Origin of the sequence: Streptomyces hawaiiensis (assembly GCF_004803895.1) — a bacterium.
Classification (GTDB): domain Bacteria; phylum Actinomycetota; class Actinomycetes; order Streptomycetales; family Streptomycetaceae; genus Streptomyces; species Streptomyces hawaiiensis.
Genome location: NZ_CP021978.1, coordinates 8,251,245 through 8,481,071, shown reverse-complemented (window position 1 = coordinate 8,481,071; position 229,827 = coordinate 8,251,245). Strand labels below are relative to the sequence as shown.

The 229,827-nt window shown below is 71.4% G+C and carries 194 protein-coding genes, 12 pseudogenes and 1 riboswitch (2 of these 207 running past the window's edge); of the genes and pseudogenes, 116 read left to right on the top strand and 90 right to left on the bottom strand.

Annotation, left to right across the window (positions count from 1 at the left end):
- From CEB94_RS38460 to CEB94_RS38430, 7 genes are all read right to left on the bottom strand, one after another.
- Positions 1-575, bottom strand: partial view of a hypothetical protein gene (locus tag CEB94_RS38460; protein ID WP_175436547.1) — the 5' portion only. 262 nt of this gene lie to the left of the window's left edge; only the first 575 of its 837 coding nucleotides appear in the window; its start codon is at positions 573-575; its stop codon lies beyond the left edge, outside the window.
- The gene (locus CEB94_RS38455) at positions 572-985 is read right to left on the bottom strand and encodes a hypothetical protein (RefSeq protein WP_175436546.1); all 414 of its coding nucleotides are present in this window, start codon (positions 983-985) and stop codon (positions 572-574) included. Before CEB94_RS38455 ends, CEB94_RS38460 begins: the two co-directional genes overlap by 4 nt.
- A gap of 812 nt (positions 986-1,797) precedes the next feature.
- Entirely contained in the window at positions 1,798-3,228 is a 1,431-nt protein-coding gene (locus CEB94_RS38450; RefSeq protein WP_175436545.1) for a glycoside hydrolase family 43 protein, read from the bottom strand.
- Positions 3,229-3,442: 214 nt separating this feature from the next.
- On the bottom strand, positions 3,443-4,468 hold the full coding sequence (gene yjfF / locus CEB94_RS38445) for a galactofuranose ABC transporter, permease protein YjfF (protein ID WP_175436544.1): 1,026 nt from the start codon (positions 4,466-4,468) through the stop codon (positions 3,443-3,445).
- On the bottom strand, positions 4,465-5,559 hold the full coding sequence (locus tag CEB94_RS38440) for an ABC transporter permease (protein WP_175436543.1): 1,095 nt from the start codon (positions 5,557-5,559) through the stop codon (positions 4,465-4,467). Before CEB94_RS38440 ends, yjfF begins: the two co-directional genes overlap by 4 nt.
- The gene (locus CEB94_RS38435; protein WP_175436542.1) at positions 5,556-7,094 is read right to left on the bottom strand and encodes a sugar ABC transporter ATP-binding protein; all 1,539 of its coding nucleotides are present in this window, start codon (positions 7,092-7,094) and stop codon (positions 5,556-5,558) included. The genes CEB94_RS38440 and CEB94_RS38435 overlap by 4 nt, the downstream gene beginning before the upstream one ends.
- 96 nt (positions 7,095-7,190) lie before the next feature.
- Entirely contained in the window at positions 7,191-8,195 is a 1,005-nt protein-coding gene (locus CEB94_RS38430) for an ABC transporter substrate-binding protein (RefSeq protein WP_175436541.1), read from the bottom strand.
- A gap of 2,058 nt (positions 8,196-10,253) precedes the next feature.
- On the opposite strand from CEB94_RS38430, the pseudogene CEB94_RS38425 reads away from it, so the two are divergent.
- Both CEB94_RS38425 and CEB94_RS38420 read left to right on the top strand, forming a co-directional pair.
- Positions 10,254-12,136, top strand: a pseudogene (locus CEB94_RS38425) (ATP-binding cassette domain-containing protein).
- A gap of 298 nt (positions 12,137-12,434) precedes the next feature.
- Positions 12,435-13,079 (top strand): acetoacetate decarboxylase family protein, encoded by a 645-nt coding sequence (locus CEB94_RS38420; RefSeq protein WP_175436540.1) that lies wholly within the window; start codon positions 12,435-12,437, stop codon positions 13,077-13,079.
- A gap of 105 nt (positions 13,080-13,184) precedes the next feature.
- Here CEB94_RS38420 and CEB94_RS38415 read toward each other — a convergent pair whose 3' ends face one another.
- A complete protein-coding gene (locus CEB94_RS38415; protein WP_175436539.1) occupies positions 13,185-13,373 on the bottom strand; it encodes a CstA-like transporter-associated (seleno)protein in 189 nt (62 codons plus the stop codon).
- Entirely contained in the window at positions 13,370-15,523 is a 2,154-nt protein-coding gene (locus CEB94_RS38410) for a carbon starvation CstA family protein (RefSeq protein ID WP_175436538.1), read from the bottom strand. The genes CEB94_RS38415 and CEB94_RS38410 overlap by 4 nt, the downstream gene beginning before the upstream one ends.
- Before the next feature lie 228 nt (positions 15,524-15,751).
- Here CEB94_RS38410 and CEB94_RS38405 point away from each other — a divergent pair, with 228 nt between their 5' ends.
- Genes CEB94_RS38405 through CEB94_RS38395 form a run of 3 tightly spaced genes read left to right on the top strand, consistent with a single transcriptional unit; the run spans position 15,752 to position 18,125 of the window.
- Positions 15,752-17,293 (top strand): sodium:solute symporter family protein, encoded by a 1,542-nt coding sequence (locus CEB94_RS38405; RefSeq protein ID WP_175436537.1) that lies wholly within the window; start codon positions 15,752-15,754, stop codon positions 17,291-17,293.
- 14 nt (positions 17,294-17,307) lie between these two features.
- Positions 17,308-17,856: a SigE family RNA polymerase sigma factor gene (locus tag CEB94_RS38400; RefSeq protein ID WP_175437347.1), complete on the top strand. Its 549-nt coding sequence runs from the start codon at positions 17,308-17,310 to the stop codon at positions 17,854-17,856.
- Positions 17,853-18,125, top strand: a complete 273-nt coding sequence (locus CEB94_RS38395; RefSeq protein WP_175436536.1) for a hypothetical protein — start codon at positions 17,853-17,855, stop codon at positions 18,123-18,125. The genes CEB94_RS38400 and CEB94_RS38395 overlap by 4 nt, the downstream gene beginning before the upstream one ends.
- On the opposite strand, the gene CEB94_RS38390 is transcribed toward CEB94_RS38395, so the two are convergent.
- Complete coding sequence (locus tag CEB94_RS38390) at positions 18,107-18,727, bottom strand: dihydrofolate reductase family protein (protein ID WP_175436535.1); 621 nt, start codon at positions 18,725-18,727, stop codon at positions 18,107-18,109. The two genes, CEB94_RS38395 and CEB94_RS38390, sit on opposite strands and share 19 nt — an antisense overlap.
- Positions 18,728-18,859: 132 nt before the next feature.
- Between CEB94_RS38390 and CEB94_RS38385 the strand changes: the two genes are divergently transcribed.
- Positions 18,860-19,456 (top strand): maltokinase N-terminal cap-like domain-containing protein, encoded by a 597-nt coding sequence (locus tag CEB94_RS38385; protein WP_175436534.1) that lies wholly within the window; start codon positions 18,860-18,862, stop codon positions 19,454-19,456.
- 12 nt (positions 19,457-19,468) lie between these two features.
- On the opposite strand, the gene CEB94_RS38380 is transcribed toward CEB94_RS38385, so the two are convergent.
- A complete protein-coding gene (locus tag CEB94_RS38380) occupies positions 19,469-20,413 on the bottom strand; it encodes a helix-turn-helix domain-containing protein (RefSeq protein ID WP_175436533.1) in 945 nt (314 codons plus the stop codon).
- Positions 20,414-20,515: 102 nt separating this feature from the next.
- On the opposite strand from CEB94_RS38380, the gene CEB94_RS38375 reads away from it, so the two are divergent.
- Entirely contained in the window at positions 20,516-21,547 is a 1,032-nt protein-coding gene (locus CEB94_RS38375) for a saccharopine dehydrogenase family protein (protein WP_175436532.1), read from the top strand.
- 373 nt (positions 21,548-21,920) lie between these two features.
- Complete coding sequence (locus CEB94_RS41400) at positions 21,921-22,403, top strand: hypothetical protein (protein ID WP_246112047.1); 483 nt, start codon at positions 21,921-21,923, stop codon at positions 22,401-22,403.
- On the opposite strand, the gene CEB94_RS38365 is transcribed toward CEB94_RS41400, so the two are convergent.
- Positions 22,325-23,494 (bottom strand): ROK family transcriptional regulator, encoded by a 1,170-nt coding sequence (locus tag CEB94_RS38365; protein WP_175436531.1) that lies wholly within the window; start codon positions 23,492-23,494, stop codon positions 22,325-22,327. The two genes, CEB94_RS41400 and CEB94_RS38365, sit on opposite strands and share 79 nt — an antisense overlap.
- 702 nt (positions 23,495-24,196) lie before the next feature.
- Here CEB94_RS38365 and CEB94_RS38360 point away from each other — a divergent pair.
- From CEB94_RS38360 to CEB94_RS38300, 13 genes are all read left to right on the top strand, one after another.
- A complete protein-coding gene (locus CEB94_RS38360; RefSeq protein ID WP_175436530.1) occupies positions 24,197-25,474 on the top strand; it encodes an NAD(P)/FAD-dependent oxidoreductase in 1,278 nt (425 codons plus the stop codon).
- 225 nt (positions 25,475-25,699) lie between these two features.
- Positions 25,700-25,885, top strand: coding sequence for a hypothetical protein (locus CEB94_RS38355; RefSeq protein WP_175436529.1), 186 nt, complete (start codon positions 25,700-25,702; stop codon positions 25,883-25,885).
- A 90-nt stretch (positions 25,886-25,975) separates the two neighbouring features.
- Positions 25,976-27,325, top strand: a complete 1,350-nt coding sequence (locus tag CEB94_RS38350; RefSeq protein ID WP_175436528.1) for an aspartate aminotransferase family protein — start codon at positions 25,976-25,978, stop codon at positions 27,323-27,325.
- A gap of 22 nt (positions 27,326-27,347) precedes the next feature.
- A complete protein-coding gene (locus CEB94_RS38345) occupies positions 27,348-28,427 on the top strand; it encodes a phosphotransferase (protein ID WP_246112046.1) in 1,080 nt (359 codons plus the stop codon).
- A gap of 60 nt (positions 28,428-28,487) precedes the next feature.
- Positions 28,488-29,168, top strand: coding sequence for a haloacid dehalogenase type II (locus CEB94_RS38340; RefSeq protein WP_175436527.1), 681 nt, complete (start codon positions 28,488-28,490; stop codon positions 29,166-29,168).
- A gap of 354 nt (positions 29,169-29,522) precedes the next feature.
- Positions 29,523-30,614 (top strand): ABC transporter substrate-binding protein, encoded by a 1,092-nt coding sequence (locus tag CEB94_RS38335; protein ID WP_175436526.1) that lies wholly within the window; start codon positions 29,523-29,525, stop codon positions 30,612-30,614.
- Positions 30,607-31,776: an ABC transporter ATP-binding protein gene (locus CEB94_RS38330; protein ID WP_246112045.1), complete on the top strand. Its 1,170-nt coding sequence runs from the start codon at positions 30,607-30,609 to the stop codon at positions 31,774-31,776. Before CEB94_RS38335 ends, CEB94_RS38330 begins: the two co-directional genes overlap by 8 nt.
- Positions 31,777-31,779: 3 nt before the next feature.
- A complete protein-coding gene (locus CEB94_RS38325) occupies positions 31,780-32,682 on the top strand; it encodes an ABC transporter permease (protein ID WP_175436525.1) in 903 nt (300 codons plus the stop codon).
- Positions 32,679-33,521, top strand: coding sequence for an ABC transporter permease (locus CEB94_RS38320; RefSeq protein ID WP_246112044.1), 843 nt, complete (start codon positions 32,679-32,681; stop codon positions 33,519-33,521). Before CEB94_RS38325 ends, CEB94_RS38320 begins: the two co-directional genes overlap by 4 nt.
- A gap of 185 nt (positions 33,522-33,706) precedes the next feature.
- Positions 33,707-35,164: an NAD-dependent succinate-semialdehyde dehydrogenase gene (locus CEB94_RS38315; RefSeq protein ID WP_175436524.1), complete on the top strand. Its 1,458-nt coding sequence runs from the start codon at positions 33,707-33,709 to the stop codon at positions 35,162-35,164.
- A gap of 1 nt (position 35,165) precedes the next feature.
- The gene (locus tag CEB94_RS38310) at positions 35,166-36,152 is read left to right on the top strand and encodes a D-2-hydroxyacid dehydrogenase (protein ID WP_175436523.1); all 987 of its coding nucleotides are present in this window, start codon (positions 35,166-35,168) and stop codon (positions 36,150-36,152) included.
- A 107-nt stretch (positions 36,153-36,259) separates the two neighbouring features.
- Positions 36,260-37,348 (top strand): ABC transporter substrate-binding protein, encoded by a 1,089-nt coding sequence (locus tag CEB94_RS38305; RefSeq protein WP_175436522.1) that lies wholly within the window; start codon positions 36,260-36,262, stop codon positions 37,346-37,348.
- A 54-nt stretch (positions 37,349-37,402) separates the two neighbouring features.
- The gene (locus CEB94_RS38300; protein ID WP_175436521.1) at positions 37,403-40,240 is read left to right on the top strand and encodes a SpoIIE family protein phosphatase; all 2,838 of its coding nucleotides are present in this window, start codon (positions 37,403-37,405) and stop codon (positions 40,238-40,240) included.
- A 9-nt stretch (positions 40,241-40,249) separates the two neighbouring features.
- Here CEB94_RS38300 and CEB94_RS38295 read toward each other — a convergent pair whose 3' ends face one another.
- A complete protein-coding gene (locus CEB94_RS38295; RefSeq protein ID WP_175436520.1) occupies positions 40,250-40,462 on the bottom strand; it encodes a cupin domain-containing protein in 213 nt (70 codons plus the stop codon).
- A 351-nt stretch (positions 40,463-40,813) separates the two neighbouring features.
- Here CEB94_RS38295 and CEB94_RS38290 point away from each other — a divergent pair, with 351 nt between their 5' ends.
- From CEB94_RS38290 to CEB94_RS38260, 7 genes and pseudogenes are all read left to right on the top strand, one after another.
- Complete coding sequence (locus CEB94_RS38290) at positions 40,814-40,984, top strand: hypothetical protein (protein ID WP_175430203.1); 171 nt, start codon at positions 40,814-40,816, stop codon at positions 40,982-40,984.
- A 55-nt stretch (positions 40,985-41,039) separates the two neighbouring features.
- A pseudogene (gene aspA, locus CEB94_RS38285) lies at positions 41,040-41,296 on the top strand (aspartate ammonia-lyase); the annotation flags it as partial.
- Positions 41,297-41,441: 145 nt separating this feature from the next.
- Positions 41,442-42,812: a four-carbon acid sugar kinase family protein gene (locus CEB94_RS38280; protein WP_246112043.1), complete on the top strand. Its 1,371-nt coding sequence runs from the start codon at positions 41,442-41,444 to the stop codon at positions 42,810-42,812.
- Positions 42,812-43,675: a class II fructose-bisphosphate aldolase gene (locus CEB94_RS38275; RefSeq protein WP_175436519.1), complete on the top strand. Its 864-nt coding sequence runs from the start codon at positions 42,812-42,814 to the stop codon at positions 43,673-43,675. The genes CEB94_RS38280 and CEB94_RS38275 overlap by 1 nt, the downstream gene beginning before the upstream one ends.
- 154 nt (positions 43,676-43,829) lie before the next feature.
- Entirely contained in the window at positions 43,830-44,546 is a 717-nt protein-coding gene (locus tag CEB94_RS38270) for an aspartate/glutamate racemase family protein (protein WP_175436518.1), read from the top strand.
- Between the two features lie 180 nt (positions 44,547-44,726).
- On the top strand, positions 44,727-45,539 hold the full coding sequence (gene otnI, locus CEB94_RS38265) for a 2-oxo-tetronate isomerase (RefSeq protein ID WP_175436517.1): 813 nt from the start codon (positions 44,727-44,729) through the stop codon (positions 45,537-45,539).
- A gap of 767 nt (positions 45,540-46,306) precedes the next feature.
- Positions 46,307-46,660, top strand: a complete 354-nt coding sequence (locus CEB94_RS38260) for a cupin domain-containing protein (RefSeq protein ID WP_175436516.1) — start codon at positions 46,307-46,309, stop codon at positions 46,658-46,660.
- A 388-nt stretch (positions 46,661-47,048) separates the two neighbouring features.
- Here the strand turns inward: CEB94_RS38260 and CEB94_RS38255 are convergent, their stop codons facing one another.
- The 8 genes and pseudogenes from CEB94_RS38255 to CEB94_RS38220 form a co-directional block, all read right to left on the bottom strand.
- The gene (locus tag CEB94_RS38255; RefSeq protein WP_175436515.1) at positions 47,049-47,729 is read right to left on the bottom strand and encodes a haloacid dehalogenase type II; all 681 of its coding nucleotides are present in this window, start codon (positions 47,727-47,729) and stop codon (positions 47,049-47,051) included.
- A gap of 116 nt (positions 47,730-47,845) precedes the next feature.
- Positions 47,846-48,997 carry an N-methyl-L-tryptophan oxidase gene (gene solA, locus CEB94_RS38250; protein WP_175436514.1) on the bottom strand — a complete coding sequence of 384 codons (1,152 nt, stop codon included), beginning with the start codon at positions 48,995-48,997 and terminating at the stop codon, positions 47,846-47,848.
- A 171-nt stretch (positions 48,998-49,168) separates the two neighbouring features.
- Complete coding sequence (locus tag CEB94_RS38245; protein ID WP_175436513.1) at positions 49,169-50,227, bottom strand: tartrate dehydrogenase; 1,059 nt, start codon at positions 50,225-50,227, stop codon at positions 49,169-49,171.
- Positions 50,228-50,300: 73 nt separating this feature from the next.
- On the bottom strand, positions 50,301-51,185 hold the full coding sequence (locus CEB94_RS38240) for a LysR family transcriptional regulator (protein ID WP_175436512.1): 885 nt from the start codon (positions 51,183-51,185) through the stop codon (positions 50,301-50,303).
- A gap of 703 nt (positions 51,186-51,888) precedes the next feature.
- Positions 51,889-52,596: pseudogene (locus tag CEB94_RS38235) on the bottom strand (GNAT family N-acetyltransferase).
- A 111-nt stretch (positions 52,597-52,707) separates the two neighbouring features.
- Entirely contained in the window at positions 52,708-53,574 is an 867-nt protein-coding gene (locus tag CEB94_RS38230; protein WP_175436511.1) for a GDSL-type esterase/lipase family protein, read from the bottom strand.
- Positions 53,575-53,611: 37 nt separating this feature from the next.
- A complete protein-coding gene (locus CEB94_RS38225; RefSeq protein ID WP_175436510.1) occupies positions 53,612-54,688 on the bottom strand; it encodes a rhamnogalacturonan acetylesterase in 1,077 nt (358 codons plus the stop codon).
- 67 nt (positions 54,689-54,755) lie between these two features.
- Positions 54,756-55,811 (bottom strand): glycosyl hydrolase 53 family protein, encoded by a 1,056-nt coding sequence (locus CEB94_RS38220; protein ID WP_175436509.1) that lies wholly within the window; start codon positions 55,809-55,811, stop codon positions 54,756-54,758.
- A gap of 442 nt (positions 55,812-56,253) precedes the next feature.
- Here CEB94_RS38220 and CEB94_RS38215 point away from each other — a divergent pair, with 442 nt between their 5' ends.
- Complete coding sequence (locus CEB94_RS38215; protein WP_425472522.1) at positions 56,254-58,155, top strand: rhamnogalacturonan lyase; 1,902 nt, start codon at positions 56,254-56,256, stop codon at positions 58,153-58,155.
- A gap of 190 nt (positions 58,156-58,345) precedes the next feature.
- Here the strand turns inward: CEB94_RS38215 and CEB94_RS38210 are convergent, their stop codons facing one another.
- On the bottom strand, positions 58,346-58,828 hold the full coding sequence (locus CEB94_RS38210; protein ID WP_175436508.1) for a MarR family winged helix-turn-helix transcriptional regulator: 483 nt from the start codon (positions 58,826-58,828) through the stop codon (positions 58,346-58,348).
- 131 nt (positions 58,829-58,959) lie between these two features.
- Here CEB94_RS38210 and CEB94_RS38205 point away from each other — a divergent pair, with 131 nt between their 5' ends.
- Positions 58,960-60,321 carry a pyridoxal phosphate-dependent decarboxylase family protein gene (locus tag CEB94_RS38205; RefSeq protein WP_175436507.1) on the top strand — a complete coding sequence of 454 codons (1,362 nt, stop codon included), beginning with the start codon at positions 58,960-58,962 and terminating at the stop codon, positions 60,319-60,321.
- A 63-nt stretch (positions 60,322-60,384) separates the two neighbouring features.
- Here the strand turns inward: CEB94_RS38205 and folE are convergent, their stop codons facing one another.
- A complete protein-coding gene (gene folE, locus CEB94_RS38200) occupies positions 60,385-61,047 on the bottom strand; it encodes a GTP cyclohydrolase I (RefSeq protein ID WP_175436506.1) in 663 nt (220 codons plus the stop codon).
- A 252-nt stretch (positions 61,048-61,299) separates the two neighbouring features.
- On the opposite strand from folE, the gene CEB94_RS38195 reads away from it, so the two are divergent.
- The 4 genes from CEB94_RS38195 to CEB94_RS38180 all read left to right on the top strand — a co-directional run bounded on the left by CEB94_RS38195 (position 61,300) and on the right by CEB94_RS38180 (position 65,415).
- A complete protein-coding gene (locus CEB94_RS38195; RefSeq protein WP_175436505.1) occupies positions 61,300-62,244 on the top strand; it encodes an MIP/aquaporin family protein in 945 nt (314 codons plus the stop codon).
- Positions 62,245-62,376: 132 nt separating this feature from the next.
- The gene (locus tag CEB94_RS38190; protein WP_175436504.1) at positions 62,377-62,775 is read left to right on the top strand and encodes a cupin domain-containing protein; all 399 of its coding nucleotides are present in this window, start codon (positions 62,377-62,379) and stop codon (positions 62,773-62,775) included.
- A gap of 375 nt (positions 62,776-63,150) precedes the next feature.
- Positions 63,151-64,527: a glycoside hydrolase family 43 protein gene (locus tag CEB94_RS38185; protein WP_175436503.1), complete on the top strand. Its 1,377-nt coding sequence runs from the start codon at positions 63,151-63,153 to the stop codon at positions 64,525-64,527.
- Positions 64,528-64,674: 147 nt separating this feature from the next.
- On the top strand, positions 64,675-65,415 hold the full coding sequence (locus tag CEB94_RS38180) for an SDR family NAD(P)-dependent oxidoreductase (protein ID WP_175436502.1): 741 nt from the start codon (positions 64,675-64,677) through the stop codon (positions 65,413-65,415).
- Positions 65,416-65,448: 33 nt separating this feature from the next.
- Here CEB94_RS38180 and CEB94_RS38175 read toward each other — a convergent pair whose 3' ends face one another.
- Complete coding sequence (locus CEB94_RS38175; RefSeq protein WP_175436501.1) at positions 65,449-66,966, bottom strand: glycoside hydrolase family 43 protein; 1,518 nt, start codon at positions 66,964-66,966, stop codon at positions 65,449-65,451.
- Between the two features lie 414 nt (positions 66,967-67,380).
- Here CEB94_RS38175 and ppk2 point away from each other — a divergent pair, with 414 nt between their 5' ends.
- Positions 67,381-68,337 (top strand): polyphosphate kinase 2, encoded by a 957-nt coding sequence (gene ppk2, locus CEB94_RS38170; protein ID WP_175436500.1) that lies wholly within the window; start codon positions 67,381-67,383, stop codon positions 68,335-68,337.
- Between the two features lie 44 nt (positions 68,338-68,381).
- On the opposite strand, the gene CEB94_RS38165 is transcribed toward ppk2, so the two are convergent.
- Positions 68,382-68,747 (bottom strand): hypothetical protein, encoded by a 366-nt coding sequence (locus CEB94_RS38165; RefSeq protein ID WP_175436499.1) that lies wholly within the window; start codon positions 68,745-68,747, stop codon positions 68,382-68,384.
- 46 nt (positions 68,748-68,793) lie between these two features.
- Positions 68,794-69,258, bottom strand: a complete 465-nt coding sequence (locus tag CEB94_RS38160; protein ID WP_175436498.1) for an ATP-binding protein — start codon at positions 69,256-69,258, stop codon at positions 68,794-68,796.
- A gap of 190 nt (positions 69,259-69,448) precedes the next feature.
- Between CEB94_RS38160 and CEB94_RS38155 the strand changes: the two genes are divergently transcribed.
- Complete coding sequence (locus tag CEB94_RS38155) at positions 69,449-69,940, top strand: tautomerase enzyme (RefSeq protein WP_175436497.1); 492 nt, start codon at positions 69,449-69,451, stop codon at positions 69,938-69,940.
- A 78-nt stretch (positions 69,941-70,018) separates the two neighbouring features.
- Here the strand turns inward: CEB94_RS38155 and CEB94_RS42365 are convergent, their stop codons facing one another.
- On the bottom strand, positions 70,019-70,135 hold the full coding sequence (locus CEB94_RS42365; RefSeq protein ID WP_425472564.1) for a hypothetical protein: 117 nt from the start codon (positions 70,133-70,135) through the stop codon (positions 70,019-70,021).
- Between CEB94_RS42365 and CEB94_RS38150 the strand changes: the two genes are divergently transcribed.
- From CEB94_RS38150 to CEB94_RS38130, 5 genes are all read left to right on the top strand, one after another.
- Entirely contained in the window at positions 70,092-70,394 is a 303-nt protein-coding gene (locus CEB94_RS38150) for an MmyB family transcriptional regulator (RefSeq protein WP_246112042.1), read from the top strand. The two genes, CEB94_RS42365 and CEB94_RS38150, sit on opposite strands and share 44 nt — an antisense overlap.
- Positions 70,395-70,820: 426 nt before the next feature.
- Entirely contained in the window at positions 70,821-71,969 is a 1,149-nt protein-coding gene (locus CEB94_RS38145; RefSeq protein ID WP_175436496.1) for a hypothetical protein, read from the top strand.
- 95 nt (positions 71,970-72,064) lie between these two features.
- Positions 72,065-72,595, top strand: coding sequence for a (2Fe-2S)-binding protein (locus tag CEB94_RS38140; RefSeq protein ID WP_175436495.1), 531 nt, complete (start codon positions 72,065-72,067; stop codon positions 72,593-72,595).
- On the top strand, positions 72,592-73,596 hold the full coding sequence (locus tag CEB94_RS38135; protein WP_175436494.1) for an FAD binding domain-containing protein: 1,005 nt from the start codon (positions 72,592-72,594) through the stop codon (positions 73,594-73,596). Before CEB94_RS38140 ends, CEB94_RS38135 begins: the two co-directional genes overlap by 4 nt.
- Positions 73,593-75,692, top strand: a complete 2,100-nt coding sequence (locus CEB94_RS38130; protein ID WP_175436493.1) for a xanthine dehydrogenase family protein molybdopterin-binding subunit — start codon at positions 73,593-73,595, stop codon at positions 75,690-75,692. The genes CEB94_RS38135 and CEB94_RS38130 overlap by 4 nt, the downstream gene beginning before the upstream one ends.
- 81 nt (positions 75,693-75,773) lie before the next feature.
- Here the strand turns inward: CEB94_RS38130 and CEB94_RS38125 are convergent, their stop codons facing one another.
- Positions 75,774-77,519 carry a hypothetical protein gene (locus tag CEB94_RS38125; protein WP_175436492.1) on the bottom strand — a complete coding sequence of 582 codons (1,746 nt, stop codon included), beginning with the start codon at positions 77,517-77,519 and terminating at the stop codon, positions 75,774-75,776.
- 246 nt (positions 77,520-77,765) lie between these two features.
- Between CEB94_RS38125 and CEB94_RS38120 the strand changes: the two genes are divergently transcribed.
- From CEB94_RS38120 to tgmB, 3 genes are all read left to right on the top strand, one after another.
- Positions 77,766-78,089 (top strand): YkvA family protein, encoded by a 324-nt coding sequence (locus tag CEB94_RS38120; RefSeq protein ID WP_175436491.1) that lies wholly within the window; start codon positions 77,766-77,768, stop codon positions 78,087-78,089.
- Between the two features lie 119 nt (positions 78,090-78,208).
- Positions 78,209-78,400, top strand: coding sequence for a putative ATP-grasp-modified RiPP (gene tgmA / locus CEB94_RS38115; protein WP_030847392.1), 192 nt, complete (start codon positions 78,209-78,211; stop codon positions 78,398-78,400).
- Positions 78,401-78,416: 16 nt separating this feature from the next.
- Complete coding sequence (tgmB, locus tag CEB94_RS38110; RefSeq protein WP_175436490.1) at positions 78,417-79,400, top strand: ATP-grasp ribosomal peptide maturase; 984 nt, start codon at positions 78,417-78,419, stop codon at positions 79,398-79,400.
- Between the two features lie 43 nt (positions 79,401-79,443).
- Here tgmB and CEB94_RS38105 read toward each other — a convergent pair whose 3' ends face one another.
- Both CEB94_RS38105 and CEB94_RS38100 read right to left on the bottom strand, forming a co-directional pair.
- The gene (locus CEB94_RS38105) at positions 79,444-79,647 is read right to left on the bottom strand and encodes a hypothetical protein (RefSeq protein ID WP_031111422.1); all 204 of its coding nucleotides are present in this window, start codon (positions 79,645-79,647) and stop codon (positions 79,444-79,446) included.
- A 142-nt stretch (positions 79,648-79,789) separates the two neighbouring features.
- On the bottom strand, positions 79,790-80,239 hold the full coding sequence (locus tag CEB94_RS38100; protein WP_175436489.1) for a hypothetical protein: 450 nt from the start codon (positions 80,237-80,239) through the stop codon (positions 79,790-79,792).
- Between the two features lie 113 nt (positions 80,240-80,352).
- Here CEB94_RS38100 and CEB94_RS38095 point away from each other — a divergent pair, with 113 nt between their 5' ends.
- On the top strand, positions 80,353-81,324 hold the full coding sequence (locus CEB94_RS38095) for a GlxA family transcriptional regulator (RefSeq protein ID WP_175436488.1): 972 nt from the start codon (positions 80,353-80,355) through the stop codon (positions 81,322-81,324).
- Between the two features lie 48 nt (positions 81,325-81,372).
- Here CEB94_RS38095 and CEB94_RS38090 read toward each other — a convergent pair whose 3' ends face one another.
- The 3 genes and pseudogenes from CEB94_RS38090 to CEB94_RS38080 form a co-directional block, all read right to left on the bottom strand.
- A complete protein-coding gene (locus CEB94_RS38090) occupies positions 81,373-81,624 on the bottom strand; it encodes a DUF5133 domain-containing protein (RefSeq protein WP_102913448.1) in 252 nt (83 codons plus the stop codon).
- A gap of 110 nt (positions 81,625-81,734) precedes the next feature.
- Positions 81,735-82,193: pseudogene (locus CEB94_RS38085) on the bottom strand (ATP-binding cassette domain-containing protein); the annotation flags it as partial.
- A 16-nt stretch (positions 82,194-82,209) separates the two neighbouring features.
- Positions 82,210-83,067: an aldo/keto reductase gene (locus CEB94_RS38080; RefSeq protein WP_175436487.1), complete on the bottom strand. Its 858-nt coding sequence runs from the start codon at positions 83,065-83,067 to the stop codon at positions 82,210-82,212.
- 267 nt (positions 83,068-83,334) lie between these two features.
- Here CEB94_RS38080 and CEB94_RS38075 point away from each other — a divergent pair, with 267 nt between their 5' ends.
- The 7 genes and pseudogenes from CEB94_RS38075 to CEB94_RS38050 all read left to right on the top strand — a co-directional run bounded on the left by CEB94_RS38075 (position 83,335) and on the right by CEB94_RS38050 (position 93,790).
- On the top strand, positions 83,335-84,897 hold the full coding sequence (locus CEB94_RS38075) for an acyl-CoA carboxylase subunit beta (RefSeq protein ID WP_175436486.1): 1,563 nt from the start codon (positions 83,335-83,337) through the stop codon (positions 84,895-84,897).
- A gap of 61 nt (positions 84,898-84,958) precedes the next feature.
- On the top strand, positions 84,959-86,716 hold the full coding sequence (locus tag CEB94_RS38070) for a fatty acyl-AMP ligase (protein ID WP_175436485.1): 1,758 nt from the start codon (positions 84,959-84,961) through the stop codon (positions 86,714-86,716).
- Positions 86,713-87,683 (top strand): annotated as a pseudogene (locus tag CEB94_RS42360) (type I polyketide synthase); the annotation flags it as partial. The gene CEB94_RS38070 and the pseudogene CEB94_RS42360, both read left to right, overlap by 4 nt.
- A 135-nt stretch (positions 87,684-87,818) precedes the next feature.
- Positions 87,819-90,680 (top strand): acyltransferase domain-containing protein, encoded by a 2,862-nt coding sequence (locus tag CEB94_RS38065; protein WP_425472563.1) that lies wholly within the window; start codon positions 87,819-87,821, stop codon positions 90,678-90,680.
- Positions 90,681-90,701: 21 nt separating this feature from the next.
- Positions 90,702-91,655, top strand: coding sequence for an alpha/beta hydrolase (locus CEB94_RS38060; RefSeq protein WP_175436484.1), 954 nt, complete (start codon positions 90,702-90,704; stop codon positions 91,653-91,655).
- Between the two features lie 122 nt (positions 91,656-91,777).
- Positions 91,778-92,998 carry a PucR family transcriptional regulator gene (locus tag CEB94_RS38055; RefSeq protein ID WP_175436483.1) on the top strand — a complete coding sequence of 407 codons (1,221 nt, stop codon included), beginning with the start codon at positions 91,778-91,780 and terminating at the stop codon, positions 92,996-92,998.
- A 150-nt stretch (positions 92,999-93,148) separates the two neighbouring features.
- Positions 93,149-93,790 carry a cutinase family protein gene (locus CEB94_RS38050; RefSeq protein WP_175436482.1) on the top strand — a complete coding sequence of 214 codons (642 nt, stop codon included), beginning with the start codon at positions 93,149-93,151 and terminating at the stop codon, positions 93,788-93,790.
- Between the two features lie 69 nt (positions 93,791-93,859).
- Here the strand turns inward: CEB94_RS38050 and CEB94_RS38045 are convergent, their stop codons facing one another.
- Entirely contained in the window at positions 93,860-95,581 is a 1,722-nt protein-coding gene (locus tag CEB94_RS38045; protein WP_175436481.1) for a hypothetical protein, read from the bottom strand.
- 181 nt (positions 95,582-95,762) lie between these two features.
- Here CEB94_RS38045 and CEB94_RS38040 point away from each other — a divergent pair, with 181 nt between their 5' ends.
- Positions 95,763-95,993, top strand: a complete 231-nt coding sequence (locus CEB94_RS38040; RefSeq protein WP_175436480.1) for a hypothetical protein — start codon at positions 95,763-95,765, stop codon at positions 95,991-95,993.
- A 187-nt stretch (positions 95,994-96,180) separates the two neighbouring features.
- Here CEB94_RS38040 and CEB94_RS38035 read toward each other — a convergent pair whose 3' ends face one another.
- On the bottom strand, positions 96,181-97,032 hold the full coding sequence (locus CEB94_RS38035; RefSeq protein ID WP_175436479.1) for an aldo/keto reductase: 852 nt from the start codon (positions 97,030-97,032) through the stop codon (positions 96,181-96,183).
- Positions 97,033-97,206: 174 nt separating this feature from the next.
- Between CEB94_RS38035 and CEB94_RS38030 the strand changes: the two genes are divergently transcribed.
- Both CEB94_RS38030 and CEB94_RS38025 read left to right on the top strand, forming a co-directional pair.
- Entirely contained in the window at positions 97,207-97,617 is a 411-nt protein-coding gene (locus CEB94_RS38030; RefSeq protein WP_175436478.1) for a VOC family protein, read from the top strand.
- 308 nt (positions 97,618-97,925) lie between these two features.
- Positions 97,926-98,929, top strand: a pseudogene (locus CEB94_RS38025) (sugar ABC transporter substrate-binding protein).
- A gap of 27 nt (positions 98,930-98,956) precedes the next feature.
- Here the strand turns inward: CEB94_RS38025 and CEB94_RS38020 are convergent.
- Positions 98,957-99,964 carry a LacI family DNA-binding transcriptional regulator gene (locus tag CEB94_RS38020; RefSeq protein ID WP_175436477.1) on the bottom strand — a complete coding sequence of 336 codons (1,008 nt, stop codon included), beginning with the start codon at positions 99,962-99,964 and terminating at the stop codon, positions 98,957-98,959.
- 213 nt (positions 99,965-100,177) lie between these two features.
- Between CEB94_RS38020 and CEB94_RS38015 the strand changes: the two are divergent.
- The 4 genes and pseudogenes from CEB94_RS38015 (at position 100,178) to CEB94_RS38000 (ending at position 104,118) form a co-directional block, all read left to right on the top strand.
- Positions 100,178-100,771 (top strand): annotated as a pseudogene (locus tag CEB94_RS38015) (TIM barrel protein).
- A 9-nt stretch (positions 100,772-100,780) separates the two neighbouring features.
- On the top strand, positions 100,781-102,214 hold the full coding sequence (locus CEB94_RS38010) for a sugar porter family MFS transporter (RefSeq protein ID WP_175436476.1): 1,434 nt from the start codon (positions 100,781-100,783) through the stop codon (positions 102,212-102,214).
- A gap of 22 nt (positions 102,215-102,236) precedes the next feature.
- Positions 102,237-103,255, top strand: a pseudogene (locus CEB94_RS38005) (Gfo/Idh/MocA family protein).
- Positions 103,252-104,118, top strand: a complete 867-nt coding sequence (locus CEB94_RS38000) for a sugar phosphate isomerase/epimerase family protein (RefSeq protein ID WP_175436475.1) — start codon at positions 103,252-103,254, stop codon at positions 104,116-104,118. Before CEB94_RS38005 ends, CEB94_RS38000 begins: the two are co-directional and overlap by 4 nt.
- A 27-nt stretch (positions 104,119-104,145) precedes the next feature.
- Here the strand turns inward: CEB94_RS38000 and helR are convergent, their stop codons facing one another.
- Positions 104,146-106,305: an RNA polymerase recycling motor ATPase HelR gene (helR, locus tag CEB94_RS37995; protein WP_175436474.1), complete on the bottom strand. Its 2,160-nt coding sequence runs from the start codon at positions 106,303-106,305 to the stop codon at positions 104,146-104,148.
- A 191-nt stretch (positions 106,306-106,496) separates the two neighbouring features.
- On the opposite strand from helR, the gene CEB94_RS37990 reads away from it, so the two are divergent.
- Complete coding sequence (locus CEB94_RS37990) at positions 106,497-107,378, top strand: Gfo/Idh/MocA family protein (RefSeq protein ID WP_175436473.1); 882 nt, start codon at positions 106,497-106,499, stop codon at positions 107,376-107,378.
- Here the strand turns inward: CEB94_RS37990 and CEB94_RS41385 are convergent.
- Positions 107,341-107,689 (bottom strand): annotated as a pseudogene (locus CEB94_RS41385) (hypothetical protein). The gene CEB94_RS37990 and the pseudogene CEB94_RS41385 sit on opposite strands and share 38 nt — an antisense overlap.
- A gap of 96 nt (positions 107,690-107,785) precedes the next feature.
- A complete protein-coding gene (locus CEB94_RS37985) occupies positions 107,786-108,673 on the bottom strand; it encodes a GNAT family N-acetyltransferase (protein WP_175436472.1) in 888 nt (295 codons plus the stop codon).
- A 356-nt stretch (positions 108,674-109,029) separates the two neighbouring features.
- On the opposite strand from CEB94_RS37985, the gene CEB94_RS37980 reads away from it, so the two are divergent.
- Positions 109,030-110,139: a PP2C family protein-serine/threonine phosphatase gene (locus CEB94_RS37980; RefSeq protein WP_246112040.1), complete on the top strand. Its 1,110-nt coding sequence runs from the start codon at positions 109,030-109,032 to the stop codon at positions 110,137-110,139.
- Here CEB94_RS37980 and CEB94_RS37975 read toward each other — a convergent pair.
- Positions 110,096-110,413 carry a chaplin gene (locus tag CEB94_RS37975; RefSeq protein ID WP_175436471.1) on the bottom strand — a complete coding sequence of 106 codons (318 nt, stop codon included), beginning with the start codon at positions 110,411-110,413 and terminating at the stop codon, positions 110,096-110,098. The two genes, CEB94_RS37980 and CEB94_RS37975, sit on opposite strands and share 44 nt — an antisense overlap.
- Positions 110,414-110,557: 144 nt before the next feature.
- Here CEB94_RS37975 and CEB94_RS37970 point away from each other — a divergent pair, with 144 nt between their 5' ends.
- On the top strand, positions 110,558-110,764 hold the full coding sequence (locus CEB94_RS37970) for a hypothetical protein (protein WP_175436470.1): 207 nt from the start codon (positions 110,558-110,560) through the stop codon (positions 110,762-110,764).
- 92 nt (positions 110,765-110,856) lie between these two features.
- On the opposite strand, the gene CEB94_RS37965 is transcribed toward CEB94_RS37970, so the two are convergent.
- Positions 110,857-111,348, bottom strand: coding sequence for a DUF5709 domain-containing protein (locus CEB94_RS37965; RefSeq protein WP_175437339.1), 492 nt, complete (start codon positions 111,346-111,348; stop codon positions 110,857-110,859).
- 407 nt (positions 111,349-111,755) lie between these two features.
- Between CEB94_RS37965 and CEB94_RS37960 the strand changes: the two genes are divergently transcribed.
- On the top strand, positions 111,756-113,225 hold the full coding sequence (locus CEB94_RS37960; protein ID WP_175436469.1) for an APC family permease: 1,470 nt from the start codon (positions 111,756-111,758) through the stop codon (positions 113,223-113,225).
- A 10-nt stretch (positions 113,226-113,235) separates the two neighbouring features.
- Complete coding sequence (locus CEB94_RS37955; RefSeq protein WP_175436468.1) at positions 113,236-114,207, top strand: hypothetical protein; 972 nt, start codon at positions 113,236-113,238, stop codon at positions 114,205-114,207.
- Positions 114,208-114,214: 7 nt separating this feature from the next.
- Here the strand turns inward: CEB94_RS37955 and nicT are convergent, their stop codons facing one another.
- The 5 genes from nicT to CEB94_RS37930 all read right to left on the bottom strand — a co-directional run bounded on the left by nicT (position 114,215) and on the right by CEB94_RS37930 (position 121,114).
- Positions 114,215-115,366: a Nickel transporter NicT gene (gene nicT / locus CEB94_RS37950; RefSeq protein WP_175436467.1), complete on the bottom strand. Its 1,152-nt coding sequence runs from the start codon at positions 115,364-115,366 to the stop codon at positions 114,215-114,217.
- 152 nt (positions 115,367-115,518) lie between these two features.
- Positions 115,519-116,367: a proteasome subunit beta gene (gene prcB, locus CEB94_RS37945; RefSeq protein WP_175436466.1), complete on the bottom strand. Its 849-nt coding sequence runs from the start codon at positions 116,365-116,367 to the stop codon at positions 115,519-115,521.
- 75 nt (positions 116,368-116,442) lie between these two features.
- Entirely contained in the window at positions 116,443-117,921 is a 1,479-nt protein-coding gene (locus tag CEB94_RS37940; protein ID WP_175436465.1) for a hypothetical protein, read from the bottom strand.
- A 104-nt stretch (positions 117,922-118,025) separates the two neighbouring features.
- Positions 118,026-120,380, bottom strand: a complete 2,355-nt coding sequence (locus tag CEB94_RS37935) for a glycoside hydrolase family 65 protein (protein ID WP_175436464.1) — start codon at positions 120,378-120,380, stop codon at positions 118,026-118,028.
- A complete protein-coding gene (locus CEB94_RS37930; RefSeq protein ID WP_175436463.1) occupies positions 120,377-121,114 on the bottom strand; it encodes a beta-phosphoglucomutase family hydrolase in 738 nt (245 codons plus the stop codon). The genes CEB94_RS37935 and CEB94_RS37930 overlap by 4 nt, the downstream gene beginning before the upstream one ends.
- Before the next feature lie 123 nt (positions 121,115-121,237).
- Between CEB94_RS37930 and CEB94_RS37925 the strand changes: the two genes are divergently transcribed.
- Positions 121,238-121,891, top strand: coding sequence for a nucleoside/nucleotide kinase family protein (locus tag CEB94_RS37925; protein WP_175436462.1), 654 nt, complete (start codon positions 121,238-121,240; stop codon positions 121,889-121,891).
- A 44-nt stretch (positions 121,892-121,935) separates the two neighbouring features.
- Positions 121,936-122,538, top strand: coding sequence for a hypothetical protein (locus tag CEB94_RS37920; protein ID WP_175436461.1), 603 nt, complete (start codon positions 121,936-121,938; stop codon positions 122,536-122,538).
- 167 nt (positions 122,539-122,705) lie between these two features.
- On the opposite strand, the gene CEB94_RS37915 is transcribed toward CEB94_RS37920, so the two are convergent.
- The 5 genes from CEB94_RS37915 to CEB94_RS37895 form a co-directional block, all read right to left on the bottom strand.
- The gene (locus tag CEB94_RS37915; protein WP_175436460.1) at positions 122,706-124,538 is read right to left on the bottom strand and encodes a hypothetical protein; all 1,833 of its coding nucleotides are present in this window, start codon (positions 124,536-124,538) and stop codon (positions 122,706-122,708) included.
- A gap of 57 nt (positions 124,539-124,595) precedes the next feature.
- On the bottom strand, positions 124,596-125,498 hold the full coding sequence (locus tag CEB94_RS37910) for a carbohydrate ABC transporter permease (protein WP_175436459.1): 903 nt from the start codon (positions 125,496-125,498) through the stop codon (positions 124,596-124,598).
- Positions 125,495-126,406: a carbohydrate ABC transporter permease gene (locus tag CEB94_RS37905; protein ID WP_175436458.1), complete on the bottom strand. Its 912-nt coding sequence runs from the start codon at positions 126,404-126,406 to the stop codon at positions 125,495-125,497. Before CEB94_RS37905 ends, CEB94_RS37910 begins: the two co-directional genes overlap by 4 nt.
- A gap of 124 nt (positions 126,407-126,530) precedes the next feature.
- The gene (locus tag CEB94_RS37900) at positions 126,531-127,853 is read right to left on the bottom strand and encodes an ABC transporter substrate-binding protein (protein WP_175436457.1); all 1,323 of its coding nucleotides are present in this window, start codon (positions 127,851-127,853) and stop codon (positions 126,531-126,533) included.
- 275 nt (positions 127,854-128,128) lie between these two features.
- A complete protein-coding gene (locus tag CEB94_RS37895; protein WP_175436456.1) occupies positions 128,129-129,250 on the bottom strand; it encodes an ROK family protein in 1,122 nt (373 codons plus the stop codon).
- A gap of 241 nt (positions 129,251-129,491) precedes the next feature.
- On the opposite strand from CEB94_RS37895, the gene CEB94_RS37890 reads away from it, so the two are divergent.
- From CEB94_RS37890 to CEB94_RS37880, 3 genes are all read left to right on the top strand, one after another.
- Complete coding sequence (locus tag CEB94_RS37890; RefSeq protein WP_175436455.1) at positions 129,492-130,391, top strand: N-acetylglucosamine kinase; 900 nt, start codon at positions 129,492-129,494, stop codon at positions 130,389-130,391.
- A gap of 209 nt (positions 130,392-130,600) precedes the next feature.
- Complete coding sequence (locus CEB94_RS37885) at positions 130,601-132,517, top strand: phosphatase PAP2 family protein (protein ID WP_175436454.1); 1,917 nt, start codon at positions 130,601-130,603, stop codon at positions 132,515-132,517.
- Positions 132,518-132,553: 36 nt separating this feature from the next.
- Positions 132,554-134,218 (top strand): ArnT family glycosyltransferase, encoded by a 1,665-nt coding sequence (locus CEB94_RS37880; RefSeq protein WP_425472521.1) that lies wholly within the window; start codon positions 132,554-132,556, stop codon positions 134,216-134,218.
- A gap of 20 nt (positions 134,219-134,238) precedes the next feature.
- Here the strand turns inward: CEB94_RS37880 and CEB94_RS37875 are convergent, their stop codons facing one another.
- On the bottom strand, positions 134,239-134,640 hold the full coding sequence (locus CEB94_RS37875; protein WP_175436452.1) for a DUF3662 domain-containing protein: 402 nt from the start codon (positions 134,638-134,640) through the stop codon (positions 134,239-134,241).
- A gap of 56 nt (positions 134,641-134,696) precedes the next feature.
- A complete protein-coding gene (locus CEB94_RS37870; protein WP_175436451.1) occupies positions 134,697-134,858 on the bottom strand; it encodes a hypothetical protein in 162 nt (53 codons plus the stop codon).
- Between the two features lie 153 nt (positions 134,859-135,011).
- Here CEB94_RS37870 and CEB94_RS37865 point away from each other — a divergent pair, with 153 nt between their 5' ends.
- The 4 genes from CEB94_RS37865 to CEB94_RS37850 all read left to right on the top strand — a co-directional run bounded on the left by CEB94_RS37865 (position 135,012) and on the right by CEB94_RS37850 (position 139,708).
- Positions 135,012-135,929 carry a MurR/RpiR family transcriptional regulator gene (locus CEB94_RS37865; protein ID WP_175436450.1) on the top strand — a complete coding sequence of 306 codons (918 nt, stop codon included), beginning with the start codon at positions 135,012-135,014 and terminating at the stop codon, positions 135,927-135,929.
- Positions 135,930-136,212: 283 nt separating this feature from the next.
- The gene (locus CEB94_RS37860; protein WP_031133768.1) at positions 136,213-136,593 is read left to right on the top strand and encodes a hypothetical protein; all 381 of its coding nucleotides are present in this window, start codon (positions 136,213-136,215) and stop codon (positions 136,591-136,593) included.
- Between the two features lie 43 nt (positions 136,594-136,636).
- Positions 136,637-137,203 carry an antibiotic biosynthesis monooxygenase gene (locus tag CEB94_RS37855; protein WP_175436449.1) on the top strand — a complete coding sequence of 189 codons (567 nt, stop codon included), beginning with the start codon at positions 136,637-136,639 and terminating at the stop codon, positions 137,201-137,203.
- A gap of 108 nt (positions 137,204-137,311) precedes the next feature.
- Entirely contained in the window at positions 137,312-139,708 is a 2,397-nt protein-coding gene (locus tag CEB94_RS37850; RefSeq protein WP_175436448.1) for a SpoIIE family protein phosphatase, read from the top strand.
- 244 nt (positions 139,709-139,952) lie between these two features.
- On the opposite strand, the gene CEB94_RS37845 is transcribed toward CEB94_RS37850, so the two are convergent.
- Both CEB94_RS37845 and CEB94_RS37840 read right to left on the bottom strand, forming a co-directional pair.
- Positions 139,953-140,441: a flavin reductase family protein gene (locus tag CEB94_RS37845; RefSeq protein WP_175436447.1), complete on the bottom strand. Its 489-nt coding sequence runs from the start codon at positions 140,439-140,441 to the stop codon at positions 139,953-139,955.
- Between the two features lie 9 nt (positions 140,442-140,450).
- Entirely contained in the window at positions 140,451-141,131 is a 681-nt protein-coding gene (locus CEB94_RS37840; RefSeq protein ID WP_175436446.1) for a peptidoglycan-binding domain-containing protein, read from the bottom strand.
- Positions 141,132-141,352: 221 nt separating this feature from the next.
- Here CEB94_RS37840 and CEB94_RS37835 point away from each other — a divergent pair, with 221 nt between their 5' ends.
- The gene (locus CEB94_RS37835) at positions 141,353-142,021 is read left to right on the top strand and encodes a TetR family transcriptional regulator (RefSeq protein ID WP_175437338.1); all 669 of its coding nucleotides are present in this window, start codon (positions 141,353-141,355) and stop codon (positions 142,019-142,021) included.
- Between the two features lie 151 nt (positions 142,022-142,172).
- A complete protein-coding gene (locus tag CEB94_RS37830; RefSeq protein WP_175436445.1) occupies positions 142,173-142,583 on the top strand; it encodes a Zn-ribbon domain-containing OB-fold protein in 411 nt (136 codons plus the stop codon).
- 7 nt (positions 142,584-142,590) lie between these two features.
- Here CEB94_RS37830 and CEB94_RS37825 read toward each other — a convergent pair whose 3' ends face one another.
- The 3 genes from CEB94_RS37825 to CEB94_RS37815 all read right to left on the bottom strand — a co-directional run bounded on the left by CEB94_RS37825 (position 142,591) and on the right by CEB94_RS37815 (position 145,581).
- Positions 142,591-143,928, bottom strand: a complete 1,338-nt coding sequence (locus CEB94_RS37825) for a Gfo/Idh/MocA family protein (protein WP_175436444.1) — start codon at positions 143,926-143,928, stop codon at positions 142,591-142,593.
- A gap of 63 nt (positions 143,929-143,991) precedes the next feature.
- Positions 143,992-144,372 (bottom strand): PPOX class F420-dependent oxidoreductase, encoded by a 381-nt coding sequence (locus CEB94_RS37820; RefSeq protein WP_175436443.1) that lies wholly within the window; start codon positions 144,370-144,372, stop codon positions 143,992-143,994.
- Positions 144,373-144,402: 30 nt separating this feature from the next.
- On the bottom strand, positions 144,403-145,581 hold the full coding sequence (locus tag CEB94_RS37815; protein ID WP_175436442.1) for a MalY/PatB family protein: 1,179 nt from the start codon (positions 145,579-145,581) through the stop codon (positions 144,403-144,405).
- A gap of 24 nt (positions 145,582-145,605) precedes the next feature.
- On the opposite strand from CEB94_RS37815, the gene CEB94_RS37810 reads away from it, so the two are divergent.
- Positions 145,606-146,595 carry a hypothetical protein gene (locus CEB94_RS37810; protein WP_175436441.1) on the top strand — a complete coding sequence of 330 codons (990 nt, stop codon included), beginning with the start codon at positions 145,606-145,608 and terminating at the stop codon, positions 146,593-146,595.
- Positions 146,596-146,715: 120 nt separating this feature from the next.
- Positions 146,716-148,062 (top strand): S1 family peptidase, encoded by a 1,347-nt coding sequence (locus CEB94_RS37805; RefSeq protein ID WP_175436440.1) that lies wholly within the window; start codon positions 146,716-146,718, stop codon positions 148,060-148,062.
- Positions 148,063-148,097: 35 nt separating this feature from the next.
- On the opposite strand, the gene CEB94_RS37800 is transcribed toward CEB94_RS37805, so the two are convergent.
- The 3 genes from CEB94_RS37800 to CEB94_RS37790 form a co-directional block, all read right to left on the bottom strand.
- A complete protein-coding gene (locus CEB94_RS37800; protein WP_175436439.1) occupies positions 148,098-148,922 on the bottom strand; it encodes an EamA family transporter in 825 nt (274 codons plus the stop codon).
- Positions 148,923-148,978: 56 nt separating this feature from the next.
- Positions 148,979-149,164, bottom strand: coding sequence for a hypothetical protein (locus CEB94_RS37795; protein WP_175436438.1), 186 nt, complete (start codon positions 149,162-149,164; stop codon positions 148,979-148,981).
- A gap of 100 nt (positions 149,165-149,264) precedes the next feature.
- Complete coding sequence (locus tag CEB94_RS37790) at positions 149,265-150,425, bottom strand: ROK family transcriptional regulator (RefSeq protein ID WP_175436437.1); 1,161 nt, start codon at positions 150,423-150,425, stop codon at positions 149,265-149,267.
- 171 nt (positions 150,426-150,596) lie between these two features.
- On the opposite strand from CEB94_RS37790, the gene CEB94_RS37785 reads away from it, so the two are divergent.
- The 4 genes from CEB94_RS37785 to CEB94_RS37770 are packed head-to-tail and all read left to right on the top strand — an operon-like array spanning position 150,597 to position 155,072.
- Positions 150,597-151,562, top strand: coding sequence for a carbohydrate ABC transporter permease (locus CEB94_RS37785; RefSeq protein ID WP_175436436.1), 966 nt, complete (start codon positions 150,597-150,599; stop codon positions 151,560-151,562).
- An 18-nt stretch (positions 151,563-151,580) separates the two neighbouring features.
- Positions 151,581-152,498, top strand: coding sequence for a carbohydrate ABC transporter permease (locus tag CEB94_RS37780; protein ID WP_175436435.1), 918 nt, complete (start codon positions 151,581-151,583; stop codon positions 152,496-152,498).
- A gap of 10 nt (positions 152,499-152,508) precedes the next feature.
- Positions 152,509-153,858, top strand: coding sequence for an ABC transporter substrate-binding protein (locus CEB94_RS37775; RefSeq protein WP_175436434.1), 1,350 nt, complete (start codon positions 152,509-152,511; stop codon positions 153,856-153,858).
- A 14-nt stretch (positions 153,859-153,872) separates the two neighbouring features.
- The gene (locus CEB94_RS37770) at positions 153,873-155,072 is read left to right on the top strand and encodes a Gfo/Idh/MocA family protein (RefSeq protein WP_175437337.1); all 1,200 of its coding nucleotides are present in this window, start codon (positions 153,873-153,875) and stop codon (positions 155,070-155,072) included.
- 27 nt (positions 155,073-155,099) lie between these two features.
- Here the strand turns inward: CEB94_RS37770 and CEB94_RS37765 are convergent, their stop codons facing one another.
- The 4 genes from CEB94_RS37765 to CEB94_RS37750 form a co-directional block, all read right to left on the bottom strand.
- The gene (locus CEB94_RS37765; RefSeq protein ID WP_175436433.1) at positions 155,100-155,795 is read right to left on the bottom strand and encodes a L,D-transpeptidase family protein; all 696 of its coding nucleotides are present in this window, start codon (positions 155,793-155,795) and stop codon (positions 155,100-155,102) included.
- 181 nt (positions 155,796-155,976) lie between these two features.
- Entirely contained in the window at positions 155,977-156,891 is a 915-nt protein-coding gene (locus tag CEB94_RS37760) for an SDR family oxidoreductase (RefSeq protein ID WP_175436432.1), read from the bottom strand.
- 90 nt (positions 156,892-156,981) lie between these two features.
- Complete coding sequence (locus CEB94_RS37755) at positions 156,982-157,611, bottom strand: MBL fold metallo-hydrolase (RefSeq protein ID WP_175436431.1); 630 nt, start codon at positions 157,609-157,611, stop codon at positions 156,982-156,984.
- Positions 157,611-158,699, bottom strand: a complete 1,089-nt coding sequence (locus CEB94_RS37750) for an S-(hydroxymethyl)mycothiol dehydrogenase (RefSeq protein ID WP_175436430.1) — start codon at positions 158,697-158,699, stop codon at positions 157,611-157,613. The genes CEB94_RS37755 and CEB94_RS37750 overlap by 1 nt, the downstream gene beginning before the upstream one ends.
- Before the next feature lie 162 nt (positions 158,700-158,861).
- Between CEB94_RS37750 and CEB94_RS37745 the strand changes: the two genes are divergently transcribed.
- Positions 158,862-160,616 carry an ABC transporter ATP-binding protein gene (locus CEB94_RS37745; protein ID WP_175436429.1) on the top strand — a complete coding sequence of 585 codons (1,755 nt, stop codon included), beginning with the start codon at positions 158,862-158,864 and terminating at the stop codon, positions 160,614-160,616.
- Between the two features lie 56 nt (positions 160,617-160,672).
- Here CEB94_RS37745 and CEB94_RS37740 read toward each other — a convergent pair whose 3' ends face one another.
- Positions 160,673-160,960, bottom strand: coding sequence for a hypothetical protein (locus CEB94_RS37740; RefSeq protein WP_175436428.1), 288 nt, complete (start codon positions 160,958-160,960; stop codon positions 160,673-160,675).
- Positions 160,961-161,134: 174 nt separating this feature from the next.
- Between CEB94_RS37740 and CEB94_RS37735 the strand changes: the two genes are divergently transcribed.
- Positions 161,135-161,500, top strand: coding sequence for a nuclear transport factor 2 family protein (locus CEB94_RS37735; protein ID WP_175436427.1), 366 nt, complete (start codon positions 161,135-161,137; stop codon positions 161,498-161,500).
- Between the two features lie 93 nt (positions 161,501-161,593).
- A riboswitch (ZMP/ZTP riboswitch) is annotated at positions 161,594-161,678 on the top strand.
- A gap of 6 nt (positions 161,679-161,684) precedes the next feature.
- Positions 161,685-161,981: pseudogene (locus CEB94_RS37730) on the top strand (bifunctional 5,10-methylene-tetrahydrofolate dehydrogenase/5,10-methylene-tetrahydrofolate cyclohydrolase); the annotation flags it as partial.
- Here the strand turns inward: CEB94_RS37730 and CEB94_RS37725 are convergent.
- Both CEB94_RS37725 and CEB94_RS37720 read right to left on the bottom strand, forming a co-directional pair.
- Positions 161,982-163,187 (bottom strand): CU044_5270 family protein, encoded by a 1,206-nt coding sequence (locus tag CEB94_RS37725; RefSeq protein ID WP_246112039.1) that lies wholly within the window; start codon positions 163,185-163,187, stop codon positions 161,982-161,984.
- Positions 163,180-163,746: an RNA polymerase sigma factor gene (locus tag CEB94_RS37720; protein WP_175436426.1), complete on the bottom strand. Its 567-nt coding sequence runs from the start codon at positions 163,744-163,746 to the stop codon at positions 163,180-163,182. Before CEB94_RS37720 ends, CEB94_RS37725 begins: the two co-directional genes overlap by 8 nt.
- Positions 163,747-163,851: 105 nt before the next feature.
- Between CEB94_RS37720 and ctaD the strand changes: the two genes are divergently transcribed.
- The gene (ctaD, locus tag CEB94_RS37715) at positions 163,852-165,459 is read left to right on the top strand and encodes an aa3-type cytochrome oxidase subunit I (RefSeq protein WP_175436425.1); all 1,608 of its coding nucleotides are present in this window, start codon (positions 163,852-163,854) and stop codon (positions 165,457-165,459) included.
- On the top strand, positions 165,456-165,806 hold the full coding sequence (locus CEB94_RS37710) for a hypothetical protein (protein ID WP_175436424.1): 351 nt from the start codon (positions 165,456-165,458) through the stop codon (positions 165,804-165,806). Before ctaD ends, CEB94_RS37710 begins: the two co-directional genes overlap by 4 nt.
- A 150-nt stretch (positions 165,807-165,956) precedes the next feature.
- Here CEB94_RS37710 and CEB94_RS37705 read toward each other — a convergent pair whose 3' ends face one another.
- The gene (locus tag CEB94_RS37705) at positions 165,957-166,616 is read right to left on the bottom strand and encodes a TetR/AcrR family transcriptional regulator (RefSeq protein WP_175436423.1); all 660 of its coding nucleotides are present in this window, start codon (positions 166,614-166,616) and stop codon (positions 165,957-165,959) included.
- A 147-nt stretch (positions 166,617-166,763) separates the two neighbouring features.
- Between CEB94_RS37705 and CEB94_RS37700 the strand changes: the two genes are divergently transcribed.
- The gene (locus tag CEB94_RS37700; RefSeq protein ID WP_175436422.1) at positions 166,764-168,017 is read left to right on the top strand and encodes a YncE family protein; all 1,254 of its coding nucleotides are present in this window, start codon (positions 166,764-166,766) and stop codon (positions 168,015-168,017) included.
- Here CEB94_RS37700 and CEB94_RS37695 read toward each other — a convergent pair.
- Entirely contained in the window at positions 168,010-169,869 is a 1,860-nt protein-coding gene (locus CEB94_RS37695) for a cellulase family glycosylhydrolase (protein WP_175436421.1), read from the bottom strand. The two genes, CEB94_RS37700 and CEB94_RS37695, sit on opposite strands and share 8 nt — an antisense overlap.
- 82 nt (positions 169,870-169,951) lie before the next feature.
- The gene (locus tag CEB94_RS37690; protein ID WP_175436420.1) at positions 169,952-171,925 is read right to left on the bottom strand and encodes an elongation factor G; all 1,974 of its coding nucleotides are present in this window, start codon (positions 171,923-171,925) and stop codon (positions 169,952-169,954) included.
- 191 nt (positions 171,926-172,116) lie between these two features.
- Here CEB94_RS37690 and CEB94_RS37685 point away from each other — a divergent pair, with 191 nt between their 5' ends.
- The 5 genes from CEB94_RS37685 (at position 172,117) to CEB94_RS37665 (ending at position 176,539) form a co-directional block, all read left to right on the top strand.
- Positions 172,117-173,223, top strand: a complete 1,107-nt coding sequence (locus CEB94_RS37685; RefSeq protein ID WP_175436419.1) for an XdhC family protein — start codon at positions 172,117-172,119, stop codon at positions 173,221-173,223.
- A gap of 84 nt (positions 173,224-173,307) precedes the next feature.
- Entirely contained in the window at positions 173,308-173,640 is a 333-nt protein-coding gene (locus CEB94_RS37680) for a putative quinol monooxygenase (RefSeq protein WP_175436418.1), read from the top strand.
- Positions 173,641-173,772: 132 nt separating this feature from the next.
- The gene (locus CEB94_RS37675) at positions 173,773-174,780 is read left to right on the top strand and encodes an NADP-dependent oxidoreductase (RefSeq protein ID WP_175436417.1); all 1,008 of its coding nucleotides are present in this window, start codon (positions 173,773-173,775) and stop codon (positions 174,778-174,780) included.
- Positions 174,781-174,806: 26 nt separating this feature from the next.
- Positions 174,807-175,859: an alcohol dehydrogenase catalytic domain-containing protein gene (locus CEB94_RS37670; protein ID WP_175436416.1), complete on the top strand. Its 1,053-nt coding sequence runs from the start codon at positions 174,807-174,809 to the stop codon at positions 175,857-175,859.
- 74 nt (positions 175,860-175,933) lie between these two features.
- The gene (locus tag CEB94_RS37665) at positions 175,934-176,539 is read left to right on the top strand and encodes a carboxymuconolactone decarboxylase family protein (RefSeq protein ID WP_175436415.1); all 606 of its coding nucleotides are present in this window, start codon (positions 175,934-175,936) and stop codon (positions 176,537-176,539) included.
- Positions 176,540-176,666: 127 nt separating this feature from the next.
- On the opposite strand, the gene CEB94_RS37655 is transcribed toward CEB94_RS37665, so the two are convergent.
- Both CEB94_RS37655 and CEB94_RS37650 read right to left on the bottom strand, forming a co-directional pair.
- Complete coding sequence (locus tag CEB94_RS37655; RefSeq protein WP_175436414.1) at positions 176,667-177,506, bottom strand: class I SAM-dependent methyltransferase; 840 nt, start codon at positions 177,504-177,506, stop codon at positions 176,667-176,669.
- A 34-nt stretch (positions 177,507-177,540) separates the two neighbouring features.
- Positions 177,541-178,050: a metallophosphoesterase family protein gene (locus tag CEB94_RS37650; RefSeq protein WP_175436413.1), complete on the bottom strand. Its 510-nt coding sequence runs from the start codon at positions 178,048-178,050 to the stop codon at positions 177,541-177,543.
- A 29-nt stretch (positions 178,051-178,079) separates the two neighbouring features.
- On the opposite strand from CEB94_RS37650, the pseudogene CEB94_RS41375 reads away from it, so the two are divergent.
- The 3 genes and pseudogenes from CEB94_RS41375 to rfbC form a co-directional block, all read left to right on the top strand.
- A pseudogene (locus tag CEB94_RS41375) lies at positions 178,080-178,295 on the top strand (TerD family protein); the annotation flags it as partial.
- A gap of 173 nt (positions 178,296-178,468) precedes the next feature.
- Positions 178,469-180,412, top strand: a complete 1,944-nt coding sequence (locus tag CEB94_RS37645) for a glycosyltransferase family 2 protein (RefSeq protein ID WP_175436412.1) — start codon at positions 178,469-178,471, stop codon at positions 180,410-180,412.
- Positions 180,413-180,416: 4 nt separating this feature from the next.
- Positions 180,417-181,025 (top strand): dTDP-4-dehydrorhamnose 3,5-epimerase, encoded by a 609-nt coding sequence (gene rfbC, locus CEB94_RS37640; protein ID WP_175436411.1) that lies wholly within the window; start codon positions 180,417-180,419, stop codon positions 181,023-181,025.
- 374 nt (positions 181,026-181,399) lie between these two features.
- Here rfbC and CEB94_RS37635 read toward each other — a convergent pair whose 3' ends face one another.
- From CEB94_RS37635 to CEB94_RS37605, 7 genes are all read right to left on the bottom strand, one after another.
- Positions 181,400-182,203 carry a class I SAM-dependent methyltransferase gene (locus CEB94_RS37635; protein ID WP_175436410.1) on the bottom strand — a complete coding sequence of 268 codons (804 nt, stop codon included), beginning with the start codon at positions 182,201-182,203 and terminating at the stop codon, positions 181,400-181,402.
- The gene (gene rfbD / locus CEB94_RS37630) at positions 182,190-183,077 is read right to left on the bottom strand and encodes a dTDP-4-dehydrorhamnose reductase (RefSeq protein ID WP_175436409.1); all 888 of its coding nucleotides are present in this window, start codon (positions 183,075-183,077) and stop codon (positions 182,190-182,192) included. Before rfbD ends, CEB94_RS37635 begins: the two co-directional genes overlap by 14 nt.
- Positions 183,074-184,054 carry a dTDP-glucose 4,6-dehydratase gene (gene rfbB, locus CEB94_RS37625; protein ID WP_175436408.1) on the bottom strand — a complete coding sequence of 327 codons (981 nt, stop codon included), beginning with the start codon at positions 184,052-184,054 and terminating at the stop codon, positions 183,074-183,076. Before rfbB ends, rfbD begins: the two co-directional genes overlap by 4 nt.
- Complete coding sequence (locus tag CEB94_RS37620; RefSeq protein ID WP_175436407.1) at positions 184,051-185,118, bottom strand: glucose-1-phosphate thymidylyltransferase; 1,068 nt, start codon at positions 185,116-185,118, stop codon at positions 184,051-184,053. Before CEB94_RS37620 ends, rfbB begins: the two co-directional genes overlap by 4 nt.
- A 103-nt stretch (positions 185,119-185,221) precedes the next feature.
- The gene (locus CEB94_RS37615; RefSeq protein ID WP_175436406.1) at positions 185,222-185,395 is read right to left on the bottom strand and encodes a hypothetical protein; all 174 of its coding nucleotides are present in this window, start codon (positions 185,393-185,395) and stop codon (positions 185,222-185,224) included.
- A gap of 204 nt (positions 185,396-185,599) precedes the next feature.
- Positions 185,600-186,019 carry a CBS domain-containing protein gene (locus CEB94_RS37610; RefSeq protein WP_175436405.1) on the bottom strand — a complete coding sequence of 140 codons (420 nt, stop codon included), beginning with the start codon at positions 186,017-186,019 and terminating at the stop codon, positions 185,600-185,602.
- A 74-nt stretch (positions 186,020-186,093) separates the two neighbouring features.
- The gene (locus CEB94_RS37605) at positions 186,094-187,029 is read right to left on the bottom strand and encodes a LysR family transcriptional regulator (protein ID WP_175436404.1); all 936 of its coding nucleotides are present in this window, start codon (positions 187,027-187,029) and stop codon (positions 186,094-186,096) included.
- Positions 187,030-187,184: 155 nt separating this feature from the next.
- Between CEB94_RS37605 and CEB94_RS37600 the strand changes: the two genes are divergently transcribed.
- Complete coding sequence (locus CEB94_RS37600) at positions 187,185-187,880, top strand: type 1 glutamine amidotransferase domain-containing protein (RefSeq protein ID WP_175436403.1); 696 nt, start codon at positions 187,185-187,187, stop codon at positions 187,878-187,880.
- Positions 187,881-187,916: 36 nt separating this feature from the next.
- On the opposite strand, the gene CEB94_RS37595 is transcribed toward CEB94_RS37600, so the two are convergent.
- Positions 187,917-190,364, bottom strand: coding sequence for a SpoIIE family protein phosphatase (locus CEB94_RS37595; RefSeq protein ID WP_175436402.1), 2,448 nt, complete (start codon positions 190,362-190,364; stop codon positions 187,917-187,919).
- 187 nt (positions 190,365-190,551) lie between these two features.
- Here CEB94_RS37595 and lanKC point away from each other — a divergent pair, with 187 nt between their 5' ends.
- The 4 genes and pseudogenes from lanKC to CEB94_RS37575 form a co-directional block, all read left to right on the top strand.
- Positions 190,552-193,200 carry a class III lanthionine synthetase LanKC gene (gene lanKC, locus CEB94_RS37590; protein ID WP_175436401.1) on the top strand — a complete coding sequence of 883 codons (2,649 nt, stop codon included), beginning with the start codon at positions 190,552-190,554 and terminating at the stop codon, positions 193,198-193,200.
- A gap of 32 nt (positions 193,201-193,232) precedes the next feature.
- A complete protein-coding gene (locus tag CEB94_RS37585) occupies positions 193,233-193,349 on the top strand; it encodes a SapB/AmfS family lanthipeptide (protein WP_175436400.1) in 117 nt (38 codons plus the stop codon).
- Between the two features lie 82 nt (positions 193,350-193,431).
- On the top strand, positions 193,432-195,273 hold the full coding sequence (locus CEB94_RS37580; RefSeq protein WP_175436399.1) for an ABC transporter ATP-binding protein: 1,842 nt from the start codon (positions 193,432-193,434) through the stop codon (positions 195,271-195,273).
- Positions 195,270-197,039: pseudogene (locus CEB94_RS37575) on the top strand (ATP-binding cassette domain-containing protein); the annotation flags it as partial. The gene CEB94_RS37580 and the pseudogene CEB94_RS37575, both read left to right, overlap by 4 nt.
- Positions 197,040-197,282: 243 nt before the next feature.
- Here CEB94_RS37575 and CEB94_RS37570 read toward each other — a convergent pair.
- Positions 197,283-197,891 (bottom strand): response regulator transcription factor, encoded by a 609-nt coding sequence (locus tag CEB94_RS37570; protein WP_175436398.1) that lies wholly within the window; start codon positions 197,889-197,891, stop codon positions 197,283-197,285.
- 316 nt (positions 197,892-198,207) lie between these two features.
- On the opposite strand from CEB94_RS37570, the gene CEB94_RS37565 reads away from it, so the two are divergent.
- Positions 198,208-200,364: a PP2C family protein-serine/threonine phosphatase gene (locus CEB94_RS37565; protein WP_175437335.1), complete on the top strand. Its 2,157-nt coding sequence runs from the start codon at positions 198,208-198,210 to the stop codon at positions 200,362-200,364.
- A gap of 226 nt (positions 200,365-200,590) precedes the next feature.
- Here the strand turns inward: CEB94_RS37565 and CEB94_RS37560 are convergent, their stop codons facing one another.
- On the bottom strand, positions 200,591-202,006 hold the full coding sequence (locus CEB94_RS37560) for a S1 family peptidase (protein ID WP_175436397.1): 1,416 nt from the start codon (positions 202,004-202,006) through the stop codon (positions 200,591-200,593).
- Between the two features lie 744 nt (positions 202,007-202,750).
- Here CEB94_RS37560 and CEB94_RS37555 point away from each other — a divergent pair.
- The 9 genes from CEB94_RS37555 to CEB94_RS37515 all read left to right on the top strand — a co-directional run bounded on the left by CEB94_RS37555 (position 202,751) and on the right by CEB94_RS37515 (position 212,873).
- Positions 202,751-202,966: a hypothetical protein gene (locus CEB94_RS37555; RefSeq protein ID WP_003994898.1), complete on the top strand. Its 216-nt coding sequence runs from the start codon at positions 202,751-202,753 to the stop codon at positions 202,964-202,966.
- A gap of 137 nt (positions 202,967-203,103) precedes the next feature.
- Positions 203,104-203,910 (top strand): biotin/lipoyl-containing protein, encoded by an 807-nt coding sequence (locus CEB94_RS37550; protein WP_175436396.1) that lies wholly within the window; start codon positions 203,104-203,106, stop codon positions 203,908-203,910.
- Complete coding sequence (locus tag CEB94_RS37545) at positions 203,907-206,132, top strand: NHLP family bacteriocin export ABC transporter peptidase/permease/ATPase subunit (RefSeq protein WP_175436395.1); 2,226 nt, start codon at positions 203,907-203,909, stop codon at positions 206,130-206,132. Before CEB94_RS37550 ends, CEB94_RS37545 begins: the two co-directional genes overlap by 4 nt.
- Before the next feature lies 1 nt (position 206,133).
- On the top strand, positions 206,134-208,956 hold the full coding sequence (locus tag CEB94_RS37540; protein ID WP_175436394.1) for an NHLP bacteriocin export ABC transporter permease/ATPase subunit: 2,823 nt from the start codon (positions 206,134-206,136) through the stop codon (positions 208,954-208,956).
- Positions 208,957-209,091: 135 nt separating this feature from the next.
- Positions 209,092-210,099 (top strand): Ppx/GppA family phosphatase, encoded by a 1,008-nt coding sequence (locus CEB94_RS37535; RefSeq protein ID WP_175436393.1) that lies wholly within the window; start codon positions 209,092-209,094, stop codon positions 210,097-210,099.
- Positions 210,100-210,148: 49 nt separating this feature from the next.
- Entirely contained in the window at positions 210,149-210,349 is a 201-nt protein-coding gene (locus CEB94_RS37530; RefSeq protein ID WP_175436392.1) for a hypothetical protein, read from the top strand.
- Between the two features lie 651 nt (positions 210,350-211,000).
- Positions 211,001-212,008 carry an iron-containing redox enzyme family protein gene (locus CEB94_RS37525; protein WP_175436391.1) on the top strand — a complete coding sequence of 336 codons (1,008 nt, stop codon included), beginning with the start codon at positions 211,001-211,003 and terminating at the stop codon, positions 212,006-212,008.
- Positions 212,009-212,029: 21 nt separating this feature from the next.
- On the top strand, positions 212,030-212,686 hold the full coding sequence (locus CEB94_RS37520) for a HemK2/MTQ2 family protein methyltransferase (protein WP_246112038.1): 657 nt from the start codon (positions 212,030-212,032) through the stop codon (positions 212,684-212,686).
- On the top strand, positions 212,667-212,873 hold the full coding sequence (locus tag CEB94_RS37515) for a CDGSH iron-sulfur domain-containing protein (RefSeq protein WP_175436390.1): 207 nt from the start codon (positions 212,667-212,669) through the stop codon (positions 212,871-212,873). The genes CEB94_RS37520 and CEB94_RS37515 overlap by 20 nt, the downstream gene beginning before the upstream one ends.
- Positions 212,874-213,036: 163 nt before the next feature.
- Here CEB94_RS37515 and CEB94_RS37510 read toward each other — a convergent pair whose 3' ends face one another.
- Complete coding sequence (locus tag CEB94_RS37510) at positions 213,037-213,471, bottom strand: protease inhibitor (RefSeq protein WP_175436389.1); 435 nt, start codon at positions 213,469-213,471, stop codon at positions 213,037-213,039.
- Between the two features lie 326 nt (positions 213,472-213,797).
- Here CEB94_RS37510 and CEB94_RS37505 point away from each other — a divergent pair, with 326 nt between their 5' ends.
- The 3 genes from CEB94_RS37505 (at position 213,798) to CEB94_RS37495 (ending at position 216,339) form a co-directional block, all read left to right on the top strand.
- Complete coding sequence (locus tag CEB94_RS37505) at positions 213,798-214,355, top strand: hypothetical protein (protein ID WP_175436388.1); 558 nt, start codon at positions 213,798-213,800, stop codon at positions 214,353-214,355.
- 33 nt (positions 214,356-214,388) lie between these two features.
- Positions 214,389-215,087: an alpha/beta fold hydrolase gene (locus tag CEB94_RS37500; protein WP_175436387.1), complete on the top strand. Its 699-nt coding sequence runs from the start codon at positions 214,389-214,391 to the stop codon at positions 215,085-215,087.
- 82 nt (positions 215,088-215,169) lie between these two features.
- The gene (locus CEB94_RS37495) at positions 215,170-216,339 is read left to right on the top strand and encodes a lactate 2-monooxygenase (RefSeq protein ID WP_175436386.1); all 1,170 of its coding nucleotides are present in this window, start codon (positions 215,170-215,172) and stop codon (positions 216,337-216,339) included.
- A 58-nt stretch (positions 216,340-216,397) separates the two neighbouring features.
- On the opposite strand, the gene CEB94_RS37490 is transcribed toward CEB94_RS37495, so the two are convergent.
- The 3 genes from CEB94_RS37490 to CEB94_RS37480 form a co-directional block, all read right to left on the bottom strand.
- Entirely contained in the window at positions 216,398-218,026 is a 1,629-nt protein-coding gene (locus CEB94_RS37490) for an RICIN domain-containing protein (RefSeq protein ID WP_175436385.1), read from the bottom strand.
- Positions 218,027-218,353: 327 nt separating this feature from the next.
- Positions 218,354-218,731, bottom strand: a complete 378-nt coding sequence (locus tag CEB94_RS37485) for a toxin Doc (RefSeq protein ID WP_175436384.1) — start codon at positions 218,729-218,731, stop codon at positions 218,354-218,356.
- 3 nt (positions 218,732-218,734) lie between these two features.
- The gene (locus tag CEB94_RS37480) at positions 218,735-218,980 is read right to left on the bottom strand and encodes a hypothetical protein (RefSeq protein ID WP_062930854.1); all 246 of its coding nucleotides are present in this window, start codon (positions 218,978-218,980) and stop codon (positions 218,735-218,737) included.
- A gap of 176 nt (positions 218,981-219,156) precedes the next feature.
- Here CEB94_RS37480 and CEB94_RS37475 point away from each other — a divergent pair, with 176 nt between their 5' ends.
- Together CEB94_RS37475 and qcrB are read left to right on the top strand one after the other, a co-directional pair.
- Entirely contained in the window at positions 219,157-220,086 is a 930-nt protein-coding gene (locus CEB94_RS37475) for a sigma-70 family RNA polymerase sigma factor (protein ID WP_175436383.1), read from the top strand.
- The gene (gene qcrB, locus CEB94_RS37470; protein ID WP_175436382.1) at positions 220,083-221,597 is read left to right on the top strand and encodes a cytochrome bc1 complex cytochrome b subunit; all 1,515 of its coding nucleotides are present in this window, start codon (positions 220,083-220,085) and stop codon (positions 221,595-221,597) included. The genes CEB94_RS37475 and qcrB overlap by 4 nt, the downstream gene beginning before the upstream one ends.
- On the opposite strand, the gene CEB94_RS37465 is transcribed toward qcrB, so the two are convergent.
- The 3 genes from CEB94_RS37465 to CEB94_RS37455 all read right to left on the bottom strand — a co-directional run bounded on the left by CEB94_RS37465 (position 221,557) and on the right by CEB94_RS37455 (position 227,917).
- A complete protein-coding gene (locus CEB94_RS37465; RefSeq protein WP_175436381.1) occupies positions 221,557-222,348 on the bottom strand; it encodes an alpha/beta fold hydrolase in 792 nt (263 codons plus the stop codon). The genes qcrB and CEB94_RS37465 overlap by 41 nt on opposite strands.
- 76 nt (positions 222,349-222,424) lie before the next feature.
- Positions 222,425-224,668 carry a glycoside hydrolase family 9 protein gene (locus CEB94_RS37460; RefSeq protein ID WP_175436380.1) on the bottom strand — a complete coding sequence of 748 codons (2,244 nt, stop codon included), beginning with the start codon at positions 224,666-224,668 and terminating at the stop codon, positions 222,425-222,427.
- A 153-nt stretch (positions 224,669-224,821) separates the two neighbouring features.
- A complete protein-coding gene (locus CEB94_RS37455; protein ID WP_175436379.1) occupies positions 224,822-227,917 on the bottom strand; it encodes a glycoside hydrolase family 2 TIM barrel-domain containing protein in 3,096 nt (1,031 codons plus the stop codon).
- Positions 227,918-228,173: 256 nt separating this feature from the next.
- On the opposite strand from CEB94_RS37455, the gene CEB94_RS37450 reads away from it, so the two are divergent.
- A protein-coding gene (locus tag CEB94_RS37450) for a SpoIIE family protein phosphatase (protein WP_175436378.1) crosses the window boundary here: on the top strand, positions 228,174-229,827 show its 5' portion. The gene runs 734 nt beyond the window's last position; the window shows 1,654 of its 2,388 coding nt (coding positions 1-1,654); it begins with the start codon at positions 228,174-228,176; its stop codon lies beyond the right edge, outside the window.

The window sequence follows — 229,827 nt, the reverse complement described above, 5'->3', positions numbered from 1 at the left end:
ACACCGTCGACCTGGTCGAGGGTCCGGACGCGGCGGGCCGGCAGGTCGGCGGCGTCCGGCCCGGGCACCCGGGCGAGAGGCACACGGTCCACGTCGGGCTCGGGCCATATGCGGTGCAGCAGTTCACGGCGGCGTCTGGACTCGCGCAGGACGGTGTCCACCGGTACGGAACGGACCGCGCCGAGCCAGTGCGCGGCTCCTGGTCGGAACCGCAGCGCCGGTCCGTCGTGGGCGAGGACGAAGTACGCCGCGTCGAAGAGGGCGCCCAGATGGCACAGTTCCAGCGCGCCGGCGGCGAGGTGGCCGCTGTCCACCAGCTGCCGTCCGACACGGCAGCGGCGGCCGGCCCGGTCGATCGCCTCCCACCAGCCGTCCGGGGCGAGCGCACCACTGTGGGTGAGCAGGTCACCGAGGTCGGGCGTGACGGCGGATTCGACGTGGACGACGTGTCCCGCCGCGAGGTAGACGATCCCCGACTCGGTGGACAGGGCTCCGGTGGCGCCCTGCGCGGCGAGGGTGCCGAGCAGGGCCGAGGCCGGTTCGCCCGAGCGCAGTGTCTTGGCCGGGGCGGTCATCCGAGCACCAGCCCGTCCGCCATCTCGGCCAGCCTGATGCGGGCCAGGGCCAGGTTCCCTTCGCGGCGGTCGAGCCACAAGTGCACGAAGACCGTGCTGTCGAAGGTCGTGGTGACGAACCTGAGCAGGTGGTACGAGTCGGCGTTCGTGATGATCAGGTCCTGTACGGGGGGTTCCTTGCCGGACTCCTCGCCGGGGCTGCCGGGGCCGCCGCCGGTGAGGGCGAGGGCGCCGCTCTCGGTGGCGAGACGGGCGAGTTCGGCGGTTTCCGCAGCCGTCGCCTCCACATCCCCACCGGGTGCGTCACCTACCGCGCCCAAAGCAAGACCACTGATCCAGTCGACCACCGACGCCCCTCGAGCACCTGGCAGCCGCATGGCCTCCAGCAGACTCTCGTCGATTCCGGGCACGCCGAATCCCCTCCCCCTGCACGGCCGTTCCCGCGAACGTGAGCACGAGACTACGCACAGTGCTCGGCACAGGTGAACGCTTTGGCATTTTCCAATGGAATGTGCAGCGGAGCGGGCATGGGTGCGAAAGGATCGATCCGAAGTGAGCAGGACCTGTCCCGCCAAGCTGCGGGACTCACGACTAGCGTCCTGACCAGCGCCTTAGGAATCGCCGCGTAGGCAACCGGCTGCCCTGACTCGCGGACTCAGACCCACCCCTGACCGCAGCGTCGACTCCTTCGACTTGGGCGATGGCTGCGGCAAGGGACTGGGCGTGGGCGAACGGAACGGCGCCATCTTGATCTCCATGTTCCACGTGGAGAGGGGTGCGGCCACCGTTGATCATCGTGAGTTGTGTGGACAAACGACGAGACGGTGGCCGCGGGCCAGAGCATGGATCCAGCCCGGTGGCGGGGGGCGTTCGAGGTCCTGATGGGCCGGATAGCCGGGCGGTTCGCCCGGGTCGAACCCCCGCGGATGTGCGAGGGGCGTAGCGTCCGCCGCTCCTCGCATCACGACGCGTTCTTCCCCACTCAGTGAGGGGATTGCGACGAGCTCGACTTCGAAAGCGTCGTCGTTGTCCAGGTAGGCGGCGTAGTGCTGTCCACGACATGTCTGAGGAAGGGGACGTGACGCCTCGGCCGAGGTGCCGCGTCCCGCCCCGAACGACGCCCGGTGTCGCATTGCGCTTGCGGGAGGGGTGTCGGCGCCTGCCTCGCTTGAGGGCGGCGGCAGGTGGGGCGTCGCCCGAGGGCGCCGGCATCCCTGACAGGTCAGCTCGTCAGACGGAAAGTGGCGTCGCTGCGTCCCGTCGCGGTGGTGATCGTTTCGAGCTTCAGCTGGAACGCGTAGTGGCGGATGTAGCGGTCGGGGTGGTTGTACGACTGGAACGAGGACCAGGACGAGTCGGCGAGTCCGGCGACCTGGCGGAAGGTGGCGTCCGCGGCGAACTGGGTGGTGCCGTCGTTGTGGACGAGCTGGAAGTCGGCTCCATCGTGCCGCAGGTAGTGGCCGGGGAAGTTGACCGACTCGAAGGAGACGGTGCCGGAGCCGGCCAGGCCGGGGCGCGGCCGGAACTGGGCGTCCGCGTTGGTGACGTTCTGGTCGATGCGCACATCGAAGTTGGCGTGCCGCACGTAGCGGTCCTGGAAGTTGAAGGACTGCAGCCGCTTGGCCGGGGTGTTGGCCCAGCGCGCCTGTATCCGGGCGTCCTCGGCGGCCGTCAGGTTCAGAATCGAGCCGTGGCGTTTCTTGGTGCCGCCCAGAGAGTAGGTTCCCGACGTCGGGAGCTTGTAGGTGCCGGAGGCGGACGGGTTGGTCGTCGTGACCGGCATGTATCCCTTTCCGGCCGCGTACTGGTCGAGGTAGAGGGTCCACTCGTTGCGGTCCCGGAACTTCATCCACATCGGGCCCTCGACCTGGGAGCCGGTCAGGCCGATGCCGGAGAGGTTGCCGAGGTTGGTCCAGGTCCCGAGGATCGAGTTGCTGCCCTCGATCGTGATCTGGCCGTCGCCGGAAGCCCGTACGTAGCGGTAGTTGCCGACGCCGGAGGGGACCTCGACGATCTGGGTGTCGATGATCTCCTGGGTGCCGGGGCGCTCGATGTAGACCTGAGGGGTGGTGATCGTGCGGAAATTCGTGGTGTGGGCGTAGTGGATGCGGTGCTTCGTCACGCCGTTGAGGGGCGTGTTCGTCGCCCAGTACAGGACGTAGTCGTTGCTGGCCGGATCCCAGATCGCTTCCGGCGCCCAGGCATTGCGTCCGTCAGGGATCGCGCCGGCGACGTTGAGCAGCCACGGCGCCGACCAGGTGACCAGGTCACTCGACTCCCACACCACAAGACTGCGGCTGCCGTTGTTGATGGACTGACTCCACGTCTGCCCGCAGTCGATGCACAGGTCGGTCGCGATGATCCAGTACTTGCTGCCGTCGGGTGAGCGCACCAGCGCGGGGTCGCGCACTCCGCGCGTGCCCACCGTGGAACGCAGAGTCATCCCGCCGCCGTTGAGATCGGTCCAGTTCAGACCGTCCGCGCTGTACGAGAAGTACATCTGCTGACCGGTCGACCCCTCCCCGATGAAGTGCGTCATCAGGTAGCCCGGGTCGGCGGCGGCGGCCCGCTGAGGCGTGGTCAGGGCTTGGGCTGTGAACAGCAGACAGGCAGTGACCAGTATCGCCACCAGCCGGGAGAGGAGTGCGCGCATGGGCATGTCCTGTCTTTCTCTGATCTCGGTACGGCTTTCAGTACGGCTGCCGGTACGGCTTCCAGTGCGGCATTTGGGGCGGCCTCCCCTACGTGACCGCTGGAAGCCCACGGCCGTTTCGCGGGTTTTCTGTCCAAGCAGGGCGATGTCCGTGACGAGGCGCCGACTACGTTGCCGCACGTGGAAAGGGGGAGGGTGACGGCACCTCTGCCGGTCAGGTCTTCCGGCGTGCCGTCATGGTCCGCTGGATCAGGATGAAGGCGCACAGCAGCACACCTGTCGCGATCTTCGTCCACCAGGAGCTGAGCGTGCCCTCGAACGTGATGACGCTCTTGATCAGGCCGAGCACCAGCACCCCGAAGAGCGTGCCCAGCACATAACCGGAACCGCCGGTCAGCAGCGTGCCGCCGATGACCACGGCGGCGATGGCGTCGAGTTCCATGCCGACGGCGTGCAGCGGGTCCCCCGACTGGATGTACAGCATGAACAGCAGACCCGCCAGGGCCGAGCAGAAGCCGCTCACCGTGTACACGGCGATCTTCGTGCCGCCCAGCGGAAGGCCCATGAGCAGAGCCGACTGCTCGTTGCCGCCAATGGCGTACACACGGCGTCCGAAGCGGGTGTAGTGGAGCACGTAGCAGGCGATACCGAGGACGACCAACGCCACCAGGGCGCCGATCGACAGCTCCCCCACGCCGAGCGACACCCGCGTCTGGGCCAGGGCGCCCACCGAGGCGTCGCCGATGGAGATCGACTCCTTGCTGATGACCAGACACAGTCCGCGGAAGAGGAAGAGCCCGGCGAGGGTGACGATGAACGGTTGGATCTCGAAGTTGTGGATCACATAGCCCATCAGGAAGCCGCCGAAGGCGCCGACGGCCAGTGCGAGGGGGACGACCAGGAGCAGCGGCAGTCCCTGACGTTCCACCAGCCACGCCGTGAACATGGTGGTGAAGCCGATCATCGAGCCCACGGACAGGTCGATGCCGCCCGACATGATGACGAAGGTGGCACCGATGGCGGCGACCAGCAGATAGCCATTGTCGATGAACAGGTTGAGGAACACCTGGGGTTCGCCGAACCCGTAGTTCTGGTACCGGCTGAGGCCACCGACGTACATGGCGATGAACAGGGCGGCCGTGACCAGGACGGGCAGACGCCGGTCGCCGAGCAGGCGCGTGGCACGGGAGGCGGTACTGCCGCTCGGAGCCGCCTTGGGGGTCTGGGCGGTCGCGGTCATCGCGACACCTCCATCTTCGGGGCGGCGTCGGCCGCCGGGGCGGGCTCCGCCGGGGCGACGTCCTGGCGCGGGCCCTTGGGGCCCTTCGCGCCGAAGACCTTGGCCCGGAACTTCGGGGACTGCAGCAGGCAGACGACGATGACGACAGCGGCCTTGAAGACCAGGTTGGTCTGGGTGGGCACGCCGATGGTGTAGATCGTGGTGGTCAGGGTCTGGATGACGAGGGCGCCGACCACCGTGCCGCCGATGGAGAACCGGCCGCCGAGCAGCGAAGTGCCACCGATCACCACGGCGAGGATCGCGTCGAGTTCGATCCACAGGCCGGCGTTGTTGCCGTCCGCGGCCGAGGTGTTGGAGCTGATCATCAGGCCCGCGATGCCGGCGCACAGCGCGCAGAACATGTAGACCATGATCTTGATGCGGGTGGACCTGATGCCGACCAGGCGGCTGGCCTCGGCGTTGCCGCCGACCGATTCGACCAGCAGGCCGAGCGCCGTGCGGCGGGTCAGCGCCACGGTGATGGCCACCACGGCGGCCACGACGAAGACGGAGAAGGGCAGGGTCAGCCAGTAGCCGCCGCCGATCAGCTTGTACGGCTCGCTGTTGATGGTGATGATCTGGCCGTCGGTGATCAGCTGGGCGACGCCTCGGCCCGCGACCATGATGATGAGGGTCGCGATGATCGGCTGGATTCCCATCCTGGCCACCAGGAAGCCGTTCCACAGACCGCAGACCACCGCGGCCACCAACCCGATGCCCATCGCCAGGAACACCGCGGACAGGGTGTTCTGGTCGGCCTGGTCGCTGATGTACGAACAGGTCAGGGCGCCGGTGATGGCGACCACGGCACCGACGGAGAGATCGATGCCGCCGGTGGCGATGACCAGGGTCATGCCGACCGCCACCAGGATCAGCGGTGAGCCGAACAGCACGATGGAGACGAGGCTGCCGTAGAGGTGGCCGTCCGTCATCCTGATCGAGAAGAAATCGGGTGTGAAGGGGACGTTGACGAGCAGCAGGGCGATCAGGACCGCGACCGGCCAGAACAGGTGGTGATGCGTCAGTGCTCGCCAGCGGGAAGTGGTGGTCACTGGTGTTCTCCGCTCGCGATGGTCTCGAGGATCTTGCTGGTGGTGATCTCCGGCCCGTTGGTCAGTCGCGCCACCAGCCGGCGGTCGCGCAGCACTCCGATGCTGTGGCTGAGCCGGAGCACCTCCTCCAGTTCGGCCGCGATGTACAGCACCGACATGCCGTCCTCGGAGAGGGACACCACCAGTTTCTGGATCTCCGCCTTGGCGCCGACGTCGATGCCGCGCGTCGGCTCGTCCAGGATCAGGAGCTTCGGCTGGGTGATCAGCCAGCGGGCGAGCAGTACCTTCTGCTGGTTGCCGCCGCTGAGCTGCCCCACGCGCGCCTCCGGGTTGGCGGGGCGGATGTCGAGCGCCTTGATGTACTTGGCGACGAGTTCGTCGCGCTGGGCGGCCGGGATGGGCCGGACCCAGCCGCGGGCCGCCTGGAGGGCGAGGATGATGTTCTCGCGCACCGTCAAATCGGGGATCAGGCCCTCGGTCTTGCGGTTCTCCGAGCAGAAGGCCACGCCGGCCCCGATGGCGTCGTTCGGGGCGCTCATCGAGACCTGCTTGCCGTCGATGGTCACCTTGCCGCTGTCGGGCTGGTCGGCGCCGAACAGCAGCCGGGCGAGTTCGGTGCGGCCTGATCCCAGCAGGCCGGCGAGCCCGAGCACCTCGCCCTTGTTGATCTCCAGGTCGAAGGGGGCGATCCCGCCGGTGCGGCCGAGCCCCTCGGCCTTGACCAGCGTCTCGCCGACGTCGGAGTGCATCTGGTGCTCGTGCAGTTCCTCGAGCTGGTCCAGGGCCTTGCCGATCATCAGCTCGATCAGCCCGACCTGGTCGAGATCGCGGACCATGTGCTCGCCGACCAGGGTGCCGTTGCGCAGGATGGTCATCCGGTCGCAGACCTCGTAGATCTGGTCGAGGAAGTGCGACACGAACAGGATCGCGACACCCTCGTCCCTCAACTGCCGCATCAGACGGAACAGTTCGAGAACCTCGTCGCGGTCGAGGCTGGAGGTCGGCTCGTCGAGGACCAGTACCTTGGTGCCGAGTCCCGCGCCGCCCCGGTCCCCGGTGCCCACCGACCGTACGATCGCGACCAGTTGCTGCACGGCCAGCGGGTACGAGGACAGCGGCGCGGCGACGTCGATGTCGAGCCCGAGCCGGTCGACCAGCTCCGCCGCCTCCTTGCGCATCCGTTTCCACTGGATGCGGCCGGCGCGGGTGGGTTCGCGTCCGATGAAGATGTTCTCCGCCACCGACAGGTTGGGGCAGAGGTTGACCTCCTGGTAGACCGTGCTGATGCCGGCCTGCTGCGCCTGCAGCGGGCCGCCGAACCGCACGGACTCGCCGTCGAGGCTGATCGTGCCGCCGTCCAGGGAGTAGACGCCCGTCAGCACCTTGATGAGGGTGGATTTTCCGGCGCCGTTCTCGCCCATCAGGGCGTGGATCTCACCCGGGAAGAGCCGGAAGTCGACGCCCGACAGAGCCCTGACCCCCGGAAATTCCTTGACTATGCCCGTCATCTCCAGGACGGGCCGCGGCTCTGCCATGGCAGCGCTCCTCATGAATGGGTCCAGGTCCGCGGGGAGCCTCCCGGCCGGTGGATGCCGGCCGGCCGGAGGCTCCCCGCCGGTGGGGACGGTCGGTCAGTACTTGCGGGTGGGGAGCGCGTCCTTGGCCTGGTCCTGCATGAAGTCGCTCTCCTTGGTCTTGATCCAGCGCTCGACCGTCTCGCCGTCCTTGACCTTCTTCACGACCTCCATCAGCTGGGGGCCGAGCAGCGGGTTGCACTCGACAATGGCGTTGATCTTGCCCTCGGACATGGCGACGAAGCCGTCCTTCACGCCGTCGACCGTGACGATCAGGATGTCCTTGCCGGGCTTCTTGCCGGCCGCCTCGATGGCCTGGATGGCACCGATGCCCATGTCGTCGTTGTGCGCGAAGAGCACGTCGATGTCCGGGTTGGACTGCAGGAAGGCCGCCATGACCTGCTTGCCGCCGGCGCGGGTGAAGTCACCGGTCTGGCTGACGACGATCTTCCAGTCGTCCGCGTGGTCCGCGTCCATGACCTCCTTGAAGCCCTTGGCACGCTCGATCGCGGGGGCGGCACCGGTGGTGCCCTCCAGCTGTGCGATCTTCACGGGGCCCTTGTGGCCGGCCTTCTCCAGGACCTTCTCCAGGATCTTGGCGGCGCGGCGGCCCTCGTCGGTGAAGTCGGAGCCCACCAGGGTCACGTACAGGGAGTCGTCGGAGGTCTCGACGGAGCGGTCGGTGAGGACCACCGGGATCTTCGCGGCCTTGGCCTCCTTGAGCACAGCGTCCCAGCCGGTGACGACCACCGGCGAGAAGGCGATGACGTCGACCTTCTGCGCGATGTAGTTGCGGATCGCGGAGATCTGGTTCTCCTGCTTCTGCTGGGCGTCGGAGAACTTGAGGGTGTAACCCGCCTCCTTGGCGGCCGACTTCACAGAGTCGCTGTTGGCGGAGCGCCAGCCGCTCTCCGAACCGACCTGGGAGAAGCCGAGGGTGATCGCCTTGCTGCCGCCACCGGAGGAGCCGGACGAGCCGCCGTCCTCCTTGGCGCAGGCCGCGAGTCCCGTCGCAGCCGCCACACCGACCGCTGCGGTGAGGAAGTTCCTTCTGTTGAGCATGCTTGATCTCCTTCGTTGAGCCGGTCCGGGGAATGGGACTCGGGGGCCTGCGGCTTGTGACATTCCGTCGAGAACCGTCGAGGTAATGCCGTTCTGAGTACCGGTCAACGTTCGAAATATTGAACATGAGCGGGTTGTCAGAGAGTAGTCGGGTCGGGCTGAGGGGTGGCCGGACGCGGCGGTGGGGAGGCGGCGCTGTACGCGGCGCCGGTGGGCCGGATCGGCAGGCGGGGCGGGATTAGGGACGGGCTGGCGGAGTGGGCGTGGCGCCGGCGTCGCCCCGGCTGACGCGGGCGATGCATGCGGGCTCGAAGACGACCGGAGGTGTCCCGGTCGGGTCACGGCCCGTGGCATCCGCTCTTTTTCGGTGGCTCAAGAGCAGGGCGGGGCTCCGTTCAGCCACCGCGGAGGGGTCCTGGCGGGCCGTGCTCGGCGGAGGCTCGGAGAACTCCGACTCCGGAACGGAGGAGATCCCGAACTCCTGGGCGTCACAAGGAGCACGACCGGACGGTGGCCCGGCAGCATGCTCCAGCCCTCCTCGCCGGCGGAGGCGTTTCGACCCCCGCCCTGTCCGGAGTGGCCCGCCAGGGCCGGCTCAGTCTGCCGACTCCCCGGCCCAGCGGAACCTTCCGGCCATGCTCGACAGCGCAGCCGACGTGCACGACCAGGATGCTCCGGGCCCCCCGCCAGGGAGGTACCGCTGTGCGCCGGGTGAGTCACGGCCGTCCCCCCATGAAGTGGTCAGTGATGCGGAGGTCATAGTGAGCGCCTACCGTTCCCCCTGGTCAAGAGGTTGCACGAGAAGCAGGCCATTACGTTTGGGTAACGCGGGCGGCGAGCATGCCGGACGGCTCGCCGGTTGCCGGCACAGAAGCACCTTTTTTTCGGAGGAGATATTGACGCTCGGCTGGCATGGCCATACTTTCGGTCACTGAACAGAGCATCGAACTCTGTACGACATCTCGGACGATCGGTCCGGCAACGGCCCTTCTCGCCAGCTGGTCCGGGTCGGGAGCCGCGAAATGAGGGCACCGTCATGACGGCGACAGATCCGGCAGCACCACGGTCCGTACGGCCCTGCCTCTTGCTGCTACCGCCCACGAAACGGGATCGCTAACGGCGGGGCCCTGCGCAGACCGAGGCTGGCCATCCTCGCCGACGCCCCGCAGAGTCGTCCGCCACCACTGCGCCAGCACTTCAGGACGGCATAACGGTGGCCGCCCACGACGGGCTCGACGCGAGTGCCCGTCGCGGCGGTTGCCCGTGAGGCCGCTATGCGAGCCAGAGCGAGCCGCGCCGATGGCGTGCCGGCGGTATGTCCACCGTGTCCGCCGCATCGAGTGCGAGTTCGCCGGCGGCGGTGTTCACCAGCCTCAGGAGAGTCCCCACCTGGGTTCGTAGCCGCTGACGCGCCCGGCGTTCCTCCACTGCGGACCACTGGGCGACGGAGCGGTCCCGCTGGTGTCGAGGGAATGAGTAGACGTCCACCGTGCGGCGGACCAGGCGAGGTCGAGGCCTACTGGACTCCCGTGATCCATCGGTGAAGCTGCGTGCGCTGTACCTGAGGTCGTGGAGAACCACGCAACGCCAGGGCTTTCCTGACGAGCAGTCGCGTGTACTCCGGCTGCGTGAAGAGCGAAGGTGGTGGGCGGTGCGTGTCACGGGGCTCCGTTCGCGGCAACCGCCAGGCATCTCCTGGCGGGCTACCTGAAGCCCGTCGGCCCAGTCGAACGTGCGTTTTCCATGCACGTGACCTTATCTCCCACTCGCGTCGTCACGCCGATCCTGGATCGGAGTGACGAGGGACATCGCGAACAGCGAACTCCGAGGGCGCCGAAACCCCATGCACCACAGGCGTTTCGAGCATCCGCGATTCGGCCAGGTCCGGGTTCCCGGGATGCGGCCTCAGCAGTGAGCCGCCCCGGTCGATGCCTTGTGCGGCAAGGGTCCCAGCACGTCCGGAATCGAGCGCGTTCGATTCGGGCGGCTCGTCGTTAGGCCGTGCACCGCCGCGCCGTCCAGGCGCGGCACGGACCTCCAGGAGGAATCCAGGTGACGGTGACCGACGCCTCGACCACTGACGAGAACACTCCGCCCCCTCCCCCACCCGCGACCCTCACGTTCGGCGGGAAGTACGGCAAGAACCCGCTGGCGGACGCCAGTTTCGCCGCGATGTGCCGCCGCCTGCCGACGGTCCTCGGGCACACCGCGCGGATGGCGTGGGGCGTCGACAGGGCCGGCGTCGTACTGCTCCTCGCCTGCCAGCTCCTCACCGGCATCGCGGCGGCCGTCGTCCTCGCGTTCACCGCGCAGGCCATGACCCACATCCTCGGCAGCGGCACGGTGTCCGAACGCCTGCACCATGCGCTGCCCGCCCTGATCGCGGTGACGGCAGCGGCGGCCGTCGGCCGGATCAGCAGCGCTCTGTCCTCCTACGCCGACGGCCGGATCACTCCGCTGCTGACGACCGAGGCCGACATCGCCCTGGTCGCCGCCGTATGCCGGGTGGAGACCTCCGCCTACGGCGAGGACGGCTTCGCCGACCGGCAGGAAGCCGCCGAAGTCGGTGTCACCCGCACCCGGATGATGGTCCAGGACGCCCAGCGGTTCATGTCCGCCCTCATCCGCATGACCGCCGCGAGCGGAGTCATCACGGCACTGCACCCGCTGATGCTGCCCCTGCTGCTCCTGGCCGTCCTCCCGGCCGGCGCCGGTGCCGTCCTGTCCGCCCGCGTCGACTACGAGACCCACTACCTCAACGTCGGCGACCGCAATGTGCGCTCCATGATGCGCTGGTGGGCCACCTACTCCCGGTTCGGCGACGAGGTCCGCGCCAACGGCATGACCGGCTATCTCATCTACTGGTACCGGGCCCTGTCCGACCGCATCGACCAGCGCACCCTCACCGCCGCCCCGCGCCTGTTGCGCATCGCACTGATCACCAGTGCCCTGGGCGGGGTCTTCCTGCTGAGCACCTGGGCCACCCTCGCCTGGCTGGCCGCCGGCGGCCGGATCGCCCTGCCCGTCGCCGCCACCGCCGTCGTCGCCGTGCAGACCACCCTCGCGGCGCTCAGCCAGTTCGTCATCCACGGCGCCGCGATGTTCCACACGTCGCTCTACCTGGCCGACATGCGGTCCTTCCTCGACATGGCCGCCGAACGCGCCCCGCGTCGCGGTGAGCTGACCATCCCCGAACGCGTCGACGAGATCCGCCTCGAGGAGGTCGAGTACCAGTACCCGGGCAAGGACGAACCGGCCGTCGCGGGCGTGTCGCTCACGCTCCGCCGCGGCGAGATCCTGGCGGTCGTCGGCGAGAACGGCTCGGGCAAGTCCACCCTGGCCAAGCTCATCACCGGCATCCTGCTCGCCGACAAGGGCCGCGTGCTGTGGGACGGCACGGACCTCGCTCGCACCGACCCCGACGCCGTGTGGAAGCGGACCGCGCTCGTACCGCAGAACTTCGCGTGCTGGCCCCTGCGCGCCCGCGAGAACATCACCCTCGGGCAGCCGAAGACCTTCGACGACGGTCCCGTGTGGGACGTGGTCGACGCCGTCGGAATGCGCGAGGCCATCGAGAAGCTGCCCCGTCAACTGGACACGCTGCTCGCCAAGGAGTTGTGGGGCGGCGCCGAACTCTCCGGCGGGCAGTGGCAGCGCCTGGTGTGCGGACGCGCCCTGTACCGCCGGACGCCGCTGCTGATCCTGGACGAGCCGACGTCCCAGATGGACGCCCGCGGCGAGCACGCCGTCTTCCTCGAGATCAAGAGGATCGCCGTCGAACGCATGACGATCGTCGTCACCCACCAACTGGAGAACACCCGCCTCGCCGACCGCGTCCTCGTCATGGACAAGGGCCGGGTCGTCGAACAGGGACGTACGAGGACCTCGTCAACGCCGGCGGCCTGTTCGCCGAACTCGTCGCACTCGCCAACGACCGCTGAGCCGGACCGGGCCGGGTGTAGGGTCCGCGACGGCGTTGGCGATGAAGGCATTTCGTTAGCAGTGGATTAGCAAATCCGCGTCTCTTCCCGGCTCCCCCACCTGCGCTGCCGTTCACCCGCGCCGGCGCTGCCGTGGTCGGCGTGGTCACGTTGTCCTGGCAGGAGGAGCCCACGGCGCAAGATGGGTGAGGGGTTACCTACACCGGGTCCGTGGCTGCGTGCCGCGGGCCCGCCCGGGCCGTCGCGAGTGGGACCATCGGCCGTACCCGTCCGAGCCGAGGAAGTCGGTCAGCGCACCGTGGAACGACCAGCCGTCCCCTTCCCTCCTTCACCGTGGCGCCTCACCGGCGACATGGTCGTCTCGCTGTGGCGCGTCCCCGTGCACGAACTGCCGTCCTGGCCGCTGCCGTCCGGGGTCCGCCCCTGGGTCGTGCGGCGCCGCGCCACCCTGATCACCTTCTGGGTCGACTACCGGCCCGGCGGCGTCCTCGCCTACCGCGAATGCCTCATCGCCCTGGCCGTACGCCACGGACACCGCCTCGCCGGCAGCGCCGTGGCCGCCTGGGTCGACAACGAACAGTCCCTGGCCGGGGGGCGCGCCCTGTGGGGCATCCCGAAAGAGCTGGGCACGATCACGCTCCGCGCGGACAGCCGCAGCACCCGGGGCGAGCTGACCACGGCCGGCACTCCGCCGGTCCGCGTCGCGTACCGCGACGTACTGCGGCTGCCCTTCCGGCTGCCCGCCCGCGCCCACCTGGTCCAGCGGCTGTCCGACGGTACGGGGTGCCGCGTCCCCATGCGGATCACCGGGCGACCGGCCCTGGGCCGCAGCCGCGTGACGACGGAGCCTGATGCTCCGTTGTCCTTCCTCGCCCGGCATCAACCACTGCTGTCCCTCGCCCTGCGCGACTTCCGCGGCATCGTGGGCAGCTCAGCCGTTTAGATCACCGGCGCTCCACCTTTGCGTGGCGTTGCCGAGGGGCGTCCGGAGCCGCACCTTCGATCCGTTGGCAGTCGCCCGTAAGAGGGGCGGCATCGCGGGAGTCGCTCAGCAGCAGCGGCTGTGGGTGCGGGCCTCCTGGTGCCGGGTGCGCAGCACCTGGTATTCGCGGCGGGTCGGCACCGGGGCCAGCGGGTGGTGGCGCCGGTGCCGCTCGCAGTGGCGGTCGTACTCGGCCTCTCCGGTCAGCTCGCGCAGATACCAGCGCACGGCCCGCACCCAGCGCCGGATCCTCACGAGCGGGCTCCGGTCAGTGGCTCGGCGCTCTGGCCGGGTGCGTCGATGCGGGACTCGACGTACGGGGTCTCGGTGGTCGGCAGCGGCGTCGCGGACCGTATCGCGCGCACGCAGACCACCGCCGCGTTGCCGATCACCACGGCGACCAGGAGCAGGAAGAGGGCGATGAGGACGCCGTCGACGGTGGAGTTGGTGACCACCGTGTGCATGTCGGCGGTCGTCTTGGCGGGGGCGAGGATCTGACCGGCGTCCAGGGCGTCGGCGTAGTGGGCCCGTTGGGCGAAGAAGCCGATCTTCGGGTCGGCGGAGAAGATCTTCTGCCAGCCGGCGGTGAAGGTGATCGCGGTGACCCAGGCCAGGGGGAGGCCGGTGACCCAGGCCCAGCGCAGCCGCCCGGACTTGACGAGGACGGTGGTGCAGACGGCGAGGGCGATGGCGGCGAGCAGCTGGTTGGCGATGCCGAAGAGCGGGAAGAGCTGGTTGATTCCGCCGAGGGGGTCGGTGGCGCCGGTGTGGAGGAAGTAGCCCCAGGCGGCGACGACCAGGCCGCTGCACAGCCAGATGCCGGGCTTCCAGTTGACCCGGCCGAGCGGCTTGAAGACGTTGCCGAGCATGTCCTGGAGCATGAAGCGGCCGACGCGCGTGCCGGCGTCCACCGTGGTCAGGATGAACAGCGCCTCGAACATGATCGCGAAGTGGTACCAGAAGGCCTTCATGGCCGACCCGCCGAAGACTACGGAGAAGATCTCCGACATGCCGACGGCCAGGGTCGGGGCGCCGCCGGTGCGGGCGATCAGGGTGTGCTCCTCGACCGCCTTCGCGGCCTGGGTGAGCTGGTCGGGGGTGATGGTGAAGCCGAGGCCCGCCACCGCGTGGGAGGCGGATTCGGCCGTCGGGCCGAGCAGACCCGCCGGGGCGTTCATCGCGTAGTACAGGCCCGGCTCCAGGGTCGCCGCGGCGATCAGCGCCATGATCGCGACGAACGACTCCATCAGCATGGCGCCGTAGCCGATCAGCCGGACCTGGGACTCCTTCTGGATCAGCTTCGGGGTCGTTCCGGAGGAGACCAGGGCGTGGAAGCCGGACAGGGCGCCGCAGGCGATCGTGATGAAGAGGAAGGGGAACAACGACCCCGCGAAGACCGGGCCCGCTCCCGACGTCGCGAAGTCGCTCACCGCGTCCGCCCTGAGTACGGGCGCGGCCACGATCACGCCGACCGCGAGCAGGGTGATCGTGCCGATCTTCATGAAGGTGGAGAGGTAGTCGCGCGGGGCAAGCAGCAGCCACACCGGCAGGACGGAGGCGACGAAGCCGTAGCCGATCAGGCAGAAGACGAGGGTGGTGGGGCTGAGGGTGAACGTGCCGGCCAGGGAGGAGTTCTGCACCCAGCCGCCGCCGACGATCGCCAGGAGCAGCAGCGCCACGCCGATCAGACTGGTCTCGACGACCCTGCCGGGACGGATGCGGTGCATCCAGAAGCCCATGAAGAGGGCGATGGGGACGGTCATCGCGACGGAGAAGGTGCCCCACGGGGAGTGGGCCAGAGCGTTCACGACCACCAGGGCGAGCACACCCAGCAGGATGATCATGATGGCGAACACCGCGACCAGGGCGGCCACCCCGCCCGCCCGGCCGATCTCCTCGCGGGCCATCTGCCCCAGCGACTTGCCGTCCCGGCGCATCGACAGGAACAGCACCACCATGTCCTGCACCGCCCCGGCGAAGATCACCCCGGCCACGATCCACAGCGTGCCCGGCAGATATCCCATCTGCGCGGCGAGCACCGGCCCCACCAGCGGCCCGGCGCCGGCGATCGCGGCGAAGTGGTGGCCGAGCAGCACCCGGCGGTCGGTCGGCTGAAAGTCGACGCCGTCCTCCAGGCGTTCGGCGGGCGTGGCCCGGCGGTCGTCCGGCTGGAGCACCCGACGGGCGACGAACCGGGCATAGAAGCGGTAGGCGATGGCGTACGACCCGAGCGCCGCGATCACCAGCCAGACCGCGGAGATCCGCTCACCCCGGGCCAGCGCGAGGACGCCCCAGGCGACGGCGCCGAGCAGGGCGACGGCGGTCCACAGCAGGGCGGACCGACGTGATTTACGCGACTTTTCGGGCGCTGGCAGTCCGGTTTCGGGCAGGGCGGACGTAGGCATTGCGGCTCCTCACCAGAGCGGTGCGGGACACCCCGTGACACGAGGTGCCTGGGAATCAGCGAAACGAACGGCTCTCCCGCTCGCTGTCGGTCTGTGCAAGAGTTGCCCACTCCCCGGAACCGGTTGACAGCGAATGTCCAGAAGATTTCCCGCCGGTTCCGTGTCCTCCGATCGGGGCCGCCGCGCAACTCCCCCGTGAGGGATCAGGCACACCAAGGACGGTGACCCATGGCCGACGGCACCATGACCGCGACGTTCCTCGCCGTGATCGGCGGCGCGTCGCTGCTCGCCGTCACCGCGCGGCGCCTGCGGCCCAGTGACCGGCTGCCGTCCCTGGAGGGCTGGGCACTGGCCGACCGCAGCCTGGGCCCGGTGTGGACCTGGTTCCTGCTGGGCGGCACGATCTACACCGCGTACACCTTCACCGCCGTTCCTGGTCTGGCGTACGGCAACGGCGCCGCCGCCTTCTTCGCCGTGCCGTACACGGTGATCGTCTGCCCCCTCGCCTTCGTGCTGCTCGGCCGCCTGTGGACCGTGGCCCGCGCGCACGGCTACATCACCGCCGCCGACTTCATCCGCGGCCGGTACGGCTCGCCGCCACTCGCCCTGGTCGTCGCGCTGACCGGGATCCTCGCGACCATGCCCTACCTGGCGCTCCAACTGCTCGGCATACGGGCCGTGCTGACGGCCGGCGGGGTGTATCCGCGCGGTGCGGCCGGGGACCTGGTGATGGTGGCGCTGTTCGCGGGGCTCGCCGTGGCCACGTACCGGCACGGGCTGCGGGCCCCCACCGTCATCTCGGCGCTGAAGGCGGTGGCCGTCTTCGTGTCGCTCACCGCGGTCACCTGGCTGGTCCTGGAGCGGCTCGGGGGGCCGGGCCCCGTCTTCGACGGAGCGGCCCGGCGGCTCGGCGGCTCCGCGCTGCTGCTGACCCCGGCCCAGCAGCCCGCCTACGCCACCCTCGCGCTCGGCTCCGCGCTCGCCCTGCTGATGTACCCGCACGTGCTGACGGCGGGGTTCGCCGCCGACGGACCGCGCACCCTGCGCAAGGTGTCGGTGGCGCTGCCCGCCTGGACTGGACTGCTCGCGCTCTTCGGCGTCCTCGGCTTCGCGGCGCTCGCCGCCGGGGTGCGGGCGCCCGAGGGCGGGGCCGAGGCCGCCGTGCCGATGCTGGTCGACCGGCTGATGCCGGGCCCGCTGGCCGGGCTGGTGTTCGGCGCGATCACCGTCGGGGCGCTGGTCCCGGCGGCGGTGATGTCGATCGCGGCCGCCACCAGCTTCGTCCGCAACGTGTACGTCGAGTACGTGCATCCGACGGCCACGCCCAAGCGGCAGGTCCGCATCGCCAAGGCCGTCTCGCTCATCGCGAAGGCGGGGGCGGTCGCGTTCGTCTTCGGGCTGCGCGACCAGGACGCGATCAACCTCCAGCTGCTCGGCGGGGTCTGGATCCTGCAGATCTTCCCGGCCGTCGCCGTCGGTCTGTTCACCGGGCGGCTGCATCCGCGGGCGCTGCTCGCCGGGTGGGGCGCGGGCATGGCGGCCGGGACGTACCTGGTCGTCCGCGGAGGGTTCTCGTCCATCGTGGGCCTCGGTTCCGGGCCGCTGGAGATCTACGCCGGTCTCGCCGCTCTGCTGCTCAACCTGATCGTCGCGGTGGCCGGCACCGCCGTACTCGAACGTCTCGGTGTCCCGCGCGGCGCCGACCTGACCGACCTGCCGTCCCGCCTGACCGTCAGGCGGCGTCCGGAGACGGGAGCGAACCAGCAGTGAGACACAGACACCCCATACCGGTGCCGGAGCCCGGCGTCGAGGCGCTGACGCCCGCGCCGGCCGACCCGGCGGAGCTGGAGCGCGAGGCCGGACTGGCGGGGCTCTTCGAGCTGCACTACGCGTCGATGCTGCGCCTGGCCGTGCTGCTGGGCGCGGACGACCCGGAGAACGTGGTGGCCGAGGCGTACTACCAGATCTACCGGAAGTGGCGGCGTCTGAGGGACACCGAGGCGGCGGAGGCGTATCTGCGCTCCACGGTGTGCAATCTGACCCGAATGCGGATCCGGCACCTCCAGGTCGCCCGCAAGCACGTGGAGAACCCGCCCGAGGAGACCGTCGTCTCCGCGGAGAGCGCGGCGCTGCTCCGTGACGACCAGCGCGTTTTGATCGACGCGCTGCAGCAACTGCCGGCCCGGCAGCGCGAGGCGCTCGTGCTGCGGCACTGGCTCGGACTGAAGGAGGGCGAGATCGCGGCCGCGATGGGCATCTCCTCCGGTTCGGTGAAGACGCACACCGCACGCGGTCTCGCCGCGCTGACCCAGGTGATGGAGGCCCGGCGATGAACCACACCGACCCGGACCGCACGGAGCGGGAGCTGACCGAGGCCCTGGCCGCCCTGGCCGGCGGGGTGCGGGCCGCGCCGGACGCCTATCGCACGGCACGCGGCGAGTGGCTGCGCCGCGAACGCCGTCGCCGGCTTGTCCTCGCGGTGCTCATCACCGTCGTGTTCACGCTGGCCACGCTGATCGGTCTGTGGGTGCTGAACGAGGCGCCGTCACATCCGGGAGTGATCTTCTCGGGCCTGTCGAGCCCTCAGGGCAGCACGTGGTAGGTGACGTGCGTGACCCGGCTCGCCGGCCGCGACGTCACCTGCTCCAGTTTCAGCGGCGGGACGCCCTCGAACAGCCGCGTGCCGGCGCCGAGCGTGAGCGGCACGATGTGCAGCCGCAGCTCGTCGATCAGGCCGGCGGCGAGGTACTGGTTGATGGTGGTCGCGCCGCCGAGGACGGTGACATCGCCGTCGCCGGCCGCCGCGCACGCCTGTGCCAGGGCCGACGTGATGCCGTCGGTGACGAAGTGGTACGTGGTGCCGCCGTCCATCGACTGCGGCTCACGGGGGTGGTGGGTGAGCACGAACACCGGCGCGTGGAACGGCGGATCGCCGCCCCACCAGCCGTTCCACCGCCGATCCCACTCGCCCCGCACGGGGCCGAACATGTTGCGCCCCATGATGAACGCACCGGCCGTGTTCAGCCGGTCGATCTCGGCCCGGTTCTCGTCGGGTGTGTCGAACATCCAGGCGTGCAGCAGGCCGCCCGATCCGTCGCCGCCGTCGTCTCCGAACGGGCGTTCCTCGGTCTGGTTCAGTCCGGCCGCGTACCCGTCGGCCGAGATCGTGATGTCGCAGATCACTCTGCCCGCCGGTGTGGTCATCGCCCTCTCCTCCTCGTGGCGTTCGGTATCCGAAACTACGCGCACGACCCCCTGCCCCGAGAGCTCCGCCGACCACGCGCGGATGCGAAAGGGTGATCGCCCGCGCGGACGCAACGGAAGGGAATCTTCAGCATGGCCGTCATCCACGACACCACCCTGGAGCCGAGCAAGCTGGAACTGCTCGCGTCCTGGCTGCCCTCCCGGCCGTGGTACCGCGGTGGCGCGGCCGGGCCGGAGCCGGCGAAGGCCGGCGGCTTCCGGCTCGACGATCCGCGAGGCGAGGTGGGGATCGAGTTCATCGTGGTCACCGACGCCTCCGGCCCTCAGCCAACCACGTACCTGGTGCCTCTCACCTATCGCGGTGCCCCGCTCGAAGGGGCGGAGCACGCCCTCGTCGGCACGATGGAGCACGGTGTGCTGGGGCGGCGCTGGGCCTATGACGGCTGCCATGACGCCGTGCTGGTCGACCAGTTGGTGGCCCTGATCGAAGGGCGGGCGCAGGCCCAGGACCAGAACATCAGCGATGCCCCCGCTCGCGAGGTCATCGCCTCCTGCACCGGTGCGGGCGCCCTCTCCACGGACTTCACCGTCACCGACGACCAGGACGGCACCGCACTGACCACGCCGCAGGGCACGACCCTCCGCCTGCACCGGGCCCTGCGGCCCGCCCCGGACGGTGCCCGGGGAGCGTTCGCCGTTGTGCACAGCGGCAGCGACAGTCGGGCGTAGCTTCCCGCGGGATCAGCGCGTCCGCGAGCGGAACGTCCTGCGGTAAGCGTCCGGGGGCACGCCGACCGTGCGGTTGAAGTGGCGGCGCAGCGTCGTGGCGGTCCCCATGCCGGTGGCCGTCGCGATGGTGTCGACACTGTCGTCGGTCTTCTCCAGCAGTTCCTGGGCGTGCCGGATCCGCTGGGTCAGCAGCCACTGCAGAGGAGTCGTACCGGTCACCGCTCTGAAGGTTCGGCCCAGGTGCCGGGAGCTCATCCCCGCCCGGCGGGCCAGGTCCTCCACGGTCAGCGGCCGGTCGAGCCGTTCGATGATCCAGGGGAACAGGGCGGCGAGCGAGTGATCGTCCTGGTCGGGCACCGGAGCGGTGACGAACTGGGCCTGTCCGCCCGCCCGGTGCGGTGGTACGACCAGGCGGCGGGCGACGGCGTTGGCGACCGACGAGCCCCGGTCGAGGCGGACGAGGTGCAGGCACAGGTCCAGCGCGGCGGCCTTGCCGGCGGAGGTGAGCACGCTGCCGTTGTCCACGTAGAGCACGTCCGGATCGACCTCCACGCGGGGATGACGGGCGGCCAGAGCCTCGGTGTGCGCCCAGTGCGTGGTGGCGCGCCGTCCGTCGAGAAGCCCTGCCGCGGCCAGGACGAACGCGCCCGTGCACAGGGAGACCACGCGAGCGCCGGCCTCGTGGGCCTCGCGCACGGCGTCGACCAGGCCGGCGGGCGGGTCCTCGTCGATGTCGGCCCAGCCGGGGACGATCACCGTGCCGGCCTGCCGGAGCCGGTCGAGCCCGGCGTCGGGCTCCAGCCGGAACCGGCCGATGTGCACGGCGGCCGGTCCGCAGACGGTGAGGTCGTACCAGGGGCCTGTCACCCCGGCCGGGGCGGCGGCGAACACCTCGTGCGCCAGGGACAGTTCGAAGTGCAGCATCCCGTCGGTGGCGGCCAGCGCGACAGTATTCATGTCCGTAATTGTATGGGGCGTGTCGTTCCGGACACTCACGATCAGGTGCCAACCGCCGTCAGGATGGGCTCAGTTGGATCATTCGAGCACAGGGGAGAGCTCATGGGACCGGGTCAGACGGTGACGGTGTTCGGCGCGTACGGGCACACCGGCCGGTTCGTGGTGGCGGAGCTGCGGGGTCGGGGGTTCGTCCCGGTTCTCTCCGGCCGTGACGAGGTCAAGCTGAAGGCGCTGGCGGCGTCGTACCCCGGGCTTGAGGTCCGGCCGGCCTCGGTCGACGATGCGAACTCGCTCGACCGCGCGCTGGACGGGGCGGCGGCGGTGGTCAACTGTGCCGGGCCGTTCGCGACGACGGCCGCTCCCGTGATCGAGGCGGCCCTGCGCACCGGCATCCCGTACGTCGATGTGGCAGCCGAGATCGAGGCGAACGCCGACACGTTCGCGCACTTCGCGGACCGCGCCCGCACCACGGGAGCGGTCATCGTCCCGGCGATGGCCTTTTTCGGCGGACTCGGTGATCTGTTGGCCACCGCAGCGATGGGCGACTGGACCACGGCCGACGAGGCGCACGTCGCGTACGCGCTGAACGGTTGGCAGCCCACGGAAGGGACACGGGCGGCGGGCGCCGTCTCCCGGCAGCGGCGGGGCGGCGCGCGCGTCGTGTTCCGCAACGGTCGGCTGGACTACCGCCACGACGACGCGACGACCCTCCAGTGGCCCTTCCCCGAGCCGTTGGGCCCCCGGGCGGTCATCGGGGAGTTCACAATGGCGGACGTCGTCACCATCCCCAGCCACCTGTCCGTTCCCGACGTGCGCACCTACATGACAGCCGAGGCGGCCCGGGACGTGTCGGCCCCCGGCACACCGGCGCCGGCCGCGGTCGACGACCAGGGACGGTCCGCCCAGACCTTCCTCGTCGACGTGGTCGTGCGCTGCGGCGGCACCGAGCGGCGCGCCGCGGCGAGGGGGCAGGACATCTACGCCGTCACGGCGCCCCTCGCGGTGGAGGCAGTGCACCGCATCGTCACCGGGCGGACACGGACGGTCGGCGTCGCCTCCGCCGGCGAGATCTTCGACGCGGCCGACTTCCTCCGCGCGCTGTCCTCGCACCTCTCCGTGGAGCTGCTTCGGTAGGGCCGGCGACTGGCGGACGCCTGCTCCACCTCGTTGAGGGAGATCGCTCCGTGGCGGCTGAGGCATGAGAATGGCCGATCGGCTGAGGCCGGCCGGCCCGCCCGCCCGCCCGCCCGCCCGCCCGTGGGACCGGAACCGTGGCCTTTCGGCCGAGGTGACGCGGGGCCGCCTGCCGCGAGAGTCGGGAGCGGCGGCCGGGCTTCCCGTGAGGCGGTCGTCGTGCATCACTCGCACGGCCGGCTGCCCGGCCTCAGCCCCCGGAGCGCGATCAGCACCGAACTGCGTCAGGCCCGACCACTCCTGGATCCCGCCCTCCCCGCCCCTGCGGCCCCGATCCGAACCACTCCTCAAGGCTGTCGTGGAGGTCGTGCCCATGCTGGTGACTGTGGCCCTCGGGCGGCGGGGGGTCCGTCGCCAGGGCAGCATGCGGGGCGACGAGGCGGTGACGTACCAGGTGGCGCACCGCAGCCAACTCGTCGGCCTCGCGGCCATGGCAGTGGTGGGCGTGTGGTGCGCCCGGGGCCCACTGCCCGCCCGGGGGCCGATCCGGTTGCCCGCTCCGGCACTGCCGCTCCTGATCCTCCCGGCTGCGCTCCTCCTGCTGCTCGCCCTCGTCAAGCCCCTCTTCGTCGACCGGTACGTCCTCTACAGCACGATCGGGTTCGCGCTGCTGCTGGGCGCCTGGCTCGATGGATCGGCGCCCGTGTCACGGTCTACGCGCGGGACGGCGTCCCGTGCACCCCCCGATGACGAGGTGACGGCCGGCCGCCCACCGCATCAGAAGGCCGGCGCGGACTGCTCGGCGGGCTGGTTCTGGCGCCGTGCCCCGAGTACGGCGTCCCGCAGCCGCTCCTGAGCGATCGTCAGGCAGGCGTACACCGCCCCCTGTGCCGTGGACAGACCGATCAGGTGCTGCACCGGTCTGATCTCGGGGACGGCCGGCAGGCTCCGGTCGAGCCGGACGCGCACCTCCGGGAGCACCTCGTCGACGAGCGGACGCAGGCGGCCCACGAAGTAGACCGACTCGGGGTCCAGCGTCACTGCGACGACGCTGACAGCGGTCACGATCGCCGTGGTGAACGCCTCGAGCACCTCGGCACGCGGAGCCTCGGGGTGCGACTCCAGCCAGAGGTCCTCGACGCGCTCGAGCTCGAGCCCCCGCTTGCGCGCGAACCGGAAGAGGCCCCTGGTGCTCAGCAGCTCGTCGAGGATCTCGTTCTCGGCCCCGGAGGACAGCACACCGATGTCGCCGAAAGCGGGCGTGTTCCCACGGGCGAGCTCGTGCTCCGTGCAACTGGCGAAGTTGAGTATGGTGCTGACGCTGAACAGCGCGGCATTGGAGATGGTGGCGTCGTTCGTGAGGATCCCGAGCAGGGCCGCGTTGGCATCGCTGTCGAGAACCACGGGGGCGTCGACCAGGTCCTCGATGGCCCGATGGAGGCCGGAGCCCTCGAAAATCTTCATCGACTCCGCGGGGCCGAAGATCTCCGTGCCGCCCCGGACCCGGCCGGGAACCGCGGCGACGATCTGACGCAGCGGGCCCTGCGCGGATTCGGCGGCCTGGGCGATCAGGTCGACCAGCCATCGTGCGGCGTCCTCGACCTCCTGGTGGTCGGCGGTGGGAACAGCCAGGTGGTGCACCTCGCGGCCCCTGAGGTCGGTCACCAGCACACCGGTGGTCTGCGCTCCGAAGCTGATGCCGGCGACATGCCCGGTCGTGCCCGGCAAATCCAGATAGGTGGACCGGCGGCCGCGGCCGGTGACCTCGTCCATTCCGCCGTCGACGACGAAGCCGTCGGCTCGGAGCTCCTCCACCGCTCTGGACACCGTGGCCTTGCTCAGGCCCGTCAGCTCGATCAGCTGGTTCCGGGTCAGGGGCGCGTGGGAGAGGAGCACGTCGAGGACCGACGCCTTGTTGTAGTCGCGGGGAGTGGGGTTAGAGGTCACGTGATGACCATAGCGAGCCCGGTACGCCGGTCCTGTCGGGACCGGCCTGGGTGTGATGATCGCGGGCTTCGGCGGAGTGACGCAAGGCCGGCCGCGCCCGCCTGCCGTCGCCTGGGTGCGCTGGGGGATGCCCTCAGGGCCCTCTGTCTCGTCTTCTGCTGCGCCGGACGGTTCTCGGCTCATCTGTCATGCACTCCGAAGGGTCCCCGAAGCGCTTCCGGCGAAATCGCCGCATCGCGGCGCAGGCCAGGAGGCTGGGGGGTCGATGACCAACTGACTGTCGGCAGCGAGCATCGATCAGACGGTGGACCCCTGTGCGGTCAGCCGCCGCGGCGCAGTGACGTCGCCGGGCTGATCACCCCGTGATGCAGGGCGACTTGACCGCATGCCGCCGACCTTACCACTCGCGATCAACACCTTCCGGCCCGCGTGCGACGTCGCCCAGCGGCATATCCCCTGCGCAAGACGCTGGTCGCCCGCCCGCTCGACGTCTGGATTGAGCCGCTGTACATGGATCCGCAGCTTCCGGATCGTCCCGGAATCGCGACGTCCACAGCACCCCTGCCCACACCGATCACCGGACCGCACCTTCAAAAGCATCTTGTTTCAGGCTGGAACTGGAACTGGTATGGTCTGGGCGCAGCAGCGAGCAGCTTCCGACACCCCGAGCGGCTGACGGCACTGGCAGGAGAGAGCAGCGACATGAAGTTCACCCCCTACTGGCTCGACACCGCCCCCCAGGGACCGGACCGGTCCAGGACAGACATCGGCGGGCGCGTCGACGTGGCGATCATCGGCGCCGGCCTGACCGGCCTGTCGGCGGCACTGCACCTGGCCCGGAAGGGTGCGAGCGTGCACGTCTTCGAGAAGGACACGGTCGGCTTCGGGGCATCGGGCCGCAACGGCGGCATGGCCACCACAGGAATGTCGATCGGCTTCCGGTCCGCGATCTCCCGCTACGGCTTCGACACCGCCAAGGCCTATCTGATGGCCTACCACGACGCGGTCGACACTCTCGAAACCCTCGTCACGGACGAGAGCATCGACTGCGACTTCGCCCGCACGGGCAAGCTGAACCTGGCGTCCAAGCCGGCCCACTTCGACGGTCTGCGCAAGACCCACGAGATCATGTCCGGCCGTCTCGGGCTCGAGACCCGCCTGATTGCGCAGAGCGAACTCCACACCGAGGTCGGCTCCGACCGCTACCACGGCGCCATGGTCGAGTCCAGGAGCGCGGGGCTGCACGTCGGCAAGTTCACCAAGGGCCTCGCCGAGGCCGCCGCGCGGCTCAGCGTCACCATCCACGAGCAGGCACCGGTCGAGAAGATCGACAGGCTGGGCGGCACGAAGCACCGGCTGGTCACCCCGCGCGGCACCGTCGAGGCCGACCAGGTGCTCGTGGCGACCAGCGGCTACACGAGCAGGCCGTTCCGCTGGCACCAGGTCAGGATCGCGCCCGTCGGCAGTTTCATCATCGTGACCGAACCGCTGGGCGAGGACGTCTGCGACATGCTCCTGCCGAACCGGCGGATGGCATCGACGTCCCTGAACCTGCTCAACTACTTCCGGATCACTCCGGACCACCGACTGCTGTTCGGCGGCCGCGCCCGGTTCGCCGGGTCCGACCAGCAGTCGGACGCGAAGAGCGGACGCATCCTGCACAAGGCGATGACCGAGGTCTTCCCGCAGCTCTCGAAGACGCGCGTCGACTACTGCTGGGGCGGGCTGGTCGACATGAGCATGGACCGGATGGTGCACGCCGGCGAACAGGACGGACTGTTCTACTCGCTCGGCTACTCCGGCCACGGCGTCCAGATGGCGACCCACATGGGCAAGCAGATGGCCGAGTACATGAACGGGACACCGACCGCCAACCTCTGGCGCGACCTGCCCTTCAAGCGGATCCCCGGCCACTTCGGCCCGCCCTGGTTCCTGCCCTTCGCCGGCGGGTTCTACAAGTTCATGGACGTCATCAAGTAAGCGTCGGAAAGACGCTGAGAGCATGGGCGGTGGACCTATGAGCGTTTTCCTCACATCCCTGGTCGTACGTCTCGCCGAGACGGCGCCCGGTCTGCGGGTGGAGACCGGCCCGGGGGCAACCAGGCGGACCGCCGCAGCGGTGACGACCGCACAGGAGCCTTCGGTGCCCACCAGAGCACGGGCCAGATCGAAGCCGTTCTCCGGCAGCAGGTGGTGTAGCGGTGGATGCCTGTGCGGTCGCTCCTGGGCACGCAGGCCGCCCAGCGCGTCGCCGACCGCGTCCGCACCTTCAGCGGCGCCCTGACCGACCTGGCAGACCAGGGCTGGACCCCGCCGCCCCTGGCCGAGACCGTCGTGCTCCAGACGCACTGCCGTGAACTGCCATGCAGATCCAGCCAAAAACCTTTCTAGTTTCAGGTTGGAACTGGAACAAAGAATGGTATGGTCTCAGCCACAGCAGCGAGCAACCTCGACGAAAACAGACTGAAGGTGTGCCTGCAGATGACTTCGACACTCAGTCGGGCGATCGCCCACTACCCCAACCGGTTCGATCCGGGCGCAGTCAGCGAACTCCCCGAACACATCCAAGAGACCATCCACCGCCGCGAGCGGGTGCTGGGCCCCGGCTACACGCTCATCTACAAGGAGCCGGTCGAGTTCGTGTCCGGTCACGGCGCCCACCTGATCGACCGTGACGGCAACGACTATCTCGACGCCTACAACAACGTCCCGTGCGTCGGACACGCCCACCCCCACGTGGCCAAGGCCGTCGCCCGGCAGATGACCGCCGTCAACACCAACACGCGCTACGTCCAGGAAGCACTGGTCGACTACGCGGAGCGGCTTCTGGCGACCTTTCCCGAGGAGCTGTCGAAGCTGAGCATCGCGTGCAGCGGCTCGGAGGCGAACGACCTGGCCATGCGCGTGGCGAGGTTCCACACGGGCGGCGAGGGCATCATCGTCACCCGCTGGGCCTACCACGGCATCACCCGGGAGGTGGCGAGCTTCTCGCCCACCCTGGGCGCAGGCTCGCCACTGGGCCCGAACGTCCGGCTCATCGACGCTCCCGACCCGCGCCTCGTAGCCCCCGGTTCCACTCTCGACGAGCACATGCGGCAGCAGGTGCGCGGCGCGATCGACGACCTCGAGCGCCACGGCTACCAGCTCGCTGCACTGATCACCGACTGCGCCTACAGCAGCGACGGCATCTTCACCGACCCCCCCGGCTACATGCAGGCCGTGGTGGAGGAGGTGCACGCGGCCGGCGGTGTCTACATCGCGGACGAGGTCCAGTCGGGATTCGCCCGGCTGGGGGACTCGATGTGGGGCTTCAGCCGCCACGGCGTGCTGCCGGACATCGTCACCATGGGCAAGCCGATGGGCAACGGCCTGCCGATCTCGGGTGTGGTCTTCCGCCCCGAGGTCTGCGAGGAGTTCGGACGCAACGTGCGCTACTTCAACACCTTCGGCGGTAGCTCCATCCCCGTGGCCGCCGGCGCCGCGGTGCTGGACGTCATCGAGAAGGAGAACGTGCAGCAGCGCGTCCTGGAGAGCGGCAACGCTCTGCGCGCGGGGCTGCGGGAGATCACCAAGGACTCCCCCTACATCGCCGAAGTCCGCGGCGCCGGCCTCTTCGTCGGCGTGGAGATCGTCAAGGACCGGGGGACACTCGAGCCCGACCGCGCACTTGCCGAAGACGTCATCAACGACATGCGCGACCGCCGCATCCTGATCAACGGCACGGGCACGTCGGCGAACACACTGAAGATCCGTCCTCCGCTGGCCTTCGACTCCGCCGATGTGACCCGCTTCCTTGAGACCTTCGCCGAGGTCGCGAAAAACCGTCTGTAGCAGGCCGCTAAGGGGACTGATCGTGAACACCTCACCAGCACCGACCTACGCCGAACGGCTCCTCTCGGAGAGCGGCCTGACGTCGTCCCATCAGCCCATCGACGTGATGCTGGTGAGCATCTTCCTTGAGAAGCACTACCGCCTCAGCGGGCGCTTCGAACGGCTGGCGACCGAGAAGGACGACACATTCAGGCTCAGCACCGAATCGAGCACCTACCTCGTGAAGGTCTCACCCCCTGAAGAGGCCGAGGCGGTCGTCGCCCTCCAGACCGCCGCGATGCGCTACCTCGAAAGCACCGCTCCGCACTTGCCCGTCCAGCGGGTGAGGCTGACTGCCGGCGGAGACGACCATGTGAACATCAGGCTGAACGACGGCAGGACTCGGGTCCTGCGGGTGTTCGACTTCGTAGAAGGCCAGGTCCTTGCCGATGCGAACCCGGACGCGGAGCGGCTCGCCAGAGCGGGCGAGATGCTCGGGCTGATCGACGTGGCGCTCAGAGAGTTCTCCCACCCGGCGGACCGACGAGGTCTGGCATGGGACATCCGGCACTTCCACCAGCTGGCCGAACTGGTCGAGCACACGCCCAAACCCGAGCACCGCCGGTCGGCCCGATCGGTCTTCCGGCTCTTCGGCGAAAACGTCGTCCCGAGGCTGAGTGATCTCGAGACGCAAGTGATCCACGGTGACTTCAGCCCCTACAACATCGTGGTGGATCCGAAGAATGATCACTACGTCACCGGGGTCATCGACTTCGGCGACACCGTGCGCAGTGCGGTGATCTTCGACCCCGCCGTTCCCATGGCGAACCTGCTCGGCAGGCCGCCGGATGACCCCTGGCGGGACGCCTGCGCCTTCGGCGCCGGCTACCAACGGGAGCGGCCGATCCGGGCCTCCGAGCTCCCACTGCTCCCGGTTGCCGCATTGGCACGACTCACGCTGCGTGCGCTGATCACGAACTGGCGCGCGGAGCGCGCACCCGAACGGCGCGAGTACCTCCTGGAGCACGCCAAGGACGACTGGATCAATGTCGAGCGTTCCTTGTCCGTGAGCCTCGACGACGTCGTCGCGCACCTACGGGAAGCCCGTCACGGGCATTCCTAAGAATCCGGTCCCGAATGTGTGTGGTTCCCCCAGAGAAAGAAAGAGAGCAGGAGCATTCTCATGGCAATTCCCTCGTTGCAGTTCCGCCCTAAGTACGTCTCGTTCGACTGCTACGGCACGCTGATCGAATACCCGATCACCCCCATCACGTACGAGCTCGTCGGCGACCAGATCCCCGCCGAGCAGTGGGACCAGTTCGTCCGGGAGTTCCGCGGCTACCGCTACGACCAGGTCCGCGGCGAGTACTACCCCTACGAGCAGGTGCTGCAGGACTCCTTCGAGCGGGTCTGCCGCAAGTGGGGTGTCAAGGCGGCGCCGGACGCCGGCAAGCGGTTCGCCGACGGTGTCCGCAGCTGGGGGCCTCACCCGGATGTGGTGGCGCCGCTGAAGAAGATGGCCGAGCACTACAAGCTGGTGATCCTCTCCAACGCCGACAACTCCTTCCTCGCGGAGAGCGTGCCCAAGCTCGGCGCGGACTTCCACGCCGTCCTCACCGCTGAGCAGGCCGGCTACTACAAGCCCCGGTACGCCGCGTTCGAGTACATGCTCGAGAAGCTCGACGCGTCCCCCGAGGATTTCGTGCACGTCGCCTCGCACACCCGTTACGACCACCAGTCGATGCACGACATGGGCTTCCGCAACCTGGTTCTGCTGGACCGCGGCTACGACCCGGTGACCCACGGCTACGACTATGTGACGGTGAAGTCCCTGGACGACCTCAACACCATGCTCGGCATCTGATCCGACGCATCGCCGGTTCCGCACGGCACACACCCGTGCTCTTCTGACGGCTTGTGCTGCCGTGCGGGACGAGAATCCAGTGCCTCCCGCATCCATTCCACGGATGCACTGCGGACCCGACGGTAATCAAAACGATAGAAAAGACACCGTCGTGATATTGCCGCTCTTGTCGACAGCGTGCCGCACCACCGCGCGTTTCGTTTCCTTACTCCTTCCCCCCGGTCTCGCTCGGCGGCCTGAGCCCCGCGTGTTTCCGTCCGTCGTTACGGCGTTCCAGCCCCCCTCCGCCGGGACCAGTACGTCCCCGCATCACAGATTCCCCCGTAGATCCAGCGATTTCCAGGAGGCCCTGCCATGGAAGGCAACCTGATAGGACGCAGAAGCGTACTTCGCACCGCAGGCGCGCTGGCCGCTGCCACCGCAGTGACCGGCTGCGGCACCCTCACGGGCAGCGGCGAGAGCCGCACATCGTCGGGCGGTAAGAAGCGGCTCGTCGTCAGCAACAGCGGTGGCGCCTACAACGACGCGCTGACCAAGGCGCTCTACGAGCCGTTCACCAAGGAGACCGGCATCACGGTCACGACGGTCAACTACCAGTCGGCGCAGGTCATCGCGCAGGTCAGGCAGGGCCGCCCGCAGGTCGACCTGATGGACAACTCGCTGCTGATCTTCCAGAAGATGACGCGCCTGGACTGTCTGGAGCCGGTGGACTACGACCGGCTGAAGAACGTCAAGGGTGCCGGTATCGCCGAGGTTCAGCTGCCGGAGCACGCGGTCGGCAAGAACGTGTGGGCCAGCGTGATGGCCTACCGCACGGACAGCCTCAAGCGCGCCCCGAAGAACTGGGCCGACTTCTGGAACACGCACTCCTTCAGCGGCCCGCGCTCCCTGCAGAGCGTGGAGGTCGACCTTCCCGAGCTGGAGTTCGCGCTGCTCGCCGACGGAGTGCCGCTGGACAAGCTGTACCCGCTTGATGTGGACCGGGCCTTCGCGGCGATGTCGCGGATCCGCAAGGACGTGAAGAAGTTCTGGAACACCGGCGCCCTGCCGGCCGTGCTGCTGGGCCGCAAGGAAGTCGTCGCCACCAGCCTGTGGGGCGGTCGTGCGGATGAGCTGATCAAGCAGGGCATGCCGGTCGCCTACCAGTGGAACGGCGCCCGCAGGATGACCAACGGCTGGGGCATCCCCAAGGGCGCGGACAACACCGACGCCGCCTACAAGCTGATCGACTTCTCGCTGCGCCCGGAGGTGCAGGCGGCGTTCTCCAAGCTGTACTCGGGCAGTCCGGTCGTCCCCGGCGCCATCAAGCTGCTCTCGGAGGACGATCTGGTCAACCAGCCGACCTCGCCGAAGAACCTGAAGACCGGGTTCGACGCGGATGTGGCCTGGTGGGACAAGAACCGTGACGCCGTCACCAAGCGCTGGCAGGAGTGGGCCGATGCCTGAGCGGCCCCAGAGTCTGACCACCACCGGGAAGCTGTCAGCCGACGATCTCGCCGCTGTCCTGGCACCACAATCCTCCTCCCTGACGGGGAAGTCGTTGTCGGTGACCGGGCTGCGGAAGTCCTACAGCGGGACGACGGTGGTCGACGGTGTGGACATGGAGATCGCGGCGGGTGAGTTCGTCACCTTCCTCGGCGCGTCCGGCTCCGGCAAGACGACGACGCTGATGATGCTGGCCGGGTTCACCGAGCCCGACTCCGGCACCATCGCCGTGGACGGCCGGGACATCACCAAGCTCAACCCCGGCAAGCGGGACTTCGGTTTCGTCTTCCAGCAGTACCTGCTCTTCCCCCACATGACCGTCGCCGAGAACGTCGCCTTCCCGCTCACCCTGCGCGGTGTGGCCAAGGAGGAGATCCGCCGCCGCGTGGGCGAGACCCTGGAGGCGGCGGGCCTGTCGAAGTTCGCCGGCCGCAAGCCGCGTGAGCTGTCCGGTGGCCAGCAGCAGCGTGTGGCGCTGTGCCGGGTGCTGGTCTACCGTCCGCCGATCGTGCTGATGGACGAACCGCTGGGCGCGCTGGACAAGAAGCTGCGCGACCAGATGCAGACCGAGATCAAGTCCATCCAGCGCGAACTCGGCCTGACCGTCATCTACGTGACGCACGATCAGGAGGAGGCCCTGGTCCTGTCGGACCGGATCGCCATCATGAAGGACGGCCGCATCGAGCAGTTCGACACCCCCCGCGGCCTGTTCGAACGCCCCCGCACCCCCTTCGTCGCCGACTTCCTCGGCGCCGCCAACTTCCTCCCGGGCAAGGTCGAGGAATCCACCGCGGATGGCTGCACCCCGGTCCGTCTGGACACCGGCGGTCTGCTCAAGGCGCGTGCGCATGCCTGTGCGCCGGGCCAGCGGGTGCGTGCCGCAGTCAGGCCGGGCAAGCTGCGCCTGGTCAGCGCCGAGGAGAGCTGCTGTACCGGCACGGTCGAGACGGCCGTCTACGTGGGTTCGCTGACGCGGATCACGGTGCGTCTGGATGGTGCGGCTCCGGGTACGCCACTGCTGCGGATCGAGACGGCCGCGAGCCCGCCCCGTCCCGGTGAGCGGGTCTGTGTCACCGCTGACCGCGAGGACGTCAGCGTCTTCGACGAGTCGGACGGGGGGTGAAGGATGGCCGGCACCGCTCTCGCACCCGGCAAGGTGCGTGTCAAGACGTCCGAGAAGCGCGGACACCGCTCCCGCATCGCCCTGGTCAACGCCGTGCCCGTCACGGTGTTCCTGCTGGTGTTGTTCGTCTACCCGATCATCGGGGTGCTCTCCCTCAGCCTGGAGGGCGACAGTGGCGGCTTCACCCTGCACTGGTACGCCGACGCCCTCAGCGGTGTGAACCTGTCGGTGCTGATGTCCACCCTGCGGATCTCCGCCGAGACGGCGGTGCTGAGTCTGCTGGTGGGTTTCGTCCTGGCGCACGCCATCGCCCGGATGCGGCCGGTGTTCGCGGCGCTGGCGATGCTGATCGTGGTCGTGCCGCACTTCATCAGCGCCCTGGTGCGCACCTACGGGTGGATCATCATGCTCGGTGAGCACGGGCTCATCAACACCCTGCTGACCTCCGTGCACGCTCCCGGGGCCCCGTATTCGCTGCTGTACAACGAGACCGGTGTGGTCATCGGCACCACCTCCGTCATGCTCCCCTACACCGTCCTGGTCCTCCAGGGCGTGATGCGCGGGGTCGACGGCCGGCTCCTGGCCGCGGCGGCAGGCTTCGGCGCCTCCCGCCTGACGATCTTCACCAGGATCTATCTGCCGCTGGTCGCGCCCGGCATCGGCACCGCGGGCCTGCTCAGCTTCATCCTGTGCCTGGGCTACTACATCACCCCCGCCCTGATGGGCGGCGACAAGCAGACCGTCGTCGCCGCGCTGATCGACCAACAGGTGATGAAGCAGGACCAGTGGAACTCCGCCGCCGCCTTCGGCGTCATCCTGCTCCTGCTCACCTTCGCCGGCCTGGGCGTGCTCGGCCTGGCCAAGCTCCGCCGCAAGAAGACGGCCGCACGAAGGAGCAGCTCATGATGGAACTGCCCCCCACCCGGGCCGGACACATCGGCCGCGGCCTGAGCGCCACCGCGATCCTGCTGTTCCTGGCCATGCCCATCGTGATCATCCTGGTCACCTCCTTCGGCGCGGACGGCATCGGAACCTTCCCGCCGCAGGAGTACAGCACCCGCTGGTACGAGCAGATGGCCGCACCCGGCGGCAACTGGGCCACCTCCATCGCCCTGTCCAGCCTCATCGCCTCGCTGACGACGGTGTTCTCCCTGATCCTGGGCGTCACCGCCGCCATGGCCCTGGCCCGTGGCCGGCTGCCCCTGCACGCCGCGGTCTACGGGCTGGTCCTGGCTCCGATGCTCATCCCGCAGGTGGTCATCGCGCTCGGCCTGTTCCTGTTCTTCGAACCCGCCGGCATGCTCGGCAGCCCCCTGGCCATCGCCCTCGGCCACACCGTGCTCGCCGCACCCATCGCCGTCCTCATCATGATCTCCACCCTGAAGGGCATCGACGAACGACTCGAAGACGCCGCGGCCAGCATGGGCGCCAGCCGGATGACCATCGCCCGGCGCATCACCTTCCCGCTGGCCACCCCCGGCCTGATCGCGGCAGCGGTGTTTTCGTTCATCACCAGCTTCGACGAGTTCTTCATCGCCCAGTTCCTGTCCACCCCCGACACCCGAACCCTGCCCGTGCTCGTCTTCAACGCGCTGCAGTTCGACGTCGACCCGACCGTCACCGCGGTCAGCGCCGTCCTCATCGCCCTGGCCATCCTCGCCCTCGCCCTGGTCGCCCTCGTCCGCAAACTCGGCGGACACCGCAACCAGCAAGGCGGCTTCCTCCCGACGGAACCCCTCGCCTGATTCGGGAGTCCTTCCTTCTCATCGAGAAGAGCGAGCTGTTCGGGTTCATGGGCTTCTGAACCAGCGGGCCGGGCGTCTCTCCCCCGGTGCCCGGCCCCGCTCCCCCTCGGCCTGCTTCAGCGTCACGACGGCGGCCGTCGATCCGCACCACCACCCGCATCAAGACCTCAAGGAGAAGACCAGCCATGACCACGCCCGTCGTCCGTGATGTTCCCAAGCAGCTTTTCATCGGCGGCGGTTGGCAGGACGCGGAGTCCGGCCGGACGCTGTCCGTCGACAACCCGGCCACCGGCGAGGAGCTGTGCCGGGTCGCCGACGCCTCTCCCGCCGACGGGCAGCGTGCCGTCGAGGCGGCGGTCGCGGCGCAAGCCGGCTGGGCCGCGACCCCGCCCCGGGTGCGCAGTGAGATCCTGCGCCGCGCCTACGACATCATCATCGCGCGCACCGAGGACCTCGCGCTGCTGATGACGCTGGAGATGGGCAAGCCCCTGGCCGAGGCGCGGGCCGAAGTCGCCTACGGCGCCGAGTTCTTCCGCTGGTTCTCCGAGGAAGCCGTGCGTATCGACGGCGGCATGATGACCGCCCCCGACGGCCGCAACCGCCTCCTGGTCACCCGTCAGCCGGTCGGCCCCTGCCTGCTCATCACCCCCTGGAACTTCCCCCTGGCGATGGGCACCCGCAAGATCGGCCCGGCTATCGCCGCGGGCTGCACCATCGTCCTCAAACCCGCCCCCCAGACCCCCCTGACCAGCCTCGCCCTCGCCGCGATCCTGAAGGAAGCAGGCCTGCCCGACGGCGTGCTGAACATCATCGTCACCACCGACGCCGCCGGCGTCGTCGAGCCCCTGCTGCGCGGCGGGCAGATCCGCAAACTCTCCTTCACCGGCTCCACCGGCGTCGGCCGGATCCTGCTGGCCCAGTGCGCCGACACCGTCATCCGCACCAGCATGGAACTGGGCGGCAACGCCCCCCTCATCGTCTTCGACGACGCCGACCTCGACACCGCCGTCGAAGGCACCATGGTCGCCAAGATGCGCAACATGGGCGAATCCTGCTGCGCCGCCAACCGCATCTACGTCCACACCACCGTCGCCGAGGAGTTCGCCACCCGCCTGGCCACCCGCATGGCCGCGCTGAAGGTCGGCGACGGCACCCAACCCGGCACCGACGTCGGCCCCCTCATCGACACGGCCGGCCGCAGCAAGGCCCACGACCTCGTGCGCGACGCCGTCAAGCGCGGCGCCACCGTCCTCACCGGCGGCGAACTCCCCGAAGGCCCGGGCTCCTTCTACCCACCCACCGTCCTCACCGGCATCACCCCCGACGCCGCCATCAACGACACCGAGATCTTCGGCCCCGTCGCCGCGATCCGTACCTTCGACACCGAGGACGAGGCCGTCACCGCCGCCAACGACACCGAATTCGGCCTCGCCTCCTACCTGTTCACCCAAAACCTCGACCGCGCCCTGCGCGTCGCCGAACGCCTCGAAAGCGGCATGATCGGCCTCAACACCGGACTCGTCTCCAACCCCGCCGCCCCCTTCGGCGGCGTCAAACAGTCCGGCCTCGGCCGCGAAGGGGGCCGCGTCGGCATCGGCGAGTTCCTCGAGTACAAGTACATCGCCATCCCCACCGGAGCCTGACATGCCCGACCGCCTCGTCGTCCTGTACCGGGGCAACCGGCCACCCGCCACCGGGCTCATCGAACGCCTCGCGGACACCGTCTACGCCACCGAAGAGGAACTGCCCTACCTCCTCCCCGGCGCCGACGCCCTCCTGGCCTGGGTGACCATCACCCCCGCCATCCGCGAAGCCTGGCCCGACAACCCGGAGAAGGCACCCCGCTGGGTCCACGCGGCCTCCGCGGGCGTGGACTCCTTCCTGTTCCCCGCCCTGGTGGAGGATCCCGGTGTCACGCTCACCAACTCGAGCGGTGTGTACAACGAGCCGATCGCCGAGTACGTCCTCGGCCTGATCCTCGCCCTCGCCAAGGACTTCCCCGGCACCTGGGAGCACCAGCAGCACCGCGAATGGCGTCCTCACCAGAGCGAGACGATCAGTGGCCGCACCGCGCTGGTCTGGGGCACGGGACCCATCGGCAGAGCCATCGCCCGACTGCTGCGCGCCGCCGGCATGCAGGTCTGCGGCGCCGGCCGCAAGGCCCGCACGGACCACCCCGACTTCGGCACGGTCCACGACTCCGCCACCCTGCACTCCGCCTTGGCGGAGGCAGACTACGTCGTCCTGGCCGCACCCCTCACCCCGGACACCCGGGGCATGGTCGACGCCCCCGTGCTCGCCGCCATGAAGCCGGGGGCGCGTCTGATCAACGTGGCCCGGGGCGGGCTCGTCGACGAGGAGGCGCTGGTCGGCCACCTCGCCGCCGGACGCCTCGCCGGCGCCGCCCTGGACGTGTTCGCCCAGGAACCGCTGCCCGCCGAATCGCCGCTGTGGGACATGCCGGGTGTCATCGTCTCGCCGCACATGGCGGGCGAGACCATGAGTGAGAGGGAAGGACTCATCGAGCTGTTCCTGGACAACCTCCGTCGCCGCGCCGAGGGCCTACCGCTGCGCAACGTCGTCGACAAACGTCGCGGATACGTGGTGGACTCCAACCCACCACCTCTGTGAAGGCAGTACTTTTCCTGGTAAACACTGACTAAAGCCGCACGAGGCAAAGGCCGGCCGGGATTCACCCTCCGTCACGGATCGTCCAGAAGGCACTGTGGAGGCAGCCGGTGGGAGACATCGCATTCGACCGCAGAGCCTTCCTGACCGGTGCCGGAGGGATCGCCGTCGGCGCAGCTACCACATCGCTCACGGCCTGTGAGACGCGCACCGGGCGGAATGTCGCCGAGAGCAGCAAAATGCTCATCGTCCGGAACTTCGGCGGCTCCTACGACGAGGCGAACCGGAGGGCCGTCTACGACCCGTTCACCAGAGAGACCGGCATCCGGATCAAGGTGGTGAACTTCGGGCACGAGCAGATGCTCGCCCAGGTCAAGGAGGGCCGTCCGCGGTTCGACGTCATGGACATCGACATGTCCAATCTGGTGCTCTTCGAACACGAGGGCGCCTCCGAGCCACTGGACTACGGCCGGTTGAAGAACACCAGAAACGCCGGCATCGCCCAGTCACTGCTCACCCCCAACGGTGTGGGCAAGAGCTACTGGGCCAGTGTTCTCGCCTACCGCACCGACGCCTTCGGCCGGCGGAAGCCCGAGTCGTGGGCGGACTTCTGGAGTCTCGGACGCTTCCCGGGCCGCCGCGCGCTCCAGGGGGAGGTGGACTGGCCGGAACTGGAGTTCGCGCTGCTCGCGGACGGTGTGCCGCTCGAGCGGCTCTACCCCCTCGATGTAGACCGCGCCTTCAAGGTCATGGACGAGATCAGAAGCTCCGTGCGGATGTTCTGGGAGTACGGCGCGGAGCCGGGTGAGCTGCTGACCCGCGGCACTGTCACGGCCTCCAGCACCTGGGCCGGCCGGCTCCAGAACCTGCTCGGACGCGGGACTCCCCTCGCCTACGAGTGGAACGGCGCCCGCAGGCAGAGCAACGGCTACGGAATCCCCAAGGGCGCCGCGAACCCGGATGCCGCCTACCGGCTCATCGATTTCGCGCTGCGGCCCGAGGTACAGGCCCACATGGCCCGGCTCTACCCCGACGGCCCCGTGGTGCCCGCCGCCTACGGGTACCTCACCGAGTCCACCGCCGCGCATCTGCCGAGTACTCCTGGCCACTTGCTGTCGGGCTTCGACCTGGACATCGAGTGGTGGCTCGAGAACCGTGACCCCGTGACCAGACGCTGGCAGAGGTGGGCTCGCACCTGACCGACTGAATGCAGCCATATGGCTGAATATGAACGTGCATGGTAAAGAGTCGGTATGGCCCGGCACCCCGGTCGATTCTCGGCCTTCCGCTCCTCCCCGCGCAGCGGCGGGCGTACCCACTCGGCCTCACGACGGCGAGGGCGCCAGGACGCGCAGCAGGAGCCCGGCGTCCGGCCCACGGGAGCACGATGGCGGGCCCTGCCGAGAGTACGCAGTGTCGCCGGCCAGGTGTTCCTGCTGCAGTTGGTGATCATGGTGCTGTTCGCCGCCGTCGCGGGAGGAGCACTCGTCGTGCAGGCGCGGGAGTCGAGCACACAGGAGGCGCGTCAGCTCTCGAAGGGCGTCGCCCAGTCCTTCGCGCGGGCCCCGGGGACGCTGGACGCCATGAAGTCCGGCGACCCCACCGAACTGCTCCAGCCGCGGGCGGAGGACACCCGGAAGAACACCGGCGTCGACTACGTGGTGACCTTCGATCCCCAGGGCTTCCGCTGGACCCACCCCGACCCGAAGCTGATCGGCAAGCACATCTACGCCGTGCGCGAGGGCGGCGCCGCCGACCGGCCGTTCACCAAGACGTTCGAAGGCAGTCTGGGCCTTGCCGTGGACACGACCGTCCCGGTCTACGACACCAACGGACTCACGGTCGTCGGTTTCGTGTCGGTCGGGGTCACCGTGGCCAGTGTGGACGACGTGGTGCAGGATCAACTGCCGCAGCTGCTGGGGTTCGCCGGAGGCGCGCTCGCGGTCGCAGCGGGTGGCACCGCACTGGTCTCGTGGCGGTTGCGGCGGCAGACCCGCGGCCTGGATCCGTCCGAGATGACGCGGATGTACGAGCATCACGACGCGGTGCTGCACGCGGTGCGGGAGGGCGTGCTGATCATCGGGAGCGACGGCCGGCTGCTGCTCGCGAACGACGAGGCGCGGCGGCTGCTGGGCCTGCCCGCGGATGCCGAGGAGCGCCGGGTCACGGATCTCGGTCTCGAGGCGGGCACCGCCGAGCTGCTGGGCTCGGGCCGGCCGGTCACCGACGTGGTGCACCTTGCGGGCGACCGGCTGCTGGCCGTCAACGTACGGCCGGTCGACCCCGACGACCGTGCCTCGGGCAGCGTGGCCACACTGCGCGACACGACGGAGCTGCGGGCCCTGGCGGGCCGGGCGGAGGTGGCCCGGGAGCGGCTGGGGCTGCTGTACGAGGCGGGGGTACGGATCGGAACCACGCTGGACGTGGTGCGTACCGCGCAGGAGCTGGCCGAGGTGGCGGTCCCCCGGTTCGCCGACACCGCCACGGTCGACCTGCTGGATCCGATCCTGCGCGGTGCGGTGTCGGCCGGGCCCGGTCGCGAGATGCGCCGGGTGGCGGTGCACGGCGTCGGCGGTGCCCGGTCCCTCTATCCGGTGGGTGAGCTGCTCCGCTTCGTCCCCACGTCGCCGGCGGCCGTCGGTGCCGAGCGCGGCCGTGCGGTCCTGGACGTCGACCTGACCGCTTCGGGCGGCTGGATGAGCGCCCAGGACCCCGATCGGGCGAGGCGCGTGCTGGACCTCGGTTTCCACTCCCTGATCACGGTGCCGCTCCAGGCCCGCGGTGTGGTGCTGGGCATGGCGAGCTTCTGGCGCTCCGACGGCGCCCCCTTCGGCAGGGAGGATCTGGCCTTCGCCGAGGAACTGGCCGCGCGGGCCGCGGTCGCCGTCGACAACGCCCGCCGCTACACCCGCGAGCACACGCTGGCCGAGTCGCTGCAGCGCAGCCTGCTGCCGAGCTCCCTGCCCGACCACTCGGCCGTCGAGGTCGCCCACCGCTACCTGCCCGCTTTGGAGGGCGTGGGCGGCGACTGGTTCGACGTGATCCCGTTGCCCGGTGCCCGGGTTGCCCTGGTGGTCGGCGACGTGGTGGGCCACGGCCTGCACGCCGCGGCCACGATGGGCCGGCTGCGTACCGCAGTGCACAACTTCTCCGCCCTCGACCTGCCCCCGGACGAGCTCCTCGGGCACCTGGACGAACTGGTCGCACGGATCGACAGCGACGAGAACGGGGAGCGGGACGCCGAGAGCGTCGTGGGCGCCACCTGCCTCTACGCCATCTACGATCCGGCCTCCGGAATCTGCTGCCTGTCCCGGTCCGGGCATCCGGAACCGGCCCTGGTGCACCCCGACGGCACCGTGGAGTACCTGCGGGTGCCCGGTTCACCGCCGCTCGGTCTGGGTGGCGCCGAGCCCTTCGAGACCGCCGAGGTCACCCTCCCCGAGGGTTCGCGGCTGGTCTTCTACACGGACGGTCTGGTCGAGGACCGGGAGCGGGGCATCGACACCGGTCTGGAGGCGTTGCGGCACGCTCTGGCCGGCACTCGCCGCACTCCGGAGGAGACCTGCCAGGACGTCCTCGACGCGTTGCTTCCCGCCCGGTCGAGCGACGACATCGCCCTGCTCGTCGCCCGCACCCGGCTGCTGGACCCCTCCCAGGTGGCCGAGTGGGACGTGCCCGGCGATCCGGCCGTCGTCGCGGGCGTCAGGGCGGACGTCACCGGGCGGCTCAGGACCTGGGGACTGGAGGAGATGGCCTTCACGACCGAGTTGATCGTGAGCGAGCTGGTCACCAACGCCATCCGCTACGGCATCGAACCGATCCGGCTGCGGGTGCTGCGCGACGACGACAGCCTGATCTGCGAAGTCGCAGACGGCAGCAGCACCTCACCCCACCTGCGCAGGGCCGCGATCACCGACGAGGGCGGGCGGGGACTGTTCCTCGTCGCCCGGTTCGCCCAGCGGTGGGGCACGCGGTACATGGCACGCGGCAAGGTGATCTGGACCGAACAGTCCACGCGGAGCCCGGCCGCCGAACCCGAGGAGGTGTCGGCCGACGCCCTGCTGGACCAATGGGAGGACGCGGCCTGGTGAGGCAGCTCGTCACCTGCCGATGCCGTACACCTTGCGGATCGTCTCTTCGACGTCCCAGCGGCCGGACCATCCCTTGGGCTGGACGATGACATCACTTGCGGAGATCTCGAAGGTCCCTCCCTTGGCGGCGTCGGTGACGAGCGCGCGGCCGCTCAGGATGTAACAGGTCTCGGTGTCCTCGCGCTCCTCGGCGGGCCACCGCGGGCTGGGATGCCCAGACACCGCCGTTCCCTCCGGGCAGAACGGTGGCTCGCGACGTGCCGACCGGACCCCGGCTGATCATTGTGCAGCAGGGCACGGCCGAACGGGCCTGTGCGGACGACCTGCGCGAGGACGGTGTCGATTCGCCCGTCGCGGCCGAGACGGAACATCGGGCGTCGGTGCTGCCGATGGCGCCGGAGGGGGTGGGGCCGGCGGTAGTGACCGACCCTGGCGGCGGACGGCGGGCGCCCTGGTGCTCGATCCGGAACCGAACGCCAATCTGCGAAATGGCCGCCATATAGGACCACCTTATAAGGCACATCGGGATTGTGTCTTGGACGCGCTGCCCGGCCCGCTGCTGCAATCGGCCGTATGACGAACCAGAACCACCGCATCGCCCTCATCCCCGGTGAAGGAATCGGGACCGAGGTGCTGCCGCCCGCCCGGCGATTCCCGAAGGTGCCGGCCCCCTTCTGCAATGGCACAGCCTGGTTCCTGCCGCTCGGCGGCGCTTACCACAAGGCGATGGACAAGTCGTTCTGAGCCGAGACCGCCGGCGGTGACGCTGCGCAGCATTTCCGCGACGCGGTCGTGGGAACTGGCCGAGCGGTGCGTCGCGGGGATCACGGCCGACACCGAGACGCTGCGGGCGGCGGTGGTGAACCAATCGGCCTGGTCACCGCCCTCAACCCGTCCATCGGCTACGAGGCGGCCACGACCATCGCCAAGGAGGCCCTCGCCACCGGACCCGCAGTCGCCGAACTCGTCCTGGACAAGGACCTCCTGCCCGCCGGCACCCTCGGCGAGCTGCTCCGTCCCGAGGTCGTCGCGGGGCCCGGTCAAGCCCTGGCGTGACGTGATCAAGCGCGGCCTCGACTGACGTTCCCCCACTCGACTACGCGTAACAGGTCAGGAATTCGCCATGTCTCTACCCCTCCATGCCCAAACGCGGCCCGTCCCCGAGGCAGGGGTGCTGGAAGGGCTGCCTCCAGTCCACGAGGTGAGCGCCGCGGAAGTGGCCGCCCGCGTAACCGGCGGCCCCCGTCTCGTCGTCCTCGACGACGATCCGACCGGCACCCAGACGGTCGCCGACGTGCCCGTCCTGACCTCCTGGACGGTGGACGACCTGTGCTGGGCGCTGCGCCAGGACAGCGCCGTCTTCTTCGTCCTCACCAACACCCGCAGCCTGTCCCCCGAGGACGCCGCCGCCCGTAACCGCGAGGTGGTCCGCGCCCTGCACGCGGCGTCGGCGGCCGAGGACACCGGTTACGTCCTGGCCAGCCGTGGGGACTCGACGCTGCGCGGCCACTTCCCGCTGGAGACCGACGTCCTCGCCGAAGAGCTGACCGAGCTGGACGGCAAAGCTCCGGACGGAGTGGTACTGGTCCCCGCCTACATCGAGGCGGGCCGGCTGACCGTCGGCTCCAACCACTGGATGCGGACGGCCGACGGGCTGCTCCCGGTCGGCGAGAGCGAGTTCGCCCGCGACGCCACCTTCGGCTACCGCAGCTCGTCGCTGCCCGAGTGGGTCGAGGAGAAGACGGGCGGACGCACACCCGCGGACGAGGTCCTGCGCGTCACCCTCGACGACCTGCGAGGTGGGGGCCCGGCGCACACGGCGCGGCTGCTGTCGTCGCTGCGCGGCGGACGCACGGCCGTGGTCGACGCGGTGTGCGACGACGACCTGCGGGTGCTCGCCCTGGCCCTCGCGGAGGCGGAGGAGAACGGCACGCGGCTGCTGTACCGGGTCGGGCCGTCCTTCGTCAGGGCCCGCGCCGGACAGGCGGCGCGGGCACCGCTCACCCCGGCCGAACTGCGCCCGCTGCGCGGGGACGCACCGCACGGTCTCATCGTCGTGGGGTCTCATGTTGCCCTGACGACACGGCAGTTGGACCGGCTGCGGGAGCGAGGCGGGATCGCCGAGTACGAGCTGGACGTGGCCCTGCTGCTCGACGAGGAGCGGCGTGACGCCCACGTCGCCGAGGTCGCGGCCGCGGCCGCCGGGGCCCTGGACGCGGCGGACGCCGTTATCCGCACCTCTCGCGTGCTGGTGACGGGTGCCGACGCGGACGACAGCCTGGCGATCTCCCGCAGGGTCTCCGCCGCGCTGGTGGAGGCCGTGCGTCAGGTCAACGCCGCCCGGCGGCCCGCTTTCGTCGTCGCCAAGGGCGGTATCACCTCCAGTGACACCGCCACCCATGGACTGGAGATCCGCCGTGCCTGGGCCCGGGGCACGCTGCTGCCCGGCATCGTCTCGCTCTGGGAGCCCGTGGACGGCCCCGCCGCCGGCATCCCCTACATCGTCTTCGCCGGGAACGTCGGGGGCACCGACGCCCTCGCCGACGCTCTTGACCTGCTGAGGAGTGCCTGATGCTGCTGCACGGAACCGATGCCCTGAAGGAGGCCGCGGCCGCCGGTCACGCACTGCCCGGGTTCGTCGCCTACAACCTGGAGACGGTCCAGGGCATCACGGCCGCCGCCGAGGCAACCGGACGGCCGGTCGTCATCCAGGCGGGCTCCAGCCCTTTCAAGCACGCTGGGCGCGACGCCCTGATGCGGCTGGCGCTGGACGCGGCCGGACGCTCCGCCGCCCGCCTCGGGGTGCACCTCGATCACAGCCGGGACCTGGACGAGATCACCGCCTGTCTGGAGGCCGGCTACACCTCCGTCATGGTCGATGGCTCCCATCTGCCGTTCTCCGAGAACATCGCGTTGACGAAGGAAGCGGTCCGGCGGGCTCGTGACCACGGTGCCTGGGTGGAGGCCGAGCTCGGTGCCCTGCCGGGCGACGAGGACGTCTCCACCGACGCCGTCGCGCAGGCCGCGGCGATGACCGATCCGCAGCAAGCGGCCCGTTTCGTGGCCGCGACGGGCGTGGACGCACTCGCCGTCGCCGTCGGCAACGTCCACGGCTTCACCAGGCACCCGGTCCGCCTGGACCTGGAGCGGCTGGCCGCGATCCACGAGTCCGTACCGGTCCCGCTCGTCCTGCACGGCGCCAGTGGTCTGCCCGTCGAGGAGTTGCACGGCGCCCTCGCCCGAGGCGTCGCCAAGGTCAACGTCAACGCCGAACTGCGCCGCGCCTGTCTGGAGGCCGTCCGCGTGACCCTCCCGTCCGCGCTGCCCGGCTCCGACGTCGTCTCGCTGTGGGCGGCGGGCCGCGACGCGGTCCGGGACGCCGCCCTGGAGGTCATCGGCCGCCTGAGCCCCCGCGCCGAGGGGGGAAACGCGTGACGTGAACTCAGCCCCGCTGCCCTCGCCGCAACCCACACAAGACCGTCATACGCCCTTCCGGCCGTGCGCGTTGCGCCCGGTTCGCACCGCTCTGTCTCGCGCTCCCGTGCCCTCCTCGGCACGCGGGCCGATACCGCACCCTGTTGGAGCCACCATGTCCACCACTCCCTCGATCGCCGTGCTGCACACCAGCCTGCTGTTCATCAACCCCGATTCGCTCATCAACGAGTACCTCGCGGAACTCGCGCCGGACACCAAGGTTCTGCACTTCGTCGACAGCGACGTGCTCGCAGCCGTGGTGCGCGACGGTGAGGTCTCACCTGCCAGCACGCAGCGCATGCTGCACCTGGCCCAGGCCGCGGAGTCCGCGGGGGCCGACGTCATCTTCTCCGCCTGCTCCTCGGTCGGTCCGGCCATCGACGTGGCCCGACGCCTGGTCTCCGTCCCGATCGTCAAGATCGACGACGCGATGACCGCGTCGGCGGTCAAGAGCGCGGACGCCGTCGGCGTCCTGGCGACGGTCCCCACGACGCTGCCGCCGACCCGTGCCCTCGTCGAGGAGAAGGCACGGGCGGCCGGTCGTGACATCAGCGTCCAGGAGCGGCTCTGCGAGGGCGCCTTCTCGGTGCTGATGTCCGGTGACCGCGACAACCACGACGCGATGGTGCTGGAGGGGGCACGGGCGCTGGCCACGGAGGTCGACGCGATCGTGCTGGCCCAGGCGTCCATGGCACGGCTGGCTCCCGCGATCGCCGAAGCCGTCGGCAAGCCCGTGCTCTCCAGCCCGCGCAGCGGAGCGGAGGACGCGGTGCGTGTACTGCACGAGCGGGCGGCTGCACTTGTCCATGCCACAGAGATGCGGTCTTCGTGAGGCGTGGCGTCGTGACCGGCCGATGACCGGCGCGCTCAAGGACGCCACCGGCACCGCGGTGATCCCGATGCACGTCTCGGGAATCGCCCTTGTCGTCGCAGCCGCAGCGCTGCTCACCACCGAGAAGCACGTCGTCAACCACCGCCTCTGGCCGTCCCCGGCCGGACCACAGGAGCCAGCATGCCGAGGTTCGCAGCGAACCTGACCATGATGTACAAGGAGCACGATTTCCTCGACCGCTTCGCCGCGGCCTCGGCCGACGGCTTCCAGGCCGTCGAGTACCTCTTCCCCTATGCGTACGAGGCCGCCGAGCTGCGCCGCCGACTCGACGACCACGGCCTCGAGCAGGTGCTCTTCAACGCACCTGCCGGAGCGTGGGAGGCCGGGGAGCGCGGCGTGGCGGCACTGCCCGGACGCGAGGCGGAGGTGCGTTCCGGGGTCGACCGGGCGCTGGAGTACGCTGCGGCGCTGGGCTGCCCGCGGGTGCACCTGATGGCCGGGCTGGTCCGACCGGACGCGACACCGGCCGAGCGGGCCAAACACCGCGACACCTACCTGACCCACTTGCACTGGGCCGCGGAACGGGCCGCCGCGGCGGGCGCCGACATCCTCATCGAGCCGATCAACGGCCGCGACATGCCCGGCTACTTCCTGAGCACCCAGGCCGAGGCCCACGCCGTCGTGCAGGAGGTGGGAGCCTCGAATCTCAAGGTGCAACTCGACCTCTACCACTGCCAGATCGTCGAAGGCGACCTCACCGCGACCCTGCGCCGCGACCTGCCGACCGGCCGGGTCGGTCATCTGCAGATCGCGGGCGTCCCCGACCGAGGCGAGCCCGACCGGGGCGAGCTCGACGTCCACCACCTGTTCGACGTCGTCGACGAGCTGGGCTTCGACGGGTGGACCGGCTGCGAGTACCACCCTCGCGCCGGCACGAGCGAAGGTCTCCGCTGGCTCAGCGACTACCGGAGCCACCGAGGGGGAGGCGCATGAGGTTCGTCATCACGGGTGGCTTCGGCTTGCTGGGACGACAAGTCGCCGCCGCACCGCGCTCGTGGATGTCGTGCGGGGCGACCTGATCGGCCACCTCGACGAGGTGTTCGGTGAGCCGGTGGACGCAGGGTGTTCGGTGAGCCGGTGGACGCAGGGATCCACCTCGTCTCCGCTTTCCCGGCCGGATGCGAGGCCGATATCGACCTCTGCATGAGCGCCGACGTGGACACGGTCCGCGCGCCGCCGCTTGACACAATGTCCGAATATCGTGCCCGCAACCGACAGATCACCCGTCGGCTCCGTGCGGGACTGCGGAGATACTCAGTGGACCGCAACAGTCGCACCATCCACGCCGCCGGGGTGCAGGCCCGTTCGAGCATCATGCCCGGGCGCGGTCGATCCGGTGCTTGCCGAGGTCGCCCATCAGGTCGCCTTCGGTGATCGGCACGCCCCTGGAAGGCGCTGGGTCGGGTGTCGCGAGCTTTACCGGCCCCGTGACCGCCCGACCCGGACACATCGGGTCCGCTGAGGCCGTCGACATCGCCATGGAAGCCCTCGCCACCAGCCGATGCGTGGCCTGACTCCTTCAGGACGATGGCCTGCTGCCCGCCGAGACGCTCGCCGATCTGCTGCGCGCCGACACCGTGGCCGGCAGCCGTCAGGGCTTGGTCCGAGATGCGCGATGAGCCTGGTCGAACTCGGCCCGGTGACGCTTGGTATGTCCGATCCCTGTGTGCGCGATTACCAGAACCAGTAGAGGAAAAAGCATGTCGCTTCTGAAGACCCTCGATACCGACCCCTCCTTTGCCCCCCTCGAGTCCGGCCCGCTGCCGGAGCGCCTGATCTCCGGCAACCCGGCTTACAAGACCTGGGCCCAGGACGCCGCCCGCGGGGAAACGATCAAAACGGGCGTCTGGGAAGCCACGCCCGGCGAGACGCACTCGATCAAGGGCGAGACCTTCGAGTTCTGCCACATCCTCTCCGGCGTCATCGAACTCACGCCGGAAGGCGGCGAGCCGGTGGTCTACAAGGCAGGCGACAGCTTTGTCATGAAGCCGGGCTACGTCGGTGTCTGGAAGACCATCGAAACCGTGCGCAAGATCTACCTGATCGTGTCGTAACGCCGATGCCGCAGGGCACGATCGTCGTCGAGTCCTCTCGCGAGGGCAGCCTGTCCAGAAGGCGCTTGCTCTCGATGCCCTGATGACCACGCAGTGGCAGAAATCCGGCTCAGCGATGGACTGTGCGGCGATGGGACCGGGCGGCTACCGCCCGGTCCCATCCGTATTGCTCGGCGTCGCCGCGCAGGCAGCAGGCGCCCTCCAGCGCCTCGCGCAAGCGGCAAAGGCGAGTAGCACGCGCCCCGGCCGGTAGGAGCTACCGGCCGGGGCGCGTGCTACTCGCCTTCAGGCGGGGTGCGTCTCGTCGACCACGTGCCCCCGCCGCTTGTCCACCACGTACGCAACGGCCGGCCCTCGATGTGCCGGGTGAGGGGGCGTGCGTCGCGCGTCAGATGCCGAGCATGGTGTTGAGCTCGTCCAGGGACTTCACCGTCACGTAGTCGTAGCCGTGGGTGACCGGGTCGCAGCCGCGGTCCAGGAGGACCAGGTTGCGGAAGCCCATGTCGTGCATCGGCATCAGGTCGTAGCGGGTGTGCGAGGAGACGTGCACGAAGTCCTCGGGAGACGCGTCGAGCTGGTCGAGCATGTACTCGAAAGCGGCGTAACGGGGCTTGTAGTAGCCGGCCTGTTCCGCCGTGTAGACCGCGTGGAAGTCCGCCCCGAGCCGGGGCACGCTCTCCTCGAGGAAGGAGTCATCGGCGTTGGAGAGGATGACCAGCTTGTAGTTCTCGCCCATCTTCTTGAGCGGCTCGGGAATGTCGGCGTGCGGGCCCCAGCTGCGCACGCCGTCGGCGAGCCGCTTGCCCGCGTCCGGGCCCGCCTTCACACCCCACTTGCGGCAGACCCGCTCGAAGGAGTCCTGCAGCACCTGCTCGTAGGCGTAGTACTCGCCGCGGACCTGGTCGTAGCGGTAGCCCCGGAACTCCTTGACGAACTGGTTCCACTGCTCGGCCGGGATCTGGTCGCCGACGAGTTCATGGGTGATGGGGGTCATCGGCCACTCGATCAACGTGCCGTAGCAGTCGAACGAGACGTACTTCGGGCGGAACTGGAACGAGGGAATGGGCATGGAAGTGCTCCGCTTTCTTGTTTGGGGGAACTGGTTACCGCCGGCCTGGCCCTTTTCGGACATGCTCTGACAGAGATGTGCAGGTGGAGGGTGATGCCGTCGACAATCGCCGGGGGTCAGGCGGCGCCGACTCCTGCCGGAGCGAGGAAGTCGATGGGGTGCGTCGTGGTGCCGTCGAGTGCCAGGTCGGCGCCGATCTCGCCCATCGCGGGCGAGAACTTGAAGCCGCTGCCGGAGAATCCGGCCATGACGATGATGTCGTCCTCGCCGGGGAGATGGCCTACGAGCGGGTACCCGGACGGCGAACCAGGCGGATTCGTGTAGCCCTCCATGTAGGCCGACGTCCTGATGGGGTCGGGGTTCAGGTCGGGCATGAGTTCACTGATGAGCTCGTGGAAGACGTTGAGTTCTTCGGGGCGGACCGTACGGTCGAGCCGTTCGGGCTCGGGCACCGACGCGTGGTACCTGAAGGACAGACCGAGCTTGACGGAGATGCCGTCGGGCGACGGGATGCCGAAGCAGTCGTGGGGTGTGCCGCGCAAGAAGGCGGGAGCGCCGCCCGCGAACCAGTCGTGGCGGGTGGGCAGGTGCCAGGAGCAGATCACCCGGCGGACCTCGACGGTCCGTGGGAGGTCCGGGAGCAGGGTGTTGATCCAGGGGCCCACGGTCACCACGGCGGCGTCCACGTGGTCCGTGCCGTGGTCGGTGACGATCTGCACGCCGCCTCCAGCCGCGGGGACGATCTCCCGCACCGGGGTGTGGCGGTGCAGCCGGGCGCCCAGCTGCTCGGCACGCCCCGCGGCGGCCTGGATCGACGCCTCCGGCCTGATGATGGAGCCCTGCCGGTCGAGGATGGCGGTGTGCCCGGCCGCGAGACGATGCTGCGGGTAGCGACGGGCGAGGGCGTCGTGGTCCAGTACCTCGTGATCCAGACCATGGGCGGCGCTGGCGGAGAGGAGTAGTTGCATGTCCCGTGAGGCGGTCTCTCCCATCACGAGGCAGCCGCTGCGGCGTCGCAGCGACCGGCTCGTCTCCGCCTGGAGCTGTTCCCACAGCCCGTCCGCGAGCTTCAGCAGCGGAGTGTATCTGGCGTCGCCGAGGTGGACGGCTCGGAACATGCGGCTCTCGCCCCCGGCCGCTCCACGGTCGTGCCCCGGGGCGTACCGGTCGTAGCCGATGACCTCGGCCCCGCGGGCGGCCAGACGCCACATGGTCTGGCTGCCCATACTGCCGGCACCGATGACGGCGACACGCTTCTGGATGCGCATGAGGTCGCTCCTTTCGATGGTGTGGTCTGGGTGGTAGTCGGGCGCCGGCACCGTGCGGACACTGTGGGGCACTTTCCGGTTCGGGCCCCGCTGGGGATGGAGTTCACTTTCCGCCCGGGAAACCTGCACGTCAAACCATGCTTTGTTGCCCGTTGAGGCAGGGGAGACGGCTCAGAGGAGCTCGATCAGCTTGTCGGTGAACTCGGCGGTGGTCGCGGTTCCGCCCAAGTCACGGGTGCGGGCGTCGGTCTTGGCCAGGACCGACGTGATCGCGTCCGTGATGTCCTTGGCCGCGGCGGGATGGCCGAGGTGGTCGAGCATCATGGCCGCGGACCAGATCGCGCCCAGCGGGTTGGCGATGCCCTGGCCCGCGATGTCGGGCGCGGAGCCGTGCACCGGCTCGAACATCGAGGGGAAGTCCCGCTCGGGGTTGAGGTTGGCCGCCGGGGCGACGCCGATGGATCCGGCGACCGCGGCCGCGAGGTCGCTGAGGATGTCGCCAAACAGGTTGGAGGCGACGACGACGTCGAAGCGGGCCGGCTCGAGGACGAACTTGGCCGCGAGCGCGTCGATGTGCTCCTGGTCCCAGGCGACCTGCGGGAACGAGGCGGCCCGCTCGGCGACGAGCTGGTCCCAGAACGGCATGGTGTGCACGATGCCGTTCGACTTGGTCGCGGAGGTCAGGCGGCCGCCACGCCGGGAGGCGAGCGTGAAGGCGTAGTCCAGCACGCGAGTGACGCCGGCCCGGGTGAACACGGCCTCCTGTACGGCGATCTCGTCCGGGAAGCCGCTGTTGAGCCGGCCGCCGACCTCGCTGTACTCGCCTTCCATGTTCTCGCGCACGACAACGAAGTCGACCTCGCCCGGCCGGGCACCGCGCACCGGGCTTTCGATGCCTTCGAAGACACGGATGGGCCGGAGATTGACGTACTGGCGGAAGCTGCGCCGGATGGGGATCAGCAGCCCCCACAGCGAGACATGGTCGGGCACCCCCGGGTATCCCACCGCGCCCAGCAGGATCGCGTCCTTGTCGCGCAGCTGGTCGATCCCGTCGGCGGGCATCATGGCGCCCTCCCGAAGGTACCGCTCGCACGACCAGTCGTACGAGGTGTAGGACAGGCTGAAGCCGTGGCGGCGGCCGAGAACATCGAGCACCAGCTGCGCCGGGGGCAGTACCTCGGCGCCGATGCCGTCGCCGGGGATCAGGGCAATGCGGTGGTTCGTCGTCATGCCGTTGATTGCAACAAGGCGGTCCGTGAGGCGTCCAAGACGCAAAGCGGATCTCCCTTATAAGCGGTGCCTATCAGCTATGGCCTGCCGAGGTCGCGGCCGTGACGAACGCGGCGGCCGCGGGCGACAGGCTGCCGCGGCGGCTGACGAGGGCGATGTCCAAGGTGGTCTCCGGCTCGATGTCCAGGACGCGGGCGCCCAGTCGCCGGGCGAGGTCCCGCCAGGCATCCGTGACCACCGCGAGCCCGACCCCGGCCAGTACCAGGGGCATGAGCGACACCCGGTGCTCGGTCTCCGCGGCGACCGTGAACTCGATGCCCTGCTCCCGCAGCGCGTCGACGTAGGCGCGCATCCCGGTGCCCGACTGCCCGACGATCAGTCGCTGTCCCGCGAGCTCCCGGCACTCCACCGCCGTCCGACCGGAGAACGGGCCGTCGGCCGGCACCACCAGCACAAAACGCTGCCGCCCCAGCGCATGTGAGACGACCTCCTTGTCGGAGACCGGACCCGCGGACGCCAGGAGCCCCAACTCCACGGCCCCGGTGCGCACCATGTCGATCACATCACGCGATGTGAACACCGCATGGATGGCCACAGAGACGCCGGGATACCGGTGACTGAAGGCACTCACCAAGGTCGTCAGCGGCTCCACCGCCTGCGACGGCATCGACGCCATGTCCAGGCGCCCCTCACGCAGCTCATGCACCGCCGCGACACTCGCCCGCGCCGTCTCCAGACTCCGCACGGCCTCCCGGGCAGGCTCGATCAGGGCCCTTCCGGCCTCCGTCAGCACTGCTCTGCGCCCAATGCGATGGAAGAGCTCGGAGCCGAGATCACGCTCCAGTGCCCGCACGGCCTGCGACAGCGACGGCTGCGACACGTACAGAGCCGAGGCCGCACGGTTGAACCCCCCACGATCGACAATCGCAAGGAAGTACTCCAGCTGCCGAATGTCCATACGCGCCTCTGCCCCTCAAGAGATCAACCGACGACTCACATGGTCCCGACCATGGTTGCGTGAAGGATCGCCTCGACGAAGTACGGACCGCCGACGCACCGGCCGCAATCGTCACGGATGCGCGCTCACAGCTCACCGAAGCACTCAATGAAATGGCTGCGGCGCTCAGTCGCAGCCGTCCCAGGCCCAAGGTTCGAAAACAGGCACGACTCCGTTCCCGTGCCGCCCGGCGGGACGTAGGGGCACTTGGTCTTCGAGCGGGAGATCTGGCTGCGGTCCGCGATCGAAGGGCGCGAGCGGAAGGGCCGCCTTGAGCGAAGGCCGCCGTACGGCCGCGCTGATGGCGCCAGTGCGGGCGGGTGACGCCCAGCGGACCGAAGATACGGCGCTCGGCGCGGTCCTGGAGGTCCTGGTCCAGCGCACGAGCGGCCGGCAACTCGCCGAGGGCGGCTCCGAGTTCCAGCCGGCCGTCCCTGACCGCACACCCGACGAGCGAGGACAGCACGCTTTTGGTGACGGAGAAGACGCACCAGGCCTCGTCGACCGCTCGCCGGCCGTACGCGTACGCGGCGGCTGTGCGGCTGCGTGCTCCACGACGAGGTGCTCGGTGTGCGCCGCTATGTTTCCCGCCGGATCCGTGCTTCCGCCACGGCGACGGCGTCGTCCACGGTCAATGGTCCACCGGGCGGGCGGACCCGACGTCTCACGGGGTGCGGAACCCGCGGAACGTCACGTGCTTGCGGGTCTCGAAGCCGAGCCGCTCGTAGAGCGCGAGCGCGCCGCTGTTCGCCTCGGCCACGTGCAGGAAGGGGCGTTCGCCGCGCGCCACGATGCGTGCGGCCAGCGCGCGCAGCAGGCGGACCGCATGGCCCTGTCCGCGTGCCTCGGGGGCGGTGCAGACTGCGCTGATCTCGGTCCATCCGGGAGGCCTCAGCCGCTCTCCCGCCATCGCCACCAGCCTGCCGCCGTCGCGGATGCCGAGGTAGGTGCCGAGCTCGTGTGTGCGGGGCTAGAAGGGCCCCGGCCGGGTCCGCTCGACGAGGTCGAGCATCTCGGGCACGCTCTCCACGCCGAGTTCGACCACGCCGGAGTCGAACTCGGCACGAGAGGGATCCGGGCCGCTGTCGCCGGCCCAGATCATCTGGCGGCCCTCGAGGACGAAGACCGGTTCCCAGTGCGACGGCGGCATCACCGGGCAGCTGAACATGTCGGCGAACTCGCCCGGCCCCAGCAGCTTGGCCAGGTCGGCCCATGCCTCCGGGCCCGGCTCGTCGGATACCGCGGAGAAGGTCGCGACTCCGGGTATGTAGGTGACAGCGCCGCCGAGCCGGCGGGCGAGGTGTGCGTGGTGCCCGCGGAGCGACTCGCCCACCGGGTCGTCGAGTGCGACGGCGTCGCGGAGCCCCGTCATCGTGTTGCGCCCTTCCTGCCCTCTGCCGGTGCCGACCGGCCAGGAGGCCGACGCGGCGTCTTCGGATGCCGGCAGCCATGCTAGTCAGCCCCTCGTGACCGGATCCCGGCGCTACCTGAGATAGGCGGCGAGCGCGAGGTTCTGCCTGCGCACGTCCCCGGCGACGAGTGAGGCGATGCGCTGCGCACCGTAGGTCTCGAAGTGGGTGCGGTCGTTGCAGAAGAACGCGCCGACGGGGCCCGATCCGAAGTCGCCGTTGTGCGGGCAGAAGCGCAGGCTGTTGTAGAGCGAGACGCTCAGCGACTGCAGGTCGACGACCGGCGCCCTGGTGGCGGATCCGACGGCGAAGGTCTCGTTCACGAAGCCGCGGTTCTTCGTCGCCGTGCTTCCGGAACAGGTGATCGCGGCCACCGGGGTGAGCAGCACCGGGTGCGCTCCCCGGGCCAGGGCGGCCTGCACCATCGTGGTCATCAACTGCCGGTAGCGGGCGGGGCCGACGTGCCGGGGGCAGGTCGAGGAGGAGTCGTTGATGCCGAACTGGATGAACAGGTAGTCGCCGGCCTTCATCCCGGTGCTCGCGTTCAGCATCGCCTGCCAGCGTGAGGAGTACGAGTTCGAGGTGAGGCGGCACTCGCCGTCCGAGCCCTTGGTGCCGCTGACGTTCCCCTCGTACAGCCATGTCTGGATACTGCGGCCTCCCACGGCCTGGTTCCTGACGGTGACGTCGGCGTTGAACAGGGCGTCGAACTGGCTGCCCCAGCCGACCGGGCAGCGGGCGGAGCCCGGGTTGGCCATGGTCGAGTCGCCGGCCAGCCACACGGTGACCGGCTGGGCGGCCGCTCGGGGCGCCGGTGCCGCGGCGCCCGCGGTGCCGGCGCAGCGCGTCGCGGTGCTGTCGGCCGCGGAGGCGGCACTGAGTCCGAGGCTCGACAGGGCGATCACCAGCGCGGTGGTGATGACGGTCCGTAGGTTCTTCATCTGTTCCCTCCCAGGGGCGGGCTCCGTCGTACGTCGGTCAGCGCAGGTGGGCGGCGAGGGGCAGGTTCTGCTCCCGGATGCTCCGGAGCAGCAGGGCGCCCATCTGGGTCGCGCCGTACTGCGAGAAGTGGGTGTTGTCCGTGACGCCGTCGACGGAGGAGCGCAGAAAGAGCTGTGCGGAGGCGGACGGTCCGAGGGATTCGACCAGCGCCTTGCTCCGGGCGGTCAGGTCGACCACCGGAACCCGCTGGGCCGTGCCGACCGCGCGCATCTCGGCGGGCAGGTTCACGTTGACGCCGTTGACGTGCAGTGCCGTGGGCGTGAGCCGGTTGCCGTCGAACAGTCTGCGGACCGGTGGCGTCACCAGGACCGGAACACCGCCCTTGGCGCGGACCCGCGAGATCATGGTGGTGAGGTTGTTCCGGTAGGCGGACGCGCTGGTCTGCTTGTCGTTGTGGCCGAACTGGATGAAGACCGGATCGTTCACCTTGACCTTGGCCAGCAGTGCGGGCAAGAGCGCCGAGTTGCTGAGGAAGCTGCCCGAACTCTCCCCCGAGTCGCCGTAGTTGGCGATGACCGCGCCGGGACGTAGCGAGGGCGTGATCATCTGCCCCCAGCCGGTGTACGGAGCCACCGGCTGGTCGCACACGGTCGAGTCGCCGGCCAGGTAGGCGACCAGTGGCTGCGAGGCCGGTTTCACCGAGACGGCCGAGACCTGCGGGCCTGAACCCGTGAACCGGAGGTCCAGACCGGGGTTCCCGGTGCCGCCCTGGCCGGTGGGCTGCCCCTCCGGCTGGCGCACGTTGACGGTGAACGAGTAGGTGGCGACGGCTCCGGCCGCCGTTCTCGTCGCCGGGAGCATCAGACGCCGGGCCTCGGCCCACATCTCGGTCTGCCCGGCGGAGGCGCCGCCGATGGAGACCGTCACGTCGTAGTTGCCCGGCGCGACAGCGTAACGACAGGTGATGGAGGAGGTGCCGGAGCAGCCGGCCGGCAGAGCCTGCGGTGCGGCGGCGGCACTGTGGGCCGCGCCCGTGCCGGCGAGAGTCGCGAGGGTCAGCAGGCCCGCCGCTCCCAGCTGGGCGCCGCGTCCACCACGGCGCCTCGATGCCATGCTCATTACAATCATGGGTCCGTCCTTCGCCACAAGGTTGTACGGGTGGGGGCGTACGGCTCGCCGCTCAGGCCTGAGTGAAGCCGTCCATGATGACGGTGGGGCGCTTGCTGGACGAGTCCCAGGCGCCCATGTCGTAGCCGGTGAACGGGGACATGCACTCCGGCTCCCAGTAGAAGATGCCCTGTCCGCCGTTGGCCTTCAGCGCCCTGGTGTAGGCGACCAGTGCGGCCCGGGTGGAGGCAGCCCGGTCCACCCGACCGCCGAACTCGCTCTGCAGGAACAGTTTTCCGTAGGCGTCGGAGATCCTCTTCATGTTCGCCACGATCCCGGGGGCGACGTCGGCGCTGCCGTAGGAGGAGAACACCGACATGTCCCACTTGCCGCCGTTCGCCGCGTAGCGGCTGAAGAACGTCGTCATCACGTCGTACTTCTGCGGCTGGGCCACGTGGATGCACACCGTCGAGTTCGGCGAGACCGCCTTGACCTGGGCGTAGGCAGCGTTGAGCAGGCCGGTCAGCTGCGCCGGGTTGGAGACGCTGCCGACGGGGCGGCAGATCCCGCTGTTGATCTCGTTGCCGATCTGCACCCAGGTGGGGAGCACGTCGTTGTTCTTCATGACGGTCATCGTCTGGTTCACGTAGCCGCTCATCGCGGTGAGCATCTGGCTGTAGCCCATGTTCCGCCAGGCGGCGGGCGGGTTCTGCACCCCGACGGAGTTCCAGGTGTCGCCGAACATGTAGTCCAGCATGATCGACATGCCGGCGGCCTTGACCCGCTTGGCGAAGGCGGCGACCTCGCCGATGGCGCAGTGCCCGTTGGCCGGGTCGCCGGAGGGGTTGACGAACGTACGGAGCCGGACCGCCGTGATGCCGTACCCCTTCAGAAGGGGCAGCAGGTCCTGCGTCTGCCCGCTCGCGTTCCTCCAGGAGTAGCCGCGCGCCTCCATCTGCGGCACCCAGCTGATGTCGACGCCCTTGACGAACCCGGCGGCAGCGTGGGCCGGCGTCTCGAGTTCGGCGAGCGCGGCGGCTCCGGCGATCGCACCGGCGGTCGCGGTGGTGGCTTTGAGCAGCGTCCGGCGGGTGATCCGAGCGGGAATGGGAGCGGGGATCGGGGACATGGTCACTCCTCCCTGTCCGCCGGCCGCGCGTGAGATGCCGCGGCCGGCGGGCAGCGGGTTGTGGGGGGTGGAGTTTCCGGGACTGGGGCGATCCGCCTGCACACGCTGGGAGCGTTCACAACCTGTTTAAGCGGGCACCAGAGGCTCCATCCTCGAAAGGGAAGGTTGCAGGTGCGGGGATCCACTGACTGCCGTGCACAACACATGAGTTCACTGGCCGGACGAACCAGTTCGACTGCCTTCGACCACAGTTGACCGTGAGACGCATCCCGCAGTGTTCAAGGCCCGCCGCCCGACTGTCAATCCATCGGTACGGAGAAACTCACGGATCCGAACAGGGCCGAACAGTGGACTGGACAGAATCCTTGACGAGGCATCAGCTCCTTCTTACGCTCCCTCACCATGGGAGCGTTCCCATACCCCCCACGCCCCGGAGGCCACTGTGACCGGCTCGCACCGGCGTCCCCCCACCGCGCCACGACCGTGGCGATCGCCCCACCGGCCAGGCGGCCGGTTCATCGGCTGCGTCGGCGCTGCCGCACTGGCCGTCTCCGCGCTCGTCGCACTGCCGCAGAGCGCGCACGCCGCGACCGCACGGCAGGTCGAGAAGCTCGACCGCGGACTGACCAGCGTGCACACCGACAGCGGAAACCTGGTGTCATGGCGATGGCTGGCGACCGACCCGAACGACGTGTCGTTCAACGTCTACCGTGGCGGTACCAGACTCAACTCCTCGCCCGTCACCGCCTCGACGAACTACTTCGACGCGGGCGGCGCGGCCTCGGCCGACTACACGGTGCGCGCCGTGGTCAACGGCAGCGAGCAGGCCGCGTCCGCGTCCGCGGTCCAGTTCCGCACGGGCTACAAGGACGTGCCGATCTCCCCGCCCGCGGGCGGTACCGCTCCGGGGAACTCGGCCTACACCTACGAGGCCAACGACGCCTCCGTCGGCGACCTCGACGGCGACGGCGCCCTGGACCTCGTCCTGAAGTGGCAGCCCACCAACGCCAAGGACAACTCCCAGTCCGGCTACACCGGCAACACCGTCGTCGACGGCATCAAGCTCGACGGCACCCGGCTGTGGCGTATCGACCTGGGCCGCAACATCCGCTCCGGCGCCCACTACACGCAGTTCCAGGTCTACGACTACGACGGTGACGGCAAGGCCGAAGTCGCCATGAAGACCGCCGAGGGCACCCGGGACGGCACCGGCGCGGTCATCGGCAGCTCCTCCGCCGACCACCGCAACTCCAGCGGATACGTCCTGTCCGGGCCCGAGTACCTGACGATGTTCAACGGCCGGACGGGCAAGGCGATGCAGAGCGTCGACTACGTCCCGGGCCGCGGCAACGTCTCCTCCTGGGGCGACAACTACGGCAACCGCGTCGACCGCTTCCTCGCCGGCACCGCCTACCTCGACGGCGCCCGCCCCTCCCTGATCATGGCGCGCGGCTACTACACCCGCACGGTGATAGCGGCCTGGGACTGGCGGAACGGGGCCTTCACCCGCCGCTGGACCTTCGACACCACCTCCTCCACCAACAGCGGCAAGGGCTACGACGGCCAGGGCAACCACAGCCTGTCCGTCGCCGACGTCGACGCCGACGGCAAGGACGAGATCGTCTACGGCGCGATGACGGTGGACGACAACGGCAGCGGCCTGTGGACCACCAGGCTCGGCCACGGCGACGCCGGCCATGTCGGCGACCTCAACCCGTCCCGCCCGGGCCTGGAGTACTTCAAGGTCTCGGAGGACTCCAGCAAGCCCGGCTCCTGGATGGCCGACGCCCGCACGGGTGCGAGGCTGTGGCAGACGGCGTCGGGCTCCGACAACGGCCGTGGCGTCGCCGCCGACATCTACGCCGGCAGCGCGGGCGCCGAGGCCTGGTCCGCCTCCGACACGACCCTGCGCTCCGCCACCGGTGCCTCCCTGGGCCGGGAGCCCTCCAGCGTCAACTTCCTGTCCTGGTGGGACGGCGACCCCGTCCGCGAGCTCCTCGACGGCACCCGCATCGACAAGTACGGCACGTCCGGAGACACCCGTCTGCTGACCGGCTCCGGCGTCGCCTCCACCAACGGCACCAAGTCCACCCCGGCCCTGTCCGGCGACATCCTCGGCGACTGGCGCGAAGAGGTCGTCTGGCGCACGAGCGACAACAGGGCGCTGCGCATCTACTCCACCCCGAACCAGACCAGCACGAAGATCACGACCCTGCTCCACGACACCCAGTACCGCACGGCGCTGGCCTGGCAGAACACCGCCTACAACCAGCCCCCGCACCCGAGCTTCTTCATTGGCAACGCCATGCCGACGGCTCCGCGCCCCACCGTCTACACACCCTGACGCGAGGGCCGTGGACGCAAGGCTCGTACCCTCCTGGGCACCGGGGGGGTACGAGCCGTTCTTCGCGAAACCACCGGCACCGCGGTCACGCTCGGGACATGACGGCCGCTGCGACGAGGGTGACCGTGATCTCGCCGAGGGGGTGCTGGATCCGGCCAGGGCCGTACCGACGTCGTTTGCCGAGGACGCCTCAGGTGTCGCGCAGCGCCTTCTCGATCTCGCCCAGCGCGTGGGTCAGCCGTCCGTAGTCGGCGTGGGCCACCGGTGCCACGAAGTAGCGCTCCACGACCTCCGCGTGGACGCCGGCAGCCCGAAGGAAGACCGCACGGCCGTGATCGGTCGCCTCGACCAGGACGCTCCTGCGGTCCCCGGGAGCCGGTACGCGCCGCACCAGGCCGGCTCCCTCCATCCGGTCGATCAGGCGGGTGATGCCGCTGCTGGTGAGTGTGAGGTCGTCGGCGAGCCGACGCTGTGAGATCTCCTCGTCCGGGTGCCGGCACAGCCGGATGAGGACCTCGAACATCGTGTGGCTGACCTCGCACTCCCTGCGCAGGGCCGTGTCGATCCGCTGTTCCAGGCGGGTGGCGGCCTTGATCAGCAGTCCGAAGTCGTGCACGAGCCCGCTGTCGGCGGCGCGGGCGGCTTCGTCGTTCTCTCGGTTCGCGGGGTTCACCCGGCCGACTTTACTGCTTCCTCATCTACTGCCATCTCAATTACTGAGCAATCAATTGCTGAGCAATCAATTGCTGAGCAGTCAACTATTCTCTATGGTGAACGCCACCAAGTCGGAAGAGAGGGAGATCAGTGGACCTGCAGCACTGGCTCGGCCGGGCCAACGACGCGATACAGCAGTGGGCCGACACCTTCGGCCCCTACGAGCAGCACCCGTCCCTCCTCGTCGACGACGACCGCTTCGCCGCCGCCTTCGATGAGCTCACCGGGAGGCTGAAGGAGAACTACCCCTTCTTCCACCCGCGCTACGCGGGGCAGATGCTCAAGCCCCCGCACCCGGCGGCCATCGTCGGCCACCTCACCACCATGCTGATCAACCCCAACAACCACGCCCTGGACGGCGGCCCGGCCACCGCCCGCATGGAACGCGAGGCCGTCGCGCAACTGGCCGCGATGTTCGGCTACGACACCCACCTCGGCCACCTCACCACCAGCGGCACGATCGCCAACCTCGAAGCCCTCTTCGTCGCCCGCGAGCTCCACCCCGGCCGCGGCATCGCCTACAGCGCCGACGCCCACTACACCCACGGCCGCATGTGCCACGTCCTAGGCATGAAGGGGTACCCGATCCCGACCGACGACCGCGGCCGGATCAGCCTCGACGCGCTCGAGGACATCCTGCGGACGGGAGAAGTCGGCACGGTCGTTCTCACCGCCGGCACCACCGGCCTCGGAGCCGTCGACCCGATCCACACCGCCCTCGCCCTCCGGGACCGCTACGGCGTCCGGCTCCATGTCGACGCGGCCTACGGCGGCTTCTTCACCCTGCTCGCCGGCGCCGACGGTCCGGAAGGACTACCACCGCGGCCCTGGCGGGCGATCGCCCAGTGCGACTCGATCGTGGTGGATCCGCACAAGCACGGCCTTCAGCCCTACGGCTGCGGCGCCGTCCTCTTCCGCGACCCCGAGGTGGGCCGCTTCTACCTCCACGACTCGCCCTACACCTACTTCACCTCCAGCGAGCTCCACCTCGGCGAGATCAGCCTGGAATGCTCCCGCGCCGGCGCCTCGGCCGCCGCCCTGTGGCTCACCTTCCAGGTCCTCCCGCCCACCCCCGACGGACTCGGCCTCGTCCTCGGCGCCGGCCGCCGGGCCGCCCTGCGCTGGGCCGACCTGATCACCGCCTCGGACGCCCTGGAGCTGTACCAGCAGCCCGAGTTGGACATCGTCAGCTACTTCCCCGCGGTGGAGCCCGCCTCACTCAGCACTGTCGACGCGGCATCGGCACGCGTCCTGGCCGACGGCATGACGGGACCCGATCCCGTGTTCCTGAGCACCCTCAAGGCCGACCGCGACGCCTTCACCGCGCGCCACCCGAAGGTCACCGCCGACGCCGACGGCGCCCGCGTCCTGCGCAGCGTCCTGATGAAGCCGGAGTCCGAGGACCACATACAGCGCCTCCACGACCAGGTCACGCGTCTCGCCCGGCCATGACCTCTGCCCGGCACCCATGAGATCCAGGTCCCGTAGCAGCGCGTCTTGCCCGGCGACCTCGTTCTACGGACGGCTGGCCACGCCCGTCAGGGCGAGGAATTCGCCCCGGGAGCGGGCGTCGGAGCGCAGGAGGCCGAGCAGGGTGGAGGTCAGGGTGTCGGAGCCGGTGGCCTGCACGCCGCGCAGCGTCATGCAGGAGTGCTCGGCCTCGATGACGACGCCGACGCCCTTGGGCTCCAGATGGGCCTGCAACCAGTCGGCGACCTGCTTGGTCAGGCGTTCCTGGACCTGGGGCCGGCACGCGAAGTGCTCGACCACCCGCGCCAGCTTGGACAGGCCCAGGATGCGGGCGCCGGGCAGGTAGCCGACGTGCGCGGTGCCGACCACCGGCAGCAGATGGTGCTCGCAGACGGTCCGGACGGGGATGCGCCGGGCGAGGACGAGTTCGTCGTAGCCCTCGTCGTTGGGGAACGTGGTCAGGTCGAAGGGGCGCGGGCTGAAGAGTTCGGCGTACGCGCGGGCCATCCGGCCGGGTGTGCCGCGCAGGCTCTCCGAGGCCGTGGAGATGCCGAGGGCGTCGAGGAACCGGCCTGCCGCGATTTCCGCGGCGGCCAGGTCGATCCCGTCGGACTCGTGGACCACCCGCAGGGCGGGCCGTGCGGGTGCCGCTGCTTCTCCGTCGTACGGGTCCGTCCGGACGGAGGTCTGCGCCGGGTGTTCGGTCATGTCAGCTGCCTCCGATGGCCGGAACCGGTTTTCACCAATCCGGAACCGGTTTTCACCAATAAGGAGCCGGCGGACGAGACGCCCCGGGATCACTGAGGACCGTCGGCCACCTGCACCGGTACCGGCTCGTCCTGGCAGGCATGGTGAGCGAGCGGTCAGAGGGGCCTTTGCGGTTGCCGCGACGCATGCGCCGGGTTACGACGGGACTACCGCGCGTCAGACGGGACCGCAGCGAACCCTGGGAGAAATCACATGGCAGTGGAGATCAGGCCTCTGGTGAAACCCTCACGGCTCAGACGTCGCGCAGGTCTGGCGGGCGAGTGCCTGGCGGAGTTCCTGGGGACGTTCGTCCTCATCGCCTTCGGATGCGGCGTGGTGGCGATGACGGTGGCGGCGCTGCCCGGCTCGGGGCGTACCGAGGGGCCCACCGTCTTCTTCCTCGGTGCCGGTGACTGGCTGCTGATCACCTGGGGCTGGGCCATGGCCGTGATCCTCGGCATCTATGTGGCCGGCGGGGTCAGCGGAGCCCACATCAACCCAGCGGTCACCCTGGCCTTCGCCGTCCGCCGCAAGTTCCCCTGGGTCAAGGTCGTGCCCTACTGGGCGTCCCAGGTGCTCGGCGCCCTGGCCGGGGCGGCACTGGTCTACGCCGTGTACCACGACGCCATCAACGCCTTCGACGACGCCATGACGGGGCCCAAGACGAACGGGCACACCCTCGCCTCGTTCTCGATCTTCGCCACGTTCCCGGCGCCGTACTTCAACGGCGGCGTCTGGGGTCCGCTGGTCGACCAGATCGTCGGTACCGCCTTCCTGGTCATGCTGGTGGTGGCGATCATCGACCTGCGCAACACGGCCGTGAAGGCGAACCTCGGCCCGCTCGTGATCGGCTTCGTCGTGGCGGCCATCGGCATGTCCTTCGGGGCGAACGCGGGATACGCCATCAACCCGGCCCGCGACTTCGGCCCGCGCCTGTTCACCTGGATGGCGGGATGGGAGGATCTCGCGTTTCCGGGCAGCCTGGCCGGGGCGTTCAGCGACTACTGGTGGATTCCGATCGTCGGGCCGCTCGTCGGCGGTGTGATCGGCGTGCTGGTGTACGACCTGTTCATCGGGGACGTGCTCCACGCCCGCGCGCAGGAGGGTGAGGCACCGGAGCCCGGGCGGACACGCCCCACCACGTCCGAGGAGGAGTGACCGGGCATCGGCCGCGGCGCGGACGACGGCCGGTGCTAGATTTTTCTGGGCATCCGCCATGAGCACTGCGGATCGCCTGCCGAACAGGTGAACCGGCCCGGGGCGGGGCCGTATCGGATGGTGGCACGATCCATGACTGACCCGGAGGAGCTCCCCGGCACGGCCGACACTCCCGTTGCGCGGATCCTGGGCGACGCCGGCTCGCTCGCCGCGACCGACCCGGCGTCGACCGGCGCCCTGTGGCGACTGGCCGAGCCCGGCCGGCAACTGGACGCCAACCTCATCCGCATCCCGCCCCAGGGGTCCATCGACGCCCACGCCGAACCCGACCTCGACGTCCTGCTGCTCGTCGTCGCCGGCGACGGCACGCTCGGTTCCGCGGACGGGCCGCACCCGGTGGAGTCCGGCAGCCTCGTCTGGCTGCCGCACGGCAGCGTCCGCAGTGTGACCGCGGGCGAGAACGGCCTGTCGTACGTGACGGTTCACCGCCGCCGCCCCGGCATGCAGATCAAGGGCCGCCCCGGCGTGTGACGGCCCGGTCGGGCACGAAGAGAACCAGCCGCGCAGAGAGCCGTCGAGTCCGGAGCACAGCGATCTGGGACTCCGACTCGCATCTGTTACCCCGGCGGACGCGGTGGTGCGAGCACGGGTATTGACGGTGGTACTGCGCGGCCCCTACGTTCCCATCCGACACCACGAACGTCGTTCGATATATCGATCGACGGGGTGAAGGACAGCTTCCCTCCGAAGCTGAAAGGACGAGCCGCCCATGCCTTTCCGCGTTGACCCTCCGGGACGCCGACGACGTGCGCGGCTACCTCAGCGACCGGTCGACGACCGTATCCGCACCGCTCGCGATACACCGGCAGTTCGGCCCTCCCCTCGCACGCCCCCTTGGAGAAGCAGATGAGCCCGAACCCCCACCTCTCCCGCCGAGGACTCCTCGGCATGACCGCCGCCGTGCCGCTCGCCCTGACCCTCGGCACCGGCACCGCGCACGCCGCCGACTCGGCGTACGCGATGGTCTACTTCACCGAGTCGACCAAACTCGGCGACGGCACCGACTACGGCCTGCACCTCGCCGTCAGCCCCGACGGGCTCAACTGGACACCGCTCAACCAGAACAACCCCCTGGTCACCCCCACCGCCGGTGCGCTCGGGCTGCGCGATCCGTTCCTGATGCGCAAACAAGACGGCACGTTCGTCGTGCTCGCCACCGACCTCAAGGGCACCGACTGGAACTACAACAGCCAGTACATCCACGTCTGGGACTCGGCCGACCTGCGCACCTTCACCGGCTACCGGCGGCTGAAACTGCACGACATGGCCACCCACAGCTGGGCGCCCGAGGCGTTCTGGGACGCGGGCCGACGGCAGTACGCGGTGATCTACTCCGCGGTCAACTCCAGCGGCCACAACGTGATCATGGTCAACTACACGACCGACTTCGTGACCGCCTCGGCCCCGCAGGTCTTCTTCGACCCCGGCTACGACGTCATCGACGGCGACATGGCCCTCGGCGTGAACGGCTACAACTACCTCTACTTCAAGAAGAACCAGACGCTGGTGGCCGCCAGATCCACCACCCTGAACCCGGGCAGCTTCACCGAGTTCAGCACCGGTGTGGCGCACGGCGGCACCGAGGCGCCGACCGTGGTCAAGTCACTGACGTCCGGCACCTGGTGGCTGTGGGGCGACACCTACACGCCCAACGGTGTCTTCTACGCCTGGCAGTCCACCAACCTCGCCTCCGGCACCTGGACGGCCCTCGACCAGAAGACCTACACCCAGCCGGTCAACTCCAAGCACTGCGGCATCGCGACGATCACCACGGCCGAGTACGACAACCTGCTCACGAAGTGGGGCGCGCCGGCCTGGAACCGGCTGAAGTCGTACAACCACCCCTCCCGCTACGTCCGTCACGCCAACTACCTGGGCCGGATCGACGAGTACCCCATCGAGCCGTACAAGGACTCCCTGTGGACCCTGGTCCCGGGGCTCGCCGACAGCTCCGGGGTCTCCTTCCGGTCCGTCAACTACCCGACCCGCTACCTGCGGCACTACAACTACGAGCTCCGCCTCGACGCCAACGACAACACGTCGACGTTCGCCGCGGACGCCACCTTCCACCGCACGGCGGGCCTGGCGGACGCGACCTGGTCCTCGTTCCGCTCGCACAACAACCCGACCCGCTACATACGCCACGCCGACTACGCCCTGCGCATCGACCCGGTCTCCACGACGACCGACCGGCAGGACGCGACCTTCCGCGTCGGCCACTGAGCACGGGGGCACCAGGACGTCAGCGCCCTGGAGGAGAGGGTCCGGAAGACGCCGTGCCAGGATCGGCGGAGCACCCGGGCTGAACGGCCGTGTGATCCGGCACGTGTCTTCGCGCGGGACGCGAATCCCGCAGAAGGAGGCAGTCTCATGCGAGAAGCACGCAGCCGGATCCTGGTGACCGGGTCCGCGGACGGACTGGGGCGGGCCGCGGCGGAGGCGTTGCTCGCCGCCGGGCACGACGTGGTGGTACACGCCCGGAATCAGGAGCGGGCGGCGGTACTGGGCGAGTTGACCGACCGCGGGGCACACGTCGTGGTGGGCGACTTCGCCGAGCGTGCCGACGTGCGGCGGGTCGCCGACGAGCTCAACGCGTCCCAGCCGCTCGACGCCGTCATCCACAATGCCGGGGTGTGGAGCGGACCCGCGGTCATGCCGGTCAACATCGTGGCTCCGTATCTGCTGACCGCTCTGCTGCGCGGGCCACGCCGACTGGTGTACCTGAGCAGCAACTCGCATCTCGGCGGGCGCCCGGCGTCGCTCGACGGGGTCGACTGGCGGGGCGGGAGCGCGGGGTCGTACGCCGACAGCAAGCTCTTCGTGACGACGCTGGCGGCCGTGGTGGCCCGGCTGCGCCCCGGAGTGCTGAGCAACGCCGTGGACCCCGGCTGGGTGCCGACGAGGATGGGCGGGCCCGGCGCGCCGGACGACCTCGAACTCGGCCACCAGACTCAGGAGTGGCTGGCGTCGAGCGACGCACCGGAGGCCCTGACCGCCGGCGGGTACTGGTACCACGGCCGGCGGTTGCAGCCGCATCGCGCCGTCCACGACGAGGCGTTCCAGGACCGTCTCGTGCGGGCCCTGGCCGAGGAGACGGGCGCCGCGCTGTGAGCGGCCGGCCACCTCTCAACCCGGGGAGTTCGTTCAGCCCGGCCCACCGGGGCCGGACGGCTCATAGTCGAACCAGTCGAAGTGAACGGTGCCCGCCGCGGCGTACATACCGATGACGCGGCCGGTGAAGCCGCCGGCGACCTCGGTGGACAGGTACCGGCCGTCGAGCGCGGCGAGTTCGGTGAAGGCGCCCCGCGCGTCCTCCACGCCGAGGGAGACGGTGTCCGGGCCCTGACGTGCGTCGCTGACCGTCCCGGTGACGGCCGTCTCGATCCTCAGCGTCACCGGGCCGTCCGCCGCTGTCGGGTGGGACGCCACCTCCGAGCGGAACGGGCCGACGCGGGTGAGGACCCGCACTTCGCCCGGCGTCGCCTCGATCTCGTAGTGGTGCTGTTCGTCGAGGCGGACGGCCAGACCTCCGCGTCCTTGCGCCGGGTCGACCAGCACCCGCGTGCGGCACGACACATGCTGCTGGCGGCGGCCTACGAAGGTGACGTCGGGGTCGTCGAGCGACGCGCCCGCAGCGCGCAGGCTGAGCCAGCCGGCTCGTTCCTTCGTGGTGCAGTTCTCCTCGGGCCGGGAGCGGAGCGAGATCCAGCCGGGGGCGAGCTCACCGAGGTCGAAGTCGTCCCGCACCGGCGGGGCCGAGGGCTCCTGCAGCGGCCACGGGGGCCGGGCCAGGACGGGTGAGAGCTCGCCGACGACCGGCCAGCCGTCGGACCAGGTCACCGGCACCAGGAAGGTCTCGCGGCCGAGGACGTGCCAGCCGGGCGTGCCGCCGTGCGGCCGGACGCCGAGCAGGACCATCCACCACGAGCCGTCGGGTCCCTGCACCAGGTCGGCGTGACCGGTGTTCTGGATGGGGTGGTCGGTGCCCCGGTGGGTCAGGACGGGGTTGGCCGGGCAGGGCTCGAAGGGGCCCTGCGGTGTGCGGCCGCGGGCGATCGAGACGCCGTGGCACCGCTCGGTGCCGCCCTCGGCGATGAGCAGGTACCAGTAGTCCCCGATGTGGTACAGGTGCGGTGCTTCCGGGGCCTTGGCGCCGGGGGCGCCGGACCACAGGCTCCGCCGTTCACCGAACGTCTCCCCCGTGTGGGGATCGATGCGGATCTGTCCGACGCCGGCCGTGGTGCACCAGCAGGTGCCGTCGTCGTCCCAGGCGAGGTCGGGGTCGATGCCGTGCACGCCGGGCAGCCGGATCGGGTCGGACCAGGGGCCGGCCGGGTCGGTGGACGTGAACAGCAGGTTCCCGTCGCCGCTCACGTTCGTGACGATCAGCCAGAAGCGGCCGTCGTGGTGGCGCAGGGTCGGGGCGTAGACGCCGCCGGAGGAGCGCGAGTCGGGCGGCAGGCGCAGCTGGCCCGGCCGGTCGAGCGCGTTGCCGATCTGGGTCCAGTGCACCAGGTCCCGGCTGTGGAATATCGGTACGCCGGGAAAGTACTCGAAGCTGGAGCACGCGAGGTAGTAGTCCTCGCCGGCCCGGCAGATGCTCGGATCCGGATGGAAGCCGGGGATCACGGGGTTGGTGACGGGGGGATTCGTCCCGGGCATGCTCGACACCCTCATCGATTCCTTTCGCTGAGAACTGGTCTTCCGCAACGGGGTACGCGTCAGCGCGGCCGGCTCATCAGGCGGTACGGGCCGGACGGCAGCCGGTAGGAGGCTACGCCGTCCACGTGTCCGGTGCAGCCGACTCCGGCCACCCGGGCCGGCGGCGTCCGGCCCTCGCGGGCGGAGTCCGCGCAGACGGCCCGCAGGCGCAGAGTGCTCGCTGTTCGGGGGCACGATCCCCCTCACATGGGAGGGGCCGGGCGGGGCACCCGGGTGTCCGTCCAGCAGCCCAGGGAGGCGCTCACGCGGTCGCCGCCGTCATCACCGCGGTGAGCCGCAGCGGCGCGCGGGCCGCCGCTCCCGGGGCCGCATGACCTTCCGACCGACCGTACGAGCCGAGCGGGGAGCCTCGTGATGAACGCCGAAGACGCCGACAAGCTGCTGGACGGGCTGACCGTGGACGACAGCCGGCGAGAGCAGCCGATCGTGCTCGACGGGGACGGACGCCCCATCCGGACCTGGCAGGAGAACCATCCCTACGATCGCAAGGTGGGCCGCAAGGAGTACGAGCGGGCCAAGCGCATCCTGCAGATAGAGCTGCTGAAGCTCCAGCGGTGGGTCAAGGACACCGGCGCACGCGTTGTCGTCGTGTGCGAGGGGCGTGACGCGGCGGGCAAGGGCGGCACGATCCAGCGGCTCATCGAGCGGCTCAACCCGCGCGGCGCACGTGTGGTCGCCCTGGACAGGCCCACCGAGCGCGAGGTGGGCCAGTGGTACTTCCAGCGGTACATCGCGCATCTGCCGACGGCCGGGGAGATCGTCTTCTTCGACCGCTCCTGGTACAACCGGGCCGGCGTGGAACGCGTGATGGGCTACTGCTCCAAGGACGAGTACGAGCTGTTCCTCGACCAGTGCCCGGCCTTCGAGCGGATGCTGGTGGACGACGGCATCCTGCTGATGAAGTTCTGGTTCTCGGTGTCCCGCTCCGAGCAGCGCACGCGCTTCGCGATCCGGCAGGTCGACCCGGTGCGCCAGTGGAAGCTCTCCCCCACCGACCTGGCCTCGCTGGACCTCTGGGACGACTACACCGAGGCGAAGGTGGACATGTTCCGCGCCACCGACACCGCCCACGCCCCCTGGACCGTCGTCAAGAGCAACGACAAACGGCGCGCCCGGCTGGAGACCATGCGCAGTCTGCTGTCGCGCGTGGATTACGCGAGCAAGGACCGCCAGGCGGTCGGCACACCCGATCCCCTCATCGTCGGCGCCGCCGACACCCTTCTGGAGCCGGGCGAGGAGGACACCACGCTCTCCCCCACTCCGTTGTCCCCCGGCGCCGACGGGCCCGGCAAGCACCCCGAGAGCGACTGACGCCCCGGGCCCCCTCCCACCGGTGCGAGGGGCCCGGGCCCGCGTCATCGCCGGGCGGGCGCGCGCGTTTGCGTGCGGTGGTCGTAGTACGCCCAGACGGTCACCGCCACCACGACGGTGAGCCCGACCGTCAGGACCCGCACGGCGCCACTGGTCAGGTAGGCGACGAAACCGGTGAGCCCCGCTCCGCACAGCATGATCACGCGGCTGACGAGGCGGTTCTCGGGCGGCTGGGGATCCTCGCGGTCCTTCAGGTCGTGCAGGGCGTCATGTGCCGGATGTGCGGAACCGCGCCGGGCGCGGGCGCGGTAGGCCAGGCCGTAGCTGATCAGTGCGTACAGCGCGACAGCGCCCAGGACCCAGAGCCAGACGTACGGGTCGTCGTCACTCGATCCTCGTGCCAGGTACACGACACTTCTCCTTCAGACAGAAGCGGGCCTCACCGGTGACCAGGCCTCAACTGCTGCTGCCGCCCTGCCGGTCGATGCCGCCCTCGGCATCGACATCGGCACCGGGGTCGGGATCCGGATCGGCGGGACGGAAGCATGCCGTCACCGTCTTGCCGTGCCGCTGGCACCTCATCCCCCACTCATCGGCGAGCTTGCGCACGATCGCCACTCCGCGGCCGGAGACCTCGCCCGGCTCCGGTTCGCGCTGGCGCGGCAGCGTCGGGTCCTCGTCGTGGACGCTGACATGAAGGCAGTCACCGTCCCATGTGAGGACCAGATGCGCGTCACTGTGCGCGTGGATGTGCGCATTGGTGATCAGCTCGGACACCGCCAGCACGATGGTGTCCACCGTGTCCGGCTCGGCAGCGGCCCAGGGCAGGGAGTCAAGACGCCTGCGCGTCCACTCCCGCCCTGCGCGCACTCCTTCGGACATACGGAACGAGTGCGCCCAGCCCATCGCCTTTACCACCACTGCCCCCGGTCCCCTCTCCTCCGCCCACACACGAGCACGTGCACGGACGTGTACCCGGCCCCCGCCCCGACAGGCATGGGGGCGTCCTGGGGCGAGCCGGCAGGGCGCGTCGAGATCCCCCGAGCACCCTATGACCCTCGTTTTAGAGGCAGTGCAGGCTCGGCTTATAACAGTCGTCATAGGGAGAGTCATGACCGTCACCACCGTGACCGGCCCGAAGGGCCGCCTGAGCCCGGAGCGGCGCCGCAAGCTGGCCGAAACGCTGACGGACGCCGCACTCGTGCCCGAGGTCGGTCAGTTCGCCCCGGCCGCCCGGGTCGGGTTCCAGGTCCACTTCACCGAGCGTGAAGCCGACATGATGGCCATCAGCGGCCGGTTGCTGGCGGACGCGGGACCGGAGGCCGACGCGATGGTGATCGACGTGACGGTCATGGACGTGACGGTCATGGACGGCGACTGGAGCCAGGAAGTCCGCACCGAGGTCATCCAGCGCGCCCTGGTCGCGATGCCCGACGCCTGCGGCCTTGCGGAGCCGTCGCCGGCCTGGTGGGTGACCTTCCGCGTGATCGACGAGGGCAGCTGGGGCTCACGCGGCACCGTCCTGTCCGTCCTCTCCCTCCTCGACAGCGGTGTGTTCACCGCGGAGAAGGCCGAGGCCGTCCGCACCGCGCTCGGCGCGTGAGAAGCGCGGACCAGGAGTCCCCCGCCCGCCGCGTGGAGTGTCGGTCGCGTCGCGTTGATCGCGGCCGGCACCCCCCGGTCAGTCTTTGATCGTGGCGGCGATGAGAGCCTGGAGTCGCGCTGCCGTGCGGTCCAGAGGTTCGGTGCTGCGCTTGGCACGGCAGAGGGCCACGGTGCCCTCGACCGCCGCGACGATGAGCCTGGCGACCTGCGCCGCCTCTTCGGCGTCTGCGCCGTGGCACGGCGGGGTCAAGCGCCTGCACCATCCCCAGGCGGGCTTCCTGGAACTGACCTACCAGCCCCTGGACCTGCCCGTGTCCGCTCACGAGGCGCACTCCCTGACCATCTACACGGCCGAGCCCGGCACCGCGTACGAGGACCGGCTGCAGCTCCTCGCCAGCTGGGCGGCGACCGGGCTGGAGGCGGCGGACCCCGCCGGCGGCGGGGATCGCTGAACGGCGCTCCTCGCCGCACGAAGCGAGCAGCACGCGGCCCGGCGTCTCGCGGAGCGGGCAGGACCCGCCCCGATGCGGATGGTGGGCGGGCCCTGCTCGTGCGCACCATTGTCGGGACCGGGCGGCGCGCGGGCCACGCGTGAGATCTCCCGGTCTGCGCGCGGCGCGCACACCCCGCGCGCATGGCGCACATCCCGCGCGCCCGGCGCCACCTCAAGGCGCTGCCGGTTGCCGGAGCACGCTGCCCGGCGCCGCATCGCGCCGCCCCCTCGCCACATGCCGCAGCCCTTGCGTCACATGGCACGGCCCGGCGCGGGTAGGCGGTGCGCATGACCGTCGGCGAGACTGGTGCGACCCCGGGTAGCACCCGTCGGCCTGCGGCGACGATACTGACAGGCGCACGTACCCCCGCTCACAGATGGACCCATGCAGACCTCCCTCACCGCCCGCCTCATGACTCCCGACACGGTGTGGCTGGCGCGCGGCCGCCACGCCCCGGGCTCCACGGAAGACGTTCTCCGGCGCTCGCTGCAGCAGCGCAAGGACAGTCAGGCCATCGACGATTTCCTGGAGTTGCCCGAAGACGAAACCGGGCCGGCGGAGCGGGTCTTCGAGGCCCGCTGGCGGGCCGGCGGCGACGTGACCGTGCGCGCCCGGCTGAGCCTGAAGCCCGGCGCGGGCGACGGGGACGGGCAGCAGGAGTGGATGCTGGTCGCCGAGGCCGAGCAGCCGTGGAACCACGCGTGGCCCTCCCCCGCCGGCCTGTTCTGGCCTCAGGAGCCGGACACCGCCTGGGACCAGGATGCCGCCACGCGCCTGCTCCTGGGGAAGATCAACCCGCTGCCCCAGGACGACAAGGAGACCCGCCGTCTGCTGAGAAACACCGTGCGCGGCGGTTGGCACATCCACGTGGTCGTCCACGAGGCGATGACCACCGACGACCGGGGACGTACGCCGGTGGCACGCTGGCTGCCGCCGGGCCTGCGCCACCGTGTGGTGGAGCATCACGCCGCCCCGCAGCAGCTGCGCGGCCTGAACTGGGCCCTGCGGGGCTCCGGCGTCCAGGTGCCGCGCGGCGGAGCGGTGGTACTGCCGGGCCTCCCGGCGCCGGACGGCTACGACGCCCAGGACTTCTCGGTCCGCGCGGTCTTCCTCGACGGTTCGGAGCCGGCCGACCTCGTCGACGCGGTGACGCGCTTCGCCGTGCTCCCAAGGCCCCTGCCCGACGGCGCCGAGGACGACCTCACCGCGCTGCGGGAGAACTGGCACCTGCTGACGCTCCAGGAGGAGCTGGAGCGCCAGCGCGGCCTGGTGGCCATGTACGCCGAGGCGCTGGAGGCCATGACGAAGTCCCGTGACCTGTACCGGGAGGCGGCCGAGAGCGCCCACGAGGCACTGGCCGCCTACCAGGAGGCCGCCGAGGCCGCTCCCGCCGGGCCACAGCCCTCCGGCCCGCCCGCCCCGTCCCCGCTCCAGCAGCTCACACGGACGTTCGAACGCTTCAAGGTCAAGCGTCCCGCGACCGCGGCCGGCGACGAGGAAACCGCCGGCCGGCACGTGACGTCGGAGCAGTAGGAGCACCCTCCTCGTGAGACGCACGTGTCAGCCGTGCCCTCCTGGATACGCGGTCCGTACGGCATCACGGCCCGCCCGGGAAGGTCCACCACGACATGGGCAACCACCAGCACCACGCGCAGACCACGCTGCGCGTCAATGGCAAACCGCACACACTCACCGTCGACCACCGCCGGGTCCTGTTGGACCTCCTGCGGGAGGATCTCGGCCTCACGGGCGCCAAGAAGGGCTGTGACCACGGCCAGTGCGGCGCCTGCACGGTCCTGGTGGACGGGCGGCGCGTCAACAGCTGTCTGCTGTTCGCGGTCACCCTCGACGGCTGCGAGGTCACCACCGTCGAGGGTCTCTCCGACGACGGGGAGGAGCCGCATCCCCTGCAACGGGCCTTCCTGGAACGCGACGCCTTCCAGTGCGGGTACTGCACCCCGGGCCAGATCTGCTCCGCGGCCGGCGTGCTCACCGAGGCGGCGGCCGGCCACCCGTCGCACGTCACCGACCCGGCGGCGCCCTCGGGTGAGCCGGTGCCGCTGGACCGCGAGGAGATCCGGGAACGGCTGAGCGGCAACCTGTGCCGGTGCGGTGCGTATCCGCGGATCGTCGAGGCCGTGGAGGACGTGATCCCGTGAAGGAGTTCGCCTACGTCCGCGCCGGCAGCGTCGAAGAGGCGACCTCCGCGTACGCCTCCCACACTGGAGCGCGGTACCTCGGTGGCGGCACGAACCTCGTCGACCTGATGAAGCTCGGCGTCGAGACCCCCGCCGCCCTCATCGACGTCACCCGGCTGCCCCTCGACACGGTCGAGGAACTGCCCGACGGTGCGCTGCGCGTCGGGGCGACGGTCCGCAACAGCGACCTCGCCGCCCACCCCCTCGTCCGCGACCGGTACCCGGCGCTGTCGCAGGCGGTGCTCGCCGGCGCCTCCGGGCAGTTGCGCAACGCGGCGACGACCGGCGGGAACCTGCTCCAGCGCACCCGGTGCCCGTACTTCCAGGACCTGTCGAAGCCGTGCAACAAACGCGAGCCGGGCAGCGGCTGCGGCGCGCGGGACGGCGTCCACCGTGATCACGCCGTGCTCGGGCACTCCGCGCAGTGCATCGCCACCCATCCCTCGGACATGGCCGTGGCGCTCTGCGCTCTCGACGGGCGTGTCGAGCTGGACGGGCCCGAGGGAGCCCGGAGTGTCGCGGCGGCGGACTTCCACCGGCTGCCCGGGGACCGCCCCGAGCAGGACACCGAGATCCGCCCCGGCGAACTGGTCACCGGCGTGGTGCTGCCGGCCGCCACGGCCGGACTGCCGTCGGCGTACCGCAAGGCCCGCGACCGGGCCTCGTACGCCTTCGCCCTCGCCTCCGTCGCGGTCGTGCTGCGCCTGGAGGACGGTGTGATCGGCCACGCGGGGCTCGCCTTCGGGGCGCTGGCGCACCGGCCGTGGCGGGCCCGGCGGGCGGAGGAGGCGCTGCTGGGCGCGGCTCCGACCCTCGCCGCGTTCGAGCACGCCGTGGATCTCGAACTGTCGGCCGCCCGGCCGCTGCGGGACAACGCCTACAAGGTGCCGCTCGCCCGCAATCTCGCCGTGGACGTGCTGTCCCGGCTCACGGACACCGCACTCACCGGGAGGGCCGCATGACCGGCAGTGCGGGCGCCCCCGCCGAGCGTCTGGAGGGACGCGAGAAGGTCAGCGGCACCGCACGCTACGCCGCCGAGTTCCACTCCCCCGGCCGGGCCCAGGCCTGGCCCGTGCCGGCGAGTGTGGCCCGGGGCCGGGTGACCGGCGTCGACACGGCGGCCGCCCTGGCCGTGCCCGGTGTCCTCGCCGTCCTCACCCACGAGAACGCGCCGCGTCTCGCGGAACCGGACGATCCCACACTCGCGGTGCTGCAGAATCCGCGGGTTCCGCACCGCGGCTGGTTCGTGGCCCTGGTGGTGGCCGAGACCCTGGAGGCGGCCCGCGCCGGTGCCGCCGCCGTCCGCGTCACCTACGAGGCCGAAGAGCACGACGTGACCCTCACCGCCTCCCACCCGGGCGTGTACGTGCCCGAGGAGGCCAACGGCGGTCATCCGGCCGTCCGCGAACAGGGCGACCCCGACGGGGCGTTCGGTTCCTCGGCCGTCCGGGTCGACGTCGCCTACCGGGTGCCGCCGCTGCACAACCACCCCATGGAGCCGCACACCAGCACCGCCCGGTGGGAGGACGGCCGGCTCACCGTGCACACCTCCAGCCAGGGCGCCGGTGCCGTACGGGCCGTGCTCGCCGGGCTGTTCGGCCTGCCAGAGGAGCGGATCGTCGTCACCGCCGAGCACGTGGGCGGCGGCTTCGGGTCCAAGGGCTCGCCACGGCCGGACGTGGTGCTCGCCTCCATGGCGGCACGCCACACCGAGCGGCCGGTGACGGTGGCGCTGCCGCGCCGCTACCTGCCCGCCGTCGTCGGGCACCGCGCTCCGACCCTGCACCGGCTGCGGCTCGGGGCCGAGGCGGACGGCCGTCTCGCGTCGCTCGTGCACGAGGTCACCACGCACACCTCCCGCATCAAGGAGTTCGTGGAGCAGGCGGCGGTGCCCGCACGGGTGATGTACGCCGCGCCGCACAGTCGTACGGTGCACCGGGTCGCGGCGCTGGACGTGCCTTCCCCGTCCTGGATGCGGGCGCCGGGCGAGGCTCCCGGCATGTACGCGCTGGAATCCGCCATGGATGAGCTCGCCACCGAACTCGGCCTGGACCCGGTCGAGCTGCGCGTCCGCAACGAGCCCGACGTCGAGCCGGACACCGGCAAGCCGTTCAGCAGCAGGCACCTGGTGGAGTGCCTGCGCGAGGGCGCCCGGCGCTTCGGCTGGGCCGGGCGCGATCCCCGGCCGGGCTCCCGCCGGGTCGGTCCGCTGCTGCTGGGGACGGGCGTGGCGGCGGCGACGTATCCCGTCATGGTGGGGCCCTCCACGGCGGTGGCTCGCGCACTGACCGACGGTTCGTTCCTGGTGCGGATCAACGCCACCGACATCGGGACGGGTGCCCGGACGGTGCTGGCGCAGGTCGGCGCCGACGCCCTCGGGGTGCCGCTGGAGCGGGTGCGGATCGAGGTCGGCAGCACGCAGCTCCCCTCGGCGCCGCTGGCCGGCGGCTCGTCCGGCACCGCCTCCTGGGGCTGGGCGGTGCACGACGCCTGTGCCGGACTGGCCCGGCGGCTGGCCGGGCACGTGGGGCCGCTGCCCGCGCAGGGTCTCGACGTCCGCGCCGACACGAAGGGCGCGGCGGACGCCGAGAGCGGCTTCGCGCGGCACGCCTTCGGGGCGCACTTCGCCGAGGTCGCCGTGGACACGGTCACCGGCGAGGTCCGGGTCGGCCGGCTCCTCGGGGTGTACGCGGCGGGCCGCATCCTCAACGCCCGTACGGCACGCTCCCAGTTCGTCGGCGGCATGACGATGGGCCTGGGCATGGCGCTGACCGAGGGCAGCACCGTGGACGCCGCGTTCGGCGACTTCACCGAGTCGGATCTGGCGTCGTACCACGTGCCCGTGCACGCCGACGTCGCCGAGATCGAGGCGCACTGGCTGGACGAGGACGATTCCCGTCTCAACCCGATGGGCAGCAAGGGGATCGGGGAGATCGGCATCGTCGGGACGGCCGCGGCGATCGGCAACGCGGTGCACCACGCCACGGGCGTTCGCCTCCGCGAACTCCCACTCACACCGGACCGGGTGCTGGCCGGGCTGCTCGATCGCCGGATCTGAGGAAGGCCGCCGACGGGAGCCCGGCCCTTGTGCGGGCGACCGCGGCTCGATTCGGTCCGACCGATGGGATCACCTCGGGTCTCACTCCGCCGCGCCGCGTGCCTCGGGCGCCGGCGCGGCCGTCCACTGTCTGGCGGCGATGGGCGCCAGCACCCGGAAGACCATCGCGACGAGGGCCAGCAGTGCCGCGCACCCGGCGACTCCGGCGGCCAGCCACGGCGGGGCGAGCGCCAGGTCGACGGCCCGGGGCAGGGACGCCGACGGGAAGGAACTCCCGTACGCCTGGGCCCCGGCCAGGACCGTGGGCACCAGCACCGCCCCGGCCAGCACCAGCGCGACGGGGCGCAGCGCCAGCAGCAGCGCCAGCACCGTGCACAGCACCGACAGGCCGAGGGCGAACGCGTGCAGACGCAGGGACGCGTCGCCGCGCTGCAGCGGGAAGTGGACCACCGCGCACACGGCGAGGGCCAGGGCTGCGAACCAGCCCGACCAGGACACGGACCGGGCGAACCGGTCGGTCGCACGCTCGTGGTCCGGCGGTGAGTCGTCGAGGGTGCGGTGGGTCTCGCGGGCCGGGCCCGGGCGGGCCGCGCGGCGTTTGCCCTGGCGGCCGGGCGTGCCAGGGTCGCCGGTCTCGCCCTCGGGGCGGGACGTCCCGTTCGGGCGACGGCCGTTGCGGTCCAGGCGTTCCAGGCCGAGGCGGTCGATCAGCTCGACCAGCTCCCCGACGGACCGGCCGGTGGCGGCCGCGCGAAGTGCCTCCTCGCGGACGTGGGGCACCTGCGGTTCCTTGTGCAGCAGGGTCACCAGCCGTGTCACTTCCTCCACCGGCCGGTGGGCGGCCGCGGCCCGGATCGCCTCGTCCGCGCACTCGGCCTCGCGCGGGGGCTTCGTCAGCAGGGCGATCAGCCGGGACACGTCCTCCACGGACCGGCTCACCCCGGCGGTGCGGAGCGCGTCGACCCTCGCCTGCGTGTGGTCGGGCGACTCCTCCAGCGACACGATGAGGTCGACGACCTCCTCCAGCGGCCGGTCGGCCACGGCCGCGTGCACCAGGTCGCTGACGGCGTCGCCGTACGGTGCGCCGGAGGCCGGACCGGTGCCGGGCCGGAGCTCCACCGGGTTGTCGTCGAGCGACCGGATGACGAACGGCCGCGCACCCGGCTGGTCGGCGTCGCCCGCGCCGGGCCCGGCGGACGAATGGGCCTGGTCCCGGCCGCGCGCGGCGGGGTCCGTGCCCTCGCCCGGGCCGACGGTGTCCAAGTGGGCCGGCCGGGCGGGCTCCTCCGCGGGGTCCGTCCGGTCCAGGACCGGAGCAACAGGCCGCGCCTCGGCGGGATCCAGCCAGTCCTCGACGGGCGGAGCGGGCGGCGCGGCGGACGGCTCCGGGGCGTGGGCGGCGGAGGGGTACGCCTCGTCCGTCCCGGGGGCGGCGGGCCGCGCGGGCGCCTGGCCCGAGCCGGCGTCCATGGACCGGGCGGCGGACGTGACCGCCTCGTCCGGGCCGGGAGCGACGGGCCAGGCAGCGGTCCGGTCCGACCGGTCCGGGTCGAGGGCCGGCGACCGCGTTCCCGCCCCGGCCGCCGGGTGGGAGCCGAGGGCGGCGGGCTCGGCGGCCGCCCGGTCGGCCGGGTGGGAACCGGTGCCGGGCTCGGAGTGCCCCGTCGGGTGCGTCTCGTACGGGCCGGCGGCGGGCTGCGCGCTCGTCTGCTCCACCTGGTGCGTGCCGGTGGCGACGGTGGTCTCGGCGGACGGCTGGGCGGACCCGTTCGGCTCGTTGGGTATGGCAGGTTCGTTCGGCCGGGGTGATGAAGAGCAGGTGGTCATACTCGCCTCCATGGGAAGAGTGCGGCCGCTCCTGCGCCCCCCGTCGTGTGACGAGCGACGTTACGCTGACCATTACTAGGCGCCCCCGTCACCCCGTGCCACCCGGGTGAGCCACCAGGATGACCACCCGCACGGAAAATCCGCCGACTCGCCGACATGTCGGGCCCGGGCCGCAATACAGCCGCCGGAAAGGGGAATCCAGGTAAGGACACCCCGTGTCGCGGCATGCCAGGAGGAGGGCAACCCGTGGATACGACCACAAAGGTGATCATCCTGGCCGCGGTTCTCGCGGCCGTCGTCCTCGTCTTCGCCGTCGTCGTCCTCGTACGGCTGGTCCGGACCCGGCGCGAACTGCGGCGCGCGGGACTGCCCACGGGCCCCCGCTGGGTCTTCTGGGGCGCGGTGCTCTATCTCGTGCTGCCCACCGACCTGCTGCCCGACCCGGTGTACCTGGACGACATCGGCGTCCTGCTGCTCGCTCTGCGCACTGCCCGCGGCTCCCTCGGCGAACGGGAGCGCAGTACGGCACACCGGCCGGACCAGCAACTGGCCGATGACTACGGAAAGTAAGGAAACCAACCACCCGTTCGATTCGTATAAGTCTCTGGAAGCCGAAACAGGTCGGCGGACCGGACGGCCGCGCCCCCGGATCACCGCCTGATCGGCGCAGTACCGACGAGGGAGAGACGATGCAACCGTTCGCGCTCAACTACGCGCGCCCGGCAGTGGAGTTGGAAGCTGCCATTCCGTACGTGTACGACGCCGGACAGCAGTTGAACGTGCTCCGCGACGGCCGGGTCGCGGCCTGTGACTTCGCCCTGTTGAGAGAGTTCGGCACCACGACGTCCACGGCCGGCTCCAAGACGCATTTCGACGACTGACCGCGGGCCGCCGAAGATGACCGTATTGATCCTCACCTGCGAGGAGGACGTGACCGCCGACATGGTGGTTGTGCACCTGAACGCGACGGGGGTTCCTGTGGTCCGGGTCGATCCCGCGGATCTGACCGGTGGTGTCGCGCTGTCGGGGGAGTACGTGCACGGCCGGTTCCGCGGCCATCTGTCCGCCGGGGGGCGGCTGGTGAGCATCGGGGGGCTCCGATCCGTGTGGGTGCGCCGGCCCGGCATCCCGGCCGCGCGGGCGGCCCAGCCGTCCGCGTGGCTGACCGAGGAGGCCGCCCAGGCGCTCTACGGCATGCTGCGGGGCTCGGACGCGCGCTGGATGAACCACCCGGACGCGGCGCGCCGGGCCCGGCACAAGCCGTGGCAGCTGCGCCTGGCCCAGAGATGCGGCCTGCCCGTACCCGCGACGCTGATCACCACGTTCCCGCGCGCCGCCCGCGAGTTCGCGGAGCGCTACCCGGAGCTGGTGGTCAAGCCGGTGTCGGGCGCGCATCCGCAGGACCCGCCCCGGGCCGTGCCGACGAGCCGGGTCGCGCCGGACACGGACTTCTCCGCCGTCGCGTTCGGGCCGACGCTGTTGCAGCGGCGGATCACCAAGCGGGCCGACATCCGGCTCACCGTCGTGGGCGAGCGCATGCTGGCGGCCCGGAAGGCGACCGCCGAGGACGCGGACCCGGGCGAGGTCGACGTGCGGTTCGCCGCGCCCGGCTCGCCGTGGCGTCCCGTCGATGTGCCGTCCTGCATCGCGCCGGGTGTCCTGTCCTATCTGCGCGAGGCCGAACTCGCCTACGGGGCTTTCGACTTCGTGGAGGACTCCGACGGGACCTGGTGGTTCCTGGAGTGCAACCAGTCGGGCCAGTTCGGGTTCGTCGAGGTGGAGACGGCTCAGCCGATCGCCCGGACCATCGCGGAGTGGCTGGCCCGGCCCGTTCCGGTCCAGCCGTCACATGCCAACGGCTCGAACACGACGGTCCGTTGAGCACCGGGCCCGGCACAGGCCGGGCCCGGGCCCGCCGCCTGGTTCACTGCGGTCGCGGGCCCGGGAGCATGCCCGCGCGCTGCCAGCCCGCTCCCGGGGAGTGCGGACGGTCGTAGCCGAGGGACTGTGAGGGCCGCATGACCAGCTCCAGTTCCCTGCTCACACGTTCGGCCTCGCGGCGCACCTGTGCGGGTACATCACCGCGCTCCGCGATGAGTCGGTCGTAGATGGGGGAATCCTGGAACACCCGTCAACGTGCCTTTCTGCTCGTCGGCCCCGTGCGGGGGCGAGACTGCGAGTGTAGGCGGCACGGTGTCCCGGAGTGTGAATTCCTTGGGATGACTTGACGCAGACCGGACATCCGTGACAGGCGAACGCCGGGCTTCCTCTCAGGCTCCCGTGGTGGAACCCGGCCGGACGATCATCAGGACCGTGACGGTGGCCCACAACAGGTTGAAGATGCCGGTGAACATGGCCAGTCGGGCGGCGCTGCGCCGGTCGACGCCCTGCTCGCCCTTCAGTTGGCCGAGGAGCTCCTCCTGGCGGGGCAGGACGAAGGCGATCAGGATGCCGGCGGCCGCGGCGGTCAGGGCGATGGAGGTGACGAGCCATCCGCTGCCGAGGACGCCCATCGCGGCGGCGGTGGCGAACCCGAGGAGAGGGACGGTCAGTCCGACACCGGCGTAGACGCGGCAGATGCGGTGCAGGAGCGCCACCGTGCCGACGCCCGTGGGAGCCGCGCGGCGTGCTGCGGGCGGGAACATGCTGGCCGCGACGGTCACGGGACCGATGGCGATGATGGCGGCCAGGACATGGAGGGACAGCAGGATCTTGGTCACCGGGACTCTTTCCAGGATGTGATCAACGGCGCCCACGCTAGGACGCCCCGGTTGATCGCCCCAGAGGCTGAAACGACACTCTCCAACGGGTTCTCGCCACTAGGGTGGCGGCCATGCACTCCGTGGCGATCCTGGTTCTCGATCACGTGGTGCCGTTCGACATGGCGGCGCCCCAGCAGACGTTCGCCTGGACCCACATGCCGGACGGGCGGCCCGCCTACCGGGTCCGGTTGTGTGCCGAGACGCCCGAGGTGCGCGCGGACGGCGGCTTCACGCTGCGCATCGAGCGGGGGCTGGAGGCACTGGCCGAGGCGGACACCATCATCGTGCCGGGCTGCTCCCCCGACGCCGCGCCGCCGTCCGCCCGGGTGCTGGCGGCCCTGCGGGAGGCGGCCGAGGCCGGGACCCGGATCGCGTCGGTGTGTGTCGGCGCCTTCGTGCTGGCGGAAGCCGGGCTGCTGGACGGGCTGCGCGCCACCACGCACTGGGTGGCCGCCGGCGAACTGGCCCGGCGCTTCCCCCGGGTGGAGGTGGAGCCGGACGTGCTGTACGTCGACAACGGGCAGATCCTCACCTCGGCCGGGGCGGCCGCAGCGCTGGATCTGTGCCTGCACATGATCCGTCGGGACCTGGGGTCGACCGTCGCCGCGAACATCGCCCGGATGTCGGTCATGCCACTGGAACGGGAGGGCGGGCAGGCCCAGTTCATCGTGCACGAGCATCCGCCCGTGCCCCGGGGCTCCGCGCTCGAACCGGTGCTGGAGTGGATCGAGGACAACCTCGCGCACGAGGTGACGCTGGGCACGCTGGCGGCGCGGGCGGGGATGAGCGAGCGGACTTTCAGCCGCCGCTTCCGCGAGCAGACGGGCACCACACCGCTGCAGTGGCTGCTGCGGGCGCGGGTGCGGCGCGCCCAGTACCTGCTGGAGAACTCCGACCACTCCGTCGAACGGATCGCGCGCCAGGCGGGGTTCGGCTCGCCGACCGCGTTCCGCGAGCGGTTCCGCAAGGTGGCGGGCACCACGCCGTACGCCTACCGCACGGCGTTCCACGGGCGGCCGGACGCCTCGGCGGCCCCTTCCTAGGAGCCGCCGAGGCGCGATGCCCGGTCCCAGCCGGGCCGTGCAGACCTGTCAGCCGACCAGCGTCAGGCCGTTCTCCCCGTCCGCGTCGGCGGCGTCGGGCCGCCCCTCGGTGAGCAGCAGGACGTCCGCCTTGGCGATGGCGTCACTGATATCGGACGTCCCCATCATCACGCACAGCGTGTAGCTGACGTCTTCCAGTTCGCGTGCCGCCGTCGGCACGTGCCTCTCCGACTGAGCGATCCTCAGCGACGCGTACCGCGTCAGCAGCTCCCTGACGATCTTCCGGTCCGGTACAAGCACGTAGCGCCCCTCTCTCTGTTTCGCTGCGTATGCCCGAACCACGCGGAAACATTCACACGATTTTCTCACCTGGGGTGGATTTGACGAGAACTGATCGGATGCGACCGGTATTAGGCGACCTGGCCGCTGTGCAGGGCCGTGCAGGCCCCGCCCCGGCGCAGGAGTTCCTCGTGTGTGCCGATCTCCTCGATGCGGCCGTCGCCCCTCACCACGATCCGGTCGGCGCCCTGGACGGTGGACAGGCGGTGCGCGACGACGAAGGTGGTGCGCCCGTGCGGCAGCCGGGCCAGCGCCTGCTGGACGAGGGCCTCCGAGCGGGTGTCGAGCGCCGAGGTCGCCTCGTCCGGGACCAGCACCCTGGGGTCGCGGATCAGGGCCCGGGCGATGGCCGGGCACTGCCGCTGCCCGCCGGACAGCCGGGCGCCGCGCTCGCCGACCAGCGTGTCGAGGCCCCTGGGGAGCCGGTCGACGAACTCCAGCGCGTTGGCGTCGCGCAGGGCCGCCCGTACCGTCTCCTCGTCGGCCTCGTCCATGCCGTAGGCGACGTTCTCGCGGATCGTGCCGTCGAGGGGTCTCATGGTCTGCTCAGGCGGCGTCCAGCTCCGCCAGCTCCTCGGCGCTCAGGACCAGGTCGGTGGCGGCGAGCGAGTCGCGGATGGTCTCGGGCCGGCTCGCGCCCGGGATCGGGACGACCACGGGCGACGTGGCGAGCATCCAAGCCAGACATACCCGCTGCGGGCTCACCCCGTGCGCCTCGGCGATGCGGGCGAAGGGGGCATGGCCCGAGCCCAGTTCGCCGGCCTTGGAGATCCCGCCAAGGGGGCTCCAGGGCAGGAACGCGATGCCGAGTTCGTCGCACAGGCGCAGTTCCGGCTCGCTGGAGCGGAAGGCCGGGGAGAACTGGTTCTGCACGGAGACCAGGCGCCCGCCGAGGATCTCGTGGGCCTGGCGGATCTGCTCGGGGTCGGCGTTGGAGATGCCCGCCATGCGGATCTTGCCCTCGTCCAGCAGGTCCCGGATCGCGCCGACGGACTCGGCGTACGGGACGTGCGGGTCGGGGCGGTGGAACTGGTAGAGGCCGATGGCCTCGACGCCGAGCCGGCGCAGGGACTCCTCGCAGGCCTTCTTGAGGTGGCCGGGGCTGCCGTCCAGCGTCCAGCTGCCGTCGCCGGGGCGGAGGTGGCCGCCCTTGGTGGCGACCAGGACGTCGCCGCCGCGGCCGTGGGAGGCCAGGGCCTTGGCGATCAGGGTCTCGTTGTGACCGACCTCGTCGGCGTCGCGGTGGTAGGCGTCCGCGGTGTCGATCAGGGTCACACCGGAGTCGAGGGCGGCGTGGATGGTCGCGAGGGAGCGTTCCTCGTCCGGTCGTCCCTCGATCGACATGGGCATCGCGCCCAGGCCGATCGCACTGACCTCGACGTCACCTATGCGGCGGCTGTGCATGGGTTCGTGACCTCTTCCGGCTGTCGGGCGATGGTGCACTCCAGCCTGGACGCCGCGCGGCCAGGGGTCCAATAGAAGAAGGAGAACGCATTCAGCACTCGGGCGACTGAATCGCGCCGGGCCCCGGGAAGCCGCCCCTTGTCACAGGGGGATGAAACCCCGCGCCGGACGACTCAACTCCCCCACACAGAACGGCGATCCGCACGGCGCTCCCCCGCCTCGCTGCCATATTCGAGAACCACTTCGGAGGTGGTTGTGAGCACAGAGGTGACAACATCCGGTCCGGGGGAGACGGCGACGCACACGCCCGGAGGCACCGCCGAGCGCGTCGCCGGCCTGGAGCACCGCCGGGAGCGGGCGGTGGCCCCGGGCGGGCCGCGCAGACGCGGGGAGTTCTCGGCCCGGGAGCGGATCGAACGGCTCGTGGACAAGGACTCCTTCACCGAGACCGGCCTGTTCGTCCGGGCCCGGCCCGCCGGGCACGACGCCCGCCGCCCCTACGGCGACGGGGTGGTCACCGGGTACGGCACGGTCGACGGCCGCCCGGTGTGCGTCTTCGCCCAGGACTCCACGGTCTTCGGCGGCAGCATGGGCGAGGCCTTCGGCGAGAAGACCGTCGCCCTGATGGAACTGGCCCTGAAGACCGGCTGCCCGGTGATCGGCCTGAACGACTCCGGCGGCGCCCGCATCCAGGAGGGCGTCGCCTCGCTGGCCCTCTACGCCGAGCTGGTCCGGCGCAACGTCAAGGCGTCCGGGGTGATCCCGCAGATCTCGGTCGTCCTGGGGCCCTGTGCGGGCGGTGCCGCCTACTCGCCGGCGATCACCGACTTCACGGTGATGGTGGACGGCGCCTCGCACATGTTCGTCACCGGCCCCGACGTCATCGAGACGGTCACGGGCGAACGCACCACCGCCGAGGAGCTGGGCGGCGCCCGCACCAGCAACACCGTCAACGGCAACGCCCACTTCCTGGCCGCCGACGAGGGGGACGCCCTCGACACCGTGCGCGACCTGTTGTCGTACCTGCCGGCCAACAACCTGGAACGGCCCCCGGAGTACGCCCCCGGGCACGCTCCGCCCGGAGCCGGGCTCGACGAGGTCGTCCCGGACCGGCTCGGCGAGGCCTACGACATGCGAGACATCCTGCACGCGGTCGTCGACGACGGTGAACTGCTGTCGGTGCAGGAACTGTTCGCGCCGAACATCATCTGCGCCCTGGCCCGCGTCGAGGGCCGCTCGGTGGGCGTCGTCGCCAACCAGCCGCTGCACGCCGCCGGGGTCCTCGACATCGACGCGTCCGAGAAGGCCGCCCGGTTCGTGCGGTTCTGCGACGCGTTCGGCATCCCGCTGCTGACCTTCGCCGACGTCCCCGGATACCTGTCCGGGGTGCGGCAGGAGCAGGCCGGCATCATCCGGCGCGGCGCGAAACTGCTGTACGCCTACGCCGAGGCCACCGTCCCCAAGGTCACGGTCGTGGTGCGCAAGGCGTACGGCGGCGGCTACGCGGTGATGGGCTCCAAGCACCTGGGCGCCGACGTCAATCTCGCCTGGCCCACCGCCCGGATCGCCGTCATGGGCGCCGAGGGGGCCGTGGGTGTCCTGCACCGGCGCGAACTCGCCGCGTCCGACGACCCGGAGGCACTGCGCGCCCGCCTCCTCGCCGCCTACGAAGGCACCCACGGCACCCCCTACCTCGCCGCCGAGCGCGGCTATGTCGACGCCGTCATCGCGCCGCGCGAGACCCGGGAGCAGGTCTGCCGTGCCCTGCGCGCGCTGCGCGGCAAACGCGCCCCGATGCCGGAACGCCGGCACGGCAACATCCCCCTCTAGCCGTCCCCCTCTCCCCTTTTGCGACCCCTAGGCCGATCCGCGCCGTGAGGAGCCCCGCCTGATGGACAGCCGCCGCCCCCCGCTCGCGCCCGAGTGCCCGACACTGCCGGAGTACGTACGGCACTGGGCCGAGACCACCCCCGACCGCCGGGCGTTCACCTTCGTCGAGCATCCGGCACGGCACTCGCGCGGCGTCCACCGCACGCTGACCTGGCGCCGCCTGGACGTGCGGGTACGGGCGCTCGCCGCACGCCTCGCGGACGAGACGGACCCCGGAGACCGGGTCGCGCTGCTGTGCCCGCAGGGGACCGAGTACGTGACCGCCTTCCTCGCGGCCCTGTCCGCCGGGCTGGTCGCCGTCCCGCTGTACACGCCGGGGCTGCCCGGGCACGCCGACCGGCTCGCGGGCGTCCTGGCCGACGCGCGCCCCTCGGTGGTGGTGACCACGAGCCGGGCCCGGGACGAGGTGCGGGACTTCCTCGGGCCCGGCGGGCCGCGGATCGTCGTCGCGGACGAGGTGTCCGACGACCGGGGCCGGGCCTGGCAACCGGTCGCCCCGGACGCCGGGGCGACCGCCTACCTCCAGTACACCTCCGGTTCGACCCGTGCCCCGGCCGGCGTGGAGATCAGCCACGGCAACGTCGTCGCCAACGCCCGCCAGGCGCTGGCCGCCTACGGCCTCGACACCCGCCCCATGACCTGCGTGGGCTGGCTGCCGCTCTACCACGACATGGGGCTGGTCCTCAGCGTCGCGGCCCCGGTGGCGCGCGGGGCGCTGTCGGTGCTGATGGACCCGGCGGCGTTCCTGCACGAGCCGGTGCGCTGGCTGCGGCTGCTCGCCGCGCATCCGAACGCCGTGAGCGCCGCGCCCAACTTCGCCTACGACTACTGCGTCGCGACCGTCACCGCCGACCAGAAGGAGGGTCTGCGGCTGGACAAGGTGACCGCGCTGATCAACGGCAGTGAGCCGGTCCGCCCGGGCACGGCCGACCGTTTCCACGCGGCGTTCGCGGGCCAGGGCCTGGCGCCCGGGACGCACTGCCCGTCGTACGGGCTGGCCGAGGCCACGGTGTTCGTCTGCGCGGCCCGGCCGGGTGAGCCGCTCAGCCGGTTCGCGCTCGACCGCGACGCCCTGGCGGCCGGTAAGGCCCTGCCCGCCCGGCCCGACGATCCCCGGGCGGTGCTGCTGGCGGGGTGCGGCACCCCGGCGGGCCAGCGCGTCCGGGTCGCCGACCCGGTGTCACGGGCCCTGCTGTCGGAGGGCGAGGTCGGGGAGATCTGGGTGCAGGGGCCGAACGTGGGCCGCGGCTACTGGAACCGGGACGCGGAGGAGGTCTTCGGCGCGGAGTTCGCGGACGCCGCGGCCGGTCCGGGCCGCTGGCTGCGCACGGGGGATCTGGGGACGGTGCTGGAGGGGCAGCTGGTCGTCACGGGACGGCTGAAGGACCTGATCATCGTCGACGGGCGCAATCACTACCCGCAGGACGTCGAGGCGACGGCCCAGGAGGCGCACGAGGCGGTGCGCCGGGACCGGCTCGCCGCCTTCGCCGTGCCGGGAGGCGCCGGTGGCGAGCGTGCGGTCGTGGTGACGGAACACGCACGGACCGTGCGGCTCGCCGAGCTGGACGTGGCGGCCCTGGTGCGTGCCGTGCGCGGTGCCGTCTCCGCCCGGCACGGGCTGCGGCTGGTCGATGTCGTCCTGGTGCCGCCGGGCACGGTGCCACGGACCTCCAGCGGCAAGGTGTCGCGGGCGCTGACCCGCGCCCGGTATCTGGAGGGCGCCTACGGCGGGCAGGGCCGGGCGGGTGGCGTGGGATGAGGCCTGTCGACGAGGCGGCGCTGCGCCGGCTGATCGCCGAGCGGGTGGCCGCCTGGAACGGCACGTCCCCGCGGGACGTCCCGATGGACCGGCCGCTCGCGGACCTCGGCATGGCTTCGCGGGATGCCGTCGCGCTGGCCGGTGAGCTGTCCCGCGCCACGGGCCGGGAGCTGCCGACGACGCTGCTGTGGGAGACGCCCACCGGGGAGGCCCTGGTGGCGCGGCTGTGCGACACGGGTGCCCCGGGAGCCGGGGTGGCGCCGGTGCCGCGTCCCCCGGGGCCGGGCGCGGCGGCCGAGCCGGTCGCGGTCGTCGGGGTGGGCTGCCGCCTGCCCGGCGGGGTGCACGGCCCGGACGGCTACTGGCGGCTGCTCAGCGAGGGTGTGGACGCGATCCGGCGCGTCCCGGAGGACCGCTGGCGCGACTTCACCGCGTTCCCGCCCGCCGACGCGCATCCGTACGGCGGCTATCTCGACGACATCGCCGGGTTCGACGCGGACTTCTTCCGCATCACCCCGCGCGAGGCCGCGGTGATGGACCCCAGCAGCGGATCCTGCTGGAGGTCGTCCACGAGGCGCTCGACCACGCCGCCGTGCCGGCCGGATTCCTGGCGGGCACCGCCACCGGCGTGTTCGTGGGCATCTCGGCGCCGGAGTACGGGCAGCTCACGGGCGCCGACCCGGCCGCCGTCGATCCCTGGGCGCCGGCCGGGGGTGCCCTCAGCGTCGCCGCCGGACGGCTCTCCTACGTCCTGGACACCCGGGGGCCGAGCCTGGCCGTCGACACGGCCTGTTCCTCCTCACTGGTCGCCGTGCACCACGCCTGCGTGAGCCTGCGCACGGGCGAGAGCGACACGGCGATCGCGGCCGGGGTCAACCTGCTGCTGTCGCCGGCCGTCACGGTCGCCTTCCGCCGGGTGGGAGCCCTCGCGCCGGACGGGCGCTGCAAGCCGTTCTCGGCGGCGGCCGACGGCATCGGGCGTGGTGAGGGCTGCGCGGCCGTGATCCTGAAGCGGCTGTCCGACGCCGAGCGGGACGGCGACCGTGTGCTGGCCGTCATCCGCGCCACGGTCGTCAACTCCGACGGCCGCTCGAACGGCCTCATGGCGCCCAACCCGGCCGCCCAGCAGGCGTTGCTGGAGAAGGCGTACGCGCAGGCCGGCCTCGCCGCGGAGCACGTCGACTACGTGGAGGCGCACGGCACCGGCACCCCGCTGGGCGACCCGATCGAGGCGGGCGCGCTCGGCGCGGTGCTCGGCGCGGGACGGGACCCCGACCAGCCGCTGCTGCTGGGGTCCGCCAAGGGCAACCTCGGTCATCTGGAGTCCGCGGCGGGCATCGCCGGCCTGGTGAAGACCGTGCTGGCCCTGCATCACGACACCATCCCGCCGTCCCTGCACTGCGAGCGGGGCAGTTCGCTCACCGATGCGCGGCTGCGGGTGGTGACCGAGCCGGAGCCCTGGCCCCGCTACGGCGGCACGGCCGTCGCGGGCGTCTCCGGGTTCGGCTTCGGCGGCACCAACGCGCATGTGGTGCTGGAGGAAGGGCCGCCCGGCCTGGTCCCGGTGCGACCGGCCGAGGAGCCGGCCGCCCGTCTGCACCTGCTCTCCGACGTCGACACCGAGCGCCTCCGCGACACGGCGGGCAGGCTCGCCGGCCGGCTGCGTGACAGTGCCGCGCACCCCGCCGACGTGGCGCGGACCCTGGCCGGGCGGACGGGCCGGGGCCCCGTGCGCGCCGCTGTGGTCGCCCGCGACCGGACCGAACTGGCCGATGCCCTGGATGAGTTGGCAGCCGGGCGCCCGGACGCACGGGTGACGACCGGCGACCACGACCGGGTGGGGCGGGGCCCGGTGTGGGTCTTCTCCGGCTACGGCAGCCAGTGGCCCGGCATGGGGCGCCGGCTGCTGGACGAGGAACCCGCGTTCGCCGCCGCCGTCGAGAAGCTCGACCCGCAGCTCGCCCCGGAGTGCGGCCTGTCCCTGTACGACCATCTGTCCTCCGGTGCCGGTCTCGACCGTCTGGAGGTCGCCCAACCTGTGTTGTTCGGCCTGCAGTTGGCGCTCGCCGAGCTGTGGCGTTCCCACGGTGTCGAGCCCGCCGCCGTGATCGGCCACTCCATGGGCGAGGTGGCGGCGGCCGTGTGCGCGGGCGCGCTGGACGTGGCGGACGGGGCGCGTGTCATCGCCGTACGGGCCCGGCTGCTGAGCGGGCTGCGGGGCGGCGCGATGGCCGTGGTGGACCTGGACGACGCCGAACTGGACTCGCTGTCGCGGGACTTCCCGCAGGTGCATGTCGCCGTGCACTCCTCTCCCCGGCAGAAGGTCGTCACGGGTGAGGAGGCGGCGGTGGCCGGGCTCGTGCGCCGGCTGGAGGGCCAGGGCCGGGCGGCGAGGGCCATGCGGGTCGTCGGCGCCGGGCACTCCCCGCAGGTGGACGGGCTGTTGCCGGAGCTGGTGGACGCGCTGTCGGGCATCCGGGGACGGCAGCCGCGTGTCCCGGTCCACTCCACGGTCCTCGACGACCCTCGCGGAGACTGCCTCTTCGACGCCGCGCACTGGGCGGCCAACCTGCGCAGGCCCGTGCGGCTGGACCGGGCCCTCGCGTCCGCCGCGGCCGAGGGCCACACAACCTTCGTGGAGATCTCCCCCCATCCGGTGCTGACCGGGGCCGTCGCCGACACCGTGCCCGGCGCCCTCGCCCTGGCCACGCTGCGCCGGGACGCCGACGGGGCGGAGGCGTTCGCCGGGCAGTTGGGCGCCCTGTACGCGGCGGGACAGCGGCTGCCGATGCCGCCGGGGCGGGTCGTCGACCTGCCGCTGCCCCGGTGGCGGCACGTACGGCACTGGTGGACGGACGGCCGGGCGGCGCGCACCGAGCCGCTGCCGGAGGAACCTCCTGCCGCACTGTCGGAGCCCTCCTCGGTCCTGGCCCGCCTGACCCACCACATAGCGTCCGTCACCGGCCACTCCCCCGCCCGTATCGCCCCGGGCACCGCGTGGGCCGACCTCGGGCTGGACTCGCTGATGGCCGTCCGCGTCCGCACGGCGGTGGAGCGTGAGTTCGGCATGGAACTGCCCCTGCGCGATCTGTTCGCCGCCGTCACCGTCGAGGACGCCGCCACCCGCATCGAACGTGCCCTCCCCCGCGCCGGCACCCCGGTGCGCGCCCTGCGTGCCACCGGCTCGCGGCCCCCGCTGTTCCTCGTCCACGCCGCCGGCGGCACGGTCGGCGTCTACCGGACGCTCACCGAACGCCTCGGCGACGAACAGCCGGTGTTCGGACTGGAGCGGATCGAGGAGGCCCGGACCGTGCCCGAGAAGGCGCGGCGCTACGCCGAGGCGATCGACGCCACCCTCCCCGACGGTCCCTGCCTGCTGGGCGGTTGGTCCTTCGGCGGTTTCGTCGCCCAGGAGACCGCGCGGCACCTGACCGCCGCCGGGCGGGAGGTGCGGCTGGTCGTGCTCATCGACTCCGTCCGGCCCCTCCCCCGCCCGGGACTGACACGGGCCGACCGGATCCGGGCGCACTTCGAGGGCTTCGCCCGCCACGTCGCCGACGCCTACGGCGTGCGGCTGGAGCTGCCGTACGACGAGCTCGTCGCCACGGACGACGACGCGGCCCGGATCGACACCGTGCTGCGGGCCCTGCGCGAGGCCGCCGACGTGCCGCCCGCGGCCCTGGAGCACCAGCGCGCCTCCTACCTGGACATGGGCGTCGGCGAGTCGCACCGGCCCGGCGACTACGCCGGGCCGGTGGTCCTGTACCGGGCCACCGAACCCGCGCCGCACACCGTGCGCGACCCGGCGTACGAGCGGGACGACCCGGCGCTGGGCTGGGACGAGGTGTGCCCGCGCCTGGAGGTGGTGCCGGTGCCCGGCCACCATCTGTCGCTGCTCGATCCGCCGCACGTCGACGAGATCGCCACCCACCTGAGCCGGATGCTCGCCGAGCCGGCCCCCTGACACGCAACCCGAGGAGCCGTCATGCCCGACCTGCCGCAGAAGCCCGTTGCCGGAGTGTCCCGGCGCACCGTCGCCAGAGCGACGGCCGCCGCCGGTCTCGCCGCCCTGTTGGGGGCCGCGGCCGGTACGGCCCCGGCCCGGGCGGCCACCCGGCTCGGACCCCGCACACGGGACGTGTCCGTGCCTTCCGCCGCGCTCGGCCGCAGCGCGCCGGTCCGGCTGATCCTGCCGTCCGACTTCGGTACGCGCCCGGAGAAGAAGTACCCCGTGCTGTACCTGCTGCACGGCGCCCACGACGACTACACCTCCTGGACCCGCGAGACCGACATCGAGGCCTTCACCGAGGGCCGCGACCTGATCGTGGCGATGCCGGACGCGGGCCCCACCGGCATTCCGAGCGTCTGGCGCGGCGGCCCCGACTACGAGACGTTCCAGGTGAAGGAGGTGCCCGCGCTGCTCGCCCGGGAGTACCGGGCCTCCGGCGTACGGGCGGTCGCCGGCGTCTCCACCGGTGGCTACGGGGCGATGGCGCACGCGGCCCGCCACCCCGGGGCGTTCGCCGCGGCGGCCTCCTACAGCGGCATCCTCGACACCACGGCCCCCGGTGTTCCCGCCATCATGGACGCGATCGTGGCCCGCGAGAACCTGCCGGCCGCGTCCCTGTGGGGCAATCCGCTGCTGAACGTCCTGACCTGGCGTGACTTCAACCCGCGGGCCCGTGCCACCGGGCTGCGCGGCACAGCGCTGTACGTGTCGCAGGGCAGCGGAGTGGGCGGTGGCGGCGATCCGCTGCCCGGGATACTGGAGAGCGCCCTGTGGCCCTCGGCCCAGGGCTTCGCCCGCACGCTGGCCCTCACGGGGATCCGGGCCACCACGCACTTCTACGGGGGCGGCGGACACGACTGGGCGCACTGGAAGCCGGAGTTCGCAGCGTCGTGGCCTGTCCTCGCCCGTGCGCTGGGCGTGCCCGAGTGACGGGGGTGCCGTCGGGGCACGGAACGGAGCGGAGGGGTCGTCCGTCCAACACAGGACTTCCCACTCGTCCCACAGGCATCAGCCCGCGGGTGAGCCGCTTCCGGTCGAAAGGAGGGTCCGTGATGGCTGTGCCCACTCCGCACGGCGTGCCGGACCGCCCCGCCGTGCCCCTGGTCCCGCCCGAGCTGGCGGAGCTGCTGCGCTCCCAACTGGCCGCCGTCGCCGACGAGGTGGAGGAGGAGGTCCGCCGTCAGGTCCCCGAGTACGCGCGGCCCGCCGACGGGGCCTACCGCCAGAACCTGCGGTCCGGGGTGGTGCAGGCGCTGACCTTGTTCGTCGACCACATCGCCGACCCGCGCGACGACGGGGGCGCGATCGCGGCCACGTACTACGAACTCGGCCGGGGCGAGGCCCTGGAGGGCCGCAGCCTGGACGCTCTGCAGTCCGCGCTCCGGGTCGGCGGCATGCGCGCCTGGCGGCTGATGGGCCGTACGGCGGAGGAACTCGGGCTGGACTCCACGGTCGTGACCGCGCTGGGGGAGCTGGCGTTCCGGACCGTGCACGAGGTCGCCCAGGCGGCCGCGTCCGGGTATGCGGAGGCTCAACTGCGCAGCTCGGACGAGCTGGAGCGGCGCCGCAAGCGCCTGCTCGACCTGCTCCTGGAGGACGGGCCGGTGGCGCTGGAGGCCGTGCAGGACCTGGCGCACAGCGCGCGCTGGCCGGTGCCGCGGACGGTCGCCGTCGTGGCGCTCGCGGCGGCACCGGACCGGCGGGAGGAGGACCGGCCGCTGGCGGCGGCGGGTGCGCTGGTGGACATGGGGTCCCGCCCGCCGCGCATGCTGGTGCCCGACCCGGACGGCCCGGGCGGCATCGGTGGCCGGGCGTTCACGCTCGCGCTGCGCGGCCGGCCCGCGGCGATCGGCCCGACGGCCCCGGTCACCGAGGCCGCCCAGTCGCTGCGCCTGGCCACCCGGGCGCTCGGACTGATGGGCCGCGGGGTGCTTTCCCGGCAGGGCGTGGTGCGCTGCTCCGAGCATCTGTCGACGCTACTGCTGCACGGCGACGAGCCGCTGCTGGAGCGCCTGCGGGCGCGGGTCCTCGCGCCCCTCGACACGGTCTCGGCGGGGCAGCGCGACCGGCTCGCCGAGACACTGCTGGCCTGGCTGCTGAGCGGCAGCAACGTGCCGGACGTCGCCGCACGGCTGCACATCCACCCGCAGACGGTCCGCTACCGCCTGCGCCAGCTGGAGAAGCTCTTCGGCGACGCCCTGCACGACCCGGAGACCCGCCTCGACCTCATTCTCGCGTTGCGCGCGGAATCGCTGCACACGAAGCAGAACTGACCTCAGCTTTCGGGTGGCTTACTCAATCGGCGACAAAAATCTGCGGGGTTTCCATAATCCCGTCCATAACAGCAGAAGCGAGAAAGCCAATACGTTCGGGGCGTTCTTTTTCGCAGGCGCTCCACGCGCCTCCCACGCGGAGGATCCCCCATGCGTATCCGTATGTGTCTCGCGGCGCTCTCACTGGCCGGCGGGGCCGGACTTGCCACCCTCTCGGCTCCCCCGGCCATGGCCGCGGCCTGCTCGGACGTCGAGGTCGTCGCCGCCCGCGGCACCTTCGAGCCGGGCACGCTCGGCTTCATCGTCGGCGACCCGGTGTATTCCGCCCTGCAGAAGAAAGCGGTGGGCAAAAACCTGTCCAGCTACAAGGTGAACTACCCCGCCGACCTCTCCCCCACATCCGCGGCACAGGGCAATCTGGACCTGGTGAACCATGTGAAGAGCCAGGCCGCCGCCTGCCCGGGTCAGAAGTTCGTTCTCGTCGGCTATTCGCAGGGCGCGAACGTCGTCGACAACTCGATCGGCATCAGCAGCGCGGGCGCGGTGGTCGGCAGCCCCATCGTGGCGACGCTGCCCGCGGCACTCGAGCCGAAGGTCGCCGCGGTGCTGCTGTTCGGCAACCCGATCCGCGCGCTCGGCAAGAGCGTCACCGGCACCTACCAGAGCCGCACGCTCGACCTCTGCGCCCAGGGCGACCCCGTCTGCGAGAACGGCGGGGGTGACGTCGGGGCGCACCTGAGCTACCGGGACGACGCCGAGGAGGCGGCCACGTTCGCCGCGGGCAGGCTCTGAGCCCCACCCGTACACGAAGGGGCCCGGGAGGAGATCCTCCCGGGCCCCGGGCGTGTGTACGGGCAAGGGCTAACGCGGTGCCCGCGCGAAGCCGGCGAGGCTGGTGGAGACTGGCTCCGGCCGGCCGTTGTTCTGCACGGACGCCGCGGTCAGGACGTCGAGGTGCTGGTAGCCGTCGGCGACCACCGGATGCAGCTCGGCCGGGACCCGCCCGGCCAGCAGCCCCTCACCGGCGAGCACGGTGAGCACCGGATTGGCCTTGAGCCCCTCGGGATGGACGACGAGCTTCTTCACCTGCGGCGAGGTGGACAGCTGGATGTCCGTGACCAGCTTGGTCGGGAAGTACTGCTCGGTGAAGTCCAGCGGCTGCTCGGCCAGGCTGCGGGCCAGTTGCCGCACGTCGGTGACCTCCTCGCCGGCGTCGGTGAACGGGGTGCCGTCGGCCGACCGGTAGCCGGGGTCGTCCGCGTCGCCGACGCGGTCGTAGTTGCGCCAGGTGTAGAGCGGGCCCTGCGGCCGGTCCGGGATGGCCTTGTACGCGGTGCCGTACGGCCCGGCTTGCCGGTCACCGCCGTTGGCGACGGGGAAGCTCTTGTCGGCGATCGGTCCGCCGTCGAAGAAGCCCACGCTGGTCTGCAGGAACGCCAGCGGCACGGAGTTGTCGTCCAGCAGCGCCCCGAGTACGGCCCCGTTGGTGAGCCGGAAGTCCTTCACCGCGGGCTTGCCGCTGAGGAAGGCGGCGGTGTCCTTGGCGAACAGGAAGCGGTGGGTGGCCTCGATGTTGAGGTTGGAGGGCAGGTAGCCGGGCAGGTCGGCCTCGCCGTCCAGGTCGTTGAGGGCGCCGAGACCGGCGATGCCGAGCAGGGTCATGGTCTCGGGGTTGAGCAGCACCGGCGCGGTCAGCGTGCGTGGCAGCACCCCGCTGTCCAGTCCGGCCTGCACGACGCCGTATCCCAGGCCGATGTCGGGCAGGTTGGTGTCGTCCGGGATGCTGCCGCTGAGGTCGGCCAGTGAGGTGGAGACGGTCGTGTCGAGAGCGAAGTAGCCGGCGCACTGGTTGTACCCGGCGTCCGCCGTGGTAACGCGATTGCCGTCGAAGTCGGCGGCGGCGAAGTACCCGGTGATCACACCGCCCAGCGAGTGCCCGCCGCACAGTACCTTCCGCTTGCGCTGCGCCTGGGACGGCAACTCGGCGGTGAGCAGGTCGTACTGGTCGCGTACGGTCTGCTCGATCCCGAGCTTCGCCATCCAGCCCAGCTGTGCGTTGCCGGCGAAGCCGGCGAAGGTCCGGCCGCCGACCTGCTTGCCGCGGTAGTAGTAGTCGACTGCGGTGTGCTGGTCGCCGGAGGCGATGCCGGTGCGGTCCTCCAGGCAGTTGGAGCGCCGGTCCAGCGCCCAGAACTCGATGTGCGCCCCCTGCTCGGCGGCCCGCGCGACGGTGTTGCGTGCGACGCTGTCGAAGGCTCCGGCCCCTTCCAGGATGCCGGGCTGGGCGACGAGGATCCGGTCGGCGTCGGCCGACGCGGCGGGCCCGCGGGCGGAACGGTAGCGCAGGTACGACAGCCAGTCGCACGCCGCCGGGCGCGGTCCGGCCGATTCCGGCAGTGGCACCTTCACCCGCACCACCGACTCCGTCACTCCGGTCACCGGCGATGTCGACTTCGCCGGGGTCTCGGTGCGCGCCCCGTCGGCGCGGGCGCCCGGGGCGGCGGCCGTGAGTGTTCCGGCGGTCAGCAGCACCGCCAGCACGGCACCGCGCCACTTCCCTCTGCTTGTGCGGTTCATGTCCATGCCACGGACGCTAGGGCGGTGATGCCGACGCTCTCAGGGAGTGCTGATGAGAACTCAGCTTCCGGATCGCGCCTTGTCACCGGCGCACAGCGCGCCCCCACTACGGAAGGGGAAAGGGGTTCGTACCGCTTCTGGACGCCACCGAGCTGCGAACCGGCCGTTTCGGGAGCATGGTGGGGCTATGGACGGTCAACCCCCTGTGGTCGTGCAGCCGCCCGCGACGGACGGCGGACGGCTGGTGACCATCCGTGGCGAGCGCATGGGCGTCGCCTACAGCCTCTTCGACGTACTGGACCTGCTGCACCGCGAGGGCCTGCCCACCGCGGACACGGCCGTCGACGACACCGAGCTGATCGAATGGCGGGGCGGCGGCCCGTACGACTGGAACAACGGGTCGTCGGACGAGGCGTAAGCCTTCGCACTCCGGCCAGGGCGTGGCGGCGGGCACGGTGAGTCCGCACTGAGCGGCGCCGTCCGGCCCATGCCCGGCTCGTCGTCCCCGTCACCGGGCATGGGCCGGTCGCTGCTCGCCCTGACCGTCGAGCGGCTGCCCGTGGCGTGGACGAGGGGGACACGGATATGGCCCGGACCCCAACCCCTCAGCCCGGTGCGCCCTGCGCCCCCTCGGCAAGCCGGTCGAGGCGGTCGCGCTGGGCGGGTGTCAGCCGCAGACCCGCCGCGGCGACGTTCTCCTCCAGATGCCCGGTCCGGGCCGTGCCAGGGATCGGCAGGACGACCGGCGCGCGGTCCAGGAGCCAGGCGAGCGCGACCTGCGTGGGCGTGGCCCCGAGCTCGGCCGCGACGGCGGCGATCTCGCCCTCGGCCCCCGTCTTCCCCCAGGCCACGGGCCGCCACGGCAGGAAGGCGATACCGGCCGCCGCACAGGCGTCGAGCACCGGCTCGTGCTCCCGGTCGAGCAGGTTGTAGCGGTTCTGCACGCTCACGATGTCGACGAGCGCCCGGGCCCGCTCCAGCTCGTCGACGGTGACCTCCGACAGCCCGATCCGGCCGACCAGGCCTTCCGTCTGGAGCTCCCGCAGGGCGCCGAGCTGGTCGGCGAGCGGCGTGTCGGGGTCGATGCGGTGCAGCTGAAGCAGTTCGATCCGCTCGGTCCGCAGCCGGCGCAGGGCCTGCTGGACCTGGTCACGCAGGATCTCCGGCCGTCCGTCGAGCTTCCACTCGCCGCCGGGGCCGGTGCGCACGACACCGACCTTGGTGGTGATCAGCAGGCCCTCCGGGTAGGGGTGCAGAGCCTCGGCGAGGAGCTCCTCGTTGGCTCCGCCGCCGTACAGGTGCGCCGTGTCGATCAGCGTGACGCCCAGCTCCACGGCCCGGCGGGCGACCGCGAGGGCGTTCTCCCGGCCGGAACCGGGCTCGGTGGGCAGACGCATGGCTCCGAAACCGAGCCGGCGTACGTCCAGATCCCCGCCGATGCGGAACGTCGATGGCATGAGTCGCCGCCTCCCCCTCTGCTCAAGAGGCAACGTTAACAGTGCGGTTGGCGATGGCACCGGCGGCGGAGACACCTCGTTTCGCCCGGGGTGCGGGCCGCTCGACGAGCCGTTGCCGGTGCCTGGCGATACGCTGCGCGAAAATGACCCTTTGCCCCCTTCTGGGAGGTTCTCATGGCCTCGCGCCTCAACCCGTACCTCAGCTTCAACGGCGACGCCCGGCAGGCGATGGAGTTCTACAAGGAGGTCTTCGGCGGCACCCTCGACCTCAACAGCTACGGCGAGTTCGGACAGGCGGACGCCCCGAACGCCGACAAGATCATGCACGGCATGCTGGAAACCACCGGCGGCTTCACCCTGATGGGCGCGGACAACCCGCCCGGCATGGAGTCCGAGCAGGGCAGGTCCTACTCCGTGAGCCTGAGCGGCGACGACGACGCCGAGCTGCGCGGCTACTGGGAGAAGCTGTCCGAGGGCGGTTCAGTGTCGGTGCCGCTGGAGAAGCAGATGTGGGGCGACGTGTTCGGCATGTGCACGGACCGCTTCGGCGTCCCCTGGATGGTCAACATCAGCACGGAGAACTGAGCCCGGGCAGGACGGTCCGGGACCGTCCCGCCCGAGGCCGCCCGTACCCACGGTTCAGCGCCGGTGCGTACGGGCGGCCCTCTTTTGTTGGTACGTCCTGACAAAGCCGTTGACATCCCCCCGGGGCGCCCGCATAGTACCTGCCACTAGAGCGCGCTAGTGGCGCGCTCCAGTCACCGAGTAGGCAGGGGTCCGCACCCAGGACCGCCGCACCACCCATGACCGCCGCCGCCCCGGGCGCCCACCCACCGCCCGCTTCCCGGACCGGGCGCGGCACCCTCGTCCCAGCACAGTGAGGTGCATCCGACATGCGCAGACACCACAGAGCCGCCGCCCTGACCACCGCCGCCGTCGTCGGCGCCCTGCTCGCCGCGGGCTGCTCCAGCGGCTCCGGCGGGAAGAGGTCCGAGGCCGGCGGCACCGAGGCCGCCGCAGGCAAGGCCACCACCCCGCGGATGACCGTCGCCCTGGTCACCCACGCGGCGCCGGGTGACACGTTCTGGGACCTGATCCGCAAGGGCGCCCAGGCCGCCGCCGCGAAGGACAACATCAAGCTCGTCTACTCCAGCGACCCGTCGCCGGGAATCAGGCCAACCTCGTGCAGAACGCCATCGACCAGAAGGTCGACGGCATCGCCCTCACCGCCGCCAAACCCGACGCGATGAAGGGAGTGGTCGCGAAGGCCAAGGCGGCCGGCATCCCCGTCGTCGGCTTCAACTCCGGCCTGGACGACTGGAAGGAGCTCGGCATGCTCGAGTACTTCGGCCAGGACGAGAACATCGCGGGGCAGGCGTTCGGCGAGCGCCTCAATCAACAGGGCGTCAAGCACGCCGTCTGCGTCATGCAGGAGCAGGGCCAGGTCGCCCTGGAGGCCCGCTGCGCCGGACTGAAGAAGGGCTTCGAGGGCACGACGGAGAACCTGTACGTCAACGGCACCGACATGCCTTCGGTGAAGTCGACGCTGACCGCCAAGCTCCAGAAGGACTCCTCCATCGACCGGGTGGTCACGCTCGGCGCCCCGATCGCCCTGACCGCCGTGCAGTCGGTGAAGGACGCGGGCAGCAAGGCGAAGGTCGCCACGTTCGACCTCAACAAGGACCTCGTCAAAGCCATCCAGGGCGGCAGCATCGAGTTCGCCGTCGACCAGCAGCCCTTCCTCCAGGGCTACCTGGCCGTGGACGCGCTGTGGCTGTACAAGACCAACGGCAACGTCAGCGGTGGCGGCACCGCTCCCGTGCTCACCGGACCGGCCTTCGTCACGAGGGACAACGTCGACAGCGTCGCGAAGTTCGCCGGGAAGGGCACGCGCTAGCGGAACCGGGCGACGGGGTCTGCCGTGTCAGGCCGGCCCCGGGCCCTTCGGGACCGGCCCGCTCGTCCCCCGCACCACCAGCTTGGGGTCCAGCACCGCCTCCCGCGGCTCCAACTCCCGCTCCTCCAGCCGCTCGACGGCGAAACGGACGGCGTGCTCGGCCATCAGGAGGGCGTCCTGGCGGACGGTGGTCAGACCGATCGGCATCAGGTGGGAGAGGTGGCTGTCGTCGTAGCCGACCACGGACAGATCGCGCGGGACTTCCACGCCCGCCCGGGTCAGCGCCATCAGCAGACCCATCGCGCAGCGGTCGTTGCCGGCGAGGACGGCCGTCGGCAGCGGCTGCCCGCCGTCCCGCTCGGCCAGGAGCCTGCGGCCGGTCTCGATACCGGACTCCTCGGTGTGGTGACCGGGAATCACCCGTGCCCCGGCCTCCAGCCCGTGGCGGCGCATCGCGGCCCGGTAGGCACGCCGGCGCTCCGCCGAGCCGGGGCCGCGTCCGCCGTCGATGTGCACGATCCGGCGGTGCCCCAGCTCCACCAGGTGGTCCATGGCCTGCCGGACACCCTTGCCCTCGGCCGAGTGCACGAAGTCGACCCGGGCCCGGGGCACGCGACGGCTGACCGAGACGGCGACCGTGCGCTGCCCGAGTTCGTCCAGGTAGGCGGACTCGGCGTCCGGGCCGAGCAGGATCACCGCCTCGCAGCGGTGACTGAGCAGTGCCTCGACCGCCTTGGCCTCGCTGCGGCCGTGCGTCGCCCCGGAGAGCAGCACGTCGTAACCGAGCCGTTCGGCTTCGGGATAGATGCCCGTGATGAGGTCCGTGTGGAAGGTCTGCTGCACGGTGAACATGACGCCGAGCGTGCGGCTGCGGCCACGGGCCAGCAGCCGGGCCGCGCTGTCCGGCCGGTAACCGATCTCGTCGGCCACACGCAGGACCCGTTCCCGGGTCTCCTGGCCGGCTCCGGGCTGGTTGCGGAAGATGATCGAGACGAGTGCGCGGGAGACGCCCGCCTTCTCGGCGACGTCCGCCATCGTGGGCCGCTGCCTGCCCGATGCATCCACCTGTGAACCCACCCCTCCGACGTCGCACACCTTACGGGGCCCGTGCGGAACCTCGTACGCGATCCTGCGATCTCCCGGCGACCAGCTATTGACATGACATTTGGACAGGGGTCATCGTACTCGAACTAGAGCGCGCTAGTAGCGCGCGACAGCAAGCGGAAACGCAGCGTGAAGGACACCACCATGGCAACGGCGCCTCCCCCTCTCCGTACCACCGTCGGCAACCTGTGCCTCGCGGGTCCGCCCCCGGCTCCTGGGGCGTCTGGTTCCCCGAGGACGAGCAGCAGGTGCCGTACACCCGCTTCCTCGACGAGCTGGTCCAGGCCGGCTACGAGTGGCCGGAGCTCGACGCAACCGGAGATCGAGCGGCTGCTGAACGAGTCGGACAGCCGCTACACCAACCTGTGCCTGGACACCGGGCATGTGGCGTACGGCGGCGGGGACAGCCTTGACCTGATCCGCCGGTTCGGCGAGCGGGTCGGTTACGTCCACATCAAGCAGATGGACCCGGAGATTCTCGCCCAGGTGGCCGCCGAGGACCTGTCGTTCGGTGAGGCCGTGCGGCGCGGGGTGTGCGTGTCGCCGCCCGCCGGAGTGCCCGAGCCGGCCGGCGTGGTCTCCGAACTCGCCCGGCTGGACGCCGAGTTGTTCGTGATCGTCGAGCAGGACCTGTACCCGTGCGCTCCCGAGGTGCCGCTGCCCATCGCGGTCAGCACCCGGCGGCACCTGGCCGGCTGCGGCCTGTCGGGTACCCGGCGCCCGAACTACGACAGGTAAGGAGCGGCCATGGACGTCAGGGACGACGCGACTCCGGCACCCACCCCGGCCACCGTTGTGGCGGACGACGCCCCTGCGGCGGTCTCCCGGCGGCTGCGGGTCATCACCATCATCGCCACGTTCGGTGGTCTCCTCTTCGGCTACGACACCGGCGTCATCAACGGCGCCCTGCCCTACATGACCGAGGACCTCGGCCTGACCCCGGTCACCGAGGGCATGGTCACCAGCTCGCTGCTGCTGGGTGCCGCGCTGGGCGCGGTGACCGGCGGCCGGTTGTCGGACGCGCGAGGCAGGCGGCGCGCCATCCTGCTGCTGGCCGTGCTGTTCTTCATCGGCGCTCTGGGCTGCACGCTCGCCCCGACGACCGCCGTGATGATCGTGGCGCGGTTCGTACTCGGTCTCGCGGTCGGCGGCGCCTCGGTGACCGTGCCGGTGTATCTCGCGGAGGTGTCGCCCGCCGAGCGGCGTGGCGCCCTCGTCACCCGCAACGAGCTGATGATCGTCAGCGGTCAGCTGCTGGCCTTCACGTCCAACGCGATCATCGCGCAGGTCGGCGGCGAGTCGGGCGGTGTGTGGCGCTGGATGCTGGTCATCGCCACACTGCCGGCCGTGGTGCTGTGGTTCGGCATGCTGGTGATGCCGGAGAGCCCGCGCTGGCTGGCCTCCAGGAGCCGCTTCGGCGAGGCCCTCGACGTCCTGAAGCAGGTGCGCTCGCAGGCCCGGGCCGAGGCCGAGCTGAAGGAGGTCACCGCGCTCGCCGTCAGGGACGAGCGGGAGAAGCTCGGCGGCTGGCAGGACATCAAGAACACGCCCTGGCTGCGCAAGCTGATGGGCGTCGGGTTCGGCATCGCGATCGTGCAGCAGATCACCGGCGTGAACACGATCATGTACTACGGCACGCAGATCCTGACCGACGCCGGTTTCGCCGCCGACAGCGCGCTGACGGCGAACATCGCCAACGGTGTGATCTCGGTGCTGGCCACCTTCGTCGGCATCTGGCTGCTGGGCCGGGTCCCGCGCCGCCCGATGCTGATGACCGGTCAGGTGGGGACGACCGCCGCCCTGCTGCTGATCGGTGTCCTCTCGCTGGTGCTGCCCTCCGGGGACCCGCGGGCGTTCGCGGTGCTCGCCATGACGGTCACGTTCCTCGCCTTCCAGCAGGGCGCGATCTCGCCGGTGACCTGGCTGATGCTGTCGGAGATCTTCCCGATGCGGATGCGCGGCTTCGGCATGGGGGTGGCGGCCGTGGTGCTGTGGCTGACCAACTTCGCGATCGGGCTGGTCTTCCCGTCCCTGGTCTCCGGGATCGGGATCTCCAACACCTTCTTCCTGTTCGTGGTGGCGGGCTTGCTGTCCCTCACCTTCGTGAAGCTGTACGTCCCCGAGACCAAGGGCCGCACGCTCGAGACCCTCGAGGCCGAGCTCCGGACGCGTTTCTCCTGACCACCTTCCGAGGAGTTTCACCATGACCGTACGTGTAGGCGTCATCGGCGCCGGAATGATCGGCCAGGACCACATCCGGCGGCTCACCGAGGTCGTCACCGGCGCCGCTGTCACGGCCGTGGCCGACGTGGACGCCGAGCGCGCCGCCGAGGTGGCCGCCAGGGTCGGTGCCACCGCGCTGCCCACCGGCGCGGACCTGGTCGCCTCCGGTGACGTGGACGCCGTCCTCGTCACCTCCTGGGGGCCCACCACGCCGAGCACGTCCTGAACGCTATCGCCGCCGGCAAGCCGGTGTTCTGCGAGAAGCCGCTGGCCACGACCGCCGAGGACTGTCTGCGGATCGTCGAGGCCGAGCGGGCGCACGGCCGCCGTCTGGTGCAGGTCGGTTTCATGCGCCGCTTCGACGCCGGCTACCGCCAGATGAAGGAGGTCCTGGCGACCGGTTCGCTCGGGGCTCCGCTGCTCGTGCACTGCGCACACCGCAACCCGGCCGTGCCGGAGTCGTACCACTCCGCCATGGCCGCCCAGGACACGGCCGTGCACGAGATCGACGTGCTGCGCTGGCTGCTGGACGACGAGATCGTCTCCGCCCAGGTGGTCACCCCGCGCGCCACGAGCAAGCGCTTCGCGCACCTGAGGGACCCCCAGATCATGATCTTCGAGACGGCCTCGGGTGTCCGGATCGACCTGGAGGTCTTCGTCAACTGCCAGTACGGCTACGACATCCAGTGCGAGGTCGTCGGCGAGGACGGGCTGGTCCGGCTGCCCGACCCGGCGGCCGTCGGGATCCGCACCGCCGCCCGGCACGGCACGGGCGTGCCGCAGGACTGGAAGGACCGGTTCGCGGAGGCTTTCGACACCGAGTTCCGCGAGTGGGTCGCCTCCGTGGCGGCCGGCACCGAGCCCACCGGCCCGTCCTCCTGGGACGGTTACGCCGCCACCGTCATCACCGACGCCGCCGTTCGGTCCCTGGAGGCCGGCGGCGAGACCGTGACCACCGACATGAAGCCCCGGCCCGCGTTCTACGGAGGCACCGCGTGAAGATCGCCCTCGACCCGTACATGTTCCGCGCCCTGCCGCTCGACGAGATGGTTCGCACGGTCGCCGAACTCGGCTACGAGTACATCGAGTTGTCGCCGCGCGAGGACTTCATGCCGTTCTTCCTGCACCCGCGTGCGGACGACGCGCGGGTGGCTGAGCTGAAGAGCGCGCTGCGCACGCACGGTGTCCAGCTGTCCTCGGTGCTGCCGCTGTACAAGTGGTCCGCGCCGGACGAGACCGAGCGGCAGGCGGCCGTCCGCTACTGGAAGCGGATGATCGAGATCACCGCCGACCTCGAATGCCCGCTGATGAACTCGGAGTTCAACGGCCGCCCCGAGCACGCCGCCGAGAGCGAGGCCGCCTTCTGGCGCTCGCTGGAGGAGCTGGCGCCGGTCTTCGAGCGGGAGGGCATCGCCCTCAACCTGGAGGCCCACCCGGACGACTTCTGCGAGGAGAACACCCCGGCCGTCGATCTCGTCCGCGCGATCAACAAGCCGTGGGTGAACTACCTCTACTGCGCGCCGCACACCTTCCACCTCTCGGGCGCCGACCCGACGGCGGACATCGCGGCGATGATGCGCTACGCCGGTGACAAGCTCCAGCACGTGCACATCGCGGACTCCTTCAACCACAAGGGCTCCAGCGGCCTGCGCTACATCCTCAACCCGCCGGGCACCCCGGCCCGGATCCACCAGCACCTCGACATCGGCCAGGGCGAGGTCGACTGGGACGCCTTCTTCGGCACCCTGCGCGAGCTGGGCTTCGACGGGGTCGCCACGGCCTGTGTCTTCGCCTGGGAGGAGCGGGCCCGTCAGTCGTCGGCGTTCATGCTGGACCGCATCCGCAAGGAGCTGGCCGCCTAGGGCTGCTGCCCGGGCCCGGGCGGGGCGTCAGGAGCTCGTGAGGATCACGAGCTCCCGCGTGGCCCGGGTCATCGCCACATAGTGGTCGACGGCGCCCTCGACGCCGTCGCCGAAGTCCTCCGGGTCGACGAGGACGACCAGGTCGAACTCCAGCCCCTTCGACAGCTCCGGGGTGAGCGACCGGACGCGGGGCGAGGCGGGCCGGAACCCGGGATCGCCGATCACACAGGCGATCCCGTCGGCGTGTCCGGCCAGCCAGGTGTCGAGGATCGACGTCAGCTCCGCGGCGGACCCGTGGCGGACGGGGACGCCACCGCTGCGGATCGACGTCGGCACGTTGGCGTCCGGCAATGCGGCCCGGATGACCGGCTCGGCCTGCGCCATGATCTCCTCGGGGGTCCGGTAGTTGATGCTCAGGGAGGCCATGTCGATCCGGTCCAGCCCGATCCGCTCCAGCCGTTCCCGCCACGACTCCGTGAACCCGTGCCGGGCCTGGGCGCGGTCCCCGACGATGGTGAAGCTGCGCGACGGGCAGCGCACCAGCAGCATCTGCCATTCCGCGTCGGTCAGTTCCTGCGCCTCGTCCACGACGATGTGCACGAACGGCCCGGCGAGCCGGTCCGGGTCGGCGGTGGGCAGGGCACTGACGTCGACCAGCGAGTTGCGCATGTCCTGCCCGTGCAGCATGACCAGCACGCCTTCGCCGTCGTCGTAGCTGTGGGCCTGAAGCAGGTTGTCGATGACGTCGGCCATGCCCGCCTGCTGGGCGGCGACGGCGGCCTCCTGCCGGCGCTTGCGCCGTGAGGCCTCCGGGTCGCCGAGCCGCTGGCGTGCCGCGTCCAGCAGCGGCAGGTCGGACACCGTCCAGGCCTGGGGTTCCTCGCGTTGCAGCGTGCGCACCTCGTCGCGGCTGAGCCAGGGCGCGCACATCCGCAGGTAGGCGGGCACGGACCAGAGGTCCCCTACGAGGTCGGTCGCTTCGAGCAGCGGCCAGGCGCGGTGGAAGGCCGTGAGCAGCTCCCGGTCCCGCGACAGCGCCTTGCGGAGCAGGTCGTCCGGGGCGTCGCCCTCGTGCTTGTCCACGAGGATCGTCAGCAGCTCCTCCCAGACCTGGTCACGTGCCTCGTTGTGGGGCGTGCCGGGTTCCGCCGCCTCGAACGCCACGGCCCAGTCCCCGGCGCTCAGGCGGATGTCGGACCAGTGGGTCGTGACCGTCATCGGCTCGGTGGGCGGCTCCTCGTAGAACCGGACGGCTTTCTCGATCGCCCGCACCATGTCCGCGGACGACTTCAGGCGGGCCGCCTCCGGGTCGGTTTCGGCCCCCGCGGTGGCGCCTTCGTCGACGAGGTCGCGCAGGATGCAGGTCTGCACGCCCTCCTCGCCGAGGCCGGGCAGGACGTCGGAGACGTAGGACAGGTAGGGCCGGTGCGGGCCGACGAAGAGCACGCCGCCCCGGCGGTGCTGCCCGAGGCGGGGGTCGGAGTAGAGGAGGTAGGCGGAGCGGTGCAGGGCGACGACGGTCTTGCCGGTGCCCGGGCCGCCGTCGACGACGAGGGCACCGCGGGAACCGGCGCGGACGATGGCGTCCTGGTCGGCCTGGATGGTGCCGAGCACGTCCCGCATGCGGGGCGAGCGGTTGGTGCCGAGGCTGGCGATGAAGGCGGACTGGTCGTCGAGCGCGGCGTGCCCGTCGAACCCGTCCGCGGTGAACACCTCGTCCCAGTAGTCGCCGACCCGGCCGCCGGTCCAGCGGTACCTGCGGCGGCTCGCCAGGCCCATCGGGTTGCCGTGGGTGGCGCCGAAGAACGGCTCGGCGGCCGGGGAACGCCAGTCGACCAGCAGCCGACGCCCCTCGCTGTCCGTCAGGCCGAGCCGTCCCACGTACACGGGCTCGGAGTCGTCCGCGCCGACCATGTGCCCGAGGCACAGGTCGAGTCCGAAGCGGCGCAGGGCGCGCAGGCGCGCGGTCAGCCGGTAGATCTCGGCATCCCGGTCCATGGCCTGCCTGCCCTTGCCGCCGGGTGCCCTGCGCGCGGTCTCCAGACGGTCGGACAGTTCGGTGATGGACTGCTCCAGGCAGTCGGCGATGGCGGCGAAGTGCTGCTCGTCCCCGGCGATCAGCGCCGGGGCGGCCTTGTGCGCGAGGCGGTCGGGAAGATCGAACGCGCTCGTGGTCGCAGGGGTCACGTCATGCTCCCGTTTCCGCAGGTCCTGGGCCTAGGCCGGACAGTCTGCGGCAGATGGGGGGCCTTGCCGCAAGGCCCCCCGTGGGCTATAACTTGAGACAGGCAAGGAGAGCGCTCCTTGCCTTTCTTGTTGTCCGCCGGCTGTTTCCGTGTGGCACGCTCTTCGTCCTGGCAGCGTGGAGAGGCGGCGGCATGCGCATAGGACTGCTCGGCACCGGACCCTGGGCACAGATGGCCCACGCACCCGCGTTGAGCGGGCACGAGGAGCTGGACTTCGCGGGTGTGTGGGGCCGTCGCCCCGAAGCCGCGAAGGAACTGGCGGAGCGGCACGCTGTCCGCGCCTACGACGACGCCGACGAGCTGTTCGCCGACGTGGACGCGGTCGCCGTGGCGCTGCCGCCCGAGGTGCAGGCCTCACTGGCCGCCCGGGCGGCGCGGGCCGGGTGTCATCTGCTGCTCGACAAGCCGCTCGCGCCGACGGTGGAGCAGGGGCGGGCCGTGGTCGAGGCCGCCGAGGAGGCCGGTGTCGCCTCGGTCGTGTTCTTCACGACCCGCTTCCAGCCCGTGCCGGCGGCATGGATCGCCGAGCAGGCGGCGGTGCCGGGCTGGTTCACGGGGCGCGCCGAGTGGCTCGGGGCGGTGTTCACCGGCGAGAGCCCCTTCGCGACGCCGTGGCGGCGGGAGAAGGGCGCCCTGTGGGACGTCGGCCCGCACGCCCTGTCCGTGCTGCTGCCGGTCCTAGGCGACGTGCGGCGCGTGACGGCGGCGGCCTACGGCCCCGGGGACACGGCGCATGTCGTCCTCGACCACACCGGTGGCGCGTCGAGCACCCTCACTCTGAGCCTGACGGCACCGCCCGCCGCGGCCGGTGCCGCTGTGGAGCTGCGTGGGGAGTCCGGGGTCGCGGCGCTGCCGGACAGCGCCGACGGGGCGGTGCCCGCGCTGAAGCGGGCTGCGGACGCGCTGCTCGACGCCGCCCGGACCGGCCGCCCGCACGCCTGCGACGCGGCGTTCGGCCTCCGGGTGACGGAGATCCTCACGGCGGCCGAGGACCTGCTGAACAACGGGTCCTAGACACCCCCTGGTCCTCGTCGAAGGGCTCGTCGCTCCAGCGGAACCAGGCCCTCTCGCCGTCGATGTGCAGGAGGAACTCGGGGACGGGGCCGTCCGGGGAGGAGAGGGAGACATGGCGTCTGATGTCGGCGTACGCAGCCTCCCACTCCTCCCGGTGGGCCCTCGTCGTCCCGTTCGGTCAGGGCGAGTTCGCGGGCGAACAGGTCCCGGACGGCGGCGAACCCGGGGCCCGGGGTGAAGCGGCCCGAGAGCCACGGGAAGTCGGCGTCGTCGATCCGGATCTCCCCGACCGGTTCCCCGGCCCCGTGCACCTGTCAGACGTCGCCCTCGAACCCCACGGCCCCTCCGTCTCCCGCCCGCGGTCACTGCCCCGGACAGCCTGCCACCCGGGCGGGGACGGCCCGCTCCTACACCGGTTCGAAGTTGAGCCGCTCCTTCACCACCGGGAAGCCGGCCTTCGCGAAGTTCGCCGCCATCGGGAAGTTGCCCTGATCCGTCGCCGCGGCGACGAACTCCGCCCCCTGCTCGACGAGGAAGTGGGCGCACTCGGCCAGGAGGTCGTAGGCGTAGCCGTGTCCGCGGTGTTCCGGCAGGACGCCGATGAAAGCGATGCAGGGACCCGTCGGATTGTGGGCCGGGATGTGGATGCCGGCCATGTCGCCCTGCGCTGTGTACGCGACCTGCCACCACTCGCGCGGCGACGGGCACCAGTGGAAGAAGTCGAGTTCCTCGCGGGCCGCCCGGTCGAGTCCGCCCTGCTCGATGGCTTTGAGCGCGTGGGCGTCCAGGGTGACGGAGTGGATACGGCGCAGCGCGTCGAAGAACACGGCGTCGTCCGGTTCGGCACGGAACTCCAGGCGTCCCGGCCGCTCGGGCAGGCCGCGGCCGGGAGTCCAGCGGTACACGAGGCGTTCGACCAGGAGGTCGTAGCCGGCCTTCCGGGCGGCGGTGAAACGGGTTTCGGCGGCGGCGCGCAGGGCCGGTTCGTCGCGCCAGCCGGCGGGCAGGTTCAGCTCCAGTTCGACCTGCCAGGGGGCGGAGCGCAGGAGGGCGGCACCCGCTTCCTCCTCGCCTTCGGCCACGTCGAACCAGTTGAGGCTGACGGGCTCGGGGTCGTCGGGGCCGCCCCACCAGGCGCCGCGGGCGACGACACGGCCGTCGCGCAGGGCCACCCGCTTCCAGTCGGGGCGGTGCCGGGTCAGCCGGTGGCCCTCACGGGCGCCCAGCGGGTCGGGCAGTGTGTCGAAGAGATCGGCGTCGCTCGTGTCGAGCACGCGGATGACCACATCGGTCATGGGATGTCCTCCGGGACGGATGCTGCTCAGAGCGCTCCCGGTCGGTCAGTCGAGGCACGCCGGCACAACGGGGAGGGAGCGCGGAAATGGTGAGAACTGCACGGCTCTGCCCTCCTTCCGCTGGTATCGGGGCGTGGTGCGGCACACGCTACGGGACCCGCCGGCTGGCCGTCCACCGGTTTTCCGGCGCGGCTCAGAGGGCCGGCTGGACGGCCCGCGACTCGTCGACGGGCCCTTTGAGGGGGGCCCGCTCGGGCATCCGGCCGGCGCTGACGCCCTTCTCGCCGGGCCCACGGCCGCCCGTGGCGGTGCGGGCCCGGCGTGCGGCGGCCGGTCGGGCGTAGCAGCGTGGTGGTGTGAGCAGTGTGCGCGGCCGGCTGGCGCGCCGGGACCCGGACCGGCGGGGCTGGCTGCGCGGCGCACCGCCGCCCGGCTGGGCCCGGGTGCTGCCGTCGGCCCTGCTGGCGGGGGTGTGCGCGGCGGAGCTGATCAGCCCGGAGCCGCTCGACATCGGCTTCCTGCTGGGCGCCATCCCGCCGCTGGCCGTGCTGGCGCACGGCCCGGTGGCGACGGCGGTGCTCGGAACGCTGGCGGTGCTCGTGCTGACCGTCCCGGTCTTCAACCTGAACGATCCCGGCAGTACCGATGTCCTGACCGTGTGCTTCGTCTCGGTGCTGAGCGTGCTGCTGTCGTACGTCCGCAGCAGTCGGGACGCCCAGCTGGTCACCGAGCGGGCCGTCGCCGAGGCCGCGCAGCGGGCCGTGGTGCCGCCGCTGCCGGAGCGGGTCGGGCCGGTGCGGTGTGCGGGCCTGTACCGGGCCGCGCAAAGCGGGACGCTGGTGGGCGGTGACTTCTTCGACGTACGGGCGGGCCCCTACGGCGTACGGGCCGTCATGGGCGATGTGCAGGGGCACGGGCTGTCGGCCGTGGCCACCGTCGCGTCGTTGCTGGGGGCGTTCCGGGAGGCGGCGCTGGACCAGCCGGACCCGGAGGCGGTGGCGGCCCGGCTCGACCGGAGGCTGGCGGTGGACTCGGCGGGCGAGCCGCACGCCGAGCTGTTCGCGACGGCGGTGCTGCTCGACTTCTCCGCCGACGCCCGGGCCGTGCGGATCGTGGCGTGCGGGCAGGCCGGGCCGATGCTGCTGCGTGACGGCCGGGCCGTCGAGCTGGACGTCGAACCGTGCACGCCGCTCGGTCTGGGCCTCGCCGAGGCCACCCCTCCCCGGGTCGTCTCGGTGCCGCTGAGGGCCGGAGACCGGCTCTTCCTCGCCTCCGACGGCGTGACCGAGGCCAGGGACGCCGCCGGGGCCTTCTACCCCTTGGCCGAACGGCTGCCGGGCCTCGCCGCCGAGGACCCGGTCACGCTGGCCGAGCGGGTCTGGACCGACCTCGTCCGGCACTGCCCGGACGTACAGGACGACGTCACGATGCTGGTGCTCGCGCCGCGTCCGGGGGACGGGCCGTGACACAAGCGGCCGGCGGCGGGGCCGTGCGACCGGTACGTCGGTCCTTGATCTCGCACTCGTTGCCGAACGCGGGGTTGAGCAGACCGATCACGTTGATCGAGTTGCCGCAGACGTTGGCGTTGATGTCGACCGGGATCTGGATGACGTTGCCGGAGAGGAAGCCGGGGCCGTCGGTGGCGATACCGACGGGGCCGTCGTTCGCGCTCGCCGTACCGGCGAAGGGCGGCAGGGCGGCACAGGCCAGGCCGACCGCGGCAGTCACACGTGTGCGCATGGGCAAAGCTCTCGTCGGTCGCCGGGACATGGCCGGGTCCGCGCGCTCCGGATGCACGCCGCGCTCGCGCGGGGAATGGTGATATCGGACCCGTTTTTCAGCACCGGGGCCGCACCAGCGATCCGGACCCTAGGAGCAGAGAACATGTCGACGTCAGAGCCCACCGCATCCCGGCCGCCCGAGGACCGGGCCACCCCGGACCGCCTGCTCCACGCCCGTACCGGCACCGACGTGTCGCCGGAGGACCTCGTCCTCGCCTCGGGCAAGGACCTCACCCCGCACAACCTCGAGTGGGCCAAGCGCAAGCTGGCGGCGGAGGGACCCGCCGCCCTGGAGAAGCTGCTGCCTTAGCCGAACCCGCCGAACCCCCTCGGCGTACCGGGGCCACCGGCCCGGCGCGGATGCGTCCGGGTCCGGTGGCCTCCGGTAGGTCAGCCCGTGGGTCACACCCTGCCGTCGTCCTCGGGCAGGGCGTTGTCGTCCTCCACCACGTGTACGGCGGCCTCCTCCGCGCCGGCCGCTCCGCCGTCGATGCCGACGTCGGTCGCGACGGTCTCCTTCGTCGTGTCGGCGTGGGCGCCCTCGTCCGGGGCGACCAGGCGGCCGGCGCGAGCGGTGCCCGCCTCGGGGTCCACCGGTTCGCCGTCGCTGTCGGGGGTGTCGCCCACCCCGTCACCGGCGGGCTCGGCGGACACGTCGGGGACCTCCTGGGCCAGCCGTTCGTCGAGGGTCTCGCCCTCGTGCTGCTCGGCCGCGGTGGTGCCGCGCTTGGTGACGCCGAGGGGCTTCTCCGGCGGGGAGTAGCCCTCGTCGAGGGTGTCGTCGTAGGTCCGTTCGTCGACGGCGTCCTGCAGGTCCAGCGGCGCGGCGTCCTCCTGCTCCTCGTTGGTCCCGGTGGGCTGGTACACGTCGTCCGCCATCGGTTCGGGGCGCATCGGTTCCGTGCCCATCACTCCTGCCTCCTTGTCGCGCTGCGTCGACTGGTTGGTCTCTGCTGTCCGTTCCGCGTTTCCCGTTACGCGGGCTCTAACCTCGGCGGATGCCCCCGGCCGGGAGGCCGCCCGAACGTCCTGCGGACCAACAGGAGTTAAAACCCAGGGCGGCCCCGGACATTACTCACCGGTCAAGCTTGAAAGCTCAACGAGTGGGGCTATCATCACTCGCACACACGGTGTGACCGGCTGCCGACGCGGCGGCAGCACGGGTATCCGCCACCCCTTTTCTCATCGCCCCCGGGCCCGAGGCCACCCTCCTCCGTCCGGCGGCGAGCTCCACCCCCCACCCCCCGACGCCGGGACGGCCTGCCCGCCTCCGGTCGTGCACAAGTGAAAGCAGCGCATCCATGAGCTACAGCAGGGGCAGAGGGCTGCAGGCCAATGTCCTCAGCACGTTCGACACCGTGGTGATGGCGGTCGCCGGCAGCGCACCGGCGTATTCGCTGGCCGCGACCACCGCCGTCCTGGTCGGCACGGTGGGGCTGGCCAGCCCGGCCGCCCTGCTGTACTGCGCGATACCCATGCTGGGCATCGCGCTGGCGTTCAGCTACCTCGGCCGGATCGACGTCAACGCGGGTGCCAGCTACTCGTGGGTGGGGCGCACGCTCCACCCCTTCCTGGGCTTCATCAGCGGCTGGGCGCTGGTGATCTCGGCGACCATCTTCATGGTGGCCGGTTCGCTGCCCGCCGGATCGATGACGCTGGCGCTCTTCGACGACGGACTCGCGGACAACACCGCGCTGTCCACCGTGGTCGGCGCGGCCTGGTTCCTCATCATGCTGTGCGTGGTGCTCGGCGGCGCCCGGCTCACGGTCCGGGCCCAGCTGATCATGTCCGGCGTCGAGCTGGCCATCCTGGCCCTGTTCGCGGTGCTCGCCTTCTTCCACACGGGCAACGCCCGCGCCTTCGACTGGTCCTGGCTGGGCTTCTCCCACTTCGACGGCATGGCCGGTTTCGCGTCGGGCGCGCTCATCGCCGCGTTCTACTACTGGGGCTGGGACGTCACCAGCAATCTCAGCGAGGAGACCCGCAACAGCCGCCGCACGACGGGCCTCGCGGGCCTGATCGGGGTGGGCATCGTCTTCCTGCTGTTCATGGTCTTCACGATCGCGGTGAACGTGATCCTGTCCGCGAAGCAGATCGAGGAGAACGACGCGAACGTGCTGGCGGTGCTCGGCGAGGAGATCTGGCCGGGCTGGGGCGGCAAGCTGTTGATCGTGGCCGTGATGCTGTCGACGATCGCCACGCTGGAGACGACGCTGATCCAGGTCACGCGCTCGCTGTTCGCGATGGGCCGGGACCGTACGATGCCGTCGGCGCTGGGCCGGGTGCACCGCCGGTGGAACACGCCCTGGGTGGCGATCGTGGTGGTGGGGGCGGTGGCGCTGGTGATGTTCATCGCCTCCAACGCCCTGGGCTCGGTGGGCGAGATCCTCTCCGACGCCATCTCGGCGATCGGGCTGCAGATCGCGGTCTACTACGGTCTGGCGGGGCTCGCGGTGGTCGTCGCGTACCGGAAGATGCTGCTGAAGTCCCCGTCCAACTTCCTCTTCGGCGGCCTGTGGCCGTTGTGCGGCGCCCTGTTCATGTTCTGGGTGTTCGTGGAGTCGCTGGGCGAGCTGAGCAGCGCCGCGATCACGATCGGCATCGGCGGTCTCGCGATCGGACTGGTCCCGATGCTCTGGTACTGGAGGCAGGGCAGCGACTACTACCGGCCCGCGAAGCTGGACGCCTCGCGCGCGGTCGAGACGGACTACGTCCCCGACGAACAGGACGCGCACGCCCGCGTCCACGAGGGTCTCTCCACCGACTTCTGAGGAGAACCCGATGGCGCGAGGCAGTCTCAGACGTGGTTTCACTCCCGACTTCGACCCCGACTGCGGGGACAGCGACCTCACCTCCGCCCGCCAGGACGTCGTGATCGGCCGCTGGCAGGGGCTGCGGGACCTGCTGGGCGCCACCGGCCGCGACTGGGCGGCCCGAGGGCACCGGATCCGGCAGCTCGCGCAGGTGTGCGCGGGCAGTTCGACGGTGGAGACCTGGCTCTCCGCGGACGCCCACAGCGCCGACGCGCTGGTGCTGCGGGCGGCGACGGAGACGGCCCGCACCTTCAACGTGGCCATAGCGGCGGGGCGGGGCGTGCCGATCGACCAGCACCGCGTGGACGCCGCGGTGCTGGCCTGCCTGACGGCGGCGGAGGCGTATCCGGAGGATCCGACGCCGTGGGTGTCGCTGATCTCGGTGGCGCGCCTGTACCCGTCGGGGGTGCGCCGGCAGGAACTGGGGCGCTGGTGGGACGAGTTGCACGGGCGCGACCCGTACAGCGTCGAGGGGCACCTGCAGGTCCTGCACTACTACTCGGCGCGCTGGCACGGCACGCACGGCCTGATGTACGACTTCGCCCGGGACGCGGCCGGGGTGGCACCGCCCGGCTGTCCGCTGCCGGTGCTGGTGCAGTACGCCCGGGTCGAGGAGTACCGCTTCGCCCTGGACGCGGCCCGGGGCAGGCACTCCGCCGTGGGGCTCTCGCAGCACTGGAACCACGACGGCGCGGCGAGCGACCTGCGGCGGACCTGGCAGCGCTGGGTCATGAGCCGGACGGAGAGCACGATCGCGCCCGCCGAACTCCGCGACTTCAACTACCTGGCCCACGCGGCCTGCTCCGCCGGCGCCACGGACATCGCGGGCGTTCTGCTGGGCATGCTGGGCCCCCGCGCGACCCAGACCCCGTGGTCGTACACGGGCGATGCGGAGAGGCAGATCGTCAAGTGGCGCAAGGAGCTGCGGCCGGGGACGTGAGCGCCCGCTAGGAGCTGCGCGGCCCGGCCAGGTCCCCCGACCACTTCTCCTCGATGCGACCGACCCTCCACACCACCAGCGCCACCACCCAGGTGGCGAAGAACAGGGCGACGACCACGTAGCCGAGGATGTTGAGGTCGAGGCCGGAGATCCAGTCCCAGAAGGGGCCGTGCAGGTCCAGCTGCTCGGCGAGAAGGCCGAGGAGTTCGACGGTGCCGATGAGGAGGGCCACGGCGACGGACAGGCCGGTGATGGTGAGGTTGTAGTAGACCTTGCGGACGGGCTTGGAGAAGGCCCAGCCGTACGCGAAGTTCATGAACGAGCCGTCGATGGTGTCCAGGAGGCACATCCCCGCGGCGAACAGGACGGGCAGGCACAGGATCGCGTACCAGGGCAGTCCGGAGGCGGCGCCGGAACCCGCCAGGACGAGCAGGGCGATCTCGGTGGCGGTGTCGAAGCCGAGGCCGAACAGCAGGCCCAGCGGGTACATGTGCCAGGGCTTGGACACCGACTTCATGACACGGCCCAGCAGGCGGTTCATGAAGCCGCGGTTGTTCAGCTGTTCCTCCAGGGCGGCCTCGTCGTAGCGGCCCGCGCGCATGGCGCGGAACACCTTCCAGATGCCGGCCAGGATGACGAGGTTGAGGCCCGCGATGAGATAGAGGAACGCCCCGGAGACGGTCGTGCCGATCAGGCCGGTGACGTCGTGCAGCGCGGAGCCGTCGTCGCGGACCGGCCCGGCCAGGGTCTTCACGCCGAGAGTGAGCAGGAAGGCCAGGACGAAGACGACGCTGGAGTGGCCGAGGGAGAACCAGAAGCCGACCGACAGCGGCCGCTGTCCCTCCCCCATGAGCTTGCGGGTGGTGTTGTCGATGGCGGCGATGTGGTCGGCGTCGAAGGCGTGCCGCATGCCCAGCGTGTACGCGGTGACCCCGATGCCGACGCCGAAGGTCTGCGCGCCGATGGCGTGGTGCTCGGGGGCGACGATCGCGACGAGGGTGAACCAGCCGATCACGTGCAGGGCCAGGATGAAGGCCGCCATCCCCCCGACCCTGGTCCACTCCCGCCGCGTCATGGAGGTACGGACGCGGTGCCAGGCCGTGCGCTGGGCCCGGGCCGGGGCGGGGAGGGGCGGAGTGGACTCAGGGGCGGCCGTCATCGGGGGGCAGGTCTTTCTGTCGGACGGACGGCTGCGATGAACAGCCTCGTGCCATCCTGCGGTACCTGCAAGTCATGTGCAGTAAAGCCCGTGACAGGTCTTGTCCATGGAACCGAAAACTCCGCCGGGCCGACGGTCCTTCCGGCCGGGTGTCACACCTCGGCGTTCGGTCCGTCCGGCCGGGTGTGCCGCTGCTCGACCGTCTCGCGACTGAGCTCCTCCGTCTCCCCCTCCGCCAGCCGCTCGAAGCCGTCCTCGGTGATGACCGAGACGATCGGGTAGATGCGGCGGGTGAGGTCGGGTCCGCCGGTCGCGGAGTCGTCGTCCGCCGCGTCGTACAGCGCCTGCAGGGCGGTCAGGGCCGCCTCGCGGCGGGACATGCCCGGGCGGTACAGCTTCTTCAGCGCGCCCCGGGCGTAGGGCGATCCGGAGCCCTCGGCGTGGAAGCCGGACTTCTCGTAGCGGCCGCCGACGACGTCGAAGGAGAAGATCCGGCCCCGTGCGCCCTCGGGGGCCGCGGGGTCGTAGCCCGCGAGCAGCGGGACGACCGCCAGGCCCTGCATGGCCTGGCCCAGGTTGTTCCGGATCATGGTGGCCAGCCGGGTCGCCTTGGCGGCGAGGGTCATGGGGATGCCCTCGATCTTCTCGAAGTGCGCCAGCTCGACCTGATACAGCTTCACCATGTCCACCGCGAGCCCGACCGTGCCCGCGAAGGCGACCGCGCAGTGGTCGTCGGCGGGGTGCACCTTCTCCAGGTCGCGCTGGGCGATCAGGTTGCCCATCGTCGCCCGCCGGTCGCCCGCGATCAGCACGCCGTCCCGGTAGGTGAGGGCCAGCACGGTCGTGCCGTGCGGGGCGCCCTCCGCGCGGACACCGTCCGCAAGGACGCGCCGGGTGCTCAGCAGCTCCGGGCGGTGGGCTTCCAGGAACTCCGTGAAGGACGAGGAGCCAGGAGTGAAGAACTCCTCCCCCAGCCTGCCCCCGTGGTCGCTCGCCGTCATCCGGTTCCCCCCTCGATCGTGACCGTCAACCGACTCCTACCTGAGCTGGGCGGGCGGGAAACGCGATCTGAGGCGTCAGGAGCCCGGTGCGACGCGGACGTCCAGGTCCGAGATCCGGTGGACGGGCCAGGAGCGGGCGTAGCGGGGCGGGATGGCGCCGGCCGGTGCGAGGTGGGCGACCGGGAGACGGTCCGCGGTGCGCAGGATGCCGGCCACGGTGATGTTCTCGTTGTTTCCGGACGTCGCCCCCGAGGAGCAACCGGTGTAGTAGCCGATGGGGATGGCCTCGTGACCGGTGAGCAGGCAGGGCGGGCGGACGCCGAGCCGGTGCAGGGCGTCGGCGGTGCGGCCCCAGTCGCGGCGGCTCTCGGTGTTGCGGGACACGGCGCCGTGCAGAACGGCGAGCTGCGCCGCGAGATGCCCGGCCAGGCAGAGCGCGACGAGTGTGGCGGCCATCGGGCGCCAGGCTCCGCCCGGCCTTCTGACCAGGTGCCACAGGGCGTCGGCGACCGGGATCGCGAGCAGCGCGTAGGCCGGCTGGAGGAAGCGCGGGGCCGCGTAGCCGATCATGAAGAGGTACGGCAGCGCGGCCGTGGCGGCGCAGGCCAGCGGGACCAGGGTCCGTCCCAGGCGCCCGGCCCGGGTCGCGACGACCAGCCCGAGACCGGCCAGGGCGGGGAGGGCGAACCACCAGAGAGTGACCAGCGGGTGGGGCATCGGCCCGGTGCACGGCCGGCACAGGGCCCGTCCGCCCAGGCTGCGCAGCTGGTCGTCGACGGCGATCTGCCAGCCCAGTCCACCCTGGATCCGGGAGGCCTCCGCCAGCCGCTCCCCCAGACCGCCGTGGCCGGCGTACGCCTCGATCACCCAGGGCACGGCGCCCGCCGCGAGTCCCGCCGCGAGCACGAGGAGGATGCGCCAGTGGCGGCGCACCAGGGCCAGGACGAGCAGCGGCACGGCCACGTAGACCGCGTCGGTGGGACGCATCCACGCCATGAGAGCGGCACCGGCCGCGATGCCCCACAGGACCGCCCGGGCAGAACGTTCCGCCCGGGCCCGCAGGAAGCAGCCGACGCTGATCAGGGCGCCGATCGCGACCCAGTAGTTGGGCATGGCCTGCGGACCGTAGAAGAGGGTCAGCCACAGGGACGCGAAGAGGGCCCCGCCGACGACCAGGACGCGGGTCGGGAACAGGCCGCGCCAGGAGCGCAGGGCCAGATAGAGGGCGAGGCCGGACAGCAGGGCGAGGTAGACGCGCAGCAGCGGGACGGACGACGACCAGGACGCGACGGGCGCGGCCAGCAGCGAGACACCGCGGGAGCGGGGAGCGCTGAAGAAGGCCGCGGGGTGGTGGGAGGTGACCTGGCTGACGTAGACGATCTCGTCCCAGCCGAGGCCGAGCACGGGCCGGACGAGGACGAGCTGCGCGAGGGTGAAGACGGCGGCCAGCACGGCGAGCGGCCGGCTGCCGCGCCCCGCGATGCCGGCGCGCGGCCCGGCCGCCTCTTCGCGTCTTCGCCTTCGGACGAGGATGGCGTTCGCGCCATCAGGCATGTTCCGCCCCTTACCCCGATGATCGGAAAACACGATCAAGCTAACCCGCGGGGCGGGGGTATGCAGGGCGGAACTCGGCCAAGTGCATGACCCGGGGGCGTGGGTCAGCGGGCGTTCGGGGCCCGGTGCGGGGGCTGGCTCGGGGCCGGACGGTGGGTCAGCTCCGGAACGGGCCGGGAGACGGGGGCGTCCTCGCTCACCGTCAGCTCACTCCCGTGGTGACGGATACTCAGGGGCTGACCGGAGTTCAGGGTGTACGTGGCCTGGTCGGCGGTCAGTTCCACGCGCAGGCACCGGCCGAGGAAGCCCACCGTGAAGGCGAGCCGGCTGTACCGCTCGGGCAGCCGGGGCGCGAACCGCAGCGTGCCGTCGGTGCACCGCATGCCGCCGAACCCGGCGACCAGCGCCATCCAGGTACCGGCCAGCGAGGCGATGTGCAGTCCGTCGCGGGTGTTGTGCTCCAGGTCTCCGAGGTCCATCAGCGCGGCCTCGGCCGTGTAGTCGCCGGCCAGGTCGAGATGGCCGGCCCGGGCGGCCATGACGGCCTGGACGCAGGCGGACAGGGAGGAGTCGCGGACGGTCAGCGGCTCGTAGTAGGCGAAGTTTCGGGCGATCTGCTCCTCGTCGAAGTACTCCTCGAAGAAGCTGCCGCAGGTGTACATCGCCAGCACCAGGTCCGCCTGCTTGATGACCTGCTTGCGGTACAGGTCGAAGTAGGGGAAGTGGAGCATCAGGGGGTACTGGTCCGGGCGGGTGCGGTCGAAGTCCCAGCGCTGGTAGCGGGTGAAACCGGCGTGCTGCTCGTGCACGCCGAGTTCCTCGTTGAAGGGGACGTTCATGGCCTCGGCGGCGTCCCGCCAGGCGGCGCGCTCCTCCTCGTCGGCGCCGAGCCGCGCGGCCTCGTCGGGGTGGCGTTTGCAGGCGTCGGCGGCGGCCAGCAGGTTCGCCCGGGCCATGAGGTTGGTGTAGGTGTTGTCGTCGGCGATGGCGCTGTACTCGTCCGGTCCGGTGACGCCGTCGATGTGGAAGGTGCCCCGGTCGTCGTGGTGGCCGAGGGAGCGCCACAGGCGGGCCGTCTCCACCAGCAGCTCCACGCCGACCTCGCGTTCGAAGGTCTCGTCGCCGGTGACGGCCACGTACCGCACGACGGCGTCGGCGATGTCGGCGCCCACGTGGAAGGCGGCCGTGCCGGCCGGCCAGTAGGCGGAGCCCTCCGAGCCCTCGATGGTGCGCCAGGGGAACGCGGCGCCGCGCAGGCCGAGCTGGGCGGCGCGTTCCCGGGCGGCGGGCAGGGTGTCCAGGCGCCAGCGCAGGGCCTCGGCGGCGGACTTCGGCGCGGTGTAGGTCAGCAGCGGCAGCACGAACGCCTCGGTGTCCCAGAAGGCGTGGCCGTCGTAGCCGGAGCCGGTGAGTCCCTTGGCGGGGATGGCGCGCTGTTCGGCGCGGGCGCCGGCCTGGAGGACGTGGAAGAGGGCGAAGCGGACGGCCTGCTGGATCTCCTCGTCGCCGTCGATCTCGACGTCGGCGCGCGCCCAGAAGTCGTCGAGGTAGTCCCGCTGATCCTCCAGGAGTCCCTGCCAGCCGCTGTGCCCGGCCGCCGCGAGGGCCGCCTCGACCTGGTCGCTCATGGCGGGCCGGGAGCGGACGCCGGACCAGCCGTGCGCGACCAGCTTCTCCACGCGCAGCCGCTCGCCCGGCTCCAGGACGGAGGTGATGGTCAGCCGGGCCACGTCCACGTTGGACTCGCTGCTGGTGGTGGTCCGTTCGGGGCCGTTGACGGTGTGGTCGGCGGCCACGGCGACCCTGAGGCCGCTGCGGCGGGTGCGGTGGACCAGGCGCAGCCGGCTGCCCTTGGCGAGGTCCTCCTCGGGTTCCAGCGGCGACTTCAGCGCCTTGGCGGCGCGCGGGTCGCCGTCCGGCTCGGGCAGGCTCTCGTTGGTGACGAGTTCCGACTGGACGACCACGCGGGTGCGGCTGTCGACGGGCTCCACCTCGTACGCGACGGCGGCTATCGCGCGCTGGGTGAGGGACACCAGGCGTGTGGAGCGCACCCGGACGGTGGAGCCGGCCGGGGAGGTCCATTCACAGACCCGCTCCAGGACGCCCCGCCGCAGGTCGAGGGTCCGCTCGTGGGTGACGAGCCGCCCGTAGCGCAGGTCGAACGGTTCGTCGTCGACGAGGAGGCGCAGCACCTTGCCGTTGGTGACGTTGATCGAGGTCTGGCCGGACTCCGGGTAGCCGTAGCCGGCCTCGGCGTACGGCAGCGGGTGCAGTTCGTGGACGCCGTTGAGGTAGGAGCCGGGCAGGCCGTGCGGTTCGCCCTCGTCGAGGTTGCCGCGCCAGCCGATGTGGCCGTTGGACAGGGCGAAGACGGACTCGCTCTGCGCCAGGACGTCGAGGTTGAGTGCCGTCTCGCGTACGGCCCAGGGCTCGACGCTGTACGCCCGCTGTGTGATCACTGCGTGTCCCCCAGTTCGGCGAGGTCCCGCACCACGATGTCGGCGCCGTGCCGGTACAGCGCGTCGGTCTGTCCGACCCGGTCGACTCCGACGACGTACCCGAAGCGGCCCGCGCGGCCCGCGTCCATGCCGGCCAGGGCGTCCTCGAAGACGGCCGCTTCGGACGGCTCGACACCGAGGTCCTCGGCGGCGGCGAGGAACGTGTCGGGCTGCGGCTTGCCGGGCAGCTTGCGCTCGGCGGCGACGACGCCGTCGATGCGTACGTCGAAGAAGTGCTCGGCGCCGATCGAGCGGAGCACGTCACGGCAGTTGGCGCTGGAGGAGACGATCGCGGTGCTCAGTCCGTGCGCGCGGACCGCCTCCAGATAGCGCAGGGTGCCGTCGTAGGCCTCGACGCCGTCGGTGCGGATCTTCTCCAGGACCAGCTCGTTCTTGCGGCTGCCCAGTCCGTGCACCGTCTCGGCCCCCGGTGGGTCGTCCGGAGCGCCGTCGGGCAGGTCGATGCCGCGGGACGCGAGGAAGGTGCGCACCCCGTCGGCGCGTGGACGACCGTCGACGTACTCGTCGTAGTCCGCGTCGGTGAACGGCCGGAAGTCCGCGCCGTCGCGCTCGCGCAGGAAGGCGTCGAACATCTCCTTCCAGGCGGCCGCGTGCACGACGGCCGTCTTGGTGACGACACCGTCGAGGTCGAAGAGACAGGCGTGGATGTCTGCGGGAAGACCGAGCTGCGTCATACAGGACCGGTTCCCACCCGGCGATGTTCCAGTGAGTGGCGCACGCCACATGTCAGGGAGCGCGAGGGGGTGCGGGGGGGGCGCACGGCGCTCCAGTCCTGACCCGGGTGGCAGACTCTCCTTGTGCCGCCCACCTTCGACGACCTCGTCCACCGCGCCCGGGCCCTCCCCCAGGGCGGCGGGCGCGCGATCCTCGGCATCACGGGCAGCCCCGGCGCGGGCAAATCGACGCTCGCCGAGCACCTGGTGCGGGAGTTGAACGGCACCGGTGAACCCTGGGTCGCGCACGTCCCCATGGACGGCTTCCACCTCGCCGACGCCGAACTGGAGCGCCTCGGCCGCCGGGACCGCAAGGGCGCACCCGACACGTTCGACGCGGCCGGGTACGCGGCCCTGCTGCGGCGGCTGCGCGACGAACCCGGTGACGTCGTCTACGCCCCCGGCTTCGAACGTGTCCTGGAGCAGCCCATCGCGGGCGCGATCGGGGTGCCTCCGACGGCCCGTCTGGTCATCACCGAGGGCAACTACCTGCTCCTGACCACCGGCGCCTGGCACCGCGTCCGTCCCCTTCTCGACGAAGTGTGGTTCTGCGAGCTGCCCGAGAGCGAACGCGTCCGCCGACTCGTCGCCCGCCACGAGCGGTTCGGCAAGGCACACGAAGAAGCGGTGGCATGGGTGTCCCGCTCGGACGAGCGCAACGCCGAACTGGTCGCGAGGACCCGGGGGCGGGCGGACCTGGTGGTGCCGGAGTCCGGGCTGCCGCACGGCACCGCGTGAACAAGGCGCACGGCCTGGCGTGGCCGCGCCCCTAAGGTGCCTGCATGGGCTTGGACATCACGGTGCTGGCGGTCGACTGGGAGCAGCTCGAAAGGACGCCGTTCGAGCAGAGGTACGCGCTGCTGGAGGACGCCGCGCTCCCTGAGGACGAGCTCGACCCGGACGCGGAGCCGCAGGAGGGCTGGGTGTGGCCGACCGCGCCGCTCCCATGGTGCGGCAGGTACGAGTTCCGCAGCACCAGCGGCTCCTACAAGCCGCACTTCTGGGCAGGGCAGGCCTGGGAGGACGTACGGGGGCACGCCGGCCAGGAGACGCGTGAGCACCTGGACGCGTTCCTGCGGGAACTGATCTGGGACGACGGCACCGAGGACGGTACGGTCCCCGGCCTGTTCGCCGGGGACCCCGATCCCCGGCGCCCCCGACTGCTGCTCGCCTGCCCGCCGCCGACCGTCTCGGCCCTGGCCGGCCACTGGGCACGGGTGGAGCCTTCGCTGGAGAGCCTGCGCAAGCCCTTCGCCGCGCATCCCACACGTCCCGGGCGGTGGATCGAGAACTTCGACGAGTTCTCGGCGCTGCTGCGGGAGTGGGGCGCGGTGGTGACCGGGACGGATCGGCGAGGGTGGGGGCTGGTCGGCCTGCCGTTGTGAGGCCCGGGAACGCCGTGCCTGCCGGCCGCGGGCGCGCGGCTCGGGGTACGGCAAGGCCCTCCTCGCGACCCTCGCCGCGACCTGCCGGCGAAGCGGCGAGTCCCTTGCGGAACTCGCCACTCGGGCACCGGAGGTCGTGGACCCGGCCTGCGGCGGGTGAGCCGCTGTCAGGGGGACAGCGTCAGTTCCGGTTCGCCGTTCGCGTCGCCCGCTGCCTCGCCGATCAGCGCCGTGAACGCCTCGGTGCGGACCCTGAGGGCCGTCCCCACCCGCTCGAACACGGGCGCGAACGTGTCCGCGCCCGGGCCGTAGCGGACCGCGAAGACATGCAGGTCCTCGGGGGCGCCGGGGGCCGGTTCCGCCTCCAGGGCCGTGGAGGCGACCAGGTGGCGCCAGCCCTCGTCGGGGTTGCCGTAGCCGCGTGGGTCGGCGGCCAGGGTGAAGGCGGCCTGCTCCTGGGTGACGGGTGAGCGGGCGTCGAAGTGGTGCGGGTCGTCCGGGGCCGGGTGGGTCAGGCGCAGGTCACCGGCCGATGTCATCCGGGGTGCGGCGGTCCTGCGGACCCGGTCGCCGTCGTCGGCGGCGTACGGCAGGCCGGCGAGCAGGTACGGCGTGCCCGGGAGGCGTTCGACCGCGACCGTCGTCCACAGGGTCGTGCCGTCGGTGACGTACAGGGACTGGACGTGGCGCAGGACGTGGTCGCGGCCCACCACCGGCGTGGTGACCAGCTTCGCCCTCAGGCCTTCCGTCACCACGTCCCGTACGCGGATCTCGCCCATCGGGCGGCACAGCAGAAAGCCGTCCGTGACGGGGCCGAAGCCGTGCTGGCGGTTGACGGCGGCCGGCAGGTAGTACGTGCCCGCCGCCTCGACCAGGGACGGGGTCATGCGGGTGTCGAAGGCCACCGACACCGATCCCGCGCGGAGCTGGTGGCGGGCCGGTGCCGTCGAGGGGTCGCGGTGCCAGCGCGTGGTGTCCTGGATCTGCCAGACCAGCATCCACGCGAAGTGGCCGTCGACCCCGCCGTCGGCTTTGCGCGCATAGCGCTCCCAGCGGCTGTCGCCCCGGTAGCGGCCCAGGTCGGAGCCGATGCGGGCGCCGAAGTAGCGCAGGCCCAGCACCGACTCGAAGGCGGAGTGCTGCTCGCTGTAGCGGGGGCCGCCGTTGTCGAAGCCGCCGCCCGTGAGGCGGGCGTCGAGGTAGCGGGCGAGCGCGTCGCCGTCCTCGGCGAAGATCTCCGCACCGCTGACGCGGTGGGCCTGGGCGAGGAAGGACAGGGAGATCGGGCCGTAGTTGTTGTCGTAGGCGCCGCCGTGCTCGGGGGGCAGGAGAGCGCCGCGGTCGGCGACCCGGTGGGCGCGGATCTCGTCCTCGTAGAGCCGCAGGGCCTCCCGCCGCACCGGGTCGCCCTCGGCGGGCGGGAGGTGCCGGGCCAGCATCAGGCCGCCGACGACACAGCCGATCGCCTGGTTGCCGGCCTCCTGCGGGTTGAAGAACGTCACCTCCGTCAGCCAGCGCCAGTAGCCGTGCGCCACCTCGACGAGCCGGGTGCGCTGCGCGTCGTCGACGAGGCCGTCGGCCGCGTCCAGGACGTTGACCGCCTGGAGCAGGGCCCACACCGTGCTCGGCCAGTCGCCGATGGGGTGCGCGCCGGCCGCCAGGGTGTAACGGGCGTACGGCAGGCCGGAGTCGCGCACCCGCAGGTTGGGGTAGCCGGGGTTGTCCTCGGTGTACACCCGCTGGGCCAGGTGGAAGGCGAGGCTGCGGCGCACCGCGTCGGGCAGCCGCGGGTCCTTGCCCCGCTGCCAGGCGAGGGCCAGCAGCGAGGTGATGCCGAGGGACGTGTCGCCGATGTCGTCGACACAGTCGGGGTGCTCGAGACTGCCCTCCGGCGTCATGCGGGCCAGGGCCTGCTCGGTGACGTCGGCGAGGACGGCGTCGTACGCCTCCGGGGTGTCCGGGAGGTCGTGCAACGGGCCTCGCTGGTGGGGGAGGTGCACGGGTGGATCAGCCCTTCATGCCTGAGGTGGCCATGCCGTGGGTGGGGGCGGGCACGGTCAGTCCTTCAGTCCGGCGTTGATGTCGGCGTTCATGACGTAACGCTGGAACACCAGGAAGATGACGATCAGAGGGATCATGGAGATGACCGATCCGCCGAGCACCAGCGACCAGTTGATGTTCTGCGCCCCGACGAGGCTCTGGATGCCGATCTGCACGGTGAACTTGTCGGGGTCGTTGAGCATCAGCAGCGGCCAGATGTAGTCGTTCCACCGCCACTGGAACGACAGGATGGCGAGCGTCAGCATGATGGGCCGGGAGATCGGCACCATGATCCGCAGGAAGATCGACAGTTCGCGGGCGCCGTCGATGCGGGCGGCCTCGATGAGCTCGTCGGGGACCGTCAGGAAGAACTGGCGGAACATGAAGCACCCGGTCGCGGTGAGCACGGCCGGGATGATGATGCCGGCGAGCGAGTTGTACAGGCCCAGGTCGCGGACGACCAGGAACTGCGGGGCGAGCATGACCTCGGAGGGCAGCATCGTGGTGGCCAGAATGCCCACGAAGAAGACCTTGAGCCACTTGTTGTCGTACTTGGCCAGCGCGTACCCGGTGCAGCAGCTGACTCCCACCGTGAGGATCGTCGCGATCACACACACGATGGTCGTGTTGATGAAGTACTCGGAGAAGTTGGCGCTGTCCCACGCCGCCTTGTAACCCGACACGGTGGGGTCGTGCGGAAGCAGCGTCAGCGGAAGGGAGAACAGGTCTCCCGCCGGCTTGAAGGAGCTGAGTACGAACCACAGCACCGGCATCCCGTAGAGGGCCGCCAGGACCCACAGCAGTGTCGTCGCGGGCACCGCCCGCCGAAGCCCACCACTGGCCGAGCTGCTGGGCCGCTTCTTGCGGACAGCCCGTCCGCGCCCGGCGTCGACCTTGCGTGGCATGTCTGTGGTTGTCATCGGTTCTCCACCCGCCGGTTGACGACCAGCTGGATGATCGCGACGGCCATCAGGATGAGCATGAGCACGAACGACGCGGCGCTCGCGTAGCCGATCTGGCCCGATTTGAAGCCGGTCTGGTAGATGTACTGGACAAGCAGGTTGTTCGACGTTCCGGGTCCGCCGCTGTTGAGGGAGGCGAACAGCGGGTATTCCTTCATCGCGTGGATCGTGTTGAGCAGGATGACGATGAAGGAAGTGGGCGCGATGCTCGGCAGTGTGATGCTGACGAACTGGCGCCACGGGCCGGCGCCGTCGAGCGATGCCGCCTCGTAGTACGACACCGGTACGTTCTTGATCGCCGCGATGAACAGCAGCATGGAGAAGCCCGTCCAGGCCCACGATGCCGCCACCACCACCACGAGCAACGACAGGTCCGCGTTCGACTGCCACGGAACGGCACTTCCGCCGAGCTTCTCGATGACGTAGTTGACCAGTCCGAAGTTCTCACCGAACAGCCACCGCCACAGGACACCCACGACGATGGGCGACAGCAGCCAGGGAATGAAGAAGAAGACGCGGGCGACCGACACGCCCTTGGCGTGCTTGCTCACCAGCACGTTGGCGATGAGCAGCGAGAACACGAAGTTCAGCGGAACGAAGAGCACGGTGTACAGCAGCGTCCGGGTCAGCGCGTCGAAGAACGTGGAGTCCCCGAACAGGTGCTGGTAGTTGTCCAGTCCGACGAACTGGAACGCCCCTACGCCCGTGTAGTTCGTGAAGGAGTAGACGAGCCCGATCACCGCCGGCCAGACGAAGAACAGCGCGAAAAGCACGACGTTGGCCGCGATGAGGACGAGCGGCGCAAGGGTGTACTTACTGCGTCTCCTGGGCGGGCTCGCGGACACGTCCGGGGCGCGTTTGGTCATCTTCCTGACTCCGTGCTGGTGGAATGGGTTCCGGTGGGCTCAGGCAATGAGCCCGGCATCGCGTGGGGGCCCGAGACCGGGCGGCGGTGTCTCGACCCCGCCGCCCGGGCCTGTCGGCCTGCGCTCAGCCGCCGACCTGCTGGTTGTAGCCGGCCACGATGTTGTCCAACGCCTTGTCGACCGACTGCTGGCCGTTGATCGCCTTGCCGAGCTCCGTCTTGGTCGGGTCCTCGGTGAGGCTCTTGCCCTTCAGCACCCAGTTCGTCTGCGCGGTGTTGAAGTAGCCGGAGATCGGGGCGTACAGCGGGATCGACTCGTTGTACAGCTTGAACGCCGCCTGCGCCGCCTCGGACTTGAAGGGGTACTTCGGGTTCAGGCCGGTTTCGACGGGCAGGAACCCGGACGCCTCGCACAGCGCCTGGTAGTGGGCCGGCTCGTACAGCCAGGACAGGAACTTCGTCGCGGCGGCGGCCGCGTCGCCGTTGTTGTTGAAGCCCACCGTCATGCCGCCGCTGTTGACGTCGCTGGCCTGCACCGGCTCGGCGGGAGTCGGGACGCTCGCCCAGTCGAACTTCTTGATGCTCTCCGCGAAGGCGGGAACCTGCCACACGCCGGACCAGTAGGCGACCACGTCACCGCTCTGGAACATGGCCGACGGGTCGGCGCCGCTGGTCCACACCGACTTCGGCATGGTCTTGTCGTCGTTCATCTCGACGAAGCGCTTCACGGCCTTCTTGCTCGCGGCGTCCACCGAGAACTTGCCGGAGGAGTCCGCGTGGACGTACTTCCCTCCGAGCTCGTACACCATGGCGCGGAGCCGGGAGGGCGACTGGTCGAACGTGAGGGAGTACTTGGCGCCGGTCTTCTCCCGGACCTTGTCCGCCGCCTTGATGAATTCGGTCCAGGTCCAGGTCTTCTGGGGCGAGGCCGGGAAGGAGACGCCGGCCTTCTCGAACAGCGACTTGTTGATGAACATGCCGGACGCGGTGACGTCCGAGGGGATGGACAGCACCTTCCCCGACGAGTCCTTGGCGACGAAGTTGCCGTTGATCTTGTTGCTCTTCTTGTTGGCGATGGAGCTGAGGTCGATCAGCTTGTTCGCCCAGATCGGGTCCAGCTTCGGCACCGCCGCCACGTCGGGCAGGGAGTTCGCCTGCGCGGCGTTGCGCAGCTTCGCGTCGTAGCCGTCGTAGGGGATGTTGACGAGCTTGACCTTGACGCCGGTTTCCTTCTTGTACTGCGCCACCATCTTCTTCCAGCCCGCGTCCTGCCCCGGAACCGTGGAGATCCAGAACGTCAGCGACTTGGCGGTCCCGCCCGAGTCGGAGCCCGACCCGCAGGCGGAGAGCAGAAGGGCACCTGCCGTGGCCACGGCAGCGAGGGGAACAACGCGGCGTATGCCACCGCGGCCGAGTCGGCGGGAGCGCCGCACACCCACACTGGTCATCTTCAATCCCTTTTCGTCGTAGCGGAAGAAGCACGGCGCCAGCCGAGGCGGCACGGGTGCATTTTGCAGGAGATTTCGCTTTCCGGGGGTACGGCCTCGCCCGGCCGCGTCACCTTGACGGGTGGGGTCCCCGGCCATGACCGGCCGACGTCGCACAAGCACGCCCTCGTGCGGCTGCCGTACTTCGCGTACGGGCGGGAGGCTCACCCGGAGTCGGCGTCCCGGCCGACTCAGAAAGCGCTTGTCCGGACATTGGCAGACCGATGCAGCAGCCGTCAATGCTTCGCCCGTACAGCTCCGGTCACGGTTTGAATTCCATGGGCGACCGCGAGCCTGCTGGCGCCCGCCACCGTGCCGGTGTCGCCCACCACGCTGCTGACCACCTCGGTGGGCCAGCTCAGCCGGGCCAGCTCGGCCCGCACACCGGGCAGGAGCTGCGGATCCGCGCCGGTACCGCCGCCCAGCACGATCAGCCCGGGATCCAGTACGGCGGCCACGGCGGCGGCGAGCCGGCCCACATCGGCGGCGTGCGCGTCGATCACGGCCCGGGCCGTGGCATGCCCCTGACCCGAGAGGGCGAGGAGCCGCTCCGCGGTACGCGGGCAGGGGCCGTCGCCGTCCTGCCACGTCTCCGCCGCCCGGCGCAGCAGGGTGCGCGAGCCCATGCGCTGCTCCAGGCCCTCCAGGCGCGGGGCGCGGCTCTCGTCCCAGGGGTAGGGAATCCGGGCCACCTCACCGGCGGCGCCGTTCGCGCCGCGCAGGACACGGCCGCCGATGACGACGGCGAGACCGATGCCGACGCCGATGCGCAGGTAGCCGAAGGTGTCGCGGCCGGTGGCGGCGCCCTCGTGCAGTTCGGCGAGGGCGGCGCAGTTGACGTTGTTCTCCAGGTGGACGGGCACGCCCTCGGGCAGCGCGACGGCCATGGCGTCGAAGACGGGTCCGGCCTTGGCGGTCGCGGGGCGTTCCCGGGCGCCCTCCCCGTCCCGGGTGGTGACATCGCCGACGGCGACGACGACGGCCCGCAGCGGGGCCCCGGCGGGCAGCGCGTCGAGGACCTTGCGGACGGTGTCGGCCGCCTCCTGCCGTGAGCCGGTTCCCTCGGCGAGCAGGGTGCCGTCCAGGGCGCAGCCGCGCACCCGGGTCTTGGCGGGTCCCAGATCGACGGCGAGCACGGCACCGGCGGCCGGGCCGAGCCGGTAGACGGCGGCGCTGCGCCCGGTGCCGCCGGAGGCCCGCCCGGAGTGGGCGGCGAGCTCGACGGCCTCGAGTTCGGCCACGGCGGTGGAGACGGTCGGCTTGGAAAGGCCCGCACCGGCCGCCAGCTGGGGGCGGGTGGCCGTTCCCGTTCCGGCCAGTACGTCGAACACCACACGGGCACTCTCACTCAGGTGCATGGTCTCCCCAGGTCGTGCTGCGGCCGGGCGGGGCGGGCCGCAAGGGTCGCGCGGCATCGGGAATTCCGTGCCTCTTGACGCACCCTACTTCGTTAGTTAACTTCCTAACGAACTTCACGGTACTCGCCTGCCGTGTTCGACAGAAGCCCGTCCCGGGGCTTCCCTACCTCTTCAACTGCCGTGGTCCGACGGGCGGTTCGCCTGCCGTTCGCCGTGTCCGCGCAACGACGAAAGAGGAGCCGTGCAGGACTCCACGCCTTACGCGGTCGGTATCGACGTGGGCGGCACCAAGACGCATCTGCGCGCCTTCGCGGACGGCGAGGACATCGTCGACCGTGTCCGCAGCAGTACCGGATGGCGGCCGCACGACCCCGGGGCCGCCGCCGACTGGCTGGCCGCTCTGGTCGCCGACGCCCTGCCCTCCGGCGTACGACCGTCCGCGTTCGCCGTGGGCGGTCACGCCTGTGAGACGCCACGCCAGTGCGCGGGCATCCGGGACGCGCTTGAGGAACGGCTCGGGGTGCCCGCGCTCGTCGTGGGCGACGCCGAGCTCCTCGTTCCCGCCGCGGGGCTGGACAAGGGCGTCGGACTGGTCGCCGGTACCGGTTCGGTCGCGGTGGGGCGGCTGCCCGACGGCGCCGCGGTCCAGGTCGGCGGCTGGGGCGCGGTACTCGGCGACGAGGGCGGCGCGGCCGGCCTCGTCCGTGAGGCCGCGCGGGCCGTCTGGGCCGCACACGACCGCGGTGAGGAACCCGACGCGCTGGCGACGGGCCTGGTCACCGCGTTCGGGGTGGCCGAGGTGCCCGCGCTCGGCGCCGCCCTGGAGGCCGTCACCGACGTCTCCGCCGAGTGGGGCCGTCGCTCCCCCGCCGTGTTCGCCGCCGCCGAGGCGGGCTCGCCGCTCGCCCGGGCCGTGATCGCCGACGGCGGCCGGGCACTCGCCGGTCTCGTCGGACGGCTCGCCGCCCGCGGTGTCCCCGTGGACGACGTGGTGGTGGCGGGCGGCACGGTCCTCGCCCAGCCCGCGCTGTACGAGGCGTTCGCCTCAGCGCTCGCCGAGTCCCTGCCCGGGGCCCGGCCGCAGCCGCTGCGGGTGCCGCCCGTCGAGGGTGCGCTGACCCTGGCCCGTTCCCTGCTATAAGCCGGGCGGCCGCCGTTCACCTTCCGGACACGGGCCGGTGGCCGGGCCCTCTCCGGAGGGTCACCACACGGCCGTAGATCTTCGCTCGTACGTACCAGGTGCCAAAGAAGCAGCCAAGGGCACCGAAAGTCGCACGTCGCATCACCTCCCGGCCGCACGGCCGAAGCTCGCCGCAGGACTCCTGCGCAGAACTCCAGAGAGGCGCACCCATGCCGTCATCAGCCGGGCACCGCACCGCCGCAACCGTCAACAGGCGGGGCTTCCTCAAGACGTCCCTCGGTGCCTCGGCGAGCCTGCTCGCCGCACCGACCTTCGTCTCGTGGCTGGGAGCCGCGGACGCCAAGGCCGCCACGGGCTTCGCCGCGTTCGTCGACGACTACAAGTCCAACGTCGTCACGAACCAGACCCCCGAGACCAACGCCGTCGTCCGGATCCTGGGCGGCATGGCGAAGGTGTGGAAGACCGGCGACGCCTGGAACACCGGCCAGGTCCTGGACCGCGAGGTGCTGCGCGCCAACATGCGCTATTGCGCCCGTATCACGCAGGCCCGCACCGAGGCGCAGGCGAAGGAGGCCTTCCTCTACGACCGCCGGCACCAGAGCTACGCCATGATCGCCGGTCTCGGTCCGCTCGCCGGGCTCTACACGTCCGGCGCCAAGGCGGTCACGTCGATCACCAGCGCCCCGGACGGCACGCCCCCCGGGAAGATCAACGACACCCTGCCCGCCGATGCCCCGGCCGGATCCGCGCTCGGAGCGGGCTCGTACGACTCGGACCTCGGCCAGGTCGCCAAGCTGGTCGACACCGTGCGCGGGCCCTTCGCCTCGGGCAACCCCGGCAAGTTCGCCTTCCAGTACCCGCGCCCGTGGCGGATGAACGAGGACAGCGAGGTCGTCGACACCGGTGAGAAGGACGCGCTCGGCTACCCGGTGTACGACTCGGACGTCGTCGTCGCCCCGCAGCTGCTGCGTCAGCGCTCCGAGAACGCGCAAGAGGACGGCGGCTTCCCCAGCGGCCACACCAACGCCTTCCACCTGGCCGGTCTGGCCTTCGCGTACGCGGTGCCCGAGCGGTTCCAGGAGCTGGTGACCCGGGCCTTCGAGCTCAGCCACACCCGGATCATGTCGGGCATGCACTCCACCGTCGACGTCATCGGCGGCCGGATCATGGCCACCGCCCTGACGGCCGCGGCCCTGGCCGACCCGGCGAACGCGGAGCTCAAGGCCGCGGCCCGCGCTCAGGCCCTCGCCTACTTCACGCAGCGGACCGGCACGACGGCGGACACCCTGTACGACTACGCCCACCCGGGCACCGGGGACGCCTACGCCGACCGCGAGGCCAACGCCCGCGCGGTCGGGCCCCGGCTGACGTACGTCCTGCCGCGCCGCGGCCGCAAGGACCCGCTCACCGTGCCGAAGGGCGCGGAGGTGCTGCTGGAGACGCGGCTGCCGTACCTGACCGCGGCCCAGCGGCGCGAGGTGCTGCGGACGACCGCACTGCCCTCCGGGTACGTCCTGCTGGACGGCTTCGAGCAGTGGGGCCGGCTGAACCTGTTCGCCGCGGCGGACGGTTACGGCGCCTTCGACCGGGACGTCACCGTGACGCTGGACGCGGCGGCCGGAGGCTTCCACGCGGCCGACAGCTGGCGCAACGACATCGAGGGCGACGGCGGCCTGACCAAGCGCGGCTCGGGCACGCTCACCCTGACGGGCCACAACCGCTACCACGGCGGCACCGTCCTCGAGGCCGGCACGCTGGTCGCCGCCGCGCCGGGCGCCCTGGGTGGGGGCGACGTCCGGGTCACGGGCGGCACGCTCCGCGCGGACGAGGTGCTGCGCGTGCGCGGCTCCTACGTCCAGGAGGGCGAGTCGACGTTGGAGCTGCCGCTGCGCAGGCACCACGGCCCGGCCCTCACGGTGAACCGGCGGGTTCTGCTGGGCCGGGGCAGCGTGCTGTCGCTGCGGCTCGACGCCGAGCGGCCGCCGGTCGCGGGAACGACCGTTCCCGTCCTGTCCGCCGGGCAGCTGCGTGGCCGGTTCGACCGTGTCGAGCTGGACTCGACGACGCTGCGGGCCGTGCCCGTCCACACGGCTGACGGTCTGTCGGTGCGACTCGTGAGGCGGTAGCGCCTTCTACGGCGGGGGCTGATGCAGAGTGGGTCCATGAGGGACCTCTGGATCGCTCCCGCCGTTCCCCGGCCGGTGTCGATCTCGCCCCCGGTGCCGGCGGACGACGCACGCCGGTCCGGCAGGCGGTGGCCGGTGCCGCTCCTGGTGGCCGTGCTGCTCGCCCAGATGGCCTTCGCGATGGTCACGACCGCCGTGCGGCAGACACCGACGATCGACGAACCGGTGTACGTGGGCGCGGCGGCGGAGTACGTGCACGAGCACCGGCTGCGGCACAACCCCGAGCATCCGCCGCTCGGCAAGCTGCTCATCGGTGCGGGGGTGGCCCTCGCGGATCCGCAGATCGACCCGGCCTTTGCCGGGGACCAGGGGCAGTTGGGCCGGCACCTGCTGTACGAGTCGGGGAACGATCCGTGGCGGCTGATGCTCTGGGCCCGCCTTCCGGTGATCGCGCTGACGCTGTCGTTCGGGCTGGTGGTGTTCGCCTTCGCCCGTGAACTGGCCGGGCACGTCGCGGGGTTGGCCGCCCTCGCGCTGTACTGCTTCTCCCCCGACGTCATCGCCCACGGTTCGCTCGCCACACTCGATGTGCCGGCCGCCGGGTTCGCCCTGACGTCGGCGTGGCTGCTGTGGCGGGCGCGCCGGAGACCGCGGCTGTACGTGCCGCTCGCAGGGGCGGCGCTGGGCGCCGCGCTGGCCACGAAGATGAGTACGCTGCCCGCTGTGCCCGTGCTGATGGCGCTGGCCGCGGTGTCCGTGTGGCAGGCGTCCGGAGACAGCCGGCGCCGGGCCGTGGCTGCGGCGGGCGGTGTGGCCTTGGCCGCGGTCGCCGTCGTGTGGGTCACGTATCTGATGGTCGATCCCCGGCTGCGCTGGACTCCGGAACAGCATGTGCCCGTGGTGCGCGGGCTGCGGGGGCTGCTGGTCGGGATGATGCCGTTCCCGGAGGCCTACCGGGACGGGATGCGCGTGCAGTTCGGGCTGGAGAACCGGCCGTGGCAGGGGTTTCTGTTCGGGCGGCTCTACGACGGCTCGCTCTGGTACTACCTGCCGGCCGCGCTGCTGGTGAAGACGCCGCTGGGGATGCTCGCGCTGTGGGCCGGGGGTGCCCCGGCCATGGTCGCGGTCCGGCGGCTGCGGCCCGCCGCGCCCTATGTGCTGGCCGCTCCGCTGGTGCTGCTGGCGGCGGCCATGCAGTTGGCCCGGGACTTCGGGACCCGGTACGCGGTGTTCCTGCCGCTGTTCCTCGCGGTGGCGGCGGGGTGCTTGCTCCTGGTGCGGCGGCGGTGGGCGTCCGTGGCGGTGGGCGTGCTGGTGGCGTTCGCCGCCGTCAGTTCGGCGCGGGCCTGTCCCTGGTATCTGCCGTACTCCAACGAGGCGTTCGGGGGGCCGGGCAGGACCCGGGAGTGGTTGCACGACTCGAACGTGGACTGGGGGCAGGATCTCGGGCGGCTCGCGGACCGGCTGCGCGAGCGCTATCCGGGCGAGCGGGTGTGGCTCGTGTACAAGGGCAGTGGTGTCCCGTCCTTCTACGGCATCGAGGCCTCGGATCCCCGGCGGGTGCCGGTCCGTGAGGTGCGGGGACTGCTGGCCGTGTCGGACTCGGCGGCCGCGAAAGCCACGGGGCGGCTGGCCGCTTTGCTCGGCAGCAGCCGCCCCGTGGACGACGTCGGGCACTCGATCACGTTGTATCGCCGTTGAGTGCTGCGGCGCGGCGTGCGTCAGTGGGTCGCGTAGAAGAACCCGTCCGCGCTCACGTGGGCCATGACCCGGCCGGCCACCCGGTAGCGGCCGTTGGGTACGTCGGGGCACCTCGCCACGTGGACCGCCAGCGGGCCGGCGAATTCGTAGCCGCGGCGTTCCGCGTGGCGGCAGAGGCTGTCGGTGAGGGCCTGGCCCACATCGGTGCCGGTGCGGGTCAGATGGTCGTGTACGTCGTCGGGCAGTTCCACGTCGTAGGCGTTGGGGACCATGACGCGGCCCTCACGGCACACGACGGCGTTGTCGTCGCATTCGCGTCGCAGGGCGTCGAGGACCTCGACCGGTTCCTTGTCGAGGAGCCGCGCCCACAGCGCGTCCCAACGGTTCTCCAGGGTCTGTTCCAGCGCACTCAGCGCGCCCATGCCGTCTCACCTGCCGGAAGCGTCGTCGATTCGATTGCGGTGGCCGGGGCGATGCCCTACCGGTCGTCGTAGTCGCCGGGGCGCACCGCGGCCTCCTCCAGGGCCTCGCGCATCGTGCGGCCGGTCCCGCCCGGCGGCCGGGAGCGGTTCTCGTCCTGCTGTTCCAGCAGCTCGTCGGTGGCCTGCGTCTTGGGCCGGTTCTCCTCGGGGACGGTCATGCCGGTGGCTCCTCTCAAGGTCGTGTGCGACGGCGGGTTCCCACCCGGCGTACGGGTATCCCCGCGGCGGGCCGCTCATGCTGTCCGAAGAAGCCCTGGTCACCACGGTGTGAGCTATGTTGAACGTCCGTGGGAGACGAAGGAGGCGCACCGGTGCCATCGCCGCAGCAGGCACGCGCACAGGCATCCGCGATCACCTCGGGGAAGACCGCCCCCGAAGCGGAGGTCTCCCCGTCCGCCCAGCTCAGGGCACTTTTCGACCGGCCCAGGCTGTCCCCGGGGCAGCGGCGCATCGCGCAGTACCTGATCGAGCACATCACCGAGGCGGCGTTCCTGTCGATCACGGATCTCGCGGACCGGGTCGGCGTCAGCCAGCCCTCGGTGACGCGGTTCGCCGCGGCGGTCGGCTTCAGCGGTTACCCGGCGCTGCGGGAGAAGCTCCAGTCGATCGCGCTGGGCACCCTCGCCGGCGGCCCGGCCGAGGAGACGCACGGCAACGAACTGCAGGCGGCGGTCGACGCCGAGATCGAGAACCTGGAGAACCTGCGCCGGGACCTGGCCGATCCGAACGTGGTCATCGACGTCGGCCGCAAGCTCTCGTCGTCCACCCCGCTGACGGTCCTCGGGCTGCGCATCTCCGTCTCTCTCGCCGAGTACTTCGCCTACGCCGCCCGCCGGATCCATCCGGACGTACGGCTCGTGACGCGGGGCGGGAGCGTCGCCTACGACGCGCTGCTGCAGTCGCGTGAGGCGGGTGGTACATGGGTGCTGGCGTTCTCCATGCCCCGGCACGCACAGGAGACCCTGACGGCCGTGCGGGTCGCGCGGGGCGCCGGGCTCAAGGTCGCCCTGATCACCGACCTGGCGCTCGGGCCGCTCGCGGACGAGGCCGACGTCGTCTTCGCCATCGGGACCGGATCGCGACTGGTCTTCGACTCCTACGCGGCCCCGGGCGTGATGTGCTCGGCTCTGCTGCAGGCCATGACGGACGCGGATCCGGAGCGGACGCAGGCGCGGCTGGAGGGGTACGAGCAGGTCGCCGACCAGCACCAGTTCTTTCTCAGGGACTGAGCGGCTTCCTTTCTCAGGGACTGAGCGGCGCGCGGTGCACGACACATGGGGACCATCCACAACAAAGCACGCATGAATGTTTTCATGCTCCTTGCAAACCGGTTGGCATATATAAATACTGCTCACGGATCGCGACCCGGCAGTTCCGGATCCGTTCCGCACCCGTGGAGCCGGGTCCTACCCACTCCGGCGTCCCGGGTGTTCGTGGCGGCCCCGGCCATCCCCTAGGCCGGGGCCGCCCCGACTCGTCGTCCACCCTCACGACGCCGCACACCCGAGAGCGATGATCATGCCCCTGACGACCACGCGCATCAGCCCGGACTGGCCCTGCCAGGTCAAGACCCCCGGGAGCTACGACTGGGAGCGCTCGGCGGCCAAGTGGCTGCGCGAGCTGGTGCCCACGCGCTACGCCGGATATCCCGTGTTCATCCGGCACCCCGTCCTCCTCGCGCGGCATGCCCAGATCCAGGTCCAGAACGAGATCCGGGTCGCCCGCACCGCCCTGCAGACCGCCCGCGCCGACCTGCCCGGGCTCGGCCTGCACGAGGGGGTCATCGAGCACACGATCAAGCTGTACGCGGCCGAGGTCATGCAGCTCCAGCACATCGCACGCAGCGTCCGGGCGGTGACCCAGGCCCTGGTGGAGGCGAACCGCCAGCCGTGAACCGCCGGGCATGACCGGCGCCGCGCGTGGCACCCGTGGGGGAATGAGCACCACCACAGCCCGGCGCGGCGCGCCGGTGACCACCGTCCTGACCTGGCAGGTGCGCCCCGGCCGGGAGCAGCGGTTCGAGGAGTGGACGCACGGCATCACCCGCTGCGCCAGACAGTTCCCGGGCAACGAGGGTGTCTCCTGGCTCACGCCCGAGGACGGCCACCGCTACCACGCGGTGCTGCGCTGGTCCGATCAGCACCGGCTCGCCGCCTGGCTGGAATCCGAGGAGCGCGCGCACTGGCACCGGCGGATCGAGGACATCGCCACCGAGGTCAGCAGCGAGCGCCAGTCGACCACCGGGATGGAGTCCTGGTTCAGCCTCCCGGGCACCGCCGTGCAGGCCCCGCCCCGATGGAAGATGGTCCTCACGACCTTCCTCGGCGCCTACCCCTTCACCCTGCTCATCCAGTGGCTGGTGACTCCTCACACCACAGGCTGGCCGCTGCCCCTGCGGGCCGCCGTCTTCCCGCTGGTGCTGCTGCCGCTGCTGACGTATCTGGTGATGCCGCGGCTCAGCCGGCTGCTGCGGCTGTGGCTGTATCCGCACGACGGTGACTGAAACAGTCACCCGCGAGGCTGGTGTGACCGGCGGGTTTCCTGGGACCGATGGGAAGTCCGTGCGCACAAGGCGGTCTTCGAATCGGGCCAGGTGTGCAATGCTCAACGCGTGACGAGCGAGCCCGTGACGCCGGCGCAGCCCGGTGCCGCACCGGACCTGGTCGAACTGGCCAAGATCGTCGCCCGGCAGCGTGCCGAACTGGACCGGCTGCGCGACCAGGCGGCCACGTCGGCTGTCGTGGAACGGGCCAAGGGCGCGGTGATGGCGCTGAGCGGGTGTTCCGTCGACGCGGCGGGCGAGCAGCTGCTCCAGCGGGCCAAGGCCGCCCGCCGCTCCCTGCTGGAGGAGTGCTGGATCACCCTGGGCGCTCTCGCGCCCACACCGTCCGGCCCCGGCGGGGCGAGCGAACCCCCCGGCGTCGAGGCTTACGACTCCGGGGCGGCGGCCCTGGAGCGGTCAGCCGCGCCGGACGACGTCACCGCTGCCCTGGCCCGCCTCGGCCAGGCCCTCGTTCGGGTGATGACACCGGACGACCTCGCCCGGTGCCTGCTGGAGCATCTCGGCCCCGACATGTCGGCGGACGCGATCCTGATCTACGCACGCAGGCCCGACGGCGGCCTCGAGATGGCCGGGCACGCGGGCATCGACGACACACTGGCCGCCCAGTGGTTCCAGGTGCCGCCGGTGAGCGCGATGGCGGAGCTGGACGCGCTGCGATCGGGCGAGCCACGCTGGCTGGAGGACTTCGCCTCGGACGTGCGGCGGTACGTGCTCATCGGCGACCCTCCCGACCGGTGGCGCTCGCGTGCCTGGCTGCCCGTGCTCGCCGCGGGCTCGGCCGAGGTCTGCATCGGCGTACTGCGCGGCCGGGCCGGGGTGTTCACCCCGCGCGACCGCGCCCATCTGAGGGGCGTCATCGCGCTGTGCGCCGGCCGGCTGCGCGCCTTCGATGCCGCGCCCGAGCGCGAGGCCGACGCCGCCACGGACGCGGTGCAGGCGCTGTTCGAGGCGCTGCCGGTCGCGGCGATGCTGCTCACGCCGCTGAGGGCCGCGACGGGCGAGACCGAGGACTTCCGGGTGGAGGCCGCGACCGCCCAGGTGGGGGACCTGCTGGACCGCACCGGTGAGGAGCCGGCCGGGCGGCGGCTGCTGGAGCTGCGGCCGGCCCTGGCGGCGGAGCCGCTGTGGCAGGGCTGCCTGCGGGTGCTGGCCACCGGGGAGGCGTACGAGGGTGAGCCGTTCGCGCACGAGGAGGTCGTGGCGGGGGACGCCCAGCTGTCCGTGTACAAGGCACGGGTGGCGCCCCTGGGCGACGCCCTCGTCGTCTCGTGGATCCGGCACGGCTCCTCCGACCGGCAGGAGCAGCGGCTGGCGGACCTGCAGCGGCTGGGCAATCTCGGCTGGGCGAACTGGAACCTGACGACGCGGGAGGCCTCTTGGTCGACCCAGGTGTTCTCCCTGGTCGGCCGGGACCCGGCGCACGGCCCGGTGCCCCTGCCCGAGGTGCCGGAGCTCGCGCTGCCCGAGGACACACCCGCGCTGACGCGCGCCGTCACTGAACTCCTCCACGACGGGCGGGCGTTCGACGTCCCGTTCCGGATCCGGACGAGCGGCGGCATCCGGCATCTGCGGCTGGCGGCCGAGGCGGTGGCCGACCGGCACGGAACGCCCGTCGAGGTGCACGGCTTCGTGCAGGACATGACCGCCCGGCGGCGGGCGGAGCTGGCCCTGGTCGCGAGCGAGCGGGCGATCCTGACGCAGCACGACGTGCTCCAGGCCGAGCGGACCCTGGCCTCCCGGCTCCAGCACGCGCTGCTGCCGATGGCCAACCGGCCCGTGCACCTGGCCGGCCTGCGGGTCGAGGTGGCCTATCTCCCGGCCCAGTCGGGTGTGCACGTCGGCGGTGACTGGTTCAGCGCCATCGAACTGCCCGACGGGGACGCGCTGCTGGTGGTCGGTGATGTCGCCGGGCACGGCGTCGACGCCGTGGCCACGATGGCCCAGCTCCGGTTCACCGCGAAGGGCATGGTCATCACGGGCTCGTCGCTGACCGGCGCGCTCGCCCGGCTGAACACGCTGCTGCTGCACTCACGCGACTCCCACGCGAGCGCCACGATGGTGCTCGCCCGCTACGACCCCCGCCGTCGGCGCCTGGTCTGGGCCCAGGCGGGGCACCCCCCGCCGCTGCTGCTGCGTGACGGCGAGGCGCGGTATCTGGGCCGTCCCAGCGGCATGCTGCTCGGGGCGACCGCCACACCGGTCTACCAGGAGGCGGAGTGCCGTCTCGACCCGGGCGACCGGCTCATCCTGTACACCGACGGCCTGGTCGAGCATCCGCCCGACAGCATCGACCGGGGTCTGGAGCAGCTCGCCGAGGCGGTGGCGGCTCCGCACGGCGACGGGCCCGGGTCGCTGGGGCCGCTGCTCGCGCGGATGCTGCCCGACGAGCGGCGGGACGACGTGTGCGTGGTGGACGTCCGGGTTCCCGGGGTTCAGGACCGGTAGGGGTCGCACCCGCTCACGAGTCCCCGCGGTGGCGCCAGTACCACCACAGGCCCACGAGCAGGGCCAGCAGGAACAGGGTGGGCAGCACCAGGCCCGGGATGCGGGAGCCGTTCATGGGCGTGGCCTTCGGTTCGCGGCGGTTCGGGCGCCTCGTGCGTCGCCCCGGCCCAGGGTGACGCCGGGTGGTCCCGCCGTTCCGCCGCTTTCCCCAGCCCTTGCCCGGCGTTCGACATAGGGAGCGACGTCAGTCGACCGGGTGACCCGGGTCGATGGTGACGGCGTCGGAAAGGCGCAGCAACGGCCCGTCGTACTCGTCGTGTCCGCCCCACTCGACCGGGTCGAGTACGAAGCCGATGTGGTCGCCGCCGCCCGCGCGGGTGACGATCCGGCCGACGAACCAGGCCGGCACGTCCTCAAGGACCAGGGCACCGCCGTACGCCTCGCGCAGAGAAACGTCCTGGAACTTGTCGGTCCGGTCGCCGGTGTGCCCGCCGAACAGCTCGGCGAGGGCGTACTGTTCGCGGCCGAGCAGGTGCACCGCGAGGACTTCGGCGTTCCGGGCCACCCGGAAGGTGTGGTTGAGCTCGGACAGCCACACCACGAACCGCACGGGCCGCAGCGAGCACTGCGAGGCGAACCCGACCAGGCAGCCCGCCCGTTCACCACCCGCGGCGGCCGTGACCACGTACATCTCGGGGTTCAGCCGGTCGATGAACTCGTCCATGCCGGCCATGGTCACACATCAGCTCGTCCCCGCCGGGGTGCGGGACTCCAGTGCGGCCCGGGTGTCGTTGCCGTACACGCCGCTCTCGTCGCCGCGGATGCCGTACCAGAGCTGGAAGCGGGCGACCGCCGCGGTGAGAGTGGGGTCGTAGCGGCCGCTGGCGGAGCCGTCCCGATAGACGTCCGGGATGCGCAGGAGGCGTTGCTGGAGTTCGGTCACCTCGGGGCCGGTGGCTCCTTCGCGCAGCGTGCCGGCGCCGTCGGGGTCCACGGGTGCGGTGGCGGGCGGGCTTGGCGTGGGGTCGGGGGCGGGGGCGGCGGACCGGGGCGGCGCGGGCGTCGCGGTGGCGTCCGGCTGTTCGCTGCGGAGCAGGAGCGCACCGCCGAAGCCGATCACCGCCGCCGCGAGGACGGCCACCGCGACGGCGGCACGGCGCAGCCCGGCTCCCGGGGGTACGGCGCCCGGGTGCCGGCGGCTCCGGCGGGCGACGGGCGGGAGTTCCTGTGTCAGGGCCTCGGAGCCGGCCGGCGGCTTCCCCGGCAGCACGACGGGCTCGTAACCGTCCGGCTCCTGGCCGGTGTCCTGCCGGAACTCCCGCATCAGTTCCGCGAGGGCGTCGGTGCGGCGGGGCCGCAGGACGCGGATGGGTTCGAGGGCCTGGCCGTCGTGCGGCGACCGGGGCTCGGACGGTGTCGACACGCTGCTCTCCTTCGTCCGCGCCCGGGGCGCCCGTCTTCGAGGATCGTCCTGTCGATGGATACGCGGCTGCCGCGCCCGGGGTTCAGAGACCGCTCAGGCCCGCCCGGCAGAGCACTCAGTACCTCCCGAAGTGTGCACTGAGTGCCATGAGTGGCCTTCCGGGTGCTACGTTCCCGCTCATGAGCTCCGAGAAAGCCGAGGCCGGCACCGGGAAGCCGCCGATGCGGGACGCCCTGGTGGCGGCGGCCTTCCAGCTGTTCCTGGAGCGGGGGTACGAGCAGACCACCGTCGACGACATCGTGGCGCTCGCCGGGGTCGGACGGCGCTCGTTCTTCCGCTACTTCCCCTCCAAGGAGGACGTGGTCTTCCCGGACCACGAGCGGTGCCTGGCCGACATGACGGCCTTCCTGGCGGACGGCTCCGACGACGACGAACCCGTGGGGCGGGTCTGCGACGCCGCCCGGCTCGTGCTGCGCATGTACGCCGAGAACCCGACGTTCTCCGTGCAGCGCTACCGCCTCACCAAGCAGGTGCCCGGGCTGCGCGCCTACGAGCTGTCGGTCGTGTGGCGCTACGAGCGGGCCCTCGCCGAGTACCTGCGCCGGCGTTTCACCGTCCGCCGGGACGGCACCCTGCAGGCGGACGTGATCGCGGCGGCGGTGGTCGCGGCGCACAACAACGCGCTGCGCTCCTGGCTGCGTTCGGACGGCCAGGGCGAGGCGAGCACGGCGGTCGACCACGCGCTGGCCTACGTCCGGTCGGCGTTCGGCGGTGTACCGGTGCCGCCGGCGGTGGAGCAGCCGGAGGACGTGGTGGTCGTCGTGTCGCGGCGCGGGGCCCCGTTGTGGCGGATCGTGCAGGAGATCGAGACGACGCTGGGACGGGACTGAGACCCCTCACATTGAGGGTACGGAGTGCCTTTACGAGTGGCACTGAGTGCCATACTCTGTGCTGCGTGCACGGTGGCACGGCGAACCGCGCACACGTGTGCGCGGGTGATCGCGTGCGCGGATTCCGGCCGAGTGCAGGGAGTTGACCAGCGTGTACCACTCAGGAAGCGTCGCTCAGCAGGCAGCCGGCTCCGCGACGGGTCTGCTCGACCCGAGGGGCCACGACGCGGAGGCCATCCTCTTCCAGCGCTGCACCTGGTGCGGCACCGCCATGTACCACCGGCTGCTGTGTCCGGTCTGCCGGGGCAGTGAGCTGCGCACGGAGCGCGCGCAGGGCACGGGCATCGTCCGCCACTCCACGGTGGTGCACCGCAACACCCCCGCGGCGCGCAACGTGTCGCAGATAGAGATGTCCGAGGGGTTCGTCGTGCGCGGGCGGGTGATGGGCCCGCCGATCGGCATCCACAGCGGGGACCGGGTGCGGCTGTCCACGGCCAAGGACCCGGTACGGGGCGAGCCGGTCTTCCAGCTGCTGGACGAGCCGTACCGGGCCTGGAGCTGACGCCGCCTCAGCCGGTGATCAGCTCGTCGGTGCGCACCGGCCGCCCCGTCTCGAAGCTCCGGTTGGCCGCCAGCCCGACCGCCAGGGCCAGCGCGCCGTCGCGTTCGGTGGCCGTCGGGTGGTCCACGGCGGCGGTGTCCTCAGAGCGCGTGGGGCCGACAGGGCCGAACAGCGCGTCGAGCATGCGCGGATCACCACCGCCGTGGGCCGCGTGGGTGACCGCGAGCGGCACGTCCACCGGAGGCCGCCACAGCGGGCGCAGCGTGAGGCGGACGCCGCCCGCGTGCTCGGCCGCCCTGTTCCCGTGCACCGTGCCGGCCGCCGGGGTGAGCCGGGTCGGCGGCGGCTGCCAGCGGCTCTCCTCCACCTCCAGCTCCAGCCGGCCCGCGCTGCCGTTGAACATCACCCGGTAGCCCTCCCACGGGGAGTAGGCGGTCAGGTGGTAAGTCATGGTCGCGCCGCGCGCGTAGCGCACGAGGAGGGACATGTCGTCCTCGATGGTGACCGGCCCGTCGAAGACATTGCGGTCGCGCAGGTAGCCGTCGTCGCGTTCGGCGTCGAGGTAGAGGGCGCGCAGGGTGTCGTCGGCGGCGAGGTCCAGGGCGAAGGGGTCGTCGGCGGCCCGGTCGGCGCCGTGGGCGCGGTCGTAGTCCCGGCGCAGTCCGTGCCGTTCCCCCGCTTCGCGGCCGTAGAAGCCGAGCCGCCCGTAGCCGAAGGCCTCCCGGGGCTCGTCGGCGAGCCACCAGTTCACCAGGTCGAAGTGGTGCGAGGACTTGTGCACCAGCAGGCCGCCGCTGCGGCGCTTCTCGCGGTGCCAGCGGCGGAAGTAGTCGGCGCCGTGCCGTACGTCGAGCAGCCACTCGAAGTGGACCGACAGCACCTCGCCGACCGCGCCGTCGGCGAGCAGGGCGTGCACCTTCTCGTGCACGGGGTTGAAGCGGTAGTTGAAGGCGACGGTCAGGGAGTTGCCGGTCTCGCGGACGGTGCCGAGGATGCGGGCGCAGCGCCCGGCGTCGACGGTCATCGGCTTCTCGGTGACGACGCGGCAGCCCGCCTTCAGGGCCGGGACGATGTAGCGGTCGTGCTCGGCGTCGACGGTGGTGACGACGACCTCGTCGATGCCCTCCTCGGCGAGCAGGTCCGTGAAGCGGTCGGGCTCCCACGTGGTGGCGGCCGGTGCGCCGGTCTCGGCCAGCAGCCGGTTGTGGAAGGCCATCCGGGTCGGGCTGGGGTCGCACAGCGCGGCCACGACATGGCCGGGGCGTTCGGCGAGGCCGCGGGTGAACAACTGGGCCCGGTGGCCGGTGCCGACGACGGCTGCGCGCAGGACGGGAGTTCGGCTCATGGCAGGTGCCCTTTCCCGTGAACGGGACCTCCACTCCCCCGCGCCGAAAGCCCTTGCTGGACGTCAGAGGGTGATGCGGATGCCCACGGTGCCGTCCACGCCGCGGCGCAGCCGGCTGCCGAACAGGGTCAGCCGCCCCGTCAGGCCGTACTTGCGGGCGATCAGCCGCCGGTAGCGGGCGGTGGTGGCCGGGTCGCAGATCACCGCCGTCGCGGGCACCTGGTCGCCGGTGGGGTTGCCGCGCGCGTCGCAGGGGCCGACCAGGACGTCGGCCCGGTTGCGGATCCGCTTCACCTTCCAGGAGCCGGCGGGCGTCCAGACGCCGAGCGCGTCCCCGTCGCGTACCACCCAGACCGGGGTGGCGACCGGCGTACCGTTCCCGCGGTAGCTGGTGAGCAGCAGGTACTTGCCCGCGCCCGGTTCAGTCGGCGTCCTGTCGTCCATGGCGGGCAGTCTACGAGCGCGTCCCCGGCTTCACCGCAGCGCCGCCGCCATCCTCCGCACGGCCTCCGTGAGCACCTCGTTCGAGGTCGCCAGGTTGAGGCGGACATGGCCGGTGCCGCCGGTGCCGAAGTCGAGGCCGGAGCTGAGGGCGACGCGGCCGCGGCGCAGGAAGACGTCGGCCGGGTCGTCGCCGAGCCCGAGGGCGCGGCAGTCGAGCCAGGCCAGGTAGGTGGCGTCGCCCGGCCGGTAGCGGATCGCGGGCAGGTGCTCGGCCAGCAGGTCCGCGAGCAGCCGCCGGTTGCCGTCGAGGCCGGCCAGCAGGGCGTCCAGCCAGGTGACACCGTCGCGCAGGGCGGCGGTGTGGGCGATGACGGCGACGTGGCTCGGGCCGTGCCCCACCTCCTCGGGCATCCGGTCCAGGTCGGCGGCGGCCCCGGGCCCGGCGACCGCGAGGGCGGCCTTGAGCCCGGGCAGGTTCCAGCCCTTCGAGGCCGACATCAGCGACAGGCCGCGCTCGGCGCCCGGCACGCTCAGATACGGCACGAAACCGGCGCCGCCGACCACGAGCGGGGCATGGATCTCGTCGGCGACGACGCGCACGCCATACCGCTCGGCGAGCCCGGCGACGGCGGACAGCTCCTCGGCCGTGTGCACCGTGCCGGTCGGGTTGTGGGGGCTGCACAGCAGGTGGGCGGCCCGCCGCCCGTCCGCCACGGCCTGCCGGAAGGTCTCCTCCAGGACATCGAGGTCGAGGCGCCCGTCCGCCCCGAGCGGGGCCTCGGCCACCCGTCGGTCCATGTGCTCCACGAACATGTAGAACGGCGGGTAGACGGGCGGGTTCACGACCACCGTGTCGCCGGGGCCGGTGACCAGTTTGAGCATCTCGACGACGCCCAGCATGACGTCGGGCACGATCGCGGTGCGCTCCACGGCGAGCCCGTCCCAGCCCCACCGCTTCCCGGCGAAGGCGGCCAGTGCCTCCGCGTAGGCGGTGCCGGCCGGGTAGCCGGTGTCACCGAGGTGGAGCGCGTCGGTGACGGCGCGCACGACGGGCTCGGCGAGCGGTACGTCCATCTCGGCCACCCACAGCGGCAGCACGTCCTCGGGGTAGGTGCGCCACTTCATGCTGGTGCGCTGCCGGAGGCGGTCGAGCGTGAGGGCGTGCAGGGGATTCGGTTCACCGGACGTCTCGTGCGGGATCCTGGTCATGGGCACACGATAGGGGGCTGTGCGGTGAGCGGGAATCTTGCGGACGGGGAGCGGGGCGGGGCGGCGGGCGCGTTCCTGGAGATCGCCTGTGACGAGTCGGGGTCGGACGGTGAGAATCTCACCGGCGGGAACACGGACGTGTTCGCGCACGCCGGCGTCTCGCTGTCCACGGCGTCGGCCGCGGCGGCGGTACGGGAGATCCGGGACCGGATCCGGTCACCGGCCGAGGAGTACAAGGCGAACCACCTGTTGCGGGAGAAGCACCGCGCGGTGCTGGAGTGGCTGCTCGCGCCGGAGGGACCGATCCACGGTCAGGCGCGGGTGCACCTCATGGAGAAGACGTTCTTCGTGGTGGACCGGACCGTCGGCCTGCTGCTCGACGACCCGGCCGAGGCGGCCGTCCTGTTCCGCGCGGGGCGCCCTGCCTTCGGGGAGGACGGCTGGCGGGCGTTCCTGGAGGCGGCCAACCGACTGCTGCGGGTGCGCCACGACGGGGACCCGGTGGAGGCCTTCTACGGCACGGTCGACGCCCTGCGCCGGGCGCGTCCGAGGACCGACGCGGCGGGGATCCTGGAGCGGCTGGCCGCGACCCGGGCCCGCGCGGTGTCCTACCGCCACGGGTTCCTGGCCGGGCCGCCCCTGATCCCCCTGCTCAACCCGCTGCTCCCGGCGATCGTGCGGACGGCGGCGCTCTGGAACGGGGACGGACGGCCGGTCCACCTCGTGCACGACCGGCAGAACATGCTGACGCCGGACCGCATCGCGTGGATCGAGGGGACGGCCCGGCGGGCCGGGATCGGCCTGGCCGGGCTGCGGCTCGTCGTCGCGCGTGACGACGAGCGGGTGCAGGTGGCGGACTTCCTCGCCGGGATCGCCCGCAGAATCGCCTCCGACGAGCTGAACGGCCGCGGGGACCCGGCGCTCACCGCCCTGCTGCGGCCCTACGTCGATCCGGACTCGGTGTGGGGCGACGCGCGCAGCGGGGCCCTGCTCTCGGCCCTGGTCGCCGGGTGACGCGCAAGAGATCACCGGTGCGCTGAACGCGGCACGGCTGCGTCCCGTATGGATGAAGGGCACTCAACTCAAGGAGGGCCCCGCGGTGTTCACCGTGATGTTCGGGTTCGGGAGCCATGCATGAGGCACGCACGACGACGGGTCGTCCGGCGAGTGACACGGCTGGCGGCCGTCGGCGGACTCCTCCTCGGAGGAACGATGGTCACCAACGCCGTGGCGAGCGAGCCTGCTGCTCCGTCCATCGGCGTGCCGTTCACCGCGCCGCCGGCGACCGGTGAGGGCACCGACCTCGTGTCCCGGCTCGGGAACTCCCGCACGGCGGGCAGTTGGGTCGACCCGGCCGGGCGGCCGGTTGTCGCGGTCACCGACGAGAAGGCGGCCGCCGAGGTGAAGCGCGCCGGCGCGCGGGCCAAGATGGTCAGCCACAGCATGAGCGACCTCAAGTCCGCTGCGGCGACGTTGCGTTCGGCACCCCGGGTCTCCGGAACCTCGTGGGCCCTGGACTACAAGAGCAACCGGGTGGTGGTACGGGGTGACAGCACCGTCTCCGCCTCCGACTGGTCCCGGATGACCGAGGTCGCCCAGGGCATCGGCTCCTTCGTGCGCATGGAGCGCACCGAGGGCACCTTCACGACACGGGTCAACGGCGCGCAGCCCATCCTGTCGACCGCCGGGCGCTGTTCGGCGGGGTTCAACGTGACCGACGGGAAGAGCGACTTCATCCTCACGGCCGGGCACTGCGGGCCGGACGGTTCCGTCTGGTTCACCGACGACCGGGGCCGGGAGCAGGTCGGCACCTCGCTCAGGGGCAGCTTTCCCGGCGACGACTACTCCCTGGTGAAGTACGACGGCGGCCGTGCGGGCAAGGGCGCGGACGTCGTGGCGGTCGGTGACGGCAAGGGCGTGCGGATCACGGGCGTCGCCGATGCGGAGGTCGGGCAGAAGATCTTCCGCAGCGGCAGCACCAGCGGTCTGCGCGAGGGAGAGGTGACCGCGCTCAACGCGACGGTCAACTACCCCGAGGGCACGGTCAGCGGCCTCATCGAGACGAACGTGTGCGCCGAACCGGGCGACAGCGGGGGCCCGATGTTCGCCGACGGTGTCGCGCTCGGCCTGACGTCGGGCGGCAGCGGGGACTGCAAGGCGGGTGGCACGACGTTCTTCCAGCCGGTGACGAAGGCGCTGACCGAGCTGGGGGTCAAGCTGATCGTGGCCAAGTCGGCCGGGGGCACGGGCGCCGCACCCGCGCCGTCGGCCTCGCAGGACCCCGCCTCGCCGGGCTCGTCGGCGCCGATCACGGGCACGGACGTGTCGACGCTGCTGAGCCGCCTCACCGACCCGCGCAATGTCGGCCCCGGCATGCTCGTCATCGCGGGCAGCCTCGTCGCCCTGGTCGCGACCCGGTGGATCCGCGCGGAGCAGGACCGCAAGGCGTATCGGCAGTACTACTCGGCCACTTGGAGCTGACGCTGTTCGGCGGCCGGCCGTCCCGGGTGTTCCCGTCAGCCCAGGGTGAGCAGCACGGTCGCGATCCCGGCCCCCAGCAGCCCCAGCGCCTGACGGCGGCTGATCCGCTCGTGCAGCAGGACGAGGCCCAGCACCACGGGGAGGGCCGGATAGAGGGAGGCCAGGACCACGGCCACGGCCAGCAACTGCCGCTGGGCGGCGAGCAGATACAGCACGAGGCCGAGGGCCGCGCCTGCCCCTATGAGCACGGCCTGGGCGCAGCGCACCGGCGGCAGCCTCAGCCGGCGGGCGTGACGTGCGGCGTCCGGCAGGAGGACGAGGACCGCGGCGACCCGGCCCGCGGCGACGGGCCACAGCCCGCTCCCGGGCCCGGCCTGGCCGAGGGCGAGGTACTGCACGGCGACGCCCAGGCTGGCGATCAGTCCGTCCGCCGTTCCCTTCCCGGCACCGCCCCTGCCCCCGGCGACGAACCACAGGGCGGGGACCGTGACGGCGATGCCCAGCCAGGCGACGGCGCCCGGACGGTCGCCGAGGACGAGGACCCCGCACAGCACCGACAGCGCGACACCGGTGACGGCGCTCACCGGCACCACGACACTCATGTCCCCTCTGCTCAGCCCGCGGTTGAGGAACCACATGGCCGTGCCGCTGCCGACGCCGGACAGCGCGCCCCAGAGCAGGTCGGCGCGATGGACGGCGTCGGCGGGCAGGAGGAGGGCTGCGGCGCAGGCGAGCAGCAGCCCGCCGAGCTGGCCGAGGAAGGTGACAGCGGTGTGATGCGCGCGCCGGGACAGCAGACCGCCGGCGAAGTCGACGATGCCGTAGACGACGGCCGAGGAAAGTGCGAGAAGGGCACCCATTGGATCAGGGGTGCCCCTCGACGAGGGTCCGATGCGTCAGCGGGCCGGGACGAAGGTCAGGCCGCGGGCTCCGGCTGCGGGGCCGCGGCGGCCCACTCCAGGACGAGCCGCTGGTACTCCTCGCGCTGCTCGACGCTCAGTGTCCCGCCCGACCGGCGCCACAGCGCGCGGATCTCCTCGTTGACCTCGTCAGCCGATCGCTCGGATGAGGTTTCAACAGTGGTGGACATGCTGTGAAGCATACGGCGCTGTAGGTGAAGGCGATGTGAGTAATCACGAGCTAAAGGGGCATTCCGGACAGTGTTGCTGATCACGTCCATCTCCCGGTAAACGTGAGGCTGTTCACACTTCGGCCGATCCCAGGACCAGCACCTTGATGGCCAACACGGCCGCGCCGCGTGCCCAGTCGTGAAAATCGGACACCTTCGTCTCCAGGCCGACCGGGGCGGCCAGGGGATGCCGGTGCTCGCGGACGGTCTCCTCCACCGTCTCGCCGGCCACGTCCATCAGTCCGACCCCCTCCCCGGCGAGCAGGATCTTCTGGGGCATCACGAAGTTGGAGATCTGGGCGAGGAGCGTGCCGAGCGCGCGTGCCGCCTCGTCGACGACCCGGGCCGCCATGGGGTCCCCGGCGGCGGCACGCGCGAGGATCTCCTCGTACGTGCGGTCGCGGCCGGTGGCGGCCCGGATCTGGTAGCGGATGCTGGGGATGGTCAGCAGCGAGACGGCGCTGCCACGCCTGCCGTCCGGGGTGAGCGGCCCGTTGGTATCGACGATCCAGTGCCTTCCGAAGCCGCGGTCCTCCTCAGCGAAAGGCACCCGCTTGCCCCCCAGGACGAGCCCGTAGCCGAGGCCGGCGCCGATGGTGAGGACGACGAAGCGGTCCAGGCCGCGTCCGGCGCCGAACCAGGTCTCGGCCTCGACCAGGGCGGCGACATCGTTCTCGACGACCACCGGCAGCCCGGTGCGCTCCTCGACCAGGTCGGCCAGGGGGACGCCCCGCCACAGCAGGAAGGGTGACTCGCCGACCACCGCACGGTCCTGGACGAAGCCGCCGACCCCGATGCCGATCCCGGTGAGCCGGGGGTGGCCGCCTGCCAGTTCGGCGGTCATCCCGGCCAGCACGTCGGCGACTTCGGCAGGGTCATGGGTGGTGAGCGGGCGGTCGTGGCGGGCGACGATGTGGCTGCGCAGGGTGGTGACGACGCCGTAGACCGCGTCCTCGGTGATCTTGAAGCCGAGGAAGAACCCCGAGTCGGCGACCACGTCCAGCGGCTGGGAGGGGCGGCCCTGGCGCGTCTCCGCGGGCGCGCCCGCCTCGGGCACCTCGACCAGCAGGCCCGACTCGATCAGCGGCTTGGTCAGCCGGGTGAGGCTGCCGGCCGACAGACCCAGCCTGCGGGCGAGTTCCGTGCGCGACAGCGGGCCGTGGACGAGGACTTCGATCGCCACGGACCGCTCCCCCGGGCTCAGCGGCAGCCAGCCGGCGGTGCCTTCGGTCATGAAGATGCGACTCCCCTCACCCATTTTTTTCACACTGAAATCAACATGACCACTCTAGGTCGATGTCGGTTCCTGCGAAAAGATGTTTGCAGGCCTCTTGACGCAGCAATTGTTTCGCGCCAAAAGTAAGTCCCGCCAGAGGACGAGCCGCCGCAGCGAGGGAGTCTCCCGATGACCATCGCCTCCAGCAGTCCTCCCTCACGTCTGCCCACGGGCGGCGCGGCGGAGGCCCGCAGCAGGACCGGGACGCGACAAGGGGTGTCCGGCGAGGACCGGGGGGACGGTCGGCTGGCCGCGCTCTTCATCGCGCCGGCACTGCTCGGTTTCCTGGTCTTCCTGCTCTGGCCGACCCTGCGGGGCATCTATCTGAGCTTCACCCGCTTCAACCTGCTGACGCCGGCGGAGTGGGTGGGCCTGGACAACTACGTCCGCATGGTCAACGACCCCATCTTCTGGGACTCCCTGTGGGTCACCGTCGAGTACGTCGTCATCAACATCGGCGTCCAGACGGTCGCGGCGCTCGCCATCGCCGTCATGCTCCAGCGGCTGACCCAGTCGGCGATGCTGCGCGGGATCGTGCTGACACCGTATTTGATGTCGAACGTCGTGGCCGGTCTCGTCTGGCTCTGGATCCTCGACACCCAGCTCGGCATCGGCAACGAGATCATCAGCGGCCTCGGCGTGGACCGCATCCCGTTCCTCGCCGACGAGACCTGGGCGATCCCGACGATCGCACTCATCAACGTGTGGCGGCATGTGGGCTACACCGCCCTGCTCCTGTTCGCCGGTCTGCAGGCCATCCCCAACGACATGTACGAGGCGGCCCGGGTGGACGGCGCGAGCGAGTGGCGGATGTTCTGGCGGATCACCATGCCGCTGCTGCGTCCGGTGCTCGCGGTCGTGCTGATCATGACCGTGATCGGGTCGTTCCAGGTGTTCGACACCGTGGCCGTGACCACCGCGGGCGGTCCGGCCAACGCGACCAACGTCCTGCAGTACTACATCTACGGCTCGGCCTTCGGCCGCTTCCAGTTCGGCTACGCCTCGGCCATGTCCGTCGCCCTCCTGGTCGTGCTGAGCGCGATCACCATCCTCCAGTACCGGCTCACCCGGGCCGGCCGGACCGACCTCGGCTGACGGAAGGGAGACACCGCCATGGCTGCCGTGACGACCACCACGACCCTACGACCGGTGCGGCGCAGGTTCCCCTTCGGGCGGGCCGCCGCCTGGACCGTGATGGGACTGATCCTCCTCATCACCCTGCTGCCGTTCTACTGGATCCTGCGCACCGCGCTCTCCACCAACGCGGGCCTGAGCGCCGACCCCACCAACCCCCTGCCGGTGGACCTCACCACCAGCGGCTTCGAACGAGCTCTGGGCCTTCAGTCGTCCGAGGAGGCGATCGCGCAGGGCGGCGCGGGCGGCGGGCTGGACTTCTGGCGTTATCTGCTCAACTCGTTGCTCGTCTCGACCCTGATCACCGGCTGTCAGATCTTCTTCTCCGCGATGGCCGCGTACGCCTTCTCCCGGCTGCGCTGGCGGGGCCGGGACAAGGTGTTCGGGCTGTTCCTGGCCGGGATGATGGTGCCGACCATCTTCACGCTGCTGCCGAACTTCGTGCTCATCAAGCAGCTGCACCTGGTGGACACCCTCCTCGGCATCGCGCTGCCCAGCCTGTTCATGACCCCGTTCGCGGTGTTCTTCCTGCGGCAGTTCTTCATGAACATCCCCAAGGAGGTCGAGGAGGCCGCGCTGCTCGACGGCGCCGGGAAGATCAAGATCTTCTTCCGGGTGGTCCTGCCGATGGCGTCCACGCCGATCATCACGCTGGCCGTGCTGACGTACATCACCTCCTGGAACGACTACTTCTGGCCGCTGATGGTCTCCTACAGCGACAGCTCACGCGTGCTGACCGTGGCGCTGGCGGTCTTCCGGGCGCAGACCCCGGCGACCGGCGTCGACTGGTCCGGGCTCATGGCAGCGACGCTGATCGCCGCGCTGCCGATGCTGGTGCTGTTCGCCTGCTTCGCCCGCCGCATCGTCAGCTCCATCGGCTTCACCGGGATCAAGTAAGGGGACTGTGATGCGAATTCGATTTCGTCCGCTCGTCGCGGCGACCGGAGCGCTGGCGCTGTCCCTGGTCAGCGGATGCGCCTCAGGAGGCGCCGCCGGTTCCTCCGCGAACACCGTCACGTACTGGCTGTGGGACGCCAACCAGCTCCCCGCCTACCAGGCCTGCGCGAAAGGGTTCGAGAAGGAGAACCCCGGACTGAAGGTGAAGATCACGCAGCTGGGCTGGTCCGACTACTGGACCAAGCTCACCGCGGGGTTCATCGCGGGCACCCAGCCGGACGTGTTCACCGACCACATCCAGAACTTCGGCCAGTTCGCCGACCTCAAGGTCCTCGAACCGCTCGACGACCTCGGCATCGAGAACTCCGACTACCAGCCGGGCCTCGCTGCCAACTGGATCGGAAAGGACGGCCACCGCTACGGCGCTCCGAAGGACTGGGACACGGTCGCGCTGTTCTACAACTCGAAGATGACGGAGGACGCCGGCCTCACCGCCGAGCAGCTGAACGGCCTCTCCTGGAACCCGGAGGACGGCGGCACCTTCGAGAAGACCATCGCCCACCTTACGATCGACAGGAACGGCAAGCGGGGCGACGAACCGGGCTTCGACAAGAACAACGTCAAGGTCTACGGGATGGCCAGCAACGGCGGCGGCTTCGGCGACGGCCAGACCCAGTGGAGCAACTTCGCCGCCTCCGCCGGCTGGAGCTACCTCGACAAGCCGCGCTGGGGCACGAAGTACCAGTACGACAGCAAGACCTTCCAGTCGGTCATCCAGTGGTACTTCGGCCTGGCGAAGAAGGGCTACATGCCGCCGCTGTCCGACTACAACGTCCAGTCCAACCAAGCGAACACCCAGGTCGCGGCGGGCAAGGCGGCCACCGCGTTCGACGGGGCCTGGATGATCTCCACGTACGCCGGTTTCAAGGGCAAGGACATCAAGACCGCCCTGACGCCGGCCGGCCCGACCGGCAAGCGCGCCACGATGATGAACGGTCTCGCCGACTCCATCACCAAGGCCGCCAAGAACAAGGCGGGCGCCCGCAAGTGGGTGGCCTACCTGGCCTCGGACCGGTGCCAGACCGTCGTCGGCAGGTCCGGGGTGGTCTTCCCCGCCACTCCGGCCGGGACCGAGGCGGCCGTCGCCGCCTACCGGAAGAAGGGCATCGACGTCTCGGCGTTCACCGAACCCCTGGCCGACAAGAAGCGCTTCCGGACCTTCTCCTATCCGATCGCCAGCTACTCGGCGGACATGACGGCCCTCATGTCCCCTGCCATGGAGGACATCTACGGCAACGGAAAGCCCGTGAGCAGCCTCGATCAGACCAACGACCAGATCAACCTCATCCTCTCCCAGTGAAGGGCACGCGCTCCATGACCTTCTCCATCGGCATCGTCGGCGCCGGACAGTTCTCGGGCCAGTTCGCCACCCTGTTCCAGGCCCATCCCGGCGTCAGCGACGTCTACGTCACCGACCTGCTCCCCGAGCGGGCCGGCCAACTCGCCTCCGCCCAGGGGCTGGCGGGCACCTTCCCGTCCTACCAGGCCATGCTGGAGTCGGAGGACGTCGACGCGGTCGCGATCTTCACCCAGCGCTGGACGCACGGGCCGCTGGTCCTCCAGGGTCTCAACGCCGGCAAGCACGTGTACTCCGCCGTCCCCATGGCCATCAGCACGGACGAGATCGCGGCGATCATCGACGCGGTCAAGGCCACCGGACTGACGTACATGATGGGCGAGACCAGCGAGTACAACCCGGCCACGGTCCACGCCCGCAACCAGATCGCCGAGGGCGCCTTCGGGCGGCTCTTCTACGCCGAGGGCGACTACGTCCACGACATGGACCTGGGGTTCTACGACGCCTATCAGTACAGCGGCGGCGAGAACTGGAAAGCGACCGCCAGCTATCCCCCGCTGCTGTACCCGACGCACGCGGTCGGCGGGGTGCTCGGCGCCTGGAAGACACACGCGGTGAGCGTGTCGGCGATCGGTGTCGTCGACGACCGGGGCGACGGCGTCTTCGACAAGGACGTCAGCCAGTTCGACAACGACGTCTCCAACGCCACCGCCCTGTTCGAGGTGGCGGGCGGCGGGTCGTTCCGTACGAACGAGTTCCGGCGGGTCGGCTACCCCTCTCACATACGGGAGTCGCGCTTCCGCTTCTTCGGCACCGAGGCCAGCATGGAGCAGCTCGCCACGGTCGCCCTGTGGCAGGACAAGCAGGGGGTGCAGGACATCAGCGAACTGCTGGAGCCCAAGCCCACCATGTCCCCTGACGATCCGTCACTCCAGCACATCGCGCCGGAGCTGCGGGCCGCCTTCACCTCCGGGTCGGCGCCCGTGCACGACCGTGCGCGGCTGCCGAGGGAGTTCGACCATCTGCACAACGGCCACGAGGGCAGCCACCACTTCCTGGTGGACGACTTCGTGACCGCCGTCAACAACCGCACGCTGCCGTCGGTGAACGCGTGGGTGGCCGCCCGCTACACCCTGCCGGGGATCATCGCGCACGAGTCCGCGCGGCAGGGCGGGGCCAGGCTGGAGATCCCGGACTTCGGGGACGCGCCCCAGTAGGGGCTGTGCGCGAGCCGGGTTCCTGGATCAGGTGCCCGGCTTGCGGCCGTACACGAAGACGTCGTCGTTCTTCTTCAGCAGCGACCAGTACTTCTTGGCGTCGGTCTTGGTCATGTTGACGCAGCCGCGCGAGCCCGGCGGGTTCCACATGCTGACGCCGGCCGAGTGGAACGCCTGGCCGCCGTCGAAGAACTGGGCGTAGGGCATCGGCACGTCGTAGATGGACGAGACGTGGTCGATGTTGCGCCAGTAGATCTTCTTCAGACCGGTGCGGGTCTCGTCCCCGTTGCGGCCGGTGCGGACCGGGACCGGGCCGTAGACGAGCTTCTTGCCGTCCTGGATCCAGCTCAGCTGGAGGGTCAGGTTCACGCAGGCGATCCGGCCCTTGTTCACCGGGCACTTGCCGTCCTTGTTGGGGTTCTTCCCGACGGCCTTCTGCTTCTGCATCAGGTCCATCACCCCCCAGGTGACGGAACCGGCGTAGCCGATGTTCGGGGAGATGCCGTGCTTGGTCTGGAAGGCGCGGATGGCCTTGCAGTCGGCGGCGGACTGCTTGCCGTCGACCGGACGGCCGAGGAACTTCTCGACCTTCTTCTGGTACGGGCCGGCCTGCGTGGTGCAGCTCGCGGCCTGGGCCGGTGCGGCCCCGAGTGCGAGCGTGAGCGGTGCCACCAGGCCGGTGATCCCCAATACGACGGCACTCCGTCTGCGTACGTCCCCCATGGCTGGTCAGCCCTTTCGCGGAAGTGGGTCTGTGATGTCTGCCAGCTAGACGGACGGAGGCCGGTTCCGGTTGTGCGGTCGGCCGCGCTGCGACGGAACAGTGACATACCCCACCGACACGGGGTGCGCATTTCGGTGCATAGCGGTTGATTGCAGAGATCAGGCTTCCGGGCCGCCAGGGTCAGCGGTAGCCGGTCGTGTCCGCCGGCTTGCCCATGTCCTGAACCTCCACGAGGTAGCGCCAGGCGTCCGGGCGGCTGCCGTCGACGTCGGTGAAGCCGTACTCCTGGGCGAGGCCGCCGCTGGAGAGGGACCGGCCGTTCCAGCGCGCCACGTCCGTGTCGGCGGCGAGTGCGGCCACCGCCCGGCCCACGTAGTGCGGGGTCTCCGAGATGGCGAAGTGGGGGACGCTTTCCAGGGCGTCGCGCCAGTTCTCCTCCCGTACCCCGTAGCCGTCCAGCATCAGCTCCGACCGCAGCCAGCCGGGAGTGAGGGCGACGGCGGTGGCGCCGCGCGGGCCGAGTTCGTGGCCGAGGGCGAAGGCCATGCGCAGCACGGAGGTCTTGGCGAGGTCGTAGAAGAAGTTCACGCGGTAGTTGTCGGCGTTGTAGTCGGCGGTGCCGTCGGTGACCTCGACGACCAGGCCGCCGGGGTTGCGCAGCAGCAGGGGCAGGGCGTGGTGGCTGGTGACGGCGTGCGTCTCGACGGCGAGCCTGAGCAGGCGCAGGCCCTTGTCGAGGTCGTGCTCCCACAGCGGGGTGTCCCACTCGAAGAGTTTCTCGCCGCCCCAGATGTCGTTGACCAGGACGTCGAGGCGGCCCTGCTCGTCCGCGATCCGGTCCACCAGAGCGCGGACCTGCGCCGGGTCGAGGTGGTCGGTGGGGACGGCGACGCCCCGGCCGCCGGCCGCGGTGACCAAATCGGCGGTGTCCTCGATGGTCTCCGGCCGGTCGTACTCCGAGCGGCGGGCGCGGGTGCTGCGGCCGGTGACGTAGACCGTGGCGCCGGCCGCGCCGAGTTCCACGGCGATTCCCCGTCCGGCGCCCCGGGTCGCACCGGCGACCAGTGCGACCTTGTCCTGCAACGGAGCTGACATGTCCGACCTCCCGTGACCGTGGCTGCTTGTCGCCTTCACTGTGACGGGTAAGCCGGACATCTTCTGTCGCCTTTTACAGGCGACACGCGGTCAGTGGCCCCGGGCGATCCATTCCTCCAGCCGCGGGGCCTCCGCGCCGATGGTGGTGGAGTCGCCGTGGCCGGTGCGGACCGTCGTATCGGGCGGCAGGGTGAGCAGCCGGTCGCGGATCGAGTCGATGATCGTCGGGAAGTGCGAGAAGGAGCGGCCGGTGGCGCCGGGCCCGCCCTGGAAGAGGGTGTCGCCGGTGAAGACGGTGCCCAGCCCGGGGTCGTAGAGGCAGACCGCGCCGGGCGCGTGCCCTGGGGTGTGCAGCACGCGCAGGTCGGCGCCGCCTGCCTCCAGGACCTGCCCGTCGACCAGCCAGGCGTCGGGCTCGCGGTCCGGGTGGGTCTGCTTCCACAGCGGCAGGTCGTCGTGGTGCAGCCAGATGGTGGCGCCGGTGCGCTCGGCGAGGGCGGGGGCGGCGTCGATGTGGTCGTTGTGGGCGTGCGTGCACACGATCGCCGTGAGCCGGCGGTTCCCGACGGCCTCGGCGATGGCGTCGGCGTCGTGGGCGGCGTCGATGACGATCGCCTCGTGGTCGTCGCCGACGATCCACACGTTGTTGTCGACGTCCCAGGTGCCGCCGTCGAGGCTGAACTGCCCGGAGGTGACAAGGTGTTCGATGCGGGTCGTCATCACAGCACCACCACCGAGCGCAGCACGTCGCCCTGGTGCATCCGCTCGAACGCCTTCTCCACCTCGTCGAGCCGGATCGTCTCGGTCACGAACGCGCCGAGGTCCAGACGCCCCTGCAGATGCAGGTCGATCAGCATGGGGAAGTCGCGGGAGGGCAGGCAGTCGCCGTACCAGCTGGACTTCAGGGCTCCGCCGCGGCCGAAGACGTCGAGCAGCGGCAGTTCGAGCTTCATCTCGGGCGTGGGGACGCCGACCAGGACGACCGTGCCGGCGAGGTCACGGGCGTAGAAAGCCTGCTTGTACGTCTCCGGGCGGCCGACGGCCTCGATGACGACGTCCGCGCCGAAGCCGCCGGTGAGCTCGCGGATCGCCTCGACCGGGTCGTTCTCGCGCGAGTTGACGGTGTGGGTGGCGCCCATGGAGCGGGCGGTCTCCAGCTTGCGGTCGTCGATGTCGACGGCGATGATCGTCGCCGCCCCGGCCAGCTGCGAACCGGCGATGGCCGCGTCGCCGACACCGCCGCAGCCGATGACGGCGACCGAGTCGCCCCGGCCGACGTTCCCGGTGTTGATCGCGGCGCCGATGCCGGCCATCACACCGCAGCCCAGCAGCCCGGCCACCTGCGGGGCGACGCCGGGGTCGACCTTGGTGCACTGCCCGGCCGCGACCAGCGTCTTCTCCGCGAAAGCCCCGATACCGAGAGCCGGCGACAGCTCCTGGCCGGTCGAGGCGAGGGTCATCTTCTGCCGGGCATTGTGGGTGTCGAAGCAGTACCAGGGCCGCCCGCGCAGACAGGCCCGGCACTTCCCGCACACCGCACGCCAGTTGAGGATGACGAAGTCACCCGGCTCGACGTCGGTGACGCCGGCGCCGACGGCCTCGACCACACCCGCGGCCTCGTGGCCCAGCAGGAACGGGAACTCGTCGTTGATGCCGCCCTGCTTGTAGTGCAGGTCGGTGTGGCAGACCCCGCAGGCCTGCACCCGCACCACGGCCTCGCCCGGGCCGGGGTCGGGCACCACGACCGTTTCGATCCGCACCGGCTCGTCCTTGCCTGGGGCGATCACGCCGCGTACTTCCTGGGCCATGGTGCTGACTCCTTCGTCGGCCGGGGTCCGTTCCTTCCCGACCCTACGCGCGACTGATCGGTAAGGGGTGCGGATCGGCCACCCTCCGCTGTGCGGAAAGGGCAGGCCGCGCGGTTCGGCGGCGACATAGCCTGAACGCTCCGCCGACGCCGAGGGAGCGCCGTGAGCATCGCAGAGACCGAGACCGCCACACCCGCGTGGCGGCAGCTCCTCGGATACGTACGGCCGCACCGCTGGTCCCTGTTCGCCGGCGCGCTGCTCTCGCTGGTCACCGGGGCGACCGGGCTGCTGCTGCCGCTGGTCGCGCGGGGCCTGATCGACGACCTGTCGCACGACCGGGCCATCACCGGCGCCCTGCTCGCCATGTCGGCCCTGGTCGTGGCCAACGCGGCGCTGGGCGCGCTGGGTTCGTACGTGCTGACCCGCACCGCCGAGTCGGTGGTGCTCGGCGCGCGGCGCGCCCTGTCGTCGTATCTGCTGCGGCTGCGCATACCGGCCGTGGACCGCAGCGAACCCGGGGACCTGATGGCCCGCATCACCTCCGACACGACCCTGCTGCGCGCGGTCACCACCGACTCGCTGGTCGGCCTGGGCACGGGCGGGCTCACCCTCGTCGCCACGGTGGTGATGATGGGTTTCGTGGACGCCGTGCTGCTCGGCGTCACCCTCGCCGTGATCCTGGGCGCGGGCGTGGTCCTCGGGGTGATCGTGCCGCGCATCAACCAGGCGAGCCGGCAGGCGCAGAGCGCGGTGGGCGTCATGGGTGCCTCGCTGGAGCGGATCCTCGGCGCCCTGCGCACCGTGAAGGCGTCCGGTGCGGAGCACCGCGAGGAGCGGACGCTGCACGAGGCGGCCGAGGAGTCGTGGCGGCAGAGCGTGCGGGCCGCCAAGTGGTCGGCGGCCGCGGGCAACACGGCGGGGCTGGCCATGCAGATCGCCTTCATCACGGTGCTCGCCGTGGGCGGCGCGCGGGTCGCGACCGGCGCGGTCGACGTGGGCACCCTGGTGGCGTTCCTGCTGTACGTCTTCTACCTGATGTCACCGATACAGCAGGTCGTCGGCGCCATCACGCAGTACCAGACGGGCGCCGCGGCCCTCACCCGCATCGAGGAGGCGCTGCGCCTGCCCTCCGAGCCGGCCGCCGAGGCCGCACCGCTGCCCTCCCCCGGCGCGCAGCCCGCCGCCCTCACCTTCGACGACGTCCGCTTCCGCTACGCCGACGACCTGCCCTACGTCCACCACGGGGTGACGTTCACCGTGCCCGCGCAGGGCATGACGGCGTTCGTCGGCCCCTCCGGCGCCGGCAAGACCACCGTCTTCTCCCTGATCGAGCGGTTCTACGACCCCGAGACCGGTGTGATCACGCTGGACGGGCGGGACCTGCACGACTGGGAGCTGCCCCGGCTGCGCGCCGCGATCGGCTACGTCGAGCAGGACGCGCCGGTCCTGTCGGGCTCACTGCGGGACAACCTGCTGCTGGGCCATCCGGAGGCGGACGAGGACGCCCTCGCGCGGGTGCTCAAGACGACCCGGCTCGACGGCCTGATCTCCCGGCTGCCCGCCGGCCTCGACACGCTCGTGGGGCACCGCGGCACCAAGCTGTCCGGCGGTGAGCGGCAGCGCGTCGCCATCGCCCGCGCGCTGCTGCGCCGCCCCCGACTGCTGCTGCTCGACGAGGCGACCTCGCAACTGGACGCGGTGAACGAGGCGGCGCTGCGCGACACCGTCGCGGACGTGGCCCGGACGACCACGGTCCTCGTCGTGGCGCACCGGCTGTCCACGGTGACGATGGCCGACCGGATCGTGGTGATGGACGCGGGCCGGGTCCGGGCCGTCGGCACACACCGTGAGCTCGTGACGGCCGATCCGCTCTACGCGGAGCTGGCGGCGACGCAGTTCCTGGCCACCGCGGACTGAACGCGGGCGTGCGGGAGGTCCGCCCGGATCCGGTCGGACCTCCCGCACGCGCGGCGTCAGCGGACGTTCGGAACGAAGCCGAAGACCGGGGAGCCCAGACCGACGACATGGTTCAGCTGGTCGAGGTCGTTGAGGCGGTTGAGCCCGGCCGGCTGCGAGGAGGGCCGCGGGATCTCGTCCCTGTGCTCGGCGGGGATGTCGCTCACGGTCAGCGAGTCGAGCGTGGCCATCGGGCTGAGCGGGCTCTTCGCTTCCGCGTCGGCCGCGTTCGCCATCGGCGCGGCGAGGCCGGTGACCCCAGCGGCGAGACCAACGGCGGCGGCGATACGCCGCGTTGAGATCATGCCTTTCGCAACGCGGGCGGGCCCCCCGGCGGACACGGGCGGGCGGTGCCCCTCACCCGTCAGGCCCGGTGCCCCGGCTGCGTTTGCCGACCCCGCCGGGCGGGAGGACGCTCGTCAGGAGAGGCCTTTCGCGGCCCGCTCCCGTCGGGCCGCGGCCCTTCGAAGGAGGTCATCATGGGAACCGCGGCAGACCCCGCCTTCGACCGGGAGACCCTGCGCCGGGGCGTGGAAGGACAGACCCCGGACATCCTGCTCTCCCTGTACGCCGACGACGCGGAGCTTCGCATCGTGGACCGCACGACCCAGCCCAGCCACCCCAAGGTCCTGCACGGCCGGGACGAGATCGGCCGGATGCTGGACGACGTCTACAGCCGCGACATGTCGCACAAGCTGGAGCGGTGCGTCATCCAGGGCGACGAGGCGGCCTACAGCGAGAGCTGCGAGTACGCGGACGGGGTACGCGTCCTGTCCGAGTCCATGATCGCGCTGCGCGGCGGCAAGATCGCCGAACAGACCCTGGTCCAGGCCTGGGACGAGTAGCGGGAGCCTTGCCGTGCTCGGTTAGGTCGTGTCCGCGAGGTCCCGTCGTTCGCCCGGAGGGCAGGCGGGACCTCGCGGACACGACCTAGGATGGGGCCGGGCCGTGACTGGCGCCGAGGTGGAGCACCACCGGGGAGCGGCCCCGCGGAAGTCGATGCCGTGCGCCTGGGCGAAGCAGCACACCAGCTACTGCCACTCGCGCACGCGGGACCTGTCGGCGGCCGTGCGCGAGGCCGACATCGTGGTGGCCGCGGTGGGCAGGCCCCGCCTCGTCCACGGCCAGGACATCAAGCCCGGCGCCGTGGTCATCGACGCCGGGTACAACGCGGGGAACGTCGGCGACGTCGAGTTCGACTCCGCCGTGGAGCTGGCCTCGCTGATCACACCGGTGCCGGGCGGCGTCGGTCCGATGACCATCGCCACGCTGCTGGAGCAGACGGTGGAGGCCGCCGCCCGGCAACTCGGTGTCACCGGGGTGTGATCAGCGCATCCAGGCGCTGTACGACATGACGGCGCCCTTTTCGACGCCGTACTCGGGATCCGGGCTGCTGAGGGTGCTCTCCAGCCCGAGGACGGCGCCGGTGGCCGGGTCCATGATCAGCATGCGGCGAACGCCGCGCGAGTCGTTCACGTAGGCCTGGCCGCGTCGGCCCAGCCGGTCGGTCACCTGGCCGGCCGGCCGCAGCCCCTCCGCGCCGGCCAGGAGCCGGGCCAGCACCGCGCTCTCCCGCGCGCCGAGCGTCCAGTGGTCCAGCAGCGTCGCCGTGGCGTCCAGCAACTCTGGCGTGGTCAGCGTGTCGATGGATTGAGCCTCCATCAGGTAGGCGCGCAGCCGCGCCGGGTCATGGGGCGGGGGCGACTCGGGCGGGGCGTCGCTCCAGCTGGGCGGGTAGGTCTGGTCGAGGAGGACGTGACGGTCGTCGACGAGCCGCGGTGCGCCGTCCTCGTCGGAGAGGACCGGACGGCCGGGGCGCCTCGGGTCGGTCGCCACGACGAGTTCGGTGTGGCTGCCGTCCGGCCGCCAGCGCACGATGCGCTCCTCGGGCAGGGTGATCGGGGGCTTGTCGTCCGACATTCCCAGGCTCCAGGACTGCACGTGCGTGCCTTTGCGCAGCCGGGCCGCGCCGTCGGCCGCAGCCTCGGCCGCGGCGCGGTCGGCCAGCCGGTCCAGCGGTACGGGTGTGGAGCCCGACTCGATCACCAGCGGGCGGGGCGCGGCGACCGCGGACGTGGTGCTCGGGCCGCTCAGCACGAAGGTGAGGGTCAGGGCGGCGACGACGGCCGAGGCGACCAGCCCCCAGGCCAGCCGGGACCCCCACACCGATCGGGACCACGGCCGGAACCGGCCGGAACCGGGCGGCAGCCGGTCCCGCAGACGACCGGAGGGCCACCCCGGCCGAGCCCGCAGGCGGGCCGAGGAGAGGCGCCGCCGGTCTCGCAGACGACGACCGGAGAGGAGACTCCGCCGGTCCCGCGGACGACCGGAGAGCCACCCCGGCCGAGCCCGCAGGCGCCAGGAGGGCCGGTCCCCCGGGTCCCGCATCCGCCCGGAAAGCCCGTCCCCCGGGTCCCGCAGCAGCCGCTCGAGGCGAAGCTCGGCCTTGTGATCCAGAGGACCGTCGCCGAAGTGTGGGCCGTCGGGCGGCACCGGGTCGGCGCCGCGCAGCAGTTCGAGTTCGTCAGCCATGGCCGTGTTCCTTCGGGGCGGTCATGCAGGAGTGCTCAGCGATCGGGTACCGGGACTCGGGACGCATCCGGTCGATCTCCGCTCTGAGGCGGCCCCGGGCGCGGTGCAGCCGCATGGCGGCGGCCCGGCTGCCGCAGCCGAGGGCGACGGCGACCTCCTCGATACCGAGTTGCTCCCAGGCCGTCAGGCGCAGCACCTCCTGGTCGGCGGCGGAGAGCCGGGCGAGTGCCTCGTGCACCCAGCCGCCGGGCGTGTCGGCCTCGGGGCCCGCCGCGATGTGCCGGCCGTGCGCGGTGTGGTCGTTGCCGAGCCGGTCGACGAGCCGGCGGCGGCGTCCGTGGCCGCGTACCGCGTTGGCCAGGCAGTTGCGTGCCACGCCGTACAGCCAGGGCAGCGCGGCGGCCGGGAGGTCGGCCCGGCGCCGCCAGGCGACCGTGAACACCTCCGCCACCACTTCCTCCACCTCGCCGGCCCGCCCGTCCAGTCGACGCGCGACATAACGGCTGACCGCCCAGTAGTGCTCGCGGTAGGCAGCGGCGAAGATCTCGTCGTTGCTCATGTCCCGTACGTGTCCGGCACCTTCTCGATCGTCACACCCGGTTTCGTGATTCTCGTCGCGTCGGTGAAGTGTGACGTCCGAACGGGGCGCGGACACAGGCGGGGCATGAGGCACCTCAAGTGGCTGACGACCACTGATCACAAGACGATCGGCACGATGTACCTGGTCACGTCGTTCGCGTTCTTCGTCATCGGCGGCGTGATGGCGCTGCTCATGCGCGCCGAGCTGGCCCGGCCTGGTCTGCAGATCATGTCGAACGAGCAGTTCAACCAGGCGTTCACGATGCACGGCACGATCATGCTGCTGATGTTCGCGACGCCGCTGTTCGCCGGTTTCGCGAACTGGATCATGCCGCTGCAGATCGGCGCGCCGGACGTGGCGTTCCCGCGGCTGAACATGTTCGCCTACTGGCTGTACCTGTTCGGCTCGCTCATCGCGGTGGGCGGCTTCCTCACCCCGCAGGGCGCGGCCGACTTCGGCTGGTTCGCCTACAGCCCGCTCTCGGACGCGGTCCGCAGCCCGGGTATCGGCGCCGACATGTGGATCATGGGTCTGGCCTTCTCCGGCTTCGGCACCATCCTCGGCTCGGTCAACTTCATCACCACGATCATCTGCATGCGCGCCCCGGGCATGACGATGTTCCGCATGCCGATCTTCGTGTGGAACGTGCTGCTGACCGGTGTCCTGGTCCTGCTCGCCTTCCCGGTGCTGGCCGCGGCCCTGTTCGCGCTGGAGGCCGACCGCAAGTTCGGCGCGCACATCTTCGACTCCGCCAACGGCGGGGCGTTGCTGTGGCAACACCTCTTCTGGTTCTTCGGCCATCCAGAGGTGTACATCATCGCGTTGCCGTTCTTCGGCATCATCTCCGAGGTCATCCCGGTCTTCTCCCGCAAGCCGATGTTCGGTTACACGGGTCTGATCGGCGCGACCATCGCGATCGCGGGTCTGTCCGTGACGGTGTGGGCCCACCACATGTACGTCACCGGCGGTGTGCTGCTGCCGTTCTTCTCCTTCATGACGTTCCTCATCGCGGTCCCGACCGGCGTGAAGTTCTTCAACTGGATCGGAACGATGTGGAAGGGCTCGTTGTCCTTCGAGACACCGATGCTCTGGGCGACCGGCTTCCTGATCACCTTCGTCTTCGGCGGACTCACCGGTGTGCTGCTGGCCTCGCCGCCCCTCGACTTCCACGTCTCGGACTCGTACTTCGTGGTGGCGCACTTCCACTACGTGATCTTCGGGACGGTCGTGTTCGCGATGTTCTCCGGCTTCCACTTCTGGTGGCCGAAGTTCACCGGCAAGATGCTGGACGAGCGCCTCGGCAAGATCACCTTCTGGACGCTGTTCATCGGCTTCCACGGCACGTTCCTCGTCCAGCACTGGCTCGGTGCCGAGGGCATGCAGCGGCGGATCCCCGACTATCTGGCGGTGGAGGGACTGACGACCCTCAACACGGTGTCGAGTGTCTTCTCGTTCCTGCTCGGCATGTCGATGCTGCCGTTCTTCTACAACGTGTGGAAGACGGCGAAGTACGGCGAGAAGGTCACGGCGGACGACCCGTGGGGCTACGGCCGCTCCCTGGAGTGGGCGACCTCCTGCCCGCCGCCGCGGCACAACTTCATCACCATGCCGAAGATCCGCAGCGAGTCCCCGGCGTTCGACCTGCACCACGACGCCATCGCGGCGGCAGAGCGGGAGCTGACACTGCGATGACGGCCATGGAAGGGCTCCCCAGGGACCTGCGGGCGTTCCACAACGAGGTCGAGGGGCATCTGCTCGCCGCCGCCGCGCGTGAGGAGGCCCGTACGGCCGCCGTCCGCTTCACCGCCGGGCTCGACTGGCTGCCGGAGGCGCAACGGGCGGAGGTGGAGCGGCAGTTCGCGGCGGAGCATCTCGCCCTCGCCCGGGCCTCGTGGCAGCGCACGGCCCGGCGCGGGGAGGAACTGCGGGGCGAGTACGAGGCGTTGTACCGCAGGCTCCGCGCTCGGCTGCTGGCCGGACTGCTGCTGGGGGTGGCGCTGGTGACGGCGACGGATCTTGTGGTGCGGGCGTCGGTCTAGCCGGTCAGAACCGGTCCGGGTGACACCTCGCTCGGACCGGCGCGGCCGCCCGGTCCGTGGCCATGTCACCGGCCTTCTCTGCGGCGGCCTTCAGCGGCTCGGGGAGCGCGGACGCGGGTCCCGGGCTTCGCGCTTCCGGCGAGGCCGCCGTCACCCCTGCGGCCGCCATCCCGGCGGCCGCAGGATCCCCAGCAGCTGCCGGACCAGTTCGTCGACGACCTCGTCGAGTGTCGCGTCCACCCAGCCGGCGCTCCAGTCGTGCAGCAGGCCGTTGACACTGCCGATGAAACCCGTCGCGGCGAGACGGTAGTCGCGGGGCGCCGCCTCTCCGCGTGCGGCCGCCGCGTCGGCCTCGGCGCAGATGAGGTCGACCCAGCCGGCCCGGCGGGCGAGCCGCTGCTCCTCCAGGCGCGGGCTGACGCCGATGATCTCGACGAAGGTGATGCGGATCCGGCGCGGATCGGCGGCGACGTTCCCGGCGTAGGCGCGGAAGATGGCGGTGGCGCGTTCCACGAGCGGCAGGTCCGCCGCGCCCGCGGCCGCCTCCAGCACCGCGGCCTCGGCCCAGCCGTTGACCTGGAGGTGCAACGCGGCGAGCACGTCCTCGAGGGTGCGGAACTCCTCGTAGAACTGGCGGGTGGACAGCCCGGCCGTCTCGCTGAGGGCCGCGACCGTGGTGGAGCGGAAGCCGGGGGTGTCACCGAACAGCTGGAGCGCGGCGTCGAGGAACCGTCGGCGCCGCTCGGCCTGCCGCTCCTCGGCGGTCTTGCCGCCGTAGCGGCCGGTCGGTGCTCTGAGTCTGCCCGGCACCGGCTCTCCTTTCGTCGATCGCACACTGATTTTGTCGTGCACGCGGTCTTGTGGAGAAGGCGGCCCCTTCCTTACTTTGCAGTAAGTTGACTCTGAAAGCACGTGTGTTCAGATTCCTCACCCCCACCCGCAGAGGAGGGATCAGCCATGTCCGTCTTCCGACGACGGCACCTGTGCTCCCTGACCGCCGCCCTGGTCCTGACCGCCACCGTTCCCGCGACCGCCGCCGTGGCCGCCCCGAGTTCCTCCGCCGCGCTGCGCGAGGTGATGTTCGTGGGCAACAACTGGGACGGCACCGCCGAAGTCATCAGAGCGACCGGTGACTTCGGGAAGATAGGCCGGATCAACGTCATCCCCGACAAGGACCAGCGGATGGCCGAGATCAACGCCGACCCGATCAAGTGGATCTACTTCATGGCGATCCGCAACAGCGTCGGCGAGGGCCACGACCAGTTCGTCGACGACATGTACTCCACGCCGGACGGGACGTCGATGGTCGTATCCCGGCCGAGCTTCGCCGACGTCGTCTCGATCGACCTCGCCTCCGGGCGGATCAACTGGCGCTTCCCCGTGTCCGGTTACCGCTCCGACCACATGGCGGTCTCCCCCGACGGCAAGCGGGTCGCGGTCTCGGCGTCGACCTCCAACACCGTTCATGTGCTGGACATCGTCACCGGCAGGGAACTGGGCAAGTTCGGCACCGGCGACAAGCCGCACGAGAACATCTTCACCCAGGACGGCAAGTACATCTACAACATGGCGATCGGCGACGTGAACACGCAGACCGACGCCCCGTGGCTGGACTGGACGAAGGGCGACCGGCGTATCACCGTCGTCGACGCCACCACGTACAAGCAGGTCAAGGTCATCGACATGCGCCCGCAACTGGACGCGCTCGGCCTCAAGGACCACTCCGACGCGGTCCGCCCGGCCGTCTTCTCGCCGGACGAGTCGAAGCTGTACTTCCAGGTCTCCTTCTTCAACGGCTTCTTCGAGTACGACATCGCCACCGACAAGATCACCCGCACCAAGACCCTGCCGAAGAACCCGGCGACCAGCGACGACCGCACGACCTTCGTCAACGACTCGCGCCATCACGGCATCTCGATGAGCCCGGACGGACGCAAACTGTGCGTCGCGGGCACGATGGACGACTACGCCACCGTCGTCGACCGCGCCACGCTCCAGGAGGGCCCGCTCGTCACCGCCTCCAAGCCCTACTGGGCCACGGTCAGCGGTGACGGCAAGGCCTGCGTGATCTCCGAGAGCGGCACCGACCAGGTCACGGCCATCGACTTCGCCACCGGGAAGAAGGTCGTGTCCGTGCCGGTCGGTGACCACCCGCAGCGCGTCCGGCTCGGCCATGTGGCGGCCGGCTGGACGAGCCCGTCCGCTAGTTGACCTCCTTCGCCGCCCAGGCCGCCAGTTCGGAGCGGGCCGCGGCGAGCAGATCCGCCGAGGGAGCCGTCGCCCCGTTGGTCACCAGCGCGTAGTGCAGGACGCCCGAGTCCGGCGCGGTGAGCAGCAGGCGGCGGCTTCCCGTGCCACCGGGCTCCGGCGCCACGCCGATCGGCGTCGTCGAGGTGTAGGCCGGCGGGGCGTGAGCCGTGCCCAGGTCGGAGACGACGGTGGTGGACGCGGTCGGGAAGCCCGCCGGCAGATGCAGTTCGGTGGGCGCCGGGCCGCCGTCCGAGCGCCACAGCAGCAGCCCGTACTGCCCCGACCCCACCAGCCGTTGCACGCTGGGCAGCGAACTCGGCACGGGGTTCCAGGTCAGGGTCGTCGAACCGTCCCGGGAGCGGTCCTCGTAGGTGAAGCCGACGGTCGTACCGGCCGTGGCGCTCGGGTAGAGGCGGTCCAGGAGCCGGGCGTCCTGGCGCAGTACGGGCTTGCCGGAGTCGTCGAGGCGTACGGCGGACAGGTCCTCGTCGTTCCAGGCGTCGCCGGCGGTGAGCACCTTGTCGGGGTTGCCGTTCATCAGCTCGCGGTGGCGGCCGTTGTAGATGTCCCACTGCCACTGGGAACCGGAGAGCACGGGTCCAGAGGCCGCCGGGTCGGACCACCAGTCGGCGCCCTTCACACGGGAGTCGAGGGCCTGGTACATCGCTTTGAGGACGGTCGGCGCCTTGTCGGAGACGTTGCCCGCCAGCGGGTGCCCGAACTCGCTGACGACGGCGGCCGTCCGCGCGGCCGCGGCGCGGTCGCGGACGGTGCTGAAGTCGCCCGTGTACTGGCCGTCGGCCGCCTTGCCCCACATGAAGACGCCGGAGATGGCCTTCTGGTCGTAGAAGTGGGTGTTGAAGACATAGCGGGGTCCGAGTGCGCCGGCGTCGAGCAGGCCGCCCTCCTGCTTCTGGAAGTCGAGGTTGGCGTTCCAGAAGAGGTTCGGCTCGACGAAGGCCGGCTTGTCGCGCCAGCCGGCCGTGTCCATGCGGGTCCGGAACTTCTCGTAGAACGGCCAGAGCACGTCCTTCTCCCAGGCGCGGCTGGTCTGCCCGGAGTCGTAGACGCCCGCGTGCGGCTCGTTGTAGGGGTCGAACCCGGCGATACCCCTGAACTGGTCCGCGCTCAGGTTCTGTCGTACGTACGCCATGGTCTTCTGGGCGGTGGCGAGGAAGGCGTCCTGCACGCCGTGCGCGTTGTGCCAGAAGTCGTGGGTGGCACGTGTCACCGCCTCGTTCTGGGTGATGTTCTGCCCCCAGAACAGGCAGATCCCGCAGGACTCGTCCGGGTAGTTCCCGGCGTCCACGGCCCACTTGGGGGCGCCGTCGCCGGTGTACCAGCTGTCGGCGTCGAAGAGGTGCCGGGAGTAGAGGTCCTGGTGGAAGTCGGGGTAGACGCGGATGCCCACGTCGAGGAAGGCCTTCATCTGGTCGGTGGCGGCGGCCAGATAGGCCGTGTCCACCTGGCCGCGCTCGGGCTCGGCGTAGGCCCAGGACAGCAGGAAGCGGACGGTGTTGCCGCCGCCGAGGGCGCGCAGGGCGGTCGCCGATGTGCGGGCGTCGGCTACCGAGGCGAAGGGCAGGCCCTTGTTCTCGGCGAGCTTGGTCTCGCCGGAGACGTTGTAGCCGCGCAGGACGATCTCGCGGCCGTGGGCGTCGGTGAAGCGGCCGTCCCGCACCGTGACGGTGGGGTCGTCGAACCAGAGGGAGCCGGGAGGGGGCACGGCGGTGGCCGGCGGGACGCCCGCCACCGACACGGAGCCGAAGAGGACGACCAGGACGACCAGGAGACGCGCTCGGATAGTCGGCATGTCCACTACAGTCCGGCGATATCAGGACACCGTCAACACCTCTGACTCTGGAGTAAGTTCCCTCTCGGACAACCCTCACACGTCAACCACCGACCCTTCGTGTCACGTTCAACAAGTACTCCTTCCTGTTCAGCGGGTTGTGGTCGGTGCGCGGGCGTTCGGGGACCGTGCCGTGCGTGACGGGCGCGTAGTGGGCGAAGAAGCTCTCCAGCTCGCCCTCGCCCCGGGTGAGTCCCGGCAGCCGCTGTTCGAGGGCGTGCACCCGGGCAGCGGGCACCGTGCCTTCGAGGACGCAGAGGTCGTCCCGGTTCCCCGTCGTCTCGGGTACGGCAGCGAGCCCGGCGAGGACCGGCAGCAGGGCGCCGAGGGTGTCGGCCGGGGCCTCGATGCGGAAGCGGTGCATCGGCTCGTGGACCCGCGTCCCGGCCCGCCGCAGCGCCTCGATCAGCACCAGCGGGGTCACGCCGCGGAAGTCGGCGCCCGTGCTCGACATGCTCTTGTCGAAGCCCTGGTGGGCATGGCTCTGGCGGGGCCAGTAGCCGCTGTGCGTCATGGTGACCACGCAGTCGGTGACCTGCCAGCCGTGCAGACCCTGGTCGAGGGTCTCGCGCACGGTGTCCTCCACGGCCTTGAAGAAGGCGTACGGCATCGCCCCGAGCTCCACCTCCAGCCGGAAGCCCACGCCCGAGCCGACCGGAGCGGGGTCGACGCGCAGACCGACCGTCGCGAGGAACGGATTCGGGTCCTTCTTGATGAACTCCACGGCCTGCCCCGTGCCGACGGGCCGTTCGACGCACAGCGGCGTCGTCTCGCGGAAGGTGACGTCGAGTCCGTACTCGTCGGCGAGGGTGGCCTGGATGACCTCCTTCTGCACCTCGCCGTAGAGGGAGACGGAGGTCTCCTGGCGGCGCTCGTCACGGCGCAGGCCGATCAGCGGGTCCTGCTCGGCGAGCTGGGTGAGCGCGAGGTGGAGCGTCCCCCGGTGCGCGTCCGGGCCGGGGACGACGACCGTCTCCAGGGTGGGCGGGGCGAAGAAGTGCTCGTACGCCTTGCGGGGTTCGCCGATCGCGTCGCCGATCCGGATGTCGCCGAGCCCGGTGAGGCGGGCGATCCGGCCGGCCTCGACGGAGTCCGCACGGGTGTCCGTGCCGTGGTCGAAGACGCTGATGCCGGTGATCCTGCCTTCAGCGCCGTCCGCTCCGAAGGGGACCCGGTCGCGGGTGCGCAGCGTCCCGGAGAACATCCGGGCGTAGGCGACCTTCTCCCCCGCCGGGCCCCGGCCGACCTTGAACACGGTGGCGGAGACCGGCCCGTCCGCATCCCCGTCGGCCGCCGGCAGCAGCGTTTCGATGCCGGACAGGAGCGCCGCCACGCCCGCGCCCGTGGCGGCGGAACCGAAGTAGACCGGGTGGACGAGCGCCTCCCGGGTCTGCGCGACGAGTGATCCGTGCAGCGCCGCGTCCGTGACGGTGTTCTCGACGTACGCGGACAGCAGGACGTCGTCGTGCCCGGTCAGGACGTCGAGGGCGCCGGCCGGTCCGGGACAGGGGGTGAAACGGGCCGCGCGGGTGCCGAGGCCGGTGGCGGTCCCCATCGGCACGATCGCGGGGGTCAGCCGAGCCGAGATCTCCCGCAGCACCGCCTCGTGGCGTGCCCCGCCGCGGTCGATCTTGTTGACGAAGAGCAGGGTAGGGATGCGCAGCCGCTGGAGTGTCCGCATCAGCACCCGCGTCTGCGCCTGCACCCCTTCGACGGCGGAGATCACGAGGACGACGCCGTCCAGCACACCGAGCACCCGCTCCACCTCGGCGATGAAGTCCGGGTGACCGGGAGTGTCGATGAGGTTGACGGTCACGCCGTCGAGCGGGAACGAGACGACGGCGGACTTGATGGTGATGCCGCGCTGCCGCTCCAGGGCGAGGGTGTCGGTACGGGTGTTCCCGTCGTCGACGCTGCCGATCTCGTCGATCACCCCGGCCGAATGGAGCAGCCGCTCGGTCAGGCTGGTCTTACCCGCGTCGACATGGGCGAGAATTCCAAGGTTGAGCATGTGCACGAAGCGTCATGTCCTTCGGAGAGAGGTCCGTTCCTGGCTGGGGGGGACATGAACGTTCCGCGCATCCGGGGCTCCTTGGGACTCGGTGACGTCGCCGACCTGTGCAGTGCAGCAGACCGGCACGGAGGGACACAACGGAATTAACCGCCGCCGGGGTACCCGGCGGGTGCGCGCAAGGAGAGGAGCGGCTCGTGCGTGACGTTCTCCCGGTGCTCGGCCGCTGGTATACGGCCGGGGTCCCGTTCGGTCTCGCGACGGTCGTCCAGGTCAGCCGCAGCGCGCCGCGCGACCCGGGCGCGGCGATGGCGGTGGGTCCGGACGAGGAGGTCGTGGGCAGTGTGTCCGGGGGCTGTGTCGAGAGCGCGGCGTTCGAGCTGGCGCGGGAGGTCGCCGCGGGCGGCGAGGCCCGGCTGGAGACCTTCGGCTACAGCGACGCGGACGCCTTCGCGGTCGGTCTGACCTGCGGCGGAGAGATCACGCTGCTGGTGCGCGCGGTCACGCCCGAGCGGGATCCCGGCTTCGGCGCGGTCGCGGACTCGGTCGCGGCGGGCGAACCGGTCACGGTGGCGACCGTGGCCGACGGACCGGCGCCGCGCGGGGCGGCGCTCGCCGTCTGGCCGGACCGGGCCGTCGGCACGCTCGGCGCGAGCGGCCTGGACGCGGCCGTGACCGCCGACGCCCGCGGCGAACTCGCTCTCGGCGCCACCGGTCTGCGGCACTACGGACCCCAGGGGCAGCGCCGCGAGGACTCCGTGAGCGTGTTCCTGCAGTCCTTCGCGCCGCCGCCGCGGATGCTGGTCTTCGGCGCGATCGACTACGCCGCGGCCGTGGCCCGTATCGGGGGCTTCCTCGGCTACCGGGTCACCGTCTGCGACGCCCGCCCGGTCTTCGCCACACCCAAGCGCTTCCCCGAGGACGTCGAGGTGATCGCGCGGTGGCCGCACCGCTACCTGCGCGAGACGGACACGGACGAGCGCACGGTGATCTGTGTCCTGACGCACGACCCCAAGTTCGACGTGCCGCTGCTGACCGAGGCGCTGCGCCGCCCGGCCGCCTACATCGGGGCGATGGGCAGCCGCCGCACCCACGCCGACCGGGCACAGCGGCTGGCCGAGGCCGGGCTCACGGAACGCGAACTGTCGCGGCTGCGCTCACCGGTCGGCCTCGACCTCGGGGCCCGTACGCCCGAGGAGGTGGCGGTGTCCGTCGCCGCCGAGATCGTGGCGCTGCGTTGGGGCGGCACCGGCGCGCCGCTCAGCGCGACGGAGGGGGCGGTGCATCCGCACCGGTTCTCCTGATCACCAGCGCCCCTCCCGTCACGTCACCATCAAGCCGGGTTCGTACGATCGAGTCGCCATCAGCACATCAGCGAAGGGATTCCCGTGATCTTCATCACCGCGAAGTTCCGAGTCCGCCCCGAGCACGCCGACCGCTGGCCCGAGATCGCCGCCGAGTTCACCCGGGCGACGCGCGCCGAGCCCGGCTGCCTGTGGTTCGACTGGTCGCGCAGCGTGGACGAGCCGTCGGAGTACGTCCTCGTCGAGGCCTTCCGCGACGAGGAGGCCGGAGCCGCGCACGTGCGGTCCGCGCACTTCAAGGCCGCGCAGCAGACGCTGCCTCCGCATCTGGCCGAGACGCCGCGCATCGTGAACGCGAACGTCCCGCAGGACGACTGGTCGCTCCTCGGAGAGATGGCGGCGGCGGGACAGGAATAGCTCGCCGCCCAGGACCGGCCGCCCACATGAGCCGTAAGTCGTAGCGGACCGGCTCTTGCCCGGGAAGGCGGGCACCCGTACGCTCACGGCCGTACCGACTGGACGGTATGCAGCCGAGGAAGGTCGCCGCAGATGAGCACGATGAACCGCCAGATACGCCTGGCCGCACGTCCCGTGGAAGAGCCGCGTCCCACCGACTGGCAGCATGTCGAGGAGCCGGCGGTGCAGCCGGGCGACGGGGAGTTCCTGGTACAGGTGCTCTGTCTGTCGATCGACCCGGCGATGCGCGGCTGGATGAACGCGGGCAGGTCCTACATCCGCCCGGTGGAGATCGGCGAGGTGATGCGCGCCGGCGCGGTGGGGAGGGTGGTCGCTTCCCGGCACTCCGGGTTCGCGGTCGGCGACCATGTGTCGGGCACGTTCGGCGTGCAGGAGTACTGCGTGTCGGACGGACGCGGCGTGACCAAGGTCGACCCTGCGGCTGCTCCCTTGCCGACGTATCTCGGCACGCTCGGCATGTCGGGCCTCACGGCCTACTTCGGCCTGATCGAGGTCGGGCGTCCCGAGCCGGGGCAGACCGTCGTGGTCTCCGGAGCAGCCGGGGCCGTCGGCAGCGTCGTCGGGCAGATCGCCAAGATCCTCGGCTGCCGGGTCATCGGCATCGCCGGCGGCGAGGCCAAGTGCCGCCTGGTGGTGGACGAGTTCGGATTCGACGCCGCGATCGACTACCAGAGCGAGGACGTCCGCAAGGCCCTGCGCGAGCACGCCCCCGACGGCGTCGACGTGTACTTCGACAACGTCGGTGGCGACGTTCTGGACGCCGTGCTGCTGCGGCTGGCGCGCGGCGCCCGCGTCGTGGTCTGCGGCGCGATCTCCCAGTACAACAGCACCAAGCCGCAAGGCCCGGCCAACTACCTGTCGCTGCTGGTGAACCGCGCCTCCATGACGGGCATCGTGGTGTTCGACTACGCCGAGCGATACGCGGAGGGCATCGCACAGCTGGCCACGTGGCGGGCGGAGGGCCGGCTGAAGTCCTTGGAGGACGTGGTGTCCGGCTCGGTCGCGGCGTTCCCCGAGACCCTCATGCGCCTGTTCCGTGGTGACAACCGCGGCAAGCTGGTGCTGAAGATCGCGGACTGACCGGGCCGAGGGGAGGGAGGGATCCGATGAAGGCACTGACCTACCACGGCCGTCACGACATTCGCTACGGGGACGTCCCCGACCCGGCCGTCACCGGCCCCGCCGACGCGGTGGTGCGGGTGACCGCGGCCGGCATCTGCGGCAGCGACCTGCACATCTACGACGGCAACGCCTTCAGCCCGGAACTGGGCTACACACCGGGACACGAGTGCGTCGGCGTGGTCGTCGACACCGGCGGCCAGGTCACCCGCTTCAAGCCCGGCGACCGGGTCCTGGTGCCCGCCTCTGTCGGCTGTGCGCAGTGCCGGCAGTGTACGGCCGGGTTCACCGCCCGATGCGAGCGCGCCACGTCGAGCACGGAGCTCTGCTACGGAGTCGGCCCGAAGCTTCCGGGCAGCCAGGCCCAGGCCCTGGCGGTGCCCTGCGCCGATGTCAATCTGGTGCACCTGCCCGAGGACATCTCCGACGAGGCCGCCCTCGTCCTGACGGACAACGCCCCCACCGCCTGGTACGGCTGCCGCCGTGCCCGCATCCAGCCCGGTGAGACCGTCCTGGTCATCGGCCTCGGCCCGGTCGGCCTCATGGCCGCTCAGTCCGCCTTCGCGATGGGCGCGGCACGGGTGCTGGGCGTGGACCTGGTCGCGGAGCGCCGCGCCTTCGCCGCAGGCCTGGGCGTCGAGCCGGTCGAGGGTGACGACGCGCGGACAGCCATCCGGGACATGACCGCCGGCCGCGGGCCCGACGCCGTGGTGGAGGCCGTGGGTTCCGACGCCACCATCCAGCTCGCCCTCAAGGCCGTCCGGCAGGCCGGCCGGGTCAGTGTCGTCGGGGTCAGCCAGAGCAAGGCCTTCCCGTTCCACGTGGGATGGGCGCAGGTCAAGGAACTGGAGTTCGCCATCGGGCTGTGCTCGGTGCACTACGAACTCCCTCCCCTGATCGCCCTCACCCGTGCCGGACGGATCAAGCCCGAGGTCGTGGTCTCCCACCGCTTCGCCCTCTCCGACGGACCGGCGGCGTACGCATTGTTCGCAGGCCGCTCCGACGGCGTCCGCAAGATCGTTCTCGACCCGACGGGCTGACTGCTCCCCGGCCATTCCCTGCCAGGCGTTCAGGCGGTCTCCTAGGGTGAGTCCCTCGGAAACCGGAGGCCGTCATGTCACAGCGTCACGAAGCCGCCCGACCGACCCGTCCGCGACTGAAGCCGCTCGCCGAAGAACAGTGGGACCCACGGACCAGGGAACTGCTGGCCGCCGCTCCCCACGACCCCGGGGGCGGGATCCCGAACATCTTCACCACGCTCGTGCGCCATCCCGATCTCTACGAGCAGTTCATGCCTTTCGGTGGCCAGTTGCTCGGCAGGGGCCGACTGCCGGGAGACGTGCGCGAGTTGCTGATCCTGCGCACCGCGTGGAACACCGGCGCGCGGTACGAGTGGGGGCGGCACCTCCCCCTGGCCAGGGCCGCGGGCGTCACGGACGCGGACATCGACCGCATCGGCCAAGGGCCGGAGGCACCCGGCTGGGCGGACCTCCAGAGGCAGCTGATCCGCGCGGCGGACGAACTGCACGGCGATGCCACGATGTCCGACGCGACCTGGGAGGCTCTGGCCGAGCACTTCGGCGACGCCGAACTGATCGAGATCGCCATGCTGGTGGGGCAGTACCACATGGTGGCCTTCTTCCTGAACGCCACCGGTGTGGAACTGGAGCCCGGCTTCGACAGCACCGGCTTCGCGGCGGGGGAAAGGGACGACGGGTGAGGGGCACATGGAGCAGCCGGCCCGTCACCTGGGCCGGGGGCAAGACGGCCGGCAGCGACGCGGATTCCGTCCTTGCCGCGGAAGTGCCGGTAGACCGAACTCACCGGCGAACCGCATGCGGCGGAGATCATCGAGAGGGACGTGGCGGCTGAGCCGACTGCGAGCCGTCGCCTGTCGGTCTGCGGCCCCAGGCCGAGATCATCGGCGAGGTGGCGAGGTCCAGGCGTCCCGCCTCGACGGCGGCGAGATGCCCGTCGATCTCCTCGTCCGTGGCGAGGCCCGCGGCGACGAGCTTGTCGCGCACCTGGCGGACGGTGGCCGCCTCCAGGACGTCACAGGCGGGCGAGGTGATCGGGAAGTAGGCGTCGGCCTCGACGTCCACCAGGCCCGCCTCGCGCAGCAGCCGGGGCAGTCTGCGTCCGTAGGAGAGGTCGGCACCGCGCTGCCGCAACAGTTCACGGAAACCGGTGCGGAGCCGGTTGGCCCGCTCCTGCTCGGGGCCGTGCTCGTCGGGGCAGATCAGCGGCTGCAAGGCGGGGTCGGCGTCCTCGACGAGCAGCAGCCCGCCGGGACGCAGCGCGTGGATCATGGCGCGCAGCGCGGCGTCGCGTTCGGTGACGTGGACCAGCACGAGACGGGCGTGCACCAGATCGAAAGGACCGGGCGGAGGGGCGTCGCGGCCGACGTCGTGCCGGAGCACCTCGACGCCCTCGGTGGCGGCCGTCCCGGTCCAGGACACGTCGATGTCGGTGGCGAGCACGCGCCCGCCGGGCCCGACGCGCTCGCGCAGCCACGCGGCCACACTCGGCCCGCCGGCCCCGACCTCCCAGCACCGCCACCCCTCGGCGACCCCCGCCGATGCGAAGTGCCGGAACGTCGAGGTGTCGAAGAGGGCGGACAACGCGTCGAAGCGCGTACCGGCCTCGGCCTGCCGGTTGTCCAGGAGGTACCCCTCGTCCTGATCCATGCGGCGATCATGCCACGAGCACGGAAGGGGCGGTTCAGCGCGGTTGGCGGGGCGGCAGCCGGTGCAGTTCCACGTCGGTGAGCCGGCCGTCGGTCGCGGTGGCGGTCATGTAGGTGCAGTGGGGCTGTGCGCGGCGGTCCGTCGGGGAACCCGGGTTCAGCAGGCGCAGCCCGGTGGGGGCCGTGGTGTCCCAGGGGATGTGGCTGTGGCCGAAGACCAGCACGTCCAGATCGGGGAAGCGGGCGGCGCACCGCCGCTCCCGGCCCTGCTTGGCGCCCGTCTCGTGGATCACGCCGAACCGCACCCCGCCCAGTTCCGCGTACGCCACCTCCGGCAGCCTGGCCCGCAGATCCGGCCCGTCGTTGTTGCCGTACACCCCGACGAGCCTGCGGCAGCGGGTCTCCAGCAGATCGAGGGTGTCGGTGTCGACCCAGTCCCCGGCATGGAACACGACGTCGGCGTGCGGGAGTTCGGCCAGCAAGGGGGCGGGCAGGGTCTTGGCGCGCTTGGGCAGGTGGGTGTCGGACATCAGTAGCAGACGCACATCATCACCCTAGAAGGTGCCGTTCAACCGGCGACGTAGGCGCGATCCACATCAGCTCCGGACCGGGCCCCAGCGCCGCCCCCTGGTCCAGGCCACTCTGGACGCCGCGACCACCGAGCGCACCCTGCTTCTCGCCGAGCTCTACCGCCCGCGGCCCACGGTGGCGCCTGCGCACCGTGGGGCAGGGGTATGAGAGGGGACTGGGCGCTCTTGCCCGGGGTTACGGTGTGGATGCCTCCGACTGACGCGCACTTTGACCGTGAACAGACAGACGGCGCAGCTCAGTTGCCGTGCGGGTGGAGATGATCACGGCCAGGTCTCGAAAGGTGAGGCGGCATCGCCGACCGGGTTAGCATCGGGCAACACGCAGTACAACAGGACGTCTACGGCAAGCGACCCGAAGGGGCCCGGAAACCCGATGCCGGTCAAGGTCAGCGTCATCATTCCCGTGTACAACCCGGGGATGTACATCGAGGACTGCATCTCCTCGCTGCAGCGGCAGTCGCTGCCTCCCGACGAGTTCGAGGTGATCTTCGTCGACGACGGCTCCACCGACGAGACCCCGGCCCGGCTCAACGCGCTCGCCGCCGAGGACCCCCGGATGAAGGTCATCCACCAGGAGAACTCCGGCTGGTCGGGCAAGCCCCGCAACGTCGGCATCGAGGCCTCCCGGGGCGAGTTCGTGATGTTCGTCGACAACGACGACTACCTGGGCGACGAGGCCCTGGAGCGGATGTACGACTACGGCGTGGCCAACGGCGCCGACGTCGTCGTGGGCAAGATGGCCGGCAAGGGCCGCGGGGTGCCGGTGGAGCTGTTCCGCCGCAACCACCCGCGCGCCACCGTCGAGAACGCCCCGCTCATCGACAGCCTCACCCCGCACAAGATGGTCCGCCGGGCCTTCCTGGACCGCATCGGCCTGCGCTTTCCCGAAGGCCGACGGCGCCTGGAGGACCACGTCTTCGTCGCCGAGGCGTATCTGCGCGCGGAGAACGTCTCCGTGCTCAGCGACTACGTCTGCTACTACCACCTCCGGCGGGACGACGGCTCCAACGCCGGCTTCGAACGCTTCGACCCCGTCGGCTACTTCAGGAACCTCCGCGAGGCTCTGGACGTCGTCGAGCAGTACACGGAGCCCGGCCCGGTGCGCGACCGGCTGTTCCGGCGCTGGCTGCGCGTGGAGATGGTCGAGCGGCTGCGGGCCCGGCGCTTTCTGAACCTGCCGGACGACTACCGCAGGGAGCTGTTCGGGGAGATCCACGAGGTCGTCGTCGAGCGCTTCGGGCCCGGTGTCGCGGCCGGTCTGCAGCCGACGCAGCAGGTCGTCGCCGCGCTGACGGCGGCCGACCGGTACGACGACGTGGTGGCCTTCGCGCAGTGGGAGGCCGGCGTCGCCCCCACGGCGACACCCGGGGACATCGAATGGCGCGACGGCTCACTGACCATCGGCTTCACGGCCGAGTACCTGTCCGACGGCGAACCGATGCTGTTCCCCGCCGACGCCGAGGCCGCGCCGCTGACCGATGTGCCCAAGGACGTGCCCGAGGCGGTGCGGTGGGTGGCCTCGGAGACCGCCGCGCGATTCGGGCAGGCCACGGCCGATCTGCTGCTGCGAGAGCGCTCCAGCGCCGCGCAGTACTTCCAGCCGGTGGAGTTCACCCGCGAGACCGTGCCGGCCGGGGACGGCGGGGAGGTCCGGCTGATGCTGCGGGCCACCGCCACGGTCGACCCGGCCGACCTGCCGCGTGACGGCGCCTGGGACGCGCTCGTCCGGGTGAAGACGGGCGGCTGGACCAAGGAGTGCCGGCTGGGTCCGGCGCCGCGCGAGGACCGGCCCACGCCGGGCGTGGGCGTCGTCGGTGACCGGCCGGTCCTGCCGTACTGGACCGAACCGCACGGCAACCTCTCCCTGGAGGTCGGCGCGCGCGGCAAGCGTCTCGGGCTGGGCCGCGTGGAGCTCGGGGACGTCGCCGTCTCCGAGGGGCGCTTCCGTCTCCTGCTCCCGGTGCACGTCACGGGCGAGACCGGGGTGCGGCTGAGGTTCGTCTCCTCCCGCCGGATCCTGGAGGTTCCGGGCACGCTCTCCCCCGACGCGGACCGGCCGGGCTCGGTGCTGGCGGCGGCGCTGCCCGCCGAGGATCTCTCGGACGACGTCTGGCGGGTGGCCGTGTGCCTGAACCCCGGCGCCGACCGGGCCCGCTTCACCGGCCTGCCGTTCGCCCTGCGGGCCGGGGGCGGGAGCGTGCTGGTGACGCCGGCGCCCGGGCCCGGTGTCGCGCTGCGGCTGGCCCGGCGCGCCCGACGCGTCCTCGGTGTCGCGCGCCGGAAGGTGAACTCCCGTATCAGGACCGGAAGGCGGTGACGGTATGCGACCCCTGGGGATAGAGGGCGCCTGGGTTCTGGAGCCCAAGATCTTCCCGGACGACCGGGGCAGCTTCCTCGAGTGGTACCGCGGTGCGGAGTTCCGCGAGGCGACGGGTCACGATCTGTCGCTGGCCCAGGCCAACTGCTCGGTCTCCAAGCGGGGCGTGCTGCGGGGTGTGCATTTCGCCGCTGTGCCGCCCAGCCAGGCCAAGTACGTCACGTGCGTACGCGGTGCCGTCCTGGACGTGGTGATCGACATCCGCCTGGGCTCCCCCACCTACGGGAAGTGGGAGGCCGTCCGGCTCGACGACGACACGCGGCACGCGGTGTTCCTCGCGGAGGGCCTCGGCCACGCGTTCATGGCCCTCACGGACGACGCGACGGTCGTCTACCTGTGCTCGGAGGGCTACGCCCCGGGCCGCGAACACGGCATCCACCCGCTCGACCCGGCCCTGGGCATCGAGTGGCCCGAGGGCATCACCCCGCTCCTGTCCCCCAAGGACGAACAGGCCCCGACCCTGGCGGAGGCGGAACGCCAGGGGCTGCTGCCGTCGTACGACGCCTGCCTGGCGTACTACGAGGAACTGCGCGGGCGGGCCGGGGGCGGCTGACGCCTGAGGCGCGCAGGGCGCCGGCCAGGCACGACGCAGGCCCATGGTGCGCCCGGCCCGTCATGCGTCGCGGGCCGGGGCCTGCCACGGCCCGCGACATGAGGCGGACCGGGCGCACGGCGTCCGCCGTCGTACCAGGCCTCCGACGGCCGAAGCCGGTGGAGCCGCTCCGCTCCCGCCGCGGCCGTCGAGGTAGGGCACCCGCGGCTCCCTGAGCCGGTGTCCCGCTGGGCGGCGACCGACCCGCAAGCCCCGGAGCCAGGTCCCCGGACACACCGCAGGCCCGGACGCGCGCGGCGTCCGGGCCTGTGCCCCGTAAGGCCGGGAAGGCCGTCGGCGCCGGCCGCCCCCGGAGGGTGGCCGGCGCCGTTCGTTCAGCGGCTCACACCGACCTGCTGCAGGGCCTTGCGCAGGGGCTCCCAGCCCACGGCGCGGGGCAGGCCGCGGTTGCGGGCCTGGGCGAGGGGACGCCAGAAGCCCGCTTCCACGAGGGCCTCGGGGCGGACCGCACCGGCCCGTTCCAGGATCGCCTCGGGAACCTTCTGCGGGTCGGGGATCTTGTACTCGGCCATGATCTCGTCGTACTTGTCGTGCAGGACCCGGTTGTTCGGGTCGGCGCCGAAGACGACCAGCTGGCCGGTGGGGGCGGTGTCCACCTGCACCGTGACCAGGTCGGGGCGGTAGCGCGCCAGTACCTCGGTGATCTTGTAGACGTCGCCGGTCCAGGCGTTGGTGTGCCGGTCCCGGGCCGCCTCGTCGATGCTGCGCGGCAGCATGTCGTCGAGGACGATCACACTGCCCCAGTCCGAGTACTTCTCGACGTTCATGAAGTCGCGCAGCGCGAACTCGAACAGGTGCATGCCGTCGATGAACGACAGGTCCAGCGTCGTGCGGCGCCAGTAGCCGATCGGGCTGCGGCCGCGGCGCAGGTTGCGCAGCGGGTGGCGGCCGCCCTTGAGGTGCTGGAGCGGATTGTCACGCGCGAAGAAGTCGTCGCTGGTGGCCTTCACCAGGTGGACGTCACACCTCAGCTCCGAGACCACCTTGAAGGCGGGGTCGATCGCGATGCTGGGGACCCGGGACAGCGTCAGGCTGCGCCCGTCGTTGACGCCGATCTCCAGGTAGTTGCGATTGGCGCTGACCTTGTGCAGTTCCCGGAGGAACTCATGGCGTTTCACGAGGAAGACCTTCCTTGCGGATGCGGGGCAGTGCTTCGTGCAGGGCGGAGCGCCAGTCGCGCGGCAGCGGCAGGCCGATCTCCTGCCACCGGCGGTGCGCGAGGGCGCTGTACGCCGGGCGGGGCGCGGGCCGGGGGAAGGCCGCGCTGCTGGTGGGGCGCACCCGGTCCGGGTCGGCGCCGATGAGGGAGAACACCTCGCGGGCCAGGTCGTACCAAGTGGCCTCGCCGGAGTTGGTCGCGTGGAAGACGCCGTGCACCTCGGGGCCGAGCCGGGGTCCGAGGTCGGCGATCCACTCGGCGACGTCCGCGCTCCAGGTGGGCTGCCCGCGCTGGTCGTCGACGACGTCGAGGGTGTCGCGGCGGGCTTCCAGTCCGATCATGGTGCGGACGAAGTTGGAGCCGTGGACGCCGTACAGCCACGCCGTGCGCAGCACCGCGCTCGCCCCGGGGAGCTCTTCCAGTACGGCCCGCTCGCCGGCCAGCTTGGTGCGGCCGTAGGCGGTGCGCGGGCCCGTCGGATGGTCCTCGGGGTAGGGGGTGGTGCGGGCCTCGCCGGAGAAGACGTAGTCCGTGGAGACGTGGATCATGCGGGCGCCGTGCGCTGCGCAGGCCCGGGCCAGCACACGCGGACCGTCCCCGTTGATCTCCAGGGCGCGGGCCTCGTCGGTCTCGGCGTCGTCGACCGCCGTGTAGGCGGCGCAGTTCACGACGAGGCCGGGGCGGTGCTCCCGCACGGCGGCGTCGACGGCTTCGGGGCTCGTGATGTCCAGGGACGCGCGGTCGAGGCCCGCGACGGTCTCGCCGCGCCGCGTGAGTTCACCGACGACGTCACGCCCGAGCATTCCGCCCGCCCCGGCGATCAGCCACCTCATGCCCGCTCCTGGGCGACGCGCCGCTTCAGGGGCTCCCACCAGGCCCGGTTGTCGCGGTACCAGGCGACGGTCTCGGCGAGGCCGGTGGTGAAGTCGTGGCGGGGGCGGTAGCCGAGTTCGTCACGGGCTTTGGAGCAGTCGACGGAGTAGCGCAGGTCGTGGCCCTTGCGGTCCTCGACGTACTCCACCCGGTCCCAGTGCGCTCCGCAGGCGTCCAGGAGCAGGCCGGTGAGCTCCTTGTTGGTGAGCTCGGTGCCGCCGCCGATGTTGTAGACCTCGCCGGGCCGGCCCTGGGTGCGGGCGAGGTCGACGCCCTGGCAGTGGTCGTCGACGTGCAGCCAGTCGCGGACGTTGCGGCCCTCGCCGTACAGCGGCACCTTGTGGCCGTCGAGGAGGTTGGTGACGAACAGCGGGATGACCTTCTCGGGGAACTGGTGCGGGCCGTAGTTGTTGGAGCAGCGTGTGACGCGCACGTCCAGGCCGTGGGTGCGGTGGTAGGCCAGCGCGAGCAGGTCGGAGGAGGCCTTGGAGGCCGAGTACGGCGAGTTCGGCTGCAGCGGGTGGTCCTCCGGCCACGAGCCCGACTCGATGGAGCCGTAGACCTCGTCGGTGGAGACGTGCACGAACGGGCCCACGTCGTGGCGCAGGGCGGCGTCCAGCAGGGTCTGGGTGCCGAGGACGTTGGTGCGGACGAAGTCGGCGGCGCCGCTGATCGAGCGGTCCACATGGGACTCGGCGGCGAAGTGCACGACCTGGTCCGCGCCTGCCATCAGCTTGTCGACCAGTTCGGCGTCGCAGATGTCGCCTTGGACGAACTCCAGCCGCGGGTGGGTCAGTTCGAGGTTGTCGAGGGTGCCGGCGTAGGTGAGCTTGTCCAGCACGGTGATGCGTGGCGCGTCGGGCGCGTCCGAGGCGAGGAGTGCGCGCACGTAGCGGGAGCCGATGAACCCGGCGGCGCCGGTGACGAGGAGGTTCATGAAGTGATCTGCACCTTGCTGTGATCTCCGAGGACGAAGCGGTGGGCGCGGGGGACGCTGGGCGCGGGGGTCACCTCGACGTGCCGGCCGATCAGCGAGGCCTCGATCCGGCCGACGCCCTGGATCGAGGAGTCCCGCAGCACGATGGAGAACTCCAGCTCGCTGTCGGTGACGCGGCAGTTCTCGGCGACGGAGGTGAAGGGACCCACGTAGGAGTTGCTGACGAGGGTGCCCGCGCCTATGACGGCGGGCCCGACGATACGGGAGTTGACGATCCGCGCGCCCTCTTCGACCACCACTCGGCCGATGGTCTCCGACGCGTCGTCCACCTCGCCGTCGATACGGCGCTCCATGGCTTCGAGGACCATGCGGTTCACCTCGAGCATGTCGCCGACGTTGCCGGTGTCCTTCCAGTAGCCCGTGATGACCGTGGAGCGCACGTCGGCGCGGGTGTCGATCAGGTGCTGGATGGCGTGGGTGATCTCCAGTTCGCCGCGCCAGGACGGTTCGATGGCGCGGACGGCCTCGTGGATGAGGGGCGTGAACATGTAGACGCCGACCAGCGCGAGGTCGCTCTTGGGCTGGTCGGGTTTCTCCTCCAGGCCGATCACCTGGCCGGACGGGTCGAGTTCGGCGACGCCGAAGGCGCGCGGGTCGGCCACGCGCGTGAGCAGGATCTGGGCGTCGGGCCGGTGGGCCCGGAACTCCTCGACGAGCCCGGTGATACCGCCGACGATGAAGTTGTCGCCGAGGTACATCACGAAGTCGTCGTCACCGAGGTAGTCCCGGGCGATCAGCACCGCGTGGGCCAGCCCGAGGGGCCGTTCCTGGGGGATGTAGGTGACCTTGAGGCCGAACCTCGACCCGTCCCCCACCGCTTCCTCGATCTCCTCGGCCGTCTCCCCGACGATCATGCCCACGTCGGTGATGCCGGCCTCGGCGATCGACTCCAACCCGTAGAACAGCACGGCCTTGTTGGCCACGGGCACCAGTTGTTTGGCCGACGTGTGTGTGATCGGCCTCAGTCTTGTTCCTGCGCCGCCGGACAGCACGAGAGCCTTCATTCGGTTCACCTTAGTCGTGATCCGGCGGATGTGAACATCACTTCTTCAGTTGTCGACGCGCGGTGTTACCCCTCTCGTCACCACGCGGCCGTCCGGAGAGGGATCAGTCCTCACCCCGGACGATGTTCCACTCGGCCCCGGAGCGCGCCACCCCGGGGGTGCCCCGGTCCTCGACTGCTGGGAGGCAGGTGCGCAGCGCGGCCTTTCCGCGCAGGCGGCGCGCCTTCGACCAGCCGGTCTCGTGCTGACGGACGACGGGCTTCTCACTGGTGTCCATGGACTCCACGACTCATCATCTTCCTTCTGCTTCCACTGATGTTCGAGTCCCCAGTGAAAAACCGAACAAACCCGGACCCGGCCGCCTGTGCCCCGCTGCCGAACTCCCCTGCTCCTGCCCGGTGTTCGGAGGAGGTGTTCACAAGACATACGACGGTCCCGCGCACGGCGAGGTGCGCGGGACCGTCCGGTGGGGCGTTGTCCGTCAGGCGTTGGGGCGCGCGGCGCTGATGTCGCCGAGCGCCGACTCCGGGTCGCGCTCCATGGCCATGTCGCCCAGGGAGACGATGCCCACGGGGTGCCCGTGGTCGACGACCGGGATGCGGCGCACGGAGTGCTCGCGCATCAGCTCCACCGCCTGGGCCAGGTCCTCGTCGGGGCTGACGGTGACCAGTTCGTCGCTGCACGCGCCGGCCACGGTGATCTGCTCCGGGTCGCCGCCCCTGCTGACCGACCGGACCACGATGTCGCGGTCGGTGACCAGGCCGCGCAGATTGTCGCCGTCCGTCACCAGGACGACTCCGAGGTCCTCGTCGCGCATGATGCGCGCCACCTCGGCGACGGAGGTCTGCTGCTCGACGGTGACCGGGTCGCCGGTCATGATGTCGCGGACATGCTGAGCCATGACGTTCCTCTTCCTTCGGCTCGTGGCGGTTTCTCCGTCCTACGCGGCGCCGGGTACCCGGTCGGTCCGCGGCCTCACCAGCTACGCCCGGCCTCCAGCAGACGGTCGCGGACGAGGGTGACGTGCGGGTTGTCCGAGGTGCCGGGCCGCTGCACGAGGAAGCCGGTGTTGATCGGCGCGTCCTCGGGGGCGTCGAGGAGGACCAGAGCCCCGGACGCCAGTTCTCCGGCGCACAGGTAGCGGGGCAGCACGCTGAAGCCGGCGCCGGCCGTGACCAGTGCCAGGACGGCCCTCAGGTCCGGCACCGAGACGGCGGCGCGGCAGTTCAGGCGCCGGCCGAAGACGTGCCGCCAGTAGCGGCGCACGATGGGCAGGTCCTCGGCGTACGTGATCAGCGGGACGTCGTGCAACGCGGCGGGTCCGTCGGCGGCCGGGCGCTCCGCGACACGGTCGGCCCAGGCGGGTGCGGCGACCAGGACGAACTCCTCGTCCGTCAGCGGCACCGCGGACAGGGTGCGGCCGCGGGGCCGGCTGGTGGCGATCACCAGGTCGTGGCGGCCGGCGCGCAGTTCGTCGAGCAGGGGCTCGGTCAGTCCCGTCGCGACGCGCAGCCGTACGCCCTCGGTGACGAGCGGGGCGAGGGCGGGCAGGGCCCGGGTGGACAGCAGTTCGGCGGGCCCGGCCAGATGGACCGGCTCGGCGCGTGACTCCGCCCGGGGGCCGTGGCCGGTGGCCTCGGCGAGCGCGTCGAGGGGGGCGGCGACACGGGCCGCGAGTTCGTCGGCCACGGCGGTCGGGGCGACGCCGCGCGGGAGCCGTTCGAACAGCTCCCGGCGGGTCTGCCGCTCCAGCGAACGGATCTGCGTGGTGACGGTCGGCTGGGACAGGCCCAGCAGCTGCGCGGCGGCCGTGAAGGACCCGGAGCGGTAGACGGCCAGGAAGGTGCGCAGCAGGTTGAGGTCGGGCTGTGCGGGCGTGGCGGTCGCGCCGATAGGGTCGATGGGCCTCACACGATCCGACCCTACCGCGCCGCGCCATTGGAAACCCTATGGCCGCTATTGGGTCTGCCATTGGAAAACCGGCGCTCCGGGGGCCTACGGTCGGGTGCGTCCCGTCATCGCCGCGCTGTCCGACCGCGGCCCGTCTCATTGGAGATGCACCCACCATGTCGAAGATCCTCTTCGTCGTCACCGGCGCCGAAACCTGGACCCTGGCCGACGGCACCGAGCACCCCACCGGCTTCTGGGCCGAGGAGGCCGTCGCCCCGTACGAGGCGTTCCGGGCCGCCGGCCACGAGGTCGTCGTGGCCACGCCCGGCGGTGTCGTGCCCACCGTCGACCGGGCCTCGCTCGCTCCCGAGGTGAACGGGGGCCAGGAGAACGCCGACCGGATAGCGAAGGCGCTGGAGTCCTTCACCGAGCTGCGGCGTCCCGTCCGTCTCGAGGACGTCCGGCCGGACGACTACGCGGCCGTCTTCTACCCCGGCGGCCACGGCCCGATGGAGGACCTCGCCGTGAACGCCGACTCCGGCCGGCTGCTCGCACAGTTCCTGGAGTCGGGCAGGCCGCTCGGTGTCGTCTGCCACGGGCCGGCCGCCCTGCTGGCCGCTGTCGGGGCCGACGGCGGGAACGTCTTCGCCGGCTACGAGGTCGCGGCGTTCACCAACGCCGAGGAGATCCAGGGCGGTCTCGCCGACCGGGCCGAGTGGCTGCTCCAGGACCGCCTCACCGAGGCCGGGGTGACCGTGCGGGCCGGCGAGCCGTGGGCCCCGCACGTGGTCACCGACCGCAACCTGGTCACGGGCCAGAACCCCGCGTCGTCGGCCCCGCTGGCCGAGGAACTGCTGAAGCGGCTGGGCTGAGCAGGGGCACTGCCTGGCCCGGGCCGGTCGGGTCGCTCAGCGGCCCAGCACCAGTTCCGCCCACACCTGTTTGCCGCCACTGACCGGCAGGGTGCCCCAGGTCGCGGTGAGGGCCTCGACGAGGAGGATGCCCCGGCCGCCGGTGGCCTCCCAGCCGATGCTGGCCGGGCTGACCGGTGAGCGGGGCGAGGCGTCGGCGATGGCGATGCGCAGCCGGTTGTTGACGAGGGTGAGGTCCATGCGGACCTTGCCGTCGGTGTGGACCAGGGCGTTGGTGACGAGTTCGGACACGACGAGGAGGGCGGCGTCGTAGTCCACCGTGACGCCCCAGGAGCGCAGGGTGCGCCGGGCGAAGCGGCGGGCGTGCCCGACGGCCTGCGGCACCCGCCACACCGTCCAGCTCTCCCGGAGCGGGCGCAGTTCCATGCCGTCGTAGCGCAGGAGGAGCAGGGCGACGTCGTCGCTGCGCGGGGCGTTGCCCAGGAGGGCGTCGGCGACGAGCCCCAGGTCGGCGGGCGCGGCGTCGGCCAGCCGCCCGGCGAGGTAGTCCATGCCTTCGTCGATGTCGGAGTCGGGCGTCTCGACCAGGCCGTCCGTGACCAGGGTGATCACAGTGCCGGGCGGGAGCCGGAGCGGGCTCATGGGGAAGTCGGCCCGGGTGACCACCCCGAGGGGCGGCCCGCCCTCGGCCTCCGCGATCTCGGTCCGGCCGTCCGGGTAGCGCAGCACCGGCGGCAGATGCCCGGCGCGCACGCACCAGGCCGCGCCCTCCTCCAGGTCGACGTCGACGTAGGCGCAGGTCGCGAAGAGGTCGCTCTCCATGTCCATCAGCAGCCGGTTGGCGTGCGCGACGACCACGTCCGGCGGGTGCCCCTCGACGGCGTAGGCGCGCAGGGCGGTGCGCATCTGGCCCATGAGGGTGGCGGCACCGGCGCTGTGGCCCTGGACGTCGCCGATGACGAGGGCGACGTGGTTGTCGGGCAGCGGGATGACGTCGTACCAGTCGCCGCCGAGTTCGAGCCCCGCCGTGCTCGGCAGGTAGCGGGCGACGGCCACCGCGCCCGGCAGCCGGGGCAGGCTGCGCGGCAGCAGCTGGCGCTGGAGCATGCCGACGAGTTCGTGCTCGGCGTCGAAGGCCCGGGCCCGCACCAGGGCCTGTCCGGCGAGGCCGGCGCAGGCGGTGAGCAGGGCGCGTTCGTCGGTGCCGAAGTCGTGCGGGGTGTCCCAGCCGATCAGGCAGGCGCCGGCCATGCGGTTCCCGGCGGGCAGCGGCAGGACGGCGAGGCCGCCGGGGCCGACCTCGCCCAGGGCGCGTTCCAGGGGGCTGCCGGCGGGCCAGATGCGCGCCCGGCCCTCGCGCAGTGCGGCGGCGAGGGTGGGCATGGCGCGCACGGGTGCGTCGGGCCACTCGGTGCGCCACTCCGACCGCCACAGCTCGGGCCATGACTCGGGTTCGGGCGGGTCGAGGACGGTGACGACGAGCCGTTCGCTCTCCAGCTCGGCGAGCGCGATCCGGTCGGCCCGCAGCGGCCGGCGCAGCGCGGCGACCACGGCGTTGCCCACGTCGCGGACGGTGACGGCGGTGGCCAGCGCGGCGGCCAGGCGCTGGACGCGGGCCACGTCGGTGACGTCGGAGCGCAGGGTGGAGACGTCCACGACCGTGCCCACGAGCCGGGCCGGGCGGCCCTCGCCGCCTGGCAGGAGGCGCCCGCGCAGCCGCAGCCACTTCGGCACCCCTGCGGGCTGGAGCACCCGGAACTCCAGCTCGCGGTCGCCGATGGACATGTGGTCGGCCTCCACCACGGACATCAGCGAGGGCAGGTCCTCGGGCACGGTCAGGCTGAGCAGCGTCTCGATCCGGCCGTCGAACTCCACGGGGTCCAGGCCGAACAGGACCAGCAGGTCGTCGCCGACCCGGACACGGCCGGTGTCCATGGCCAGGCTGAAGGCGCTCGGCGGCAGGTCACCGGCCTCGGCGGGCGCGGCCGGGGCGGTGATGGCGACCGCCTCGGAGATGAGCTCCAGGCATCCGACGTCGTCGGCCGCGAACCCTCCGGGGCGCTCGCTCACGGCCAGCAGGCAGCCGCCGTCCCCCTGCACGGGCAGAGCCGTCAGGCAGAAGTCCCCGGACGGCGTACGCCGCGCCTGGGCGTGCTCGGCGAGTTCCACCGGGCCCAGCGACACCGGTCGTCCGCCCCGGTGGGCCTCGGCGACCGGGGACCGCCCGGCGCGCGGGTAGCTGTCACGCAGCCCGTACAGCGTCCTCGGGACCCCGGCCGACTCCATCAGGCACAGCAGCTCGCCGTCCTGGCTGGGCGCGTAGACGGCGACGAACGCCGCACCGGCGAAGACGAGTGCCTGTTCGAGGACGCGGCGCAGCCGTTCGGGCGAATCCTGATCGGCCGCGATCGCTTTGAGGGCACCTTCGGCACGCAGCGTTCGCGTTCCGCGCTCCTGGGCGCCCTGACTGACCACGTTGGCCATTACAGCGCTTATGAGACACCTGCGCAGCCCCTGTGGGCGTTCCGTGGACCGGGCGCCGAGGCGGGCGCTCGAAAGAAGCCGAACATGTCCTAAGGCGTGCGTTCCGCACGGTGTTCTCGTGACAGGCGTGACTGTGCGTGCCCGGCTCGTGGCTGGAAGGCTCGGTTTCCGTCACGGAGGGGGACGCATGGACAAGCGCTACGAGGTGTACGCGCTGGCCGACCGGCATTTCTACGAGACACCGGACCGGCTGGGGCGGGGCGGGCAGGGGACTGCCGCCCACCTCTACGAGACGGCCCGTCGGCCGCTGCCGGAGGGCTGGGAGTCGGCCCGGATCGGCGACTGGCTGACGATGACGCCGCTCGGCCCGGACGGCGCACCGCTGCAGGGCCCGGCCCAGGGGTGGAAGATCCACGCCTCGGCGACCCGCGCGAACGCGGAGGAGATCGCGCGGATCGTGTGGGACTACTGCGTCGAGCGGCGTGTCCCCTTCAAGTTCGTGCCGGGTCCGCACCTGCTCCACCTGCGCAACACCAAGTACGCACCGCGCGACGGCAGCGGCAAGTTCGTCACCGTCTACCCGGCCGACGAGGAGCAGCTGCACCAGGTGCTGCGCGAGCTGGGCGCGCTGCTGGAGGGTTTCGAGGGGCCGTACATCCTCACCGACCTGCGCTGGGGCGAGGGCCCGCTGTACGTCCGCTACGGCGCCATCGCACGCGTGTTCGTCGTGGACGAGCGGGGCTCGCTGGTGCCGGCGGTGCGGGACGGCGAGGGACGGCTGGTGCCGGACCGGCGGTCGCCGTCCTTCCAGGTGCCCGAGTGGGTGACCCTGCCCGCGTTCCTCCAGCCGCACCTCGACGCGCGGAACAACACGACGACGGGCGAGCTGCCGTACCGCATCGAGAAGGCGCTGCACTTCTCCAACGGCGGCGGGGTGTACGCGGGCACCGACACCCGTGACGGGCGCAAGATCGTCCTCAAGGAGGGCCGTCCGCACGCGGGGCTCGCCTCGGACGGCGCCGACGCCATCGCCCGGCTGGAGCGGGAGAAGCAGGCACTGGAGCAGGTCGCGGGCACGGGCGTGGTTCCGGAGGTACGCGACTGGTTCGAACTCGGCGGGCACCGCTTCCTGGTGATGGACTTCCTGGAGGGCCGTCCGCTCAACTCCTTCTTCGCCGAGCGGCATCCGCTGCTCACCCAGGACCCCGACCCCGAGGCCGTCGCGGCGTACACGGCGTGGGCGCTGCGTATCCACCGCAGAGTGGAGGAGGCCGTGGCGGCGGTGCACGCCCGGGGCATCGTCTTCAACGACCTGCACGTCTTCAACATCATGGTCGCGCCGGACGAGGAGACGGTGTTCCTCCTCGACTTCGAGGCCGCGGCCCCGGCCGAGGAGAACAGCCGCCAGGTCGTCGCCCACCCCGGGTTCTTCGCGCCGCAGGACCGCCGGGGCGCCGACATCGACCGCTACGCGCTGGCCTGTCTGCGGCTGGCCCTGTTCCTGCCCGTGACCACGCTGTTCGTGGTCGACCGCGGCAAGGCGGCACATCTGGCCCAGGTGATCGCGGAGCAGTTCCAGGACGTGCCTCGGGAGTTCCTCGACGAAGCGGTCACGGAGATCACCCGGGAGGTGTCCGGCCGTACGGTGGCCGCTCCCTCCTCGCCGGTGGACCCGGGCGACTGGCCGTACAGCCGCGACTCGATGGTCAAGGCCATCCTCGCCTCGGCCACCCCGGAGCGCGACGACCGGCTCTTCCCCGGCGACGTAGCCCAGTTCTCCGACGGCGGCGGGCTCGGACTCGCCCACGGCGCCGCGGGGGTGCTGTTCGCCCTGGACGCGGGCGGCGCCGAACGGTACGAGGAGGGCGAGCGCTGGCTGCTGGACCGCACGGCACCGACCCCCGTCGGCACGCCGCTCGGCCTGTACGACGGGCTCGCGGGCGTCGCCCTGGTCCTCGACCGGCTCGGACACCGGCAGCGGGCGCTGGACCTGGTCGAGGGCATCCTCGCCGAACGGTGGCAGAACCTCTCCTCCGACCTGCACGGCGGACTGGCCGGGCTGGGCCTCGTCCTCGGGCATCTGGCCCGTACGACCGGCGAGGCGGAGCTGGGCGAGCGGGCCCACGACGCCGCGCGGATCCTCGTCCAGCGGCTCACCGAACCGCTCCCGGCCACGTCCCGGCCGCGCGCCGGACTGCTGCGCGGCGCGAGCGGCCCCGCGCTGCTGATGCTGCGGCAGTACGAGTGGACCGGCGAGGAAGCCTGGCTGGAGGCGGCGGCCGTGGCCCTGCGCCGGGACCTGGCGTCCTGCACGACCCGCGAGAACGGGTCGCTGGAGGTCGACGAGGGCTGGCGGACCCTGCCCTACCTCGGCGACGGCAGCGCGGGCCTCGGCATGGTCCTCGACGACCTCGTGGCCCACGCCCCCGGCCTCGCCGGGGAGTTCGAAACGGCCCGCTCGGGGGTGCTCACCGCGGCCACCTCACGCTTCTACGCGCAGCCCGGCCTGTTCCAGGGCCGCGCCGGGATGATCCTGCACCTCAGCCGCACGACCACGCCGGGCGCGACCGAGGACCGGCTGGCCGCGCAGATCGCCGGGCTCGGCTGGTTCGCGATGGCGTACCAGGGCCAACTGGCCTTCCCCGGACACCAGATGATGCGGCTCTCCATGGACCTCGCCACCGGAACGGCAGGGTGCCTGCTGGCGCTCGGCGCGGCCCTCGACCCGGCGACCGACGCCCACCTGCCGTTCCTCCCGCCGCCCGGCAGGGGCGGCCCCACTGACGCGGTTCCGCGATCCCGCGGAGTCGTGACACGACCCCGTCCCCACGGATGACCACGGACGGACACCCAACGGAAGGACACACCATGGCACTTCTCGACCTGCAGACCATCGAGGCCGAAGAGCGCACGGACGGCGGCGGCAACAGCACCCTGAGCCTGCTCTCCTGCATCAGCGCCGCGAGCGTTCTGCTCTGTCTCTGACCGACGGTCTGCTCACTCCGGGCGGCTCTCTCCCTTCGGGGAGGGGCCGCCCGGGGTCCTTCCCGCCTCAGGAAAGGCCCGTATGACCCCGCGTGCCGAGGACGACCCGGCGGCCGGACACGCGCGCACACTGCTGCGCACCGCCACCCGGTACAGCGGGTCCCGCTGCGTGGCGCTGTGCCTGGTGAGCATCGCCGCGACGGGCGCCGGACTGCTGCTGCCGGCCGCGCTGGGCCGGGCCCTCGATCTACTGCTGGCGCACGCCCCGGCCACCCGCTGGGTGCTCTGCTGCGCCGCCCTCGTCCTGCTGCTCGGTCTGCTCGACGCGGTCCAGACCGTCCTCACCGGCACCGTGGACGCCCGTACCACCGCATGGCTGCGCCGCCGGCTGACCGGGCACGTCCTGGCCGCCGGCCCGCGGGCCGCCGACCGCTTCGGCTCCGGTGACCTCGTCGCCCGGCTGGTCGGCAACGCCGCCGAGGCGGGGACCACTCCGGCAGCCCGTGCGGCGCTGCTCGCCGCGCTCGCCGGTCCCGTCGGCGCAGTGGTCGCCCTCGGCCTGATCGACTGGTGGCTCGCGGCCGTGTTCCTCGCCGGAGCCCCCCTGCTCGCGCTTCTCCTGCGCGCCGTCTCCCGTGACACCTCCGAGAGCGCGTCGCGCTACCAGCGGGCCCAGGGCCGGATCGCGGCCGCGCTGGCGGAGGCCGTCGAGGGGGTACGTACCGTCCGGGCGGCCGGCGCGGAGGGCCGCGAGACGGCCCGTGTGCTGCGGGCGCTGCCCGATCTGTCCCGGGCCGGACACCGCATGTGGCGGGTGCAGGGGCGGGCCGCGGCCCGGGCGGTCGCCGTGGCCCCGCTGCTGCAACTCGGCGTCGTCGCCGTCGCCGGGGTACTGCTCACCCGCGACCGGCTCTCGGTGGGCGAGGTGCTCGCGGCCTCCCGGTACGCGATGCTCGCCACGGGCGTGGGCGTGCTGGTCGGCCGACTCGCGGGTTTGGCCCGGGCCCGGGCCGCGGCCCGGCGCCTCGGCGAGGTCGATACCGAGCCCGCCACCGTCTTCGGCGCCCGCCGGCTGCCCGACGGCCCCGGCCGGCTGGAGCTGCGCGGGGTGACGGCCCGGCGCGGCGGACGCACCGTGCTCGACGGGGTGGACCTCGACGTACCGGGCGGCACGACCCTGGCCGTGGTCGGCCGCTCCGGCGCGGGCAAGTCGCTGCTGGCCGCGCTCGCCGGACGGCTGGCCGACCCGGACGCGGGGGACGTGCTCCTGGACGGTGTGCCGCTGCGCGAGCTGCCGCACGAGGACCTGCGCGGCGCCGTCGGCTACGCCTTCGCCCGCCCCGCCCTTCTCGGCGGCACGGTCGAGCAGGCGATCGGCCTCGGCCTGCCGTCCCCCTCCCCCGGCCGGATCCGCGAGGCGGCCCGCACGGCCCTCGCCGACGACTTCGTCCGCCGTCTCCCCGACGGATACGGCACGGCCGTGGCCGACGCGCCGCGCTCCGGCGGCGAGTCCCAACGGCTGGGTCTCGCCCGGGCGTTCGCGCACGGCGGACGCCTGCTGATCCTCGACGACGCCCTCTCCAGCCTCGACACGGTGACGGAACGCCGCATCACCGACGCCCTGTTCGGCGACGGCCCGGGCACCACCCGGCTGCTGGTCGCCCACCGCGGGGCGACGGCCGCGTGCGCCGATGCCGTGGCGTGGCTCGACGGGGGGCGGGTGCGGGCGGTGGGACGGCACGAGGAGCTGTGGCGGCTCGCGGAGTACCGGGCGGCGTTCGGGGACGGGGCGGGGCCGGCGGATACGGGCGACAGTGACGTGCCACCCGTCCAGGACACCCAGGACGGGCAGGGAGAGGGACGTGACAGCATGAGCGGCCGGACGCGTACGGGCGCAGGGGCCGGGGACGGGACGGATTCATGACGGCCCCGGCCCCCACCGGCCTCCCCACCCGGGGACTGCGCTTCCTGCTGGCCCGCCCGCGGGTCCTGCTGCGGCTCGCCGCCTGGTCCGTGCTGGAGACCGGGCAGACCTTCCTCATCGGGTACGGGCCCGCCCGCGCCCTGGACGAGGGGTTCCTGCGCGGGCGGGCGGACGTCGGACTGCTCTGGCTGGCGGTGACCGGGATCGGTGTCCTGGTCGGCGCGTACGGGACCGCCCGGGTCTACGCCGCCGTCGCCGCGCTGGTCGAACCGCTCCGGGACCGGCTCGTGGAGCGAGTGGTCTCGCGCGGGGTGCGGACCGGTGACGCGGGTTCCCTGTCCGGGCTCACCCAGCAGGTGGAGATCGCCCGGGACACCTTCGCCGGACTGGTCATGGTCTCCCGCTCCTTCGTGTTCACCGCCGTCGGTGCCCTGGCGGGCCTGTTCGCACTCGCCCCGCCGCTCCTGCTGGTCGTGGGGCCTCCCCTGGCCGTCGGCATGGCGCTGTTCGCCGCGACCCTGCGGCCACTGGCCCGGCGGCAGGAGATGTTCCTCCTCGCCGACGAGGCCCTCGCCGATGACCTCGGCACCGTCTGCCCGGGCCTGCGGGACATCACGGCGACCGGAGCGGAGGCGTACGTCGCCGCCGGAACCGGGGAACGGGTCGAGGCCGAACTGCGGGCGGCGCGCGCCCTGGCCCAGTGGGGCGTGCTGCGCGTGGCGTCCCTGACGATCGGCGGCCAGCTGCCGATCGTGCTGCTGCTCGCCGCCGCACCCTGGCTCCTGGCCCGCGGCGTCACCACCGGCGCCCTGGTCGGCGCCCTCGCCTACGTCACCCAGTCCCTGCTCCCGGCCCTGCGTAACCTGATCCACGGCCTGGGCACGAGCGGCTCCCGTCTGACGGTGGTGCTGCGCAGAGTGACCCGGTCGGACGCCGCCGACGCCGGCACACCTCACCCGACCGCGAGCGCCCGCCCCACGAACGCCGCCGGCACACCCCGCCCGACCACGAGCGCCCGCCCCACGAACACCAAGGTTGACGACGCCGGCACGCCTCACCTGGCCGACGGGCCGACCCCCGCGAGCGTCAACCCGCACCAAACCGACCCGACCCGCCCGACCACCACCAGCGCCCACCCCACCAACGCCGAGCCACCTCCCCCAACCGACCGACCCACCACCGCGAGCACCAACCCCCGCCACACCGACGGGAGCGCCTCCCCCACGAAGGCCGGCCGCAGCGCGCCGGTCATCCGCGCCTCGCGGACCCGACCCGCCGAAGACACGCCCCCCGCTCTCTCCCTCACCTGCGTCACCTTCGCCTACGGCCCCGCCAGCGCACCGGTCGTCCAGGATCTCGACCTCGTCCTCCCGGCCGGCGCGCACCTGGCCGTCGTGGGCCCCAGCGGTGCCGGCAAGTCCACGCTCACCTCACTCGTGGCAGGGCTGCTCACGCCCTCGGGCGGCACCATCCAGGTGGGCGGACATCCCGTGCCCGGCCCGGAGGCCGCCGCCGGGCGGGTGCTCATCCCGCAGGAGGCCTACGTGTTCGGCGGCACCCTGGCCGAGAACCTCGCGTACCTGCGTCCGGACCCGGTGCCCGAGCAGGAGCTGCTGGCCGCGGCCGAAGCGGTCGGCCTCGCCCCGCTGGCCGGCCGGCTCGGCGGGCTCGGCGCCCGGGTCGATCCGGCGGCGCTGTCGGCCGGCGAACGGCAGCTGGTCGCGCTGACCCGGGCCTACCTGTCGTACGCCCCCCTCGCCCTGCTCGACGAGGCCACCTGCCATCTGGACCCCGAGACGGAGGAGCGCGCGGAGCGGGCTTTCGCCGCACGGCCGGGCGGGACCCTGGTGGTCGTGGCCCACCGCATCAGCTCGGCCCGCCGCGCCGGCCGTGTCCTGGTGATGGACGGCCGGAGCACGGCGTACGGCGGTCATGACGAGCTGATGCGGTCGTCCGCGCTGTACCGGGACCTCGTCGGGAGCTGGGCTCCCGCACCGGCCCGGCGAGGATCAGAGCCAGCCCTGGCCCTGCGAGATGCGTATCGCGTCGATGCGGTTGCGAGCCCCGGTCTTGCGGGTGATGGCCGCCATGTAGTTGCGCACCGTCCCGTGGGACAGGTGCAGGCTCCCGGCGATCTCCGCGATGGAGGCTCCCTCGGCTGCGAGGGATAACACGCTCAGTTCTCTTCGGGTCAGCGGCATCTCGGCCGCCCTGAGGAACCCGAAGCCCAGCGAGTCATTGACGAAACGTTCCCCCGCAGCGACGCGACGGATCCCGCGCAGCAGATTCTGCGGGGACCCCTCCTTGTCGACGTAGCCGAGCGCCCCCGCCTCGACCGCCCGCTTCAGCAGCCCCGGCCGGTTCGCGGTGGCGAGCACGAGTAATCGCGGGCGCACGCGCTCCGGCCCCGGCCGGCACAGTTCGCCCAGCGGAGGGATGCCGTAGGAGTCCGCGCACTCCAGGTCCGCCGCGCACACGTCCGGCCGAACCGACCGCACCGTGCCCGGCGCGCCGCGCCACGACGTGTCGTGCACCGCCAGGTCGGACTCCTGCCGCAGCCACTCCGCCAGCACCGACCTCACCAGACACTCGTCGTGCACCAGAAGCACCCGGATCACAGCCACCCCCTCCGCTCGTCGTACGCCCCCTCGTCGTATTGAGCGCGTGCCCCATTGTTCGCGAGCGTGACCCTGCGTGGGCGCGAAGATCCGGCCATCAGGGTGCGCGGGGGCGCACGCCCAGCGCCCGTACGCCCGGCCACGCTTCGACTACGGGGGCATGGGTCGGGGCGGTCGGGGTACGTCGGCGCCCCTGGCGGGGCCAGAGCGCATGTGACCGACGGTAACAGGGCCGTTCCGGAACCGCTCGTCGTGCGGGACGGGCCACCAGGGGGGAGATTTGTTCCTGGACCCGGTCGCGCGGCCGTGCGAGGAGGTGGTCGGCGTGTCCGACGGGCAGTCCTCCGCGCAGGCGCCGGCAGCCGCCAGGACGCCGGTCGGCCGTCCCCTGCTCTCCCTGGCGCTGGCCTCGATGATGGACGAGGTGCACGCCCACTCCGGCGCGGTGTACCTGATGGCACCGGATCAGCCGGTGCTGGAGATGGCGGTGATGGCCGGTCTGCCCCGGGCCTTCGCGGCGCCCTGGGAACGGGTGGGCCTGAGCTCACCGATCCCGGTCGCCGACGCGGCCCGCGAGCGGCGGCTGGTGTGGGTCGGGGGCGAGGAGCAGATGGCCCGCCACTACCCGCGGATCGCCGTGGTGCTGCCGTACCCGTTCGCCCTGGCCGCGGTGCCGATCGCCACCGAGTCCACCGTCTACGGCGCGGTCTTCGTGACCTGGCCGGGCGCGCATCCCGCGGAGATGTCCGACCACGAGCGGGAGCATCTGACGGCGGCCTGCGGCCGGCTGGCGGTCCGGCTGGAGCGGGCCGCCGAGCACAGCATCCCGCCGCACCCCGAGACCGATCTGCTCGCCTCGCCCCTGGTGGGCGGCATGGCCGGCACGCTGGGCACGGTCGAGGCGGCCCGGATGGTGAGCCGGCTGCCGTACGGCCTGGTCTCGCTGGACCTGCACGGACGGGTCGGCTTCGTGAACGCGGCGGCGGCCGAGCTGCTGAACGTCCCGGTCAGCCGGCTGCTCGGCACCCAGCTGTGGGCGTCGGTGCCCTGGCTCAACGACCCGGTGTACGAGGACCGTTACCGGGCCGCGCTGCTGAGCCAGCACGTCACGTCGTTCGTGGCGCTGCGCCCGCCCGGCGAGTGGCTGTCGTTCCGGCTGTACCCGAGCACGACGGGTTTGAGCGTCCGCATCACCCGGTCCAGGGCCGTGTCCCGGATGAACCGGACCGCACCGCCGCCGGACGGGGCGCCGTCCCGGCTGGTCACCATCTCGCAGGTGCTGGACCTGGCCGGCGCACTCACCGAGGCGGTGGGGGTGCAGGACGTGGTGCAGCTGGTCGCGGACGAGATCGCCCCGGCCGTGGGCAGCCAGGCCCTGGTCGTGCTGGGCTCGCGGGCGAACCGGCTGCAGGTGCTCGGGCATCGCGGGTACCGGGACCCGCTCGTCGTGGAACGGTTCGACGGGATGCCCCTGACCGAGCCGACACCCGGCACCCAAGTGCTGCGGACGGGCGTGCCCGCGTTCTTCGAGTCGCAGGAGCAGCTGGAGCGCCTGTACCCGGCGCGGCTCGCGACCCCCGACGGGTTCGCGGCCTGGGCCTTTCTGCCACTGATCGCCCAGGGCCGCCCGGTGGGGACGTGTGTCCTCTCCTACGCCGAACCGCACCCCTTCCCGACGGAGGAGCGGGCGGTGATGACCAGCATGGCCGGGCTGATCGCCCAGGCGCTGGAGCGGGCGCTGCTCTACGACGCCAAGCACCGGCTCGCGCACGGCCTGCAGGAGGCGCTGTTGCCGCACTCCCTGCCCTCCCTGCCCGGCATCGAGGCGGTCGGCCGCTATGTGCCGGCCACTCAGGGCATGGACATCGGCGGCGACTTCTACGACCTGGTCGGCACCCGGGGGACGGCGGCGGCCGTGATCGGGGACGTGCAGGGCCACAACGTGACGGCGGCCGGGCTGATGGGGCAGGTCCGCACTGCGGTGCGCGCCTACACCACCGTGGGGCAGGCACCCGAGGAGGTGATGCGCAGCACCAACCGGCTGCTGCTCGACCTGGGGTCCGACCTGTTCGCCAGCTGTCTGTACCTGCGGCTCGACCCGGAGCACGGGCGGGCCGTGATGTCCCGGGCTGGGCATCCCCCGCCGCTGCTGAGACGGCCGGACGGCCGGGTGCGCGTCCTCGACCTGGCGGGCGGCCCGCTGCTGGGCATCGACGCCTCGGCGGTGTACCCGACGACGGAGGTCTCCCTGGCCCCCGGCTCACTGCTCGTCCTCTACACGGACGGGCTCGTCGAGTCCCCGGGCACGGACTTCGAGGAGGCCCTCGCGGATCTGGGCAGGCGGCTGGCCGACGCCGGGGACCAGCCGCTGGACGAACTGGCCGACAGCCTCGTCCACCAGGAGCGGCACCACACCGACGGGGAGGAACGGCTCGACGACATCGCGCTGTTGCTGATCAGGGCGATCGGCTAGGGCTCTGGCGTTGCCGGGGGTGCGTGGGCTCGTTGCACCGGGCGGCCTCGGGGGCGCGGCCCTCCGAACCCGCCTGACGTACGCCTCTCCCCAGGGCGCGTCCAACCTCTCCCCAGGGCGCGTCCAAAGGGCCGGTCCTCCCGCCAGAGGGCCGGCCCGGTTCCGCCAGGAAGGGGGCGGAACCGGGCCGGCGGCGTCGGACCGGCTGCCGACGGCTGTGCAGGGATCAGCGGCTCTCGGTCAGACCGGAGTCGTCCTCGACGCCCTGACCCGCGTCCTGACCGGCACCGGCACCGGCTCCGGCACCCGCTTCGTCGCCTCCGGCGTGCTCACCGGCACCGGCCCCGGCCTCTTCACCGGCTCCGGCTTCCTCACCGGCACCCGCACCGGCCTCTTCACCAGCGCCCGCACCGGCCTCCTGACCTGCACCGGCCTCTTCACCAGCGCCCGCTTCCTCGCCCGCACCGGCTTCCTCGCCGGCCCCGGCCTCGTCACCGGCACCGGCACCGCCGCCCGCGGCACCGCCCGCGCCGAGGGTCGCGCCGACGGCCTCCAGGGCGGTGGTCACCGGCTGGAAGAACGTCTCGCCTCCGGCCGTGCAGTCGCCGCTGCCGCCGGAGGTCAGGCCGATGGCGAGACCGTCCTGGGTGAACAGCGAGCCGCCGCTGTCACCGGGCTCGGCACAGACGTCGGTCTGGATGAGGCCGGTGACGGTGCCCTCCGGGTAGTTCACCGTGGCGTCGAGGCCGAGGACCTGGCCGTCGGCGAGCCCGGTGGTGCTGCCCATCCGGAAGACCTGCTGGCCGACGGTCGCCTCGGCGGCCTCGGTGATCGGCACGGTCTGGTCGCCGGTGTTGACCTCACTGGGCGCCTCGGTCGCCGGGTCGTCGTACTTCACGAGTGCGAAGTCGCCGTCGCCCGGGAACGTGGACTGGTCGACGGTGGCGATCGGCTGGCCGCCCTGGGTGTCCGACCACTCGTTGCCGCCGAGGGTGCAGTGACCGGCCGTCAGGAAGGCGGGCGAACCGTCGCCCGCGGTGACGTTGAAGCCGAGGGAGCAGCGCGAGCCGCCCGCGAAGATGGCGTCGCCTCCGGAGACGAACGGCTTGAAGGTGCCGGAGGACTTCTTGATGGTGGCCATGCCGGAGCCGAGCTCCTGCACGGTGGACTCCAGTCTGTCCCACTTGGCGCCGGTCACGGTGCTGTCCGCGGTCACCAGGAGCTTGTTGGTACGCGGGTCGATCGACCACGAGGTGCCCGCGATGGTCGCCTCGGACTTCAGCGTCGACGCCCCGTCCTGGAGCTCCGACCAGCTGTTGTCGACCTCGCGGACCTTCGCGCCGGCCGCCTTCGCCTGCACGATCACGTTGTTGTTGTCGCCCGGTACGACGTTGACGACGAGCTGCTGGCTGTCGCCGTCGTAGTAGGAGCCGCCGAACGCCTCACCGAGGAGCCCGGAGAGCTGCGAGGCGAGATCCGAGGCGTCGCCCGCCTTCAGGGTCTTCGGCGCGGCCGCCGCGTCACCGGACGAACCGTCCTGGGAGGCGTTGGCGTTGGGGAGCAGGATCGCGGCGGCGCCGAGCGCCACCACACCGCCCGCCGCTATCGCGGCCTTGCGCTTCGGAATTCGCTTGTGACTCAAACTTCTCTCCTCCTGGGGAACGGAGTGGGTGCCGCCGTCCGGCGGCTTCTGGGGGGCGCCTGGATGGCTGTTGGTACGCACGGGCCACACGGGGCGTTCAATTCCGTTTGCAAGTGATCCCTTCGCATCGCGGAATCAGCCAACTCCCGCCGCCGGCAGACCGACCGCGCGGTCCGTGACCGCCCTGCTCACCCGGGCCGGTCCGGGAGGCCTGGTCCGGCCGGCCCGCGGAGCGCCATGGCCGGATGACGGCCTTTCAGCGACGGTCGCCGCTCCGGCATGGCGGAACGCAACGCTCCGTATCCACCCGGAAACGATCTGTTGTCCTCACGGAGCGGAATCCCGGCTTCAGCGAATCTGCACATCGAATGCTCAACCCGGTCACCGAAATGAGGGTTATCCACACCCCGGCCGCGTAGGTCACGCCTTTGGGGCGGGAGTGCCGGATTCGCCACCCCGAGGAGCAAGGGCCCGGATGCACCGATGCGGTGCCGCATGTGAAGAACTCGCCGCCAAGCGGTGCACGGACCTGCACGGATCGGCGCCGCGGCGGCGCAAGTTCCCTGGTGGGGGGCGTGGTTGATTGGAAGCGCGGAGCCGCAGCGTGCTTTGATCCATCGCACCGCGGGGGCCGCTCAGGGCACTCGGAAACGAATGCCCGGTGCCCGCGGTCGCGGCCGTCATCTGTCCCCAGAGGGGGCCGCTCCCCCCTTGTGAGATACCCATACGAAGGGAAGTTCCATCATGAACTCCACCCCCCAGGTTGAGACCGTCGAGATCGCTGACGCCCAGCTCGACGCCATCTCCGGCGGCCTGTCCGTGAACGCCGTCAACACCGTCACCGACACGGTTGACGGCATCGCTCCGGTCTCCGGCCTGGTCGACACGGCCGTCGGCACCGTCGAGGGTGTCACCGGCCTGAACACGGCCCCGGTCACCGGCCTGGTCTCCGGCCTCTGATCGAGCCCTTGTGCCGTTGATTCCCGGAACCGCAGCCGGCGGTTCCGGGTTCTTCGGGTTCCGTATGAACCTCTGCCGCAGCCGTGAGCGCCTCTTCCACGGCCGTGAGTACCTCTTCTACGGGTGAGGGAAGTTCCTTGCAGTTCCGCCAACAGGCCCTCGCCAAGCTCCAGTCACCGGAGGAACTCGACCTACCGGTGCGTTTCGCCCGCCCGCAGGGCTGGCTCGTGCTCTCGGTGACGGTGGTCGCGATGGCGGCCGCCTCGGTGTGGGCGGTGACCGGCTCGGTGACCTCCACCGTCAGCGCACCCGCCATCATCACGCACGGGCAGGGCAGTTACCTCCTCCAGAGCCCCGTCGCGGGCCAGGTCACCGCGGTGCTCGCCAAGCAGGGCGAGCAGGTGCCCGCGAACTCCCCCGTACTCAAGGTCCGCACGGCCAAGGGCGAAGCCGTCGTCCGCACGCTCGACGCGGGCCGGGTCTCCGCGCTCGCCGCGACCGTCGGGCAGATCATCCAGACCGGCGCGAACGTCGCCGCCGTCGAGAAGGTCGCCCGCACCGGGGACCCGCTCTACGCGACCGTGTACGTCCCCGCCGAGAACGCCGCCTCGATCCCCGACGACGCCCCCGTGGACCTGACCGTGCAGTCGGTGCCGACCCAGGAGTACGGCGTGCTGCGCGGCCATGTGAAGTCGGTGGACCGCTCGGCCCAGTCCCCGCAGCAGATCGCCGCGTTCCTCGGGGACAGCCAGCTGGGCGAGCAGTTCACGAAGAAGGGCAGAGCGGTGGCCGTGACGGTCGGGCTGGACAGGTCGTCCGCCACGAAGAGCGGCTACAGGTGGTCGTCCGCGGACGGACCGCCGTTCAAGCTGACCTCCATGACGCTGGCGTCCGGTTCGATCCGGCTCGCCGACCAGCGTCCCGTCGACTGGCTGCTGCCATGAGCGCGACCGCACAGGAGCCCCGGAGCAGACGACGCTCCGCCCCGCCCAAGCGCAAGGTGCCCAAGGCCCGGGCGAAGACCGTCCGCACGCCCACCGTGCTCCAGATGGAAGCCGTCGAGTGCGGCGCCGCCTCCCTGGCGATGGTGCTCGGCCACTACGGCAAGCACGTCCCGCTGGAGGAGCTGCGCATCGCCTGCGGCGTCTCCCGGGACGGCTCGCGCGCCAGCAACCTGCTGAAGGCGGCCCGCTCCTACGGCCTGACGGCCAAGGGCATGCAGATGGACCTGGCCGCCCTCGCCGAGGTGAAGTCGCCGGCCATCCTGTTCTGGGAGTTCAACCACTACGTCGTCTATGACGGCATGGGCCGCCGCTTCGGCCGCCGTGGCATCTACATCAACGACCCCGGCAAGGGCCGCCGTTTCATCCCCATGGAGGACTTCGACGGCAGCTTCACCGGTGTCGTGCTGGTGATGGAGCCCGGTGAGGACTTCGCCCGGGGCGGCCGCAAGCCCGGTGTCCTGGGCGCGATGCCGGCCCGGCTGCGCGGCACCGCGGGCACGATGCCCGCCGCCGTCCTGTCGAGCCTGCTGCTGGTGGCGGTCGGCGCGGCGGTGCCCGCGCTCAGCCGCACCTACATCGACGAGTTCCTGATCGGCAACCAGACCTCGTTGCTCGACGTGCTGTTCCCGTCGATGGCGGCGTGCGTGCTGCTCACGGTGGTGCTGACCTGGCTCCAGCAGGCCAACCTGCTGCGCGGCCGCATCATCTCCTCCACCCTGTCCAGCGCCCGCTTCCTGCGGCATCTGCTGCGGCTGCCGGTGACGTTCTTCTCCCAGCGCAGCCCGGCCGACCTGGTACAGCGGCTCCAGTCCAACGACGCGGTGTCCGAGACCCTGTCCCGCGACCTCGCGGCGGCGGGCGTGGACGCGGTCGTGGTCGTCCTGTACGCGGTGCTGCTGTACACCTATGACCCGCAGCTGACGTTCGTCGGCATCGGTGTGGCCCTGCTGAACGTCGTCGCCATGCGTGTCGTCATCCGGTTGCGGGCGACGCGCACGGCGAAACTGCGCGCGGACACGGCCCGCCTCACCAACACCGCCTACACGGGCCTTCAGCTGATCGAGACGATGAAGGCGACCGGCGGCGAGGACGGCTACTTCCGCAAGTGGGCCGGGCAGCACGCCACCACCCTGGAGGAGCAGCAGCGGCTCGGCGTGCCGAGCGCCTGGCTGGGCGTGGTCGCGCCGACGCTGGCCACCCTCAACAGCGCGCTGATCCTGTGGATCGGCGGCATGCGGGCGGTCGAGGGGCACATCTCGGTCGGTCTGCTGGTCGCCTTCCAGGCCCTGGTCACCCGTTTCACGGCCCCGCTGACCCGGCTGAACGGCGTCGCGGGCCGCATCCAGGACTTCGCGGCTGACGTGGCCCGGCTGAAGGACGTGGAGAACTTCAAGGCCGACCCGCTCTACGGCCGCCCCGGCTCCGGCGAGTCCACGCGCCGCCTCCAGGGCCATGTCGAGCTGGAGAACATCACGTTCGGCTACAGCCCGCTGGACAAGCCCCTGCTCACCGGCTTCGACCTGACGGTCGGTCCCGGGCAGCAGGTCGCGCTGGTCGGCGGCTCGGGCAGCGGCAAGTCCACGGTGTCGAGGATGATCTCCGGGCTGTACGCCCCGTGGGAGGGCGTGATCCGTATCGACGGGCAGCGCATCGAGGACATCCCGCGCGGGGCGCTGGCCGCCTCGGTCTCCTTCGTCGACCAGGACGTGTTCCTCTTCGAGGGCACGGTCCGGGACAACGTGGCGCTGTGGGACCCGTCGATCCCGGACGACGCGGTGGAGGACGCGCTGCGCGACGCCGCCCTGTACGACGTGATCACCCGCCGCCCGGGCGGCATCCACAGCAAGGTCGAGCAGGACGGCCGCAACTTCTCCGGCGGGCAGCGCCAGCGCCTGGAGATCGCGCGAGCGCTGGTGCGCCGCCCGAGCATCCTGGTGCTCGACGAGGTGACGAGCGCGCTGGACGCGGAGACCGAGCAGGTCGTGATGGACAACCTGCGCCGGCGCGGCTGCGCCTGTGTGGTGATCGCGCACCGGCTGAGCACGGTGCGCGACAGCGACGAGATCGTCGTCCTGGAGCACGGCACGGTCGTGGAGCGGGGACGGCACGAGGACCTGGTGGCCCGCGGCGGCGCGTACGCGGCACTGGTCAGGGAGCGGTGAGATGACGGCCGTTCACGAAGGACACGGCGACCTCGTGCTGGGCGCCTTCGGGCAGATGGGCTCGCGCATCGACTGCGCCGGGTTCAACCGGCTCGACCTCGAGGGCCCGCAGGTGCTGTGGCTGGTGGCGTCCGGCGCCGTCGACCTGTTCGCGGTCGACGCCGGCCAGCAGGGCCACTGGCACCATCTGGGCCGGCTGGAGGCGGGCTCACTGGTGCTCGGCCCGGTGCCGGGACCGCAGCACACCCTGGTGGCCCGTCCGCTGCGGGACTGCGTGGTGCACCGCATCGGCCTGCGCGAGCTGTACCAGCCGGCCAACACGGCGACCTGGTCGTACGACGAGTACGGCAACCCGCAGTACGTACCGCCGACGACGAGTCCGCTGGAGTACGCGCTCGCCCTGGGCGTCGGCCGCAGCCTGTCCATCCTCTTCCAGGCGCCGATGGCCACCGAGCGGGCCGCGGCGCCCACGGACGACGACGTGTTCTGGATGCAGGTGCCGCCGGGCAGCGTGCAGTACGGATCGCTGTACGGCGCGGAGGCCGCGGCCGACCTGCTGATGGACCCCGCGCTGTGGCAGTCCATGGTCGACCAGCAGTACCGGCTGCTGACCACGCTGGACCGCTGGATCGAGCAGCTGGAGCGCACCCACGAGACGCGCACGGCCGCGGGCATCAAGGCCGGTGAGGCGGTGCGCGCCCAGGCCGACCGGACACTGCTCGCCTCCATCGGCAAACGCTCCTCCAAGCGCACCACCGCGGCCGACGCGGACGCCACGTACGCGGCCTGCAAGCTGGTCGGGCAGGCGGCCGGGATCCGGATCACCGAGCCGACCCAGAAGGGCACCGGCGGGGACCGCCTCGACCCGGTCGAGCAGGTCGCCCTGGCCTCCCGGGTCCGTACCCGGGCCGTTCGGCTGGACGGGCGCTGGTGGCGGGACAACGTCGGACCGCTGGTCGGTCAGCGCGCTTTGTCGGGCGCGCCGGTGGCGTTGCTGTGGCGGCGCGGCGGCTATGTGGCGGTCCATCCGTCGACCGGCCGTGAGACACCGATCGAGAAGGCGAACGCCGACGAGTTCGAGCCGCGCGCGGTGATGTTCTACCGCCCGCTGCCGGAGCGGGGGCTCAGTCCGCTGAGGCTGCTGCGGTTCTGTATGCAGGGCATGCGCGGCGACCTGACCGGGCTGTTGCTCAGCGGCTTGGTGACGGTGGCGATCGGCGCGCTGGTGCCGATCGCGACCGGCAAGGTGCTCGGCGAGTTCGTGCCGAAGGCGCAGACGGGCCTGATCGTGCAGGTGTGCCTCGCGGTGATGCTGAGCAGTGTGGTGGCGGCGGCCTTCATGCTGTTGCAGAACCTGACCATCCTGCGGTTGGAGGGCCGTATCGAGGCCACGCTCCAGCCGGCGGTGTGGGACCGGCTGCTGAGGCTGCCGACGAAGTTCTTCACCGAGCGCTCCACGGGCGAACTGGCCAGCGCGGCCATGGGCATCAGCTCGATCCGCCGGCTGCTGGCGGGCGTCGGGCCGACGGTCGCCCAGTCGGTGACCGTCGGTGCAATGAACCTCGGGCTGCTGCTGTGGTTCAGCGTGCCGATGGCGATGGCCGCGATCGGCATGCTCGTCGTCATCGCGGCGGTGTTCCTGGGGCTCGGGCTGTGGCAGGTGCGGTGGCAGCGGAGGCTGGTGGTGCTCTCCAACAAGCTGAACAACCAGGCGTTCCAGACGCTGCGGGGGCTGCCCAAGCTGCGGGTGGCCGCCGCCGAGAACTACGCGTACGCCGCGTGGGCGTCGGAGTTCGCGCGCAGCCGTGAGCTCCAGCAGAAGGTCGGGCGCATCAAGAACCTCACGACGGTGCTGGGCGCGGTGTACCTGCCGCTGTGCACCCTGCTGATGTTCATGCTGCTGGCCGGTCCGGCCCGGGGCTCGATGTCGGCGGCGGCGTTCCTGACGTTCAACACCTCGGTGACGATGGTGCTGACCTCCGTCACCCAGCTGACGGGCGCGTTCGTCTCGGCGGTGGCCGCGCTGCCGCTGTTCGAGGAGATCAAGCCGGTGCTGGACGCCACGCCCGAGGTGCGTACGGCGAGCACCCGGCCGGGGCCGCTGAGCGGGGCGATCGAGGCGCGCCGGGTGTCGTTCCGCTACTCGGACGACGGTCCGCTGGTCCTGGACGACGTGTCGTTCGAGGTGCGGCCGGGCGAGTTCGTCGCGGTCGTCGGCCCGAGCGGCTGCGGAAAGTCGACGCTGCTGCGGCTGCTGATCGGCTTCGACCGGCCCGTGTCGGGCAGCGTGCTGTACGACGGGCAGGACCTGGCGGCCCTGGACCAGTCGGCGGTGCGCCGCCAGTGCGGTGTGGTGCTCCAGCACGCACAGCCGTTCACCGGCTCGATCCTGGACGTCATCTGCGGCACCGAGCCGTACACGCCGGAGGAGGCGATGGCGGCCGCCGAGATGGCGGGGCTCGCCGAGGACATCAAGCGGATGCCGATGGGCCTGCACACCATCGTCGCGGGCAGCGGCGCCGTCTCCGGCGGCCAGCGCCAGCGGCTGATGATCGCTCAGGCGCTGATCCGGCGGCCGCGCATCCTCTTCTTCGACGAGGCGACCAGCGCGCTCGACAACGAGACGCAGCGCACGGTCATCGAGAGCACCAAGGCCCTCCACGCGACCCGGATCGTCATCGCGCACCGGCTGTCGACCGTGATGGACGCCGACCGGGTCGTGGTGATGGAGGACGGCAAGGTCATCCAGCAGGGCCCGCCCTCGCAACTCCTCGCCGACACCAATGGCCGGCTGCACGAACTGGTGCGCCGCCAGATGGCGTGAGGCAGCGCACTCCCCCACCGGCACAGCGAAACGTGGCCGTTTCGCTGTGCCGCTTCCGGCCGGTCGGTGGCGTGTCCTCGCCGGTACGGAGCGTGCGGTCTGTTGGCGCGGCCCGTAAATGGGTACCCACCGCCCATGCGAATCAGCGTGGTGGATGTGGGATCGAACACGGTCAGACTTGTGGTCGCGGACGCGGCGGACGGGGTGCCGCTGCCCGTGCACACCGCCAAGTGGCGGCTCAGGCTGTCCGAGCAGGTCACACCGGGGGGACCCATCCCGAAGCAGGCCGTGGAACAGCTCGTCGACGCGGTCGCCGAGGCGAGCCGGACCGCGACCCGATGGGGTGCGACCGGCCCGCTGGCGTTCGCGACCGCGGTGGTCCGCAACGCGCCGAACCGGCACGAGGTGCTGCGCACCGTCCACGACCGTACGGGCATGGACCTGTGCACCCTGCCGGGCGAGGTCGAGGCCGAACTGACGTTTCTCGGGGCCCGGCGCTGGATGGGGTGGCGGTCGGGGCCGCTCGCCCTGCTCGACATCGGTGGCGGCACGCTCGAAGTCGCCTTCGGACGCGGTCGGTTGCCCGATTTCGTGGCGTCCTTGCCGCTGGGCGCACGGCGGCTGACGCACGAGTTCTTCGAGGACGAGGACCCGCCGTCACCGGAGCGGGTGCGGGCACTGCGCCGCAAGGTCCGCCATCAGCTGCGGGACGTCGCGGCACGGATCCGCTGGGAGGGCCCGCGCACCGCGGTCGCCACCTCCCGCACCTTCCAGCAGCTGGGACGGCTGTGCGGCGCGGCGCCCGGTCGCCACGGCCCGTTCGTGGACCGGCAGATGCACCGCTCCGAGCTGCGGGCGGCCATCACGCAGCTGTCCGCACTGCCCGCCGCCGAACGCGCGCACCTGCCCGGCATCTCCGCACCGCGCGCCGCACAGAGCCTGGCGGGAGCCGTGGTCGGGCACACGGCACTGAAGCTGACCGGCATCAAGGCCGTCACGGTCTGCCCCTGGGCGATCCGCGAGGGCGTGCTGTTGCGCCACATCGAGGACGGCCCCTCCTGGTGGGCGGAGGTCGCCCGCCGCAGCGCGGAGGCCGTCCCGCCCGATCCGGTGCCGCTGCGCATCGCCGCAGCCTCCACCTGAACCGCCCACAGCCGTGGCCGGACGTACCGAACGAAGGAAGGAGACCCCCGTGTCCCAGCACAAGGACCACGACCGGGACGAGGACCAGCACGGCAAGCCGCCCGAGACGGCGCTCGAGGAGGTGCTGCGGGAGGTCGAGGACGCCGAGAACCGCACCAGGGACTCCGCCGGGCAGCGCCGCCACCGGGGCGAGGCCGGTGAGGCCATCACGCCCAATGCGCGTGCGCAGGAGGAGTCCGAGGGGGACTGACGGGCGCCGCGCGGCCCCGGGCTGCCGGCCGCGGCGGCGCGATCGGCCGCGCCCGCCCGGCGGGGCGGTGTCCGTCCGACGGGACCACGCCCCGCCCGGCGGGACCGTGCCCCCTCCGGCGAGGCCACGCTCCGTCCGACGGGGCCACACCCCCGGCGCCGAGCGGCCCCGGGGTGCCGGCCGCAGCGACCCGAGCGGCCGCGCCCGCCCGGCCGGACCGTGTCCGCCCGGCGGGACCACGCCCCGTCCAGCGGGACCACGCCCCCTCCGGCGAGGCCACGCTCCGTCCGACGGGCCACGCCCCGCCCGACGGGGCCACACCCCGGCGCCGAGCGGCCCCGGGGTGCCGGCCGCGGCGACCCGAGCGGCCGCGCCCGCCCGGCCGGACCGTGTCCGCCCGGCGGGACCACGCCCCGTCCAGCGGGACCACGCCCCCTCCGGCGAGGCCACGCTCCGTCCGACGGGCCACGCCCCGCCCGACGGGGCCACACCCCCGGCGCCGAGCGGCCCCGGGGTGCCGGCCGCAGCGACCCGAGCGGCCGCGCCCGCCCGGCCGGACCGTGTCCGCCCGGCGGGACCACGCCCCGTCCGGCGGGGCCGTGCCCTACGTACGGCGGGTGACCTCGGCCGCCGGGCGGGTACCCGGCCCTCATGGAGCACGAAGGACCACGACTGCCGACCCCGCGCGGCCCGCTGAGCAGGGGGGTCGACGCCTGTCTGCGAGGCGTCGGCCGCCTGCCCCGCCTCGAGGACGTCGCCCGCGCCGAGGTGTACGGCGACGACCTCCAGCTCGCCCTCTACCTCTGCTATGAGCTGCACTACCGCGGCTTCGCGGGTGTCCCCCCGGAGCGCGAGTGGGACCCCGACCTGTTGCGCGTCCGCGCGGCCATGGAGCACCGCTTCCTGTCCGCGCTGCGCACCGACGCGCACGTCCACGACAGCGTGGACGAGGCACTGGCCGGCCTGCTGGTCGAGCCCGTCGAGGGCACGGGCGTCACCCACTTCCTGCGGGACGAGGGCGAGCTGTGGCAGGTGCGTGAGTACGCGGCCCAGCGCTCCCTCTACCACCTCAAGGAGGCGGACCCGCACGCCTGGGTGCTGCCGCGACTGTACGGCCGGGCGAAGGCGGCGATGGCGGCGGTGGAGTTCGACGAGTGGGGCGGCGGCCGCGCCGACCGCGTGCACGCCGTCCTGTTCGCCGACCTGATGACGGACCTGGGCCTGGACACCACGTACGGCCGCTATCTCGACGCGGCGTCCGCCGAGGCCCTGGTCACCGTGAACATGATGTCCCTCTTCGGGCTGCACCGGGCGCTCAGGGGCGCCCTGGTGGGCCACTTCGCGACGGTCGAGATCACCTCGTCGCCGGGGTCGCGGCGGCTCGCCGAGGCGATGCGCCGCACGGGTGCGGGGCCGGCGGCCGAGCACTTCTACGACGAGCACGTCGAAGCCGACGCCGTCCACGAGCAGGTGGTGCGTCACGACGTCATCGGCGGGCTGCTGGAACGGGAGCCGCATCTCGCCCCGGACGTCGCCTTCGGCGTCGACGCCACCGAGTTCGTCGAGGAACGCTTCGGCGCCAGGCTCCTCACCGACTGGCGTGCGTCACGTTCGTCACTGCGTGAACCGCTGGCCCGGGAAGCAACTCATATCTCCTGATGGCCGGGGTACCCGGCGTCCGTGACTGCACTGGTACCCCCGGGCGTGTACGCCCCGCAGGAGGACACCGAGCTGCTGGCCGGTGCCCTGTCCGACGAGCCGCTGCCGCCGGGCGCGGAGGTCCTCGACGTAGGCACCGGCAGCGGCGCCCTGGCCCTGGAGGCCGCGCGCCGCGGCAGCCGTGTGACCGCCGTGGACGTGTCCTGGAGCGCCGTGTGGGCCGCGCGGCTGAACGCCCGGCTGGCGGGGCTCCCGGTCCGCATCCGGCACGGGAACCTCTTCGAACCCGTACGCGAAGAAACGTTCGATCTGATCCTGGCCAATCCGCCGTACGTGCCGGCGCCCGACGGTCATCGCAGGCCGCCGCGGGGCGCGGCCCGGGCCTGGGACGCGGGCGGAGACGGGCGGCTGGTCGTCGACCGGATCTGCCGGGAGGCGCCCGGTCTGCTGCGGCCGGGCGGGGTGCTGCTGCTCGTGCAGTCGGCGCTCAGCGGCCCGGACCTGACCGTCGGGCAGTTGCGCGCGGCCGGCCTGAAGGCCGCCGTGACCCGCCGGCGCCGGATCGCGCTCGGGCCGGTGCTGCGCGGCCGGGAACGCTGGCTGCGGGAGCGGGGACTGCTGTCCGCCGCCGATGACAAGGAAGAGCTGGTGGTCGTCCGTGCCGAACTCCCCGTCTGACCGGCCCGCCGCACCTCGCCGCGTGGCCGTCCAGCGCAAGGGCCCGCTGTTGATGGAGGGCCCGGTGGAGGTGGAGCTGGAGGACGGCTCCGTCGTCACCTCCGACCGCTTCCGCGTGGCCCTGTGCACCTGCCGCCGCAGCCGCCGCTACCCGTGGTGCGACACCAGCCACCGCGACCGGGCGTGAGGCGCCGGGCGTAGAAAACCCAGAGGCCGGCGGGCGGCCCCACTCCGCCCGCCGGCCCCCTCGCGCGAGATCGCGGCTTCCCGTGACAACGGCCCGGCTCCCCAGCCACGGCCCGCTGTGCTTCACGGATTCAGCGCGATCCCGGTCTGTGGGATCGGCCCTCTCAGAAGGAGAAGACGCCCGTTCCGTAGGCGTTCTTCATGCAGTCGTTGGAGAAGGTGCGCTCGTAGGAGACGCGCTTGCCCTGCCAGACGCCGTCGACGGTGACGACCACGGGGTCGTACTGCTTGGTGCACCACACGCCTTCCTTCGCGGTGAGGGCGTCGAAGTCCCCGCCGACGCCGCGCAGTTCCGCGCAGGCCGGGCCGGCCGCCGGGTGCGTGCCGGCGGGCGTCGGGGCACAGGTCAGGGTGACCGCGCGTTCCGGAGTCGCTGCGATCGCGCTCTCACCGTGGCCCACCGTGAGGACGAGGGCCGACGGGGCGTAGAGCGCGGTGGGGGCCTGACCCGGGGTGGCGAGGGCGGCCCCGGAGAGGGGTCCGCAGACGGCGGTGGCCGTCAGGCCGAGGGTCATGGCCCAGCGCGCGGTGTTCCGCATTGTGTGCATCCTTCCGCATCGATGACAGGGTGTGCCGGCCCGTGCTCGGTCGGTGCCCGGAGCGGCGAGCGCGAGTCTGCCGAGTCCACAGCGGAAACACACATCGACCCCACGGGTTTCAGTAACATTGCGTATTGAATCAGTGGCGCGAAGTTACGGAATCCGCACGCGGGAAGCCCGTAACTGCGCGGTCCCCGGGGGCACGAAGCGGCCAGATGGCTGATTTCCGTGCGCTCGTTAATAGGCCTGAAACATTCCGATTCCGCTCTCGGCCGACCGTTCGGCGACCCCTTGTGTTCATGGATCGGCCGAGTAATCGTCATTACATGATTACGAATGAGCAGAGAGAGAAGCTTCGCGGCTGGTTCGCAGGCCGCCTGCCCGACGACCTCTTCGAGGAACTGACCGAGCTCACGGTCGACCGCGAGGAGATCCTGGTGGTCGGCCGCATCCCCGCGCCCCGGCTGGCCGAGGACGCCCCGGCCACCGAACGGGAGGCGGCCCTGGAGAGCCGGGCGCAGGAGTTCCGGGAGCGCACCCGCGAGGACCGGATGGCCGTGGCCCGGGAGGCCGAGCACCGGTTCCGCCGGAAGGTGTCCTGGGGTGTGGAGTGCGGTGGGCGGCGGACGCTCTTCACGCACGTGGCCGCGCCGGTCATGACGCGGCTGCGCCAGCCGGAGCGCCAGGTCCTCGACACCCTGATCGCCGGCGGCGTGGCCCGCAGCCGCAGCGACGCGCTGGCCTGGTGCGTGCGCCTGGTGCAGCGGCATACGGACGACTGGCTCGCGGAGTTGCGCGACTCGCTGGAACACGTGCAGCGGGTCAGGGCCCAGGGTCCGGACACCGAGCCGGACCCCGCACCAGGCGCTGACGACCGGGAGTGACCACTTGTCAGACCCTGCGGCTACGTTGCCCGCATGACCGACTTCGTACTGGTGGCAGGGACATGGCTCGGGGCGTGGGCATGGGACGAGGTGGCCGGGGAGCTGCGCGACGCCGGGCACGACGTCCACGCGCTGACGCTGTCGGGCCTCGCGGAGAAGCGCGGCACACAGCCGGCCGGACAGCGGACGCACGTCCGGGACATCGTCGGGGAGGTGGAGCGTCTCGACCTGCGGGAGGTCGTCCTGGTCGGACACAGTTACGCGGGCATCCCGGTGGGGCAGGCCGCCGAGCGGATCGGCGACCGGCTGCGGCGCCTGGTGTTCGTCGACGCGAACGTGCCGGAGGACGGGGAGTCGTTCCTGTCGGGCTGGCCGAGCGGGCATGTCCGGCAGGCGATCGCCGATCACGACGGGTACTGGCCGCCGCTCGGCCCGCCGGACTACGCGGGGCAGGGGCTGACGGACGAGCAGATCGCCCGCATCGTGGGCGGCTCGACCCCGCACCCCGGTGTCACACTCACCGAACAGGCCGTCCTCGCCCGCCCCCTCGCCGAGCTCCCGGCGACGTACGTGAAGTGCCTCCTCGACGGGGACGAGCCGGTGCCGGCGGTCGCCGCGGCCCTCAAGAGCGACAGCTGGGAGCTGGTGGAGCTGGACACCGGGCACTGGCCGATGTTCTCGCAGCCGCGCGCCCTGGCCCGTGTGCTGCACACGGCGGCGGCCCGGCCCTGATCCACCGGGAGCGCATACCGCTCGGTATCGTCGGCCGTACGGCACGGTCTCGACGAGGAGACGACGAGAGGCGGGGCGTACGGTGGGCAAGCACTGGGCGGACTTCCAGTACGAGATCTATCTGAACGGGATGGCGGGTGCCGTACCGCGGCTGCCCACCGATCTGACCCGGCTGGAGGAGCTCACCGAGCAGCGGCTCGGGCCCGGCCCCGTCGGCTATGTGGCGGGCAGCGCGGGCAACGGCAGTACGGCCCGCGCCAACCGGGCGGCCCTGGAGCGCCGCCGGATCGTGCCGCGCATGCTGCGGGACGTGCACGAGCGGGATCTGTCGGTCGAGGTGCTGGGCCGGGCCCTCCCCGCCCCCCTCGCGCTGGCCCCGGTCGGCGTACTGTCGATCATGCACCCGGACGCCGAGTCCGCCGCGGCCCGGGCCGCCGCCGCGCAGGGCGTGCCGTACATCCTGTCGTCCGCGTCCAGCACGCCCATGGAGCAGGTCGCCGAGGCGATGGGCGACGCCGAGCGCTGGTTCCAGCTGTACTGGCCGAAGGACCCGGAGGTGGCCCGCAGCTTCCTGGGCCGGGCGAAGGCGGCCGGCTACACCGCGCTGGTCGTCACCCTGGACACGCCGCTGCTGTCCTGGCGGCCGCGCGATCTCGACCAGGCGTACCTGCCGTTCCTGCACGGGGTCGGCACGGCCAACTACTTCTCCGACCCGGCCTTCCAGGCGGGTCTGGCCAAGCCGGTGCACGAGGATCCGAAGGCGGCCGTGATGCACTTCGTCGGCATGTTCTCCGACCCGGCCAAGAGCTGGCCGGACCTTGCGTTCCTGCGGGAGAACTGGGACGGCCCGATCGTCCTCAAGGGCGTCCTGCACCCGGACGACGCGCGACGGGCCGCCGACGCGGGCATGGACGGCGTGGTCGTCTCCAACCACGGCGGCCGCCAGGTGGCCGGCTCCGTCGCGGCGGCCGACGCCCTCCCCCGCGTCGCGGAGGCGGCCGGCGACCGGCTCACCGTCCTCTTCGACAGCGGCGTCCGCACCGGTGACGACATCTTCAAGGCCCTCGCCCTCGGCGCCCGCGCGGTCCTCGTCGGCCGTCCGTACGTCTACGGGCTCGGCCTCGACGGCCGGTCCGGCGTCGAACACGTCATCCGCTGCCTGCTCGCCGAACTCGACCTCACGCTGGCCCTCTCGGGGCATGCGACACCGAGCACGATCGGCCCGGCCGACCTCGTCGAGGATCCGGCCTGACGGGTGGGCCGCGCGGCGCGTTCGCCGCGCAGCCCCGCTCAGGCCCCCCGGCCCGTCGTCACGCGGTGCTGCCGTCGGTCAGTGTCACCTGGCGGGCGGCCGGGTCGTCCGGCTCCTCGATCGACAAAGAGCCCTCCGCCGACGGCAGGGGCTCCGGCTGCCAGCGCTGGGCGTCGGAGGACCGGTCGCGGACCTTGACGACGATGTCGGCGCCCGGGTCGTCGTCGGCCGGGGTGAGGGCGAGCTGCTCGTCCCAGCGGGGCAGCAGCTCCCCCTGCACGGTGAGGTCGTAGCGCACGTCGTCGCCCCGCTCGGCATCCTCGTCGGCGCAGGTGCCGAGGACGACGACACCGGCGTCCTTGTGGGAGTCCAGACACAGCCCGGGATCGGCGACGCTGCGCAGCAGCCCGTCGTCCTCGTACGTCCACTGCTGGGTCCACACCGTCGAGCACTGCGCCAGCTTCGTGCCGGAGCCCTCCTTCGGCAGGTCCCGGATGTCGAGGCACAGATCGGCGCCGGCGTTGCGCAGCCGCGTCACACCCGGTGCCGCGGGAAGCCCGGCGGTACCGGGCGGCGTCACCGACGGGGAGCCCTTGCCGCCGTCGGCGGCGCTGTTGGAGCCGGCCGGGTCGGCCTTGCCGCCGTCGTGGGACGACGCGCTGATGGTGAGCAACGTCGCCAGTACCCCGGCCGAGACCGCGCCGACGCCCGAGAGCAGCGCCCGCGAGGAGCGCAGCGCCTCCGGAACCCGGCGGGCGGGCACAGGGAGCCGGGACAGCAACCCGTACCGTCCGCCGCCCCGCCGTCCGCCACCGCGCCGGTCGGCGCGAACGCCCCGGGTGCCGTGCGACGCGCGTCCCGGGCGCGAGTCGAGGTAGCGGCGGGCGCCCCAGCCGAGCACCGCCTCGGCGATCAGCGGCCCCAGCGGGCCCTCGAAATGGCTTAGTTGTTCCGCCGCGTTACGGCAGTAGCGGCACTCCGCCAGATGCTGCTGGACGTCCGGCAGCAGTGCGCCACCCCGGCGGATCGGGACGTCGAGGAGACGGTTGTAAAACCGGCAGTCGTGGGTCGGCGCGAGTTCACGATGGGCGTGTACACAGCCTTCACGGAATGTGTCCCGGGCCTGTTCGAGGGTCGCCGACGCGAGATCGGTGTCCATGCCCAGCAGTCCGGCCGGGACGCTTAAAGGATCTGCCTCGACCTCGACATGCCAGAGCAAACAACGCGAGGCCGCGGGAAGTGCCTGGAATGCCCGCTCCGCGAGGGTGCGATTATCGGGCGTCATGGACGTCGCCGCGCGCAGCCCGCGCCCTCCGGCCGGTTTCTGCAACGCGGGCAGAACGGCCGATATTCGTTCGTCGCCGGACCACTCGCGGATCGTGTCGCGCACGGTCACGAGAAGGGCCGGGCGCAGTGCGACGGCGGAGTCGCCGAAGGCGAGGCGGTTGAGGGTCCGGTGGAAGGCGGTCCCGGTCACCATCGCGGCGACCTGCGCCGACGAGGCGAGACAGATGACCGCGTAGTCGTGCACCGGCTGGTAGTGCCGCGCCATCAGCAGTGCGACGGAATGGGCGGCGACCTCGCCCTCCGGACTGCCTCTCAGCGGGGCGGCGAGTGATTCATCGGATTCCCCGGGATCCCCGCCGGGCGGGGGATACGGGGGGCGAGGGGGGTGGGGGGTGGGCACTGAGATGGTTCCTTCCCACGCATGTGACACACAGGAGTCATGCCGCCGAAAAAGGAGCCCGGTTGGTGCGTACCCTCTTTGGCGCGGCGCGGGAGGTGAGAATTCACCGACGGTGAATCGGTCGTGGTCCACAAATCACGTGCGACACCCGGCGATTCCCCCCGCACGCGTGTTTCACTCTTGCACAACCCCCACACGGCCAACAAGGCGCCCGGACAACATCCCCGCCATTGACAGAAAGTCAGAAACGGGAACGCGTGTGCGCAGCTCGCACCTGTTTTCGACATTTCCCTGCGGCCCGCGTGAATCGGGCACCGGATCCGTTCCTCAGATCTGCCAGGAGCGCAGCCGGTCCGCCGCACCGTAGACGTCGGTGGTGCCGGACAGCAGATCGCGGGCGAGGTCGACGAGGGCGCCGTAGGGCGGGTCGATGCCGACGCCGCTGACGAACATGTACGCCACGGCGGTCGCGCAGGCGAAGCGGGCGTTGGCCGAGGGCAGCGGCCGGAGCACGGTGATGGTGTGCAGCAGCGCGGCGGCCCGCCAGGCCGGGTCGGAGTTCACCCCGAGGCGCGGCGGGTCGACGCGGTGCCGCGCGACGGCGGCGACCAGCGCGGAGAAGTCGTTGACGGTGGGCTGGTCCGGCAGGACCTCTTCGTGGCGCTGAAGCAGCCAGGGCACGTCGATATGGATCAGGGGCGCCATGGGTCAGGCGGCCCGCCCTTCGCCCTTGGCGGGCGGTTCGTCGTCGGGGAACGCGGCGGCGAACTCGTCGGCGTGGGTGGAGAAGAACCGGCGGAAGGCCTCCGCGCCCTCCTGCAGGGCCCGGTGGCGGGCTATGTCGGCCGCGGCCGCCTCCCGCACGAGCGCCTTCATGGACGTACCGCGCTCCTTGGCGATCTGCCTGAGGTCCTCAAGTTCGCGGTCGCTGAACTCCACGTTGAGAGCTGGCATGCCTTCACGGTACCGCTCGGGTACTGACTCGTAAATATCCCCAGGTCAGGAAGGGCTCCGGACGGTACCGAAGAGACGGCCGCCTGAGATGTGGGTCACATCGGACCGTGCGATGTCACATTCCGGGGCCCTGCCCGGCTCGCAGTAGTGAGCGCGTTTCAACGGGAGGCCCACGCATGACCGAGATCTCCGTACCCGGCACCGACGCCCCGCTCGACGCGGCGACCGGGGTGTTCGTCGACCATCGCGAGCTGCTGTTCGGCGTCGTCTACAACATGCTCGGCAGCGTCGCCGACACCGAGGACGTCCTGCAGGAGACATGGCTCTCCTGGACGGCCCGGGGCGGGGGCTCTCCTCTGGCCGGGGTCGACAATCCGCGCGCCTATCTCGTCCGGGTGGCGGTCAACCACGCGCTGCGCCGCCGTGCCGTGATCAGCCGCCGGCGGGAGACGTACGTCGGCCCGTGGCTGCCCGAGCCGCTGGTCGGTGCGGACACCGAGACCGCCGAGGACCCGGCCCTGCGTTCGGAGTCGGTGTCGCTGGCGATGCTGGTGGTCCTGGAGTCGCTGACGCCGCTGGAACGGGCCGTGTTCGTGCTGGGCGAGGTGTTCGGCTACCCGCATGCCGAGATCGCGGAGATCATCGACCGCTCCCCCGCCGCCGTACGGCAGCTGGCGCACCGGGCCCGGGAGCACGTGCACGCGAGGCGGCCGCGGTACGAGGCGCATCCGCGGGTGCGGCGGGAGGCGACCGAGCGGTTCGTGCGGGCGGCGCTCGGCGGGGACATCGCCGAGCTGATGGAGGTCCTCGCGCCGGACGTCACCGCGTGGACGGACGCGGGCGGCAAGCGCCGGCGGGCGGGCCTGCGCCCGGTGCACGGCCGGGACAAGGTGGCCCGCCTGCTCACGTCCGGGCGGGGCGGTCCGGAGCACCCCGTCTGGCGCTACCGGCGGGTGAACGGCGACGACGCGGCGGTGCTGTTCGACGGCGACGCGCCGTTCGCCGTCCTGGTCCTGGATCTCACCCCGGAGGGCGACCGGGTGCGCGGCATCTATGTGGTGGCCAACCCGGACAAGCTCGCCCACCTGCCCAGGGAGGCGGCGTGAGCGCTGGACGCGGTGAGCGTCTCGCCGACTGGTTCGACGGCCGGCTCGGCATCCACACGCTGGGCAGGAAGTACCTGCGCAAGGTGTTCCCCGACCACTGGTCGTTCCTGCTGGGCGAGATCTGCCTGTACAGCTTCGTGGTGCTGGTCCTCACCGGCGTGTATCTGACGCTGTTCTTCCACCCGTCGATGAACGAGGTGACGTACCAGGGGAGTTACGTCCCGCTGAACGGTGTACGGATGTCCGAGGCGTACGCGTCCACGCTGGACATCAGCTTCGACGTGCGCGGCGGGCTGCTCATCCGGCAGCTGCACCACTGGGCGGCGCTGGTCTTCGTCGCCGGGATGCTGACGCACATGATGCGGCACTTCTTCACGGGCTCGTTCCGCAGGCCGCGGGAGATCAACTGGCTGTTCGGCTGGCTGCTGCTCCTCCTCGGCCTCTTCGAGGGGCTGTTCGGCTACTCGCTGCCGGACGATCTGCTGTCGGGCACGGGCCTGAGGTTCGTGCACGGTGCGCTGCTGTCGGTGCCGATCGTGGGGACGTACCTCGCGATGTTCCTGTTCGGCGGCGAGTTCCCCGGCGACGACATCGTGGCCCGCTTCTACGCGCTGCACGTCCTGCTGATCCCCGGGGTCATGGCGGCGCTGATCGTCGTTCACCTCCTGCTGGTGGTGTACCACAAGCACACCCAGTTCGCCGGGCCCGGACGCACCGAACGCAACGTCGTGGGCGCCCCGTTCATGCCGGTGTACCTGGCGAAGGCGGGCGGCTTCTTCTTCCTGGTGTTCGGGGTGCTCGCGCTGATGGCGGCGGTGGCGACGATCAACCCGGTGTGGTCGTACGGCCCGTACCGCGCCGACCAGGTGTCCACGGGCGCGCAGCCCGACTGGTATCTCGGCTTCGCCGAGGGCCTGGTGCGGATCATGCCCGGCTGGGAGGTCACGCTGTGGGGGCACACGCTGGTGCTGGGCGTGCTGATCCCGATCGTTGTGTTCCCGCTGCTGCTGCTCTTCATCGGCGTGTATCCGTTCCTGGAGGCCCGGTTCACCGGCGACCGGGACGAGCACCATCTGCTGGACCGGCCGCGCAACCGGCCGGTCCGCACGGCGATCGGGGCGGCCTGGATCAGCCTCTACCTGGTGCTGCTGGCGGGCGGCGGAAACGACATCGTGGCGACCCGCTTCCATCTGTCGATCAACACCGTGACGTGGGCGGTGCGGATCGCGGTGTTCGCCGTCCCGGCGGTCGTGTTCGCCGTCACCCGGCGGATCTGCCTCGGCCTGCAGCTGCGCGACCGGGAGCTGGTGGCGCACGGCCGGCCGACCGGGGTGATCAAGCGGCTGCCGCACGGCGAGTACGTCGAGGTGCACGAGCCGCTCGACCGGGCCCGGCTGCACACCCTGACCGCGCATGAACGGCCCGGGGAGCCCGTCGGGCACGAGCCGCGCCGGGCCGTGGCCGGGCCGGTCAGGAATGGGCGCGGCAGAACTCCCGGACGGTCCGGTTGAACGGCTCCGGCGCCTCGACGTTGCTGAGGTGCCCGATGCCGGGGAGCACGACCAGCGTGGCCTGCGGGACCGCTTCGAGGAACTGGTGGGCGACGGGCTCCACGGGTGAGCGCGCGTCGAGCTCACCCCACAGCAGGAGCGTCGGTACCTCGATCTTCGGCAGCAGGTCGCGCTGGTCCGCCTCGGCCATGACGGTGAGCTCGGTCCGCATGCTCCGGGGGCGGGTGTCGGCCGACATCACGGACAGCAGGCGTACCGCTTCGGCGGGTGGCTGCCCGGCGAAGAGGCCCGGCATGGTCGGAGCGAACGCCTCGGCCGGGACCGCGAGCATCCGTTCCGCCCCCTCGACCCGGGACCGCACTTCCGCCGCGGGCAGCGAGCCTTTCCAGCCCGCGTAAGTGTCGGCGAGGAGCAGCGTCCGCACGAGCGCTGGGTGGTTCCGGTACAGCTCCAGCACGACGGTCCCGCCCCAGGACAGGCCGAGGACATGGGCCGGGCCGAGGTCCACGTCGTCGATGACGGCCGCCAGACAGCGGGCGTAGTCGGCCAGGGCGAAGGAGAGCGGTACGTCGGAGGAGCGACCGGCGCCCGGTTCGTCCCAGGCGACGACCGTGAACTCGTCGGCCAGGTCCTCGAACTGGCCGCGGAAGAGCCGGGCGTCCGTCGTGGCGCCGTGCGCGAGCACGAGGGGCGGGCCCCGGCCCGCCCGGTCGTACGCGACCTCGATGCCGTCGACCCGCACCGCTGGCATGACACCAGGCTACGCGCGCGTGCCGGAGGAGTCCTGTCGGCGGACTTCTCCGGCACGCGGCACCGCCGTCCGGTCCTTACCCCTGGTCCGCCACGAAGGAGGCCATGCGGGTCAGGGCGGCGTTCCAGTTGATCGTGTGCTCGTTGGTCGACCAGGACTGGATGTCGTCGATGTAGCAGAACTGACCGACGCATCCCTGGAGTTTGCTCTGTGCGTAGGGGTCCTGGATGCTCGAGTTCGGCCCGCCCGCGAGGGTGCCCTTCGGCGGGCCCGGCTGGTTCGGGTCGAGCTGGCGGGCGTACCAGCGGCTGTGCTGGTTCTGCGCGCTGACCTCGCCGTAGCCGGTGACGTAGGAGATGTTCAGCGCGTTGCGGCCCAGGATGTAGTCCATGCTCTGCAGCGCTGCGTCCCGGTACTTCGAGGCGCCGGTGATGTCGTACGCGGTGGCCAGGACGACCGCGTTGTTGAGGACCTGGTGGCTGGAGCCCCAGTCGTAGGTGTTGCCGTCCAGTGCGTACGGCATGCCGTAGGGGTGTGCCTTGAGGGTGGCCAGGTAGCGGTCGGCGCCCTTGATCACGGACTGGCGCACCTTGTCCCGGCCCGGGAGCTTGCTGGGCACCGTGGCGAGGTCGAGCCGGCCGGCCGCGCCGGTGCGGGCCCAGTCGAAGCCGATCGGCTTGAAGAGGTCGACCGTGTGGACCGGGGACTTCAGGAGATGCTCCTCGAACTGCTTCTCCCCTGTGGAGAGGTACAGCTCGGCCGCCGCCCAGTAGAAGTCGTCGCTGACGTCGCTGTCGGCGTAGGCGCCGCCGCCGATGCCGTCGCTCTCGGAGGCGAGGCGGTCGGGGTGGGCCAGCGCCGCCGACCATGCCTTGCGGGCTGCGGCCAGGGCCTTGCCGGCGAACGTCTTGTCGTAGGGCCGGTAGAGACGTGCGGCCTGAGCGGCCGTGGCGGCCAGGTTCAGGGTCGCGGCCGTGGACGGCGGGTGCAGCTCGCGCTTCTGCGGGTCGTCATGGGGCATCAGCGGCAGGCCGGTCCACTGCTCGTCGTGCATCTTGTGGTGGGCCATGCCGGCCAGCGGCTTGCCGTCGGGCACCTGCATCCTCAGCAGGAACTCCAGCTCCCAGCGGGCCTCGTCGAGGATGTCCGGGACCTTGTTGCCGCTCTCCGGGATGGCGAGCGTGCCGTCGCCGAGCTTGTCCGCCTGCCCGGTGCGGGCGTGCCGCGCGCGTTCGTAGGTGCTCAGCAGCTCCCAGGTGGAGATGCCGCCGTTGACGACGTACTTGCCGTGGTCGCCGGCGTCGTACCAGCCGCCGCTGACGTCGAGGCTGTAGTCGCACACGCCCGTCTGGCAGGGCACCGAGGTGTCGCCCTTGTTGGGTGCCACGCCCACGTGACCGGCCGGGCGGCCGTAGCCGGGCCTCAGGTCGTCGCGTATCGCGAGGCCGCTGCGCTGGGTGTAGTAGTACTTCGCCGAGTCCAGCCGGAGCCGCTCGTAGGCGCTCGCGTCGATGTCGAAGGGCCGGCTGGTCTCGCCGTCGGCGACGAGCGTGAAGCCCGTGCCCTTCCTGCGGAACGAGCCGAAGTCCACCGAGTGGACGTTCTGCCCGGAGGAGGCGTCGACCCCGCGCGGCAGGGTCGTGCCCCGGGCGACCACCGTCCCGGCGGAGTTCTTCAACTGCCAGGGCAGCTTGGCCGTGGCGTCGGTGACCAGGGTGGCGTTCTTCGGCCCGCCCGGCAGATAGGCGACCTGGTTGACGCGGACCCGGGGCCCGGTGTCGGGCTCGTACGGTTCCGGCGCCACGCCGCCGAGCAGCGAGACGTCGTCCATGCAGAAGCGCCAGGCGTCCGCGCTGCCGCCGAGCTGGAAGCCGACCTGGCCCTGAGCCGTGTCGACGGGCGAGGTGAAGGTGTAGGAGTAGGTGTCGCCGGAGACGCTGAGCTGCGGTGACACCTCGTGGTAGGTGTCGTACGGCGACACCGACAGGCCCACGATCGCCCGCACCACATGTCCGGCGGGTGACCCGGTCGCACTGAACGAGAAGCGGTACGACTCCCCCTTCACCAGGGTGATGTCGTTCTGCCCGACGGCGGCGTCCCAGCGGTTGGCGGTGCCGCCGGGGACGTCGGCGCAGAGCCGGCCGTCGGACAGGCCCGCGGTGACGTTGCTGGTCGTCCACCAGGGGTCGGTGGTGGTGTCGAAGGTACCGTTCCTGACCTGCTCGACCTCTTCGGCCCCGGCCGGCGCGGAGGGCAGCGCGGTGAGCGCGGTCGCCAGCAGGGCCGTCAGGGACAGCAGGGCGGTTCTGCGTCGTTTCACGTCTGGGCTCCTCCGGGAGGTGCGGGTGGCGCTCGGGATGGGAGCGCTCCCAGATGCGGACGCAGGCCATGGTTGTGTCTGATGTGACGCCCCGTCAACGGTCCGGACGGGACTGGCTGTTCGCCGCCCGTCCGGACCGTGGGGCCCGGGGGCTCAGACGGCCGGGGCGTCCAGCCGGCTGATGCGGATCGCGCCCCGGGGCTCGCCGGGGTGGCGGCTCGTCAGGGTGAGCCGGATCCGGGAGCCGCGGACGGCCTTGAAGGTGATCACGGTGGGGGCGTCGGAGGCGGTGGCCCAGCCGATCTCGGTGTCCCGCGCGGCCTGCCACGCGCGGCCGTCCCAGACCGCCACCTCGACCGCCGCGGGCAGGCTGTGCGTGGCGTCCACGGTGAAGGACACGTCCACCCGGTCGAAGCCGCGGGTGCGCCCGTGGTCGACCGAGACCCAGTCCTCGGCCCGCGCTCCGTCGAAGGCGGGGAGCAGGGGCGTGGCCTGCTTGAAGAAGCCGTTGGACCAGCCGGTGGCGGGATCTCCGTCGAGCATGGCGGCGGGCAGGGTGTCCGGACGTCCGGAGTAACTGGCGTCCGCGTGCGGGTGGCCGACGGGAGCCGGGTGCTCGGGCTCGAAGACGGCCGGGGCCGTCTCGGCCCGGTCCTCCGCCCGCATGCCGCGTACGGTCGACGTGCCCGGGCGCAGACCGTCGGCGCGGGCCGTCACCTTCACCGGGCCGGCCTTGGTGCCGGACCGGATGATGGCGAGGGCCTTGCCGTGGAAGGCGGTCCGGGTGCTCGCCTGGTAGCGCTCGGCGCTCTCCTGGCGGCCGTTGTCGAGCCCGGCGATGGAGCCGCCCGCCACCTCGAAGGAGAGCAGGTGCTCCGCGTCGGGCACCACCACACCGTGCCGGTCGACGACCTCGGCTGTCACGAAGACCAGGGAACGGCCGTCCGCGGCCAGGGACTTGCGGTCCGCGCTCAGGCGTATCGCGTGCGGCGCTCCGGCCGTGCGCAGCACGTCGGTGGCGACCACCTTGCCGTCCTGCCGTGCGACGGCCTTCAGCTCGCCCGGCGCGAAGGGCACCTTCCACGTCAGATGGAGCTTGCCGGCGCTGCCGTTCGGGCTGGTGTAGCTGCCGGGGTAGGGGCCGTCGGTGAAGGTCTTGTCGTCGCCGGTCGCCTCGGTGGTCTCCAGGTACGCGCGGCCGTCGACGGTCTTCTTGGTGTCGAACCGCCGTACGCCCAGGGACTTTCCGTTGAGGTACAGCTCGACGCTGTCGACGTTCGCGTACGCCCAGACCTCGACCATGTCGCCCTTGTCGTGGTTCCACGTCATGGGCAGCAGATGGACCATCGGCTCGCTGACCCACTGGCTCCGGAACAGGTGGTACATGTCCTTCGGGAAGCCCGCCGTGTCGACCGCGCCGAAGAAGGACGCCTTGACCGGGAAGACGTCGTAGGGCGTGGGTTCGCCGATGTAGTCGATGCCCGACCAGAGGAACTGCCCGGCGAACCACTTGCGGTCCCGGTCCTTCTTGTGGCCGTACTCGCCGCTCATGGTCCAGGAGGCGAGGTTGTTGTCGTAGGAGGAGGTCGCGCGCCTGCCCGGTGTGTGGTTCTCACCGGTGTTGAGGTGCTCCGGCTCCTGGTAGGCGCCGCGGGTGGAGGTCTCCGAGGAGGACTCGGACTCGAAGAGGAACAGATGCGGGTAGGCCGCGTGCAGCTGGTCCACGGACTTGGCGGTGTTGTAGTTGAGGCCGAGGCCGTCCAGCTTGGCCAGCATCAGGTCGGCCGCGGAGCCCTTGGCGGGCAGGCGGCGGTACTTGTCGGAGCCGATGACCAGCGGCCGGGTGTCGTCGGCGGCCCTGATCGCCTCGATGATCCGGTCGGCCATGGCGAGGCCCGCGGTGGAGGTGGAGTCGGGGACCTCGTTGCCGATGGACCAGCTCAGCACGGCGGGCGAGTTGCGGGCCGCCAGCACCATCTCGGTGGCGTCCCTCTCGCACCACTCGTCGAAGAAGCGGCCGTAGTCGTACCGGTTCTTGCCGGTGCGCCAGCAGTCGAACGCCTCCACCAGCATGACGACGCCCAGCTCCTCGCAGACCTGGATGACCTCGGGTGCGGGCGGGTTGTGGGAGGTGCGCAGGGCGTTGACGCCCATGGACCGCATGATCTCCATCTGGCGGCGGACGGCGTCGATGCTGACGGCGGCGCCGAGCGCGCCCAGGTCGTGGTGGAGGTCGACGCCCTTGATCTTGTGGTGGGTGCCGTTGAGGAAGAAGCCCTCGTCCGGGTCGAAGCGGAAGGTGCGGAAGCCGAAGACCGTGCGGTAGGTGTCGGTGGTTCTGCCGCCGACGCGCAGTTCGGTGTGCAGGGTGTAGCGGTGGGGTGTCTCGAAGTCCCACAACTCGGGTCGCCGGACCGTGAGTTCCTGGGTCTCGGTCCGCTCGCCGGTGACGGCCGCGGTGGTGGAGGTACGGGCGACGGTCCGGCCCTTGCGGTCGACGATCCGGGAGACGACCTCGACGTCCGTGCCCGCGCCCGAGGCGTTGACGACGGATGTGCCGACCCGTACGACGGCACGTTCGGCGGAGATCTCGGACGTGGTGACGCGGGTGCCCCAGCGGGCCACGTGCACCGGCTCGGTGATCACCAGGCGGGCCTCGCGGTAGATGCCGCTGCCCGAGTACCAGCGGCTGCTGGGGAGCTGGTTCTGGACCTTGACGGCGATCACGTTCTCGGTGGTGCCGTCGGTGTTGACCAGGTCGGTGAGGTCGAGAGCGAAGCCGGTGTAGCCGTAGGGGTGGCGCCCGGCCTCCTTGCCGTTGCAGTAGACGGTGGAGTCCATGTAGACGCCGTCGAACTCCACCGAGACGCGCTTGCCGGCCAGGGCGGGCGGCAGGGTGAAGGCCAGGCGGTACCAGCCGAGACCGCCGGGCAGGAAGCCGGTGCCGCTGGTGGTGCCGTGCTCGGTGGTGGGAGTCTGCTCGATGCTCCAGTCGTGCGGGACGGCGGTCTCGCGCCACCGGGAGTCGTCGTAGCCGGGAAGGTGGGCGTCGGCGTAGGCACCGGTCGGGTCGGTGAGGCCGCCCGGGTTCACCAGCGCGAAGCGCCAGCCGTCGCGCAGTGCGACGGTCCGGCGGCCGGACGCGCCGCGCGCCCCCCCGGCGGCCCACGCCTCCGGGGTGCCCAGCAGCGCTCCGGCCGCCGGCGCGGCCGCGGAGGCGAGCAAGACCGATCTGCGAGTGACCGACATGGCGGCTCTCCCTCATTAGGGCCCAGAAGTACTCACAACTAATCGTGAACAAACAGATTCTGTCGATGCGTCACACACGGCCGTCAAGGGTGCGGAAGCGTCCTTCTGTCTCACGGGTCGCTTCGGCCGGATTTGCGCCTTGCCCCCGCCGGGGAGGCGGCACGGGGGTTACCGGTCCACGCCGGGCGCCTACGGACTACGCTGGAACTCAACTGACCTCCCTGTTCACTGTGAGTGTCCGCATGGAGTCGCGACGATGAGTCCGGACGAGGCGTTCGACGATGGCGTGGCCGCACGTGCCGTCATCGCCGTCGACGGCACGCTCACCGAGTGGAGCGAGGGCGCCCGCCGTCTGCTGGGCCACACGGCCGCCGAGGTCGTGGGACGCCCGGCCGCGGCGCTGCTGGCCGACGGCGCCGACCCGCCGTCCGTGCCGGACGACTCCCGCTGGAGCGGCACACTCACCCTGCGGCATCGCGACGGCCACCCCGTGTCCGTGTGGGTGCTCGCCCACCGCAGACCGCCGGACGGAGCGGAGACGACCGACTGGCTCGCGGTGTCCCCTCCGGAGGCGCCCGGCCAAGGCCTTCCGGACGACCCGCTGATCCGCATGGCCCTGACCCAGTCGCCCTGCGCCACCATGGTCTTCGACGAGCGGCTGCGGCTGCGCGGCGTCAACGACGCCATGGCGGACCTCCTGGGACTGCCCGCCGGGCGGATGCCGGGCCTGAGGCCCACCGACATCGGCAGCCGGCCGCAGAACTCCGAGCTCGAAGAGCATCTGCGCCGGGTGCTGAGCACCGGCCGGCGGCAGGACATGCAGACGTACATGAAGGCCACAGGCGAGAACCGGGGTGCGCACGCCTGGCTGGCCCGGATGGCACCGCTCACCGACAGCACCGGCCAGGTGCGGGGCGTGTGCGTGACCGCCCACGACTTCTCCGACCAGTACCGGTCACGGGAGCGGCTGCAGCTGGTCAACGAGGCGAGCGTGCGCATCGGCACCACCCTCGACGTCACCCGTACGGCCCAGGAGCTGGCGGACGTGAGCGTCCCGGCGCTCGCCGACTTCGTCAGCGTCGACCTGCTCGACCCGCAGGAGCACGGCGGCGAGTCCGCCGGGCCGCCGGCGCCGCCCGTGCATCTGCGCCGGGCAGCCCACCAGTCGGTCAACAAGGGCAGCCCGGAAGCCGTCGCCGAGCCCGGGCAGGTCGACGTCTACCCGGCGAACTCCCCGCAGGCCGCCTCACTGGTCGCGGGGCACACGGTCGTGGCCTCGGGCTCGTCCGGCGACCTCGAGCGGTGGCTCGCCTGGGACCCGGTCCGCTTCCAGCGGGTCCGCGAGTTCGGCATCCACTCCACGATGTCCGTCCCGCTCCAGGCCCGGGGGACGACCCTCGGAGTCGCGGTCTTCACCCGCTTCCGGCGCCCCGAGGCGTTCACCGACGACGACGTGCTGCTGGCCGAGGAGGTCACGGCGCGGGCGGCCGTCTGCATCGACAACGCACGCCGCTACTCCCGCGAGCGCGAGACGACCCTCACGCTGCAGCGCAGCCTGCTGCCCCGCACCCTGCCGCACACGGCGGCGATGGAGGCCGCCTCCCGCTATCTGCCCGCCATCCGCTCCGGCGTGGGCGGCGACTGGTTCGACGTGATCCCGCTGTCCGGGATGCGAGTCGCCATGGTCGTCGGCGACGTCGTCGGCCACGGCATCCAGGCCTCGGCCACCATGGGTCGGCTGCGCACCGCCGTCCGCACCCTCGCCGACATCGACCTGGCCCCCGACGAACTACTCACCCACCTCGACGACCTGGTCGTCCGGCTCTCCCAGGAGTCCGGCGGGGACAACGACGCCGGAGAGGTGGGCGCGACCTGCCTGTACGCGGTGTACGACCCGGTGTCGCGGCGCT

Bases quoted from the DNA above. Each gene is read 5' to 3' on its own strand.
- CEB94_RS38450 (WP_175436545.1), bottom strand. From the start codon at position 3,228: ATGCGCGCACTCCTCTCCCGGCTGGTGGCGATACTGGTCACTGCCTGT.
- yjfF (WP_175436544.1), bottom strand. From the start codon at position 4,468: ATGACCGCGACCGCCCAGACCCCCAAGGCGGCTCCGAGCGGCAGTACC.
- CEB94_RS38435 (WP_175436542.1), bottom strand. From the start codon at position 7,094: ATGGCAGAGCCGCGGCCCGTCCTGGAGATGACGGGCATAGTCAAGGAA.
- CEB94_RS38430 (WP_175436541.1), bottom strand. From the start codon at position 8,195: ATGCTCAACAGAAGGAACTTCCTCACCGCAGCGGTCGGTGTGGCGGCT.
- CEB94_RS38410 (WP_175436538.1), bottom strand. From the start codon at position 15,523: ATGCCTACGTCCGCCCTGCCCGAAACCGGACTGCCAGCGCCCGAAAAG.
- CEB94_RS38405 (WP_175436537.1), top strand. From the start codon at position 15,752: ATGGCCGACGGCACCATGACCGCGACGTTCCTCGCCGTGATCGGCGGC.
- CEB94_RS38395 (WP_175436536.1), top strand. From the start codon at position 17,853: ATGAACCACACCGACCCGGACCGCACGGAGCGGGAGCTGACCGAGGCC.
- CEB94_RS38390 (WP_175436535.1), bottom strand. From the start codon at position 18,727: ATGACCACACCGGCGGGCAGAGTGATCTGCGACATCACGATCTCGGCC.
- CEB94_RS38385 (WP_175436534.1), top strand. From the start codon at position 18,860: ATGGCCGTCATCCACGACACCACCCTGGAGCCGAGCAAGCTGGAACTG.
- CEB94_RS38380 (WP_175436533.1), bottom strand. From the start codon at position 20,413: ATGAATACTGTCGCGCTGGCCGCCACCGACGGGATGCTGCACTTCGAA.
- CEB94_RS38375 (WP_175436532.1), top strand. From the start codon at position 20,516: ATGGGACCGGGTCAGACGGTGACGGTGTTCGGCGCGTACGGGCACACC.
- CEB94_RS41400 (WP_246112047.1), top strand. From the start codon at position 21,921: ATGCTGGTGACTGTGGCCCTCGGGCGGCGGGGGGTCCGTCGCCAGGGC.
- CEB94_RS38360 (WP_175436530.1), top strand. From the start codon at position 24,197: ATGAAGTTCACCCCCTACTGGCTCGACACCGCCCCCCAGGGACCGGAC.
- CEB94_RS38355 (WP_175436529.1), top strand. From the start codon at position 25,700: ATGCCTGTGCGGTCGCTCCTGGGCACGCAGGCCGCCCAGCGCGTCGCC.
- CEB94_RS38350 (WP_175436528.1), top strand. From the start codon at position 25,976: ATGACTTCGACACTCAGTCGGGCGATCGCCCACTACCCCAACCGGTTC.
- CEB94_RS38340 (WP_175436527.1), top strand. From the start codon at position 28,488: ATGGCAATTCCCTCGTTGCAGTTCCGCCCTAAGTACGTCTCGTTCGAC.
- CEB94_RS38335 (WP_175436526.1), top strand. From the start codon at position 29,523: ATGGAAGGCAACCTGATAGGACGCAGAAGCGTACTTCGCACCGCAGGC.
- CEB94_RS38330 (WP_246112045.1), top strand. From the start codon at position 30,607: ATGCCTGAGCGGCCCCAGAGTCTGACCACCACCGGGAAGCTGTCAGCC.
- CEB94_RS38325 (WP_175436525.1), top strand. From the start codon at position 31,780: ATGGCCGGCACCGCTCTCGCACCCGGCAAGGTGCGTGTCAAGACGTCC.
- CEB94_RS38320 (WP_246112044.1), top strand. From the start codon at position 32,679: ATGATGGAACTGCCCCCCACCCGGGCCGGACACATCGGCCGCGGCCTG.
- CEB94_RS38315 (WP_175436524.1), top strand. From the start codon at position 33,707: ATGACCACGCCCGTCGTCCGTGATGTTCCCAAGCAGCTTTTCATCGGC.
- CEB94_RS38310 (WP_175436523.1), top strand. From the start codon at position 35,166: ATGCCCGACCGCCTCGTCGTCCTGTACCGGGGCAACCGGCCACCCGCC.
- CEB94_RS38300 (WP_175436521.1), top strand. From the start codon at position 37,403: ATGGCCCGGCACCCCGGTCGATTCTCGGCCTTCCGCTCCTCCCCGCGC.
- CEB94_RS38290 (WP_175430203.1), top strand. From the start codon at position 40,814: ATGACGAACCAGAACCACCGCATCGCCCTCATCCCCGGTGAAGGAATC.
- CEB94_RS38275 (WP_175436519.1), top strand. From the start codon at position 42,812: ATGCTGCTGCACGGAACCGATGCCCTGAAGGAGGCCGCGGCCGCCGGT.
- CEB94_RS38270 (WP_175436518.1), top strand. From the start codon at position 43,830: ATGTCCACCACTCCCTCGATCGCCGTGCTGCACACCAGCCTGCTGTTC.
- otnI (WP_175436517.1), top strand. From the start codon at position 44,727: ATGCCGAGGTTCGCAGCGAACCTGACCATGATGTACAAGGAGCACGAT.
- CEB94_RS38260 (WP_175436516.1), top strand. From the start codon at position 46,307: ATGTCGCTTCTGAAGACCCTCGATACCGACCCCTCCTTTGCCCCCCTC.
- CEB94_RS38255 (WP_175436515.1), bottom strand. From the start codon at position 47,729: ATGCCCATTCCCTCGTTCCAGTTCCGCCCGAAGTACGTCTCGTTCGAC.
- solA (WP_175436514.1), bottom strand. From the start codon at position 48,997: ATGCGCATCCAGAAGCGTGTCGCCGTCATCGGTGCCGGCAGTATGGGC.
- CEB94_RS38245 (WP_175436513.1), bottom strand. From the start codon at position 50,227: ATGACGACGAACCACCGCATTGCCCTGATCCCCGGCGACGGCATCGGC.
- CEB94_RS38240 (WP_175436512.1), bottom strand. From the start codon at position 51,185: ATGGACATTCGGCAGCTGGAGTACTTCCTTGCGATTGTCGATCGTGGG.
- CEB94_RS38230 (WP_175436511.1), bottom strand. From the start codon at position 53,574: ATGAAGAACCTACGGACCGTCATCACCACCGCGCTGGTGATCGCCCTG.
- CEB94_RS38225 (WP_175436510.1), bottom strand. From the start codon at position 54,688: ATGGCATCGAGGCGCCGTGGTGGACGCGGCGCCCAGCTGGGAGCGGCG.
- CEB94_RS38220 (WP_175436509.1), bottom strand. From the start codon at position 55,811: ATGTCCCCGATCCCCGCTCCCATTCCCGCTCGGATCACCCGCCGGACG.
- folE (WP_175436506.1), bottom strand. From the start codon at position 61,047: ATGACCGAACACCCGGCGCAGACCTCCGTCCGGACGGACCCGTACGAC.
- CEB94_RS38195 (WP_175436505.1), top strand. From the start codon at position 61,300: ATGGCAGTGGAGATCAGGCCTCTGGTGAAACCCTCACGGCTCAGACGT.
- CEB94_RS38190 (WP_175436504.1), top strand. From the start codon at position 62,377: ATGACTGACCCGGAGGAGCTCCCCGGCACGGCCGACACTCCCGTTGCG.
- CEB94_RS38185 (WP_175436503.1), top strand. From the start codon at position 63,151: ATGAGCCCGAACCCCCACCTCTCCCGCCGAGGACTCCTCGGCATGACC.
- CEB94_RS38180 (WP_175436502.1), top strand. From the start codon at position 64,675: ATGCGAGAAGCACGCAGCCGGATCCTGGTGACCGGGTCCGCGGACGGA.
- CEB94_RS38175 (WP_175436501.1), bottom strand. From the start codon at position 66,966: ATGCCCGGGACGAATCCCCCCGTCACCAACCCCGTGATCCCCGGCTTC.
- ppk2 (WP_175436500.1), top strand. From the start codon at position 67,381: ATGAACGCCGAAGACGCCGACAAGCTGCTGGACGGGCTGACCGTGGAC.
- CEB94_RS38155 (WP_175436497.1), top strand. From the start codon at position 69,449: ATGACCGTCACCACCGTGACCGGCCCGAAGGGCCGCCTGAGCCCGGAG.
- CEB94_RS38145 (WP_175436496.1), top strand. From the start codon at position 70,821: ATGCAGACCTCCCTCACCGCCCGCCTCATGACTCCCGACACGGTGTGG.
- CEB94_RS38140 (WP_175436495.1), top strand. From the start codon at position 72,065: ATGGGCAACCACCAGCACCACGCGCAGACCACGCTGCGCGTCAATGGC.
- CEB94_RS38130 (WP_175436493.1), top strand. From the start codon at position 73,593: ATGACCGGCAGTGCGGGCGCCCCCGCCGAGCGTCTGGAGGGACGCGAG.
- CEB94_RS38125 (WP_175436492.1), bottom strand. From the start codon at position 77,519: ATGACCACCTGCTCTTCATCACCCCGGCCGAACGAACCTGCCATACCC.
- tgmA (WP_030847392.1), top strand. From the start codon at position 78,209: ATGCAACCGTTCGCGCTCAACTACGCGCGCCCGGCAGTGGAGTTGGAA.
- tgmB (WP_175436490.1), top strand. From the start codon at position 78,417: ATGACCGTATTGATCCTCACCTGCGAGGAGGACGTGACCGCCGACATG.
- CEB94_RS38095 (WP_175436488.1), top strand. From the start codon at position 80,353: ATGCACTCCGTGGCGATCCTGGTTCTCGATCACGTGGTGCCGTTCGAC.
- CEB94_RS38080 (WP_175436487.1), bottom strand. From the start codon at position 83,067: ATGCACAGCCGCCGCATAGGTGACGTCGAGGTCAGTGCGATCGGCCTG.
- CEB94_RS38070 (WP_175436485.1), top strand. From the start codon at position 84,959: ATGGACAGCCGCCGCCCCCCGCTCGCGCCCGAGTGCCCGACACTGCCG.
- CEB94_RS38065 (WP_425472563.1), top strand. From the start codon at position 87,819: ATGGCGCCCAACCCGGCCGCCCAGCAGGCGTTGCTGGAGAAGGCGTAC.
- CEB94_RS38060 (WP_175436484.1), top strand. From the start codon at position 90,702: ATGCCCGACCTGCCGCAGAAGCCCGTTGCCGGAGTGTCCCGGCGCACC.
- CEB94_RS38055 (WP_175436483.1), top strand. From the start codon at position 91,778: ATGGCTGTGCCCACTCCGCACGGCGTGCCGGACCGCCCCGCCGTGCCC.
- CEB94_RS38050 (WP_175436482.1), top strand. From the start codon at position 93,149: ATGCGTATCCGTATGTGTCTCGCGGCGCTCTCACTGGCCGGCGGGGCC.
- CEB94_RS38045 (WP_175436481.1), bottom strand. From the start codon at position 95,581: ATGGACATGAACCGCACAAGCAGAGGGAAGTGGCGCGGTGCCGTGCTG.
- CEB94_RS38040 (WP_175436480.1), top strand. From the start codon at position 95,763: ATGGACGGTCAACCCCCTGTGGTCGTGCAGCCGCCCGCGACGGACGGC.
- CEB94_RS38035 (WP_175436479.1), bottom strand. From the start codon at position 97,032: ATGCCATCGACGTTCCGCATCGGCGGGGATCTGGACGTACGCCGGCTC.
- CEB94_RS38030 (WP_175436478.1), top strand. From the start codon at position 97,207: ATGGCCTCGCGCCTCAACCCGTACCTCAGCTTCAACGGCGACGCCCGG.
- CEB94_RS38020 (WP_175436477.1), bottom strand. From the start codon at position 99,964: ATGGCGGACGTCGCCGAGAAGGCGGGCGTCTCCCGCGCACTCGTCTCG.
- CEB94_RS38010 (WP_175436476.1), top strand. From the start codon at position 100,781: ATGGACGTCAGGGACGACGCGACTCCGGCACCCACCCCGGCCACCGTT.
- CEB94_RS37990 (WP_175436473.1), top strand. From the start codon at position 106,497: ATGCGCATAGGACTGCTCGGCACCGGACCCTGGGCACAGATGGCCCAC.
- CEB94_RS37985 (WP_175436472.1), bottom strand. From the start codon at position 108,673: ATGACCGATGTGGTCATCCGCGTGCTCGACACGAGCGACGCCGATCTC.
- CEB94_RS37975 (WP_175436471.1), bottom strand. From the start codon at position 110,413: ATGCGCACACGTGTGACTGCCGCGGTCGGCCTGGCCTGTGCCGCCCTG.
- CEB94_RS37970 (WP_175436470.1), top strand. From the start codon at position 110,558: ATGTCGACGTCAGAGCCCACCGCATCCCGGCCGCCCGAGGACCGGGCC.
- CEB94_RS37965 (WP_175437339.1), bottom strand. From the start codon at position 111,348: ATGCGCCCCGAACCGATGGCGGACGACGTGTACCAGCCCACCGGGACC.
- CEB94_RS37960 (WP_175436469.1), top strand. From the start codon at position 111,756: ATGAGCTACAGCAGGGGCAGAGGGCTGCAGGCCAATGTCCTCAGCACG.
- CEB94_RS37955 (WP_175436468.1), top strand. From the start codon at position 113,236: ATGGCGCGAGGCAGTCTCAGACGTGGTTTCACTCCCGACTTCGACCCC.
- nicT (WP_175436467.1), bottom strand. From the start codon at position 115,366: ATGACGGCCGCCCCTGAGTCCACTCCGCCCCTCCCCGCCCCGGCCCGG.
- prcB (WP_175436466.1), bottom strand. From the start codon at position 116,367: ATGACGGCGAGCGACCACGGGGGCAGGCTGGGGGAGGAGTTCTTCACT.
- CEB94_RS37940 (WP_175436465.1), bottom strand. From the start codon at position 117,921: ATGCCTGATGGCGCGAACGCCATCCTCGTCCGAAGGCGAAGACGCGAA.
- CEB94_RS37930 (WP_175436463.1), bottom strand. From the start codon at position 121,114: ATGACGCAGCTCGGTCTTCCCGCAGACATCCACGCCTGTCTCTTCGAC.
- CEB94_RS37920 (WP_175436461.1), top strand. From the start codon at position 121,936: ATGGGCTTGGACATCACGGTGCTGGCGGTCGACTGGGAGCAGCTCGAA.
- CEB94_RS37910 (WP_175436459.1), bottom strand. From the start codon at position 125,498: ATGACAACCACAGACATGCCACGCAAGGTCGACGCCGGGCGCGGACGG.
- CEB94_RS37905 (WP_175436458.1), bottom strand. From the start codon at position 126,406: ATGACCAAACGCGCCCCGGACGTGTCCGCGAGCCCGCCCAGGAGACGC.
- CEB94_RS37900 (WP_175436457.1), bottom strand. From the start codon at position 127,853: ATGACCAGTGTGGGTGTGCGGCGCTCCCGCCGACTCGGCCGCGGTGGC.
- CEB94_RS37895 (WP_175436456.1), bottom strand. From the start codon at position 129,250: ATGCACCTGAGTGAGAGTGCCCGTGTGGTGTTCGACGTACTGGCCGGA.
- CEB94_RS37885 (WP_175436454.1), top strand. From the start codon at position 130,601: ATGCCGTCATCAGCCGGGCACCGCACCGCCGCAACCGTCAACAGGCGG.
- CEB94_RS37880 (WP_425472521.1), top strand. From the start codon at position 132,554: ATGAGGGACCTCTGGATCGCTCCCGCCGTTCCCCGGCCGGTGTCGATC.
- CEB94_RS37875 (WP_175436452.1), bottom strand. From the start codon at position 134,640: ATGGGCGCGCTGAGTGCGCTGGAACAGACCCTGGAGAACCGTTGGGAC.
- CEB94_RS37870 (WP_175436451.1), bottom strand. From the start codon at position 134,858: ATGACCGTCCCCGAGGAGAACCGGCCCAAGACGCAGGCCACCGACGAG.
- CEB94_RS37860 (WP_031133768.1), top strand. From the start codon at position 136,213: ATGATCATGCCCCTGACGACCACGCGCATCAGCCCGGACTGGCCCTGC.
- CEB94_RS37855 (WP_175436449.1), top strand. From the start codon at position 136,637: ATGAGCACCACCACAGCCCGGCGCGGCGCGCCGGTGACCACCGTCCTG.
- CEB94_RS37845 (WP_175436447.1), bottom strand. From the start codon at position 140,441: ATGGCCGGCATGGACGAGTTCATCGACCGGCTGAACCCCGAGATGTAC.
- CEB94_RS37835 (WP_175437338.1), top strand. From the start codon at position 141,353: ATGCGGGACGCCCTGGTGGCGGCGGCCTTCCAGCTGTTCCTGGAGCGG.
- CEB94_RS37825 (WP_175436444.1), bottom strand. From the start codon at position 143,928: ATGAGCCGAACTCCCGTCCTGCGCGCAGCCGTCGTCGGCACCGGCCAC.
- CEB94_RS37820 (WP_175436443.1), bottom strand. From the start codon at position 144,372: ATGGACGACAGGACGCCGACTGAACCGGGCGCGGGCAAGTACCTGCTG.
- CEB94_RS37815 (WP_175436442.1), bottom strand. From the start codon at position 145,581: ATGACCAGGATCCCGCACGAGACGTCCGGTGAACCGAATCCCCTGCAC.
- CEB94_RS37805 (WP_175436440.1), top strand. From the start codon at position 146,716: ATGAGGCACGCACGACGACGGGTCGTCCGGCGAGTGACACGGCTGGCG.
- CEB94_RS37800 (WP_175436439.1), bottom strand. From the start codon at position 148,922: ATGGGTGCCCTTCTCGCACTTTCCTCGGCCGTCGTCTACGGCATCGTC.
- CEB94_RS37795 (WP_175436438.1), bottom strand. From the start codon at position 149,164: ATGCTTCACAGCATGTCCACCACTGTTGAAACCTCATCCGAGCGATCG.
- CEB94_RS37790 (WP_175436437.1), bottom strand. From the start codon at position 150,425: ATGACCGAAGGCACCGCCGGCTGGCTGCCGCTGAGCCCGGGGGAGCGG.
- CEB94_RS37785 (WP_175436436.1), top strand. From the start codon at position 150,597: ATGACCATCGCCTCCAGCAGTCCTCCCTCACGTCTGCCCACGGGCGGC.
- CEB94_RS37780 (WP_175436435.1), top strand. From the start codon at position 151,581: ATGGCTGCCGTGACGACCACCACGACCCTACGACCGGTGCGGCGCAGG.
- CEB94_RS37775 (WP_175436434.1), top strand. From the start codon at position 152,509: ATGCGAATTCGATTTCGTCCGCTCGTCGCGGCGACCGGAGCGCTGGCG.
- CEB94_RS37770 (WP_175437337.1), top strand. From the start codon at position 153,873: ATGACCTTCTCCATCGGCATCGTCGGCGCCGGACAGTTCTCGGGCCAG.
- CEB94_RS37765 (WP_175436433.1), bottom strand. From the start codon at position 155,795: ATGGGGGACGTACGCAGACGGAGTGCCGTCGTATTGGGGATCACCGGC.
- CEB94_RS37760 (WP_175436432.1), bottom strand. From the start codon at position 156,891: ATGTCAGCTCCGTTGCAGGACAAGGTCGCACTGGTCGCCGGTGCGACC.
- CEB94_RS37755 (WP_175436431.1), bottom strand. From the start codon at position 157,611: ATGACGACCCGCATCGAACACCTTGTCACCTCCGGGCAGTTCAGCCTC.
- CEB94_RS37750 (WP_175436430.1), bottom strand. From the start codon at position 158,699: ATGGCCCAGGAAGTACGCGGCGTGATCGCCCCAGGCAAGGACGAGCCG.
- CEB94_RS37740 (WP_175436428.1), bottom strand. From the start codon at position 160,960: ATGATCTCAACGCGGCGTATCGCCGCCGCCGTTGGTCTCGCCGCTGGG.
- CEB94_RS37735 (WP_175436427.1), top strand. From the start codon at position 161,135: ATGGGAACCGCGGCAGACCCCGCCTTCGACCGGGAGACCCTGCGCCGG.
- CEB94_RS37725 (WP_246112039.1), bottom strand. From the start codon at position 163,187: ATGGCTGACGAACTCGAACTGCTGCGCGGCGCCGACCCGGTGCCGCCC.
- CEB94_RS37720 (WP_175436426.1), bottom strand. From the start codon at position 163,746: ATGAGCAACGACGAGATCTTCGCCGCTGCCTACCGCGAGCACTACTGG.
- ctaD (WP_175436425.1), top strand. From the start codon at position 163,852: ATGAGGCACCTCAAGTGGCTGACGACCACTGATCACAAGACGATCGGC.
- CEB94_RS37710 (WP_175436424.1), top strand. From the start codon at position 165,456: ATGACGGCCATGGAAGGGCTCCCCAGGGACCTGCGGGCGTTCCACAAC.
- CEB94_RS37700 (WP_175436422.1), top strand. From the start codon at position 166,764: ATGTCCGTCTTCCGACGACGGCACCTGTGCTCCCTGACCGCCGCCCTG.
- CEB94_RS37695 (WP_175436421.1), bottom strand. From the start codon at position 169,869: ATGCCGACTATCCGAGCGCGTCTCCTGGTCGTCCTGGTCGTCCTCTTC.
- CEB94_RS37675 (WP_175436417.1), top strand. From the start codon at position 173,773: ATGAGCACGATGAACCGCCAGATACGCCTGGCCGCACGTCCCGTGGAA.
- CEB94_RS37670 (WP_175436416.1), top strand. From the start codon at position 174,807: ATGAAGGCACTGACCTACCACGGCCGTCACGACATTCGCTACGGGGAC.
- CEB94_RS37665 (WP_175436415.1), top strand. From the start codon at position 175,934: ATGTCACAGCGTCACGAAGCCGCCCGACCGACCCGTCCGCGACTGAAG.
- CEB94_RS37655 (WP_175436414.1), bottom strand. From the start codon at position 177,506: ATGGATCAGGACGAGGGGTACCTCCTGGACAACCGGCAGGCCGAGGCC.
- CEB94_RS37645 (WP_175436412.1), top strand. From the start codon at position 178,469: ATGCCGGTCAAGGTCAGCGTCATCATTCCCGTGTACAACCCGGGGATG.
- rfbC (WP_175436411.1), top strand. From the start codon at position 180,417: ATGCGACCCCTGGGGATAGAGGGCGCCTGGGTTCTGGAGCCCAAGATC.
- rfbD (WP_175436409.1), bottom strand. From the start codon at position 183,077: ATGAGGTGGCTGATCGCCGGGGCGGGCGGAATGCTCGGGCGTGACGTC.
- rfbB (WP_175436408.1), bottom strand. From the start codon at position 184,054: ATGAACCTCCTCGTCACCGGCGCCGCCGGGTTCATCGGCTCCCGCTAC.
- CEB94_RS37620 (WP_175436407.1), bottom strand. From the start codon at position 185,118: ATGAAGGCTCTCGTGCTGTCCGGCGGCGCAGGAACAAGACTGAGGCCG.
- CEB94_RS37615 (WP_175436406.1), bottom strand. From the start codon at position 185,395: ATGGACACCAGTGAGAAGCCCGTCGTCCGTCAGCACGAGACCGGCTGG.
- CEB94_RS37610 (WP_175436405.1), bottom strand. From the start codon at position 186,019: ATGGCTCAGCATGTCCGCGACATCATGACCGGCGACCCGGTCACCGTC.
- CEB94_RS37600 (WP_175436403.1), top strand. From the start codon at position 187,185: ATGTCGAAGATCCTCTTCGTCGTCACCGGCGCCGAAACCTGGACCCTG.
- CEB94_RS37595 (WP_175436402.1), bottom strand. From the start codon at position 190,364: ATGGCCAACGTGGTCAGTCAGGGCGCCCAGGAGCGCGGAACGCGAACG.
- lanKC (WP_175436401.1), top strand. From the start codon at position 190,552: ATGGACAAGCGCTACGAGGTGTACGCGCTGGCCGACCGGCATTTCTAC.
- CEB94_RS37585 (WP_175436400.1), top strand. From the start codon at position 193,233: ATGGCACTTCTCGACCTGCAGACCATCGAGGCCGAAGAGCGCACGGAC.
- CEB94_RS37580 (WP_175436399.1), top strand. From the start codon at position 193,432: ATGACCCCGCGTGCCGAGGACGACCCGGCGGCCGGACACGCGCGCACA.
- CEB94_RS37555 (WP_003994898.1), top strand. From the start codon at position 202,751: ATGAACTCCACCCCCCAGGTTGAGACCGTCGAGATCGCTGACGCCCAG.
- CEB94_RS37545 (WP_175436395.1), top strand. From the start codon at position 203,907: ATGAGCGCGACCGCACAGGAGCCCCGGAGCAGACGACGCTCCGCCCCG.
- CEB94_RS37540 (WP_175436394.1), top strand. From the start codon at position 206,134: ATGACGGCCGTTCACGAAGGACACGGCGACCTCGTGCTGGGCGCCTTC.
- CEB94_RS37535 (WP_175436393.1), top strand. From the start codon at position 209,092: ATGCGAATCAGCGTGGTGGATGTGGGATCGAACACGGTCAGACTTGTG.
- CEB94_RS37525 (WP_175436391.1), top strand. From the start codon at position 211,001: ATGGAGCACGAAGGACCACGACTGCCGACCCCGCGCGGCCCGCTGAGC.
- CEB94_RS37510 (WP_175436389.1), bottom strand. From the start codon at position 213,471: ATGCGGAACACCGCGCGCTGGGCCATGACCCTCGGCCTGACGGCCACC.
- CEB94_RS37505 (WP_175436388.1), top strand. From the start codon at position 213,798: ATGATTACGAATGAGCAGAGAGAGAAGCTTCGCGGCTGGTTCGCAGGC.
- CEB94_RS37500 (WP_175436387.1), top strand. From the start codon at position 214,389: ATGACCGACTTCGTACTGGTGGCAGGGACATGGCTCGGGGCGTGGGCA.
- CEB94_RS37485 (WP_175436384.1), bottom strand. From the start codon at position 218,731: ATGGCGCCCCTGATCCATATCGACGTGCCCTGGCTGCTTCAGCGCCAC.
- CEB94_RS37480 (WP_062930854.1), bottom strand. From the start codon at position 218,980: ATGCCAGCTCTCAACGTGGAGTTCAGCGACCGCGAACTTGAGGACCTC.
- CEB94_RS37475 (WP_175436383.1), top strand. From the start codon at position 219,157: ATGACCGAGATCTCCGTACCCGGCACCGACGCCCCGCTCGACGCGGCG.
- CEB94_RS37465 (WP_175436381.1), bottom strand. From the start codon at position 222,348: ATGCCAGCGGTGCGGGTCGACGGCATCGAGGTCGCGTACGACCGGGCG.
- CEB94_RS37455 (WP_175436379.1), bottom strand. From the start codon at position 227,917: ATGTCGGTCACTCGCAGATCGGTCTTGCTCGCCTCCGCGGCCGCGCCG.